Annotated in this window: 196 protein-coding genes, 6 tRNA genes and 7 pseudogenes (1 of these 209 cut by a window edge); 102 read left to right on the top strand and 107 right to left on the bottom strand. The window is 66.8% G+C overall.

What is annotated here, in order from left to right; all coding sequences use genetic code 11:
* The coding region annotated (locus QXH22_RS30315; protein WP_306277858.1) for a PE family protein crosses the window boundary (this coding region is incomplete at its 3' end): on the bottom strand, nt 1-2,503 show 2,503 of its 18,648 nt. 16,145 nt of the annotated region lie to the left of the window's left edge.
* Between the two features lie 345 nt (nt 2,504-2,848).
* Nucleotides 2,849-10,828 (bottom strand): PE family protein, encoded by a 7,980-nt coding sequence (locus QXH22_RS30310; RefSeq protein ID WP_306277851.1) that lies wholly within the window; start codon nt 10,826-10,828, stop codon nt 2,849-2,851.
* Nucleotides 10,829-11,051: 223 nt separating this feature from the next.
* Here QXH22_RS30310 and QXH22_RS30305 point away from each other — a divergent pair, with 223 nt between their 5' ends.
* The 3 genes from QXH22_RS30305 (at nt 11,052) to QXH22_RS30295 (ending at nt 14,658) form a co-directional block, all read left to right on the top strand.
* The gene (locus tag QXH22_RS30305) at nt 11,052-11,819 is read left to right on the top strand and encodes a fructosamine kinase family protein (RefSeq protein WP_306277850.1); all 768 of its coding nucleotides are present in this window, start codon (nt 11,052-11,054) and stop codon (nt 11,817-11,819) included.
* Nucleotides 11,820-12,283: 464 nt separating this feature from the next.
* A complete protein-coding gene (locus QXH22_RS30300; protein WP_306247447.1) occupies nt 12,284-13,114 on the top strand; it encodes an amidohydrolase family protein in 831 nt (276 codons plus the stop codon).
* Entirely contained in the window at nt 13,111-14,658 is a 1,548-nt protein-coding gene (locus tag QXH22_RS30295; RefSeq protein ID WP_306277849.1) for an acetolactate synthase large subunit, read from the top strand. The genes QXH22_RS30300 and QXH22_RS30295 overlap by 4 nt, the downstream gene beginning before the upstream one ends.
* Nucleotides 14,659-14,803: 145 nt before the next feature.
* On the opposite strand, the gene QXH22_RS30290 is transcribed toward QXH22_RS30295, so the two are convergent.
* The 4 genes from QXH22_RS30290 to QXH22_RS30275 form a co-directional block, all read right to left on the bottom strand.
* On the bottom strand, nt 14,804-19,000 hold the full coding sequence (locus QXH22_RS30290; protein WP_306277848.1) for a PE family protein: 4,197 nt from the start codon (nt 18,998-19,000) through the stop codon (nt 14,804-14,806).
* Nucleotides 19,001-19,184: 184 nt separating this feature from the next.
* A complete protein-coding gene (gene fadD17, locus QXH22_RS30285; RefSeq protein ID WP_306277847.1) occupies nt 19,185-20,687 on the bottom strand; it encodes a long-chain-fatty-acid--CoA ligase FadD17 in 1,503 nt (500 codons plus the stop codon).
* Nucleotides 20,688-20,787: 100 nt separating this feature from the next.
* On the bottom strand, nt 20,788-21,873 hold the full coding sequence (locus QXH22_RS30280) for an acyl-CoA dehydrogenase family protein (protein ID WP_306277846.1): 1,086 nt from the start codon (nt 21,871-21,873) through the stop codon (nt 20,788-20,790).
* A 25-nt stretch (nt 21,874-21,898) separates the two neighbouring features.
* Nucleotides 21,899-23,080, bottom strand: a complete 1,182-nt coding sequence (locus QXH22_RS30275; protein ID WP_306247456.1) for an acyl-CoA dehydrogenase — start codon at nt 23,078-23,080, stop codon at nt 21,899-21,901.
* 215 nt (nt 23,081-23,295) lie between these two features.
* On the opposite strand from QXH22_RS30275, the gene QXH22_RS30270 reads away from it, so the two are divergent.
* From QXH22_RS30270 to QXH22_RS30215, 12 genes and pseudogenes are all read left to right on the top strand, one after another.
* Nucleotides 23,296-23,487 (top strand): ferredoxin, encoded by a 192-nt coding sequence (locus QXH22_RS30270; protein ID WP_055581977.1) that lies wholly within the window; start codon nt 23,296-23,298, stop codon nt 23,485-23,487.
* Between the two features lie 25 nt (nt 23,488-23,512).
* A complete protein-coding gene (locus tag QXH22_RS30265) occupies nt 23,513-24,418 on the top strand; it encodes a 3-oxoacyl-ACP reductase (RefSeq protein WP_306247458.1) in 906 nt (301 codons plus the stop codon).
* Between the two features lie 192 nt (nt 24,419-24,610).
* Nucleotides 24,611-25,375 carry an ABC transporter permease gene (locus QXH22_RS30260; RefSeq protein ID WP_055581978.1) on the top strand — a complete coding sequence of 255 codons (765 nt, stop codon included), beginning with the start codon at nt 24,611-24,613 and terminating at the stop codon, nt 25,373-25,375.
* A gap of 44 nt (nt 25,376-25,419) precedes the next feature.
* Nucleotides 25,420-26,262: an ABC transporter permease gene (locus QXH22_RS30255; RefSeq protein ID WP_306247460.1), complete on the top strand. Its 843-nt coding sequence runs from the start codon at nt 25,420-25,422 to the stop codon at nt 26,260-26,262.
* Nucleotides 26,263-26,267: 5 nt separating this feature from the next.
* A pseudogene (locus QXH22_RS30250) lies at nt 26,268-27,469 on the top strand (virulence factor Mce family protein).
* Complete coding sequence (locus QXH22_RS30245; RefSeq protein WP_306247464.1) at nt 27,469-28,524, top strand: MCE family protein; 1,056 nt, start codon at nt 27,469-27,471, stop codon at nt 28,522-28,524. The pseudogene QXH22_RS30250 and the gene QXH22_RS30245 overlap by 1 nt, the downstream one beginning before the upstream one ends.
* Nucleotides 28,511-29,587, top strand: coding sequence for a virulence factor Mce family protein (locus QXH22_RS30240; RefSeq protein WP_306277845.1), 1,077 nt, complete (start codon nt 28,511-28,513; stop codon nt 29,585-29,587). The genes QXH22_RS30245 and QXH22_RS30240 overlap by 14 nt, the downstream gene beginning before the upstream one ends.
* 10 nt (nt 29,588-29,597) lie before the next feature.
* Nucleotides 29,598-31,004: a virulence factor Mce family protein gene (locus QXH22_RS30235; protein WP_306247468.1), complete on the top strand. Its 1,407-nt coding sequence runs from the start codon at nt 29,598-29,600 to the stop codon at nt 31,002-31,004.
* Nucleotides 31,001-32,155, top strand: a complete 1,155-nt coding sequence (locus QXH22_RS30230; protein WP_306247470.1) for a virulence factor Mce family protein — start codon at nt 31,001-31,003, stop codon at nt 32,153-32,155. The genes QXH22_RS30235 and QXH22_RS30230 overlap by 4 nt, the downstream gene beginning before the upstream one ends.
* Nucleotides 32,156-32,166: 11 nt before the next feature.
* Nucleotides 32,167-33,837, top strand: coding sequence for a virulence factor Mce family protein (locus QXH22_RS30225; RefSeq protein ID WP_306247472.1), 1,671 nt, complete (start codon nt 32,167-32,169; stop codon nt 33,835-33,837).
* A gap of 11 nt (nt 33,838-33,848) precedes the next feature.
* The gene (locus QXH22_RS30220) at nt 33,849-34,580 is read left to right on the top strand and encodes a mammalian cell entry protein (RefSeq protein WP_371934355.1); all 732 of its coding nucleotides are present in this window, start codon (nt 33,849-33,851) and stop codon (nt 34,578-34,580) included.
* Nucleotides 34,580-35,071, top strand: coding sequence for a mammalian cell entry protein (locus QXH22_RS30215; RefSeq protein WP_306277843.1), 492 nt, complete (start codon nt 34,580-34,582; stop codon nt 35,069-35,071). Before QXH22_RS30220 ends, QXH22_RS30215 begins: the two co-directional genes overlap by 1 nt.
* A gap of 18 nt (nt 35,072-35,089) precedes the next feature.
* Here the strand turns inward: QXH22_RS30215 and QXH22_RS30210 are convergent, their stop codons facing one another.
* From QXH22_RS30210 to QXH22_RS30200, 3 genes are read right to left on the bottom strand one after another with little or no spacing between them, the layout of a single operon-like run.
* Nucleotides 35,090-35,668: a hypothetical protein gene (locus QXH22_RS30210; protein ID WP_306277842.1), complete on the bottom strand. Its 579-nt coding sequence runs from the start codon at nt 35,666-35,668 to the stop codon at nt 35,090-35,092.
* Between the two features lie 48 nt (nt 35,669-35,716).
* Nucleotides 35,717-37,210, bottom strand: a complete 1,494-nt coding sequence (locus QXH22_RS30205) for a trehalose-6-phosphate synthase (protein WP_306247477.1) — start codon at nt 37,208-37,210, stop codon at nt 35,717-35,719.
* On the bottom strand, nt 37,210-37,374 hold the full coding sequence (locus QXH22_RS30200) for a hypothetical protein (protein WP_099051228.1): 165 nt from the start codon (nt 37,372-37,374) through the stop codon (nt 37,210-37,212). Before QXH22_RS30200 ends, QXH22_RS30205 begins: the two co-directional genes overlap by 1 nt.
* Nucleotides 37,375-37,492: 118 nt before the next feature.
* Between QXH22_RS30200 and QXH22_RS30195 the strand changes: the two genes are divergently transcribed.
* The 6 genes and pseudogenes from QXH22_RS30195 to QXH22_RS30170 all read left to right on the top strand — a co-directional run bounded on the left by QXH22_RS30195 (nt 37,493) and on the right by QXH22_RS30170 (nt 41,910).
* A complete protein-coding gene (locus QXH22_RS30195) occupies nt 37,493-38,434 on the top strand; it encodes an enoyl-CoA hydratase (RefSeq protein WP_306247487.1) in 942 nt (313 codons plus the stop codon).
* 54 nt (nt 38,435-38,488) lie between these two features.
* A complete protein-coding gene (locus QXH22_RS30190) occupies nt 38,489-39,322 on the top strand; it encodes an SDR family oxidoreductase (protein ID WP_306277841.1) in 834 nt (277 codons plus the stop codon).
* 250 nt (nt 39,323-39,572) lie between these two features.
* Nucleotides 39,573-39,842, top strand: a pseudogene (locus QXH22_RS30185) (PE family protein); the annotation flags it as partial.
* A 57-nt stretch (nt 39,843-39,899) separates the two neighbouring features.
* Nucleotides 39,900-40,454: pseudogene (locus tag QXH22_RS30180) on the top strand (cellulose binding domain-containing protein); the annotation flags it as partial.
* A gap of 33 nt (nt 40,455-40,487) precedes the next feature.
* A complete protein-coding gene (locus QXH22_RS30175; protein ID WP_306247999.1) occupies nt 40,488-41,102 on the top strand; it encodes a glycosyl hydrolase family 12 in 615 nt (204 codons plus the stop codon).
* A 22-nt stretch (nt 41,103-41,124) separates the two neighbouring features.
* Complete coding sequence (locus QXH22_RS30170; RefSeq protein WP_306247491.1) at nt 41,125-41,910, top strand: SDR family NAD(P)-dependent oxidoreductase; 786 nt, start codon at nt 41,125-41,127, stop codon at nt 41,908-41,910.
* Nucleotides 41,911-41,917: 7 nt separating this feature from the next.
* Here QXH22_RS30170 and QXH22_RS30165 read toward each other — a convergent pair whose 3' ends face one another.
* On the bottom strand, nt 41,918-43,411 hold the full coding sequence (locus QXH22_RS30165) for an LCP family protein (protein WP_306247493.1): 1,494 nt from the start codon (nt 43,409-43,411) through the stop codon (nt 41,918-41,920).
* A 361-nt stretch (nt 43,412-43,772) separates the two neighbouring features.
* Here QXH22_RS30165 and QXH22_RS30160 point away from each other — a divergent pair, with 361 nt between their 5' ends.
* Together QXH22_RS30160 and QXH22_RS30155 are read left to right on the top strand one after the other, a co-directional pair.
* Nucleotides 43,773-44,441, top strand: coding sequence for an LppP/LprE family lipoprotein (locus QXH22_RS30160; RefSeq protein ID WP_306247495.1), 669 nt, complete (start codon nt 43,773-43,775; stop codon nt 44,439-44,441).
* Between the two features lie 51 nt (nt 44,442-44,492).
* Complete coding sequence (locus QXH22_RS30155) at nt 44,493-45,218, top strand: DUF2510 domain-containing protein (protein ID WP_371934354.1); 726 nt, start codon at nt 44,493-44,495, stop codon at nt 45,216-45,218.
* A gap of 3 nt (nt 45,219-45,221) precedes the next feature.
* On the opposite strand, the gene QXH22_RS30150 is transcribed toward QXH22_RS30155, so the two are convergent.
* Nucleotides 45,222-45,611 (bottom strand): integrase, encoded by a 390-nt coding sequence (locus QXH22_RS30150; RefSeq protein ID WP_306247499.1) that lies wholly within the window; start codon nt 45,609-45,611, stop codon nt 45,222-45,224.
* Nucleotides 45,612-45,851 carry a hypothetical protein gene (locus QXH22_RS30145; RefSeq protein WP_306247501.1) on the bottom strand — a complete coding sequence of 80 codons (240 nt, stop codon included), beginning with the start codon at nt 45,849-45,851 and terminating at the stop codon, nt 45,612-45,614.
* Nucleotides 45,852-45,990: 139 nt separating this feature from the next.
* Here QXH22_RS30145 and QXH22_RS30140 point away from each other — a divergent pair, with 139 nt between their 5' ends.
* Nucleotides 45,991-47,172, top strand: coding sequence for a TDT family transporter (locus QXH22_RS30140; RefSeq protein WP_306247503.1), 1,182 nt, complete (start codon nt 45,991-45,993; stop codon nt 47,170-47,172).
* Between the two features lie 38 nt (nt 47,173-47,210).
* Nucleotides 47,211-47,885, top strand: coding sequence for a GAP family protein (locus tag QXH22_RS30135; protein ID WP_306247505.1), 675 nt, complete (start codon nt 47,211-47,213; stop codon nt 47,883-47,885).
* On the opposite strand, the gene QXH22_RS30130 is transcribed toward QXH22_RS30135, so the two are convergent.
* Nucleotides 47,869-51,114, bottom strand: a complete 3,246-nt coding sequence (locus QXH22_RS30130; protein ID WP_306277840.1) for a patatin-like protein — start codon at nt 51,112-51,114, stop codon at nt 47,869-47,871. The genes QXH22_RS30135 and QXH22_RS30130 overlap by 17 nt on opposite strands.
* Nucleotides 51,115-51,310: 196 nt before the next feature.
* Here QXH22_RS30130 and QXH22_RS30125 point away from each other — a divergent pair, with 196 nt between their 5' ends.
* Entirely contained in the window at nt 51,311-53,530 is a 2,220-nt protein-coding gene (locus QXH22_RS30125; RefSeq protein ID WP_306277839.1) for a serine/threonine-protein kinase, read from the top strand.
* Nucleotides 53,531-53,571: 41 nt separating this feature from the next.
* On the opposite strand, the gene QXH22_RS30120 is transcribed toward QXH22_RS30125, so the two are convergent.
* Nucleotides 53,572-53,976 (bottom strand): hypothetical protein, encoded by a 405-nt coding sequence (locus QXH22_RS30120; RefSeq protein WP_306247511.1) that lies wholly within the window; start codon nt 53,974-53,976, stop codon nt 53,572-53,574.
* A gap of 198 nt (nt 53,977-54,174) precedes the next feature.
* Here QXH22_RS30120 and QXH22_RS30115 point away from each other — a divergent pair, with 198 nt between their 5' ends.
* The 6 genes from QXH22_RS30115 to QXH22_RS30090 all read left to right on the top strand — a co-directional run bounded on the left by QXH22_RS30115 (nt 54,175) and on the right by QXH22_RS30090 (nt 60,149).
* Nucleotides 54,175-54,627 (top strand): hypothetical protein, encoded by a 453-nt coding sequence (locus QXH22_RS30115; protein ID WP_306247513.1) that lies wholly within the window; start codon nt 54,175-54,177, stop codon nt 54,625-54,627.
* A 181-nt stretch (nt 54,628-54,808) separates the two neighbouring features.
* Nucleotides 54,809-54,964 (top strand): hypothetical protein, encoded by a 156-nt coding sequence (locus QXH22_RS30110; protein WP_306247515.1) that lies wholly within the window; start codon nt 54,809-54,811, stop codon nt 54,962-54,964.
* A 60-nt stretch (nt 54,965-55,024) separates the two neighbouring features.
* Nucleotides 55,025-55,897, top strand: a complete 873-nt coding sequence (locus QXH22_RS30105) for an alpha/beta fold hydrolase (RefSeq protein ID WP_306247516.1) — start codon at nt 55,025-55,027, stop codon at nt 55,895-55,897.
* 180 nt (nt 55,898-56,077) lie between these two features.
* A complete protein-coding gene (locus tag QXH22_RS30100) occupies nt 56,078-57,547 on the top strand; it encodes a wax ester/triacylglycerol synthase family O-acyltransferase (protein WP_306247518.1) in 1,470 nt (489 codons plus the stop codon).
* Between the two features lie 2 nt (nt 57,548-57,549).
* Nucleotides 57,550-58,323, top strand: coding sequence for an enoyl-CoA hydratase (locus QXH22_RS30095; RefSeq protein ID WP_306248001.1), 774 nt, complete (start codon nt 57,550-57,552; stop codon nt 58,321-58,323).
* A gap of 107 nt (nt 58,324-58,430) precedes the next feature.
* Nucleotides 58,431-60,149 carry a PE domain-containing protein gene (locus tag QXH22_RS30090; RefSeq protein ID WP_306277838.1) on the top strand — a complete coding sequence of 573 codons (1,719 nt, stop codon included), beginning with the start codon at nt 58,431-58,433 and terminating at the stop codon, nt 60,147-60,149.
* 88 nt (nt 60,150-60,237) lie between these two features.
* Here QXH22_RS30090 and QXH22_RS30085 read toward each other — a convergent pair whose 3' ends face one another.
* From QXH22_RS30085 to QXH22_RS30070, 4 genes are all read right to left on the bottom strand, one after another.
* Complete coding sequence (locus QXH22_RS30085; RefSeq protein ID WP_306277837.1) at nt 60,238-62,253, bottom strand: serine/threonine-protein kinase; 2,016 nt, start codon at nt 62,251-62,253, stop codon at nt 60,238-60,240.
* Between the two features lie 118 nt (nt 62,254-62,371).
* Complete coding sequence (locus tag QXH22_RS30080) at nt 62,372-63,349, bottom strand: alpha/beta fold hydrolase (protein WP_306277836.1); 978 nt, start codon at nt 63,347-63,349, stop codon at nt 62,372-62,374.
* A 99-nt stretch (nt 63,350-63,448) separates the two neighbouring features.
* On the bottom strand, nt 63,449-64,255 hold the full coding sequence (locus tag QXH22_RS30075) for an SDR family NAD(P)-dependent oxidoreductase (protein ID WP_306277835.1): 807 nt from the start codon (nt 64,253-64,255) through the stop codon (nt 63,449-63,451).
* A complete protein-coding gene (locus tag QXH22_RS30070; RefSeq protein WP_306277834.1) occupies nt 64,252-64,908 on the bottom strand; it encodes a hypothetical protein in 657 nt (218 codons plus the stop codon). The genes QXH22_RS30075 and QXH22_RS30070 overlap by 4 nt, the downstream gene beginning before the upstream one ends.
* Before the next feature lie 105 nt (nt 64,909-65,013).
* Between QXH22_RS30070 and QXH22_RS30065 the strand changes: the two genes are divergently transcribed.
* From QXH22_RS30065 to QXH22_RS30050, 4 genes are all read left to right on the top strand, one after another.
* Entirely contained in the window at nt 65,014-65,667 is a 654-nt protein-coding gene (locus QXH22_RS30065; RefSeq protein WP_306277833.1) for a TetR/AcrR family transcriptional regulator, read from the top strand.
* A 105-nt stretch (nt 65,668-65,772) separates the two neighbouring features.
* Complete coding sequence (locus QXH22_RS30060; protein WP_306277832.1) at nt 65,773-67,014, top strand: HNH endonuclease signature motif containing protein; 1,242 nt, start codon at nt 65,773-65,775, stop codon at nt 67,012-67,014.
* A 300-nt stretch (nt 67,015-67,314) separates the two neighbouring features.
* The gene (locus QXH22_RS30055; protein ID WP_371934353.1) at nt 67,315-68,709 is read left to right on the top strand and encodes a cytochrome P450; all 1,395 of its coding nucleotides are present in this window, start codon (nt 67,315-67,317) and stop codon (nt 68,707-68,709) included.
* Between the two features lie 6 nt (nt 68,710-68,715).
* Entirely contained in the window at nt 68,716-70,035 is a 1,320-nt protein-coding gene (locus QXH22_RS30050) for an acyltransferase (RefSeq protein WP_306277830.1), read from the top strand.
* A gap of 14 nt (nt 70,036-70,049) precedes the next feature.
* Here QXH22_RS30050 and QXH22_RS30045 read toward each other — a convergent pair whose 3' ends face one another.
* The 7 genes from QXH22_RS30045 to QXH22_RS30015 all read right to left on the bottom strand — a co-directional run bounded on the left by QXH22_RS30045 (nt 70,050) and on the right by QXH22_RS30015 (nt 81,011).
* Nucleotides 70,050-72,608, bottom strand: coding sequence for an ABC transporter permease (locus tag QXH22_RS30045; RefSeq protein ID WP_306277829.1), 2,559 nt, complete (start codon nt 72,606-72,608; stop codon nt 70,050-70,052).
* Nucleotides 72,608-73,357 carry an ABC transporter ATP-binding protein gene (locus QXH22_RS30040; RefSeq protein WP_306247537.1) on the bottom strand — a complete coding sequence of 250 codons (750 nt, stop codon included), beginning with the start codon at nt 73,355-73,357 and terminating at the stop codon, nt 72,608-72,610. Before QXH22_RS30040 ends, QXH22_RS30045 begins: the two co-directional genes overlap by 1 nt.
* A gap of 108 nt (nt 73,358-73,465) precedes the next feature.
* Entirely contained in the window at nt 73,466-75,475 is a 2,010-nt protein-coding gene (locus QXH22_RS30035; protein ID WP_306277828.1) for a PE domain-containing protein, read from the bottom strand.
* 120 nt (nt 75,476-75,595) lie between these two features.
* On the bottom strand, nt 75,596-78,775 hold the full coding sequence (locus tag QXH22_RS30030; protein WP_306277827.1) for an adenylate/guanylate cyclase domain-containing protein: 3,180 nt from the start codon (nt 78,773-78,775) through the stop codon (nt 75,596-75,598).
* Between the two features lie 91 nt (nt 78,776-78,866).
* Nucleotides 78,867-80,105 carry a cation:proton antiporter gene (locus tag QXH22_RS30025; RefSeq protein WP_306247543.1) on the bottom strand — a complete coding sequence of 413 codons (1,239 nt, stop codon included), beginning with the start codon at nt 80,103-80,105 and terminating at the stop codon, nt 78,867-78,869.
* Between the two features lie 81 nt (nt 80,106-80,186).
* Nucleotides 80,187-80,261 (bottom strand) — tRNA-Thr (locus tag QXH22_RS30020).
* Between the two features lie 27 nt (nt 80,262-80,288).
* Entirely contained in the window at nt 80,289-81,011 is a 723-nt protein-coding gene (locus QXH22_RS30015; RefSeq protein ID WP_306247545.1) for a hypothetical protein, read from the bottom strand.
* A gap of 159 nt (nt 81,012-81,170) precedes the next feature.
* On the opposite strand from QXH22_RS30015, the gene phoP reads away from it, so the two are divergent.
* Entirely contained in the window at nt 81,171-81,899 is a 729-nt protein-coding gene (phoP, locus tag QXH22_RS30010; protein WP_306247547.1) for a two-component system response regulator PhoP, read from the top strand.
* A 1-nt stretch (nt 81,900) separates the two neighbouring features.
* A complete protein-coding gene (locus QXH22_RS30005) occupies nt 81,901-83,334 on the top strand; it encodes a HAMP domain-containing sensor histidine kinase (RefSeq protein ID WP_306277826.1) in 1,434 nt (477 codons plus the stop codon).
* A gap of 68 nt (nt 83,335-83,402) precedes the next feature.
* On the opposite strand, the gene QXH22_RS30000 is transcribed toward QXH22_RS30005, so the two are convergent.
* A complete protein-coding gene (locus tag QXH22_RS30000) occupies nt 83,403-83,813 on the bottom strand; it encodes an HIT family protein (protein ID WP_306277825.1) in 411 nt (136 codons plus the stop codon).
* 41 nt (nt 83,814-83,854) lie between these two features.
* Here QXH22_RS30000 and QXH22_RS29995 point away from each other — a divergent pair, with 41 nt between their 5' ends.
* On the top strand, nt 83,855-84,766 hold the full coding sequence (locus QXH22_RS29995; RefSeq protein ID WP_306277824.1) for a C1 family peptidase: 912 nt from the start codon (nt 83,855-83,857) through the stop codon (nt 84,764-84,766).
* A gap of 101 nt (nt 84,767-84,867) precedes the next feature.
* A complete protein-coding gene (locus tag QXH22_RS29990; RefSeq protein WP_306247557.1) occupies nt 84,868-86,310 on the top strand; it encodes a hypothetical protein in 1,443 nt (480 codons plus the stop codon).
* A gap of 13 nt (nt 86,311-86,323) precedes the next feature.
* Here QXH22_RS29990 and QXH22_RS29985 read toward each other — a convergent pair whose 3' ends face one another.
* From QXH22_RS29985 to QXH22_RS29945, 9 genes are all read right to left on the bottom strand, one after another.
* Nucleotides 86,324-86,740, bottom strand: a complete 417-nt coding sequence (locus QXH22_RS29985) for a ketosteroid isomerase family protein (protein ID WP_306247559.1) — start codon at nt 86,738-86,740, stop codon at nt 86,324-86,326.
* Nucleotides 86,741-86,755: 15 nt separating this feature from the next.
* The gene (locus QXH22_RS29980; protein ID WP_306277823.1) at nt 86,756-88,747 is read right to left on the bottom strand and encodes an FAD-dependent oxidoreductase; all 1,992 of its coding nucleotides are present in this window, start codon (nt 88,745-88,747) and stop codon (nt 86,756-86,758) included.
* A gap of 12 nt (nt 88,748-88,759) precedes the next feature.
* Complete coding sequence (locus QXH22_RS29975; RefSeq protein WP_306247563.1) at nt 88,760-89,887, bottom strand: NDMA-dependent alcohol dehydrogenase; 1,128 nt, start codon at nt 89,885-89,887, stop codon at nt 88,760-88,762.
* Between the two features lie 157 nt (nt 89,888-90,044).
* The gene (locus QXH22_RS29970) at nt 90,045-90,590 is read right to left on the bottom strand and encodes a nuclear transport factor 2 family protein (protein ID WP_306277822.1); all 546 of its coding nucleotides are present in this window, start codon (nt 90,588-90,590) and stop codon (nt 90,045-90,047) included.
* Nucleotides 90,590-90,796 (bottom strand): ferredoxin, encoded by a 207-nt coding sequence (locus QXH22_RS29965; RefSeq protein ID WP_306247566.1) that lies wholly within the window; start codon nt 90,794-90,796, stop codon nt 90,590-90,592. The genes QXH22_RS29970 and QXH22_RS29965 overlap by 1 nt, the downstream gene beginning before the upstream one ends.
* A gap of 5 nt (nt 90,797-90,801) precedes the next feature.
* Complete coding sequence (locus tag QXH22_RS29960; RefSeq protein ID WP_306277821.1) at nt 90,802-92,160, bottom strand: cytochrome P450; 1,359 nt, start codon at nt 92,158-92,160, stop codon at nt 90,802-90,804.
* Entirely contained in the window at nt 92,157-92,981 is an 825-nt protein-coding gene (locus tag QXH22_RS29955) for an SDR family oxidoreductase (RefSeq protein ID WP_306277820.1), read from the bottom strand. Before QXH22_RS29955 ends, QXH22_RS29960 begins: the two co-directional genes overlap by 4 nt.
* Nucleotides 92,981-94,201 carry a cytochrome P450 gene (locus QXH22_RS29950; protein WP_306277819.1) on the bottom strand — a complete coding sequence of 407 codons (1,221 nt, stop codon included), beginning with the start codon at nt 94,199-94,201 and terminating at the stop codon, nt 92,981-92,983. The genes QXH22_RS29955 and QXH22_RS29950 overlap by 1 nt, the downstream gene beginning before the upstream one ends.
* Nucleotides 94,198-94,824, bottom strand: a complete 627-nt coding sequence (locus QXH22_RS29945) for a TetR/AcrR family transcriptional regulator (RefSeq protein ID WP_306277818.1) — start codon at nt 94,822-94,824, stop codon at nt 94,198-94,200. Before QXH22_RS29945 ends, QXH22_RS29950 begins: the two co-directional genes overlap by 4 nt.
* A 218-nt stretch (nt 94,825-95,042) precedes the next feature.
* On the opposite strand from QXH22_RS29945, the gene QXH22_RS29940 reads away from it, so the two are divergent.
* The 5 genes from QXH22_RS29940 (at nt 95,043) to purD (ending at nt 99,898) form a co-directional block, all read left to right on the top strand.
* Nucleotides 95,043-96,512 carry an aldehyde dehydrogenase gene (locus QXH22_RS29940; RefSeq protein ID WP_306277817.1) on the top strand — a complete coding sequence of 490 codons (1,470 nt, stop codon included), beginning with the start codon at nt 95,043-95,045 and terminating at the stop codon, nt 96,510-96,512.
* Between the two features lie 11 nt (nt 96,513-96,523).
* On the top strand, nt 96,524-97,273 hold the full coding sequence (locus QXH22_RS29935; RefSeq protein ID WP_065050202.1) for an SDR family oxidoreductase: 750 nt from the start codon (nt 96,524-96,526) through the stop codon (nt 97,271-97,273).
* A complete protein-coding gene (locus tag QXH22_RS29930) occupies nt 97,270-98,130 on the top strand; it encodes an NAD(P)-dependent oxidoreductase (RefSeq protein WP_306247578.1) in 861 nt (286 codons plus the stop codon). Before QXH22_RS29935 ends, QXH22_RS29930 begins: the two co-directional genes overlap by 4 nt.
* Complete coding sequence (locus tag QXH22_RS29925) at nt 98,130-98,558, top strand: carboxymuconolactone decarboxylase family protein (protein ID WP_306247580.1); 429 nt, start codon at nt 98,130-98,132, stop codon at nt 98,556-98,558. The genes QXH22_RS29930 and QXH22_RS29925 overlap by 1 nt, the downstream gene beginning before the upstream one ends.
* A gap of 71 nt (nt 98,559-98,629) precedes the next feature.
* Nucleotides 98,630-99,898 (top strand): phosphoribosylamine--glycine ligase, encoded by a 1,269-nt coding sequence (purD, locus tag QXH22_RS29920; protein WP_306247583.1) that lies wholly within the window; start codon nt 98,630-98,632, stop codon nt 99,896-99,898.
* A gap of 13 nt (nt 99,899-99,911) precedes the next feature.
* On the opposite strand, the gene QXH22_RS29915 is transcribed toward purD, so the two are convergent.
* The 4 genes and pseudogenes from QXH22_RS29915 to QXH22_RS29900 form a co-directional block, all read right to left on the bottom strand.
* Nucleotides 99,912-101,477 (bottom strand): serine/threonine-protein kinase, encoded by a 1,566-nt coding sequence (locus QXH22_RS29915; RefSeq protein WP_306247585.1) that lies wholly within the window; start codon nt 101,475-101,477, stop codon nt 99,912-99,914.
* A gap of 243 nt (nt 101,478-101,720) precedes the next feature.
* Entirely contained in the window at nt 101,721-103,262 is a 1,542-nt protein-coding gene (locus tag QXH22_RS29910) for a serine/threonine-protein kinase (protein ID WP_306247587.1), read from the bottom strand.
* Nucleotides 103,263-103,412: 150 nt separating this feature from the next.
* A pseudogene (locus tag QXH22_RS29905) lies at nt 103,413-104,995 on the bottom strand (gamma-glutamyltransferase family protein).
* Nucleotides 104,996-105,018: 23 nt separating this feature from the next.
* Nucleotides 105,019-105,930 (bottom strand): alpha/beta hydrolase-fold protein, encoded by a 912-nt coding sequence (locus tag QXH22_RS29900; protein ID WP_306247591.1) that lies wholly within the window; start codon nt 105,928-105,930, stop codon nt 105,019-105,021.
* A gap of 55 nt (nt 105,931-105,985) precedes the next feature.
* On the opposite strand from QXH22_RS29900, the gene QXH22_RS29895 reads away from it, so the two are divergent.
* Complete coding sequence (locus QXH22_RS29895) at nt 105,986-106,648, top strand: TetR/AcrR family transcriptional regulator (protein ID WP_306247594.1); 663 nt, start codon at nt 105,986-105,988, stop codon at nt 106,646-106,648.
* Here QXH22_RS29895 and QXH22_RS29890 read toward each other — a convergent pair.
* Nucleotides 106,591-107,349 (bottom strand): DUF429 domain-containing protein, encoded by a 759-nt coding sequence (locus tag QXH22_RS29890; protein ID WP_306247596.1) that lies wholly within the window; start codon nt 107,347-107,349, stop codon nt 106,591-106,593. The genes QXH22_RS29895 and QXH22_RS29890 overlap by 58 nt on opposite strands.
* 111 nt (nt 107,350-107,460) lie before the next feature.
* Here QXH22_RS29890 and purB point away from each other — a divergent pair, with 111 nt between their 5' ends.
* Nucleotides 107,461-108,879, top strand: a complete 1,419-nt coding sequence (purB, locus tag QXH22_RS29885; protein ID WP_306277816.1) for an adenylosuccinate lyase — start codon at nt 107,461-107,463, stop codon at nt 108,877-108,879.
* Nucleotides 108,876-110,114 (top strand): cytochrome P450, encoded by a 1,239-nt coding sequence (locus tag QXH22_RS29880; RefSeq protein WP_306277815.1) that lies wholly within the window; start codon nt 108,876-108,878, stop codon nt 110,112-110,114. Before purB ends, QXH22_RS29880 begins: the two co-directional genes overlap by 4 nt.
* Nucleotides 110,115-110,126: 12 nt before the next feature.
* Here QXH22_RS29880 and QXH22_RS29875 read toward each other — a convergent pair whose 3' ends face one another.
* A complete protein-coding gene (locus QXH22_RS29875) occupies nt 110,127-110,744 on the bottom strand; it encodes a hypothetical protein (protein ID WP_306247602.1) in 618 nt (205 codons plus the stop codon).
* A 60-nt stretch (nt 110,745-110,804) separates the two neighbouring features.
* Between QXH22_RS29875 and QXH22_RS29870 the strand changes: the two genes are divergently transcribed.
* Together QXH22_RS29870 and QXH22_RS29865 are read left to right on the top strand one after the other, a co-directional pair.
* The gene (locus QXH22_RS29870) at nt 110,805-111,692 is read left to right on the top strand and encodes a phosphoribosylaminoimidazolesuccinocarboxamide synthase (RefSeq protein WP_306277814.1); all 888 of its coding nucleotides are present in this window, start codon (nt 110,805-110,807) and stop codon (nt 111,690-111,692) included.
* Complete coding sequence (locus QXH22_RS29865; RefSeq protein ID WP_306277813.1) at nt 111,689-113,803, top strand: S9 family peptidase; 2,115 nt, start codon at nt 111,689-111,691, stop codon at nt 113,801-113,803. Before QXH22_RS29870 ends, QXH22_RS29865 begins: the two co-directional genes overlap by 4 nt.
* On the opposite strand, the gene QXH22_RS29860 is transcribed toward QXH22_RS29865, so the two are convergent.
* Nucleotides 113,800-115,398 carry a DHA2 family efflux MFS transporter permease subunit gene (locus QXH22_RS29860; RefSeq protein WP_306277812.1) on the bottom strand — a complete coding sequence of 533 codons (1,599 nt, stop codon included), beginning with the start codon at nt 115,396-115,398 and terminating at the stop codon, nt 113,800-113,802. The genes QXH22_RS29865 and QXH22_RS29860 overlap by 4 nt on opposite strands.
* Before the next feature lie 125 nt (nt 115,399-115,523).
* Here QXH22_RS29860 and QXH22_RS29855 point away from each other — a divergent pair, with 125 nt between their 5' ends.
* The 3 genes from QXH22_RS29855 (at nt 115,524) to QXH22_RS29845 (ending at nt 119,576) form a co-directional block, all read left to right on the top strand.
* Complete coding sequence (locus QXH22_RS29855; protein WP_306248008.1) at nt 115,524-116,228, top strand: DUF2334 domain-containing protein; 705 nt, start codon at nt 115,524-115,526, stop codon at nt 116,226-116,228.
* 45 nt (nt 116,229-116,273) lie between these two features.
* The gene (locus tag QXH22_RS29850; RefSeq protein ID WP_306277811.1) at nt 116,274-117,947 is read left to right on the top strand and encodes an FAD-binding dehydrogenase; all 1,674 of its coding nucleotides are present in this window, start codon (nt 116,274-116,276) and stop codon (nt 117,945-117,947) included.
* A gap of 366 nt (nt 117,948-118,313) precedes the next feature.
* Nucleotides 118,314-119,576: an IS30 family transposase gene (locus QXH22_RS29845; protein WP_371934313.1), complete on the top strand. Its 1,263-nt coding sequence runs from the start codon at nt 118,314-118,316 to the stop codon at nt 119,574-119,576.
* Nucleotides 119,577-119,658: 82 nt separating this feature from the next.
* On the opposite strand, the gene QXH22_RS29840 is transcribed toward QXH22_RS29845, so the two are convergent.
* Entirely contained in the window at nt 119,659-120,297 is a 639-nt protein-coding gene (locus QXH22_RS29840; protein ID WP_306277810.1) for an MBL fold metallo-hydrolase, read from the bottom strand.
* Between QXH22_RS29840 and QXH22_RS29835 the strand changes: the two genes are divergently transcribed.
* The 4 genes from QXH22_RS29835 to purQ are packed head-to-tail and all read left to right on the top strand — an operon-like array spanning nt 120,274 to nt 122,741.
* Nucleotides 120,274-121,005 (top strand): ATPase, encoded by a 732-nt coding sequence (locus QXH22_RS29835; RefSeq protein ID WP_306277809.1) that lies wholly within the window; start codon nt 120,274-120,276, stop codon nt 121,003-121,005. The two genes, QXH22_RS29840 and QXH22_RS29835, sit on opposite strands and share 24 nt — an antisense overlap.
* 20 nt (nt 121,006-121,025) lie before the next feature.
* Nucleotides 121,026-121,775, top strand: coding sequence for an LLM class flavin-dependent oxidoreductase (locus QXH22_RS29830; protein WP_306277808.1), 750 nt, complete (start codon nt 121,026-121,028; stop codon nt 121,773-121,775).
* A 55-nt stretch (nt 121,776-121,830) separates the two neighbouring features.
* Nucleotides 121,831-122,070, top strand: a complete 240-nt coding sequence (gene purS / locus QXH22_RS29825; RefSeq protein WP_306247620.1) for a phosphoribosylformylglycinamidine synthase subunit PurS — start codon at nt 121,831-121,833, stop codon at nt 122,068-122,070.
* On the top strand, nt 122,067-122,741 hold the full coding sequence (gene purQ, locus QXH22_RS29820) for a phosphoribosylformylglycinamidine synthase subunit PurQ (protein WP_306247622.1): 675 nt from the start codon (nt 122,067-122,069) through the stop codon (nt 122,739-122,741). The genes purS and purQ overlap by 4 nt, the downstream gene beginning before the upstream one ends.
* Nucleotides 122,742-122,825: 84 nt before the next feature.
* On the opposite strand, the gene QXH22_RS29815 is transcribed toward purQ, so the two are convergent.
* The 3 genes from QXH22_RS29815 to QXH22_RS29805 form a co-directional block, all read right to left on the bottom strand.
* Nucleotides 122,826-123,293 (bottom strand): hypothetical protein, encoded by a 468-nt coding sequence (locus tag QXH22_RS29815; protein WP_306247623.1) that lies wholly within the window; start codon nt 123,291-123,293, stop codon nt 122,826-122,828.
* Between the two features lie 84 nt (nt 123,294-123,377).
* Nucleotides 123,378-124,379: a TIGR03619 family F420-dependent LLM class oxidoreductase gene (locus tag QXH22_RS29810; RefSeq protein ID WP_306277807.1), complete on the bottom strand. Its 1,002-nt coding sequence runs from the start codon at nt 124,377-124,379 to the stop codon at nt 123,378-123,380.
* Nucleotides 124,380-124,382: 3 nt separating this feature from the next.
* Nucleotides 124,383-125,192: a GntR family transcriptional regulator gene (locus QXH22_RS29805; protein ID WP_306277806.1), complete on the bottom strand. Its 810-nt coding sequence runs from the start codon at nt 125,190-125,192 to the stop codon at nt 124,383-124,385.
* 20 nt (nt 125,193-125,212) lie between these two features.
* Between QXH22_RS29805 and QXH22_RS29800 the strand changes: the two genes are divergently transcribed.
* On the top strand, nt 125,213-125,644 hold the full coding sequence (locus tag QXH22_RS29800; RefSeq protein WP_306277805.1) for a VOC family protein: 432 nt from the start codon (nt 125,213-125,215) through the stop codon (nt 125,642-125,644).
* Between the two features lie 7 nt (nt 125,645-125,651).
* Here the strand turns inward: QXH22_RS29800 and QXH22_RS29795 are convergent, their stop codons facing one another.
* The 6 genes from QXH22_RS29795 to QXH22_RS29770 form a co-directional block, all read right to left on the bottom strand.
* Nucleotides 125,652-126,098 carry a cupin domain-containing protein gene (locus QXH22_RS29795; protein WP_306277803.1) on the bottom strand — a complete coding sequence of 149 codons (447 nt, stop codon included), beginning with the start codon at nt 126,096-126,098 and terminating at the stop codon, nt 125,652-125,654.
* Nucleotides 126,099-126,124: 26 nt separating this feature from the next.
* Entirely contained in the window at nt 126,125-127,576 is a 1,452-nt protein-coding gene (locus tag QXH22_RS29790) for an NAD(P)/FAD-dependent oxidoreductase (RefSeq protein ID WP_306247632.1), read from the bottom strand.
* Nucleotides 127,577-127,578: 2 nt separating this feature from the next.
* The gene (locus QXH22_RS29785) at nt 127,579-128,274 is read right to left on the bottom strand and encodes a haloacid dehalogenase type II (RefSeq protein WP_306247634.1); all 696 of its coding nucleotides are present in this window, start codon (nt 128,272-128,274) and stop codon (nt 127,579-127,581) included.
* 17 nt (nt 128,275-128,291) lie between these two features.
* Nucleotides 128,292-129,272, bottom strand: a complete 981-nt coding sequence (locus QXH22_RS29780) for a zinc-binding alcohol dehydrogenase family protein (RefSeq protein WP_306248009.1) — start codon at nt 129,270-129,272, stop codon at nt 128,292-128,294.
* Between the two features lie 159 nt (nt 129,273-129,431).
* Complete coding sequence (locus QXH22_RS29775) at nt 129,432-130,769, bottom strand: TetR/AcrR family transcriptional regulator (RefSeq protein WP_306277802.1); 1,338 nt, start codon at nt 130,767-130,769, stop codon at nt 129,432-129,434.
* Nucleotides 130,770-130,827: 58 nt separating this feature from the next.
* On the bottom strand, nt 130,828-131,700 hold the full coding sequence (locus QXH22_RS29770; RefSeq protein WP_306247638.1) for an alpha/beta fold hydrolase: 873 nt from the start codon (nt 131,698-131,700) through the stop codon (nt 130,828-130,830).
* A gap of 180 nt (nt 131,701-131,880) precedes the next feature.
* Here QXH22_RS29770 and QXH22_RS29765 point away from each other — a divergent pair, with 180 nt between their 5' ends.
* Nucleotides 131,881-133,530, top strand: coding sequence for an MOSC and FAD-binding oxidoreductase domain-containing protein (locus tag QXH22_RS29765; protein WP_306277857.1), 1,650 nt, complete (start codon nt 131,881-131,883; stop codon nt 133,528-133,530).
* Here the strand turns inward: QXH22_RS29765 and QXH22_RS29760 are convergent, their stop codons facing one another.
* From QXH22_RS29760 to QXH22_RS29750, 3 genes are read right to left on the bottom strand one after another with little or no spacing between them, the layout of a single operon-like run.
* Nucleotides 133,531-134,268, bottom strand: coding sequence for an SDR family NAD(P)-dependent oxidoreductase (locus tag QXH22_RS29760; RefSeq protein ID WP_306277801.1), 738 nt, complete (start codon nt 134,266-134,268; stop codon nt 133,531-133,533).
* A 5-nt stretch (nt 134,269-134,273) separates the two neighbouring features.
* Nucleotides 134,274-135,008, bottom strand: a complete 735-nt coding sequence (locus tag QXH22_RS29755; RefSeq protein ID WP_306277800.1) for a family 1 encapsulin nanocompartment shell protein — start codon at nt 135,006-135,008, stop codon at nt 134,274-134,276.
* Nucleotides 135,005-136,030, bottom strand: coding sequence for a Dyp-type peroxidase (locus QXH22_RS29750; RefSeq protein ID WP_306277799.1), 1,026 nt, complete (start codon nt 136,028-136,030; stop codon nt 135,005-135,007). The genes QXH22_RS29755 and QXH22_RS29750 overlap by 4 nt, the downstream gene beginning before the upstream one ends.
* A gap of 44 nt (nt 136,031-136,074) precedes the next feature.
* Between QXH22_RS29750 and QXH22_RS29745 the strand changes: the two genes are divergently transcribed.
* Genes QXH22_RS29745 through QXH22_RS29725 form a run of 5 tightly spaced genes read left to right on the top strand, consistent with a single transcriptional unit; the run spans nt 136,075 to nt 141,646 of the window.
* Nucleotides 136,075-137,328 carry a M18 family aminopeptidase gene (locus QXH22_RS29745; protein ID WP_306277798.1) on the top strand — a complete coding sequence of 418 codons (1,254 nt, stop codon included), beginning with the start codon at nt 136,075-136,077 and terminating at the stop codon, nt 137,326-137,328.
* 10 nt (nt 137,329-137,338) lie between these two features.
* Nucleotides 137,339-137,686 (top strand): VOC family protein, encoded by a 348-nt coding sequence (locus tag QXH22_RS29740; protein WP_306247647.1) that lies wholly within the window; start codon nt 137,339-137,341, stop codon nt 137,684-137,686.
* 37 nt (nt 137,687-137,723) lie between these two features.
* Nucleotides 137,724-140,000, top strand: a complete 2,277-nt coding sequence (purL, locus tag QXH22_RS29735) for a phosphoribosylformylglycinamidine synthase subunit PurL (RefSeq protein WP_306277856.1) — start codon at nt 137,724-137,726, stop codon at nt 139,998-140,000.
* The gene (locus QXH22_RS29730) at nt 139,988-140,638 is read left to right on the top strand and encodes a CPBP family intramembrane glutamic endopeptidase (RefSeq protein WP_306277855.1); all 651 of its coding nucleotides are present in this window, start codon (nt 139,988-139,990) and stop codon (nt 140,636-140,638) included. Before purL ends, QXH22_RS29730 begins: the two co-directional genes overlap by 13 nt.
* A 51-nt stretch (nt 140,639-140,689) precedes the next feature.
* On the top strand, nt 140,690-141,646 hold the full coding sequence (locus QXH22_RS29725) for a phosphodiesterase (RefSeq protein WP_306277797.1): 957 nt from the start codon (nt 140,690-140,692) through the stop codon (nt 141,644-141,646).
* Here QXH22_RS29725 and QXH22_RS29720 read toward each other — a convergent pair.
* Together QXH22_RS29720 and QXH22_RS29715 are read right to left on the bottom strand one after the other, a co-directional pair.
* Nucleotides 141,591-143,171 (bottom strand): stealth family protein, encoded by a 1,581-nt coding sequence (locus tag QXH22_RS29720; protein WP_306277796.1) that lies wholly within the window; start codon nt 143,169-143,171, stop codon nt 141,591-141,593. The two genes, QXH22_RS29725 and QXH22_RS29720, sit on opposite strands and share 56 nt — an antisense overlap.
* A 192-nt stretch (nt 143,172-143,363) precedes the next feature.
* Nucleotides 143,364-144,578 carry an MCE family protein gene (locus QXH22_RS29715; RefSeq protein WP_306277795.1) on the bottom strand — a complete coding sequence of 405 codons (1,215 nt, stop codon included), beginning with the start codon at nt 144,576-144,578 and terminating at the stop codon, nt 143,364-143,366.
* 19 nt (nt 144,579-144,597) lie between these two features.
* Here QXH22_RS29715 and QXH22_RS29710 point away from each other — a divergent pair, with 19 nt between their 5' ends.
* From QXH22_RS29710 to purM, 3 genes are all read left to right on the top strand, one after another.
* Nucleotides 144,598-144,990, top strand: coding sequence for a sterol carrier family protein (locus QXH22_RS29710; protein WP_306277794.1), 393 nt, complete (start codon nt 144,598-144,600; stop codon nt 144,988-144,990).
* 138 nt (nt 144,991-145,128) lie between these two features.
* Nucleotides 145,129-146,667 carry an amidophosphoribosyltransferase gene (purF, locus tag QXH22_RS29705; protein ID WP_306247657.1) on the top strand — a complete coding sequence of 513 codons (1,539 nt, stop codon included), beginning with the start codon at nt 145,129-145,131 and terminating at the stop codon, nt 146,665-146,667.
* Between the two features lie 61 nt (nt 146,668-146,728).
* On the top strand, nt 146,729-147,823 hold the full coding sequence (gene purM, locus QXH22_RS29700; RefSeq protein WP_306247658.1) for a phosphoribosylformylglycinamidine cyclo-ligase: 1,095 nt from the start codon (nt 146,729-146,731) through the stop codon (nt 147,821-147,823).
* Between the two features lie 33 nt (nt 147,824-147,856).
* Here purM and QXH22_RS29695 read toward each other — a convergent pair whose 3' ends face one another.
* Nucleotides 147,857-148,036, bottom strand: coding sequence for a DUF3073 domain-containing protein (locus tag QXH22_RS29695; protein WP_306247660.1), 180 nt, complete (start codon nt 148,034-148,036; stop codon nt 147,857-147,859).
* Nucleotides 148,037-148,233: 197 nt separating this feature from the next.
* Entirely contained in the window at nt 148,234-149,328 is a 1,095-nt protein-coding gene (locus QXH22_RS29690) for a folate-binding protein YgfZ (protein WP_306277793.1), read from the bottom strand.
* 132 nt (nt 149,329-149,460) lie between these two features.
* Between QXH22_RS29690 and QXH22_RS29685 the strand changes: the two genes are divergently transcribed.
* A complete protein-coding gene (locus tag QXH22_RS29685) occupies nt 149,461-150,327 on the top strand; it encodes an aminodeoxychorismate lyase (RefSeq protein ID WP_306277854.1) in 867 nt (288 codons plus the stop codon).
* A gap of 264 nt (nt 150,328-150,591) precedes the next feature.
* Here QXH22_RS29685 and QXH22_RS29680 read toward each other — a convergent pair whose 3' ends face one another.
* The 6 genes from QXH22_RS29680 to lmeA all read right to left on the bottom strand — a co-directional run bounded on the left by QXH22_RS29680 (nt 150,592) and on the right by lmeA (nt 157,786).
* On the bottom strand, nt 150,592-152,112 hold the full coding sequence (locus QXH22_RS29680; protein WP_306247664.1) for a sensor domain-containing protein: 1,521 nt from the start codon (nt 152,110-152,112) through the stop codon (nt 150,592-150,594).
* Between the two features lie 121 nt (nt 152,113-152,233).
* Nucleotides 152,234-154,603, bottom strand: a complete 2,370-nt coding sequence (locus QXH22_RS29675; protein ID WP_306277792.1) for a RyR domain-containing protein — start codon at nt 154,601-154,603, stop codon at nt 152,234-152,236.
* 104 nt (nt 154,604-154,707) lie between these two features.
* Nucleotides 154,708-155,352, bottom strand: a complete 645-nt coding sequence (locus QXH22_RS29670; protein ID WP_306247668.1) for an FABP family protein — start codon at nt 155,350-155,352, stop codon at nt 154,708-154,710.
* Between the two features lie 200 nt (nt 155,353-155,552).
* Nucleotides 155,553-155,855 (bottom strand): DUF1416 domain-containing protein, encoded by a 303-nt coding sequence (locus QXH22_RS29665; protein WP_205874850.1) that lies wholly within the window; start codon nt 155,853-155,855, stop codon nt 155,553-155,555.
* 1 nt (nt 155,856) lies between these two features.
* Nucleotides 155,857-156,690, bottom strand: a complete 834-nt coding sequence (locus tag QXH22_RS29660; protein WP_306277791.1) for a sulfurtransferase — start codon at nt 156,688-156,690, stop codon at nt 155,857-155,859.
* Nucleotides 156,691-156,976: 286 nt separating this feature from the next.
* A complete protein-coding gene (lmeA, locus tag QXH22_RS29655; protein WP_371934352.1) occupies nt 156,977-157,786 on the bottom strand; it encodes a mannan chain length control protein LmeA in 810 nt (269 codons plus the stop codon).
* 232 nt (nt 157,787-158,018) lie between these two features.
* On the opposite strand from lmeA, the gene QXH22_RS29650 reads away from it, so the two are divergent.
* The 6 genes from QXH22_RS29650 (at nt 158,019) to pstB (ending at nt 163,627) form a co-directional block, all read left to right on the top strand.
* Nucleotides 158,019-158,786 (top strand): response regulator transcription factor, encoded by a 768-nt coding sequence (locus tag QXH22_RS29650; protein ID WP_306247674.1) that lies wholly within the window; start codon nt 158,019-158,021, stop codon nt 158,784-158,786.
* Entirely contained in the window at nt 158,783-159,679 is an 897-nt protein-coding gene (gene mshD, locus QXH22_RS29645; RefSeq protein ID WP_306247676.1) for a mycothiol synthase, read from the top strand. Before QXH22_RS29650 ends, mshD begins: the two co-directional genes overlap by 4 nt.
* A 107-nt stretch (nt 159,680-159,786) precedes the next feature.
* Complete coding sequence (gene pstS, locus QXH22_RS29640) at nt 159,787-160,857, top strand: phosphate ABC transporter substrate-binding protein PstS (RefSeq protein WP_371934357.1); 1,071 nt, start codon at nt 159,787-159,789, stop codon at nt 160,855-160,857.
* Nucleotides 160,858-160,884: 27 nt separating this feature from the next.
* Complete coding sequence (pstC, locus tag QXH22_RS29635) at nt 160,885-161,922, top strand: phosphate ABC transporter permease subunit PstC (protein WP_306247678.1); 1,038 nt, start codon at nt 160,885-160,887, stop codon at nt 161,920-161,922.
* Nucleotides 161,919-162,833: a phosphate ABC transporter permease PstA gene (gene pstA, locus QXH22_RS29630; protein WP_306247680.1), complete on the top strand. Its 915-nt coding sequence runs from the start codon at nt 161,919-161,921 to the stop codon at nt 162,831-162,833. The genes pstC and pstA overlap by 4 nt, the downstream gene beginning before the upstream one ends.
* Before the next feature lie 17 nt (nt 162,834-162,850).
* Entirely contained in the window at nt 162,851-163,627 is a 777-nt protein-coding gene (gene pstB, locus QXH22_RS29625; RefSeq protein ID WP_306277789.1) for a phosphate ABC transporter ATP-binding protein PstB, read from the top strand.
* 45 nt (nt 163,628-163,672) lie between these two features.
* On the opposite strand, the gene phoU is transcribed toward pstB, so the two are convergent.
* The 5 genes from phoU to QXH22_RS29600 all read right to left on the bottom strand — a co-directional run bounded on the left by phoU (nt 163,673) and on the right by QXH22_RS29600 (nt 169,695).
* Nucleotides 163,673-164,341, bottom strand: coding sequence for a phosphate signaling complex protein PhoU (phoU, locus tag QXH22_RS29620; protein WP_306247683.1), 669 nt, complete (start codon nt 164,339-164,341; stop codon nt 163,673-163,675).
* Nucleotides 164,342-164,411: 70 nt separating this feature from the next.
* Nucleotides 164,412-166,559: an LCP family protein gene (locus QXH22_RS29615; RefSeq protein ID WP_306277788.1), complete on the bottom strand. Its 2,148-nt coding sequence runs from the start codon at nt 166,557-166,559 to the stop codon at nt 164,412-164,414.
* A gap of 194 nt (nt 166,560-166,753) precedes the next feature.
* Nucleotides 166,754-167,887 carry a tRNA dihydrouridine synthase DusB gene (dusB, locus tag QXH22_RS29610; protein WP_306277787.1) on the bottom strand — a complete coding sequence of 378 codons (1,134 nt, stop codon included), beginning with the start codon at nt 167,885-167,887 and terminating at the stop codon, nt 166,754-166,756.
* 6 nt (nt 167,888-167,893) lie between these two features.
* Nucleotides 167,894-168,916, bottom strand: a complete 1,023-nt coding sequence (locus QXH22_RS29605; RefSeq protein ID WP_306247689.1) for an acyl-ACP desaturase — start codon at nt 168,914-168,916, stop codon at nt 167,894-167,896.
* Between the two features lie 146 nt (nt 168,917-169,062).
* Nucleotides 169,063-169,695: a TetR/AcrR family transcriptional regulator gene (locus tag QXH22_RS29600; protein WP_306247690.1), complete on the bottom strand. Its 633-nt coding sequence runs from the start codon at nt 169,693-169,695 to the stop codon at nt 169,063-169,065.
* Between the two features lie 68 nt (nt 169,696-169,763).
* Between QXH22_RS29600 and QXH22_RS29595 the strand changes: the two genes are divergently transcribed.
* On the top strand, nt 169,764-170,801 hold the full coding sequence (locus QXH22_RS29595; RefSeq protein ID WP_306277786.1) for an oxygenase MpaB family protein: 1,038 nt from the start codon (nt 169,764-169,766) through the stop codon (nt 170,799-170,801).
* Nucleotides 170,802-170,805: 4 nt separating this feature from the next.
* On the opposite strand, the gene QXH22_RS29590 is transcribed toward QXH22_RS29595, so the two are convergent.
* From QXH22_RS29590 to QXH22_RS29580, 3 genes are read right to left on the bottom strand one after another with little or no spacing between them, the layout of a single operon-like run.
* Entirely contained in the window at nt 170,806-170,946 is a 141-nt protein-coding gene (locus QXH22_RS29590; protein WP_306277785.1) for a zinc transporter Slc39a7, read from the bottom strand.
* Between the two features lie 23 nt (nt 170,947-170,969).
* Nucleotides 170,970-171,350 carry a metalloregulator ArsR/SmtB family transcription factor gene (locus QXH22_RS29585; protein ID WP_306277784.1) on the bottom strand — a complete coding sequence of 127 codons (381 nt, stop codon included), beginning with the start codon at nt 171,348-171,350 and terminating at the stop codon, nt 170,970-170,972.
* Between the two features lie 49 nt (nt 171,351-171,399).
* Nucleotides 171,400-171,909, bottom strand: a complete 510-nt coding sequence (locus QXH22_RS29580; protein ID WP_306277783.1) for a nucleoside deaminase — start codon at nt 171,907-171,909, stop codon at nt 171,400-171,402.
* A 90-nt stretch (nt 171,910-171,999) separates the two neighbouring features.
* Here QXH22_RS29580 and QXH22_RS29575 point away from each other — a divergent pair, with 90 nt between their 5' ends.
* Nucleotides 172,000-172,905: a class I SAM-dependent methyltransferase gene (locus QXH22_RS29575; protein ID WP_306247698.1), complete on the top strand. Its 906-nt coding sequence runs from the start codon at nt 172,000-172,002 to the stop codon at nt 172,903-172,905.
* 7 nt (nt 172,906-172,912) lie between these two features.
* On the opposite strand, the gene QXH22_RS29570 is transcribed toward QXH22_RS29575, so the two are convergent.
* Complete coding sequence (locus QXH22_RS29570; RefSeq protein WP_306247700.1) at nt 172,913-173,731, bottom strand: TIGR04255 family protein; 819 nt, start codon at nt 173,729-173,731, stop codon at nt 172,913-172,915.
* A 112-nt stretch (nt 173,732-173,843) separates the two neighbouring features.
* Nucleotides 173,844-173,919, bottom strand: a tRNA-Lys gene (locus QXH22_RS29565).
* Nucleotides 173,920-174,044: 125 nt separating this feature from the next.
* Between QXH22_RS29565 and QXH22_RS29560 the strand changes: the two genes are divergently transcribed.
* The 3 genes from QXH22_RS29560 (at nt 174,045) to QXH22_RS29550 (ending at nt 174,343) form a co-directional block, all read left to right on the top strand.
* Nucleotides 174,045-174,117, top strand: a tRNA-Glu gene (locus QXH22_RS29560).
* 39 nt (nt 174,118-174,156) lie between these two features.
* Nucleotides 174,157-174,233 (top strand) — tRNA-Asp (locus QXH22_RS29555).
* Between the two features lie 33 nt (nt 174,234-174,266).
* Nucleotides 174,267-174,343 (top strand) — tRNA-Phe (locus tag QXH22_RS29550).
* Nucleotides 174,344-174,385: 42 nt separating this feature from the next.
* On the opposite strand, the pseudogene QXH22_RS29545 reads toward QXH22_RS29550, so the two are convergent.
* The 5 genes and pseudogenes from QXH22_RS29545 to QXH22_RS29525 all read right to left on the bottom strand — a co-directional run.
* Nucleotides 174,386-175,537 (bottom strand): annotated as a pseudogene (locus QXH22_RS29545) (tyrosine-type recombinase/integrase); the annotation flags it as partial.
* A complete protein-coding gene (locus QXH22_RS29540) occupies nt 175,537-175,773 on the bottom strand; it encodes an AlpA family transcriptional regulator (protein ID WP_065162432.1) in 237 nt (78 codons plus the stop codon). The pseudogene QXH22_RS29545 and the gene QXH22_RS29540, both read right to left, overlap by 1 nt.
* Before the next feature lie 80 nt (nt 175,774-175,853).
* Nucleotides 175,854-177,176: an FtsK/SpoIIIE domain-containing protein gene (locus tag QXH22_RS29535; RefSeq protein WP_306277782.1), complete on the bottom strand. Its 1,323-nt coding sequence runs from the start codon at nt 177,174-177,176 to the stop codon at nt 175,854-175,856.
* Entirely contained in the window at nt 177,173-177,595 is a 423-nt protein-coding gene (locus QXH22_RS29530) for a plasmid replication, integration and excision activator (RefSeq protein ID WP_306277781.1), read from the bottom strand. Before QXH22_RS29530 ends, QXH22_RS29535 begins: the two co-directional genes overlap by 4 nt.
* A 99-nt stretch (nt 177,596-177,694) precedes the next feature.
* Nucleotides 177,695-178,474, bottom strand: a complete 780-nt coding sequence (locus tag QXH22_RS29525) for a GntR family transcriptional regulator (protein ID WP_306277780.1) — start codon at nt 178,472-178,474, stop codon at nt 177,695-177,697.
* A gap of 91 nt (nt 178,475-178,565) precedes the next feature.
* On the opposite strand from QXH22_RS29525, the gene QXH22_RS29520 reads away from it, so the two are divergent.
* On the top strand, nt 178,566-178,988 hold the full coding sequence (locus tag QXH22_RS29520; protein WP_306277779.1) for an NUDIX hydrolase: 423 nt from the start codon (nt 178,566-178,568) through the stop codon (nt 178,986-178,988).
* 17 nt (nt 178,989-179,005) lie between these two features.
* On the opposite strand, the gene QXH22_RS29515 is transcribed toward QXH22_RS29520, so the two are convergent.
* The 5 genes from QXH22_RS29515 to QXH22_RS29495 all read right to left on the bottom strand — a co-directional run bounded on the left by QXH22_RS29515 (nt 179,006) and on the right by QXH22_RS29495 (nt 186,993).
* Nucleotides 179,006-180,580: a hypothetical protein gene (locus QXH22_RS29515; protein ID WP_306277778.1), complete on the bottom strand. Its 1,575-nt coding sequence runs from the start codon at nt 180,578-180,580 to the stop codon at nt 179,006-179,008.
* Nucleotides 180,581-180,642: 62 nt separating this feature from the next.
* Nucleotides 180,643-180,957, bottom strand: a complete 315-nt coding sequence (locus tag QXH22_RS29510) for a M48 family metallopeptidase (RefSeq protein WP_306277777.1) — start codon at nt 180,955-180,957, stop codon at nt 180,643-180,645.
* Nucleotides 180,958-180,971: 14 nt separating this feature from the next.
* Complete coding sequence (locus QXH22_RS29505) at nt 180,972-183,917, bottom strand: type I restriction endonuclease subunit R (protein ID WP_306277776.1); 2,946 nt, start codon at nt 183,915-183,917, stop codon at nt 180,972-180,974.
* On the bottom strand, nt 183,914-185,164 hold the full coding sequence (locus tag QXH22_RS29500; RefSeq protein WP_306277775.1) for a restriction endonuclease subunit S: 1,251 nt from the start codon (nt 185,162-185,164) through the stop codon (nt 183,914-183,916). Before QXH22_RS29500 ends, QXH22_RS29505 begins: the two co-directional genes overlap by 4 nt.
* Entirely contained in the window at nt 185,161-186,993 is a 1,833-nt protein-coding gene (locus QXH22_RS29495) for an N-6 DNA methylase (protein WP_306277774.1), read from the bottom strand. Before QXH22_RS29495 ends, QXH22_RS29500 begins: the two co-directional genes overlap by 4 nt.
* Nucleotides 186,994-187,101: 108 nt before the next feature.
* On the opposite strand from QXH22_RS29495, the gene QXH22_RS29490 reads away from it, so the two are divergent.
* Together QXH22_RS29490 and QXH22_RS29485 are read left to right on the top strand one after the other, a co-directional pair.
* Complete coding sequence (locus tag QXH22_RS29490; RefSeq protein ID WP_122503304.1) at nt 187,102-187,719, top strand: SLATT domain-containing protein; 618 nt, start codon at nt 187,102-187,104, stop codon at nt 187,717-187,719.
* On the top strand, nt 187,706-188,443 hold the full coding sequence (locus QXH22_RS29485) for a hypothetical protein (protein WP_306277773.1): 738 nt from the start codon (nt 187,706-187,708) through the stop codon (nt 188,441-188,443). Before QXH22_RS29490 ends, QXH22_RS29485 begins: the two co-directional genes overlap by 14 nt.
* Here the strand turns inward: QXH22_RS29485 and istB are convergent.
* Both istB and istA read right to left on the bottom strand, forming a co-directional pair.
* Nucleotides 188,419-189,309, bottom strand: a complete 891-nt coding sequence (istB, locus tag QXH22_RS29480; protein WP_082275278.1) for an IS21-like element helper ATPase IstB — start codon at nt 189,307-189,309, stop codon at nt 188,419-188,421. The genes QXH22_RS29485 and istB overlap by 25 nt on opposite strands.
* Complete coding sequence (istA, locus tag QXH22_RS29475; RefSeq protein WP_055578112.1) at nt 189,306-190,982, bottom strand: IS21 family transposase; 1,677 nt, start codon at nt 190,980-190,982, stop codon at nt 189,306-189,308. Before istA ends, istB begins: the two co-directional genes overlap by 4 nt.
* Before the next feature lie 214 nt (nt 190,983-191,196).
* Here istA and QXH22_RS29470 point away from each other — a divergent pair, with 214 nt between their 5' ends.
* Complete coding sequence (locus QXH22_RS29470; protein ID WP_306277772.1) at nt 191,197-191,721, top strand: hypothetical protein; 525 nt, start codon at nt 191,197-191,199, stop codon at nt 191,719-191,721.
* A gap of 305 nt (nt 191,722-192,026) precedes the next feature.
* Here QXH22_RS29470 and QXH22_RS29465 read toward each other — a convergent pair whose 3' ends face one another.
* From QXH22_RS29465 to QXH22_RS29455, 3 genes are all read right to left on the bottom strand, one after another.
* Complete coding sequence (locus QXH22_RS29465; protein ID WP_306277771.1) at nt 192,027-192,671, bottom strand: hypothetical protein; 645 nt, start codon at nt 192,669-192,671, stop codon at nt 192,027-192,029.
* A 153-nt stretch (nt 192,672-192,824) separates the two neighbouring features.
* Nucleotides 192,825-193,433, bottom strand: a complete 609-nt coding sequence (locus QXH22_RS29460; RefSeq protein WP_122503301.1) for a PIN domain-containing protein — start codon at nt 193,431-193,433, stop codon at nt 192,825-192,827.
* Nucleotides 193,434-193,463: 30 nt separating this feature from the next.
* Nucleotides 193,464-193,967 (bottom strand): helix-turn-helix domain-containing protein, encoded by a 504-nt coding sequence (locus QXH22_RS29455; RefSeq protein WP_122503300.1) that lies wholly within the window; start codon nt 193,965-193,967, stop codon nt 193,464-193,466.
* A 193-nt stretch (nt 193,968-194,160) separates the two neighbouring features.
* Between QXH22_RS29455 and QXH22_RS29450 the strand changes: the two genes are divergently transcribed.
* The gene (locus QXH22_RS29450) at nt 194,161-194,559 is read left to right on the top strand and encodes a hypothetical protein (RefSeq protein ID WP_183155430.1); all 399 of its coding nucleotides are present in this window, start codon (nt 194,161-194,163) and stop codon (nt 194,557-194,559) included.
* Here the strand turns inward: QXH22_RS29450 and QXH22_RS29445 are convergent.
* A complete protein-coding gene (locus QXH22_RS29445; protein WP_306277770.1) occupies nt 194,538-196,100 on the bottom strand; it encodes a hypothetical protein in 1,563 nt (520 codons plus the stop codon). The two genes, QXH22_RS29450 and QXH22_RS29445, sit on opposite strands and share 22 nt — an antisense overlap.
* A 174-nt stretch (nt 196,101-196,274) precedes the next feature.
* Between QXH22_RS29445 and QXH22_RS29440 the strand changes: the two genes are divergently transcribed.
* The 5 genes from QXH22_RS29440 to fetB all read left to right on the top strand — a co-directional run bounded on the left by QXH22_RS29440 (nt 196,275) and on the right by fetB (nt 201,311).
* Nucleotides 196,275-196,342: transfer RNA gene (locus QXH22_RS29440), tRNA-Phe, on the top strand.
* Between the two features lie 1,081 nt (nt 196,343-197,423).
* Entirely contained in the window at nt 197,424-198,200 is a 777-nt protein-coding gene (locus QXH22_RS29430) for an ArsR family transcriptional regulator (RefSeq protein WP_306277769.1), read from the top strand.
* A gap of 109 nt (nt 198,201-198,309) precedes the next feature.
* Nucleotides 198,310-199,800: a multicopper oxidase family protein gene (locus tag QXH22_RS29425; protein ID WP_306277768.1), complete on the top strand. Its 1,491-nt coding sequence runs from the start codon at nt 198,310-198,312 to the stop codon at nt 199,798-199,800.
* Between the two features lie 15 nt (nt 199,801-199,815).
* The gene (locus tag QXH22_RS29420; protein ID WP_306277767.1) at nt 199,816-200,496 is read left to right on the top strand and encodes a phosphate ABC transporter ATP-binding protein; all 681 of its coding nucleotides are present in this window, start codon (nt 199,816-199,818) and stop codon (nt 200,494-200,496) included.
* Nucleotides 200,493-201,311, top strand: coding sequence for an iron export ABC transporter permease subunit FetB (gene fetB, locus QXH22_RS29415; RefSeq protein WP_306247857.1), 819 nt, complete (start codon nt 200,493-200,495; stop codon nt 201,309-201,311). The genes QXH22_RS29420 and fetB overlap by 4 nt, the downstream gene beginning before the upstream one ends.
* Nucleotides 201,312-201,373: 62 nt before the next feature.
* On the opposite strand, the gene QXH22_RS29410 is transcribed toward fetB, so the two are convergent.
* Together QXH22_RS29410 and QXH22_RS29405 are read right to left on the bottom strand one after the other, a co-directional pair.
* Nucleotides 201,374-203,059, bottom strand: coding sequence for a PE-PPE domain-containing protein (locus QXH22_RS29410; protein ID WP_306277766.1), 1,686 nt, complete (start codon nt 203,057-203,059; stop codon nt 201,374-201,376).
* Nucleotides 203,060-203,299: 240 nt separating this feature from the next.
* A complete protein-coding gene (locus tag QXH22_RS29405) occupies nt 203,300-203,515 on the bottom strand; it encodes a hypothetical protein (RefSeq protein ID WP_306277765.1) in 216 nt (71 codons plus the stop codon).
* A 194-nt stretch (nt 203,516-203,709) separates the two neighbouring features.
* Here QXH22_RS29405 and QXH22_RS29400 point away from each other — a divergent pair, with 194 nt between their 5' ends.
* Entirely contained in the window at nt 203,710-203,994 is a 285-nt protein-coding gene (locus QXH22_RS29400; RefSeq protein ID WP_306247861.1) for a GlsB/YeaQ/YmgE family stress response membrane protein, read from the top strand.
* Between the two features lie 229 nt (nt 203,995-204,223).
* Here QXH22_RS29400 and QXH22_RS29395 read toward each other — a convergent pair whose 3' ends face one another.
* Nucleotides 204,224-204,874 (bottom strand): heme oxygenase (biliverdin-producing), encoded by a 651-nt coding sequence (locus tag QXH22_RS29395; protein ID WP_306247863.1) that lies wholly within the window; start codon nt 204,872-204,874, stop codon nt 204,224-204,226.
* Between the two features lie 92 nt (nt 204,875-204,966).
* Complete coding sequence (locus tag QXH22_RS29390) at nt 204,967-205,533, bottom strand: TetR/AcrR family transcriptional regulator (RefSeq protein WP_306277764.1); 567 nt, start codon at nt 205,531-205,533, stop codon at nt 204,967-204,969.
* 149 nt (nt 205,534-205,682) lie between these two features.
* Here QXH22_RS29390 and QXH22_RS29385 point away from each other — a divergent pair, with 149 nt between their 5' ends.
* Nucleotides 205,683-206,315 (top strand): sensor domain-containing protein, encoded by a 633-nt coding sequence (locus QXH22_RS29385; protein WP_371934356.1) that lies wholly within the window; start codon nt 205,683-205,685, stop codon nt 206,313-206,315.
* A 25-nt stretch (nt 206,316-206,340) separates the two neighbouring features.
* Here QXH22_RS29385 and QXH22_RS29380 read toward each other — a convergent pair whose 3' ends face one another.
* Nucleotides 206,341-208,053: a CocE/NonD family hydrolase gene (locus QXH22_RS29380; RefSeq protein WP_306247869.1), complete on the bottom strand. Its 1,713-nt coding sequence runs from the start codon at nt 208,051-208,053 to the stop codon at nt 206,341-206,343.
* 111 nt (nt 208,054-208,164) lie between these two features.
* On the opposite strand from QXH22_RS29380, the gene QXH22_RS29375 reads away from it, so the two are divergent.
* A complete protein-coding gene (locus tag QXH22_RS29375; RefSeq protein ID WP_371934351.1) occupies nt 208,165-208,908 on the top strand; it encodes a M15 family metallopeptidase in 744 nt (247 codons plus the stop codon).
* Between the two features lie 92 nt (nt 208,909-209,000).
* Nucleotides 209,001-209,816, top strand: a complete 816-nt coding sequence (locus QXH22_RS29370; RefSeq protein WP_306277763.1) for a methyltransferase domain-containing protein — start codon at nt 209,001-209,003, stop codon at nt 209,814-209,816.
* Nucleotides 209,817-209,833: 17 nt separating this feature from the next.
* On the opposite strand, the gene QXH22_RS29365 is transcribed toward QXH22_RS29370, so the two are convergent.
* Complete coding sequence (locus tag QXH22_RS29365) at nt 209,834-210,490, bottom strand: cutinase family protein (RefSeq protein WP_306248025.1); 657 nt, start codon at nt 210,488-210,490, stop codon at nt 209,834-209,836.
* 419 nt (nt 210,491-210,909) lie between these two features.
* Here QXH22_RS29365 and QXH22_RS29360 point away from each other — a divergent pair, with 419 nt between their 5' ends.
* From QXH22_RS29360 to QXH22_RS29345, 4 genes are read left to right on the top strand one after another with little or no spacing between them, the layout of a single operon-like run.
* On the top strand, nt 210,910-212,487 hold the full coding sequence (locus QXH22_RS29360) for a methylmalonyl-CoA mutase family protein (RefSeq protein ID WP_306277762.1): 1,578 nt from the start codon (nt 210,910-210,912) through the stop codon (nt 212,485-212,487).
* Nucleotides 212,488-212,913, top strand: coding sequence for a cobalamin-dependent protein (locus QXH22_RS29355; RefSeq protein ID WP_306247876.1), 426 nt, complete (start codon nt 212,488-212,490; stop codon nt 212,911-212,913).
* Nucleotides 212,898-213,854, top strand: coding sequence for an LLM class F420-dependent oxidoreductase (locus QXH22_RS29350; RefSeq protein WP_306277761.1), 957 nt, complete (start codon nt 212,898-212,900; stop codon nt 213,852-213,854). The genes QXH22_RS29355 and QXH22_RS29350 overlap by 16 nt, the downstream gene beginning before the upstream one ends.
* A complete protein-coding gene (locus QXH22_RS29345; RefSeq protein ID WP_306247880.1) occupies nt 213,851-214,885 on the top strand; it encodes a CaiB/BaiF CoA-transferase family protein in 1,035 nt (344 codons plus the stop codon). Before QXH22_RS29350 ends, QXH22_RS29345 begins: the two co-directional genes overlap by 4 nt.
* A gap of 4 nt (nt 214,886-214,889) precedes the next feature.
* Here QXH22_RS29345 and QXH22_RS29340 read toward each other — a convergent pair whose 3' ends face one another.
* The 3 genes from QXH22_RS29340 to QXH22_RS29330 all read right to left on the bottom strand — a co-directional run bounded on the left by QXH22_RS29340 (nt 214,890) and on the right by QXH22_RS29330 (nt 215,870).
* On the bottom strand, nt 214,890-215,183 hold the full coding sequence (locus QXH22_RS29340; RefSeq protein WP_306277760.1) for a hypothetical protein: 294 nt from the start codon (nt 215,181-215,183) through the stop codon (nt 214,890-214,892).
* A gap of 72 nt (nt 215,184-215,255) precedes the next feature.
* A complete protein-coding gene (locus QXH22_RS29335) occupies nt 215,256-215,570 on the bottom strand; it encodes a DUF4286 family protein (RefSeq protein ID WP_306277759.1) in 315 nt (104 codons plus the stop codon).
* An 18-nt stretch (nt 215,571-215,588) separates the two neighbouring features.
* The gene (locus QXH22_RS29330) at nt 215,589-215,870 is read right to left on the bottom strand and encodes a 2Fe-2S iron-sulfur cluster-binding protein (RefSeq protein WP_306247888.1); all 282 of its coding nucleotides are present in this window, start codon (nt 215,868-215,870) and stop codon (nt 215,589-215,591) included.
* 93 nt (nt 215,871-215,963) lie between these two features.
* Between QXH22_RS29330 and QXH22_RS29325 the strand changes: the two genes are divergently transcribed.
* From QXH22_RS29325 to QXH22_RS29310, 4 genes are read left to right on the top strand one after another with little or no spacing between them, the layout of a single operon-like run.
* Nucleotides 215,964-217,367, top strand: a complete 1,404-nt coding sequence (locus tag QXH22_RS29325) for a class I adenylate-forming enzyme family protein (protein WP_306277758.1) — start codon at nt 215,964-215,966, stop codon at nt 217,365-217,367.
* On the top strand, nt 217,345-218,250 hold the full coding sequence (locus QXH22_RS29320; protein ID WP_306277757.1) for an acyl-CoA dehydrogenase family protein: 906 nt from the start codon (nt 217,345-217,347) through the stop codon (nt 218,248-218,250). Before QXH22_RS29325 ends, QXH22_RS29320 begins: the two co-directional genes overlap by 23 nt.
* Nucleotides 218,237-219,337, top strand: coding sequence for an acyl-CoA dehydrogenase family protein (locus QXH22_RS29315; RefSeq protein WP_306277756.1), 1,101 nt, complete (start codon nt 218,237-218,239; stop codon nt 219,335-219,337). The genes QXH22_RS29320 and QXH22_RS29315 overlap by 14 nt, the downstream gene beginning before the upstream one ends.
* 1 nt (nt 219,338) lies before the next feature.
* Complete coding sequence (locus tag QXH22_RS29310) at nt 219,339-220,106, top strand: enoyl-CoA hydratase/isomerase family protein (protein ID WP_306277755.1); 768 nt, start codon at nt 219,339-219,341, stop codon at nt 220,104-220,106.
* A 53-nt stretch (nt 220,107-220,159) separates the two neighbouring features.
* On the opposite strand, the gene QXH22_RS29305 is transcribed toward QXH22_RS29310, so the two are convergent.
* From QXH22_RS29305 to QXH22_RS29295, 3 genes and pseudogenes are all read right to left on the bottom strand, one after another.
* Nucleotides 220,160-220,396 carry a CsbD family protein gene (locus QXH22_RS29305; protein ID WP_306247897.1) on the bottom strand — a complete coding sequence of 79 codons (237 nt, stop codon included), beginning with the start codon at nt 220,394-220,396 and terminating at the stop codon, nt 220,160-220,162.
* 143 nt (nt 220,397-220,539) lie between these two features.
* Nucleotides 220,540-221,343, bottom strand: a complete 804-nt coding sequence (locus QXH22_RS29300; RefSeq protein ID WP_306247900.1) for a transglutaminase family protein — start codon at nt 221,341-221,343, stop codon at nt 220,540-220,542.
* A 91-nt stretch (nt 221,344-221,434) separates the two neighbouring features.
* A pseudogene (locus QXH22_RS29295) lies at nt 221,435-222,289 on the bottom strand (proline iminopeptidase-family hydrolase).
* A 145-nt stretch (nt 222,290-222,434) separates the two neighbouring features.
* On the opposite strand from QXH22_RS29295, the gene QXH22_RS29290 reads away from it, so the two are divergent.
* Complete coding sequence (locus tag QXH22_RS29290) at nt 222,435-223,307, top strand: ArgK/MeaB family GTPase (protein ID WP_306277852.1); 873 nt, start codon at nt 222,435-222,437, stop codon at nt 223,305-223,307.
* Nucleotides 223,308-223,335: 28 nt separating this feature from the next.
* On the opposite strand, the gene QXH22_RS29285 is transcribed toward QXH22_RS29290, so the two are convergent.
* The 4 genes and pseudogenes from QXH22_RS29285 to QXH22_RS29270 all read right to left on the bottom strand — a co-directional run.
* A complete protein-coding gene (locus QXH22_RS29285) occupies nt 223,336-224,502 on the bottom strand; it encodes a glycosyltransferase (protein WP_306277754.1) in 1,167 nt (388 codons plus the stop codon).
* Between the two features lie 88 nt (nt 224,503-224,590).
* Nucleotides 224,591-225,829, bottom strand: a complete 1,239-nt coding sequence (locus tag QXH22_RS29280) for an NAD-dependent epimerase/dehydratase family protein (protein ID WP_306248029.1) — start codon at nt 225,827-225,829, stop codon at nt 224,591-224,593.
* Nucleotides 225,830-225,907: 78 nt separating this feature from the next.
* Complete coding sequence (locus tag QXH22_RS29275) at nt 225,908-229,261, bottom strand: RND family transporter (protein WP_306277753.1); 3,354 nt, start codon at nt 229,259-229,261, stop codon at nt 225,908-225,910.
* Between the two features lie 864 nt (nt 229,262-230,125).
* A pseudogene (locus QXH22_RS29270) lies at nt 230,126-230,686 on the bottom strand (hypothetical protein); the annotation flags it as partial.

Here is a 230,686-nt window from a genome sequence, read left to right as displayed (position 1 = left end):
GACCGCCTTTGCCGCCGGCGCCTTGCTGACCGCCGCCGCCCGACCCGGCAGCGCCGCCGCTGCCGCCCTGGCCACCGGCACCGCCGGCACCGCCCTGCGCGCCCTGGGCGCCGGGCGCCACGATCGTGTTGTTATCGCTGCCCTGGCCGCCGGTGCCCCCGACGCCACCGGCGCCGCCGTCACCGGCGACTCCTGATGAGCCTTTCGACGAACCCGACCCGCCCGCTCCGGCCGCTCCGCCGGTGCCGCCAGTCCCGCCCTGACCCCCCGCCTGAGCAGCAACGAGCGGGTCGGTGCCCTTCGCGCCACTGCCGCCCTGGCCACCCCCACCGCCTGCGCCGCCATTGCCGCCGGCACCGCCGGCACCCTGTTGGCCGCCGGTTCCGGCGCCCGCGGCGCCGCCAGTACCGCCGCTGCCCCCGGCACCCCCGGCACCACCCTGGCCGCCCTGCGTTCCGGTCGCGGCGACCGTGCTGTTGTCAGCGCCCTTACCGCCGCTGCCGCCCGCACCACCGGCCCCGCCGTCCCCGGCCGTTCCCGCCGCTCCATTGCTGAAGCCGGTCCCGCCGGCTCCGGCCGCGCCACCAGTGCCGCCGGTGCCCCCCTGACCACCGGCCTGTGCAGACACCAAAGGATCGCTGCCGTCAGCACCGTCTGCCCCGGAACCACCGACACCACCCCGGCCACCCTGACCGCCAGTGCCGCCAGCACCTTGGTGACCGCCGGTTCCAGCCCCCGCCGCTCCTCCTGTGCCGCCCTGGCCCCCGGCGCCGCCGGCCGCACCCTGACCGCCCTGGGCGCCCGCCGCGACAGCGTCCAACCCCGCCCCACCGGATCCGCCGGTACCGCCCTTGCCGCCCGCACCACCATCGCCGGCAAGGCCCGCGGCCCCCGCGACTGATCCGGCGCCACCGAGTCCTGCCGCGCCCCCGGTCCCACCGGTGCCACCCTGTCCGCCGGCCACGCCGGGGGTGTTCAGACCGCCGGACGACCCCGAACCTCCGGCGCCGCCCGTGCCGCCGACCCCGCCTTGGCCACCGGCGCCGCCGGCTCCTTGCAACGCTCCGCTGCCTCCGCCGGCACCGCCCGCGCCGCCCGTGCCACCGGCGAAACCAGTACCGCCGACAGCGCCCGAACCAGCTGCAGCATCCGTTCCGGCGGCGCCCGCACCGCCGGCACCGCCTGCGCCACCGGTTCCGTTAGCCCCCGTTCCACCTGCCGCGCCGCCGAAACTGAGGAAACCGCCCGCTCCGCCCGCTCCACCCTGACCGGCAGTACCGCCGGTGCCGCCGGTGCCGCCGGTGCCGCCGACCCCGCCAAGAGCGCCGTCACCACCACGCCCGCCGACGCCGCCGATACCGCCGGCGCCTCCGGCGCCGCCGTGACCGCCGGGACCGAACAGCAGTGCGCCATGGCCGCCGACGCCGCCGGCACCTCCGCTGCCACCGGTCCCGCCGAACCCTCCGAGGGCGCCGCCGTCCGTCCCGGCAACGCCGGTTCCGCCTGCTCCGCCGGCTCCACCGGCGCCACCGCCGCTGAACAACCACCCAGCGCCGCCGGCACCCCCGGCCCCGCCGTCGCCGCCGAGAACACCTGTCGTGCCGATACCGCCAGCGCCGCCGGCGCCACCACAGCCGAACAGCAGCGCGGCACGTCCGCCCGTCCCGCCCGTGCCGCCCCCGTACCCGCCGCTGCCGCCGGCGCCCCCACCGCCCCAGACGAGCGCGCCGTCACCGCCGGCCCCACCGACGCCGCCGCCGGAGCCACCCGCGCCACCGTCACCGGCCGCGCCGAAGAACCACTCACCCCGCCCGCCGGCGCCCCCGGTGCCGCCACCGATGCCGCCGGTGCCGCCGGTGCCGCCGCCGCCCCACCACAAGCCACCGTTACCGCCGGCCCCCCCGGTGCCGCCGCCGGTCCCGCCCATCCCGCCGGTGCCTCCGACACCGAGCAGCCATCCACCGTTACCGCCGGCTCCACCGCTGGCAGTCGCGCCGCCCGCGCCGCCTGGCCCACCGTTGCCCCACAGACCCGCCGACCCACCGGCCCCGCCGGCCTGACCAGCAGCGCCGGCCGCGCCGGCACCGCCGTTGCCGAACAGGATCCCGCCGTCGCCTCCGGCACCTCCCGGCGTCGTGGCGTTGGCGCCGTCACCGATCAGCGGCCGGCCCAGCAGCGTCATCGTGGGCGCGTTGATCACACCGAGCACGGCCCGCTGGGCGTTCTCCACCTCTGTCCACACGTACGAGCCCGCGCCGGCCCGCAGAGTCAGGGTGAACTGGGATTGCACCTGCTCCACGAGAGCGCTGACAGCCTGATATTCGCGGCCATGGGCACCGAACAGGGCGGCGATGCGAAGCGACACCTCATCGCTGGCCGCTGCCAGCACCTGAGTCGTCGGGACGGCGGCGGCCGAATTGGACGCAGCAACCGAAGAGCCGAGTCTCGAGAGGTCCGTTGCCGCGGCAGCGACGGCATCGGGGGAGACCCAGAGGAACGACATCGAAACGGCTCCAGGCAGCAGGGGACGAGTTCACAATTCCGCCCCACGCCGGGATCGCTTGCGCGGATCTTATGATTTGCCGGGCTTTATGTCACTGTTTTGAGCAAACTCGGTACCTAAGGTGTGATCTTGATTGATCCACTGATGGTTGAGTCTGTCGGATGGATTTCGTTTATTGACCTGGGATAACGCTGGGCGGACATCGCTATGAGAGAACGCTGCTGAGTGCAGATGGCCCAGAGGACGGGCGGGACGCCCGAAGCGGGACAGGAAGGTTGCTGCTGGCAAACGTCGCCGGATATCTGCGCGACGATGTAAGGCCACGATTAGGGTCGGATGGGCGCGCTACGCGCCTGGATTTCCCGGGGTGCCTGGGTCACCACTGACGCCGTTGTTGCCGCCACCGCTGCCGGTGCCACCGAGGCCACCATCGCCGGCGGCGCCGCCCGGTCCGCCCGGGGCGCCGATTCCGTCGCCGCCGCTGCCGCCGTTACCGCCGTTGCCACCCATGCCGCCGTCGGCGGGAGAGCCTGAGCCGTCGCCGCCCTTGCCGCCGTCGGCGCCGTTGCCACCGTCGCCGCCTGCGCCGCCCGCCCCGCTGCCGGTGGGCGAACCGCCGCCGCCACCCGAACCGCCGTTGCCACCCAGGCCGCCGTTGCCGCCATTGGCGTTCAGGCCGCCCTTGCCGCCTGCGCCGCCGAGACCACCGCCGCCGCCGTTGCCGCCGTCGCCACCGTTGGCGTTGTTGCCGACGGCCGGGGCGCCCACGCCGCCCTGACCGCCGTTGCCACCGGTGCCACCGGTGCCGCCGAAGGCAGAAGGGCCCCCGGCCCCGCCGGCCCCACCGGCTCCGCCGTCGCCGCCGTCCCCGGCCGCTCCGCCCTTGCCCGCCGTGCCGGCGCCCGAGCCGGCCAGACCGCCGTTGCCGCCGTTGCCACCGTTGCCCCCATTGCTGCCGTTACCGCCCGGACCAATCGCAACCGGCGGTGGCTGCGTACCGGCTCCACCGTCGCCACCGCGTCCGCCGGTCCCGCCGTTGCCGTTGATACCCCCGACGCCCGCGTCACCCCCGAGTCCGCCCTGGCCGCCGGCGCCACCGTCGTAGCCGTTGCTTGTGCCGTTCGGGTCACCGATGCTGCCTGGGGCGCCGGCGCCTCCCGCCCCGCCGTTGCCGCCGACGCCCGCTTTGCCGACGGTGCCGCCGAAACCGGCGCTGCCGCCGGCACCGGCCGCGCCCCCGTTGCCGCCCGTGCCGCCGTTACCGCCAGTGCCGCTGATGCTTGCCCCACCGGTGCCGCCGGTGCCGCCTTGACCACCGTTTCCGCCGCTGCCACCGGCGCCGTTGAATCCGTTGGAGTTCGCGCCGGCCATGCCGCCTTGGCCGCCTTGGCCGCCTTGGCCGCCTTGGCTGCCGACTGCGCCCAGAGTGCTGAGACCGCCCTTGGCGCCGGCACCGCCGTTACCGCCGTTCCCTGCTGCACCGCCATTTGCAGCAACGCCACCGCCGCTGCCGGCGTTGCCGCCGTTACCGCCCATTCCGCCGTCGCCGCCGTTGCCACCGGGAGCGCCAGTGCCACCGGCGTTGCCTGCACCCTCGAATCCGGCCCCGCCGTCGCCGCCGCGGCCACCGGCACCGCCGACCCCGTTGGCACCGCCCAAACCGGCGTTACCGCCCGCTCCGCCGCCTCCTCCGTGGCCGCCGTTTGCACCGGCCTGGCCCGGGAATACGGCGTCGGCACCCCTACCGCCCGCACCGCCCGCGCCACCGGTTCCGCCGACGCCGTCATTGCCTCGCACCCCTCCGACATTCGCGGCACCGCCCGTGCCTGCGTTACCGCCGGTGCCGCCGGTGCCGCCGTTTCCTGCCACACCGAAGGTTGAGCTCGCGCCACCCTTGCCGCCGGCGCCGCCCTGACCGCCGTTGCCTCCGGTGCCGCTCACCGCGCTGCTGTTGAAGTCGGTGTTCACCCCGCCGATGCCGCCGTCACCGCCCCTTCCGCCGCCTCCACCGTCGCCGCCATTGACGTCGAGCGGGCCGTTGCCACCGGCGCCGCCCGATCCGCCGCTGCCACCGGCCCCCCCGACACCGCCGCTGCCGGACGCGCCGCTGCCGAAGCCGGCGAAGCCGCCGCTGCCACCGGCCCCGCCGTCACCGCCGAGGCCACCTGAGGAGGACGGCGTGCCGACGACACCGGCTCCGCCATCGCCGCCGCGGCCGCCGGCCCCGCCGTTGCCGTTGATCCCGCCGGTATCAGCGCCTCCGCCGGCGCCACCGAGGCCGCCCTGGCCTCCGGAGAAGCCCGCCTGGCCTGCTCCGACGCCGCCGGCTCCGGTGCCGCCGTTGCCGCCGGCGCCGCCGTTGCCCCCGTTGCCGGCATTGCCGGACACGCCGCCCGCATTAGCCACGCCGCCGGAACCGGCCTGGCCGCCGGCGCCGCCGGTGCCGCCGGTGCCGCCACTGCTGAACGCGCCGGCGCCGCCGGCACCGCCGACACCACCTTGGCCGCCGTTGCCGCCGGTGCCGCTAAGTGCACTGCTGAAGCCTCCGGTGTTCAGGCCACTCATGCCGCCCTGACCGCCTTGGCCGCCGGCACCTCCGTCGCCACCGCTGGCGTTGTCGGCGCCGCTGCCGCCGGTCCCGCCGGCACCTCCGTTGCCGCCGGTGCCGCCCGCGCCGCCGGCGGCGAAGGCGCCGCTGCCCGCGCCGGCATTGCCTCCGGCGCCGCCGGCGCCTCCGGCTCCGCCTTGGCCGCCGTTGCCGCTGCTGAGCGGGCTGTTGGCCCGGCCGGCGCCGCCGTCGCCGCCGCGCCCGCCCGCGCCGCCGGCGCCATTGGTGCCTCCCGTATCGGCCAGCCCGCCGTTGCCGCCCTGACCGCCTTGGCCGCCGTCGAAGCCCGCCTGGCCGACGCCGCTGGCATTGGCGCCGTTGCCGCCGTTGCCACCTGCCCCGCCGCTGCCGCCGGCACCCGCCTTCCCTGCTACCCCGCCGAGGTTCGCCGACCCGCCGGCCCCGGCGTCGCCGCCCGCGCCGCCATTTCCGCCAGTACCGGCGGTGCCGAGGGTGCCGGTACCCCCCACGCCACCGGCACCGCCCTGACCGCCGTTGCCGCCGCTTCCACCGGCGGCGCTGCTGAGCCCGCTGCTGTCGAGACCACTGATGCCGCCCTGGCCGCCGCGACCGCCGGCGCCGCCGTCGCTGCCGTTGGTGTCGGCCGACCCGCTGGCACCGGTGCCACCTGCACCACCGTTGCCGCCGGCACCGGCAGCACCGCCGAGGGCGGCCGCACCCGCACCGCTTCCCGCGTTGCCGCCAATGCCACCGCCGCCTCCGTTGCCACCGACGCCACCGATGGCGCCGCTGCCGGGTGCGGCAGCTCTGCCGGCTCCGCCGTCGCCCCCGCGGCCGCCGGCGCCGCCGGCGCCGTTGGTGCCCCCGACGTCGGCAGTGCCGCCGTTCCCGCCGAACCCGCCTTCACCACCGGAGTAACCGGCCTGTCCCGTGCCGCTGGCGGCGGCGCCGGTGCCACCGGCACCACCGGCCCCCCCGGCTCCGCCGGTACCCGCATTACCGGCGACGCCGCCGATGTTGGCGAAGCCGCCGCTACCGGCGTCGCCGCCACGCCCGCCGATGCCCCCGTTGCCTGCCGTGCCCAACGTGCCCGCACCGCCTGCCCCGCCGGCGCCACCCGCTCCGCCGTTACCGCCAGTGCCACTGGCGACACTGCTGACCCCGCCCGTGTCCAGACCGCCGATGCCGCCCTGGCCGCCCTGGCCGCCGGCGCCGCCGAACCCGCCGGTGATGTTCAGAGCGCCGCTGCCGCCGGACCCGCCGGCACCGCCGTTGCCGCCGCCGCCGGCCGCACCGCCCGCACCGGATGCACCGGCGCCATTGCCAGCATTGCCGCCGAAACCACCATCGCCGCCCTTCCCACCGTCACCGCCGGTGGCACTGGTCGTGGCCGGACCGGTCTTGCCCGCCCCACCGTCGCCGCCGCGGCCGCCGGCGCCGCCGCTGCCGTTGGTGCCGCCGACCTCGGCGTTGCCGCCGGCGCCGCCTTGTCCGCCGTGTCCGCCACCGAAGCCGGGCTGACTGACACCGGTGCCCGCGGTGCCGGTCCCGCCGGCGCCGCCGGCGCCGCCCGTGCCGCCGACGCCCGCCTTTCCGGCGAACCCGTTGATGTTTGCCGAGCCGCCGTTGCCCGCATCACCACCGGCACCACCGGCGCCGCCGTTTCCAGCGGTGTTCAACGTGCCGGCCCCGCCGGCGCCGCCGGCGCCGCCGAGTCCGCCGTTGCCGCCCGTGCCGCCGATGGCGCTGGCGAACCCGCCGGTGCCGACGCCCCCGGCACCTCCCTCGCCACCCCTGCCGCCGGCACCGCCCGCACCGCCATCGGTGTTGAGTGCTCCGCTGCCGCCCGCACCGCCGGCCCCGCCGTTTCCGCCGCTACCCGCGGCGCCGCCGGCGGCGACCGCGCCGTTGCCCGAACCGGCGATGCCGCCGGAGCCGCCCGCGCCTCCGTTGCCGCCATTGCCTCCGGTAGCCCCCGTCAACGCGGCGGCCGCCTTGCCGGCCCCGCCGTCGCCGCCGCGACCGCCCGCACCTCCGGCGCCATTGGTGCCGCCCGCCTCGGCGCTGCCACCGTTGCCGCCCAGGCCCCCGGCTCCACCGTCAAAACCGGCCTGGCCGGGCGCGGTCCCGCCGCTGCCGGCACCGCCGTCGCCGCCGGTCCCGCCCGTGCCACCGGTCCCGGCGTTGCCGACGACGCCGCCGGTGTTGGCGACGCCGCCCAGACCGGCGTCGCCGCCGGTCCCGCCCGTGCCGCCACTCCCGGCCGTCGTCGAAGTTCCCGCTCCGCCGGCCCCGCCCGCACCTCCCTGGCCGCCGTTGCCACCGGTACCGCTGGCGACGCTGCTGAAGCCGCCGGTTTGCTGTCCGCCCATGCCACCCTGGCCGCCCTGCCCACCGTTGCCGCCGAAGCCGCCGTCGACGCCACCGGCACCGCTACCGCCTGCGCCACCCGCACCGCCGTCGCCGCCGACCCCCGCCGTCCCTCCGGCGCCGAGTGCCCCGAGACCTGAGCCGGCGTTGCCACCGTCGCCGCCTTGTCCGCCCGACCCGCCCTGGCCGCCCACACCGCTGGTCAGGGCGGCCCCGGCCTTTCCGGCGCCGCCGTCTCCGCCACGGCCGCCGGCGCCACCGGCACCGTTGGTGCCGCCGATATCGGCGCTTCCGCCGGCCCCGCCCTGGCCACCTCTTCCGCCTCCGAAGCCGGGTTGGCCGGCGCCGCTGCCGTTCGCGCCGGTACCCCCGGCGCCGCCGCTGCCACCGGTGCCGCCGGTGCCCGCGTTGCCGGCGACTCCGCCGACATTGGCCCAGCCCCCTGTCCCTGCATCACCACCGGCGCCACCGTCGCCGCCGCTGCCTGCGGTCATCAGGGTGCCGGCTCCGCCGGCGCCACCGGCGCCACCCAGGCCGCCGTTGCCTCCGGTGCCGCCGGCAGCGCTGGTGAAACCGGAGGTGTCGAGGCCGGCCATTCCACCTTGGCCGCCCTGTCCGCCGTGGCCGCCCAAACCACCGCCACTGTTGAGGGCACCGCTGCCGCCCGTACCGCCGGCGCCGCCGTTACCGCCGGTGCCGGCCGCTCCGCCGACACCGCCAGCTCCGGCCCCCGCGCCCGCGTTGCCGCCGTCGCCACCCGAACCGCCGAGGCCGCCACTGCCGCCGGTCGCGCCCGTACCGGCGGGGGCCGACTTCCCGGTCGCACCGTCACCGCCGCGGCCTCCCGCGCCTCCGCTGCCGTTGGTGCCGCCGGCGTCGGCGCTGCCGCCCACACCACCTTGGCCGCCCTTGCCACCGCCGAAGCCGTCCAGCGCGACACTCGCACCGTTGCCACCGGTACCACCGGCACCACCGGTCCCGCCGGCCCCGGCGCTTCCGATGAGGCCCCCCAGGTTGGCCACGCCGCCCGCGCCGGCGTTACCGCCCGCGCCGCCGTCTCCGCCATTGCCTGCCGGGCCCAGCGTGTTGGTGGCGCCGGCGCCACCGGTGCCGCCCTGGCCGCCGCTGCCTCCGGTCCCGCTCACGCCGCTGAGGCCATTGCTGTTCAGGCCGCTCATGCCGCCTTGGCCGCCGGTGCCGCCCGCACCACCCATACCGCCGTTGACGCTAAGGGCACCGCCGGCGCTGCCGGCGCCACCGGCCCCGCCGTCGCCGCCGGCCCCGGCCGCGCCACCGCTACCGCCCAAACCCGTGCCGAAGCCAGCGGTGCCGCCGTCGCCGCCCACACCGCCGGTACCACCGGCGCCTCCCGAAGCGCCGGTGCCCGGCACGGCGGCTCGCCCTACGCCGCCGTCGCCACCGCGACCGCCCGCCCCGCCGCTGCCGTTGGTGCCGCCGGTGTCGGCGCTGCCCGCCGCACCGCCCAACCCGCCTTTACCGCCGGCGAATCCGTCCTGTCCGGCGATGATCCCCGCCGCTCCGGTTCCGCCGTCACCACCGGCGCCGCCGTTGCCTCCGTTGCCGGAACTGCCTGTCGCGCCACCGGTACCGCCAGTGCCGGCCAGTCCGCCGGCGCCGGCGTTGCCCCCGCCGCCGCCCGCTCCGCCGTCGCCGCCGGCGCCGCCGAATCCGGTGAGGTTGTCCGCGCCGGCGCCGCCCGCCCCGCCGAGGCCGCCGCCGCCGCCGGCACCGCCGGAACCGTTGATGCCGCCAGCGAAACTGTTCCCGCCCTGACCGCCGGCGCCGCCCTCGCCGCCGGCGAACCCGCTACCTCCGAAGCCGCCGAGTCCGGCGATGGCGTCGACGCCAGCGCTGCCCGCCCCGCCCGCGCCACCGGCACCACCGGTGCCGCCCGTACCCGCCTTGCCGGTAACACCCCCGGCGCCCCCGGTCCCTGCTGAACCCCCGGCGCCGGCGTTGCCGCCCGCTCCACCCTGTCCGCCGTTGCCACCGACCGAACCGTTGAGCGTGCCCGATCCGCCGGCCCCACCGCCGCCGCCGACGCCGCCGACCCCGCCGGTGCCACCGGAGCCGTTGACCCCGCCGGGACCGGAATTGCCACCCGCGCCGCCGGCGCCGCCGGCCCCGCCGGCGAAACCGGTGCCGCCGGCGAGACCGCTGCCGGCCAGGGAGTCCGTGCCGGACACGCCGGCTCCACCCGCGCCGCCGGAACCGCCAGTGCCGCCCGTACCCGAGGCACCCGCCGCGCCGTCGAGGCCGAACAGCTGCCGGACACCTCCCGCCCCGCCCAGGCCGGCCGCGCCACCGTTACCTCCGGTGCCGCCCGCACCACCGATGCCACCGAGGCCGGCGATGCTGCCGTCGGCGCCGTTGCCGCCGCCACCGCCGATTCCTCCGGACCCGCCCAGGCCCCCTTGTCCACCGGCCCCCAGGAACAGTGCGCTGCGACCACCCGCGCCGCCGTCACCACCGGCTCCACCGGTCCCGCCGGTGCCGCCGATGGTGAGACTGTCGCCGCCCGCGCTTCCGGCTCCGCCGTTGCCGCCGGCCCCACCGCCGGCAAACCAGCCGCCGTCACCACCCGCGCCGCCCCGGCCGCCGGCGCCACCATCGGCACCGGCACCACCGTGGCCGCCCGCCCCACCAGCTCCCCACAACAACTCGGCGCGACCACCGGCGCCGCCGGCGCCGCCACCGAACCCGCCGTTGCCACCCGCACCGCCGCCGCCCCACAAGAACCCGCCGCTGCCTCCGGACCCACCGGTGCCGCCGCCGATGCCGCCCGTGCCGCCCGCGCCGCCGACGCCGACCAACCAGCCGCCGGCACCACCCGCGCCGCCGGTCGCCCCGCCGGATCCGCCGTTGCCACCCGCGCCACCGTTGCCCCACAGGCCGGCCGCGCCGCCTGCACCACCGGCCTGCCCGGCCGCGCCGGCGGCGCCGTTCCCGCCGTTGCCGTAGAGGATCCCGCCGTCACCACCGCGGCCGCCCGGGGTGGTGGCGTTGGTTCCGTCGCCGATCAGCGGACGTCCCAGCAACGTCTGGGTGGGCGCGTTGATGAGGCCGAGCAATGCCTGCTCGGCGTTGAACGACTCGGCGGCCGCATACGCAACGGTTCCGCCGCTGAGCGCTGCCACGAACTGCTCCTGAAACGCAGCCAGCCGTGCGCTGAGCGCCTGATAGTCGCGGCCGTAACCGCCGAACAGCGCAGCGATCTGGGCTGACACGTCGTCGGCAGCGGCGGCCAGCAAATCTGTGGTCGGCGCGGCGGCCGTGGCGTTGGCCGCGTTAAGCGACCATCCCACCCGCGCCAGATCACCAGCGGCGGTCATCAAGAATTCCGGTGAGATCGCTACGAACGACATGGCACAGCTCCCAACCAACGCTGGATAGAACCCGCGGAAATGGCGCGTAGCTCGGGATCTTATTCGTCATCAGTGCAATAAGTCACCAATTTTTTCGAGGTGTATTTCCGCGGTGTCGAACGGGATTCCAAAATGCTCAACAGCTTTCGGACCGCCTGGTTTTCGAAATGCGGAGCGGTCTACAGTCCGAACGCATGCTGCATATCGTCCTGTCGGCGTCCTCGTGACCGAATTCGTCAAACGCAATCCGGCAGCACCGGCCGGCTTCTTCGCCTGCGAGGCGGCAGGGCTGCAGTGGCTCTCCGGGGTCGGCGGGGGAGTGCCCTGCGCGCAGGTCTTGGCCGTCGATGCCACCAGCCTGACGCTGCGCCGGCTGGCGCCGGCAGCACCGAGGCGCGACGCGGCGCGCGAGTTCGGCTCCCGGCTGGCCGTGATGCACGACGCGGGTGCCCCGGCGTTCGGTGCGGGACCCGACGGCTGGGACGGGCCAGGGTTCTTCGGTCCGCTGCTGCAGCCACTGCCGATGTCCCTGCGACACCACCAACGCTGGGGTACGTTCTATGCCCGCGAGCGATTGGTGCCGATGGCGGAGCTGGCGGCCGGGCAGCTCGACGCGGCGACGCGGCAAGCGATCGACGCCGTCGTGGTGCGTTGTGAGGCAGGGGATTTCGACGACGACGATCCGCCGGCGCGGTTGCACGGAGATCTGTGGAGCGGCAACGTGATGTGGACGCGGGACGGAGTGGTGCTGATCGACCCGGCCGCTCACGGCGGCCACCGCGAGACCGACCTGGCGATGCTTGCGTTGTTCGGCTGCCACCACCGCGACGAAGTCCTGGCCGGCTATCAGCAGGCCCGATCGCTGAAACCTGGCTGGCGCGACCGGATTGGGCTGCATCAGCTGTACCCGTTGCTGGCGCACGTGGTGCTGTTCGGCGACGGGTATGCCGGGCAGACACGGGCTGCCGCCCGCTCCGCGTTGGGCGCCTGAGGTCCACCTGCCGGAGCAGCCTGCCCCTTCCCCGACTGCTGGCCTTTCCGTTGACGCCGATCGGCCCGCCCGCCCAGCCCGGCGACTGAGCCGTTTGCGCCGACGCCCCCGGTGCCGCCTGCGCTGCCTCCCGCGGTGTGGTCTGAATCGATTGTCACCGTCAAAGGGGCGGGCGCCGCGTTCGCAGACGTAATGGCGAACCTATCCCTGCTACCTCGGTCACGCGCGCCGACAGCATTTCTGGGGACCGAATAGGACCGACATCCTGATTTATCCCCTGGCTGAGTGGATTCGCTTGCGGCGCCGTTGTTCGGCTCGCCGATACTTCGCCCGTCTTTGACCGCAGGTCTCGCGGGCGAATGGTGGATTGAGCGGATGAAATTCTCTCCCGCGATTGAGGGATCGGCCGCCACGCGTAATGCGAACCCCGCCGGGCATCCTCACCGCGCTAGTGTCAGAGCGCGATGACGATCGATGTATGGATGCAGCATCCGACGCAGCGGTTCCTGCGTAGCGACATGTTGGCCTCGCTGCGCCGCTGGACCGGTGGGTCCATGCCGGACGCCGAGATCCCTATCGACGTGACCGTGGCCGCGATGGACGCCGCCGGCGTCGAACTCGGGCTGCTCAGCGCGTGGCTCGGCCCGGCGGGCCAGGACCTGGTGTCCAACGACGAGGTCGGCGAGTGGATTCACCTGCACCCCAACCGTTTTAAGGGCCTGGCGACCGTCGATCTGGACCGTCCGATGGAGGCCGTGCGCGAGCTGCGGCGCCGCGTGCAGGAGGGGTTCGTCGGGTTGCGGGTGGTGCCGTGGCTGTGGAACGCCCCGCCGACCGACCGGCGCTACTACCCCCTGTTCGCCCAGTGCGTCGAATCGAAAGTGCCGTTCTGCACTCAGGTAGGGCACACCGGACCGTTGCGCCCATCGGAGACCGGACGCCCGATCCCCTACATCGACCAGGTCGCTCTCGACTTCCCGGAGTTGGTGATCGTGTGCGGGCACGTCGGTTACCCGTGGACCGAGGAAATGGTCGCGGTGGCCCGCAAACACGAGAATGTCTACATCGACACGTCCGCCTACACCATCCGCCGGCTCCCCGGCGAATTGGTCCGGTTCATGAAAACCGGTACCGGACAACGCAAAGTCCTGTTCGGGACCAACTACCCGATGATTGCCCACGAGCACGCACTGGCGGGTCTTGACGAACTGGGACTCAGCGACGAGGCTCGGCGGGACTTCCTGCACGACAACGCCGAGCGGGTTTTCAGGTTGCAACGAAAGGTGGACACGTGAACGGTGCGCAGGCTCTGATCAACACCTTGGTCGACGGCGGCGTCGACGTGTGTTTCTCGAACCCCGGCACCTCGGAGATGCACTTCGTCGCGGCGCTGGACACCGTCGACCAAATGCGGGGCGTGCTCACGCTTTTCGAGGGTGTCGCCACGGGTGCTGCGGACGGTTACGCGCGCATCGCCGGGCGCCCGGCGGCAGTGCTGCTGCACCTCGGGCCCGGACTGGGCAACGGTCTGGCCAACCTGCACAACGCCCGCCGCGCCCGGGTGCCGATGGTGGTTGTCGTCGGCGATCACGCCACCTACCACAAAAAGTACGATGCCCCACTGGAATCCGACATCGACGCGGTCGCCGGCACGGTGTCGGGATGGGTGCGCAGAACCGCGACCGCGGCCGACGTCGGCGCCGACACTGCCGACGCCATCGCGGCCAGCGTGTCCGGGTCGTTCGTCTCCACGCTGATCCTGCCCGCCGACGCCTCCTGGTCCGAGGGCGCCCAGCCCGCGACGGTCGACGGCGCCGCTCCGTCCGCCGTGAGCGTCGACGTCAGCAAGGTGGCCGACGTGCTGCGCTCGGGTGAACCGACCACCATCCTGGTCGGGGGAGACGCCACCCGCGGACCGGGACTGTCCGCGGCCGTGCGGATCGCCGAGGCCACCGGCGCCCGCCTGCTGTGCGAAACGTTCCCGACCCGACTGGAGCGTGGCGCCGGGGTGCCGGCTATCGAGCGGCTGGGCTACTTCGCCGAGGCCGCCGCGGCTCAACTCGACGGAGCCAAGCATCTGGTGCTCGCCGGGGCAAGGTCGCCGGTCTCCTTCTTCGCTTATCCAGGGATGCCCAGCGACCTGGTCCCGTCCGGTTGCGACGTGCATGTGCTGGCCGAATACGACGGTGCCGCAGCCGCTTTGGACGCTTTGGCAGACGAAGTGGCGCCTGGCACGACCGCGCCGCTGGCGCCCGCCTCCCGTCCCCAGCTGCCGTCGGGCGCCCTCACGTCCGCGTCGGCGGCCGAGGTGATCGGCGCGCTGTTACCCGAGCGGGCCATCGTCGTCGACGAATCCAACACCTCGGGCCTGATGTTGCCGGCGGCGACCGCCGGAGCGCCGGCCCACGACTGGCTGACGCTGACCGGCGGGGCAATCGGATACGGCATCCCGACCGCAGTCGGCGCAGCCGTGGCCGCACCCGACCGTCCGGTGCTGTGTCTGGAATCCGACGGGTCGGCGATGTACACGATCTCCGGGCTGTGGTCACAGGCACGGGAACTGCTGGACGTCACCACCGTCATCTACAACAACGGCGCCTACGACATCCTGCGGCTCGAGCTGCAGCGCGTCGGCGTTGAGGCCGGGCCGGGGCCGAAAGCCAAAGATCTCCTCGATATCTCCCGTCCCACAATGGACTTCGTCAAGATCGCCGAAGGGATGGGGGTGCCGGCCCGGCGCGCCACCACCTGCGAAGAACTCGCCGACGCACTGCGCGACGCCTTCGCCGAACCGGGCCCGCACCTGATCGACGCGGTGGTGCCGTCGCTGTTGGGGTAGCTGATCGTGACTGAGGCGCAGCGTCCGCCGTCCGGTCCGAGCTCAGACGCCCCGCCTGACCCCCTGCAGCCTTGAGGTCCGCGATGCCCTCGTTATTGGAATTCGGTCCGGTTTAACCCCGTCAGCACCTCGATGTGTGAAGAGGTCAAACGGCAATGCCGCCAGAGCCTCCGGCACCGGCAGCACCCCCGGCCCCGCCGGCTCCACCGGCTGTGACGACGCCGGCCGTACCCGTGTTGCTCAATCCACCGGCGATGCCTGATTGACCCTGTGTACTGCTTCCCGATAGCCCGCCGCTCCCGCCGGTGCCACCGGCCCCGCTGTCGCCGCCGGTACCGCCTTTACCTCCGATGCCACCGGCACCTAGTCCTGCGGAACCGCCGTTGCCGCCGGTGCCACCCGCACCCCCTGTACCGCCGGACCCGCCAGCGCCGCCATTCGCGGCCGTACCGCCAGCGCCCCCGCTCTGACCACCGGCACCGCCGTTGCCGCCAGCGCCAGCGTCGCCGCCCCTGGCGCCGGTTCCGCCGGCCCCGCCGTCACCGGCGGTGCCGTTGATGCTGGATCCACCGGCCCCGCCTGTGCCGGTACCGGCGTTGCCGCCGTTGCCGCCGTTGCCACCGACCGCGCCTTTGCCGCCGTCACCACCAACGCCTCCCGCGCCCCCCACGGCTCCGCTTCCGCCATTCAGGCCGCCGTCCCCGCCACGGCCGCCGAGGCCACCGGTGCCGCCTCTACCCGCATTGATGCCACCGCTGGCACCGTTGCCGCCGTCGCCGCCATTGCCGCCGGTCGCTTTGCCGTTTGTCCCAGTCGCTGACGCGTCCCCACCGTTACCTCCATTGCCCCCCGCGGCACCGTTGCCGCCGAGAGATTTGACTATGGGCGGCCCGACGGGGGGGTTGATGGTCTCGGTGCCGTCGGTGGCGTTGCCGCCGTTGCCTCCATTGCCGCCGGTAGCCACCCCGTTGTCGTTGTTCGCGGTGGCCGTGCCGCCGGCGCCGCCCTTACCGCCGGCGCCAAAGGCCCCGCCGGCCCCACCGTTGCCCCCGATGCCGCCGACGGCCGTGCCGCCCTTGCCGGATTCGGTTGCATTGCCGCCGGCACCGCCCGTGCCGCCGGGCGCACTCTGCCCGCCGGTACCGCCGGCGCCGGCGTTTCCGGCGAAGGCGAACTGGTTGTCGTTGGTATTCGTCAAGTCGATCCCCGCGCCGCCCGTTCCGCCCTGCTGAAGTTGGGTGGCGCCGTTTGTCCCGGTTCCACCCGGGTTACCCGGGTTAGGCAATCCTGTCGCGGCCGTTGAGGTCGGCGGAACCGGGAGGTTTATGCCGTCGGCGCCCTTGCCGCCGTTGCCGGCTTGACCGCCGGCACCACCGTTGCCGCCCTTGCCCGCGTTGCCCGCATTACCGCCAGCGCCGCCGGCGGCCCCGCCGGCGCCAGGCCCGCCACCCTTGCTGCCGTCGCCCCCGGCACCGCCGTCGCCGGCGTTCGATGTCGGCCCGGTCGAGACATTGAAACTGTTGGTGCCATCGGCGCCGTTCGCGCCGATGCCGCCGGTACCGCCGGTACCGCCGTTGCCGCCGGCGCCGCCGGAACCGCCGGTGAGACCGTTACCGCCCTTGCCTCCGGCGCCGCCGTTACCGGCCACGCCCGCATTGCCGCCGTCGCCGCCGGCACCGGCACTGTCGCTGCCCGACGCCGCCAGGGCGTTACCGCCGGACACACCGAGGCCGCCGTTGCCGCCGCTGCCCGCGTTGCCGCCGTTGCCGCCGTTGCCTCCGTTGCCGGCGGGCGCCTTCGTCGCGCCCGCACCACCGGTACCGCCGGTGCCACCATTGCCGGCATTGCCGCCCTGACCGCCGGCTCCACCGGAACCGGCTGCAGCGTCGGTGTCCAGGATGCCGCCCGGCGCGCCCTTGCCGCCGCCGCCGCCCTTGCCGCCGTCGCCGCTGTTTCCGCCGTTGCCGCCGGCGCCCCCGGAACCTCCGGCGCCCGCGGCGCCGCCGGTCCCGCCGGTGCCACCGATGCCGCCGTTTCCGCCGGTGCCCCCGGTGCCGCCGTTCGGTGCGATGTTGACGCCACTGTTGGGTTGGACGGCATTGCCGCCCTGGCCGCCGTTGCCGGCGTTGCCGGCCTTGCCGCCGTCGCCACCGGCTCCGCCGCTGCCCCCGGGGCCGCCGGCACTGCCGCCGGCGCCGCCCGCACCGCCGTTCCCGCCGTCACCGCCGGTCTGACCAGTGCCGCCGGCCGGTGCGGCACCGGTGCCCGTGCTGCCAGTGCCCCCGGCAACGCCGGTGCCGCCACTACCGCCGGCGCCGCCCTTCCCACCGCTGCCACCGAGCCCGCCGTTGAGGCCGTTGGCGCCACCGGCACCGCCGGCACCGCCGTCGCCACCCGCGAAGCCGGAGGCGCCGCCGCCGACGCCGTTGGCGCCGCTGCCGCCACCGCCGCCGTCACCGCCCAGCCCGCCATTACCGCCCTTGCCCAGGGCACCCGCGGTTCCACCGTTCGCTGCCCCGCCCGCGCCCGGAGCGCCGCCGGCACCACCCGCGCCGCCTATGCCGCCGGTCGGCGAGTTGGTGCTGTTGTTGCCGGCATGTCCGCCGGTGCCGCCGCCCGCGCCGTCGCCACCCGTGCCCCCGGTGCCGCCGGTGCCCCCGGCGCCACCGGCGCCACCACCGGCACCGCCGCTACCACCGTTGCCGCCCGCCTTACCGGCTCCACCGACCGCGTTGGCCGTGCCGGAGTTGTCGGCGCCGTTGCCGCCCGTGGTGCCGTTGCCACCGTCTCCGCCGAGGCCGCCGTTGCCACCGGCGCCGGTCGCGCCGGCCTTGCCGCCGCCACCGGTGCCTGCCGAACCGCCGGCACCGGCAACACCGCCCTTGCCGCCGATCCCGCCGTTGCCGCCGTCGTTACCGCCTGCCGCCCCGTCGGCTCCCGCGCTGGCGTTGCCGCCCTGTCCGCCGGCGCCGCCCAGGCCGCCGTTGCCGGCAACGCCACCCGTGACGGCGGCACCACCGGTCCCGCCCTTGCCGCCCTGGCCACCGGCGAAGCCGTTGTTGCCGTCTTTGCCGGCCACCAGTTGGGCGGCCCCGTCAGCGCCCGTGCCGCCCTGTCCGCCGGTCCCGCCGGTACCGCCGGCGCCGACGCCGCCGGACAGCCCTGCGTTGGACAGCGTGCCGGAGGCGCCTGCGCTTCCGCCCGGTCCGGCGGCGCCGCCGCTGCCGCCGTCACCGCCGGTGCCGGCGGCGATCACGGTGGAACCGGCGCCACCCTGGCCGCCGCTTCCGCCGATACCACCCTGGCCTCCGGCGCCACCCGCGCCACCGTGACCGAACAGCACCGGACCCGCGCCGCCTTGTCCACCGGCCCCTCCGTTGCCGGCCAAACCGCCGTTTTCGCCGGTGCCGCCGACGACGAGGCTGGCCTTGCCGGCACCGCCGTCACCGCCCTGGCCGCCGGCACCGCCGTCGCCGCCGTTCATGAACAGGCCGCCGGCCCCGCCGTTGCCACCGGTGCCGCCGTTGCCGGCGCCGCCTCCGCCGACGGCACCCGGAGCGCCGATGCCACCGGCGCCGCCCTTGCCGCCGGTGCCGAACAGCCACGCCCCGTTGCCGCCGTCGCCGCCGTGGCCGCCGGTGCCGCCGCCCGTGCCGCCCTGGCCGCCGGCGCCCCCGACACCGCCGCCGCCGAACAGATACGAGCTGTTGCCCCCAGTGCCACCGGCACCACCCAGACCGCCGCCGGCCGCGCCGACGCCGCCGATGCCGCCGCCACCGCCCGCGCCGAACAGCAGGCCACCGTTTCCGCCGTTGCCGCCGCGGGCCCCGCCGCTGCCACCGGCGCCGCCGAAGCCGCCGTTGCCGAACAACCCGGCCGAGCCGCCGTTGCCGCCGGGCTGGCCCGGGCCTCCCGCAGCGCCGGCGCCGCCGCTACCGAACAACCACCCGCCGTCGCCACCGTTGCCGCCCGGCGTCGTGGCGTTGGCTCCGTTACCGATGATCGGGCGGGACAGCAAGGCCTGGATGGGGTCGGCCGCAGCGGCCGCGGCCAGCCGGAGGTTGACCGCCTCGGCGGCGGCATACGAGTTCGCACCGGAGGTCAGCGCCGCCACGAACTGCTGATGGAAAGCCTCCGCCTGGCCCGCCAGCACCTGGTACCCCTGCGCGTGCTGCGCGAACAGGTTGGTGATGGCGGTCGACACCTCGTCGGCGGCGGCCGACACCAGCCCCGTGGTAGGAGCCGCGGCCGCCTGGGTCGCGGCGCAGATGGTCGAGCCCAGGCTGGTCAGATTCGTGGCCACCGACGTCACTGTTTCCGGCATTACCAGCAGGTATGACATCCGGCACCTCGCAAGAAATAATGCGGCCCGGCGGCGGCCAGGCAAGCAGCGATGCAAGTGTTAGGCGCGGATCGTATCGCGTCTCCACAGCGCGTTGTTGGATTCACGCGTAATAGCGCGATCTGAGCGAGAAATCGTGCATTTCGGCTGCTGAGAGGGGTTGTCAGGAGCCCTCGTCGTCAGCTCAACGGGGAATTTGAAATACCGGTTCGCCGCAGTCAACGCCTTCGGCCGAGAGCTGTCGCTTGAGCACCTTGAAGGTCATCGTGCCGGGGAGGCCGGCGCTCACCCGCACGTACGACGGCCACTGCTTGCGGCTGAGATCGGTCTGCCCGGACAGAAACGTCCGGAACTCCTGCGGGTCGAACTGTGTGCCGGGTGCCAGGATGACGGCCGCCATCACCTGGTCGCCGACCACCGGGTCGGGCACCGGGTAGACCGCGACCTCGGTCACGGACGGATGGCGCAGCAGCACCCGTTCGATCGGGGCGGTGCCCAGGTTCTCACCGTCCACCCGCATCCAGTCACCGAGTCGCCCGGCGAAATAGGCGTAGCCCGCGTCGTCCCGGCAAGCGAGATCACCGCTGTGGTAGATGCCCCCGGCCATGCGGGCGGCCTCGGCGTCAGGGTCGTTGTAGTAACCCTCGAAACCGCCGGCGCCTTTGGTGTTGACCAGCTCGCCGACGACACCCGGCGGGCAAGGCGCGCCGGTTTCCGGGTCGACGATTTCCACGCCGTCCGGCAGCGGACCCAGCGAACCCGGCGGGGTGTCGGGGGTGCGGGCGATCGCCACTCCGAGTTCGGTTGATCCGAAGCCGTCCTGAACGCGGCAGCCGAACCGGGAGGCGAACCGCTCGATGTCGCGCGGCACACCCTCGTTGCCGTAGACGGCCCGCAACGGGTTGTCCGCGTCATCGGGCTGCTCCGGGGTGGCCAGCACGTAGGACAGTGGCTTGCCCACGTAGTTGGCGTAGGTGGCGCCATAGCGTCGTACGTCGGGCAGGAACCCGGACGCCGAGAACTTGCGCCGTAGCGCCACGGAACCCTGGCATGCCGCTGCCACCGCCCAACCGACCAGCACCGCGTTGGAGTGGAACAGCGGCATCGACACATAGCAGACGTCGTCGGCGCCGAGCCGGAAGCGCTGCGCCATTCCCAGGCCGGCGCCGGCAACCTTGCCGTGACTGCACTTCACCGCCTTGGGCTCGCCGCTGGTTCCCGAGGTGAAGATCAGCATGAAAAGGTCTGCCGGAGAAGCGGATTGGAACTCCAGATCGGCGTCCCGGTGAGCGGCGATCTCATCGGCCCATTCTGTTGAGTCGACGTTGAGGTGATCGATCCCGTCCAGCGCCGCAGCGGAATTCGTATCGGCAAGCACCAGTTGGCAGTCGGCATGGCCGATGTCGCGGGCCAGCGCCGCGCCGCGGCGCACCGGGTTGAGGCCCACCGGCACGATCCCGGACAGTCCTGCCGCGACCAGCACTGCCGAAAAGAACGGCGTGTTCTCCAGCAGCACGCCGACGTGCGGCGGCCGGGTGGGGTCCAGGCGCTCCCGCACCGTCGCCACCAGGGCCGCAGCGTCACGCAGGTGTTCCCGCCAACTGGTGAAGGAATCCTCGAAATACACGCCGCGGTCGTCGATTTCGGCCAGTGGTCGCAGCAGTGCGGTGACCGTGGGTTCGCTCACGTCACTTCCTCTTCATCTCGAATGTGAAGCTGGCTTCACGTTCGACGTCGACTGTGAAGCTGGCTTCACGCTCGCCGGAGACCGGGCCGGGCCCACGCCTTTAAGCAGGAGTCTCCGCGAGTTCGCGTCCGATCTGCCGCAGCTGCCCGGTGGCTCCACCCAGCGCGAACTCGGTTTCCTTGGCGGACAGGAAGTACCGGTGCACCGGGTGATCCGTGTCGACACCCACACCGCCGTGCACGTGCACGATCGTGTGCGCCACCCGGTGGCCGGCGTCGGCCGCCCAGAATGCCGCGGACGCCACGTCGATTTCGGCCGGGATGTCCTCGGCGACCTTCCATGCCGCCTGGGTCAACGTCAACCGTAGGCCCTTGACGTCGATATAGCCGTCGGCCAGCCGCTGGCCCACCGCCTGGAAGCTGCCGATCGGGCGGTCGAATTGCTCACGGGTGCGGGCGTATTCGGCCGTCATCTGCAAACCGCGCTCCAGCACACCGAGCTGGTAGGCGCTGCGGCCCAGGGTCGAGATCGTGCGCAGCCAGAGCACCACGTCGGCGCCACCCACGCGGCGCGCGTCGTCCACCGCAACACCGTCCAGCGCCAGGTGGCCGACGCTGCCCAGGCCGGTGGTCTGCAGCGGCGTCACCGTCACCCCGGGGTCGTCGGCGGCGACCAGGAAGACCGCTGTGCCGGAATCGGTTTCAGCGGGCACCAGGAACGCGTCGGCGGCAGGGCCGTAGGACACCTGGGTTCGGCTTCCGGTGAGCCGGCCGTCGACCGCCTGCACCGGCCCGTCGCCCATTTCTCCGTCCAATGCGACCGTCAGAATTTTCTCACCGCGCACCGCGTCGGAGCCCCAGCCCTGCTGCAGCTCTTCGGAACCGAACCGCGCCAGGGCGCCCGAGCCCAGCACGATCGACTCGAGGTACGGCACCGCCGCCAGTTGGTGGCCGAGCGCGACCAGGATTGCCACCTGTTCGAGGACGCCGAAACCGTCGCCGCCCACCTGGGTGGCGGCCGCGCTGGTCAGGATGTCGCTGTCGACGAGCTTGCGCCACAGGTCGCGGTCGACGCGTTGGTCAAGCTTGTCCAGCTCGCGCTGGTGCTCGGGCGTGCACACCGAGTTGACGATGGTGTCGACCAGTCCGCCGAGGTCCTGTGCGGCTTCGGTTGTCGAGAAATCCATGAATATCCTTCTCCTGCCGGAAAATTCAGCGGTTGGCCCGGGGCAGCCCGAGGGCAACCATGCCGATGATGTCGCGCTGGACTTCGTTAGTGCCGCCGCCGAAGGTCAGGATCAGGCACGCCCGGTGCATCCGCTCGACCCGGCCCCGCAGCAGGGCGCCGGGGGAGTCCTGACGTAGCGTCGCCGCGGTGCCCAGCACCTCCATGAGCAGCCGGTAGGCCTCGGTGGCCAGTTCGGTCCCGAACACCTTGGCCGCTGAAGCGTCTGCGGGGGAGAGGTTTTCACTCGACGCAGACGCGAGCTCCCAGTTGATCAGCTTGAGCACTTCGACCTTGGCGTGCACGCGGGCCAGGTTGAGCTGCACCCACTCCGAGTCGATGAGCCGTCCGCCGCCGGCGTCCTTGGTGTTCTGGGCCCATTCCCGAACTTCGCGCAGGCACATGAAGATCGGGGCCGGCGAGACGAGTGCGACCCGCTCGTGGTTGAGCTGGTTGGTCACCAGCTTCCAGCCCGCGTTCTCCTCGCCGATCAGGTTGGTCACCGGCACCCGCACGTCGGTGTAGTAGGTGGCGCTGGTGTCCGGACCGGCCATGGTGTGCACCGGCGTCCACGAGAATCCTTCGGCGGTGGTGGGCACCACCAGCATCGAGATGCCGCGGTGCTTCTTGGCTTCCGGGTTGGTGCGTACCGCGAGCCATACCCAATCGGCGTAGGCGATCAGGCTGGTCCACATCTTCTGGCCGTTGATCACGTACTCGTCGCCGTCGCGCACCGCGGTGGTGCGCAGGTTGGCCAGGTCGGTGCCCGCCCCCGGCTCCGAATAGCCGATGGAGAAATGCAGCTCGCCCGCGGCGATCTTGGGCAGGAAGAACTTCTTCTGCTCGTCGGTGCCGAAGGCCATGATCGTCGGGGCCACGCTGTTGATCGTCAGGAACGGCACCGGTGCGCCCGCGATCGCCGCTTCGTCGGTGAAGATCAGCGAGTCCATCGGCTCGCGGTCCTGGCCGCCGTACTCCTTGGGCCAGTTCAGGGTGAGCCACCCGTCTTTGCCCATCTGCGCGACGGTCTCGCGGTACACGTTGCCGGTGCCGTATTCGCCCTGTACCGAGCTCAGCGCCTCACGGCGCTCCGGTGTCATCAGCTTGGTGAAGTAGGACCGCAGCTCGCGACGCAGCTCCTCCTGTTCGGGGGTGTAACTGATGCGCATTCCCGCCGCCTCCGATCGAGCGATCGTCTCTGTGGGCGGGCACCGAAACCACGCCGGCGGCCACCCATTCGTTCTCCCGGTTGTAACACGTTCTAGTCTGGGAATCCAGCGACCCTATGGTCATCCGTATCAGGGCCCTAGGGTGGTGCTGGATACTGATCGAGTTTGGACCAGGCGTGTTTCCCTACTCCAGCCCAGGTTTCAAGGAGGGTGCCATGCGAGTGATCGTCGACCGTGACCGGTGCGAAGGTAACGCGGTGTGCTTGGGAATTGCACCCGATATCTTCGACCTGGACGACGAGGACTATGCCGTCGTGAAGACCGATCCCATTCCGCCGGATCAGGAGGATCTGGCCGAGCAGGCGATCGCGGAATGCCCGCGGGCGGCGCTGCTGCGCGAGGACTGACGAAGAAACTAGAGGTATTCATAAATTGAGTAGCACTACGAACGCGACCGATCTGTCCGGCAAGGTCGCGGTGGTGACCGGTGCCGCCGCGGGCCTGGGCCGCGCCGAGGCCATCGGCCTGGCCCGGCTGGGTGCGACCGTCGTCGTCAACGACATCGCCTCCGGCCTGGACTCCTCCGACGTCCTCGACGAGATCAGCTCGGCGGGCGCCAAGGCGGTGGCGGTGGCCGGCGACATCAGCAAGCGCGAGACGGCAGACGAACTCGTCGCCACGGCCGACGGTCTGGGCGGCCTGAACATCGTCATCAACAACGCCGGCATCACCCGCGACCGGATGCTGTTCAACATGAGCGACGAGGACTGGGACCAGGTGATCGCCGTGCACCTGCGCGGACATTTCCTGCTGACCCGCAACGCCGCCACCTACTGGCGCAGCAAGGCGAAGGAAGGCGACGGCCGGGTTTTCGGCCGCATCGTCAACACCTCCTCAGAGGCCGGTCTGGTCGGCCCGGTGGGGCAGGCCAACTACGGCGCCGCCAAAGCCGGCATCACCGCCCTGACCCTGTCGGCGGCCCGGGCGCTGGGCCGATATGGCGTGTGCGCCAACGCGATCTGCCCCCGCGCACGCACCGCGATGACGGCCGACGTGTTCGGCGCGGCACCTGAAGACGCCGAGATCGACCCCTTGTCGCCCGAGCACGTGGTGAGCCTGGTGCAGTTCCTGGCCTCGCCGGCGGCCGCCGACGTCAACGGTCAGGTGTTCATCGTCTACGGTCCGCGCGTCACTCTGGTGGCGGCGCCCACCGCCGAGCACCAGTTCGACGCCGGCGGCGCGGCCTGGGATCCGGCGCAACTGAGCCAGACGCTGCAGGGCTACTTCGCCGACCGCGACCCCGAAGTGAACTTCGCCGCCACCGGTCTGATGGACTGACCCGCCGTACCGGACACAGGTAGAGGGGAAATACCAGCTAGGCATAATTGCCACAAAATTTTTCGAGCTTCATCGACACTCAGAACTTGTTCTAGTTAGTATGAGCCGGCTCACACCAAGCAACGAGTCATCCAACGGTGTGTTCAGGGCAGACCGAACTTCGCCGCGAGCAACAGATTGGGGGACCCGGGCTTGTTGCAAAAAGTTGCCGTTCCGGCCCGAGCTGTCGGCGGCTTCTTCGAGATGTCGATCGAGACCGCACGTGCCGCCTTCCGGCGGCCGTTTCAGATGCGGGAGTTCCTGGACCAGACGTGGATGGTCGCGCGGGTGTCACTGGTTCCCACCCTGCTGGTGTCCATCCCCTTCACGGTGCTCGTCGCGTTCACCCTGAACATCCTGCTGCGCGAGATCGGCGCCGCCGACTTGTCCGGCGCCGGAACGGCATTCGGCACCATCACCCAGCTCGGCCCGATCGTCACCGTGCTCGTGGTGGCCGGAGCCGGTGCCACCGCCATCTGCGCTGACCTGGGTGCCCGCACCATCCGCGAGGAAATCGACGCGATGCGGGTCCTCGGTATCGATCCCATCCAGCGACTGGTGGTGCCCCGCGTGCTGGCCTCCACCCTGGTCGCGCTGCTGCTCAACGGACTGGTCTGCATCATCGGCCTGTCCGGGGGTTACGCGTTCTCCGTTTTCCTGCAGGGGGTCAACCCGGGCGCGTTCATCAACGGACTGACCGTGCTCACCGGGCTGCGTGAGCTGATCCTCGCCGAAGTCAAGGCGCTGCTGTTCGGAGTGATGGCGGGACTGGTCGGCTGCTACCGCGGCCTCACCGTCAAGGGCGGACCCAAGGGCGTCGGCAACGCCGTCAACGAAACGGTGGTCTACGCGTTCATCTGCCTCTTCGTGATCAACGTCGTCATGACCGCCATCGGCGTCAGAATCTCGGCCAAGTAGGTGCGGGTAACAGATGACGGCCAACGAGCGATGGTGAAGATGCGATGAGCTACGACGCCACACTCCGCTTCAAGCGCTTCTTCTCGAGGTTCGCCGCGCCGGTCGACAACTTCGGCGAGCAGGCGCTGTTCTACGGCGAAACCGTGCGCTACATCCCCAACGCCGTCACGAAGTACCGCAAGGAGACCATCCGCCTCATCGCCGAGATGACGCTGGGCGCCGGTGCGTTGATCATGATCGGCGGCACCGTCGGCGTCGCGGCCTTCCTCACGCTGGCCTCCGGCGGTGTCATTGCCGTGCAAGGTTATTCGTCGCTGGGCAACATCGGTATCGAGGCGCTCACCGGCTTCCTCTCGGCGTTCCTCAACGTTCGCGTCGTCGCCCCGGTCATCGCCGGCATCGCGCTGGCCGCCACCATCGGCGCCGGCGCCACCGCCCAGCTGGGCGCGATGCGGGTCTCCGAGGAGATCGACGCCGTCGAATGCATGGCGGTGCACTCGGTGTCCTACCTGGTGTCGACCCGGCTGATCGCGGGACTGGTGGCCATCATCCCGCTGTACTCACTGTCGGTGCTGGCCGCCTTCTTTGCCGCCCGCTTCACCACGGTGTTCATCAACGGACAGTCCGCGGGCCTGTACGACCACTACTTCAATACCTTCCTGATCCCCTCGGACCTGTTGTGGTCGTTCGCGCAGGCCATCGCCATGTCGATCGCGGTCATGCTGGTGCACACCTATTACGGCTACAACGCCAGCGGCGGGTCGGTCGGCGTGGGCATTGCCGTCGGCCAGGCGGTGCGCACCTCGCTGATCGTCGTCGTCGTCATCACCCTGCTCATCTCGCTCGCTGTATACGGGGCGTCCGGCAACTTCAACCTCTCGGGGTAAGGGCTATGGCAGGCATAGGATCACGACGAACCGCGGGCCGACTGGCCGCGGCGACGCTCGCTGGTTTGATGGTGGCGGCGGCGGTGCTGACCTACCTGTCCTACACCGCGGCATTCACCTCGACCCAGACGGTGACGGTCGCGTCCAAGCGCGCCGGACTGGTGATGGAGCCGGGTGCCAAGGTCAAGTTCCGCGGCATCCAGATCGGCAAGGTCGAAGACATCAGCTACAGCGGCGACCAGGCGCGCCTCAAGCTGGCCATCTACAGCGACGACCTGCATTTCATCCCGTCCAACGCCACGGTGCACATCGCGGGCAACACGATTTTCGGTGCCAAGTCGGTGGAGTTCATCCCGCCCCAGAGCCCGTCGCCGACGTCGATTCGCCCGAACGCCACGGTGGAGGCCTCCGCGGTACAGCTAGAGGTCAACACGCTGTTCCAGTCGTTGACCAACCTGCTGCACAAAGTCGACCCGGTCGAGTTGAACGGCACCCTGAGCGCGCTGTCGGAAGGCCTGCGCGGCCACGGCGACGACCTGGGGGCGCTGCTGTCCGGACTCAATACGCTGACCCGCCAAGCGAATCCGAAACTGCCGACACTGCAGGAGGATTTCCGCAAGGCCGGCATCGTGACCAACATCTACGGTGACGCCGCGCCCGATCTGAACACGGTGTTCGCGAATCTCCCGACGATCAGCAAGACGGTCGTCGACGAGCAGACCAACCTCAACACCACGCTGCTGGCCGCAATCGGTCTGGCCAACAACGGTTACGAGACACTAGCGCCGGCCGAGCAGAACCTGATCGACACCATCAACCGGCTGCGGGCCCCGCTGAAAGTGGCGGCCGACTACTCGCCGGAGTTCGGCTGCCTGCTCGCCGGCATCGACCGCGGCATCAAGGAGTTCGCCCCGTTGATCGGCGTGCGCAAGGCGGGCCTGTTCACCTCGTCAAGCTTCGTGATCGGCGCCCCGGCCTACACGTATCCCGAGAGCCTGCCGAACGTTAACGCCTCCGGCGGCCCGAACTGCCGCGGCCTGCCCGACATCCCCACCAAGCAGACCGGCGGGTCGTACTACCGGGCGCCGTTCCTGGTCACCGACAACGCGACATCCCCTACGAGCCGTTCACCGAGTTGCAGTTCGACGCGCCGTCGACCCTGCAGTTCCTCTTCCATGGCGCCTTCGCAGAGCGGGACGATTTCTGATGGCCTCCGGAGCAATGCCGTCGCACCGGTCGATGATGATCAAGGTCGGCATCTTCGTCGTGACGATGGTGCTGGCCAGTGCCGCCCTGGTGGTGGTGTTCGGCGACTTCCGGTTCGGTTCGGAGAACACCTATCACGCCACATTCCTGGACGCCTCCAAGCTCAAGGGTGGCCAGAAGGTGCGTATCGCCGGTGTGCCCGTCGGCGCGGTGTCCGGGGTGAAGCTCAACCCCGACAACACCGTCGACGTGGAATTCGGTGTCGACGCCCGCTACACGCTGTACTCATCCAGCCGCGCGGTGATCCGCTACGAGAACCTGGTCGGCGACCGGTTCCTGGAGATCACCTCCGGCCCCGGTGAACTGCGCAAGCTGCCGCCCGGCGGGACGATGAACTCCCAGCACACCCAGCCCGCGCTCGATCTCGACGCGCTGCTCGGTGGGCTCAAGCCGGTGCTCAAAGGCCTGGACGCCGACAAGATCAACACGATCAGCAGCGCCGTCATCGAACTGTTGCAGGGTCAGGGCGGCGCGCTGGCCAACGTGCTCGCCGACACCAGCAGCTTCTCCAACGCGCTGGGCAAGCGCGACCAGCTGATCGGCGACGTGATCACCAACCTCAACACGGTTCTGGGCACCGTCGACCAGCGCAGCGCCCAGTTCTCGGCCAGCGTCGACCAGCTGCAGCAGCTGATCGAGGGGCTGGCCAAGAACAAGGACACCATCGCCGGAGCCATCCCGCCGCTGGCCTCGACCGTCACGGATCTCACTGAGCTGCTGCGCAATTCGCGCCGCCCGCTGCAGGGAGTCCTGGAGAATGCACGGCCGTTCGCCACCGAGCTCGACACCCGCAAAGCCGAGATCAACAACGACGTCGAGCAACTCGGCGAGGACTACCTGCGGCTGGCGGCACTGGGCACCTACGGTTCGTTCTTCAACATCTACTTCTGCTCGGTGACGATCAAGATCAACGGGCCGGCGGGTTCCGACATCCGGTTGGGCCTCGGCGGCCAGGTGGATTCCAGCAAGGGGAGGTGCGCCTTTGCCAAGCAATAAGAAGCCAGGCAGCAAGCGCGACCAGGATCCGCTCCGCACCGGCATCATCGGCCTGGCGGTCGTGACCTTCGTCGTCCTCATCGCCTTCGGCTACTCGGGGCTGCCGTTCTGGCCGCAGGGCAAGACCTACACGGCGTACTTCAGCGACGCGGGCGGCATCACGCCCGGCAACAACGTGCTGGTCTCCGGCGTCAAGGTGGGCAAGGTGTCCGACGTCGAACTGGCCGGTGACACCGCCAAGGTCACCTTCAGCGTCGACCGGCACGTCGTCGTCGGCGACCAGTCGCTGGCCGCGATCCGCACCGACACCATCCTCGGCGAGCGTTCGATCTCGGTGAGCCCCGGCGGCTCGGGCAACGCGACCACCATTCCGCTCAGCCGGACCACCACGCCCTACACCCTGGCCGGCGCGCTCGAGGACCTCGGGCAGAACGCGAACAACCTCAACAAGCCACAGTTCGAACACGCGCTGAAAGTGCTCACCGAGACGCTGCACGACGCGACCCCCGGGTTGCGCGGCGCGCTGGACGGCGTGACGACCCTGTCGCGCACCCTCAACAGCCGTGACGAAGCGCTGCAGGGTCTGCTTGCGCACGCCAAGTCGGTGACGGCGGTGTTGTCCGACCGTGCCGGGCAGGTGAAGAAGCTGGTGGACCAGGGCGACCAACTGTTCGCCGCGCTGGATGAGCGCCGCTCCGCGTTGAGCGCGCTGATCTCCGGCATCGACGACGTGTCCGCCCAGTTGTCCGGCTTCGTCAACGACAACCGCAAGGAGTTCGGTCCCGCCCTGACCAAGATCAACCAGGTGCTGGCCAACCTGAACGAGCGCCGCGACTACATCACCGAGGCACTCAAGAGGTTGCCGACGTACGCCACCACACTGGGCGAGGTGGTCGGCTCCGGTCCCGGCTTCAACGTCAACGTCTTCGGCGCCATCCCGGCGCCGCTGGTGGCCACCATGTTCGACGCGGTCTTCCAGCCGGGCAAGCTGCCGGACAGCTTCGCCGACTACCTGCGCGGCATGATCCAGGAACGGTGGACGATTAGGCCGAAATCACCATGATCGAGTCCATTTGACAACAGCGAAGCGCTTCGGTAGCAAGGGTTGGCGGACCGTCACCATCGTCGTCCTGGTGGCGGTGCTGGTGGGTGGCGCCTACGTGCTGTTCTCGGCCGGCGGCGGGGGACGCAAGCTCACGGCCTACTTCACCTCGGCCGTCGGGCTCTACCCCGGTGACCAGGTGCGCGTCCTGGGCGTGCCGGTGGGCGAGATCGAGTCGATCGAACCGCGGCCGGCCGACGTCAAGATCACCATGAAGGTCAAGGACGGCCTCAAGATCCCGGCGGACGCCAAGGCCGTGATCATGTCGCCGAACCTGGTGGCAGCCCGCTTCATCCAGCTCACCCCGGCGTTCACCGGCGGCCCCTCGTTGCCGGACGGCGCCAGCATCGACCTGACCCGCACCGCGGTCCCGGTGGAGTGGGACGAGGTCAAGGAAGCGCTGACCCAACTGTCGGTCTCGCTGAGCCCGGCGGCCGGCGAGATGCAGGGCCCGTTGGGCGCGGCGATCAACCAGGCCGCGGACACCCTCAACGGCAACGGCGACTCCTTCCACAACGCCTTGCGCGAGCTTGCGCAAGTCGCTGGGCGACTTGGGGATTCGCGCAGCGACATCTTCGGCACGGTGAAGAACCTGCAGGTGCTCGTCGACGCGCTGTCGCAGAGCAACGAACAGATCGTGCAATTCGCCGGGCATGTGGCGTCGGTGTCGCAGGTGCTCGCCGACAGTTCCCGGGACCTCGACCACACCCTGGGATCGCTCAACCAGGCCCTGTCGGACGTCCGGGGATTCCTGCACGAGAACAACGCGACGCTGATCGAGACGGTCAACCAGCTCACCGACTTCACCCAGACCCTGAGCGACCAGAGCGAGAACATCGAGCAGGTGCTGCACGTCGCGGGTCCCGGTATCACGAACTTCTACAACATCTATGACCCCGCGCAGGGCACCCTGAACGGTCTGCTCTCACTGCCCAACTTCCTGAACCCGGTGCAGTTCATCTGCGGTGGTTCCTTCGACACCGCGGCGGGGCCGTCGGGACCGGAATACTTCAAGCGCGCCGAGATCTGCCGCGAGCGCCTCGGCCCGGTGCTGCGCCGGCTCACCGTGAACTTCCCGCCGATCATGTTCCACCCGATCAACACCATCACGGCCTACAAGGGGCAGATCATCTATGACACCCCGGCCACCGCGGCCAAGGCGGAGACGCCCGTTCCGGAACTGACCTGGATTCCGGCCAAGGGTTCGGGCCAGCCGGCGCCGAGCAACGTCACGGACCTGCAGAACCTGTTCGTCCCGAATGCCCCCGGTCCCGGCCCGGCATCGCCACCGGGGTACGGGCCCGCGCCGGGTCCCGCCCCCGCCGCCCCCGCTGCGGCACCCGGACCGCTGCCTGCCGAGCAAGGAGCGGGTCGATGAAGCGAATCCTGTTGCGCGCCGGCGTATTCGTCACGGGCAGCACCCTGTTGGCCGGTTGCTCGTTCGGTGGTCTGAACTCCCTGTCGCTGCCCGGCACCGCCGGTCACGGTGGTGGCGCGTATTCGATCACCGTCGAACTGCCCGATGTGTCGACGTTGCCGCAGAACTCGCCGGTCATGGTCGACGACGTCACGGTGGGCAGTGTGTCCGGCATCTCGGCCGAGCAGCGTTCCGACGGATCCTTTTACGCCGCAGTGAAACTCGCGCTGGACAAGAACGTGGTGCTGCCGGCCAACGCGGTCGCCAAGGTTGCCCAGACCTCGCTGCTGGGTTCTCTGCACATCGACCTGGCTCCGCCCACCGACCAGGCCCCGACGGGCCGGCTGGGCAACGGATCGCGCATTCCGGAGTCCAGGACGGGCCGCTTCCCGACCACCGAGGAGGTCTTCTCGGCGCTGGGCGTGGTGGTCAACAAGGGCAATGTCGGTGCGCTGGAAGAGATCACCGACGAGACCTATCAGGCCGTGGCCGGGCGGCAGGGCCAGTTCGTCGACCTGGTGCCGCGGCTGGCGGAGCTGACGTCGGGCCTCAACAAACAGGTCAACGACATCATTTCCGCCGTCGAGGGGCTGAACCGGTTCTCCTCGATCCTGGCCCGCGACAAGGACAATCTGGGCCGGGCGCTGGACACGTTGCCCGACGCGCTGCGGGTGCTGAACAAGAACCGGGACAACATCGTTCAGGCATTCAGCGCCCTGAACAAGCTGGCGATGGTCACCTCCAACGTGCTGTCCAAGACCAAGGCCGACTTCGCCGCCGACCTCAAGGACCTGTATTCGGCGATCAAGGCGCTCAACGACAACAGGAAGAACTTCGTCACCTCGTTGCAGATCATGCTGACGTTCCCGTTCCCGAACTTCGGCATCAAGCAGGCGGTGCGCGGCGACTACCTGAACGTCTTCACCACGTTCGACCTGACTCTGCGCCGGCTCGGTGAGACGTTCTTCACCACCAGCTACGCCATGGACCCGAACATGATGCACATGGATGAGGTGCTCAATGCACCCGACTTCCTGATGGGCGAAATGGCCAACCTGTCCGGACAAGCGGCCGACCCGTTCAAGATCCCGCCCGGCACGGCGGCGCAGTAGAGGCGGGGACGATGATCGACAGACTTACCAAGATCCAGCTGTCCATATTCGCGGCTATCACCGTGATCACGCTGACCGTGATGGCGATCTTCTATCTGCGCCTGCCGTCCACGTTCGGCATCGGAACTTACGGTGTGAGCGCCGATTTCGTCGCCGGCGGCGGCATCTACAAGAACGCCAACGTCACCTACCGCGGCGTCGCCGTGGGCCGGGTGGACTCGGTGCAACTGAACCCGAGCGGCGTCACCGCCGAGATGCGGCTCAACAGCGGGACCCCGATCCCGTCGAACGTCACCGCGACGGTCAAGAGCGTGTCGGCGATCGGTGAGCAGTACATCGACCTGGTGCCGCCGGCCAACCCCGCGCCGGGCAAGCTGCGCAACGGAGCCAAGATCGACCGTGCCAACACCCGCATCGGTCAGGACGTCGCCGACCTGCTCAAGAAGGCCGAGACATTGGTCAACAGCCTCGGCGACACCCGCTTGCGCGAGGTGCTGCACGAGGCGTTCCTGGCGACCAACGGCACCGGTCCGGAACTGGCCAGGCTGGTCGAATCAGCCCGGCTGCTGGTCGATGAGGCCAACACCAACTACCCGCAGGTCTCCCAGCTGATCGACCAGGCCGGACCGTTCCTGCAGGCCCAGGTGCGCGCCGGCGCCGACATCAAGTCGCTGTCGGACGGGCTCGCCCGCTTCACTTCCGAGGTGCGCCGGGCCGACCCGCGGCTGCGCGACACGCTGGCCACCGCGCCGGGTGCGCTCGACGAGGCCAACGAGACCTTCAGCGGTATCCGCCCGTCGTTCCCGGCGCTCGCGGCCAACATGGCGAATCTGGGCCGGGTCGGCGTCATCTACCACAAATCGATCGAGCAACTCCTCGTCGTGTTCCCGGCGCTGTTCGCCGCGATCACGACGGCGGCTGGCGGCGAACCGCAGGACGAGGGCGCGAAGCTGGACTTCAAGCTCGACCTGAACGACCCGCCGCCGTGCAGCACCGGCTTCATTCCGGCGCCCCTGATGCGCACGCCGGCCGACGAGACGGTGCGGGAAGTCCCGCGCGACATGTACTGCAAGACCGCGCAGAATGATCCAAGCACCGTGCGTGGCGCGCGCAACTACCCGTGCCAGGAGTTCCCCGGAAAGCGGGCACCGACGGTGCAGTTGTGCCGCGACCCGCGTGGGTACGTCCCGGTCGGCACCAACCCCTGGCGAGGACCACCGATCCCGTACGGCACCCCGGTCACCAACGGGCTGAACGTCCTGCCGCCGAACCACTTCCCGTTCATCCCGCCGGGAGCCGATCCCGATCCGGGGACGCCGATCGTCGGGCCCCCGCCCCCGGGGGTGACACCCGGCCCGGGTCCGGCACCACATCAGCCGGCCTACGACCCGCCGCCGCCCAACAACGTCCCGCCGCCGCCGGGTAATCCGTCGTGGATGCCGCCGAACTACCCGCCGGAGCCACCGCAGCTCCCGTACCCCAAGTACATCGAGCCGCCGGGGCCGCCGGTCGGCACCGGTCCGGCGGAGGCCAACGGGGCCGGCTACACCACGACGTACGACCCGTCTACCGGCCGGTTCAAGGATCCTTCCGGCGGCACTGGTATCTTCGCGTCCGGCGTTACCGGTCCCTCCAGCGCCGAAAGCTGGGTGGACCTCATGCTCGCTCCGAAAACCTCTTAGTGGATCCAGTGGTGACAGAAGAACAGGCGACGACCCAGCGCGTCCGCCGCCGGGCGTCGCGCGCGGCGGGTCCGCCGAAAGGCGCGCAGGTCAGCGCGGGGGCGGAGGTCGACGGCGCCACCGGGTCAGAAACCGACACCGGCTCCGGGATCCGGCAGGCTAACAAAACCGCGCCGAAGCGACCGTCCAAGAAGAAGACCATCAGCGCGCGGCCGCCGCGGCGACGCCGGCCGCACGGCCGGATGGTCGGCTGGGTCTCCCTGGCCGCCTCGGTCGTAGTGATCGCCGGACTGGTGTGGGGCGTCGTGGTTCTGGTCGGTCAACACCGCGCGGCCGAGGCCCGGCAGGCCCGCGAGCAGCGCTTCGTCGACACCGCCTCGCAGACCGTGGTGAACATGTTCAGCTACACCCAGGACACCATCGACGAGTCGGTGAACCGGTTCGTCAACGGCACCAGCGGCCCGCTGCGCAGCAAGTTCGGGGCGGAGAACGTCGAGTTCCTCAAGCAGTTGTTCCGCAAGACCAACGCGACCTCCGAAGCGGTGATCAACGGTGCCGCCCTGGAGAGCATCGACAACGTCAGCGACAACGCCTCGGTGCTGGTCGCGGTGCGGGTGACCGTCGCCGACATCGACGGGGTGAACAAGCCGTCCCAGCCGTACCGGTTGCGGGTCATCGTGCATCAGGACGAGCGCGGCCAGATGACCGGCTATGACCTGACCTACCCCGACGGGGGCAACTGATGCGCTGGTCGCGGTGGCTGTTCTCGGTCGCCGGTGCCCTGGCCATCGCCGCGGTGGTGGGGTTGTCGGCAGTCGGCGGCTGGTTCTACTGGGACCGGGTGGAGGCCAGGGGTGAACAGGCCGCGCGGGCGGAATTGCCCAAGCTGGCCGAGAAGGAGATCCCGCAGTTCTTCGGCTACGACTTCCAGACCATCGAGCGCAGCCTCAACGACGTGTATCCGTTGCTGACGCCGGATTACCGCCAGGAGTTCAAGAAGGTCGTCAACGCGCAGATCATCCCCGAGGCCAAGAGGCGCGAGATGGTGGTCCAGGCGAACGTGGTCGGCGTGGGAGTCATGGCAGCCAAACGCGATTCGGCGACCGCGATGGTCTACATGAACCGCATCGTCACCGACAAGTCACGCGAGCCGCACTATGACGGCAGCAGGTTGCGGGTGGAGTTCAAGCGCGTCGACGGCAAGTGGCTGATCTCCTACATCACGCCGATCTAGACCTGCTCTAGAACCGCTCTAGAAGCAGATCGCAATCTCGTTGCAGTCCATCGGATAACGCTGCACCGGGCTGGGCGGCGGTCCGGCGAGTTGCAGCGAGAACGGTTCCTTCTTCATGTCCGGCTGCATGCCGCACACCGCGCCGTGCAAGGTGGTGTGGGTACCCGTCAGGGTTTCGTCGCTGAACGCGTAGGTCTCGGTGGTCTCGCCGAAGCCGCCGCTGGGACAGGCCACACCCTCGGCCTTGCTGATGGTGAAGGTCCACAGCATGCTGCTCATCCGCGCCCGCGCGCTGAAGTTCTGCAGGTGCTCGGCGCGGCTGTTGTTCGCCGGCGTTGTGCTCACCACGTTCAGCGCGCAGTTCATCGCGAACACGATCGGGTCGGAATAGTCGTTCATATTGCGGGTGCCCGACGGCTGCGCGCACAGCGCGGTGATGTTCCAGGTGGCGCCGGAGACGCCCGCCTCGTTCAACGTGTAGGCGCCGTCCGCGGGAGGACCGATGGCATACGCCGGGTTTTCCGATTGCAACGCCATGCCTGCTGCGACGGCCGAGCCGATGGCGGCACCGGCGGCCAGCCCGCGACGGATTCTCACGCGTCCAGTATCACAGCGATCCGGCGCGAAAACCATCGAATCGGGCGCTCAGCTGCGCGCGGTCGGTTGCGCGTCTTCGGCCCCGGACGCCAGCGCGTCGAGAAACGAACGGGCCCAACGGTCTACGTCGTGGGCGAGCACCTGCCGGCGCATCGCGCGCATGCGGCGCCGGCCCTCTTCCTCGGTCTGGGTGAGCGCCGCTTCGATGGCGTCCTTGACGCCCTCCAAATCATGCGGGTTCACCAAATAGGCCTGACGCAATTCTGCTGCGGCGCCAGTGAATTCGGACAGGACCAGGGCGCCGCCGAGGTCGCTGCGGCACGCGACGTACTCCTTGGCCACCAGATTCATTCCGTCCCGCAGCGGGGTGACCAGCATGACGTCGCTGGCGACGAAGAACGCGATGAGTTCGTCCCGGGGGACCGGGCGGTGCAGGTAATGCACCACCGGATGGGCGACCTCGGCGTACTCGCCGTTGATATGCCCCACCTGCCGTTCGATGTCGTTGCGCAGAATCTGGTAGCTCTCGACACGCTCGCGGCTGGGGGTGGCCAACTGGATCAGCACGGTGTCGTCCCGCTTGGCGCGGCCCTCTTCGAGCAACTCGTTGAAGGCTCGCAGCCGCACGTCGATGCCCTTGGTGTAGTCGAGCCGGTCGACGCCCAGCAGCACCTTGCGCGGGTTGCCGAGTTCCGCGCGGATCTCCCGGGCCCGCCGCCTGATGTTGCGGTCGCGGGCAGCGTGGTCGAGTGCGCCGGAGTCGATCGAGATCGGGAATGCACCCACCCGCACCACGCGGGAGTCGTACTCCACCTCTCCGAACCGTGACCGCACGCCGACCGAACCCCGGGAGGTGTTGGCGCCGATCAGCTGCCGCGCCAGGACCAGGAAGTTCTGGGCGCCGCCGGCCAGGTGGAAGCCCACCAGATCGGCGCCCAGCAGACCCTCGATGATCTCAGTGCGCCAGGGCAGCTGCCTGAACAGTTCGACCGGGGGGAACGGGATGTGCAGAAAGAATCCGATGGTCAGGTCCGGCCGCAGGCTCCGCAGCATCTTGGGCACCAGCTGCAGCTGATAGTCCTGCACCCAGACGGTGCCGTTCTTGGCGGCCGCGCGGGCGGTGGCCTCGGCGAATCGGCGGTTGACGTCGACGTAGCGGTCCCACCATTCGCGGTGATAGATCGGTTTGACGATGACGTCGTGGTATAGCGGCCACAGGGTGGCGTTGGAGAAACCCTCGTAGTAGTCCGCGACGTCCTGGGCGCTCAGCCACACCGGGTGGAGCTGAAGTTCGTCCTGGATGATCGGCTCGTCGTCCGGTTCGGCGACGGCGTCGCTGACCAGTCCGGGCCAGCCGATCCAGGCGCCGCGCCGTTTGCGCAGCAGCGGCTCGAGAGCGGTGACGAGCCCGCCGGGACTGCGCTTCCAGGTGGTGCTGCCGTCAGGCAGCCGCTCCATGTCGACGGGCAGCCGGTTGGCCACCACCACGAAGTCGGAGTCGCCGAAGCCCGCCTTCGCAGCCCGGCTGCTCCTGGCAGCCATTAGCTTTCGTGCTTCGCCGGACCAATACCGAGCATGGATAAGAAGACGCGGCACTCATCGGCGTCGTTGGCGTAGGCGGCCACGACACGCCGGGCCTGACTTGCGGTGCTGTCGGCCAGCGGTTCCACGTCGCCGATGTCACCATGGTCCGTTTTTGTTGGCATTAACTAACTGTAAGCCAAGACGTGCTATAGCCCGTCCGGAGTCCGCAACCCAGCGGCTCCCCGCTTACACACTCGCCGTAATGTGTAAAGCCACGTCGTGACAAGTGAGGTGGGCGGAATGACAGTTTCCGATCAGACCAGCGCCGGTGCTGAGTCCCAGAATGCCGAACCGCCGCAGATGGTGGTCTACGAAACCCTGGACGAGGGCCGCATTGCGCGGATCTGGCTGAATCGGCCAGAGGCTCACAACGCCCAGAACCGCACCCTGCTGGTGCAGCTCGACGAGGCGTTCTCCCGCGCCGAAGCCGACGACACCGTGCGCGTGGTGATCCTGGCGGCACGCGGCCGCAACTTCTCTGCCGGCCACGACCTCGGGTCGGAGGAAGCGGTGCTCGAGCGCAAGCCCGGCCCGCATCAGCACCCCACCTTCCGCTCGCACGGTGGCACCCTCGAGCCGGTGGTCGAGAAGCTCTACCACCAGGAGTGGCACTTCTTCTTCGAGAACACCCGCCGTTGGCGTGACCTGCGCAAGATCACCATCGCCCAGGTGCAGGGCAACGCGATCTCGGCCGGGTTGATGCTGATCTGGGCGTGCGACCTGATCGTGGCGGCCGACAACGCGAAGTTCAGCGACGTCGTCGCGGTGCGGCTGGGCATGCCGGGCGTCGAGTATTACGCCCACCCTTGGGAATTCGGTGCCCGCAAGGCCAAAGAGCTGCTGCTGACCGGTGATTCGCTGGACGCCGACGAGGCTTATCGACTGGGCATGGTGTCCAAGGTCTTCCCGCTCGACGACCTCGAGGAGAAGACCCTGGAGTTCGCGCGGCGCATCGCCGAACGGCCCACCATGGCATCGCTTCTGGTGAAGGCGTCGGTCAACGCCGCTGCTGATGCGATGGGTTTCACCGAGGCGCTGCGCCATGCGTTTCACGTCCACGAACTCGGGCACGCGCACTGGGCGGCCCACAACGAGAACAGGTTCCCCGTCGGCCTGCCGCCCGACGTCGAGGACTGGCGCACCGCGCGGCCGACTAAGGTCGCCCGCCGCGATACGCCGTAAGGAGCATGGTTCGATAGTTAGAACCTGTTTCAGTTTTCGGCGAGAGGGCGGCCCGTGCAGCTTTCATTCACCGACCGGACGTATCTGGTCACCGGCGGCGGCAGCGGTATCGGCAAGGCGGTGGCGACCGGCCTGGTGGACGGCGGGGCATCGGTCATGATCGTCGGCCGCAACGCGGACCGGCTGGCCGCGGCCGTCGCCGAAATCGAGGGTCTGCAACTGCCCGGATCCATTCGCTACGAACCGGCCGACGTCACCAACGAAGACGAGGTCGCCCGGGTGGTGGATGCCGCGACGGCGTGGCACGGCCGGTTGTTCGGAGCCGTGCACAGTGCCGGAGGCTCCCTGACCATCGGGCCGCTCACCCACACCGACTCCGAGGCCTGGCGACGCACTGTCGACCTCAACGTCAACGGCACCATGTACGTGCTCAAGCACGTCGCCCGGGAGCTGGTGCGCGGCGGCGGCGGGTCTTTCGTGGCGATCTCCTCGATCGCCGCCAGCAACACCCACCGCTGGTTCGGGCCGTACGGTGTCACCAAGTCCGCCATCGATCACATGATGCGGCTGGCCGCCGACGAACTCGGGCCGTCCTGGGTGCGGGCCAACAGCATCCGTCCCGGCCTGATCCGTACCGACCTGGTGGATGCCAGCGTCATCCAGTCTCCGGAGATCAGCGGCGACTATGCGCTGTGCACGCCGCTGCCCCGGGTGGGCGAGGTCGAGGACGTCGCCAACCTGGCCATGTTCCTGCTCAGCGATGCCGCCAGCTTCATTACCGGCCAGTGCATCAACGTCGACGGTGGCCACATGCTGCGCCGCGGCCCGGATTACTCGTCGATGATGGAGCAGATGTTCGGCGCCGAGGCGCTGCGCGGAGTGGTGTAGGGCCGCCCTAGCGGCCGATAGCTCGTCGTTATTGCGCTGCGCCGACTAATTGGCGGCGCCATTCTGGTACGTGCGTTGCACATTGCCGATAATTCGTGAAGTCTTTTGACAACACCCGGCTGTGTGTTCAAATTCTTGTTTTCCTTCCACCTCGTGGACCAGTGCGTGCTACGTTCTGCCGATCCGATTGTTATCCGTTCGATATATGCCTGTTATAGGCAAATATGTCTCGTGATCTAAGGAATTAGACATGTCATATGTGATTGTCGAACCAGAACTGCTGGCGGCCACGGCGGCCGATGTCGCCGATATCGGCTCGACGCTCAGCGCTGCCAATGCCGCCGCCGCGGCACCGACCACCCAGTTGGCGGCGCTCGGTGTCGACGAGATATCGGCGGCGGTCAACGGGTTCCTCAACCTGCAGGCCAGGCAGTATCAGGCCATCAGCGCCCAGCTCGCGGCCACCGTCAACGCCCGGATCGTGCAGGCGCTGAACGCGGGCGCGCAATGGTATGCCGGCACCGAAGCGGCCATCGCAGGCTCGCTGCGCAACGCCGAGCAGCAGCTGCAGGGTGTCGTGAGCCTGTTGACGGGCCGTCCTGCCCCCACCACCCCGTCGACGTCGACACCGACCGAGCCCACCACGCCGACGACCCCCACCACCCCGACGACCCCCACCACGCCGACCACCCCGACCACCCCGACGACGCCGACCACCCCGACCACGCCGACGACCCCGGCCGGGCTGTCCGCGACCTACACGACGGCCTCGCAATGGGACGGCGGATTCATCGGCAAGTACACGATCACCAATTCCGGTGCGACGCCGATAAACAATTGGCAGCTGCAATTCACCATGCCCACCGGATCGTCAGTAACGAGCGCGTGGGGCGGCCAACTCGCCTCGACCGGCGCCCAGCAGTACAGCGTGACCCCGGCGAGCTACAACGGGACGATCGCGCCCGGTACCTCCGTCGAGGTCGGCTTCCAAGCCGCCCAGACCGGTGCGTACTCGCCGCCGACGAATCCACTGATCAACGGCACCCCGGTCACCACCACGCCGACCACGCCGACCACGCCGCCCACCACCCCACCCACCACGCCCCCGACAGGTGGGACGGTCATTTCCACCCAGTACGGGACGACGACGGTCAACGGCGGCTACGTGGTTCAGAACAACGCCTGGAACAACCCCGCTGGTCAAACCATCAACGTCACGCCCACCGGGTTCTCCATCACCCAGATGAACGGCTCGGCCCCGACCAACGGCGCTCCGCTGGGATATCCGTCGATATTCGAGGGCGTCCACTACGGCACCTCGTCGACGGGCACCAACCTCCCGATTCAGCTGGGGCAGATCAACTCCGCAACGACCAGCATCGACTACAACTATGTGCCGACCGGCACCTGGAACGCGTCCTACGACATCTGGCTGGACTCCACGTACACCACCACCGGGGTCAACGACCAGGAGATCATGATCTGGTTCAACCACCAGGGCCCCATTCAGCCGGTGGGCGCGCCGGTCGGCACCACCACGATCAACGGCAAGACCTTCACGGTGTGGGACGGCAGCAACGGGCAGAACAACGTCATGTCCTACGTCGCCAGCCAGCCCATCGAAGTGTGGACCTTCGACGCGATGGACTTCATCGACCACACCGCCACCATGGAGCCCATCACCGATTCGTGGTACCTGACCAGCATCCAGGCCGGGTTCGAGCCGTGGAGCGGCGGCGTCGGACTGGGTGTCGACTCGTTCTCCGCGACGGTGAACTGAGGCTCCGCGTTACGCTTCCGGCATGAAGCGACTGGGCGGTCAGCGGATCCTGGTGACCGGTGCCGGATCGGGGATTGGACAGGCCACCGCCCTGCGCCTGCTCGACGAGGGGGCCACGGTGGTGGGCGCCGACGTCGTGGTGGACGGGCTGGTCGCCACCCGGGACCGCGCGGCGGCCTCGGCCGACCGGTTCACCACCAGCGTCATCGACGTCGCCGACGAGCGTTCGGTCACTGCCGGCGTGCGCAGCGCCATCGATACCCTCGGCGGGCTGGACTCGCTGGTGAATGCCGCCGGCATCCTGCGCGCCGCGCACACCCACCAGACCAGCCTGGAACTGTGGAACAGCATCGTCACCGTCAACCTGACCGGCACCTTCCTGATGGTCCGCGAAGCGTTACCGGCCCTGCTGGACAACGCGCGCAGCACCGTCGTGAACTTCAGCTCCACCTCGGCGAGCTTCGCGCACCCGTACATGGCCGCCTACGCCGCCAGCAAAGGCGGGGTCCAGGCGTTCACCCACTCGCTGGCCCTGGAATACGCCGCCGCCGGACTCCGCGCGGTCTGTGTGGCTCCGGGCAGCATCAAGTCCGGTATCACCGACGCCACCGGCGGATACATCCCGAAAGACGCCAACTGGTCGCTGTTCAGCCGCTTGATGCCAATCCTGCCCACCACGGAGAAATCCAGCGGCGCCGGCATGGCGGACCCGTCGGTGATCGCCGGCGTGATCGCGATGCTGGTTTCCGAGGACGGCAGGTTCATCACCGGCACCGAGATCCGTATCGACGGCGGCACCCACGCCTGACTGCGCGTCAGTTCACGCAGGGCACCCCGCCGCCGTCGATCGGCTTGCCTTGATCGGGCGTCGGGTAGTTGGTGAAGGTGCCGTTGTAGTAGTAGCCGTTGCTGCTCGGCTTGGTGGTGGTGGTGGTGGTCGTCGTCGTGGTACTCGTCGTGCTCGTGGTGTCCGACATCTCGTCGGCGGCCGGCAGGGAGAAGTTGGTGTCCACGGTCAGCCGGATGTGCCCGGGCGCGATGGACGAATCCGGTTGCTTGGGAGCGTCGACGCCGAGCAGGTTGGCCATGTTCTGCGCGTCGGTTTCCGCGCCCGCGCCGTACTGGATGGTGGTCGTCGAGGGATCGCCCGATTCCCGGTCGCGAACTTGCCCTGCGGTGTAGCCGCGCTTCTTCAGCGCGTTGGACACCTGGGTTGCCAGGCCGCTGATGCTGCCCGCATTGACCACATCGACGACGGTCGACGGGTTCGGCTTGGCGCTCGAGGTGTTCGGCGCCGTCGTCGGCAAATCGGCCCCGAGAGCCGCCGCGATCTCAGCCTTGATGGCGGCCGCGTCGATGATGTTGACGTCCTGGCCGTCGATGTTGTCGTAGCGCACCACGGGCAGCGTGCGGAACTCGACGTTCCCACCGGCCAGGTCGCCCATCCGGCGGAACAGTGCCTCATCCCAGCCGGCCGACAGCACGACGTCCTTGCGTGCGACGGCCATCAGGCTGTTGAGCCGGTCGAAGTTGGTGAAGGTGCCGGTGTCCTGCAGTTCATGCATGACCGAGGACAGGAAGGCCTGCTGCCGGTGGGTCCGGTCCAGATCGCCGTTCTCCAGGCCGTGCCGCTGGCGGACGAAGGAAAGTGCCTGCGAGGCGTCGAGGCGCTGCCGGCCGGCCGGAAAGTCGGCGCCGGAATACGAGTCGTACACGGGGTGGTTCAGACACACCTCGACGCCGCCCAGCGTCTGGGCCAGGTCGTAGAAACCGGCCAGATTGACCTCGGCGAAGTAGTCGATCGGAACACCGGTCAGGCTGCGTACCGCGCGCAGCGTGGCGGCCCGCCCGGCTTCGCGGCCGCGTGTCTCGAGTTCGTGCTGTGAGCTCACACCCTGGTTGGCCAGCTGGTTGGCGACGTACTGCTTGGTGAGCCCGTACGCCTCTTTGATCTTGATGTGGTTGTAGCCGGGAACGCCGTTGAAGGGCACCCAGTCGTCCCTGGGGATGGAGAAGGCGACGACTTTCCCGTCGGCGCTGACGTGAACGAGGATCAGGGTGTTGGTGTTGTAGCCGCCCTGATCGGAGTCGCCGGCGTGCAGGTGCTTCAAGATCGACCAGGGCAGGTCGTTGCCCTCCTGGTCTTTGCGGGAGTCCAGCCCGATCAGCAGGATGTTCATCGTGTTGCCGGTGGACCGGGGGTCCTCGGCGGTCAAGGCCTGCGAAATGGTGATGCCGCCGAGTGCGCCGTGCGCCACGTAATAGCCCGCGCCGGTCATACCCAGCGCCACAATCGACACCAGCGTCATGAAGCCGCGCGACAGCCGGGTGCGCAGTCGCGAGTGCTGCCGTTTTGCACGTTGATTCTTCTGAAGGCGGTGTGCGCCGCCGGAACGCGGCACTAGCGGCCCCGACCGAACACCAGCTCACCGGCCGGCACCGGGCCGGCGGTTTGCGGTGGGGTCGTTCGGCGCATGCCGTCTAGTATGCGGTAGCTTGCTGCGAACCCCCCAACAAAAAGTTGCTGATGTGGGCAGATTCACCTGGGAACAGCGTCCGCGCGGCCGCGGCTAAAATGTCGCTACCTGCGGTTTCGGGCTACAATCCGCCAAGCTCGGCGGGCAGAAAGAGCCGCCGGGGCACGATCTGGTCGAAAGGGTCCGTTCAGGAATGGTTGCTGAGGAGGTCGACCCGGACTGGCCGCCCCCGGTGTACGACCCGTCCGACGACCTGGATACCAGCGCGCCCACGCGCAGTCGCACCGCTGTCTGGGGGGTCGTGGCGCTGGTTGCGCTGGTGTGCCTGGGCGCCATGGCGGTGTTCGCGTTCGGAGGTGAGCACCGTGATCCCCGAGCGTCCAAGGCGGCACCCTCCTCGACCGCGGCACCCCCGTCGGGGCCGACGACCACCGGCGCCGGCGGTTCCACGGGGTGCGGCCCGGACGAGGCCGGCGCGCTGTCCGCGGCGCTCGGTCAGGTCCCACCGGATCGCAAGACCGGCAAGCAATGGGATCGCACACCGAAGGCCAGCAACTACAACGCGTGCGCCGATCTGTCCGCGATCGTGGTGACGGTGCAGGACGCAACCGGCAGCTCACCCGACCTGGCGTTGATGTTCCACCGCGGCGCATTCGTCGGCACCGCCACGCCCCGGGCCTACCCGTTCACCGCACTCGAGGCGCCCGCCTCCACCAACGACATCGTGGTGCTCACGTATCGGACGCAGCAGAGTTGTTCCACCTGCACCGACGGCGTTCTGACCACGGTCGGCTTCCAGTGGAAGGGCGAGAAGGTGCAGATGCTCGACTGGCCGCCCGAATCGCTGGATTCGCCTCCCTAGCCCTCCCGAGCCCCCGGTTTGCCCAGACCACCGATCGAATGGAGCTTGACCGTGCCGAATTCGCCGCCGGCAGGCTGGTATGTCGATCCCGACGGTTCCGGGGGCAAGCGCTATTGGGATGGTGAGCGCTGGACGACGAGCCGGCGGCCCGATCGGCCGCCGCGGCCGCCCGGGTGGCGCCGGCACTGGGACGCCCTGCCGGTCCCGCTGCGGGTCGCACTGCCCGTCGTGCTGGTCGTGGTGTTGGCCGCAGCCGGCTGGGCCCTCTGGTCCGACCAGCCCCGCGACGAGTGGGCGGCTTTGCCGAACCGGCTGAGTTGCCGGGTGGGGGAGGGCCCGAAACCGCCCGACGGCATCACCGTGTCCGGAGTCGATGTCAGGCATCCGCGGAGCAGCGTGTTGCAGCTGACGATTCACTTCGCAAAGCCGTTGCCCTCATCGCCCACGGGAACGGAGTCGACCCGGTTCGTCGGGTATGTCCTGACCTACAGCGTCGCCAATAACGGCAAGAAGTTCGCCGAACTGGGTCCCGACCAGGACACCGACGACCTGGCCATCACGAGCACGCAGGCCGCCCCGGGGGCTGACGCGCGGATCCGGCCGGACCGGGACACCAACGCCCGCAGGGTAGCGCCGGACACCGTTCAGGTCCTGCTCGACCTCACTCGTCTGGGCGTCGACAACCAGGCGGTGCGGCCCGAGCTCACGCTCGATGCCCAGTTCAATACGCCGTCCACTACGACGGTGCGCTTTGCCGCACAGGTGTGCAGCAACTGAGAATCAGCAGTACTGGTAGTCGATGTGCCAGCGGCCGTTGACGTAGTCGGCGACGAAGTGCCCGCCGAGCTGTGGATTCGCGTCGGTGATGTTTCCCGAGCCCCCGGTGTTCGGCGTGAACCCCGGCGGATCCCAGGTGACCGACTGCGGGCTGGCGGTCATGTCCGGCGTGCAACCCGCCTGCTTGGAGACATAGCCGTCGATGACCCTGCGCTCCGCGGTGGCCTGGTCGCCGCCGTCGGGCGCGGGGTCCGCGGGACACCGGGAAACCGCTGCGCAGAAGTCCTCGTGCGCGGTCACCAGGGCTATATCCGTGACCGGCACCGATGCGAGGGCACCGCCGATCACCATCGCCGACCCGACCAGTAAGGCCAGGCGCCCATGTCCTGCCATTCAGCGGACCCTCTCGATCTCCTCGCCGGACGTGTAATACAACGGGATATTCGAACCAATCACACTTTCGATAAGGAATATGCCGAACGGTTCCACTTCAAAGTAATAGTGTACGTCGCCATTGGCGTCCACGGCGGTGGCGCAGGAGCGGCCGGGGGCGCCGCAGCGTTGCTTGATCGGCATTGCGAGGGCCACGATCACCAGCAGCACCGAGATTCCGATCACGATCCGCTTTGTCATCGAATCGCGAGGTTCAACCAGGGACGCACCCCGGCAGTGTAGGCGACCGAAATTGTCGGTGCCGCCTTCGGAAAATGTTCCTCGACATGTTCTCCCCGCCTGCCCCGGACAGCGACCCGCGGCAGTAGGTTGCTCAGCTATGGCCACTCCCAGCCCGGATGAAGCGGTGTCAGCACCGAACGAGTCGCACACGCGCATCGAGGTCCTGGGCAATATCGGGCCCAACTGGTTCGCCTCGGTGATGGGCACCGGGATCGTCGCCATCGCCGGGGCGACGCTGCCGGTGCACGTGCCCGGACTGCGCGGGTTCACGACGGGCGTCTGGGTGCTGGCCGCGGCACTGCTGGTGGTGCTGATCGTTCTGGTGGGCGGCCACTGGCTGCGCAACCCGACGGTGGCGCGCACGCATGCCCGCAATCCGCAGATGGCGCACTTCTACGGAGCCGCGCCGATGGCGTTGATGACGGTCGGCGCCGGTGCGGTGCTGGTGGGCGGGGACCTGATCGGCCGCCGCCTCGCGATCGACTTGGACTGGGTGCTGTGGACGGCGGGCACTGCCGGCGGGTTGTTCACCGCAGTGAGCATCCCGTTTCTGATGTTCACCCAGCTGCGCGTCGAGCCCGACGCCGCGTTCGGGGGCTGGCTGATGCCGGTGGTGCCGCCGATGGTGTCGGCCGCGACCGGCGCGCTGCTGTTGCCGCACATGCCGCCGGGCACCGGCCGAGAGACCATGCTGTACGGCTGTTATGCGATGTTCGGCCTGTCCCTGATCGCCTCGCTGAACATCATCGCGATGATCTGGAGCAGGCTGGTGCTGTACGGCACCTCCGGGTCGGCACGGGTGCCGACGCTGTGGATCGTGCTGGGTCCGCTCGGCCAATCCATCACCGCTGCAGGGCTTCTCGGGACGGCGGCGGCCACCGGTGCGGTCGATCACCAACTCGTGGGGGCGATGAACGACTTCGCCGTCATCTTCGGGGTGCCGGTGTGGGGGTTCGCGGTGCTGTGGATCGCCCTGGCCGCCTCACTGACGGTGCGCACGCTGCGGCGCGGCATGCCTTTCGCCCTGACCTGGTGGAGTCTCACCTTTCCGGTCGGCACCTTCGTCACCGGCACGTCCCAGCTGGCCGCGCACACCCACCTGCCGGCGTTCCGGGTCGCGGGCGCCGTCGCCTACGTCGGCCTGCTGCTGACGTGGATCCTGGTCACCGCCCGCACCACGCGCGGCAGTCTGCGCGGCAACCTGCTCACCGTCCCGCCGAGCTCGGCTCCCGTCAAAGCCCGTAAGGAAGACCCGATCTCGGGCGCTCACCCGGTTTGACGGGTGCGCGCGCGGGTTCAGTGCGAAGATTGCTGCCCGTGACGGGAAATTGGGGCTCGCTGCTTGCCACGCTCATTCCGCTGGCTCTGGTTATCGCGGTTTCGCCGTTGACGATCATCCCGGCGGTGCTGGTGCTGCACGCGCCGCGACCGCGGCCGACCGGTCTGGCGTTCCTGGGCGGCTGGGTGCTGGGGATGTCGGTCCTGACCGGGATTTTCGTGACGGCTTCGGGCGCCATCGGTGATGCGCACAAGTCGCCGCCGGCGTGGGCGTCGTGGCTGCGCGTGGTGCTGGGCTCGGTACTGATCCTGTTCGGCATTTACCGGTGGTTCACCCGGCACCGCGAGTCCGAAGCGCCGCGGTGGATGCGGGCGTTCGACACCATCACCCCGAAGCGCGCCGCGGTGACAGCCTTCGTACTCACCGTGTTGCGGCTGGAAGTGTCGCTGCTCTGCGTGGCGGCGGGGTTGGCCATCGGCACCAATGGGCTCGGCCCAGTGGGCCGATGGGTGGCCGGGGCGGTGTTCGTCGCAATCTCGACGTCGACGGTCGCCATCCCGATCCTGGCCTATGCCGGTGCCGGCGACCGGCTGGATCAACCGCTGGAGCGGCTCAAGGCATGGATGGAGACCAACCACGCGGCAATGCTGGCCGCAGTCCTGGTGCTCATCGGTGCGATGGTCGTCTACAACGGGGTCAGCGCCCTGAAGTGACGTCGCCCCGGTGCGGCTTACGCACTCGAGGTGGGCGCCCCCGATCTGGTCGCCGCCGTGCCGGCGTTGACGACGGTCTGGCGACGGCCACCAGGGTGAGGGCCAACGCGATCGCCGCCACCACGGCTAGCGGGTGCCACCACTGCGCGCCCAGCCAGTAGACGTGGGCACCGACCCAGCCCGGATGTTTCACGTCGCCGAAAAGCCAGCGGCGCACCACCGGGGTGGCCAGCGAAAGCACCGCGCCCACAAGCGTTGTCGACAGCAGCGCGAACAGCAGCCGGCCGGAGAACTGCCAGGTTGCCAGGACCACGAGGTAGCCGCCGATCCCCGCCGCGACGAGACCCAGGGCGCCGAACGTGTCGGCCGACGCGACCGCGGCCGCGACACCGAGCACGAGCAGCGCTGTGCCGGAGAGCAAAGTCCACCTGGCCACGCCCCGGGTCAGTGACACCACCCGGTATGCACCGAGCGCCACCGTCTTCAGGGTGGCCAGCGGCGGCTTGACCACACCCGGTAGTTGCCGGATCGAGCCTGCCGCGCCGGATGTGGTCGCGGCCGCCTTCGACAGCGTGTGTGCCATCAGCGGCGAATTCCGGTCGCTGGCGAAGGTTTCGGCCGCCACCGGATCTTCGTTCAGCAGAGCGTATTTCGCCGGCCCGCTGTGGGCCGCAAGCACCTTCTTCGCCCAGGTTCGTGAGGTGGCCGGACTCCAGTCGGGCCGCTCACCCGGTTCGGTATCGATCACGGTGGCGGCCAGGTCATCGAGTTCCTCGTCGAGGACCCGCTGCTGCCACGCCTGTGCCAACCACAGCGACGTGCGGGGCAGGCTGGGCGGGACGGCCGCTGACGCGTCGTCGAGGAAGGACAGTTCGGCGAGCACCATGTCCTCGGTCAGCCGCTCCGATTGCTCACCGACCGTCGGCAGACGATAACCGGATTTCGGAAAGTCCGGTGCGCCAAGCTCTTTGAGGCGATCGAGGAACCATTGCGCGCCGCTGTCGGTGTTTCCGGCGCGGTCTGATGGCGCCGCGCGGTGATCCACCATCCACCGCACCCGCCGCGGGTCCAGCAGCGCATGAACCAGCCAGCCGGCACCATCGAGCCGGCCCCACATCCAGTCGTTGGCCCGCCACGACCGCTTGTAGAACGCACCGAAATGGTGGAACTGCATCCCGGTGAGTTTCTGTTGCGCGGTCTGCCAGTCCGGCGCGAGCAGGTTGCGCGAGTCGGCGCTCACCTGCACGAGCTCAACGGACTGCTCGATGTCGGCCTCGGCCGGCAGCATCGCGCGCTGTGTCGCGGCGAGATCGAACAGCGCCAGCGCCATGGTCTCCGCGTCGGTCGCCTGGTCGAGATACCCCAGATAGGTGCGCAGCGGGCCGGCTGCGTCGGCGGTGACAGAACCGTTGGACGCCAAACTGGTCAGCATGCCGAAGCTGTCGAACAGCACCCGGCCGAGGTTGCTCCAGCCGACCGGCGGCACCGTGATCTGCTGCAGATAATCCGCGGCGATCAAAGCGGCCGCGTTCGTCAAAGACCCCTGCCGGACAGTGGCGTTGGTGCATACCGAGTGCACCACCGCACCTAGGTCAACCGGCGCCGGGGGCGGCCACGCCGCGTGGATTCCCCGGGTGAGATCGGCCAGTGCCGCGACGTCGGTGTCGGATCGCGCCACCTCATATGCGGCGAGCACGACGGCCAGCGCGCAACTCTTCGCCAGGTCGTAGGCGGGTTGGCCATAGCGGGCCAGGTCGGCAGGTCCGTGCGGCAGCGTCTGTTCGGGCGGCAGAGCCCAGCGACTCATGATCGCCCCGCTGATCCGGTGCCGACAGGCCCGGTCCGAGTCGCCGCCGACGGCCAGTTCGGGTTCCCAGTTCGGTGGAATGCTTTCGGCGAGCCGGCTCGGCGCGGCCTGATGGCGCCGCTCCTCCTCGGAACGCTCCGCGTTCCGCATCGTCGCCGGCGCGGGAGGCCATGTACCGAGCTGGCGCAGCAGCGCATCCGTCAGCATCTGCGCGAGCCGCGTGGCTTCCCGGGTCGCATAGTCGTTGAGCAGGGCGGCGGTGAGCAGTCGCGAGGGGTGTGGCATCGCCGCGGCGAGTTCCGCGAGCCGCAGCTTGGTGTCCGTGCGCGCCTCCATCCGGTCCTGGTGCGCCCGGATGGCGCGCAGGTCGGCCGCGATCGATTGGGTGGTGATCGCCGCCAGGTCCTTGAGCAGCCCGTCGATCAGGCCGAGCGGTCTGTCGACGTCATCCGGCGCCGGCTCGGCCACCAGGTCCGGCGCCGGGCCGGCCGAGGGCACGACGAACAGCAGCACCCGGCGCACCGGCCGCCGGGCCGGTCGGTCGAAAATCCGCTTCAGCAGCACGTCGATCGGCCGGTTATCGAGCAGGCCGCCGTCGGCCGCCCAGTGCGGTCGGGTGATGTTGCTGAACGCCGCCATCGGCGGTCGCGCCGGCACCTTTCCTTTGGCCGGCGTGCCCTTGTTGAAAGGCAGAAATGACGGTTCGAACGCGATGGGGAAGGACGCAGAACTGCGCGCGGCCAGCGCCAACGCCCCAACGGTGTCGGGGCGGACGAGGTCGGTCTCGGTGAAGGTGAACAGGCCGCGCCGGTCGACGTCCTGGACAAGGGTGCCGAACGAGTCGGTGAAGCGGCTGGCCTCGCCGGTCAGCAGCGTGGTCGTGACATACAGGGTGGTAGACGGGGTGCGTGCGCCGCCTGGGAACTCGGCCGGCGGAAATGGTCCGGGCGCCAGCTTAGGGATCTGCTTGGCCAGGGCGGCGAACATTCGCTCGTCGCCGTAGAGCAGCGACGGAGTGTATTTGTCGCGCGGATCGCGCAGCAGATCGGTCAGGGCGCCGAGATCGAGCCAGAGCTCCCGCAACCCGCCCAGGTCCGACCCCGACACCCGGGAGGATGCCAGCAGCGCCGCGTTGATGCCGCCCGCGCTCGTGCCGGACAAGACGTCGACGTCGACGATCACGTCGAGCAGATCGATGAGACTCGCGTAGAGCCGCAGCGATGCGGTCGACTCCTTGCTGAGGCGGTTGTCGGCGGGGAACGGACCGCCCTCGCGGCGCCACTGCGACGCCTGCGCGAGCAGGTTGATCTCGCGGGTGACTCCGGCCATCCAGATCGCCAGGCTCACCCCGCCCGTCATCGTGGTGGCAAGCCGCAGTTCCTGCGTCAGTTCGGTCACCGGTGACGGTGTCTCGAATGTCATGTGCGCACCCCCCTGGACGTACTTCGGGAGTTCCCGGCTCTCCGTTTCAGTCTGCGCCTCTCCGGAGGTGCCGCGCCTCGCTATCCCGGCCTCAAAGGTTTCGTGATTAGCTAGGCGATACGGCCGTGCATCCCCGCTGGTGCGGCTTTAATGTTTTTGCTGAGTATTCACCGAGACTTTCGCTGAGGGGGGCGGAGTGCAAGGTACGACATTCGGCCGCTACCAGTTCATCGAATTGCTGGGCCGCGGCGGTATGGGCGAAGTGTGGCGTGCCTACGACACCGAGACCCAGCGTGTCGTTGCGGTAAAAGTGCTGCCCGCCAACCTTGCCAACGACCCGACCTTCGAGCAGCGGTTCCGCCGCGAAGCGCTGGCGGCCGCCGGGCTCAACGATCCGCACGTGGTGCCGATTCACCATTTCGGCGAGATCGAAGGCCGCCTGTATGTCGACATGCGCCTGGTCGTCGGCCGGGATCTGCAGGCCATCATCGCCGAGGGTCCGCTGGAACCCGAACGCGCGGTCAACATCATCGAGCAGATCGCCTCGGCGCTGCGCGCCGCCCACCGCATCGGCTTGGTGCATCGCGACGTCAAGCCGTCCAACATTCTGGTCACCGAAGACGACTTCGCCTACCTGATCGACTTCGGCATCGCCCGCGCCGAGGGGGATTCGCACATGACCGGCACCGGCAACGTCATCGGCACCTGGGCCTACATGGCGCCGGAGCGGGTGACCACCGGCCAGACCGACCCCAGCGGCGACACCTACGCGCTGGGGTGTGTGCTCCATGAATGTCTGACCGGCAGCCAGCCGTTCCCGGGTGGCAGTCTCGAGCAGCAAATCGGCGGGCACCTCAGTCTGCCGCCGCCCCGGCCGTCCACCATCCGGCGCGGCATACCTGAAGAACTCGACAACGTCATCGCCACCGCGATGGCCAAGACTCCCCAACAGCGCTATGCGACGGTGACCGACATGGCCGCGGCCGCAAGGGAAGCCGTCACCGGCACCCGCCCCATTCCGCTGCGCCGGCCCGAACCGGTGCAGCAGCGAACCCAGCAGGCGCCGCCGCACAAGCAGCCGCCGCCCGGGCCGCCCCCACCGAGGCAGTACCCACCCCGGCGCGGTGGCCAAGGGTATGCCGAGCCGCCCCAGCGGCGACCACCCCCAGAGCCGCCGCAGCGCCGCCCCGCTCCCGAGCCCATTCCATACCGTCCGCCCTCGGACCCCAAGCTGTACCGGCCGCCCGTCGAGCCCGGTCCGCAACGGCCGCCCACCGACCCCACCCAGCGTCGCCCCAACCTGGACCCCAACCAGCCCCGGCACGGCAACGAGGAGCCGACCCAGTTCCGGGTGAGCAGCGAGCCGCAGCTACCGGCCGCCAGGTTGTCGTCGGCCGGCGAAGCCCCGCCCGCCACGTCCGGCAAGCCGGCGAAGGATCGCCGGATCCCGCTGATCATCGCGGGCGCCGGCGCCCTACTTGTGGTGATCGCGGTGGTCGCCGGCATCGCGCTCAGCGGCGGCGGTAAGAGCGGAGACGAACAGCCCGGCGGACATTCGGGTACGGCGGAGCCGTCCGCGGCACCCGGCAACGGTGGTCCGTTCACCGGTACGTACACGGCCGATTTCGGCCCGAAGCTGTCCCTGGCGGGCAAAGAGGTGCCCAATTCCGAACCGCCGGCCAAGGAGACCTGGGTGCTGCGGTCGGCCTGCACCGGCAACAACAACAGCGGATGCGTCGCGACCGCGCAGCGGACCGACGGGCCCTACAACCACATCCCGAAGCTGGTGTTCGACGACGTGCGCGGACGCTGGATAGCCGTGGCGCTCGAGGGCGGCAACTGCAACGACAAGCCGATCGAGAAGTGGAATTACGTCTGGCTGCAGCCTCATGCCGACGGCACCATGGTCGGCGAATGGATCACCGATTCACTGGACTGCTACAGCAAGCGCTCGGTGACCTTCACCCGAGTCGGAGACGCCGATCTGGACAGCCTGCCCAACCCTGCCGATCAGGCCGCCCGCCAGATCTCGCCGGCCGAGGCGCTGCACGGTTTCTACCACTTGTTGACCACCTACACCGGCCCCGGTGCGCCGAAGCCCCAGGAAGCCGACTACAACGTCGACACCATCTGTCTGCGCACCGGCGACCGCTGCCTGAGCCGGTTCGTCCGCAACGGCAGCAGCGGCACCCAACTGTTGTTGTTCGCCAACAACGTGTGGACCAGGGACGACGAGTACGACGCTTCCTGTCCGGCCGGCGGGACGTCGCACGTCAAAATCAAGGGCACCTTCCCGCTTCCGGAGCCGGAGCAGGACCCGATCATGGTGCTCACCGGCAGCGGCACCAAAGACGAGTCTGGTAGCGCCTGTAAAGGCGGGCCCTACGACATGAAGTTCAACCGCACCGGGGGCTGAACCGGTGCGTGCGTCTCCGGTGCAACCTTGCGTGGAGTCCGTCAGGACACCAGGCCGGCCCGGACCAGGCTGTTGATTCCGTCGGCGCAGCCCCGCAGGAAGTCGGGACCGTTGAGTTCCGTCGAGTCACCGACGGATTGGGCTTCCCTCGCGCACACGGCCGGGATGCGGCTGGAGAAGTCGAGGTCTTCGAGCGCAAGTCCCTCGGCGCGCGCCCGGCGGGCCAGGATATCGAGGTCGTTGAACGTCTTGGTGTAGCCCAGTTGGTACGACGGGCGGCTGTTGCCGGCGCCCTCCGCGCGGACGCCTCCGGCTGGGTCGGCATACGCGGTGTTGGTCGCCATGACGGCAGCTGCCAACGGGAGGATCGACAGCATCACGAGCCGCCGGCCAGTGGAACGCCTTGATGACGGCTGGGGGCGGGTGTCGCCGGAACGTGTGTTCATGGTGTCTCCCGGTAGTGGGTAGTGATTCCATCAGCGATCTTCGGTGCCATATCAGACCGCTGATCATCAGATTACAACAAATAGTTCTAAAAATGGAACACCGGACTCAAAAATAGTTACTAGATCCTTGGAACCGGTCCACAAGGTTCGTCGGTGAGTCTTTTGACGCCTATCTGGCCACGTACTAGCGTTTGTGAGATGCCAAGGACGAACAAGGCCGGGAGGGACCTGCGCCGCGTCCTGGAGTGGTTGCTGAACCGGGATGTTCCGGATACGGAGATCGGGGCGGCGCTCAACCTGGCGAAAGCCACTTACTCGCGGCGCAAGGAAGCTGCCGACTTTCCGAGCTACGCGGAGCTGATCGACGTGGGCAATGCGTTCGGCCTGTCCGCCCGGGTGTTACAGATCGCATTCGGCTGGCGCGGAGAGGACGAGTTGGTCCTGCTCGACACCGATGAGGTCCGGCAGTTCATGGATCAGGCCGGCGCGGCGCTGTTCGCCCACGAAAGAGTCCGTCGCTACATCCAGTCCCGCGCTGACGGCGGCGACTACCCCCTGGCCGACGCGGTTCTGAGAATGGCGTCGAACGAATCTCCTGCCGGTCCGGATGCCGGCCGACACGACGAGGCCGGGGAAAACGAGGCCGACTGAACCTGGCAGGCCGGCGGCGCTGACGTCACGTCCGGCCCAGCGGGTTTGTTTCGAACCACGCGACCGGCGGGTAGGCCTAACGGCGACAGGGCATGGTTGCGGACGTGCCGCACTCGCCGGCCATCAGTGCCGCGGGTGCAACGTCACGCCGCTAGAAAGACTTCAGGGACGGAGGCTGCGCATGCGCGCTGAAGAGGGCGACGAAAGCGTCAAGGACTACGCCGCCAAAGGCGAGCAGACATTGAACCGCATCAACGAGTCGCGGGGATCGACGTCGAATCCGCTGAGCCGTATCGGCCGGCGCCTGTTGAAGCTGGTGCCCGGCGCGCGTGGCTGACGGGCTAACCGCACCCCGGTAGCGATACCGTCAGTCGGGCGGGTCATAGGATCCCCACTGATGGACACCGAACCCGAGCTGTTCGCCACCGAGGGCGTGGGCGGAGTCCGTATCGTCGCCGATCGCCAGGGCGATCCGGCGGCTCGTGCGGTGGTTTTCCTGCACGGTGGCGGCCAGACCCGTCGATCCTGGGGCCGGGCGGCCGCGGCCGTCGCGCGCCGCGGGTATCAAGCCGTCACCGTCGACCTGCGCGGACACGGCGAATCGGACTGGTCCTCTGAAGGCGACTATCGCGTGACCAGCTTCGCGCGCGACGTCGTCGAGGTGCTGCGCGGCTTGCCGCCCCGGCCCGTGCTGGTGGGTGCCTCGCTCGGCGGGTTCACCTCAATGCTGCTCGCCGGTGAGATCGCGCCGGAATTGGCCAGCGCGGTTGTCCTCGTCGACATCGTGCCGAATATGGAACAGTCCGGCGCCAACCGGATCCACGCCTTCATGTCCGACCGGGTGGAATCGGGGTTCGGGTCGCTCGAAGAGGTCGCTGACGCCATCGCCGAGTACAACCCACATCGGCCCCGCCCCACCGATCTGGAGGGGCTGACCACCAATCTGCGTCGCCGGGGCGACCGCTGGTATTGGCACTGGGATCCGCAATTCATCAGTGGCACAGCGGCTTTCCCACCGTTCGAGGTGACCGACGCCGACCGCATGCATACGGCCGTCGCGGCGATCCTGCGAAATGGGTTGCCCATGTTGCTGATTCGGGGCCAGATGAGTGATCTGGTCAGCCAGGAACGCGCCGAGGAGTTTCTGGCGCGCTTCCCGCAGGTCGAGTTCGCCGACGTCCGCGGCGCCGGACACATGGTCGCCGGCGACCGCAACGACATCTTCGCCGGAGCGGTGCTCGACTTCCTCACCCGCCACATCGGAGACTGACGACCCGCGTTCTTGGGAAGTTTCGCCGCGCTGAGGTGGATTCCGGGGGGTCGCGTCCCGGTCGCTTCCGATAGCGCCGCCGAATCCGGTCGCGGCACGACCTGAAATCCGCGGGTCCGCGGCGCCTACTTTGGGCTACGGTCACAATCACCGGTGATACCGCCAGTGAAGGAGTAGCCCGTGAGCAAGACCGCCCGGCGGCTGGGTCCGCAAGACATGCTGTTCCTCTACGGCGAGACTTCCAGCACGATGATGCACGTCGGTGGGCTCATGCCGTTCACCCCGCCGCCCGATGCACCCCGCGACTTCCTGCGCCAGCTCGTTGACGAGAGCAAGGCCAACGACGTCGTCGAGCCGTGGAACCTGAAGCTCAGCCATCCGGACCTGCTGCTGAGTCCGATCCAGTCCTGGGTGTACGACGACAAGTTCGACCTGGACTACCACGTCCGGCGATCGGCGCTGGCCAGTCCTGGCGACGAGCGTGAACTCGGAATCCTGGTGTCGCGCTTGCACAGTAATGCGCTGGACCTGCGCCGTCCGCCGTGGGAAATGCATTTCATCGAGGGCCTCGAGGGCGGACGGTTCGCGATCTACGTCAAGATGCACCACGCGCTGATCGACGGCTATACCGGGCAGAAGATGCTGGCCCGCAGCCTGTCGACCGACCCGCATGACACCACGCACCCACTGTTCTTCAACATCCCGACGCCCGGCCGGGTCTCGGCGGTGAAGGAAGAGTCCGGCGGCGGTATCGCGGGCGGTCTGCTCAACAGTCTCGGTGGTGTGGTCAGCAACCTCGGCGGGATGGTGAGCGGAGTGGGCAGCGCGCTCGGATCGGTGGCGGGCGCGGGACGGTCCACTTTCGATCTCACCAAGGCGCTGATCAACACGCAGCTACGCAGCGACAACGAGTACCGCAACCTGATCGGCTCGGTGCAGGCGCCGCACAGCATCCTCAACACCCGGATCAGCCGCAACCGCCGCTTCGCCACTCAGCAGTACGAGCTCGATCGTCTGAAAAAGATTGGTACTGCCAATGATTCGACGGTCAACGATGTCGCGCTGGCGATCTGTGGTGGCAGTCTGCGGCGCTTCCTCGACGAGCTGGGCGAGTTGCCCGAGAAGTCGCTGATCGCGATGTTGCCGGTGAACGTGCGCCCGAAAGACGACGAGGGCGGCGGCAACGCCGTCGCCGCCATCCTGGGTTCGCTGGGCACCGACATCGCCGACCCGCTGGAGCGGCTGGCGGTGGTCACCGCGACGACGCGGATGGCCAAGGCCGAGTTGGCGAAGATGAACCGGGACGCGATCCTGGCCTACACCGCGGCGTTGATGGCGCCGTTCACCATGCAGCTGGCCAGCGCGCTCAGCGGGGTGAAAACGCCCCTGCCGCATGCCTTCAACCTCTGCGTGAGCAATGTGCCCGGCCCGCAGGACGTGCTCTACCTCCGGGGCAGCCGCATGGAGGCGTCCTACCCGGTCTCGCTCGTCGCGCACAGCCAGGCGCTCAACATCACCCTGCAGAGCTATGCGAGCACGCTGAACTTCGGTTTCATCGGCTGCCGCGACACGCTGCCTCACCTGCAGCGACTGGCCGTCTATACCGGCGAGGCGCTCGACGAATTGGAGGACGCCAGTTCCGGCGCGTGACCATGACGGAAACCAGCTACGTCCGGCTCAGTCACGACGGCGGCGTGTCCACCATCGAGCTGATCAACTCGAGAACGCTGAATATCATTGGCAGCCCGGCGATTTCGGAACTCACCGAAGTGCTGCAAACGGTCGGGCAGGACAGTGACGTGCGCGTGGTGGTGCTGCGCGGGGAGGGGGACAAGGCGTTCATCGGCGGCGCCGACATCAACGAGATGGTCAACCTCGACCAGGACAGCGGCAAGGTGTTCATCCGCCGGCTCGCCGGTCTGTGCGAGGCGATTCGCGAATGCCCCGTTCCGGTGATCGCCCGGCTCGCGGGCTGGTGTCTCGGTGGCGGTTTGGAAGTCGCGATGTCCTGCGACCTGCGGATCGCCGAATCCGGCGCCAGGTTCGGCATGCCCGAGGTTGCAGTCGGAATCCCGTCGGTGATCCATGCGGCACTGATGCCGGCACTGATCGGAGCCGGGCACTCAGCGTGGATGCTGCTCACCGGCGAGACGATCGACGCCGCCACGGCGCTGGCCTGGGGTCTGGTTCACGAGGCCGTTGCGCCCGATGCGCTCGATTCCCGTATCGCCCAGCTCACAACAAGACTGAGCGGATTCGGCCCGGCCGCGGTCCGGCAGCAGAAGCGTCTGCTGAACAAGTGGTTCGACATGTCGGTGCACGCAGCGGTCGAAGACAGCGTTGAAGAGTTCGGGACGGCGTTCCTCACCGGCGAACCGCAGCGGCACATGCAGGCGTTTCTTGACCGGAAAAGCCAAAAACCGTAATCGCAACCGCGTGCTCACGGATTGTTCACCCAATTCTCGGATATGCGCTCATTTCGCGGCGCGGGGCGCGATGATGACCGAAAGCGCGATACCAACGAGGGTGGGCGATGTCATATGTGACCACGGCGCCGGGCTTGTTGACGACGGCGGCGACGGATTTGGCACAGATCGGTGAGGCACTGCGGGCCGGGAATTTTGGGGCGATGTTGCCGACGACCGAGCTGGCGGCGGCCGCCGCTGACGAGGTATCGGCGGCCATCGCGGCGTTGTTCGGCACGCACGGCCTGAAGTACCAGGCGGCGGCGGTTCAGGCGGCGTCGTACTACGAGCAGTTCCTGCAGAACCTGGGCGTCGCCGCGACGTCGTACACGGGTGCGGAGGCCGCGGCCGCCGACGCACTGGGTGCCCTGGATTCGGTTGTCGCGAACGGGTTTCAAACCCTCTACGGTCCGATCCACACCGCCGGCGACCTGTGGATAGCCAGCCCGCTGGGGCAGACGCTGGACCCGGTCATCAACGCGCCCACCACCTTGCTGTTCGGCCGCGGGTTGATCGGCCACGGCGCCCCGGGCACCGCGGCCCATCCCACCGGCGGGAACGGCGGAATCCTGTTCGGTGACGGCGGCACAGGTTATTCCCCGACAGCGGGCAATGTGGCAGGCGGCAATGGCGGCAATGCCGGCTTCATCGGCAACGGCGGTGCCGGCGGTGTCGGGTTCGGCACCGGGGCGGGCGGTACGGGCGGTGTCGGCGGCTGGCTGATGGGCAACGGCGGTCTCGGTGGCGCAGGTGCGACCGGAGGCAGTGGCGGGCAGGCGTTGTTCTTCGGCAATGGCGGCGCCGCCGCACCCGGCGGGTTTGCCGGCCGTGGCGGGTTGTTCGTCGGCGTGTCGGGCACCGGTGCGCTGCCGACCGCCGGGCCAGGCACGCTCATCCAGATTGACTTCGTGCGCCATGCTCAGTCGATCGCCAACGCGCAGGGCTGGATCGACACCGCGGTCCCGGGCGTGTCTCTCACCGCCCTGGGTCAGCAGCAGGCTCAGGCGATCGCGAATGTCCTTCAACCGCAAGCAAATTACGCCGGGATCTTCTCCTCCGAGTTGCTGCGCACACAGCAGACGGCGAGTTATCTGACCGCGAACCCGCAGATACTTGCCGGCCTGAACGAGATCAACGCCGGCATTTACGAGGGCCTCCCGCAGATCAGCCCCGCGGGCATCCTCTACCTGATGGGACCCATCGCCTGGACGCTCGGCTTCCCCTTGATGCCGATGCTGGCGCCGGGTTCCACCGACATCAACGGCATCGTGTTCAACAACGCCTTCAATCAGTCGATGCAGACGATGTACAACACCGCGATGGCCAACCCGATCGTCTCCCCGGTGACAGGTCACATCACCGACGTGGCCTACTCGAGCGCCTTCACGATCGAGGTCGGCACACTGATGAACGTCAACAACCCGAACCCTTTACTGCTGCTCACCCATCAGCTCAACAACACCAGTGTCGTTGTCGTGCAGGGTGATCCGCAGGGCGGCTGGAACCTGGTCAGCTGGGACGGTGTGCCCGTGGGGCCGGCGAACCTGCCGACCAAGCTGTTCGTCGACGTCCGCAACCTGATCGTGCCCCCGCAGGTCGCGGTGTGGAATGCGGTGGGGGGCCTGCTCTCCGGCGACCCGACCACGTTCGCTATCGCGCTGCGTGACGGCATCGAAAGCGTCGGGACCGCAACGGCGAACTTCCCGCTGGCGGTGGCCGAGGACTTCATCGACTCGTTGACGCACCCCAGCATCAGCGGCCTGACGGGGCTACCGGTCCCGGTGTGAAATGTGTTGGGGCTCGGTCTCTTGGGGCTCAGTTCGTTGGGGCTCGGTCCGTTGGGGCTCAGTCCGTTGGGGCTCAGTCCGTTGGGGCTCAGTCCCTGATCCGGGTGAACACCTGATCGTAGGGGCCGCCCTTGCATGCGCTGCCCGTGACGTCTTCCATGCCGTGGCCGGACAGCGACGTGATCGGGTCCTGGGCCGGCTTGGGCAGCGGGAACACGCCGGTCATCCGGACGCGACTCGTTCCGCCGACCGGACAGGGGGCGTCCTCCTCGGAGTTCTCCGTCCACGCGTTGTTGGCGAAGATGAACAGTTGATGGTCGGTGAAGTCGGTCAGCACGAAGCGGCTCAGGCAGCGGTCCCCGGCGCGCAGACAGAACGTGTCCACGCTGAAGTCCTGGTCACCCAGCTTGGGTTGGCCGTTTGCCGTCGTCACTCGCGAGCGGTAGAAGCCGCGCAATCCCAATGCCGGTGATGCCACCCGCGCCGGCAGCCCCGCCGGGTCGGGCAGGCTGGCGATGTCGGCGTCACCCGTCCGGCTGAACGTCACACTGCGTTTGCTATAGCACTTGACGGAGTCGTCGATCCATTCACCGGCCAGGCTGCCGTCCGGGCGCGGCAGCAGATAGATCCAGTGCCACTCTTCGATGTCCTCGTTGCCGCATCGTTCGGTATCCAGCGCGACCGCGATCCAGCGTCCGTTGATGTCGTCGAAGACCAGATTGGTTGGGTGCTTGAAGGATCCCGAACTCCTCGCCGCGGTTGCCACGCATCCTTTAGGGCCGCATTCTGACCGCAGTTTCCACGTTTCCTGGCCGGCCGGCTCCATGCCGGGTTCCGGCTTACCGTTCAGGCCGATGCTGGGCCCGAAACTCAGGGTGTAGGTGCCGGTGATGGGTCCCGAGTTTGCCTGCGGAGTACTGGCGGTACCGGACTTCTTGTCCGGGATCAACGCGAGGCCGGCGACGAGGGCGATCACCGCGATGACCGCCGCGATACCGCTTGCCAGCAGGATCCGTCGACGCTTGGGGTTCGAGGACCTGTTAGCGGGTGCGCTTGCGCTGCCGAGCGGGCGGGCAGGGGCGGCCGGAGGCGGGACCTGGCCGGGTGGTGGGCCGGCGGGAACGTCCGGACCCCGCGGGGGCACGTACTGCCGGTACTGGGTCGCGTCGGTGTTGGACACCGGCGCGGCGGGATAGTAGTTCCGCGGCACGCTCGCCTGACCCGACACCACCTGGGTGTTGTGCTGAATCGGCTCGGCGCCCGGGGGATAGCCGGGCACCTTGGCGGGTTGAGTGACCGCAGCCCGGGCCGCGGTCGCCATCTCGACGGGAGTGGCATAGCGCTGCTCGGGATTCTTGGCCATCCCGATCGCGATCACGCCGTCGAGTTGTATCGGCAGGCCTTTGCGCAATGCCGTGGGTCGCGGCGTCGGCAAGCCGAGGTGGCCGCCGATCTGCTGTTCGATACTCGTCCCGGGGTACGGCTGGCTGCCCGTCAGACACTCGTGCAGCACACACGTGAGGGCGTACGTGTCGCTGCGCGGGTCCGCCTGGCCCTGGCTCAGCCGTTCCGGGGCCATATAGGCCCAGGTGCCGATCACGCTGCCGGTGTTGGTCATCCGCGATTCACCCGCCGCGCTGGCGATACCGAAATCGATCAGGTACGCGAAGTCATTGGGCGTCACCAGGATGTTCGACGGCTTGACGTCGCGGTGCACAAGTCCGATCTGGTGCGCGGCGTGCAGCGCCGAGGCGATCTGATCGATGATCATCACTGCCCGTGCCGGATCCATGACTCCGTCGGCAATGATGCTCTGCAGGTCGCGGCCGTTGATCAGGCGCATGTCGACGTAGAGGCGGCCGTCGATTTCCCCGAAATGGTGAATCGGGATGACGTGCGGGTCGTTCAGCCCGGCCGCGGCCAGCGCCTCCCGGCGAAACCGCTGTACGAAACTCGGGTCGCTGGCCAGATTCGCCGCCAGCACCTTGACGGCGACTACGCGCTGAGTCTCGGTGTCGAAGGCTCGCCAAACTTCGCCCATGCCACCGCGGCCAATCAGCTCGATCAACCGGTATCGGCCGAATGGCGTGCCCTCGTCGTCCACAACTCTCCCTGCACCAAACGTCACGATCCTGCGAACAGATTGAAGCCGCAAAGTGAACCGGCCGAGCCATGGCCGAGGGAACTCAGAGAATAGTCATATATTTCACACACGTGTCGTATCAGCCGCAGAGCGACTGGTCCGATGCCGGCACCACCTGCAGGTGGCGCCTCGAGCGGCGGCGGCTGATCCGCTCACCAGCCGCTCCGGACCGAACCCCGGGACGCTGCGACGCTGACCAGTCCGCCAAAGAGACGGCCACCTCGGCCGCGTGCTCCTCGTCGGAGCCGATGAAGTCGTCGATGAGGCGAGTCACCGTCTCGCTGCACTCGGTGTGGGGATGGTGCGCAACGCCGGGGATGATGTGCAGCCGGCTGTGCGGCATCGCCTCGTGGGCGGCGTGCGCGTGGGCGACCGGGATGACGGGGTCCGCGTCGCCGGTGATGATGAGCACCGGGCGATCGGCGTTGAATTGCAGGCGGTTGAGTGCGCAGACCGCCTGTCCGCTGCCGTCGACGACGGCGCGCAGGGTGCGCAGGAACGCCTGCCGGTTCTCCCGGTTGGACAGTGCGGCATGCGCCTCCCAGTGGTGGCTGAGGTCCGAGTGGTTGCCGAGCGCCGCGAGCGCCATGCGCGCTTTGATCACCGGCTTCGAGGACGCCAGTTGCAGCAGCATTCCCGAGCCGGGCAGCGACGCCAGCCGCAACGCCGGGTTGACCTCGTTGCCCAGGCCGCCGCTGCTGATCAGGATCAGCCGTTCGCAGTAGTCCCGGTGCTGGTGCGCGAACTGCATCGCGATACCGCCCCCCAGCGAGTGGCCGACGATCGTCACCCGCGGCACACCGAGTGCGTCGAGAAGATCCCGCAGCCACACCGCGAAGGCGCCCAGTGAGTAGTCGCCGCGCGGCTTGGCGGTCTGGCCGTGGCCCAACAGGTCCGGGGCGATGACGCGATACTTCTTGGCCAGGGCCGGGATCATCTCGCGCCAGTTGTTCGAGTTGCCGCCCATTCCGTGGATCAGCAGCAGTACCTCGCCGGCACCTTCGTCGCGGTATGCGACCCGGTCGCCGTGCAGTTCGATGGTTCGGAGAGTGGTCATGTTGGCCTGCTTGGTCACTTCGGTGTGGACGGATATTTCCTGGTGAAGTGAGTCTGTGGGGCAGGCCTTGTGCCTTTCTTGCGTCCTTCTAAAAGCTTTCTAGCCGATCCGGTCGAGGTAGCCGCGGCGCTGCTGGGCGTCGAAGTGGCCGGGCGGCTCATTACGGGTAGCAATCCGTTTCAGGCGTTGCATCAGAGGCTCGGGAGTCACTTCTTCGATGGCCCCGAACGGCGCCAGCCACCATGGCACGGTGATTTCCCGCCCCGGCCGCCGGGCGCTGTCCGCAATCGCCGTGGCGATCTCTTCGGGTTGCCGGGTGGGCAGCAGATCGAGCGACACGCCTGAGGTCAGGTCGGTGTGCACGGCCGTCGGCATCAGCGTGGTGATGGTCACGCGGGTTCCGGCGATCTCGGCGCGCACCGCGCGCGAAAGTGCCGCGACCGCATACTTGGTCGCGCAGTAGACCGACATTCCCGGTGTGGTCACCTTGGCCGCCATCGATGCCACGTTGACGATGTGGCCGCGATCGTGGGCAAGCATCGCGGGCAGGAATTCGTGCATTCCGTTGATGACGCCCACCAGGTTCACCGCCACTTCGCGGTGGTATGCCGACAGCTTCTGCTCGGCGAAGCGGCCCATGTGCTGGATCCCGGCGTTGTTGACCAGCATCGAAACCGGACCGTTCGCGGACGCGGCGCGGTGGAACGCGGCCACGCTGGACTCGTCGGTTACGTCGAGATGTACCGCGGTGGCGCCGATTTGGTGTGCGGTGCGGTGGCACTCGTCCACATCGAGATCACCGATCCACACGGTGGCTCCACGCGCTGCGAGTTCTGCGGCGGTAGCGCGGCCGATACCCCGTGCGCCGCCGGTCACGCACACGACGGCACCCTCGAGGGTGATCATCGCTGCGAGTTCTCGTCGGCGAATTCCCGCAGCGCGAAGTAGGCGATGAGCCGGACTTCGCCGTTAGGCATCGTCAACAGTGCCCGCCCCAGGTAGAGGCCGGGCAGCAGTTCCACTATCTCGTCACGGGTCCGCTTGATCGGGAATGTCCGCACGCTGGGATTGCGGTATTCGTCGGGGCTGTAGTCGAGTGCGCGCACCGTGTTGTACGGCGATATGGCGGCGGTCTCGATGCGGTGTGTGAAGCCGAAGCCCACCATTTCGGGACCGACCCGGCGCAACCCCCGGTAAAGCGGGGCGATCACCGGCATCGCGTACCTCGCCAGCGGGGCCAGCCGGTTGAATCCGGTGTCCCCTTCGAATGTCTTGCCGCGCCAGGTCGGGTCGATCTTGAGCAGCGGGTTGGCCAGGTACGCCTCGGGAATGCCGAACAAGTTGCCCACGATCAAGCCTTCCAGCGCGCCGTGCGGCCCGTCGGGGGCGTCACCGCGGGCGAACAGAGCAGCCAGCTGATCCCGCCGGCCGGCGTGGCCCAGCTCCCGCAGGTAGTCCCAACCCTGACGGCGCGCCAGCGCGGGTGCGGTCTGTGCCAGCTGCCGAAGGTCGCCAAGTACCGAAGTCTTGAGTTCAGTGGTTGTGCCGGGTCTCGCCATGTGTCCCTCCGGTCTGCCAAATTCTGGTACGAATCAGTGCCAAATATCTGGTACGAAAACGTGCCAGACTTAGCCGGTGTTGTCAACGCCTGCGAGGATCTGACGGTGTCCGAGTCACCTCAGCGGGCCTACGGTGGGCAGTCCGCGACCGAGCGCCGCCGGCACCGACGGCGACGGCTGCTGGACGCGGCGGTCGACGCGATGGCGCGCACCGAGTGGCGCACAGCAACGGTCGACAAGCTCTGTGCCGCAGCCGGTTTGAACAAGCGATACTTCTACGAGAGCTTCGATGACGTCGACTCGCTGGCCGCTGCGGTAGTCGATGACATCGCCGATGAAGTGCGAACGGCCACCCTGGAGGCCGTGGGGGCGGTCATCGAGCAGCCGCTGGAGGTTCAGGCGCTGGCGGGAGTGGCCGCCGCCGTCCGTGCGCTGGTCGATGATCCCCGGCGGGCGCGCATCCTGCTCGGCGGCGTCGCTGCCTCACCCGCACTTCAGGCCCATCGCACCACGGTGATGCACCGGCTGACCGACGTGCTGATCGGCCACGGTCGCGCGGTCCACGGTGTCGAGCTGGAAGCGGATCCGCTGGCCAAGGTGGCGCCGTCATTCATCGTCGGTGGGACGGCCGAAGCGATCCTGGCCTTCGTCAACGGTGACGTGGATCTGCCGGTGGACGAGTTGATCGGTCAGCTCGCCACGCTCTGGCTGATTACCGGCAACGGTGCCGTGCGGGTGGCTCGGGCGCGGATGACGTAGCTGCGGTGACCAATCCGGCTGTCTAGCTTGGCTATTGATGCGCTCGTTTGCTGCCGTAGCTGTCGGCAGCCAGAAGTTGTCAGACCCCGCTGGGAGGATGGGGTTATGTCGGTGACGGCCTCGGCGGGCTCTTTTCAGAGGCCTGCGGTGAAGCGTGTGGATGTGTTGTTTGAGGAGTTGGCGGAGTTGGCGGGGCAGCGCAACGCGATTGATGGGCGGATTGTGGAGATCGTCGCGGAGTTGGATCGTGACGGGTTGTGTGGGATGACGGGGGCGCGGTCGGTGGCGGCGGTGGTGGCGTGGAAGTTGGGGTGTTCGCCGGCGAACGCGCAGACGGTGACGGCGGTGGCGCATCGGGTGGCGGAGTTTCCGCGGTGTGTGGCGGGTTTGCGGGAGGGGCGGTTGTCGCTGGATCAGGTGGGGGTGATCGCGGCGCGGGCCGGGGACGGCTCGGATGCTCATTATGAGCAGTTGGCGCGGCATGCCTCGGTCAATCAGCTGCGCACCGCGATCAAGTGTGAGCCGCGTCCTAAGCCTGATCCGCGCCGGCAGCCGGCGATCGTCAAGACCGCCACCGAGGAGTCCACGTGCTGGCGGATCACGTTGCCGCGCACCGAGGCGGCGACGTTTGAGGCGGCGCTGGGCGCGCATCGGGAGGCCTTGGTCGCCGAATGGAAGAGTGATCGCGCCGCACGCGGTGAGTCGGAGTCCGCACCGCCGATGCCGGACACGCTGGATGCGTTCTTGCGGCTGGTGGAGGCGGGCTGGGATGCCGAGGCTGCCGCGCGTCCGCACGCCGCGCACACCACGGTGGTGGTGCACGTCGATGTCGACAAGCCCGCGGGCGCGCTGCACCTGGGCCCGTTGTTGAGTGAGGGCCAGCGCCAGTACCTGAGTTGTGATGCCACCTGTGAGGTGTGGTTCGAGCGCGAGGGCCGGCCGATCGGGGCCGGGCGGACGACTCGCACGGTCAACCGGCGGTTGCGCCGCGCGCTGGAACACCGCGACCGCTGTTGCGCGGTGCCCGGTTGCGGGGCGACCCGCGGCCTGCACGCCCATCACATCCGGCACTGGGAGAACGGTGGCCCCACCGAGCTGATCAACCTGATCCTGGTCTGCCCGTATCACCACCGGTTGCATCACCGCGGGGAGATCACCCTCTCCGGTGACGCCGAGCATCTGACCGTGACCGACCGCGACGGCGACGTCCTGCGCCCCGGGTCCCTGGCCCGCCCACCCACCAGCACCCCACCCCAGGTCCCGCCCTACCGCGGGCCCAGCGGCGAACGCGCCCAATGGAAGTGGTACACCCCCTTCCAACCCCAACCACCACCCACCGAGAACTAAAGCCGATCTGTCAGCCACGGGTCGAGGCTGAAACATGTTGCGGTGCGGACGTCCTCGTCTAAGGTGCCTGCTGCCGACCTACGGTGTCTGCCGTCAGCGCAATCCGGATCATCAATGTCGGCAAGCCAGGTCCGATGTTTGCCGAACTGGGGCAGTGCGGAATCCGCCAAAGCCCGCTTGAGTATCGCGCGCCCGAAATCGGATCAAATCCCAGTAGTGCAGTACCGAGGTTGCCGCCCCGTTGCCGAGCGACGATTCGTTCGTAGGGCGTGAGCAGGGTGCTCGAGCAGAGGGATACGCATGATCGATCCGACGGCGGCCACCGCGTGCGAAACACTGAGACCGAGGGGCCCGAACCCGCCGCATTCACATTCGCCCAAACTCGTGCAAGGCATCGAATTCGCGTTCTTTCGCCGACGAGCGATGAAAAATTGGATCGGACGGTACGGCAACGTCTTCGGAATCAACGTTCCTTTCTTCGGCCATACCGTTATCGTTTCGGACCCGGCCCTGGCGCGGTCGGTGTGCACAGCCGGCACCGAGCAGTTGGTCAACGTCCAGCCGAACCTGAGCAATCTCTTCGGCCCCGGATCGATATTCGCCCTCGACGGTCACCGACATCACGATCGACGGCGGCTGCTCGCGCCGGCATTTCACGGCACGAGGCTCAAGCACTACGAGCGCCTGATCGAGGACGAGGCGCTGCGGGAAAGCGCGAACTGGCCGGAGAACAAGGAATTCCGGATTCTCGAGCCGATGAACAGGATCACTCTGAACGTCATCCTGCGAATCGCCTTCGGCACTGACGGCACTGACGGCCCTGACGGCACTGACGGCACTGACGGCACTGACGGCACTGACGGCACTGACCGCCCTGAGATGGCGGAACTTCGCCGGATCATTCCGCGCTACATGAGACTCGGCCAACTCATCGCGTTCGTGCCACCCCCGCGCTTCTGGCCCGGACGCCAAAGCCCTTGGAGCAGAATGCACCGCAGGACATTCGACCGGATCGTGTTCACGATGATCGACCGGGCCCAGGCGGACCCATGCCTGGACGATCGGACGGACATCCTGGCCCTATTACTGCGTGCCAGCCGTGACGGCGGCACCGCGATGTCGCGGCGTGACATCTGCGACGAACTGCTGACGTTCATCAGTGCGGGTCACGAGACAACGGCGTCAGCGCTGGGCTGGATGTTCGAGCGATTGCGCCGGCACCCTGACGTGCTGGCGGATCTGGTCGCGGAGGTCGACGAGGGCGGCAGCGACCTTCGGCGGGCCGCCATTCTGGAGTTGCTGCGGGTACGCACGGTCCTCGATGTGGCCGGTCGCCGGGTACGCGCGCCGTACTTCGAGCTTGGCGGGTGGCGGATTCCGCAACACCGCACGGTATTGGTGCGAATTGCCGATCTGCATCAGGACCACGAAATATATTCGTGCCCTGATCAATTCGATCCTTATCGCTTCTATGGAAGCAAACCGCCGCCATCAGCCTGGCTGGCGTTCGGCGGTGGAGCGCGGCGGTGCCTGGGCGCTGACTTCGCGCTCACCGAGATGGACGTCGTGCTGCGGACAGTCCTGCGGCATTTCCGGATCCAGACCGACGCCGCCCCCGACGAGAAGTCCCACTTCCGCGGGATCGCCCACACTCCGAAATCGGGCGCCCGCATTGTCGTGAATCGCAGAAAGTAGCCTCTGATGTCAACTCAAGTGATCCGTCCAATTCAGGCACAACGGTTCGATGTTCGCTGCAATGTCGGTGACGCCATCGTGGCGAACCTCGCGGCCCACATGATCTTCTTCTTCGAACGGCGTCTGGACACGCGCGCGCTCGCCGACGCGTTCGCGGAAGCGCTCACGAAACTGCCGGTCTTCGCCGGACGAATGACCATCGTCCGCGGCAGGATGCACATCCGGTGCAACAGCCAAGGTGTGCCCTTCACCTCTGTGTCGTCGGACCGCACGCTTGCTGAGGCGGTCCGTTCGGTGACCCAGGACAACGGGGGATGGCTCATCGACTCCGTAAACGGCGTCACGGCCCGGTGGGGTCTGGGCCCGGTATGCAAGGTACGTGTCACGCACTTCGCCGACGAGGCGACCGCGATCGGTTTCTCATGGCACCACGTAGTAGGTGACATGCAGACGTTCATGCACTTCATGAACGCGTGGAGTGCCGCCGCAGCGGACAAGCCACTTAGTCGACCGTTGATCGTCGAAGACCGCGCCGCCTACCTGGACGAGCATCTGCCCGCCGACGGTGCCCGGGAGCCCGGGGTGCGTTGTCTCGGATTGGCGGAACTCGCGCGTAGTGCGGTCTACCTGGCCAAGGATGCGCACAAACAGCGCACCCTCACGCTCTACTTTGGAGAAGACGAAATCGCCCGCATGCGCGACGTCTTCGCTGAAGAGCTGCGATTGTCTGCCAATGACGTTGTCTGCGCGCAGATTTGCGAAGCGCTGATGATGGCGGAGCCCGCGATGGATCGTCGCACTCTGGCGATTGTGGTAAACGCGCGGAATCGTTGTGGCCTCGATCCGATGCTGGTCGGCAACATCGTCACGACGCTGAACCTGGACCTGCGCAGTGGCGAGCCTGCCGGTTCTCTGGCAAGACGCATTCGCCACAACGTGAACCGGTTCGCCGATGAACACTGCGACATGCGGATCAACCAGCAATTCCTGGACGATGCCGGCCCATGGCGGGCCGCTCGCTGTGTAACCGCCAACTTCAATCCGGCGCAATGGAATCCGCTTATCTCGAACGTGAGTGGCTTCGGTGTTTATCGCATTCGGTTCGAGGACACCTTCCCGTCCTACTGCACGACGGTGATGCAGTTACCGGTAGCGGGGGGCGGTATCTTGATGGACGGGGCGGGCGGCCGCGGACTGGTCTTCCAGATGGCATTGCCGCCGAACGAGTTTCAGGCCATGTCGAGTCCGGCGATTCAGGAACACCTGCACCGGTTCCGGATCGTCGGCGACGACATCCCGCCCGTGCACCGTGCGATTCACGCCTGAGGCGGCGGCCCGCATCAACTGCTGCGCAACACCTCGACAGTCTCGAGTCGGCGCGAATAGATCACGGGGTACGCCGCGGCGGACAGCATCAGCACCGCAACCGCAGCCACCCCCGTCCGTAGCGGCGTCTGCAGCACACCCCACTCGATTCTGATGCCGTAGTACACCGGTGAACCCAGCGACCACAGGTACGTGAGACCCACGCCGCCGAGCACAGCGACGACAGCGACCAGCAAGCCGAGCAGGCCGGCGTTGGCGAGGATGACGGCCTGCTCTTGCCCGGTGGTCACCCCGATCGCGCGCAGCGCGGCTCGTTCACGTTTGCGTTGCACCAGTCCCAACACGAACACATTCAGTACGCTCAGGCCGGCGGCGGCCATCACCACGTACCCCCCGATCGTGAACGGCTCCAGGAAGCGGGTGATTCCGTTGGTGGCCACCGCACGCCAGCGCTCGTTGTCGTACACCCACAGGCCGGCGCCGAGGCTGACGAAGTCGCCGCGGTGATAAGTGGCCTCGGCCGCCGAGGAATATGCCACCGCGATCTGATCGCGCACGGCGGCCCAATCGGCACGCGCCAGGTTTTCGGACACCAGCGCGATGTCACCCAAGGCCGCGTCATTGACCATCCGTGGCCGGAATGTTCCGGCGACCAGGTAGTGCTTCGGGCCTTTCACGGTAGGCAACTCGACGATGTCGCCCGCGGCAACGCCGAGCCGGCTGGCGGCGATCTCGCTCAGCCCGACCTCCCCTGCCCGCAGCCCCTCCCAGAATGCGTCGCGGTCATCGGTCGGCTCGTACTGTGCCTGGCTGTACCAATCGCCCGGCGTGACCCCGACGACCAAGCGCGACAACGTTCCCGACGCGATCGTTGATCGCCAGCGGGTCGAGACGCTCCGACCGTCGGCGGCGCCGGTCACCAGCTCGAACGTGTCGTCCGAGAGCTGCCCATCCCGCTGATCCAGCACAGATTGGGCAGAAATCAACAGAGCCGAAGGCAGTCGGTCGGCCTTCTCCGCGGCGATCTGGTCGGTGCCGAGCAATTGCATGGCGTGTGACCCGATTGCCAAGCTGGTGCCCTCCGCCAGTAGTGCCGCGGAGCAGGCGAAAAGCAGCGTGTAGCGACGAAAGTCCGCGCCCAGCAGGCGGCCGATCGCAGGACGCGCGACTGTGAGTGCGTCGATCAAGAGTCCGGCGGCCCGCGGGGCAACCCACACCGTCACCAACACCAGTCCGCAAAGACCTACGGTCATCCCGTTGATGCCGACGTTCAGTGGCAGCGAGCCGCGTTCGAAAACTTTCAGCACAACGACGGCACTGGTCATCAGAAGCGCCCCGACAACCAGCGGCCAGAGCGGGATGGTCCGCGCCCGCTGTATGCCGCCGACGGTCGTCATCGATGCCAGGGGTCCTTCGCGAAGCAGCTTGGTCGCGGGCCCGGCCATCGCGAGCATTCCGCAGACGACCCCCGCCGCCGCGCCGATGGCGATCAAGTTCGGCGTGAAGTGCGCCGTGATGGTGCCACCGGAGCCCGCCAGCATCGATCGTCCGAAAGTTTCCACCAGGTACGTTCCGAGCAGGAAACCGCTTGGCACGCCACATAATCCGCCCAGCAGTCCCACCACGGCGCCTTCACAGAGCATGCCGCCGAACAAGCCGGCCGGTTTCGCGCCGATAGCGCCGATGGTGCCCATCACCGCGCGCCGGTCCTCCACCGCCAGCAGGATGGTGTTCACGGCGATCAGGACCCCGATGATGATGCCGGCCAGCACGGTGAGGTTGAAGCTCTGTTTGCCGTTCTCGAACACCGCCGGTAGCTGCGGTCGCGGCGGCCCGGCCGTCGCGACGCCGGCTATGGCGCGGTCCACGTCGGCGGTGACCTCGCTGCCGTGTCTGGGTACGACGAACGCGGCCGTGACGTACCCGGGTGCTCCGACCAGACGCGCCGCTAGGTCCGTGGAAGGAGCCAACAGCACGTAGCCGTCGTTGATGTCCTTGACGCGGTCGAACTCCGGAAACGTCCAACCCAGGTGGGCGGCACCGGGGGGCAGTCCGGGGATGTGCAGCTCGTCACCCGGTTTCAGGCCGTGACGCTGCGCGATCACCGCCGGAACCTGTAGCGGCACACCAGGTCCCGCGGCAGGTTCGGCATCGTGGGCGCGTCGCTCACAATCGAACGAGCCGACCAGCAGCTCGATCTGGCACGAGCCGCCGAGCACGAAGAAGCCGTGGGCACCGCCGGCTGCATCCACGGGGGTCAGACCGGCGACGACCGGGATCACCGCGGCCGCTCCTGGCACGTCGGCGCGCAACCGGTTGACCGTCTCGACCGGCAGCCGGCCACTTACCTTCGGCGCAACCTCGATCACCCCGTTGTCCGCTGCGTGGGCGAGCGACGGGCCGAACGAGTCGAACGGGCGGACGAGTTCGGCTTTGAGTACCAGAACTCCGAGCACCACTGTCACGCCGAGCGCGACGCCGATCACGCTGAGCAGGGTGCGGCGCCAGTCGGCGATCAGGGCTGCGAGGTGGATACGCCGGAAGGACACCCATCCGGCACGCAGCCCTCGCATCATCGCTCCCCGGCGGGCGCGCCGGCTGCACGGGAACGCCCGTCGACGAGGTGCAGTTGCCGCGAGCCGTAGCTCGCCGCCGCCTGGTCATGCGTGACCATCACGACCGCCGCGCCGTCTTCGTCAGCCAGCGAGCGCAGCAGATCCAGCACCTCATTGGAGGACTGGCTGTCCAGATTGCCGGTCGGTTCGTCGGCAAGAACGATGGCGGGCCGGGCCGCCAGTGCGCGGGCCACGGCCACCCTCTGCATCTGACCGCCGGACAACTCGCCCGGCCGGTGCCGCGCGCGGTCGCCGAGGCCGACCCGCGCCAGCAGCTGCTGTGCGCGTGCGTCGGCCGATCGGGCCGGTACACCGTCCAGAACCAGAGGCAACGAGACATTCTCGGTTGCGGTCAACATCGGCACCAGGTTGAAGAACTGGAACACGAAACCGAGGTTGCGCCGCCGGAACGCGGCGCGCGCGCCGGCACTCATTGACCAGACGTCTCGGCCGGCCACCGCGACCGTCCCGCCGTCTGGTGCGTCCAACCCGCCGGCGATGTGCAGCAGGGTCGATTTGCCTGCCCCCGACGGCCCGGTCACCACCACGAATTCGCTCCCGCGCAGCGTGAAGTCGAAGTCGACGAGCACCTGCACCTGCTCATCGCCCCGCGAGTAGGTCTTGTGGACGCTTGTGAGCTGCAGTACCGGCTCCGTGGCGGCACCGCTGTGATCACTGCGCTGGTCGCGGATCGCATCAGAGATCATCTGAATCAGGCCTTCCCGTTCGGGATGTGACCGCCTGATCGTCGTCCCGGTCAGTTACGACCGTCTGAGTAGTGCACTACTGCAATCGCGCCGGTTTCTTCGGCTGCTCTACCCGCCAAGGAAGGGGTTGAGCACCGGCGGAATGATCTGGTTTCCGGTCACTCCGGTGAACCGGCACCAGATCTGCGCGGGAATGTTCAGCGCCTGATAGACGCCCGCACCGATCCAGGAGACGGGGACCTTCAACAGTTCGGGCACCGCGTCGACGATGTTCTGGATGGGCCCGTAGACCAGATAGGGGATCGTGGCCGCAACCGTGCGCGAGTCCAATACGTAGTTCGTCACGGGGTCGGGGTAACCCTGCGCGGCGAATGTGGCATTGAGGACGCTGAAGAGGTTGTTGCCGGGATCGACGTAGGTGTTGTCGAAGACCCCCGACGTCAGCGGTGCCCCCTGCATGTACGACGGCGGCGCCATATTGAACTGCTGCAGGATCGTCGGCGTCGTGCTGACGGTCTGCCAGGAATTGTTGATCCACCCGTCGCGCAAATCGTTGCCGGCCTGGTCGAAGATCAGGAATGTCGCTGTCTCACGCGGGGATTGGAAGCCGTGACCGCGGCCGAACTGGTCCGGTCCTATCTCGCCGTGATCGGTGACCACCAGCGTGGACCATTGCTCGCCGTAGTCCTGCTCCCATTGCGCGACCGCACCCAACAGGCCACCGCCGCCGATGGACTGCTTACCCAGGTTGTAGTCCAGGTTCCGGAGGGCCGCCGCGTACTGCGGTGAGTCGCCGCCGTACTGATGCGCGTTGTTGTCCACACCGGCGAAGGACGCGAAGATCAGATTGCCCTTGCTCGGGTCGGCGGCCAGGATCGCGGCCTGGGCCTTCTGGCCGACCAGGTTCTGCGTCGCTATCCAGTCCGTGTCGCCGGGGATCTGCGGGACGAACTCGATGTGGTCGGCGGGGAACGCACCGGCACCGGCGATTCGGGTGTTGATGCCGCTCGTGGTGCCCTCGCCGTTGGCGATCACCGTGGTGTTGACCAGGTCGCCCCAGGTGGCCTCGAGTTGGTTGTACACGGTCGGCCAGGTGTCGTACGTCCACGGGGTGAAGACGTTGTTGCTCACGCCGGCTGTCTCCATCCAGACGCCGGTCTGGATGGTCGTCCACGACGGGTTGGAGATGGTGGTGTGCCCGACGATCGTGGACGCGGAGGTGACGCTCTGTTGCATCAAAGCGTGGAAGTTCGGGGTGCCGGCCGGGTCGGCCAGGATGGCGGCCAGATTCGTGCCGTCGGTGCCGATCAGCAGGAAATTCATGTCGGGCGCCGTCGTGAGCAGAGCGAGCGCTTGTTGTTGCGACACCTGCAGAACAGCCGGATGATCTCCGACGCTGCCGGCGGCCCCGGGCACGCCGAAGAAGGACAGCGCCCGCCCACCCAGCCCACCGCTTCCGGCGGCGATGGGCCCCAGGCCAAGTCCTCCGATACCGCCGGCGCCGCCGTTGCCCAGCAACCAACCGCCGGTACCGCCGGTGCCGCCGGCGCCCCCGCCGATACCGCCCTCGCCGCCCACGCCCCCGTTGCCGATCAACCCGGCACTGCCGCCGCTACCGCCCCGCTGGCCCACCGCACCCGATCCACCCGCGCCGCCGTTGCCCCACAGAATCCCGCCGGGCGCACCGGCTTGCCCGGTGCCCGGCAAGCTGTCAGCTCCGTCGCCGATCAACGGGCGGCCCAACAGGAAGTTCGTCGGCGCGTTGACCGCAGCGAGGATGTCGTCGATCACCGCCGGACCGGCCGCCTCCGCGGTCGCGACGCGCAGTGACGCCGTGATCGCAGCCTCGGTGGTGGCGTAGGAGGTCTGGGCGGCGCTCAGCAACTGCGCGAACCGGGTCTGTGCCTGTGCCACCTGGCCGCTGACCGACAGATATGCCGACCCGTAGTCGGCGAACCATTTCGCTATGGCCGCCGATACCTCGTCCTCGGCGGCGGCCAGCAACTCCGTGGTCGGCACCGCCGCAGCGGAGTTGGCCCGGGTGACGGCAGCTTCGATGCCCGACACGTCGGCGACCGCCGTCGCGATCTCCTCAACCCCTGCGATGACAAAAGACATGCGACTTCTCTCCGCTCGGTGAGTGATCAGAGTCGGTGGCGACACGAGCATCTTGCCACAGCATCACCGCCGAGCCAGGGCCGAATTTCGCACTCTCACTGGCTCTCTGAGCCTTCGCGATCAGCCCAGCGCGGCGGCGGCTTCGGCCGCTTCGGCGAGGCCGCTGTCTGCCGGGATGCGGCTCATCGCCTCCACGAGAGCAAGGCCCGCGGTCGGTCCGCCCAGTTCGAAATAGTCCAGTGCACAACGTAATTCGAACAGGTTCGCGCCCTGGCGGCGGGCCAGCTGCAGGGCACTTTCAAGGTCGGCGCGCTGCGCCTCGGGGTCCGGCTGAAGCTGCGATCGAAGCCTGAGCAGTTCGCAATCATAAAAAGACATGCCGGTCTCGCGGGCCATCGCAAGCGCGGCGTCGAGCCGCGTGGTGTCCCGGTGTCCGCCGCCGATCATCACCCGGGCGAGCGCGCCCTCGAAGAACGTGAGGTAGACGTTGAGATCGGCCGAGCGCAATTCGTCGACCAGCGCGGCGATGTCCGCGATGCGTTCGTCGACCGCGGCCGATGGTCCGCCGATCGCTGCCAGGGCTTCCGCGACGGCCCGCTGAATCGTGCCGCGCAGCCGCCATTGATTGAAGCCGTGCCGCTGGGCGTCTTCGATCAATTCGACGGCCAGTGCCGCTGCGCGATCGAACTGACCGGTCTCGATGTGCACCCAGATCTCCACGAATCGCAGGTACGCCAGGCTGTAGGGGCCCTGCGGGAAACCCATGCCCTCAACCGATTGCGCGGCGCGCGCCAACTCCGCCTCGGCCGCGGGCAGGCTGCCCTGGACCAGCCGGACCAGAGCCAGGTGGATGCGCGCCGCCACGATCGGGTCTATCGGCAGGTAGCCCACGGTCTCAGTGCGCCGATTGGCGGCCGGGCCGGGGTCGGTCGCCAGCTCCAATTTCTCACGTGCATAAGAGAATTCGCCCCGCAAAAACGCCAGGACGCCGGCCCAGGCATCGGTGCGCGGCCACGATCCCGGCTGCCACTGATCCAGGGCGGCGCGGAGCAGTTCGAGTGCCTTCGTCGCGCGGCTGAGATCCGCGCGCCCCGTGTAGTAGCCGGTCAACACGCCCAGCGTGGAGAACAACTCCTCCGCGGTCGACGTCTTCCCCTGGTTGCTGACGGGCACGTCGGCTCCGATCAGTTCGAGGCACCGCTCCAGGTCCGGGGCCACCACGGGACTCGACGGACTGACCGCGCTTCCGGTGAGGAAACCCCGCCCCAACCGGAAAGCGATCTCGCGGCGGTCCCGGTCCGGGCTGGGCGGACACTGGTCCAGCTGCGCCAACGCCTGGCTCAGATGGGCGCGCGCCTCGGTCAGGGCGCCGCGGCGCCGCGCAGCTGCCGAGGCCTGCTGGTAGGCGGAGGCGGCGTCGTCGAAGCGGTCGGCCTGCCGGTAATGGCCGGCGACCAGGCCCCAGTCCGGCTCACCGCCGACGCTGCACAGGGCGTCGCCCACTCGGGCGTGCAGCGTCCGGCGGACGCTGGGGGGTGCCAACTCGATCGCGACCTCGCGCAACAGCTCATGGCGGAAACGCCACCCGTCGGTGTTCCACCGTTCCAGGACCTGCGCGTCCGCCAACTCGTCGAGGGCGCGCCGGAGATCCTCGGGGTCCGCCTCGGCGACGGCTGTCAGCAGGCCGGTGTCGATGTAGCGACCGATGACGGCTGCCGCTTCGACGACCGGCACCACCTCGGCACTTGCCCGCAGCCGGGCGAACAACGGTTCGTAGAGCGCTTCGGGCACGCCGACCTCGGTGATGCCGGATACCACCTGCTCGATGTAGAAAGGCACACCGTCACAACGGGATTGGACAGTGGCGCGCTCCTGCGGCGTCAGCCCCGGATTCAGTGCGACGATCAGCTCATCGGACTCCCGCTCCGTCAGGGGTTCCAGATCGAACACCGTCGCCCGCCAGCTGTCCGGCAACCAGCCCTTGTCTCGTCCCGTGACGACGAGCAGAACGCCTCCTCCGTGGAGCAGGCTGCCGAGCACCTCGAGGCTGGTGGCATCGAACCAGTGCGCGTCCTCCGCGATCACCAACCCCGGCGCGCCCTGCAGGCAGGCCAGCAGGTAGTCCCGCACCGCCTCGGCGATCAGTTCGTAAAGTTCGCTGCCTTCGTCGGCAGCGGCCTGATACCCGTGCTGCGCGTCGACGCCCAGCACCGGTGCCAGCAGGGGAACGAGGCGAACGGAATCCATTCCGAGCCTGGCCAATTCGGCCTTCAGCAGGGTGAGGCGCTCGGCCGGACCGGTGAGACGGCCGATGCCGCAATGCCGTTCGATCAGGGCACGCACCGGATACAGGCCGGCATCGGCGTGGAAGGGTGAGCCGATCAGCTCGACCACCGTGTTCCCGGATTGTTCTCCGACCAGCTCCTGGGCGGCCGCTGCCAGCCTGCTCTTCCCGATGCCGGGCTCACCGCAGAACACCACCGGTGCGCTCAGCCGGCCGGTTTGCGCCAGGCCCCAGCTGTTCTGCAGGTGCTGCCATTCGCGGTCCCTGCCGACGAGCGGGCCGGTGGCGGCCCGGGCCGGCCGGGACCGTTCGCCGACGACCCGGTGATGGTCGATCAAGCCTTCGACACCTTTGACCGGCGCGGCGGGCCGGGCCTCCAGGTCGAACGCGTCGTGCACCAGGCGGGCCACCGGTTCGGAGATGACGACCGCACCCGGCGGCGCCAGGCTGCACACCCTCGCCGCCAGGTTGGCGCCCAGCCCGTACACGTCAGCCGCGGTGGTGTCCAGATAGACCACACCGCGGTGCACACCGACCCGCACGCTGATCTCAAACCCGAAGCGCGCCTTCGCTTTCGCGCTCAGCCTTGGTACCGCACGGGTGATCTCCAGGCCGGCGAGTACGGCGCGCCGCACATCATCCTCGTGTGCGACCGGGTGGCCGAACACCGCCAGCAAACCATCACCCGCAGTCGAGCCGATGTGGCCCCCGAAGCGGTTCACGATGTCCAGCACCTGTTCGCGATACCGGCCGACAACCAAGCGGTACGTCTCTGGCTCGATCCGGGTCGATAAGGCGGTGGAATCCACCAGGTCGGCGAAAAGGATTGTCAGCCGCCGGATCTCGCCCCCACGAGACGGTGCGGCAAGCAGTTCCTCGGCGTCGGCATTGCCTTCGTCGGCGGCCAGTACCTGTCCGGCCAACGCCGTCGCCGCGGCGTGGTCACCGCTGCCGAGTGCCGCCACCGCGCGATCCAGCAGCGCGTCGATCAGTGCGGGCCCGTCCCGATCGTTCACGTGGCGTCACCCCCGACGAGCCAACTCGGTGCTATCCGGATTTATCTTCGCCGACGTCAACGCCTGCAGCAAACATTCTTTTGACGGCGCGCTACCGCGATTTCGTCCGCTTCCGGTGGGCTTTCCTGACCTGACCACCTGAGGGGTAGCCCAGCAGAACGGTCAGCGGTGCCGTGAGGCTGTGCAGGACAAGGCTTATCGTCACGGCCACCACGACCGCCTGAGTGATGACGGCACCTTGCTGAATCTCTCCGCGCTCGATCACGATCAGCCCCAGGACCAGCGTTCCGATTCCGCGCGGCCCGAACAACCCCATGAACAACGTGTTCCGCACTTTCAGGCGGCTGCCGAGCATGGCAGTCGCGACGGCGATCACTCGCACCACAATCACCGCCACGACGGCGAACAGCACCAGTCGCCAGTCGACCTCACGCCACACGGGTATCAGCGCGAACCCGCCGAAGAGGGCGAAGACGAGGAGTTCGAGGAGCTCGCCGGCCGCGTCCGAGACCTGGGTGGTTCTGTTGCTATCGCCGGCTTTGGACCACACCATCGCATAGGCCAGACCACCGGCGAATGCCGTGACGAAGCCACTGGCGTGCAGGCGCTCGCCGACGCCGTAGCAGATCAGCGCCAGTGACAGCGTGGCCAACTGGGCCCACGTGTCACTCATCCACCCGTGCTCCCGTGATCGGGAGATCACCGTCGCGCCGATCAACCCGATGCCGACGCCGACAGCCGCCGAGACGATCTCGGTGCGGAAAGCGAACCACGCCCAGTGTTCCGGCGCGTGATGGGCCCGGTCGGATGCCAGGGCCAGGGCGCCGAGCAGGGCCGCCAACGCGATGCCGTCGTTGAAGCCGCTTTCTGCCGCCAGGGCGTGCCGCACGTCCTCAGGTATGCGCCGATCCTCCAGGACGGCATCGATCAGTGCCGCTTCGGTGGGCACCACGATCACGGCCAGACACACCGCTTCCCAAAAGTTCAGGACCGGCAGGAGCAGAACCGCGACCAGGGTCCCGAGGGCGATCGCAATCGGCACTCCCACCACCAGCAGGCGCAGCGTCAAGCCTCCCCGGCGCAGCAGCGCCCGCGGGTCGAGCACCGACGCCTGGTTGAAGAGAATCACCGTCAGCGCCAACTGCGCGAGGGTGGTGAACACCCCGGTGCTGGCCTCGTCCTCGATCAGGTCGAAGCCGAAGGGACCCAGCGCGATCCCGAGTGTTGTGAAGATCAGCGCGGGAGCCACATACCAGCGCCGGACGAGTCCGGAGACGACCGCGTAGCACAGCACTGAGATCGTGAGAAGAAAGGCGGTTTGGGTGTTCACCGGCTACACCTCTGTCAGATCTGACTCGGCGACGAGTCGATACGGACCGCGACGACGCGGGGGTGGGCACGCGCAGAAATTTGGAGCCCCCTGTCAGGATTGAACTGACGACCGCTCGCTTACAAGGCGAGTGCTCTACCACTGAGCTAAGGAGGCCGGTAAAACCGGTGCCAGCCTAACGGGTCACGGCTCGCCGTCGACGATGCGTTGCGAACGCACCGGCCGTGACGAAGGCCGTGGCCGCCGCCCTGGCAGCGGGATGCGGTCGGCGATGCTGGACAGTGGGTTGACCACCATGGTCAGCGAGATGACAGCATCCTGCAGGGTGGCGATCGCGGGTTCCAGTGCCTCCATCCCGGGGGCGAGGCGTGCCAGCGTGTCGGCCACATCGGCCAGCTGCTCCAGCGGGCCGTTCTTGGCGGTGAGCTTGTCGACCAGACCGCCCTCGGACAGCAGCTTGTCGGCCAGCCCGTCCTCGGCCAGCACCCGCTCGATCATGCCGTCGGCCGCCAGCAGTTGGTCGGCCAGACCTCCGGGTTGCAGCGCGCGCTGCAGGCCGCCGCCCTCGGCGGTCAGGCGGTCGATCAGCCCGCCCTCTGCGGTGAGGAGATCGACCACGCCGCCCGGGCGCAGCATCCGGTCCATCGGACCGTTGGGAGCCACCGCGCGCCCCAGCGGCATGTCGTCGTCGAGTAGGCGCGCCAGCCGGTTGGCCCGGGCCAGTGCGTCGTCGATGCCCAGCATGTTGGCCATCGCATTGGAACCGCTCGGGCCGCTGGTGTCACCCAATGCCTGCTTGGCCAGGCCCACCGCCGCGCCGGCGAAGTTCAGGCTCGCCTCCGCGGCCGCGAGACCGGTGCGCGCGGGTGCGATGGCCAGCGCCACCAGCGTTTTGCTGAGGTTCATTCTCCGAGTCTATTCGCGACGCAGCACCGGACAACAACGCGCGCTGTCCTGCCTTCATTGAAACTCCTGGCAGACTGCTAGCAGATTACTTGCACCGACCTTTCAGGAAGTTTTCAATGACTTTGCAGCTAGTACTCAAGTTCGGGTTGGGAGACTGACGTGACATTGGGACACCCCGGCGGCGAGAACACGAAACCGGAGGCTCGCATCCTCGTCGTCGACGACGAGGCCAACATCGTCGAACTGCTCTCAGTGAGCCTGAAATTTCAGGGATTCGAGGTCATCACCGCGACCAACGGCGCCCAAGCCCTGGACCGGGCCCGCGAGGGCAAGCCCGACGCGGTGATTCTGGACGTGATGATGCCCGGAATGGATGGATTCGGAGTGCTGCGGCGGCTGCGCGCCGACGGCATCGACGCCCCCGCGCTGTTCTTGACGGCCCGTGACTCGCTGCAGGACAAGATCGCCGGTCTGACCCTCGGTGGCGACGACTACGTGACGAAGCCGTTCAGTCTCGAGGAGGTGGTGGCCCGCCTGCGGGTCATCCTGCGGCGCGCCGGCAAGGGCACCAGCAACGAACCTCGCAATGCCCGGCTCACATTCGCCGACATCGAACTTGACGAAGAGACTCACGAAGTCTGGAAAGCCGGCCAGCCGGTGTCCCTGTCGCCCACCGAGTTCACGCTGCTGCGTTACTTCGTCATCAACGCCGGCACCGTGCTGAGCAAGCCGAAGATTCTCGACCATGTCTGGCGCTACGACTTCGGCGGCGACGTGAACGTGGTGGAGTCCTATGTGTCGTATCTGCGCCGCAAGATCGACACGGGGGAGAAGCGGCTACTGCATACCCTGCGTGGGGTGGGCTACGTGCTGCGCGAACCGCGTTGAGATGACCGGCCGGTACCGCCGCGGCGTGCCCTTACGGGTAGGTCTGGTGGCAGCAACCCTGGTGCTGGTTTTGTGCGGGCTGCTGGCCTCGGGGGTGGCGGTGACGTCAATACTGCGCCACAGCCTGGTCAGCCGCATCGACTCGACCCTGATGGACGCCACCCGCACCTGGGCGCAGGCGCCGTGGAAGCACACCACCTCCAACGGGCAGGGTTTCGACCCGGCCCGGCCGCCGTCGAAGTTCTACGTACGGGCGATCAGCCCTGATGGCCACCCCATGACCGCGATCAACGACCGCAACGCCGAGCCCGCGCTGCCCGCCAACAATGACGTGGGCCCGAACCCGACGACGCTGCCCTCCGTCAGCGACTCCGACATCCAGTGGCGCGCGGTGACGGTGCGCGGGCCGCAGGGCGGGATCACGACGGTGGCCATCGACCTGTCCGACGTCGACCACACGGTCCGCTCGCTGGTGTGGTTGCAGGCGGGCATCGGCACGGCTGTGCTGGTGGTGGTCGGCATTGCCAGCTTCGTAGTGGTGCATCGCAGTCTGCGGCCGCTCACCGAAGTCGAGCAGACGGCCGCGGCGATCGCCGGGGGACAGCTCGACCGGCGCGTCACCGAGCGTGACCCGCGCACCGAAGTGGGCCGTCTGTCCCTGGCGCTCAACGGAATGCTGTCGCAGATCCAGCAGGCCGTCGCGGCCTCGGAAGCGTCGGCGGAAACCGCTCGCGATTCCGAGGAACGGATGCGGCGGTTCATCACCGACGCCAGCCACGAACTGCGTACCCCGTTGACCACCATCCGCGGGTTCGCCGAGTTGTACCGCCAGGGCGCCGCACGTGATGTCGCGATGCTGCTCTCCCGGATCGAGAGCGAGGCCAGCCGGATGGGATTGCTGGTCGACGATCTGCTGCTGCTGGCACGCCTGGATGTGCAGCGGCCGCTGGAACACCACCGGGTGGACCTGTTGGCGCTGGCCAGCGACGCCGTGCACGACGGGCGCGCCATCGACCCCAAGCGCACCATCACCATGGAGGTATTCGACGGCCCCGGTACCCCGGAGGTGCTGGGCGACGAGCCGCGACTTCGCCAGGTGCTGAGCAACCTCATCGCGAACGCGATCCAGCACACGCCGGTGACCGCTGACGTCACCATCCGGGTCGGCACCGCCGGCGGCGACGCGGTGCTCGAGATTGCCGACAAGGGACCCGGCATGGCCCAGGAGGACGCGGACCGGATCTTCGAACGCTTCTACCGCACCGATTCGTCGCGGGCCCGGGCCAGCGGCGGCACCGGACTGGGGCTGTCGATCGTCGACTCGTTGGTGAAGGCGCACGGCGGCACTGTGAGCGTGACGACGGCACCGGGGGAGGGGTGCTGCTTCCGCGTGGCGCTGCCCCGGGTCAGCGATGTGCCCGCGCCGGTTGGCTAGCAGGGCTGCTGCGTTGAGCCTGCGCTGAGGGAGACGACACGCCGCGCCACCGCGCCGTGGACGCAGGCTCAGCGCGAAGACAACTCGGCCAATGCCGCCTTGATCTTGGCCTGTGCCTCGTCCAGCGACGCCGGCGACGGACTGCGGTCGACGTGAGCGAAGCCGAAGTCGCTGAGGTTGCGCGCGGGGAAAACGTGGACGTGCAAGTGCGGCACCTCCAGTCCGGCGATGATCACACCCGCGCGGTCCGCCGCGAAGGCTTTCGTCACGGCCTTGCCGATCAGCTGGCTCACCTCCATGACGCGGGCGAAAACCGGCGGGTCCACGTTCTGCCACTGATCGATCTCCGCGCGCGGCACCACCAGAGTGTGCCCCTGCGTCATCGGCTCGATCGTCAGAAACGCGACGACGTCGTCGTCCTCGTAAACGAAGCGGCCGGGGATTTCACGGTTGATGATCTTGGTGAAGATCGACGCCATTACGTCAGCATATGTGCGCCATGGGCAATAGGGTCATCCGCGTGCAGGTACGGATCGCGCGACGCACCCTGCTGGCGCTCGCCGGCGCCGGCGCGCTGAGCGCCGCGCTGCCGGCCTGCGGGTCTGATGACGACGAGCCCTACGAGCTGACCTCCTACGGCTACGACTCCGACGTCACTGAGCTCGGAACCCCCGAGGGGCCCAAGCCTGCCGGTGCCCTTCCGGCCAAGTCGTCGGTGAACACGGACTGGTTGCCGCCGGTGGGCCGGCAGACCATGCCGAATTGTTTTGTGTGGGCCACCGTGTACGGCCTGGCCACCTTCCATGCCGCCCGCACAACCAACACCCCGCCCAGCACCCCGGCGCGCCGGGCCGGGCCCGACTACGCCTACATCCGGTACCAGCTGGCCAACAAGCTCACCGAAAACACTTGTAAAGGCGGCCAAATGGTCAAGTGCCTGAACTGGTTACAGGCCAACGGCGGCACGCCGTCGCTGGCGGCAGCACCCAACATCGGCCGGCGCAAATCCACCTCATCGTGTGAAGCCAACTGGGCCGACTATGGTCCGCGCACCATCGCCCCGGACCCGCTATTCGGTATCCCCGGGCACAAACTGATCAGAATCACCGGCGCAGACGGCGTGAACAACCTGAAGAGCGTCATCGCCGGCGGCAACCCCGTCGCCTTCGGCATCAATCTCTACAGCGACTTCCCGCACTATCGCGGCACCCCGTCGCCGTACGTCGGCAACGGTCAGTGGATGATCAACGCCTCTGGCCGCAAGGCCGGGCACGTCATGGTCATCACCGGCTACGACGACAACACCGGCGCGGTGCGGATTCAGAACAGCTTCGGAAAGCGCTGGGGCGACCGGGGATTCATGTGGATGTCCTATGAGACCCTGGCGAAGACGGCCCAGGGGACCGGGGTGTACGTACCGGACCCGGCGTAGGGCCGCGAGCCGGTGCGGCCGAATCGTTAACGCACCGTTGCCGTGTCGTTCTCAACGATCGTCAGAATCCCACATGACCCAATTCACGGGAGGCGACCCTGGTGCGTTTTCCCAAAGCGCTGCTGGCGATTCCGGTGGCAGTGCTCACCGCATGCGCGGTGTCGCTCGTTCCCGCACTCACCCCGGCCCGGGCCGCCGACGCGTACGGTCCGCTCGGGCCGCCCAACCCGTACATGGCGCCCAACGGCCTGGCGTCGATGCACAACGACGCCGGATCGGCCGACGCCGGACCGCTCCCCGGCCCCGGCGCACGCCTGGTTCCCGTCTTCGCTTTCCCGCTGCTGGCCGCCTGTCCGACCATCACCCAGGGCACTGACGGCCTGGTGCTGGCACTGTGCACAACCATCACCCAACAAGCCCCAGTGCTGCACCTCATTGATCCCAACGGGATTCTCCCGCAAATCATCCCGTTGGCCAGCCTGGACATCACCAAAGGCGGCCTGCTCGGCGGCGTCTACGCTTATCTGGACAACAACAACCAGATGGTGCTGATCGACGGCGTCAACCACCTGCTGCGCATCGCGCATGTGAAGAACGAGCGGGGCCGCTGGCAGTTGGTAGTCACCCAGTCGACAGACCTCTCCAGCGTCATACCCCCGGGCGACAGCTCGGTCGGTGTGGTCCCGGACTATCAGGGCAACGTCTGGTTCGCTACCGCGGGCGGAGTGGTCGGGGTCGCGAAAGCCGCTGGGGGCGTTGCGAGTTTGCAGCTCCCTGCCGGGCAGCAAGTGGCCAACAGCATCTCGGCGTCGCCCCTGAACCGCATCGCGGTCGCCACGACGTTCGCGATCTACGAGATCAACCTCAACGGCGGCGGTAACCCGCAGGTCATGTGGAGTCAGAACTACGACCGCGGCCCGGCCCGCAAGCCGGGGCAGTTGAGCTGGGGAACCGGTTCCACGCCAACATATTTCGGACCTACCGGCGCCGACTACGTGACGATAGTCGACAACGCCGAGCCGCAGGTGCACGCGATGGTCTACCAGTCAGGCACCGGCAACGTGCTCTGCCAGCAGACCGTGCTGACGCAGGGCGGACCGGGCAGTGAGAACTCGCCCATCGGGGCGGGCAACTCGATGTTCATCGCCAGCACGTACGGCTATCCCTATCCGGCGGTGCCGCCGGGAGCGGGTCCGGCGGTGCCGCCGACGGCGCCGTTCGTCGGCGGGATGACCCGCGTGGACATGGACAGTCCGGGCCCAGGCTGTCATACGGTGTGGGAGAGCAAGGTTCGCAGCGCCGCGCTGCCGCACCTGTCCACCGGCGACGGACTGATCTACACCATCACCCGCATCGGGCTCGACCAGACCACCCCGGTGGACGTCTTCGCCTATTCGGTGATCGACCCGACCACCGGCCGGTTGATGCACCAGCAACCCAAATCGGCCACCCTGCTCACCGACCCGATTCAGACGGCGTGCATGGTGCTGATGGGTGGAAAGATCATGCAGGGCAACATCACCGGAATCGGTCGCATCGGCTAGCGCGCGGCCGGGGTTACTCCTGCCCGAACTTCATCATCTCCAGGTTCCAGTACCCGCGCATGCTGTTGATCAGTCCCTCGTCGTTGACGCGATAGGTGAACACGCCGCGAACCTCGCTGGTGAACCCACCCTCGAACCTGCTGTGCAGCACCAGGATATGGGCGACCTCGTTGGGTGAGCTGGACGGGAAGGTCTCTTCGCAGGTGATCGTCAGCTGGTTGGCGGCGATGTTGGTGTCGTAGAAGGTGGCCACCCCTTCCTTGCCTTTCACGCCGGTGCCGTCGGGGTTGGTGACGGACTTGCCGATCGGGTCCTCGACGACCACGTCGTCGGCCATCAGCGCCAGCCATCCTTCGCGGTCATGGGCTTGCACGCAGCGCCACGATGATTGCGACGCGGTCAGTGCCGGGGATTGGGCGGTCTGAGTCATTGCGGTTCTCCTTCTCTAGATTGCACACGCGGCGCGGGCGCCGTCTTCGGTGGCTTTGCGGATCAGGCCCAAGCCGGTGCAGTCGCCGGCGGCGTGAATCGGAGTGCCGGGCAGCGCGTCGACCAGGGTGTCGAACAGGCCTGTATCGGGCTCGACGGTGCCCGCGATGACGACGCTGTCGGCGGCCAGTTCGCGGCGGACGCCACCGGCCGGGGTGAACACCACCGCGCCGGAGGTGATCCGCTCGACCTCGGCGCGGACGTGCACGGTGACGCCCAGCCGGTCCAGTCGGTCGGTGTGTTCGGTCTTGCGCTTGTTTCCGACCTCGGGGGCGATGTCCTTGCCGCCCTCGAGGATCGAGACGAGTCGGCCACGCGCCGCGAGGAATTCGGCCAGTTCCAGCGCCACCAGATCGCCGCCGATAACGGTAACCCGGCGGCCGAACGGCATCCAGGCGCGGCTGGCCATCCGCACCGCGCCCGGGCGCACAAACCGCCTGCCGTCCAGCATCTTCCGCAGACCGGGTCCGGTGTGCACGTGCGGCAGGTGGGCGCCCGGTATCGCCGGCACCGCGACCCGGCCCCCGGTGGCCACCACTACGGCATCCGGCGCCGCAGCCAGTACGTCTTGGGCCGAAACGACATGTCCGAGATGCACTTCCGTCGTGCTGCGATCGATCTCCTGCCGCAGATACCGTAAGAAGGGCCGATTCTCGGAATGCAGCATGCTCGCCCAGCGCAGTGCGCCGCCCAATTGCCGGCCCCGCTCGAAAAGTGTGACACGGTGCCCGCGTTCGGAGGCGACCCGCGCCGCCTCCAGCCCCGCCGGCCCGCCACCGATCACCGCCACCCGTTTGGCGCGGGCAACGAGGGGCGCTGCCAGTGCGCGTTCCCGGCCCGTGCGGGGATTGACGGCGCATTCGACCGAGAAGCGCTGTTCCATTGCGTCGATGCAGTTTTCACAGGAGATGCACCTGCGCACCCGGCTCGCCTGTCCAGCGGCAAGCTTGCGCGGCAGGTCGGGATCGGCGAGCAACGGACGGCCCATGGCGATGAAGTCGGCGCGGCCGTCGGCGAGGATCCGTTCGGCCCGGACGGGGTCGTGGATGCGGCCGACGGCGATCACCGGCACGTCGACCACCTGCTTAACCGCGCTGGCCGCGCCGACGTTCACCTCGTCACCGTCGTCGGCGCCGTTGACCATCCCGGTGACCAGTCGGTCGATCACGCCGCCGCTGACATGGAACGCATCGACTCCGGCGGCGACGAGTTCGGGGGCCATCCGCGCGGTTTCGTAGATGGGCCGCCCGCCGGCGACGCGCTCGTATCCGGAGATGCGCAAGGTGATCGGCAGCGCGTCGCCGATTTCGGAGCGGATGGCCGCCAGCGCGTCCAGCACTACGCGCAGTCTGCCGTGTGCGGTGTGGCCGCTGTAGGAGTCGGTGCGCCGATTGCGTTGGGGCGCAAGGAAGGAACCCAGCAACATATACCCGTGCGCGGTGTGCAGTTCGATTCCGTCGTAGCCCGCCTCGACGGCCCGGCGCGCGGCGGCTTTGAACAGGTCGAGCACCTCGGTCAGCTGGGCGTTGCTGATCTCCACCGACGGACGGCCGGTCAGGTAGGACGGGATCACCGACGGCCCCAGCGACGTCGCCCCGAACATCTCCGGCCCCAGCCCGTCGGGCCCGGCGTGCACGATTTGCGGCTGGATCTTGGCGCCGTGTTCGTGCACGTCGTCGACGAGCGCCCGGTGCGCCGCCACCGCGGCGTCGGTGCCCAGGTGCAGTCCGCCCGGAGTCTCGGGATGCTGCGCGTCAACTCCGGTAGCGCCCAGCGTGATCAGGCCGACGCCGCCGTTGGCACGGGCGGCGAAGTAGTCACGGGTGCGCTGGGACGGCAATCCGTCCGGGGTGCCGTACATCGTCTCCATCGGAGACATGACGATCCGGTTGCGCACCGCCATGGCGCCGATTCGCCCCGGCGCCAACAGGTGCGGAAAGCCGGTCACTCAGGACCAGGGTTACCGATCAGCGTCCGTGTAGCGGATGACGCCGCGAATGTTCTTGCCTTCCAGCATGTCCTGGTAACCCTCGTTGATCTGCTCGAGGCGGTACTGGGTGGTGACCATGTCGTCCAGGTTCAGCTTGCCGGCCTTATACATCGCGAGCAGCTGTGGGATGTCGTACTGCGGGTTGCCGCCGCCGAAGATGGTGCCCTGCAGGTTCTTCTGCATCAGCGTCAGCATCGCGAGATTGAGGTTGACGTTGGTGTCGAGCAGGCTGCCGATGGCGGTCAGGACGCAGGTGCCGCCCTTCTGGGTGATGTTGAGGTAGTTGTCGATGTCGGCGCCGTGCAGCTCACCGACGGTGACGACCACCTTGTGGGCCATCAGCCCGTAGGTGACCTCCATGATGCCCATCAGCGCGGCGTTGATGTCCGGGTAGACGTGGGTGGCGCCGAACTTCAGCGCCTGGTCGCGCTTCCACTCCACCGGGTCGATCGCGAAGATGTAGCGGGCCCCGGCGGCGACCGCGCCCTGCAGGGCCGCCATGCCGACGCCGCCGACGCCGACGATCGCGACGTCCTGGCCCGGGCGGATGTCAGCGGTGCGGACGGCCGAGCCGTAGCCGGTGGTGACGCCGCAGCCGACCAGTGCAGCCACCTCGAACGGCACGGACGGGTCGATCTTCACCACCGAGCTGCGGTGCACGACCATGTACGGCGAGAAGGTCCCGAGCAAGGTCATCGGGAACACGTTCTGGCCGCGAGCCTGGATGCGGAAGGTGCCGTCGCTGACGGCGGCGCCGGCGAGCAGCCCGGCGCCCAGGTCGCACAGGTTGCGCATGCCGGCCTGACAGGTCGGGCACTGCCCACAGGACGGGATGAAGGACAGCACCACGTGGTCACCCGGGGCGATGTCCTCCACGCCGGGGCCCACCTCGGTGACGATGCCGGCGCCCTCGTGGCCGCCGAGCACGGGAAAGCCCGCCATCGGGATGCCGCCGGTCACCAGATGGTGGTCCGAGTGGCACATGCCGGCCGCTTCCATCTGAATCTTGACCTCGTCCTTGGCAGGGTCGCCAATTTCGATTTCCTCGATGGACCACGGCTGGTTGAATTCCCAGATCAGTGCGCCTTTTGTCTTCACGGTGGACCTGACCCCATTTCGCCTTTGAATTGAGAGTGCCTGGCCCCATCATGCCCGGCACGGTGGTGATGAGTGCCACAGGGCACTCCTGAGGTGACAGCATAGCGCGTTTAACAAACCAAATGCTTGGTTGGGTGTGCGCGACCGCTGGCTCGCCTCACCAGATGGGCGCGGGCGCCTCACCCAGCGGGTAGTAACCAGGCAGTTTCTCCCCGGCCAGACTGCGCTCGATCCGCTTCTGCATCCCGGACGACAGCTTCCCCGCCTTCATCAGGTCCAGGTAGAGCGCCTGGACGTGGCCGAAGTCGAAGAAGTCGCGCTGCCACTCGATCTTGGCGTCGGCGTTCAGCCGGAACCAGCTGCCGCCGATGCCGTAGATCTCGGAGCGGCCGCCGTCGGAGTCGATGGCGACCTGCTTCCAGAACCCGACGATCTCGCCCTGCTTGTCGTCGATGAGGACCTTCTGGTACGGGTACTGCCAGTTCTCCAGCCCCTCCATCTCCAGCCCCAGGGCGATGTCGCGGATCTCGTCGATGCCGACGCACATCACGTCCTCTTTGGGGCCGATGTTCCAGCCGTAGGTCGCGTCATCGGCGTAGAAGTCGGCCAGCGGCTTCCAGTCGCCGTTCCGCTCGGCCTCCCGGTTCACCTCGAGCCAGCGTTCGACCCAGTCTTCCAGCACCTCGCGGGGATGTGACGCCATCAGCTTTCCTTCTCTTTGATGAACAGGGCTTGGGTAGGACACGACTCGACGGCCCGCTCGACCTCGTCGCGGGCTTCCTCTGGCGGCTCGGCGTCGATGATCTCGACCTTGCCGCGCTTGGGCACCCGGAAATAGTCCGGAGCCTCCAGCTCACACATCGCATGCCCCTGGCACAGGTCCAGATCCGCCTCGATTCGAAATCCCATGGCGGTTATCCCTGGGCGCGCTTGCGGTAGCGGACCTTGGCCGGCCGGGCCAGCTGCACCACCATCTTGGAATGGTCGTTGTGGTAGCTGTTGGCCGGCTGCGCCATCTCGAACTCGTACTCGCGCAACAGAACCGAGAAAATCGCCTTGATCTGCATCTGGGCGAACGCGGCGCCGACGCAGCGGTGCCGGCCGGCGCCGAACGGAATCCAGGTCCAGCGGTTGACCAGGTCTTCCTGCCTTGGCTTTTCGTAGCGGTCCGGGTCGAATGAATCGGGATCGGGAAAGTCCTCCGGGATCCGGTTGGAGATAGCCGGAGACGCGGCGACGAAGTCGCCCTTGTGAATCGGGTATCCCTCCACCTCGAACTCGCCCTGGGCCACCCGCATCAGGATGATCAACGGCGGGTGCAACCGCAGCGTCTCCTTGAGGACGTTCTCCAGCTTCGGAATCTGCCGCAGCGCGTGGAAACTCACCTCCTGGCCGTCGGCGTAGAGCTCGTCGAGTTCCTTGACGACATCCGCGTAGGCCTCGGGATGGCGCATCAGCTCGATCAGCGTCCACGCCGAGGTGCCCGAACTGGTGTGATGGCCGGCGAACATCAGCGAGATGAACATGCCGGTGACCTCGTCGGCGGAGAAACGCGGGTTGCCGTCCTCGTCCTTGATCGACACCAGCACGTCAAGCATGTCGCGGTCGGTCTTGTCCTTGGGCGGGTTGGCGATTCGCTGATCCATGATCTCCTGGACCAGCGCGACCAGGCCGACGCGAGCTTCGTCGCGGACGCGGAAGCTCTCGATGGGCAGGTAGGGGTCGACGTAACACAGCGGGTCGGTGCCCCGCTCCAGCTGGTGATAGAAGTGCGCGAACCGGGAGTCCAACTGGTTGCGGAACTTCAGCCCGATCAGGCACGCGGTCGAGGTGTAGATGGTCAGTTCGGCGAAGAAGTCGAGCAGGTCGATCTCACCTTCGTCGCCCCAGTCGGCCACCATCTTTCGCACTTCGCCCTCGATGGTGACGGCATGGCCCTTCATGTGCTCGCCGCGCAGCGCCGAGTTGTGCAGCATCTCTTTGCGCCGCTCGGGGCTGGCGTCGAACACCACGCCCTTGCCGAAAATCGGCGTCATGAACGGGTAGGCCTCGGCCTGGTCCAGATCTTCGTCGGCGGAGCGGAAGAAGAACTCGTTGGCGCCCGCACCGGTGAGCAGGGTGACGTGCTTGCCGGCCAGCTGGAACCAGCCGACGTCACCGCATTCGTCCCGTACCCGCTGCATCAGTCCGATCGGGTCGGTGCGGAACTCCTCGAGATGGCCGTGTTCTTCTTCGCCGCCGGACACCCGCGGCACCATCGTCGTGCTGGTCATGAATTCAGGGCTTTCTCATCGACTTTCAATTGCTGGCGGTCTTTGGTGGTGGTCAACGGCGCTTCGGGCTGAAGCTCCATGTTGACGATGAACCCGCCACGCGGGGTCTCGGCGACGAAGGTGATCGCCCGGGCCAGATCGGATGCCCGGAGGAAGTAGTCGTGGCGGGCCTGGCCCCATTTGGCCCAGTCCTCCAGTGCCGGGCCGATGAGTTCGGCCGGCAGGCTCCAGCCCATCCCGGTCTTGGTCGGCCCGGGGTGGACGATCGAGGCCCGCACACCGGTGCCCTCCAGCTCCATCTGCAGGTTGGTGACCATCGCGATCAGCCCGGCCTTCGCCGCCCCGTAGGCGCCCATGTGTGGCCGCTGCCGCAACGCGACGTCGGAACCCACGAAGATCAGGTCGCCGCGCTGCCGCTGCACCATGCCCGGAAGTACCACGGTGGCAAGTCGGTTCGCGCCGATCAGATGAATCTGCAGCTGCTGCTCGAACGCCTCGCTGTCGATCTCGTGCAGCTTGCCGAAGTAGGTGTCGCCCGCGCCGGCGACCAGCACCTCGATGTCACCGAGCTGTTCGGTGGCCTGGCGCACAAAGTCTTTGACCGACTCCGGGTCGGTGACATCGAGCGGGAGTGCCACCGCCTCACCACCGTCGGCGCGGATCTTGTCGACGAGCTCCTGGCACTTCTCCACCCGTCGCGCCCCCAACGCCACCGGAAATCCATGAGCCGCAAGCTCAACCGCGGTCGCGGCGCCGATGCCCGATGACGCGCCGGCGACGATGGCGGGCCGGCGAGCGGGATGCGGCTCAAAGCGGGGCATCAGCGAACCTCCACGGTAACGGGTAGGTGAGCGAACCCGCGGACGTTGCTGGAGTGGACGCGGACGGCGTTGGCCTCGTCCACCTCATATCCGCGGATTCGCTTGAACAACTCGGTCAGTGCCACCCGCGCCTCCATCCGGGCCAGGTGGGCCCCGAGGCAGAAGTGCGCGCCACTGCCGAAACTCAAGAGCTTGGAGCCGATGTCACGGCCGATCAGAAAATCATCGGGGTGGTCGAACACCCGCTCGTCGCGATGCGCCGAACCGGGCAGCAGCAACAGCACGTCGCCTTCGGGAATCGTGGTGCCGTACAGCTCAAGCGGACCGGAGACGGTGCGCGCCAGGATCTGGCTGGACGTGTCGTATCGCAGTGTCTCCTCGACCCACAGCGGGATCTGCGAGGAATCGGCGTAGAGCGGGGTCAGCTGATCGGGATTCTTGTGTCCCCAGAATGCGGCATTGGCGAGAAGTTTGGTGGTGGTCTCATTCCCGGCGATCACCATCAGGAACATGAACCCGAGGACTTCCTCGTCGGTGAGCCGGTCGCCGTCGATCTCGGCCTCGAGCAGGGCCGAGGTGAGGTCGTCGGTCAGGTTCTTGCGGCGTTCGGCGATCATGCCCTGGTAGTAGACGATCAGGTTGATCGAGGCTTCGATCGCGGACGCCGGCACGTCGGTCACACCGTCCTCACGGTGCATGACGCCGTCGGCCCAGGCTCGGATGCCATCGCGGTCGGCTACCGGCACACCCATCAGTTCCGAGATCACGTCCATGGGGAGCTTGCCCGCGAACTCGGCGACGTAGTCCACGGTGCCGCCGGTTGCGGCCTTGTCCAGCATGACGTCGAGGTGCTGCACGGCGAGTTCGGTGACCCGCGGCTCGAGTTCGCGAATCCGGCGGGGGGTGAACCCTTTCGACACCAGGGTCCGCAGCCGGAGATGCGCCGGGTCGTCCATGGCCAGGAACGACATCGTCTTCGACGCGTGCGGGCCCCGGGAGACCGGGTCCAGGGACACGCCGTCGCGGTTCGAGAGTGTGGTGCTGTTGCGAAATCCCTGATGCACATCGCTGTGCCGCGACACCGCCCAGAAGCCGAGCGCCTCGTTGTGATAGAGCGGGGCTTCGTCGCGCAATCGCCGGTAGTACGGGTACGGGTCCTCGTGGAAGTCGTAATCGTAGGGGTCCAAGATCAATTCCGGATCCCCGACATAAATCGTCATGCGTCACCGCCCTTTTCGGCTCCGGTCAGAATGAGGCTCACCACGTCGGCCAGCCGGTCGGCAATGTCGTGGTAGGTGAACTCGCCGCTGCCGGCTTGGACCAGGGCTCCGTAGAAGGCCATTTGCAGAGCGGCGACGGTGCCGGCGTCGGCCCCCGGCCCGATGGCCGAGGCGATGCGGCGGTGGATCTCCGCACCGATCCGGTCACGCACGGCGCGCACCGCGGGATCGGTACCGCCGCCCATCAGCGCCGCCGTGCACGCCGCGCCCACTTCGGGTTCGTCCGCGACGACCAGTGCCAGATGCCGCAGCGCCTGATCCACCCGGGTGTGCATGGCGACGTTGACGTCGGTGAAGTAGGGCACCCGGCGCACCAGATCGAGGTAGACCTCCGCGATCAGGTGGTTCTTGGAGGAGAAGTACGTGTAGGCGGTAGCCGGCGCCACCTTCGCCTTGGCCGCCACCATGCGGACGGTCAGATCCGCGTAGGTGCTCTCGCGCATGGTCTCCATGCCGGCGGCCAGCACCTTGCGGAAGGTCTCCTCCTGGCGGCGGTTGCGCGGGGTTCGCCCGCCCGGCTGCTGAGCCTGGTCGGTTACCGAAACCGCGGCATCGCTGGACACATGTCCAAACTAGAGGATAGCTCCGCCGTGAATCAAGTGCGCAAACTAAACGCACACGTCAATGACGCAATAAGCGAATACTCAGGGCCGCGTGCGGGATCGGCCCTTGCTCCCGCCCAGTCTCCGGCGTTATGGTTCGGAAGAACGATATCGGACAGTTGTCCATTCAGATCAGTCCTCGGCTTTGGATAGCTGAGCGCGTGTGGTGGGAGTGGTAGATGGCCCTGTTGGCCGACGGCGTGAGTGCACTGTTCATCGACGGCAAGTTCTCCGAAGGCGCGGCGGGCACCTTCCCGACGGCGAATCCGGCCACCGAGGAGGTGCTGGGCGTTGCCGCGGATGCCGACGCGCAGGACATGGGCCGTGCGATCGAGGCGGCGCGACGGGCCTTCGACGACACCGACTGGTCGCGCGACGCCGACCTGCGGGTGCGCTGCGTGCGGCAGTTGCGGGAAGCGATGCAGAAGCACACCGAGGAACTGCGCGAACTGACGATCGCCGAAGTCGGTGCGCCGCGGATGCTGACCTCGATGGCCCAGCTGGAGGGTCCGGTCAACGACTTGGCGTTCGCAGCGGACACGGCCGAAAGTTATGTCTGGCACCAGGATCTGGGGCAGGCGGCGCCGATGGGGATTCCGACCCGGCGCACCATCGCTCGCGAGCCGGTCGGTGTCGTCGGCGCCGTCACCCCGTGGAACTTTCCGCACCAGATCAATCTCGCCAAGCTGGGCCCGGCGCTGGCGGCAGGCAACACCGTCGTGCTGAAGCCGGCGCCTGACACACCCTGGTGCGCGGCGGTACTCGGGGAACTCATCGCCGAGCACACCGACTTTCCGCCAGGTGTGGTCAACATCGTCACCTCCAGCGACCACAGTGTGGGCGCACTGCTCGCCAAAGACCCTCGGGTGGACATGATTTCGTTCACCGGATCGACCGCAACCGGCCGCAGTGTGATGAGCGATGCGGCCGCGACCATCAAGAAGGTATTCCTGGAGTTGGGCGGAAAGTCGGCGTTCGTGGTGCTCGATGACGCCGATCTGGCCGGTGCGTGTGCGATGGCGGCGTTCACCGCCTCGATGCATGCCGGACAGGGCTGTGCGATCACCACCCGGTTGGTGGTGCCGCGGGCGCACTACGACGACGCCGTCGCGGCGGCGGCGGGGACCATGTCCGGGATCAAGCCGGGTGATCCCAACGATCCCGGAACCGTTTGCGGCCCGGTTATTTCGGCGCGTCAGCGCGACCGCGTGCAGAGTTATCTGGATTCCGCGGTCGCCGAGGGCGGCACCTTCGCCTGCGGGGGCGGTCGGCCGGCGGGCCGCGACGTCGGCTATTTCATCGAACCCACCGTGATCGCCGGTCTGGGCAACGATGCCCGGGTGGCGCGGGAGGAGATTTTCGGGCCGGTGCTGACGGTGATCGCCCATGACGGTGACGACGACGCGCTGCGGATCGCCAACGACTCGCCATATGGCTTGTCCGGCACAGTTTTCAGCGCGGACCCGGACCGGGCCGCCCGGTTCGCCTCGCGGATGCGAGTGGGCACCGTCAACGTCAACGGCGGCGTCTGGTACTCCGCGGACGCGCCGTTCGGCGGATACAAGCAGTCGGGCAACGGCCGTGAGATGGGCGTGGCCGGGTTCGAGGAGTACCTGGAAATCAAAACCATTGCAACGGCAGTGAATTAGAGGAGCGCAGCGTGCAGTTCGAGAACAAGGTAGCCATCGTCACCGGGTCCGGCGGCGGCATCGGTCAGGCGTACGTGGAGGCACTGGCCCGCGAAGGCGCCGCGGTGGTGGTGGCCGACATCAACGCCGAGGCGGCCGAGGGGGTGGCCAAGCAGATCGTCGCCGACGGGGGAACCGCCATCAGTATCCCGGTGGACGTGTCGGATCCGGCGTCGGCCAAAGCGATGGCCGACCGCACTCTGGCCGAATTCGGCGGCATCGACTACCTGGTGAACAACGCCGCGATCTTCGGCGGGATGAAGCTGGACTTCCTGCTCACCGTGGACCCGGAGTACTACAAGAGATTCATGAGCGTGAACCTCGACGGCGCGTTGTGGTGCACCCGCGCGGTGTACAAGAAGATGGCCAAGCGCGGCGGCGGCGCGATCGTCAACCAGTCGTCCACCGCGGCCTGGCTGTATGCCAACTTCTACGGCCTGGCCAAGGTCGGCATCAACGGCCTCACCCAACAACTTTCGCGGGAACTGGGCGGCCAGAACATCCGGATCAACGCGATCGCACCGGGGCCCATCGACACCGAGGCCAACCGGACCACCACCCCCAAGGAGATCGTCGACGACATCGTCAAGGGACTGCCGTTGTCGCGCATGGGAACTCCGGATGACCTGGTGGGCATGTGCCTGTTCCTGTTGAGCGATCAGGCCCGCTGGATCACCGGGCAGATCTTCAACGTCGACGGCGGACAGATCATCCGGTCATGAGCCCTGATCTCAAGCTGGGCTACATCGGGCTGGGCAATATGGGCGCCCCGATGGCCACCAAGATGACCGAATGGCCTGGCGGCGTGACGGTTTACGACATCCGAGCCGAGGCGATGGCGCCGCTGCTGGAAAAGGGCGCCAACGGGGCCGCCAGTGTGGCCGACATCGCCGCTGCCGACATCGTCCATATCACCGTGCTCAACGACGCCCAGGTGCGCGAAGTGGTCGGCGAACTGGCCGCAACCGCGAAGGCCGGCACGGTCATCGCGATCCACTCCACCATCAGCGACACCACCGCAGTGGCGCTCGCGGCCGAACTCAAACCGCAGGGAATCCATATCGTCGACGCGCCGGTGAGTGGCGGTGCCGCGGCGGCGGCCAAGGGCGAGCTCGCCACCATGGTCGGGGCCGAGCGCGAGGTGTACGAGCGGATCAAGCCGGCCTTCAAACACTGGGCTGCGATGGTCATCCACGCCGGTGAGCCGGGCGCCGGAACACGGATGAAGCTGGCCCGCAACATGTTGACGTTCACCTCCTACGCTGCCGCGTGTGAGGCCATGAAGCTGGCCGAGGCGGCCGGGCTGGACCTGCAGGCGCTGGGCCGGGTGGTGCGTCACACCGACGCGCTCACCGGTGGTCCCGGCGCGATTATGGTGCGCGAGGACACCAGGGACCTCGATCCGGACAACTTCCTGTACCAGCCGTTCCTGCACACCCGGGGGCTGGGTGAGAAGGATCTGAGCCTGGCTTTAGCGCTGGGAGAATCGGTCTCGGTCGACCTGCCGATGGCCGAACTGGCTCTGCAGCGGCTGGCTGCCGGCCTCGGGGTACCGCACGACGAGCAGAAGGACGCGTGATGGACGAACTGCGCCGCAAGGGCCTCGAGAAGATGAACGAGGTCTATGGCTGGGAGATGCCCAACATCGAGGGCGACCCCTACTTCGACCTGACGGTCGACCACCTGTTCGGTTCCATCTGGGCCCGGCCGGGATTGTCCATGCGGGACAAACGCATCATGACGCTGACCGCGGTCACCGCCATCGGGAATCGCGACCTGGCCGAGATCCAGATCAACGCCGCGCTGCTGAACGAGGAGCTCAGCGAGTCCGATCTGAAGGAGATGGCGCTGTTCCTGACGCACTACCTCGGTTTCCCGCTGGGTTCGGCGCTCAACGGCGCCGTCGACACCGTGGTGGCGCGGCGGAAGAAGGCCGCGGCCAAGGGCGCCGCGGAGGACAAGAAGGCGAACGTCGAGCGTGCGCTCAAGATGAACTCGGGCGAGTAGTTCGCCACTGGTAGGGGTGAGGGACCTGCTGGAAAAGATTCTGTAGCGGCTTGCGGCTAGTCTGACCTGTCGTGCGCGTCCTGGTGATCGGCTCTGGTGCCCGTGAACATGCCCTGCTACTGGCGCTCAGCGCAGACCCGCAGGTCACGGGCTTGATCGTGGCCCCTGGCAACGCCGGTACCGCCCGGCTGGCCGAGCAGCACGACGTCGACGTCACCTCGGCCGACCAGGTCGTCGCCCTGGCCCGCAAGGTCGAGGCCGACCTGGTGGTGATCGGTCCGGAAGTGCCGCTGGTGCTGGGAGTGGCCGATGCGCTGCGTGCTGCCGGAATCGTCTGCTTCGGACCCGGCAAGGATGCGGCGCGCATCGAGGGGTCGAAAGCCTTCGCCAAGGAGGTCATGGCCGCGGCCGGGGTTCGTACCGCGTCCAGTGAGATCGTGGACAACCCGGCGCATCTGGACGCGGCACTCGAACGCTTCGGACCGCCGGCCGGAGACCCGGCCTGGGTGGTCAAGGACGACTCGCTGGCTGCCGGAAAAGGTGTGGTGGTGACCGCGGATCGCGACGAGGCCCGCGCGCACGCCGCGAATCTGCTGGAATCGGGTCATCCCGTGCTGCTGGAGTCGTTCCTGGACGGACCCGAGGTTTCGCTGTTCTGCGTGCTCGACGGCGCGACCGTGGTGCCGCTGCTGCCGGCGCAGGACTTCAAACGGGTCGGTGACGGCGATGCCGGCCCGAACACCGGGGGTATGGGTGCCTACGCGCCGTTGCCCTGGCTGCCCGACGACGTCTACCGCGAGATCGTCAGCCGGATCGTGGAACCCGTTGCCGCCGAATTGGTTCGGCGGGGATGCCCATTCAACGGCTTGCTCTACGCCGGCCTGGCAATCACGTCGAAGGGGCCGGCGGTGGTCGAATTCAATTGCCGCTTCGGCGATCCGGAGACGCAGGCCGTCCTTGCCCTGCTGGAGTCGCCGTTGGGCCAGCTACTGCATGCCGCCGGTAGTGGGACACTCGCCGACTTCGAGCCGTTGCGCTGGCGCGACGGCTCGGCGGTGACGGTGGTGCTGGCGGCCGAGAATTATCCCGGCCGGCCCCGGGTCGGCGACGTCATCACCGGTTCCGAAGCCGAGGGGGTCCTGCACGCCGGAACCACCCGGCGCGACGACGGAGCGATCGTCTCCTCCGGCGGCAGGGTGCTGTCGGTCGTCGGCACGGGCGCTGACCTGTCCGAGGCGCGCACCCGCGCCTACCAGATACTCGACTCGATTCGGTTGCCCGGCAGCCACTTCCGCACCGACATCGGACAGCGTGCGGCAGAGGGAAAGATTCGCCTGTAGCCGCCGGCGCTGCCTACTGCTGAAACTGCGGGCAGTAGACCGTGATTGCCGCATTGATGCCGGCGGCGGCCTGTGCCGGGGTGACGGTGTTGTTTCCGTTCACCGTCGCCTGAACGGAATCATTGGGGGTCCCGCCATTCTGCAGGCTCGTGCACACGGCGCGGCCGGTCGCGGCGGCGGTGGCAGGGTCGGTGACGGTGAGACCCGGGATACCGGACACCATGTTGACGAAGGCCTGGTCGGGGTCCGGCGGGCGTTGCGGAGGGGGTGGCACCTTCGGGACAGGCGCCTGCGGGGCAGGCGCTTTCGGGACCTGGGCCGCCGGTGCCGCGGCCGGTGTGGACGCACGAGGTGCGACCGGGGCGGGCGGCGGCGGTGCGTCATTGGGCGGCGCGGGCGCCGTGACCGGCTGCGCGGGTGCCGCTTGTGGCTGCGCGGGTGCCGCTTCTGGCTGCGCGGGTGCCGGCTCCGCGGCAACCTGAGGCTGGACCCCAGCCGGCGACGCAACGGGTGCGGCGGCGTCGTCGCTCTGGTAGCTACTGGCGCCGACGCCGGCGAGCGCGATCGCGGTCGCTGCGGCCGCGAAGATGCGACGCCGCCGGCGTTGTGGCTCAGCGGTCTCCGTGGCCTTCGGGGCCGCCGGCGCCGGCGTCCGAACCGCAATCGGCCTGGGCATGGTCCATACCGAATTCGTCGGTTGTCCGGTGGAGTGCATCGCGCGCGTGAAGGCCTCGGCGAAATGGGTACACCGGGCGAATCGTTCGCTTGGATCCTTGGCAAGCGCAATGGCGAACACCGGGTCGAAGGCCTGGAGCGCCGGGCGGATCTCCGCCAGTTTCGGTGGCGGCGCACTGAGGTGGCGGCTGATCACCACGGCGGGGTTGGTGTGCGGGAACAGTGTTGTTCCCGTCAGCAGATGAAACGCGGTGGCGGCCAGAGCGTACTGGTCGGCCCGCCCGTCGATCGGTTCGTCCGTCAGTTGCTCAGGCGCGGCATAGGGGAACGTGCCGATCATCATATTCGTCGCGGTCAGACCGCCGATGTCGCCGATGGCCCGCGCTATACCGAAGTCGCCCAGCAGGATTCGCTGCTCGCTGGTTCCCGGATCGGCGAGCAGGATGTTGGCCGGACCCACGTCCCGGTGCAGTACGTCGTGGTGCAGATGTGCGTAGTCCAGCGCGGTGGCGATCGCCTCGACGATGGCTGCCGCCTTGTCTGCCGGCATGCCGGCCGGGTACTGGTCCTGCAACAGGCTCGCCGCATCGGTTCCGTCGACGTAGTCCATTGAAATCCAGAGCTGCCCGTCGAACTCGCCGCGGTCGTTGATGCGCACGATGTTCGGGTGCCACAGAGCGGCGGCCAGGTCCGCCTCGCGGATGAAGCGCTGACGATAGGCGTCATCGGCGGATATGTCGTCGTTCAGGATCTTCAGCGCCTCGCGTCGTGGCAGCCGCGGATGCTGCGCGAGGTAGACCTCGCCCATTCCGCCGCGTCCCAACAAACGGTCAATCGTGTACCCGGCGAACACATCTCCGGTATTCAAACCAACGCCGGGTTCTCGGTGAAGTGAGCCAATCATCGCACCGTCCGTAACAGGAATGCCGAGCGCACCTCGGCGCCAGCCGTACTTGCTCACTCGATATTACCCAGCGCTTCATCGACAAGTCACTCATAGTTTCCTATGAGTTTACCTTTAGTTCACCTTGCGCTCAGCGTGCGACCGCCCGGTCAGTCATGTCGAAGCGGCACCGCACGCCGGCCGCGCACCGTGAGATGCCGGGCTGCGCAACGTCATCGACGATCGTAGGCACCGTCGGCGCGCCTAATGCTGATACTGCGGGCAGTAGGTGGCGATCGCGGCATTGACGCCTGCGGCAGCCTGGGCGGGGCTGAGGGAGGAGTTACTCTTCACCGTCGCCTGGACGGAATCGTCGGGGGTCGCACCGTTCTGCAGTCCTTTGCAGATGGCGCGACCCGTCGCGGCGGCCGTTGCCGGGTCCGTGACGGTGAGCCCCGGAATGCCGGACAACGTGTTGATGAAGGTCTGGTCCTGGTCTGGCGGTCGCTGGGGTGGCGGCGGCGCTTTCGGCCGCAGCGCGGCCGGCGCGGGAGAGGGAGGCGCGGCAACAACAGGGGAAGCCAGGGCGGCAGTGGGTGGCGCGGCCGTGGTGGGGGCCGGCGCGCGCGCAGCGGACGGCGGGGGCGGAATGTCGCTCGGCGGGGCCGCGCTGTGCGGCTCCGCAGACGGTGTTGCCGGTTTCGCCACGAGTTGCGGTTGCGGCTTGCCGGTGGCTGCGGCGGGTGGGCTGACGGAGGACTTGTCCGCGATGACGTAGTCGGCGGCACCCAACCCGGTAAAGGCGACCGCCAGTGCCGCGGCCGCGAGGACCCGCCCGCGGCCGCGGTGCGCCCTCCCGCGGGTCGCATGCGCTTTCGGCCGGATTGCCACCGCTCGGGGCATGGTGCAGACCGAACTCGGTGCCGCTCCGGCAGAGTCGATCGCGCGGGCGAATGCGTCGGCGAAGTCGCTACATCGATGGAATCGTTCACCGGGTTCTTTGGCCAGTGCCACTGCGAACACCGGGTCGAGGGCTTTGAGCGCCGGGCGGGTGTCCTCGAGTCTCGGCGGAGGTGCGCTCAGGTGGCGGCTGATCACGACGGCCGGGTTGGTGTGGGGGAACAACGTCGAGCCGGTCAGTAAATGGTAAGCGGTGGCGGCCAGCGCGTATTGGTCTGCATGCTCGTCGATCGGTTCGTCCGTCAGTTGTTCGGGCGCGGCGTAGGGGAAGGTGCCGATCATCATGTTCGTCGCGGTGAGGCCGGGGGTGTCGCCGATGGTTCGCGCGATACCAAAGTCACTCAACAAGATTCGCTGTTCAGCGCTGCCCGCGCCGCAGATCAGGATATTCGCGGGACTGACATCGCGGTGCAGCACGTCGTGCTCCCCATGTGCGTAATCGAGGGCGCACGCGATCGCCTCGACGATTGTCGCGACCTGATCTGCCGGCATGCCGGCCGGATAATGGTCGCGCAAAAGGCTCGCCGCGTCGGTTCCGTCGACGAAGTCCATGGAAATCCACAGCCGGCCGTCGAAATCGCCGCGGTCGTTGATGCGCACGATATTCGGATGCCACAGCACGGCAGCCAGATCCGCTTCTCGGATGAAGCGCTGCCGATATGCCTCGTCTGCTGAGATGTCATCGTTCAGGATCTTCAGTGCCTCGCGGCGTGGCAGGCGTGGATGGCGGGCCCCGTAAACCTCACCCATCCCGCCGGTACCCAATAGCCGGTCGATTGCATAGCCGGCGAACACATCTCCGGCATTCAGAATGCAGGCGCCGCCTCGATCAGTTGAGTCAGCCATCGCACCATCCGTAACGAGAAGGCGGGCATGGCCTCGGGCGCCTGCCCGCAGTTGCTCGCCCGATATTAACCAGCTCACTACCGGGAGACGGCTCGTGATTTCCTGTGAGATTGCCGTTAATTCGTGCCGGGGCCGACAAGCGTCACCGGCTCAGAACGCGACTGCCTGCCCATCGCGGCGCGGGTCGCTGGCGGCGAGGTATCCCTGCTTCAGTCGCCAGATCGCCTGGCAACTGCCGAACGCGTTGTAGTCGTCCACGGCGAGCAGGTCGTGCCCGCGCCGCCGCAACTCGTCGAGCGTTGCGGGCGGGAATCCCTTCTCGCAGGCCACTTGTACGCCGTCCACCCAGCGGAAGCGCGGGCCGTCGCAGGCCGCCTGCGGATTCTGTCCGTAGTCGGCGATGCGCACCAGAACCTGCACGTGGCCCTGTGGCTGCATCGGACCTCCCATCACCCCGAAACTCATCACCGGTTCCCCGTCTTTGGTGACAAAGCCCGGGACGATGGTGTGAAAGGGGCGCTTACCCGGGCCGATCTGATTTGGGTGTCCTTGCGTGACAACAAAATTCGCGCCACGGTTTGCAATGATATCCCGGTGCCCGGCACCACCACACCGGAGCCGAATCCCAGGTAGTTCGACTGGATCATCGAGACCATCATCCCGGAGGCGTCGGCGGCGGTCAGATAGACCGTTCCGCCCGTGGGCACTCCGGCCGAAACCTGCTTGGCGCGACGTGGGTCGATGAGCGTCGCCCGTTGCCTCAGATACTCACGGTCGAGGAGTTGTTCGGTGCTCACGGTCATGTGGTCGATATCGGCGACGCACGCGTGCGCGTCGGCGAACGCCAGCTTCAGTGCCTCGATCTGCAGGTGCACGCTGTCTGCGGAATCGACTGGCAGCGAGGACATGTCGAATTCTTCGAGGATGCCCAGGGCGATCAGCGCGACGATGCCCTGACCGTTGGGTGGTATCTCGTGAACGGTGTAGCCGCGGTAGTCGCGACTGATCGTGTCGACCCAGTCGGCCCGGTGAGCCGCCAGGTCATCTGCCCGCATCGCGCCGCCGTGTGCCGCCGAGTGTGCCTCGAGCCGGGCGGCCAACTCGCCGCGGTAGAAGGCCTCGCCGCCGGATGCCGCGATCGCCTCCAGGGTGGCCGCATGGTCCGGGAAGGTGAACAACTCCCCGGCCCTGGGCGCACGCCCACCCGGCAGGAAGGCTGCGGCGAAGCCGGGCTGGGATGCGAAGACCGGAACCTGAGCGTGCCATTGCGAGGCGACCATAGGAGAGACCAGAAAGCCGTTGCGGCCGTAAGAGATAGCAGGTGCGAACAGCTGCTCGAACGGGAGCCGCCCGAATCGACGGTGCAGCTGCGCCCACCCGGACACGGCTCCGGGAACCGTCACCGAATTCCAGCCGACGACCGGAACGTTCTGGCCGTCAAAGTATTCCGGTGTCCACGCAGCGGGCGAGCGTCCCGACGCGTTGAGGCCGTGCAGATGCGTGCCGTCCCAGACGATCGCGAACGCGTCCGACCCGATACCGTTGGACACCGGTTCGACGATCGTCAGCGTGATCGCGGTGGCGATGGCCGCGTCGACCGCGTTCCCGCCGGCGGCCAGCATCGATAGCCCGGCCTGAGCGGCCAGCGGTTGGGACGTACACACCACATTGCCGCCCAGGATGGGCGTGCGGGGCCAGGCGTACGGATTGGTCCAGCCGAACGGTGCGCTCACACGACGACGGTATCCGTGGCGGCCTACGCCGTCAGTATCGGCGCCATCCACGTCATCTCGGCCGGCAACTGAGAGCTCCAGAAGCTGCCGTCGTGACCTCCCGGCGAGAAACCGCCGGCGGGAGGGGTCGGGAGCTGGGCGATGAACTGCTTGGTCGCCGAATAGAAGGGGTCGCTGTCACCGCAGTCGATGCGGATCGGGATGGAACCCAGCGCCGGCATCCCCCACACCGAATTCGCCGCATAGTCCTCGGGCCCGTCGAAGGCTCCGGGGGCGGCGGCACCGGCAGACGTCCACAGCGCTGGACTCACGGCGCAGATCGCCGCGGTGCGGCCCGGGCCGAGCCGGCCACCGAGCAGCAGCGCTCCGTAGCCGCCCATCGACCAACCCAGAAATCCCACCCGTGACGTGTCGAGGCCGTGGCTGTCCAGCATCGGGATCAGCTCGTTGAGCACCATCGACCCAGCGTCGTCACCGTCGGCCCGTCTGTGCCAGTAGCCACCGCCGCCGTCGACGGCAACCACCGCGAACGGCGGCAATCCGGCGTTGACGGCCTGCGCCAGGCCCTGCTCCACACCGCCTGCCATGACGGCCGCGGCATCGTTACCCTTGCCGTGCAGCGCGATGACGGGCCGCAGCGGTTTGGTCTGGCCCGGCGGGCGCGCGATCGCCCAGTTTGTCGATATCCCGCCCCGGGCGGCCGAGACGAACGAGCCCGTCACCATGGTCGGGGCCGCCTGCGCGGGGGGTGCCGGATCCAGCGGCCGTGCCGGCGCCAATGGAACGTTTGTCCCAGTCCAGGAAACCGGGGCGGCGCGCGACGTCCGGGGCTGAAACAGCACGTCGAGCGCATATGCGCCGCCCGCGCCGCATGCGGCGGCGGCACCGAGGCGCAGTACGGCGCGGCGGCTGATGTCTGGCATGCGGGTCATCATGCCATGTTCGTTTCGCGAAAATGGCAATGCAGTACCACTTTGACTGGCAGCATGGGTGGGCGTGACAGCAGCAGCAGTTACTCCAAAAGGAGAACGTCGGCGGTATGCGTTGGTGAGCGCTGCCGCCGAGCTGCTCGGCGAAGGCGGGTTCGAAGCGGTGCGCCACCGGGCGGTCGCTCGGCGAGCCGGCCTGCCACTGGCTTCTACTACCTACTATTTCTCGTCGCTCGACGATTTGATCGCACGTGCGGTCGAACACATCGGGATGATCGAGGTGGCGCAGTTGCGTGCCCGGGTCAACGCCCTGTCCCGGCGGCGCCGGGGGCCCGAGACCACCGCTGACGTGCTGGTCGATCTGCTGGTGGGGGACGTATCCGGGCCGGGGCTCGCCGAGCAGCTGATATCGCGGTACGAGCGTCATATCGCCTGTACCCGGCTTCCCGCGTTGCGGGAAAGCATGCGACGCAGCCTGCGCCAGCGCGCGGAGGCGGTCGCCGAGGCCATCGAGAGGTCGGGGAGATCGGTCCAGATCGAGCTGGTGTGCACCCTGATCTGCGCCGTCGACGGTTCGGTGGTCTCCGCGCTGGTCGAAGGACGCGATCCGCGCGCCGCGGCGATGTCCACGGTCATCGACCTGATCGAGGTGCTGGCGCCGGTCGATCAGCCCCCGGTGCGCGTCATCAGCACATCGTTGGGCAACGACGGCGTCGCGATATAGCCGGTCGCCGCGTCGCCGTAGAGGGTGATGTCGTCGGGACGACGCTGCGCGTAGAGCGCCACATAGGCGCAGATCACCGCATCGACGGGATCTTCGGCGCGCCGCAGCTCGCTTTTGCGCTGCGCGGTCAGCACGGCGTTGCGTAACCGGGCCCATTCGGGTGAGCTGCGCACGTGTAGCGGTACCGGCGCCGCGGCCAGGGTCTCGACAAGGTCCATCAGCCGTAGCAGCTCCGACCGGAGCTGCTGCAGGTCGCGACCCGGCTTGGCTTTGTACTTCAGCGTGCGGGGCAGCCGGAACAGGGCCACCGTCGCGGCATGCGGATACACCTCGAGGGCGCGTCCCGGGGCAGATGAACAGGGGTCGAGGTCCAGGTTCAGCGCGCCGGCCAGCCGCGCGGCCCGGGGCCCGTCGGCGAATTCGGCTTTTCCGGTGTTGGACGGGTGAGCCCCCGCCTCGAACCTGCGAAAATCCCGGTTGAGCGCGGTCTCGGCCGGGCGTTGACCCGTCGGATTGGTCACTACCAACGGGGCGTCGAAACCTACTACGCACTCTGCCCGCACCCAGGGCCGCAACGCGGCCAGCACGTCGTCGTCGCTGCGGACGGCGCCGACACTGACCAGGGCGCCGCCGTCATCGACCACCGCGACCCCGGTCGGGTTGCGGCCCGCCCAGGCGAGGTCGACGCCGGCGAAGTACATGGCGGCATTCTGTCACTTCCGCGAGGCGGAGCTTCGCCGGAAATGCGGCTCCTCCTGCCCGCCTCGGCGCGCGCTGGGTCCGTCCTGCCGCCGACCGTAAGCTGTGTGTTCGTGAGTATTCCGAATGTGCTGGCCAGCCGGTATGCAAGTGCCGAGATGGTGGCGATCTGGTCGCCCGAGGCCAAGGTGGTGGCCGAGCGGCGGCTGTGGTTGGCGGTGCTGCGGGCGCAGATGGGCCTCGGGGTGGATGTGCCGGAAGGCGCGGTCGCCGACTACGAGCGGGTGCTGGACAACGTCGATCTGGCCTCGATCGCGGCGCGCGAGCGGGTGCTGCGCCACGACGTCAAGGCCCGCATCGAGGAATTCAATGCACTCGCCGGCCACGAGCACGTGCACAAGGGCATGACCAGCCGCGACCTGACAGAAAACGTCGAGCAGCTGCAGATCCGCCAGTCCCTCGAGTTGGTGTTCGCGCACGGCGTCGCGGTGGCCGCACGCCTCGCCGAGCGCGCGGTGGCCTACCGCGACCTGGTGATGGCCGGTCGCAGCCACAACGTCGCTGCCCAGGCCACCACCCTGGGCAAGCGATTCGCTTCGGCCGCGCAAGAGACGCTGATCGCGCTGACCAGGTTGCGGGAGCTGATCGACCGCTACCCGCTGCGCGGCATCAAGGGGCCGATGGGCACCGCGCAGGACATGCTCGACCTGCTCGGGGGCGATGCGGCCCAACTGGCGGCGCTCGAGCAACAGGTGGCCGAATTCCTGGGATTTGCAGCGGTATTGCACAGCGTCGGACAGGTGTATCCGCGTTCGCTGGACCACGACGTGATCTCCGCGCTGGTCCAGCTGGGCGCCGGACCCTCGTCGCTGGCGCACACCATCCGGTTGATGGCCGGGCACGAGCTGGTCACCGAGGGATTCGCCGAAGGTCAGGTCGGCTCGTCGGCGATGCCGCACAAGATGAACACCCGCAGTTGCGAACGGGTCAACGGGCTGCAGGTGGTGCTGCGCGGTTACGCCTCGATGGCCGCGGAACTGGCCGGGGCGCAGTGGAACGAAGGCGACGTCTTCTGCTCGGTGGTACGCCGAGTTGCGTTGCCGGACAGCTTTTTCGCTATCGACGGACAGATCGAGACGTTCCTGACGGTGCTCGACGAGTTCGGCGCCTACCCGGCGGTGATCCAGCGCGAGCTGGACCGCTACCTGCCGTTCCTGGCCACCACCAAGGTGCTGATCGCCGCCGTGCGGGCGGGGATGGGCCGCGAATCCGCGCACCACGTGATCCGCGAACACGCGGTGGCCACGGCGCTGGCGATGCGGGAACGCGGCGCCGAGCCGGATCTGTTGGACCGGTTGGCCGCCGACGACCGGCTGCCGCTGGACCGGGCGGCGCTCGACGCCGCGCTGGCCGACAAGGAGGCCTTCGTCGGTGCGTCCGGCGACCAGGTCGACGAGGTGGCCGCCCAGGTGGACGAACTGGTGAGCCGCCATCCGGAGGCGGCCAAGTACACGCCCGGGGCCATCCTGTGACCACCGCTGTCACCAGCATCGACTTCACCGATCTGGACAACTTCGCCAACGGGTTCCCGCACGAGTTGTTCGCCCTCCACCGCCGCGAGGCGCCCGTGTTCTGGCACGAGCCCACCGACAACACCCCCGACGGCGAAGGCTTCTGGTCGGTGGCCACCCACGCCGAAACCCTTGAGGTGCTGCGTGATCCGGGGACGTACTCCTCGGTCACCGGCGGTACCCGGCCGTTCGGCGGCACCCTGTTGCAGGATCTGGCCATCGCGGGTCAGGTGCTTAACATGATGGACGACCCCCGGCACTCACAGATCCGGCGACTGGTCAGTTCCGGCCTCACGCCCCGGATGATCCGCCGGGTCGAGGACGATCTGCGGGGCAGGGCCCGGCGCCTGATCGATGATGTGGTGCCGGGGCGGCCGTTCGACTTCCTCATCGACATTGCCGCCGAACTGCCCATGCAGATGATCTGCATCCTGTTGGGAGTTCCTGAATCCGAACGGCATTGGCTGTTCGAGGCCATCGAGCCGCAGTTCGACTTCGGCGGCTCGCGCAAAGCGGCGCTGTCGCAGCTGTCGATCGAAGAGGCCGGGTCGCGGATGTATGCCTACGGGCAGGAGCTGATCGCCGCCAAGCGCGCACAGCCGACCGACGACATGCTTTCGGTGGTTGCCAACGCGATGGTGGAAGACGAAGCATCCCAGGCTTTGTCCGATCTCGAGGTGTACCTGTTCTTCAGTCTGCTGTTCAGCGCCGGGGCGGAGACGACGCGCAACGCGGTCGCGGGCGGGCTGCTGGCGCTGGCCGAACATCCCGCGCAATTGCGTTCGCTCCGCGCTGATTTCGAGTTGCTGCCGACGGCGGTCGAGGAGATCATCCGCTGGACTTCGCCGTCGCCGTCCAAGCGCCGCACCGCCACCCGCGATGTCACCCTGGGGGGACAGGCGATCGAGGCCGGGCAGAAGGTGCAGATCTGGGAGGGCTCGGCCAATCGCGACGAAGCTGTCTTCGAACGCGCGTCAGAGTTCGACATCACCCGTAAACCCAATCCGCACTTGGGCTTCGGCCAGGGTGTGCACTACTGCCTGGGCGCGAACCTGGCCCGGCTGGAACTGCGGGTGCTCTACGAGGAGCTGTTCTCTCGGTTCGGCGCCGTGCGTGTGGTGGAGCCACCGGAGTGGACGCGCAGCAACCGGCACACCGGCATCCGGCATTTGGTCGTGGAACTGCGCGAGGACTAGTGCGGCCGCCGCTCAGGGCATGCGCAACCTGATTCCCGCCGCCCGCAGTTCCAGCGCGGCCAGCCCGCGGATGACCATCGGATCCTCCTGTCGCCACCCGCCGACCGGGTCGGCGCTGACCGCGGCCAGCTTGGCCGGCGATCGGTTGGCCAGCGCCCGCAGCGCCAGCAGTTGCTGCCCGGCCGCGGTGGCGGCCAGCGCCGTCACCACCCACTTGCGCCGAAAGAACCGCCACCGCAGTAACAGCCACGGCACGGTCACCGCCAGGATCGGCGGCGAGGCGACCGCCAGCGCCAGCACCCAGGCCAGCCAGCTCGCCGTGTAATCGAGGCTGTGCCCCGCGCCGGCCACGTCCAGTGCCGCCCGGCTGGCGGCATCCAGCGGCTTGCCGAGCGCGTCGCCCAGCAATGGCACGTTGTGCGCACCGTTGCCCGCCGAGGCCAGGTTCCCGGCCAGGTCTTTCGAGCCGCTTTCCACTTGACGGCCGGCCTCGGCGATCGTCGCGATCGCATCGTGCACGGCCATACCGACGAACACCCAGATCACCGTCCACAGCGAAATGGTGATGTCGCTGATCAGCTGACCGAACAGGCGGAAGGGTCGGGTGGAGTACGGCAGGTACCTCGTCATACCCCGATACCAGCACAGCTCGCCACGGAATGGTGCCGGCTCGCCCGATAGGCTGACGCGATGCGACCCCCATTGTCCGATTACCAGCACGTCGCCAGCGGCAAGGTTCGCGAGATCTACCGCGTCGACGACGACCACCTGCTGTTGGTCGCCAGCGACCGCATCTCCGCATACGACTTCATTCTTGACAGTGTGATCCCGGACAAGGGCCGCATTCTGACCGCCATGAGCGTGTTCTTCTTCGGACTCGTCGACGCACCCAATCACCTGGCCGGACCACCGGACGACCCACGGATTCCGCAGGAGGTACTCGGTCGTGCGCTCGTCGTGCACCGGCTGCAGATGCTCGAGGTGGAGTGTGTCGCGCGCGGCTACCTGACCGGCTCGGGCCTGCTGGACTACCAGGCGACCGGGAAGGTCTGCGGTATCGCGTTGCCGCCGGGGCTGGTCGAGGCCAGCAAGTTCGCCGAGCCGTTGTTCACCCCGGCGACCAAAGCGGAGCTCGGCAGTCACGACGAGAACATCTCGTTCGAGCGGGTCGTCGAACTGGTCGGCGCGGTGACAGCCAACCAGCTGCGCGACCGCACCCTGCAGATCTTCGTGCAGGCCGCCGACCACGCCCTCACCAAAGGAATCATCATCGCCGACACCAAATTCGAATTCGGGACCGACCGGGAGGGCAATCTGTTGCTGGCCGACGAGATTTTCACCCCCGACTCGTCGCGCTACTGGCCCGCCGACGAATACCGGCCCGGCGTGGTGCAGAACAGCTTCGACAAGCAGTTCGTCCGAAACTGGCTCACCAGCCCCGAATCCGGATGGGACCGGCACGGTACCGAGCCACCGCCACCACTTCCCCCGGACGTCATCGACGCCACCCGCGCACGGTACATCGATGCCTACGAGCGGATCTCGGGCCTGCGCTTCGACGACTGGATCAGTGCATGACCGACGCAGTGGTGCCGCCGGCCGCCAAGCGGGTGGATACCCGCCGGGAATTCCACGGCGACGTCTTCGTCGACCCCTACGAGTGGCTGCGGGACAAGGAAAGTCCCGAGGTCATCGGGTACCTCGAGGCCGAGAACGATTACGCCGATCACCGCACCGCACACCTGGAGTCGTTGCGGCAGCAGATCTTCGACGAGATCAAGTCGCGCACCAAGGAGACCGATCTTTCGGTGCCGACCCGGCGCGGCGACTGGTGGTACTACGCCCGCACTTTCGAGGGCAAACAGTACGGGGTCCACTGTCGTTGCCCGGTCGCCGATCCGCAGGACTGGGACCCGCCGCAACTCGACGAGCACACCGAGATCCCGGGTGAGCAGATCCTGCTCGACGAGAACGTCGAAGCCGAAGGCCACGACTTCTTCGCCCTGGGTGCGGCCAGCGTGAGCCTCGACGCCAATCTGCTGGCCTACTCCGTCGACGTCAAGGGCGACGAGCGATACACACTGCGATTCAAGGACTTACGCACCGGCGAGCGTTATCCCGACGAGATCACAGATATCGGCGCCGGCGCCACCTGGGCGGCCGATAACCGCACCGTCTACTACAGCACCGTCGACGAGGCGTGGCGTCCCGATACGGTGTGGCGCTACCGGCTGGGTTCCGGCGGGTCGCCGGAGCGGGTGTATCACGAACCCGACGAACGGTTCTGGCTCGGCGTGGGCCGCACCCGCAGCAACGCCTACATCCTGATTGCGGCCGGATCGTCGGTGACCTCGGAGGTGCGCTACGCCGACGCCGCCGACTCCGAGGCCGAGTTCACCGTCGTGCTGCCGCGCCGCGAGGGTGTCGAGTACTCGGTGGAGCATGCCACGGTGGGTGGGCAGGAGCGGTTCCTCATCCTGCACAACGACGGCGCGGTCAACTTCACCCTGGTGGAGGCGCCGGTCGAGGACCCTGCGCGGCAACGCACGCTGATCGAGCATCGCGACGACGTTCGCCTCGACGGCGTGGACGCCTTCGCCGATCACCTCGTGGTCAGTTATCGGCGGGCGGCGCTCCCGCGAATTCAACTGTGGCCGTTCGGTTCTGATGGTGGCTACGGTGAGCCGCAGGAGATCGCCTTCGACTCCGAACTGATGTCGGCCGGTTTGGGCGCCAACCCCAACTCGCGCTCGCCGAAGCTGCGGGTGGGTGCCGGATCGTTCGTCACGCCGGTGCGGATCTACGACCTCGACCTGGCCACCGGCGAACGCACCTTGCTCAAGGAGCAGCCGGTGCTGGGCGACTACCGGCGTGAGGACTACGTGGAGCGGCGCGACTGGGCGCAGACCGCCGACGGCACCCGGGTGCCGATCTCGATCGTCTATCGGGCCGGCACCGAATTCCCCGCTCCAGCATTGGTTTACGGTTACGGCGCCTACGAGATCTGCGAAGATCCGCGGTTCTCCATCGCGCGGCTGTCGTTGCTGGACCGCGGCATGGTGTTCGTGATCGCCCATGTCCGCGGCGGCGGGGAGATGGGCCGGTTGTGGTACGAGCACGGCAAGCTGCTGCAGAAGAAGAACACTTTCACCGACTTCATCGCGGTCGCACAGCATCTCGTCGACACCGGTCTGACCAGCCCGCAGCAACTGGTGGCGCTGGGGGGCAGCGCCGGCGGCCTGCTGATGGGTGCGGTGGCCAACATGGCGCCGGACCTCTTCGCCGGAATCCTGGCGCAGGTGCCGTTCGTCGACCCGTTGACCACGATCCTGGATCCGTCGCTGCCGCTGACCGTCACCGAATGGGATGAATGGGGAAACCCGTTGGCCGACAGCGACGTCTACGCATATATGAAGTCCTATTCGCCGTACGAGAACGTCGAGGCAAAGAAGTATCCGGCGATCCTGGCGATGACGTCGCTGAACGACACGAGGGTCTACTACGTCGAACCCGCCAAGTGGGTGGCCGCGTTACGGCACGCCAACACCGACGGAAGCCCGGTGCTGTTGAAGACCCAGATGAATGCCGGCCACGGGGGAATCAGCGGCCGCTACGAACGCTGGAAGGAAACCGCGTTCCAGTACTCGTGGTTGCTGGCGACCGCCCAGGGCAACCAGGTGGCGGGTTAGGCGGCGGGTTTGCGGGGCAGGAATGACGCCGGGACCAGCGTGCTCGCGACCAGCGCTACAGCGATGACCAACACCACGGTGTAGGCGTGCGACAGGTCATGCAGCAGGCTGGCGGTGTAGTCGGGTCCCAGGGTCCGCGGCGGTATCGCAGACGGATCCAGCGGCACCCCGTGCCGCGCGGCTTCCTGCTGGCGGCGGGCGAGTTCGTTTGCCGCGGAGATGTTCTCGCTGCGATTGAACTGACTGGTCAGCACCATCGACATCAGCGCGGTGCCGATCGACCCGCCCACCTGGAAGTTGACGCTGATCAGCGTCGAACCGCGGGCGATGTCGTGGGGACTCAGCGACTGCACCGACGCCCCGGACAGCGGCATCATGGTGCAGCCCATGCCCATGCCGAGGATGCCCAGCCCGATCAGCAGCACCGGTGAGAAGGCAGCCTGGCGGGCGACGCCGAAGGTGAAGATCGCCAGGCCCACCGTGATCAGCGAGATGCCGAATAACACCGATTTACCCGGGCCTTTGCGGTCCATGAAGACTCCGGCCCATGGCATGGTCAGCATGGCGCCGAGCCCCTGGGGAATCAGATGCAACCCGGATTGCATCGGAGTCTGCCGCAGCACCTGCTGGAGGTAGCTCGGCAGCAGCAGCAGGGAACCGAAAAAGGCGATCGAGAAGATGAACGCCGTGATGTTGGCGTGGGTGACCACCGGGATGCGGAACAATCGCAGGTCGATCAGCGGGTGATCCGCCCGCAGCCAGGCATGCAGCACGAATGCGACGATCAGCGCCAGGCCGATGACCGCCGGTATCAGCACGTGGCGATCGGCGAGCGTGCCGCGCCCGGGGATGGAGGACACCCCGAACAGGAAAGTGGCCAGCCCGGGGGACAGCAGCAGCACGCCGACCGCGTCGAACGTCTCCGAGGGCGCCGGTTCATCCCGCGGGAACACGAATTTGGCGAGGATGAACGCGCACAGCCCGATCGGCAGGTTGATCAAGAAGATCCAGGGCCAACTGAACGCGTTGATCAGCCAGCCGCCCACGATCGGGCCGCCGATCGGCCCGAGCAGCATCGGGATGCCCAGGACCGACATCAGGCGGCCCAGGCGCTTCGGGCCGGCGACCCGGGTCAGGATGGTGAACCCCAGCGGCATCAGCATGCCGCCACACATGCCCTGCACGGCCCGAAAGACGTTCAGCAGCAGGATGCTCGGCGCGATCGCGCACAGCAGCGAGCCGGCCATGAACGCCACCACCGACCCCATCCACAGTCGTTTGGTGCCGAAGCGGTCGGCCGCCCAACCGGCCAGCGGGATCACCGTGGCCAGCGCGAGCGTGTACCCGGTCATGGTCCAGCCGACGACGGACTGCGTCGATTCGAACTGGACGATGAAGGTGCGCTGCGCGACGCTGACGACTGTGGTGTCCACCGACAACATCACCGAAGCCAGGATGCAGACCCCGGCGACCCTCAGCGTCGCGGCGTCGAGCTTGTCGGGGAAGTCGTGCGGCGCCGACTTTCCCGTGGTGGTGGCGGGCAGCGCGGCGTCGGCCGGTGCGGAGGGCGCCTTATCCATGGCGTTGCTGAGCATATCTAACCGATTGTGACCAATGCCTCACGGGGACGCCCGTCCGACCTGATCACACGGCCGGATATACGTCTGCCGTCCGTGTGTCCTTCACCGCCTCGACACCTGCGGTCGGCAAACTGACAAGCGTGACTGGAAAACTGATCGTCTCCGTTTCTGGGATCGGCGAGCAAACGCTGGCTGACGTGGCCGACTTCTGCGCGCAGATGGATGCCCGTTCGATCCCGGTGTCGCTGCTCGCAGCCCCGCGCCTGGGCAATGACTATCGACTCGACCGCGACCCGCGCACCGTGGACTGGCTGAGCGAGCGGCGCGCCCGCGGCGACGCCCTGGTGCTGCACGGCTACAACGAAGCCGCCACCAAGAAGCGTCGTGGGGAATTCGCGACGCTGCACGCGCACGAGGCCAACCTGCGCATCAAGGCCGCCGACCGGGTGCTGGAACATCTCGGGCTGCGCACCCGGCTGTTCGCCGCACCGGGCTGGCTCGTCTCCCCGGGCGTGGTGAAGGCACTGCCGAACAACGGTTTTCGGCTGCTCGCGGACGCCTACGGCATGACCGACCTGGTCCGCAAGGAAACCGTGCGGGCCCGCGTACTCGGCATCGGCGAAGGGTATCTGGCCGAGCCCTGGTGGTGCCGGATGGTGGTGTTGTCCGCCGACCGGATCGCGCGGCGCGGCGGCGTGGTCCGCATCGCCGTCGCCGCCCGGCACCTGCGCAAGCCCGGCCCGCGGCAGGCCATGCTGGATGCCGTCGACCTGGCCCTGCTGCAGGAGTGCACGCCGACCGTGTACAGCTGGCAATCCGGCAAAGCGGTGCTCGACGCCGCTTAACGCTCGACCGATGCCCATCGGTGGCGGGCATTACCCTGTTTCGACATGAGCGACGCGGATTCGGCTTCCGACGACTTCACAGCTGACGCGATCATCGTCGGGGCCGGGCTGGCCGGGCTGGTGGCGGCCTGTGAGCTGGTGGACCGGGGCTTGCGCGTGCTCATCCTCGACCAGGAGAACAGCGCGAACGTCGGCGGTCAGGCCTACTGGTCCTTCGGCGGCCTGTTCTTCGTCGACAGCCCCGAGCAGCGCCGGCTCGGAATCCGCGACAGTCACGAACTTGCCCTGCAGGATTGGCTGGGAACCGCGGCCTTCGACCGTCCCGAGGACTACTGGCCCGAGCAGTGGGCGCACGCCTACGTCGATTTTGCGGCGGGGGAGAAGCGCAGTTGGCTGCGGGCGCGCGGGCTCAAAATCTTCCCGTTGGTCGGATGGGCCGAGCGTGGCGGTTACGACGCGCAGGGGCACGGCAATTCGGTGCCGCGTTTCCACATCACCTGGGGAACCGGGCCCGCGTTGGTGGAGATCTTCGCGCGGCAGCTGCGTGACCGGCCGAACGTGCGGTTCGTGCACCGCCACCAGGTCGACCGGCTGATCGTGGAGGGCGATGCGGTGACCGGGGTGCGGGGCACCGTCCTGGAACCCTCGGATGAGCCGCGGGGCATGCCTTCTTCGCGGAAAGCATTGGGCAAGTTCGAATTTCGTGCCTCGGCGGTAGTGGTGACGAGCGGCGGCATCGGCGGTAACCACGACCTGGTGCGCAAGAACTGGCCGCGCCGGATGGGCCGCGCCCCCAAGCAGTTGCTCAGCGGTGTACCGGCACACGTCGACGGCAGGATGATCGGTATCGCCCAGAAGGCCGGAGCGCGGGTGATCAACCCCGACCGGATGTGGCACTACACCGAAGGCATCACCAATTACGACCCGATCTGGCCGCAGCACGGAATCCGGATCATCCCCGGCCCCTCGTCGCTGTGGCTGGATGGCGCGGGAAACCGGTTGCCGGTGCCCTTGTTTCCCGGTTTCGACACCTTGGGCACGTTGGAGTACATCGCGGCCAGCGGCTATGACTACACCTGGTTTGTGTTGAACGCCAGGATCATTGAGAAGGAGTTCGCCCTGTCCGGTCAGGAGCAGAATCCGGACCTGACGGGGCAGAGCGTGCGCCGGCTGGTGCGCGCCCGGACCCGGTCGGGTCCACCGGGTCCGGTGCAGGCGTTCATCGACCGCGGCGCGGACTTCGTCACCGCCGAGACGTTGCCGGAACTGGTGGAGGCGATGAACGGGCTGCCCGACGTGGAGCCCTTGGACTACGAAACCGTGGAGGCCGCGGTCACCTCGCGCGACCGTGAGGTGGCCAACAAGTTCACCAAGGACGGTCAGATCACCGCAATCCGGGCCGCCCGCGGCTACCTCGGCGACCGGCTGGGCCGAGTGGTGGCGCCGCACCGGCTCGTTGATCCGAAGGCCGGACCGCTGATTGCCGTCAAGCTGCACATTCTGACTCGAAAGACGTTGGGCGGCATCGAAACCGACCTGGATTCGCGGGTGCTGAAGTCCGACGGCACCCCGATCACCGGGTTGTACGCCGCGGGTGAGGCCGCTGGTTTCGGTGGCGGCGGGGTGCATGGCTACCGGGCGCTGGAGGGAACTTTTCTGGGCGGCTGCATCTTCTCTGGGCGCGCGGCCGGCCGCGGTGTCGCCGACGACATCACCTGACGGGCCGTGGCGCGAGCAGACGCCAAATCGCACGCTCTGGCACGGCGGGTTCACGCGGTCGTCGCAACACTCTCGATTTGAGAGGTTGCGGCGACCGTGTCGTTTTCCAAGGACTGTGTTCGGCTTGGTGATTTGTTAGCAAAGTTGGTGGATGCCGGTGTGCCCGTGAAGGAGGCCGCCGCCCAGTTGGGTGTCTCGCGGGGTCATGGGTATGCGATTTTGGCGGCCTTGGGCCGGCCCGTGGGTTCCCCGCGCCCGGATGTTAGTGGTGTGGATATCAGCCGGGTCGTGGCGGTCTTCGAGGCTACGGGTTCAGTCAATGCGGCGGCGAAGGCGGTCGGTGTGTCGCACAGTACTGCCCGGCGGATGCTGGTGGAGCTTGGCTTGGTCAGCCAGCAGCGGCGGCCGTTCGGTAAGCCGGTGGCCCGGGCCCGGTTCTTTGAGTTGCTTGAGCAGGGCTGGTCGGTCGGCCGGGCGGCGCGCGAGGTCGGGGTCCACGTAGGCACGGCCCGGAATTGGCGCGACGGTATCGTGCGGGTCGCCGACACGCGGGTGCGCCGAGACGGCACGGTCATCCAGTACCGCGCCGCCGGGCGCTACACACAGGTGGTGAACACCGACAAAGTGGCCGTGGCGGCGATCAGTGAGCGCTACCTGTCGTTATCGGATCGGTTGGCCATCGCCGACGGGTTGGTCAACGGATGGACCTTGACCGCGATCGGCGCCCGGATCGGCAAGCACAAGTCAACGGTCTCGCGTGAGGTCGCCGCGCGCAGTGTGCAGGGGGTGTATCTGCCCTATCACGCTGATCGGGCCGCCCACGCCGCTCGGAGCCGGCCTAAAGCAGCCAAACTGGTGATCAACCAGAAGCTGCGCCAGGCGGTGGAGCAGGGGCTGTCCCAACGGTGGTCTCCCGAAGAGATCTCTTACCGCCTGGTCAAGGACTTCCCCGACGATGAAAGCATGCGGGTGAGCACGGAAACGATCTACCAGGCCCTGTACTTTCAAGCCCGAGGTGGCCTCAAACGTGAACTCACACAGGCACTTCGCAGTGGACGCACAATACGCAAACCCCGTCGCCGCCCTGATCAGCGCACCCAACGGTTTATCGATCCGATGATCATGATCAGTGATCGCCCCGCCGAAATCGCCGACCGCGCGGTACCTGGGCACTGGGAAGGCGACTTGATCATGGGACAAGCCAACAAGACCGCGATCGCCACCCTGGTCGAACGCGCCACCCGTTACACACTTCTGGTGCCTCTACCCAACGGCCACCACGCCGAAGCCGTCCGTGATGGCCTGATCGCCACGATCGCATCGCTGCCAGCTCATCTGCGCGGCTCACTGACCTGGGATCAGGGATCGGAAATGGCAGGACATAAACAGTTCTCCATGGCCACCGACATGGCCGTCTACTTCTGCGATCCCGCCAGCCCCTGGCAGCGCGGCACCAACGAGAACACCAACGGCCTTTTGCGCCAATACTTCCCCAAGGGAACCGACCTAAGTGTCTATGGCCCCGAAGACCTCGAACACGTCGCCCAGCAACTCAACGGACGCCCACGCAAAACACTCGACTGGGATACCCCAGCCGAGCGCCTGCGTGATCTACTACTGGCCAACTAACCAGCAGTGTTGCAACGACTCCTAGAAACCGCCCACCAAATCGTGCGATTTGGCGTCTGCTCGCCAGCCGGCACGGCCCGCGCTAGAAGGTGACCGCGTCCTCCTCGGGCAACACCTGGAAATCGGTGGTGGTCATTTCGGTTAGGCGGCCGTAATAGATTCCCCGCGCCTCCGGCGCCACTACACCCTGATGGATAGGTACCGCCCGTTGCGGCGCCACGGCCCGCAGATAGTCGACGGCCTCCGAGATCTTCATCCACGGAGCGGCGGCCGGCGTGGCCAGCACGTCCACCGGCTCCTCGGGAACGAACAACGCGTCACCGGGATGCATCAACCGGGCGCGGTGCTCACCATCGCCCACCAGGAACGAAATGTTCTCGATCACAGGGATTTCCGGATGAATGACCGCGTGGCGTCCGCCCACCGCCCGAATGGTGAGCTGCCCGACTTCGAGTTCGTCGCCGACGTGCACCGCTCGGCAGGGTTCACCGAGTTGCCCGGTGGTCTGCGGGTCGGCATACAGCACCGCCTCCGGATTTCCCTCGAGCAGCGCGGGTAGCCGCGTCACGTCGATGTGGTCGGGGTGTTGGTGCGTGATCAGAATGGCCGACAGCCCGGTAGTTCCCTCGAAGCCGTGGGCGAAAGTCCCGGGATCGAAAAGGATCCTGGTCTGACCGAACTCGGCGAGTAAACAGGAATGTCCGAAATGCGTCAGTTGCATGTCTACGATTGTGCCTTGATGCGGGCCGTGCAGCTGAGAGTGTTTCTGGCGACGATGATGGTCGCGGGTAGCTTCGCGATCGCGCTCGTCGCCGCAGCTCCCGGGCTGGCCGAACCGGAAACCTGCCCGCCGGTGTGCGATCAGATCCCGGGCGCCGCGTGGATCGCCCCGCGGTCGATACCTCTGCATTCGGTGTACAACTGGCCGGCGCCGGCGGGCATCAGCACCGCGCTGACGGGCGGCGCAACTCCCCGGTTCAAGTTCGAGCAGGTGTGCAACACCATGACGTTCCCGCAGGACAGCCGCAACTCGGCGGTGGCGGCACGGGCGTTGGTGGCCCACCCGGACGGGCAGTGGCAGCTGCAGGCCCAGATCGTGCACTGGCGAGGGGATACCGCCCGCGGCGGCGCACTTGCCGCCTCGGTGTTCGGCACCGCCGTCGCCGCCCTGCGGGGATGCCAGCTGGGCGCCCCCGCGCAGTCCCCCTCGGTCACCGACGACGAAACGACCCGGATGGCGGCCGTGATCAGCGGCCCGATCGTGGTGCACACCTACCTCGTCGCGCATGTGGCGAGCAGCACGATCAGCGAACTCACGCTGTGGGCCGCCGCGCCCCCGGAGACTTCGTGGCCGGCGCTCAGCGATACCGACGTCCTGGACGCGCTGATCGCCCCACTGTGCGAGGCCTACATAGCCTCGTGCCCTTAGTTGAAAAGCACGGGGAGACAATGAAACTCGACGTCCTCTACAGCGCCGCCAACCACCCATGGCCGCAGCTCCGTGACCACGTGTTGCGGGCTGAAGCCGAGGGTTTCGGCCGAGCATGGGTTTTCGATCACCTGTCCGGGGCGATGCTGTCCGGTACGCGGATGCTGGAGTGCTTCACGCTGGCGGGCGCGCTGGCCGCCGCCACGTCCACCATCGGCATCGGCACCCTGGTGGTCAACGCGGCCAACCGGCCGCCCGGGGTGGCGGTCGCGGCGGCCGCGTCGGTGCAGGAGATCAGCGGCGGGCGCTTCGTGTTCGGCCTCGGCGCCGGCGCGGCACCGGGCAGCTCCTGGTCTCGCGAACACGATCTGCTGAACATTCCGCTTCGTGACTCGATACGGGAGCGTCATCGGCACCTGATTCACGTCCTGGACCTCTGCGACGTGCAGTGGGACCCGGAGCGAGCGGACCATTGGGCGGGTTTCCCGCTTCCCTCACCCCGGCCGCCGACGCTGCTCGGCGTCAACAGCCTGGGGCTGGCCAGGATCGCCGGGACCCGCTGCGACGCCATGAACATTGCGCTGAACCACCCCCGGATCAGTGAGTTCATCGCCGCGGCCCGTGCTGCACGTGCCGCGTGTGAACTGGCCGGACGCCCTTTCGAGGTCAACGCGTGGACCGCTCTGAGCGACGCCGCCCTGGACCCGGGCGGGGACGCGCAGCGTCGCCTCGCCGAGCTGGGCGGCGACGGATTGGTTCTGGTCGCCTAGTCGCTGCCGGGGTCGGTAGAGTTGGCGCGGTCTGTCATAGCTGAGGAGGAACGCAGTGGCCCGCGTGGTCGTGCATGTGATGCCTAAAGCCGAGATTCTTGACCCGCAGGGCCAGGCGATTGTCGGCGCCCTGGGGCGGCTGGGCCATCCCGGAATCTCAGATGTCCGTCAGGGCAAGAGATTTGAGTTGGAGGTCGACGACACGGTTGACGATGCCCAGCTCGCCGAGATCGCGGAATCGTTGCTGGCGAACACCGTGATCGAGGACTGGACCATCAGCCGGGACTCGCAGTGACAGCACGGATCGGCGTCATCACCTTCCCGGGCACCCTCGACGACGTCGATGCCGCACGCGCGGCACGCATGGTGGGCGCCGAAGCGGTCAGCCTGTGGCACGCCGACGCCGACCTCAAGGGCGTGGATGCCGTGGTGGTCCCGGGCGGCTTCTCCTACGGTGACTACCTGCGGGCAGGCGCGATCGCCAGGTTCGCGCCGGTCATGGGTGAAGTGGTTGCGGCGGCCGGTCGGGGCATGCCGGTGCTCGGAATCTGCAACGGCTTTCAGGTGCTCTGCGAGGCCGGTCTGCTGCCTGGCGCCCTGACCCGCAATATCGGGCTGCATTTCATCTGTCGCGACGTGTGGCTGCGGGTCACCTCCACATCGACGGCCTGGACCTCGCGATTCGAGTCCGATGCCGACCTGCTGATCCCGCTGAAGTCGGGCGAAGGCCGCTACGTGGCGCCCAAGGAGGTGCTCGAACAGCTCGAAGGCGAGGGCCGGGTGGTGTTCCGCTACCGCGACAACATCAACGGCTCACAGCATGACATCGCCGGCGTCAGCTCCGCCAACGGACGCGTCGTGGGCTTGATGCCGCACCCCGAGCATGCCATCGAGGCATTAACCGGCCCTTCCGACGACGGGCTGGGCCTGTTCTATTCCGCGCTAGACGCGGTCCTGGCCGTCTGAGCCGTCGGGCCGACGTAAGGCGCTGGCGCACTGCGTAGTTCGCCGAAAGTCCGGTCGTCCGTCAGCGCCGGCCCGCCGCCCGGATCAGCTCGCGTCAAGCAGCAACGGTGGCGACAGTTCGGCGGCCGGCGTCAGGCGGCTGAACAGGTCGATGGCGGCGGCGGTGGCGCGGTCGGCGAAAGCCGCGAGATCGTCGAAGCGGACCCGGTCGCCGATCCAGCGGGACTGCTCGGCCATGACCCCGATGCGTTGCGGGTCGGACGAGCCATGCACGATCGCCGTGACGTCGCGATGCTGCTCGTTCCACGCGGTGGCCAGCGCCGTCAATCGGGCCTGGTCAGAGGCCGGAAAGAAGCATGCCGGGGTGATGCGGATCGTGAACACGTCGGGGTGCATAGGGGGAATCTCGAGGTGCACGTGCAGGCGGTGGGCGGTGTTGAGGACGAAGAAGAACTCGCCGTCGTGCCGGCCGCGAAAGTATCGCCGCGCCCTGGTGCACAGGTAGCGTTCGATCAGATTTGTGCTCAACGGTTCGCCCACGCGCTCAGACATAAGGCCATGCTCCGGTACGTGCGTGAGCGGACCCTTGAGCCAGGGCCAGGGATTGCAAAGAATCAGTTGAGAATTTGCTGAGCGTCAGGCCCCGCCGAACGATGGAATGATCTCGCGTCCAACGATATCGAGGTACTCCGACCGGGCGAGGTGGGGAATCGTGAACAGGAACTGGTCGACACCGCAACGCTGGTACTCCCGGATCCGCTCCACGCAGCGCGCGGGTGATCCGACGATCAACCCCGGCTCAGGGATGGACGCGAACTCGGCGCGGATCGCGGCCTCCTGATCAGCGGAGTCGGTGGGCGCGAGCAGGACCGTGACCGACAGCCGCAGCGACTCCGGATCGCGGCCGGCCGACTCGCACGCGCGGTTGAGGAAGTCGCGACGCTGCGTGACCTGCTGCGGCGACCACCAGCGCACGTTGAGCCCCTGGGCGGACCTGGCGGCGATCCGTTGCACCCGGTCGCCTTCGCCGCCGATCCACAACGGCGGGTGTGGCCGCTGCACCGGTGGCGGATCACAGATCGCGCCGTCCAGGGTGTAGAACTCGCCCCGGTAGGTGGGGTTCGGCTCGGTCCAGACCGCCTTCATCACCTCCAGCGACTCGGCCAGCGCCGAAACCCGTTCGCGAACCGGAGGGAAAGGAATCCCGTAGGCGTCGAACTCGCGTTGGAACCAGCCGGCTCCCATTCCCAGATCGAGGCGTCCCTCCGAGATGACATCGAGCGTGGCGGCCATCTTCGCCAGCACCGAGGGGTGGCGGTAGGAATTGCACAGCACGCTGGTGCCCAGGCGCAGCCGGGTGGTGTCCCGTGCCAGCGCGCTGAGCGCCGTCCAGCACTCCAGCAAGGGAAGCGAGGAGGGCGCCGCAGCGGAGCCGGTTCCGCCTGATTCGGCGGCGATGCCGGCGTCTTTGACGTAGTCGTCGGGGCTGATTGTCAGGAAGTGGTCGCACAGCCACACCGAGTCGAAGCCGTACTGCTCCGCCTTCTGTGAGACGGCGACCATGTCGCGATACGCGCTCACCGCCAGGCCGTTGACGGTGAGTGCCAGGATGAGGCCGAATCGGGCATCGGAATTCATTGTCTATGAACCACTTTCAGTGAGTCCGACGCCCGGCCCGGCGACTGTGCGGGGCAGTGTGACGGAGAACTTGTATCGCTCCGGCCGATGGTGGAACACCACCACCTCGAGAGGTTTGTCGTCGTCGGTGTAGCTGATCCGCTCGACGATCAACACCGGTGCACCGGCGGTGAGACCGAGGTCGCCGGCGACGTCGGGGGTAGCGCTGTCCGCACGAATTTCGTAGGTGGCCCGCCCGATCCGCACGCCCATGCCCTGTTCCCACATGGTGTAGGTGGTTGCGGTGGCCGGCGTGCCCGTGAGCAGAGGCTCGACGGCCGGACCCAATCCCGCCGGGAGGTATGCGGTGACGAGGGCGAGCGGTTCCTCTCCGGCGCGGAAGCGCCGACGTATGCACAGCACGTCGGAGATGCCCAGAACCCTGGAAATGTGTTGTGGTGCGGTGGTTGTCTCGTGTGACAGCACATCCACCTCGGGTGTGATGCCGGATTCCAGCAGCACCTCGGTGATGGTGCGGACGCCGGAGGTGAGTTCCTGCCTGACGGGTTCGGCAACGAAGGTGCCCAGGCCCTGCCGCCGCACCAGCCACCCCTGGCTTTCGAGCATGCCGACCGCCGCCCGCACCGTCACCCGGCTCAACCCGGTTCGGTCCATCAACGCCTTCTCGCTGGGCAGTCGTCCGCCCTCCGGTAGGCCTTGAGCGACGATCTGTGCCTTCAGTGCTTCGGCGAGCTGAGTAGTAGCCGGCACGCTGCCCCGCGATATCCGCAGTTCAGCGGCATCCAAGTCGAGCTCGGGGACGGCAGAGGTCATAGGACGTATTAAAACGTCTTATGCCGGTTCGCGTCAAGTGGTGTAATAGCAGAGTGGGCCTGACCGTCGAACGCTTCGACCATGTGGTGATCAACTGCCGCGACGTCGACGCCACTGCGGACTGGTACGAGCGGGTATTGGGCATGACGCGCGAGACGTTCGGGGAGTCCAACAGAACCGCGCTGCGTTTCGGGGAGCAGAAGATCAACCTGCGCCCGATTGGCGCGCTCGCCGATGACCCGGAGTGGGCCACCGGTTCGGTCGAAGCGGCCGGGTCCGAGGACCTGTGCCTGATCACCCGGGCGACCCCGGGCGAGGTGCGCGCGCACCTGATGGCGTGCGGGGTCGAGATCGTCGCCGGACCGGTGACGCGAACGGGCGCGCTGGGCCCGATGACATCCCACTACTGCCGCGACCTCGACGGCAATCTGATCGAAATCGCCGTCTACTGATCGTCTTTCAGAGCGGATACAACACCGGCAGGTTCACCACGATCGCCTCCTGGCTGTTGCGGGCGATGACCACCTCGGCCGGCGTCGTCGGATCCGGGTTCTCCTCACGGTGGGGCACGAACGGCGGGACGAAGATGTAGTCACCGGGTTCGGTCTTGATCCGCACCTCTTGCACGCCGTCATGAAAGACGAATTCCGGGTTGCCACTGCGCACATAGATCGCCGTCTCGGAGTCCCCGTGATGATGATTGCCCGATGCCGTATCGGGCTCGATGTATGTCTCACCCATCCAGAGTTGCTGCGCGCCGACGGACTTGCCGCTGATCGCGGCGAACCGTTGCAGCCCCTCGGTCTGGGCGGTGCCGGAGTCCAGTTCGGACGCCCGGATGTGATGAACGCGCGTGCGGCGCACATCGACGTCGTTCGCGTCGAAGTCTGGGTGAAATCCGTCCATCAGTGCTCCTTTCAGGCAGCCACGGTTCAGACGACCACGCTGAACGAATCGCGATAGGCTTCAAGCAGTCTCAACCACAGTTCACTGATGGTAGGAAAGCACGGCACGGCGTGCCACAGCCGCTCGACCGGAACCTGGCCGGCTACGGCGATGGTGGCCGCGTGCAGCAGTTCGGTCACCCCCGGCCCCGCCATGGTCACGCCGAGCACGCGGCGGGTATCGACGTCGACCACCATCCGGGCCCGGCCGGTGTAGCCGTCGGCGAACAATTTCGCACCCGTCACGACCTCGCCGATCTCGACGTCGATGATTTTGGCGCGATGATTGGCCTGCGCGGCCTGTTCGGCGGTCAGTCCGACGGCGGCCACCTCGGGGTCGGTGAAGAATGCCTGCGGTACGGCGTGATGGTCGGCTGTGGTGGCGTGTTCGCCCCACGGCGCCGTGTCGAGCGGTCGTCCCGCGGCACGGGCGCCGATGGCGGCGCCGGCGATGCGCGCCTGGTACTTGCCCTGGTGGGTCAGCAGCGCGCGGTGGTTGACGTCGCCGGCGGCGTAGAGCCAGCCGCCGTCGACGCCCTGCACGAGGCAGGTGTCGTCGACGTCGAGCCAGCTGCCCGGCGTCAATCCGATTGTCTCCAAGCCGATGTCATCGGTGAGGGGTGCGCGCCCGGTCGCAAACAGGATCTCGTCGACCTCCAGTTCGCTTTCGTCGTCGAGGGTCAGGCGGACCGGGCCGTCCGGGTCCGGCCGGTGCAGCGTCCGCACCGACACCCCGGTGCGGACGTCGACTCCGCCCTCGTCGAGTCCACGCCGGAGGAATTCGCCGACGAAGGGCTCCATTCGCGGCAGCAACCGCGAGCCCCTGACCAGCAGGGTCACCGCCGAGCCCAGACCTTGCCAGGCCGTGGCCATCTCGACACCCACGCCGCCGGCGCCGACGACCGCGAGTCGGCCCGGGACCGCGCTGCTGTCGGTGGCCTGGCGGTTGGTCCACGGCTTTGCTTCGCGGATTCCGGGCAGGTCGGGCAGTGCCGGGCGGCTGCCGGTGCAGATGACGATCGCGTGCCGCGCTGTCAGCGTGACCTGATCACCGCCGGACGGCGTGACCACTACCCGTCGCGGACCATCCAGTCGCCCGTGTCCGCGGATCAGCGTGGCGCCGATGCCGTCCACCCAGTCGGCCTGGCCCGAATCGTCCCAGTCGCTTACGTAGTGGTTGCGGCGGCCGAACACACCGGCGGGATCGAGCGAACCGCCGATCGCCTGGCGGGCGCCGTCCACTCGACGGGCGTCGGCGACCGCCAGGACGGGGCGCAGTAGCGCCTTGCTCGGGACGCAGGCCCAGTACGAGCATTCACCACCGACGAGTTCGCGTTCGACGACCGCGACGGACAGCCCCGCGGCCCGGGCCCGGTCGGCGGCGTTCTGTCCGACCGGTCCGGCGCCGAGCACCACGACGTCGAATTCTGTTATTGGCATGGTCAATCCGTTCCCTTCGTTGTGGGTCGCAGCTGCCGGGCGAGGTCAATCAGGCTGCCGGCGAGCAAATCTGGTTGTGGTAGGGCGTCGACGGGCAGCGGTGCATTGCCTGGCCGGGTGATGAGCGCCGTGCCGAAGCCGGCGTTGTGGGCGCCCAGCAGGTCCCACACGTGCGAGGCGACCATCATGCATTCGGCGGGTGCCACCTCGATCTCGTCGCACACGTACTGGTAGACCGATGGTGCCGGCTTGAACGCCCGGCAGCTGTCGACGGTGAACCGGTGCTCGAAAAAGCCTGCCAGGCCGGCGTTTTCGAGGGCAGTAGGCGCACCGGGCGGATGCGGCGAATTGGTCAGGGTGACGAGTCGAAAGCCGTTGTCACGCAACTGCGCAAGCCCGTCGGCGCTGTCGGGGTAGGCGGGCATGCGTCGCATGCCCGCGGTGAGGCGCCGGGCGTCGTCGTCGGTCACGCGCACCCGGTGGATGTCGGCGAGCATCCGCAGCACCCCGGCGGCGAGTTGGGCGAAGTCGACGTAGTCGTCGGACAATGTCGCGGCCATCGAATACATGACGAGCTGGTTGAACCACTCCCGCAGGACCCGCCGGTCGCCGAAAAGCTCCCCGAACAACGGCGCCAGCGATTCGATATCGATCAGAGTCTCGTTGACATCGAAGACCAGCACGGACGGTATGGCCACTGATCAGCCTCCCCACGTCATTCGCGATCCATGACCACCACCATCTTGCCGCCGGCCTGCCCGGCCTCCATCACCCGGTGGGCCTCGCGAATCTGATCGAAGGAAAAGATGCGGGACGGCCTCGCGTCCAGCGTGCCGTCGGCAACCTGTTGTGCGATGGCCTGCAGAGGCACGTCTGCCACCGGGAAGCCGGGCGTGCCGAACACAAAGCTGCCGAAGAAGTTCAAGTTCACGCCGCTGGCCATCCGCAGCAGCGGGTTGAAATCCCCGATGGGATCCAGGCCCCCCAGCCATCCCGCCAGGCACGCGGTGCCACCGCGGCGCAGCATGTCGAGGGAGTCGAGGATGGTGCTGTTGCCCACCAGATCGAGGACGGCGTCCAGCTGTTTGGCTTCCGGTAGGCGGGCGGCCAGGTCGGTTCTTTCCAGCTCGACGCGGTCGGCACCGAGTGCCTCCAGCATGGGGATACGTCCGCGGCTGCGCGTCGTCGCGATGACACGCGCTCCGTCCGCCACCGCCATCTTCAGCGCTGCCTGCCCGAAAGACGATGTCGCACCGCGGATCAGCAAGGTCTGCCCTGACGCCAGGGCGAGGTTGCGGAACAGGCATGTCCAGGCCGTCGCGTACGTCTCGGGCAGAGCCGCCAACTGCGACCAGGGCAGGCCGGACTCGATCAGCGCGACGTTGGCCGCGCGTACGCGGGTGAATTCGGCATAGCTGCCGTTGATCGTTCGTCCCAGGCCGCCCATCAGCGCGGCAACCTTGGCGCCGACCGGAAATTCCCCGCCGGGGCAGGCATCGACGATGCCGACGCACTCGATGCCGCTGACTTCGGCGGCCTCCGCCCATTCACCCCGCCGCATGTGCATTTCGGCGTGGTTGATGCCGAATCCCTTGACCCGGATCACCACCTCGCCGTCTCTGGGCACCGGCTTGGGGATATCGGTGTAGACCAAGCTGTCGAGTCCCCCGAATCGCTGCAAAATGATTGCGCGCATCGTGTTTTCGCCAGCCGTCTCGCGCACCACGGCCGGGGCGCTAGGTATCTTGCCGACGTCCCTCGCGATGGTATCCACGGCGTCCCCTCCCAGGCCGAATGGGTTGTTTATCCCACTATTATGGGCTACGCATCCCAGAGATGTCCAGTGTGGCGGGGGTCAGGCTGTGGACTCGGGCCGCGCGGACCAGCGTCGCCCCTTCGGGACGAACGCGGCGACATACTCGACCGCGGCAGTCAGCGCGGCGCGCATCGGCTCCGGTTCGCCCGTGGCGTGGGTGATCATGGCGCCGCCCTGGTGGGCGATGACCAGAGACGCCGCCAAGTGCCGCGGTTCGGCGTCGGAACGCAGCGCACCCCGCCGGCGCATGGAAGTCAGTCCATCGGTGAAGATCTCGATCCACTCGTCGTAACCGCGGGCGACGTCGTCATGAATCTCGCTGTCGGCGTCGATCAGTTCCCCGGCCAGCGAGCCGTAGACGCACCCGCCGAGTCGGTAGACGGTGTCGATGTCGTCCAGGCACGCATCGGCCCATGCATGCAGGGCATCGACGCTGTCGAGCGCGCCCATGCGGGCCTGGGTGTGAAACGTTCGCACGTCGCGACGACGACTGGCGATGACCTGGCGGATGAGATCGCGCTTGTCGTGGAAATAGTGGGTGATCTGCGATCCGCTCACTTCGGCGCGGGTGCGCACCTCGTCGATGCTGGCATTGGCCACTCCGCGTTCGAAGACGACAGCGGCCGCCGTGTCGACGATGCGGCTTCGGGTGGCCAGACCCTTCTGTGTCAACCGTGGCGCCTGTGCGTCGCCGGTCGGCGGGGACGTGCGCCGGGTGCGCACCCGCCGGGGCGGCCGGAGTGCGCGTTCGGCGGGATCGGTGGCGAACATCCGTAGATAGTTAACGGCGAATCGCGTCGCATCGGCGTGCGGCCACTCCGCTCGATATGTAAAGGCCAGCGTGCCGCCGCCCTGATGAGCGCAGACCATCACCGCTGCCAGCGCGTGGGGTTCGGCTCCGCGGACCAGGAGGCGGTTGTCCTTCATGCGCGCGATGGCCTGCTCGAAGAGCGCGATCCACTGCCGGTATCCGTCGGCCAGGGCCGCGCGCGTGGCGTCGTCGGACTTGGCCAGTTGTGCGGCGAGAGCGTGATACGTAGGCGTGCCGGTGTACTCGATACGGCGCAGGTAGCGCATGTTGAGATCCAGCCAGCGCTCGTAATCGTCGAACGTGTCCAGGTCCCCGAGCTTGGGTTGGCGGTGGAAGTCGAGCACGACGCCGATCTGCCGGCTGATCACGGCCCGGATCAACGCACGCTTGTCGGTGAAGTAGTGCGCCAGTTGGGAACCGCTCACCGAGGCGGCCTTGCGCACGTTGTCCATGTTGAATGCCGCCAGGCCCTCCGCGACGATCAACTCGGCCGTCGCCAGGACGATCCGGTCGCGGGTGGCGCGGCCCTTGGCGGTCAACCGCTGTTCGACGTCCGGATCGGCCATCGCGACAGGCTAACCCGCAACAGGTGACGGTTATGGGATATTCAGCCCATTGATCGCCTCACGCGGCCATGCGGTGTCCGGACAGGAACGTCTGGATCAGTTCGGCAACCTCGGCTTGCGCCGACTCGAGCAGGAAGTGGCCGCCGTCGAGCAGGTGGACTTCGGCGTGCGGCAGATCCGTGGTGAAGGCCGTTGCGCCCGCCGGCCCGAATATCTCATCCCCGCGCCCCCACACCGCGAGCAGCGGAACACCCGAGGCGCGGAAGTACTCGTGCAGGCGCGGGTACATCGGTGCGTTGGTCGCATAGTCGCGGAAAAGCTTGAGCTGCACCAGATCGTTGCCCGGCCGGGAGATCAGCGCGAAATCGTGATGCCACGATTCGGGATCCACCAGCGTCTCGTCAGGCACCCCGGTCAGGTACTGCCAACGGGTGGCTTCCAGGGTGAGAAACTGCCGCACCGCCGCCTCGTTGTCCGGATTCGGGTCCTCTTGATACGCCCAGACCGTCCGCCAGAAGCTCTCGACGAAACCCGCGTCGTAGCCGTTGCCGTTCTGGCTGATGATCGCTGTGATCGCGGACGGATTGCGCAGTGCCAGGCGCCACCCGATCGGTGCGCCGTAGTCCTGCACGTACATGGCGTATCGGTCGATACCCAGGGTGTGCAGCAGTCCTTCGGTGAGATCGGCGAGGGCGTCGAAGGTGTAGTCGAACTCGTCGACGGCGGGCGCGTCGGACAGTCCGAAGCCCAGATGGTCCGGTGCCACCACGTGGAAGCGGTCGGCAAGTTCCGGGATGAGATTGCGGAACATGTACGAGCTGGTCGGAAAGCCATGCAGCAGAACAACTGTGGGCTGATCCGGGTCGCCGGCCTCGCGGTAGAACAGACGGTGACCGTCGACGGTGCGGTAACGGTGGTGAACGGTCGGCATGGCGCGCTCCCTGAAGCAGTTTTGGGTTATATAACCCATTATGCACCTGCGGATCTCAGATGCAACCATTGATCGCGCGGCTAGGTAACCCCTATTATGGGTTGATCAACCCACTCTTTGATGCCGCGCTGAGGCCACGAGGAGGCACGGAGGGGCAAGCTGGTGTCTGTCAACGTCGGCATGCCCCGCGATGTGCAGTGGAACGACAAAACCGTTCACACCGGTATCTGGAAGAGTCCGGTCGCCGGGCCGGTGATGGCGCGCCGTCTCAATCTCGACGGCGACGGCCAGGGTGATCTCGGTGGTCACGGCGGCGAGCAGCGCGCCGTACTCGTGTACCAGACCGAGTCGTACGACTACTGGGCGGACTATCTGGCCCGAGATGACTTGCGGCCGGGCCACTTCGGTGAAAACCTCACGGTCTCCGGCCTCGCCGACCACGAGGTGTGCATCGGTGACCGCTACCGCATCGGGCATGCGGAATTCGAGGTTACCCAGCCGCGCGTCACCTGTTTCCGGGTGGGCATTCGACTGGGTGACGAGCGAATTCCGAATCTTCTCGTCGCACAGCGTCGTCCGGGCTTCTACTGCCGGGTCATCACAGAAGGCGACGTGCAGGCCGGCGATGACATCGTGCTGACCCGTCGCGGCCGCCACCGGCTCAGTGTGGCCGACGTCGATGCGCTGCTCTACCTGCCGAACCGCAACATCGAGCACTTGCGCAACGCCGTCGACGTCCCTGAGCTGAGTCCCGGATGGCAACAATCCTTCGCCGAGATGCTGGCTGCGCAAGACGGTGCAAGCTCCGTGGCGAAGGCCGCGCCGGGTGGTTTCCGCCGACTGAAAGTCACTGCCACAAGACGGGAAACGTCTTCCGTCCTCTCGATTCGGTTGACCTCCGAGGACGGAACTCCGCTTCCCCCTGCGCTTCCGGGTCAGTATCTGACCGTGCGTATACCCGGTGAGACACCACAGGTGCGCAGCTACTCCCTGTCCGGTGACCCGGGCGCCGCCGATTACCGCATCAGCGTCAAACGCGAGGAACACGGAGCGGTGAGCCGATGGTTGCACAGTCACGTCAAGCCGGGTGTTGTCCTCGAAGTCGCCGCGCCCCGGGGCGAATTCTGCCTCATTGCCGATGACAAGCCGGTGCTGTTGATCTCTGCCGGCATCGGCGCGACTCCGGTCCTGGCCATGCTGCATGCGCTGTCTGGCAGCGGCGCCCGCCTCTGGTGGCTGCACACCACAAGGAATCGAGCGACCGAGGCGTTCGCGGCGGAAGTCGCGAACCTGATCGACGGGCTGCCGAACGCGTCTTATCGGGTGTTTTACACCGAAACGCGGCAGCGGCTCGACGCGCGGGCGCTCGCCGAGCTGGACTTGCCGCTCGACGGCACCGCATATCTCTGTGGGCCGGCATCGTTCATGGCCGATATGCGGGCTGCGCTGATAGCGACCGGGTTCGCACCGGGCAATATCCACAGCGAACTGTTCGGCGCCCGGACGCCGATCAGCCCTGGCGTGGTCGATGCGGCGGGCCGGCCGCCGCACCAACCGGCCGGCGAACCCGGCGCCGGGCCGGCCATCACCTTCGCCCGCAGCGGGTTGACGGTCAACTGGTCAGCGCGGTACGGCTCGATCCTGGAGATCGCCGAAGCATGTGACGTGCCAACGCGTTTTTCGTGCCGCAGCGGGGTATGCCACGTCTGCGTCACCAGCGTGGTCGCGGGCACGACGACGTATATCCAGCCTCCCTTGGAGTCGCCCGGACCCGGCGAGGTGCTGGTCTGCTCGGCCGCCCCGGCGAGCGACCTGGTGCTGGACCTGTAACTACCGCGCGAACGAGGTCTCGCCGCCGGTGACGTTGAAGATCGAACCGTTGACGTAGCTGGCGTCCGGGGAGACGAGAAAGACCACCGCACTGGCGATTTCGTCGGCGTCGGCGATACGGCGCAATGCGGTCACCCCGGCCAGCTTCTCCAGGAGGCCGGGAGTGGCCTCCGTTCCGGGAGTGTCGGTGGGGCCGGCTGCCACGGCGTTGACCCGAACGCCCGATTCGCCGAACTCGTCGGCCCACACCTTGGTCAGCAGCTCCAGGGCGGCCTTCGTGGCGCCATAAATTCCGCCTTTGCGCTTGGGTGCCGAGGCGGCGAGGGTGCTGATGTTGACGATGGCACCGCGGCCCCGATCGGCCATGCCCGGCGCCAATTCCTGCACCAGGATGTACGGGGCGCGCATGTTGACGTTGACGTGCTCGTCGAAGACGTCGTCATCGGTGTCGACCGTGTCCCCGAAAATGAAGACGCCGGCGTTGTTGATCAGAATGTCGACGGGACCGGCTTCGGCCGCCAGTCGACGCACCTGGGCGGCATCGCTGAGCTCAGCGGCGACGAAACGTGCGGTAGCGCCGCCGCTTTCGATCTGCCGCACCACCTCGTCGCCACGCTCCGCACTGCGCCCATGCACCACCACCTCGGCCCCACGCTGCGCGAGCTGCAGCGCTATGGCCCGGCCGATTCCGGACGTGGCGCCGGTGACCAGGGCCCGGTAGCCGCCGAACGAGGTCACGGGGTTCAGTCTCGGGGCGCGGTGAGCGCGACCGATGCCTCGGCCGTGTAGCACAGGAAGGTCAGCGTCTCCTGCAGGTAGAGCTGCACGGTGTCGGCGTCGTGACTGAGGTAGCCGATCGACACGTCGGTGCCCAGCTGCAGATCGAAATCACCACCGCGAGTGGTCAACACGAAGGCGCCGTCGATGGCCGGCGCCCAGATGATGTCGCCGTCGACCAGCCGGTTCAAGTGCTCGAGGATCGGATATCCGTGTTCGGTGGTCTCGCTCACCTTCGTGTATGCCTCGGCCGGGATATGGCGCGGGTCGTTTGGCAGGGTCAGGGGCGGGTTGGAGCTGGCACTGCGGATGCCCTGGATCGACGCCGGGGCGTAGCCCTCGAAGATGCCGCGGTCCTCCACGAACGCCAGCTTCTTGGCGGCCACCTTCACCGGCTCCCAATCCGAGTCGTTGGAGCCGCGCTCGACGTCGTCGATCTCGTTGCGAGACAAGGTGAACGGGACCCGTAGCCGGACCAGCGGGCGGCTGTCGCGCAGGTGCGCGATCACGCCGTCGGTAGGCGATTCCAGGTCGATCAGGCGGCCGGTGCTGACGGCTGCCGTCACCGGGCCGCCGGGCTCGCTGACGTCCACCACGCGCCGGCCGGCGATGTGCCGCTTGAATGTCCGTGCTGCCTCTACTTCGATCTCCGCCCAGGCGGCTTCGGTGATCGGCGCCAGGTCGCGGTACAGGTTGTTCATCGAGAGGGTCCTTTCAGGCTGCCGATCGAAAGTGAGCCGTCATGTGAGGCCGGAGTCGCGGCCGGGGCCGGGGCCGGGGTTTGCGGCAGGGGCGGCGGATGGTCGAGGAAGTCGACGGTGGGGGAGAAGAACAGCCCGCCGGTCACCGCGGTGGAGAAATCCAGGACGCGGTCGGTGTTGCCGGGTGGATCACCGAGGAACATGTTGCGCAGCAGACGTTCGGTGACCGACGGGGTACGCGAATATCCGATGAAGTAGGTGCCGTACTCACTCTTGCCCACCTCACCGAAGGGCATGTTGTGCCGCACGATCTTCAGTTCGGTGCCGTCCTCGTCGGTGATCACGTTGAGCGCGATGTGGGAGTTGGCGGGTTTGACGTCGTCACCCAACTCGATGTCTTCCAGCTTGGTGCGTCCGATCACCCGCTCCTGCTCGGTCACCGAGAGCGAATCCCAGGACGTCATATCGTGGACGTACTTCTGCACGTGCACGTAGCACGAGCCGGTGAAATCGGGGTCCTCGTCTCCGACGGTGGTCGAGCTGACGGCGATCGGGCCGTCGGGATTCTCGGTGCCGTCCACGAACCCGAGGAGGTCGCGGTTGTCGAAGAACCGGAAGCCGTGGACCTCGTCGACCACCGTGACGGCGCCGGCCATCCCCTTGAGGATGCGCCCGGCCAGTTCGAAGCACACATCCATGGACTCCGCGCGGAGATGGAACAACAGATCGCCGGGGGTGGCTGGCGCGGTGTGGCGCGGCCCCGTCAATTCGGTGAAGGGATGCAACTCGGCGGGACGTGGGCCGGAGAACAACCGGTCCCAGGCGTCGGAGCCGATCGAGGTGATCGCCGACAGTCTCTTGGTCGGGTCGCGAAACCCTATCGCCCGCACCAACCCGGAGATGTCGGGCAGCGCATCGTGTACCGCCTCCTCGCCGCCGTCGTTGATGGTGGCTACCAGAAATATCGCGGCTGGCGTCAACGGAGCCAGTATGGGCTGCGGCTGCACGGCGGGCACAGGCAAGACCCTAACGCCCTTGCGCGAGGAGCGGTGCTTAACCTGGCTGTATGGTGGCCACCGCCTCGGGTCTGGGTGAATTCATCGATGCGTCCCCGTCGCCGTTCCACGCGTGCGCCACGGCGGCCGCCCGGTTGATCGACGCCGGATACACCGAACTCAGCGAGGTGGATCGCTGGCCCGATCAGCCGGGCCGCTACTTCACCGTGCGGGCCGGCTCGCTGATCGCCTGGTGTGCGCCCGCGAGTCTGATGCCGTTCCGGATCGTCGGCGCCCACACGGACAGCCCGAACCTCCGGGTCAAGCAGCACCCTGACCGCAGCGTGGCCGGCTGGAAGGTCGTGGCGCTGGAGCCCTACGGCGGTGCGTGGCTGAACTCCTGGCTGGACCGCGACCTCGGCATCAGTGGGCGGTTGTCGGTGCGCGACGGCAGCGGGGTCAGCCACCGCCTGGTCCGGATCGACGAGCCGATTCTGCGGGTTCCCCAGCTGGCCATCCACCTGGCTGAGGACCGCAAGTCGGTGACGCTGGACCCGCAGCGGCACCTCAACGCGGTGTGGGGCGTCGGTGACGCGTCGTTCGTCAGGTATGTCGCTGAGCAGGCCGGAGTGGATCCGGACGAGGTGTTGTCCGCGGACCTGATGACCCATGACCTGACACCGTCGACCGTGGTCGGCGCCGACGGCAGCCTGCTCAGCGCACCGCGGCTGGACAACCAGGCCAGCTGTTATGCGGGACTGGAAGCCCTGCTGGCCCAGACGCCGGACGCGTTCTGCCCGGTGCTGGTGCTCTTCGACCACGAAGAGGTGGGCTCGACGTCCGACCACGGCGCACAGTCCAACCTGTTGAGCACCGTCCTGGAACGAATCGTGCTGGCCGCCGGCGGCAACCGCGAAGACTTCCTGCGGTTACTGCCCGCCTCGATGCTGGCGTCCGCCGACATGGCGCACGCGACGCACCCCAACTACCCGGAGCGCCACGAGCCGGGACACCAGATCGCGGTCAACGCGGGCCCGGTGCTGAAGGTGCACCCGAACCTGCGCTATGCCACCGACAGCCGCACCGCCGCGGCATTCGCCATTGCCTGCGAGCAGGCGGGGGTACCCCTACAACGCTACGAGCACCGGGCGGACCTGCCGTGCGGATCGACGATCGGACCGATGGCTTCGGCGCAAACCGGTATTCCGACGGTGGACGTCGGCGCCGCCCAGTTGGCCATGCACTCGGCGCGGGAGTTGATGGGCGCGCACGATGTCGGTGCGTATGCGGCTGCACTGCAGGCATTTCTGGCGCCCGAGGCATAAAGTCGGCTGCATGGCACTCAATGTGGAGATGGTCACTTTCGACTGCGCCGATCCGGTGACGCTGGCCGGCTGGTGGGCCGAGCACTTCGGCGGAAAGACGCACGAGTTGATGCCCGGTGAGTTCATCGCCGTGATACGTCCGGAGGGGCCGCGGCTCGCCTTTCAGAAGGTGGCCGAACCGACCCCCGGGAAGAACCGGGTCCATCTGGATTTCGGCGCCGAGGATATGGACGCCGAAGTCGCCCGACTGACCGCCGCCGGCGCCAGCGAGGTCGAGCGGCACAGCTTCGGCGACAACTTCCACTGGGTGGTGCTCGCCGATCCGGAGGGCAACCAGTTCTGCGTCGCCGGCACCTGAGGCGGGAACCTAGACTGTCGGGGTGACGAGCCCCCACGTGACTGACACCGTCGAGCACGCCGCAACCAGCCCCGACCAGCCGCAACCGTTCCACGAACTGGGCCTCAAAGACGACGAGTACCAGCGGATCCGCGAGATTCTCGGCCGCCGGCCCACCGACACCGAGCTCGCGATGTACTCGGTGATGTGGAGCGAGCACTGCTCCTACAAGTCTTCCAAGGTCCACCTGCGCTATTTCGGTGAGACCACCACCGAGGAGATGCGCACCGGCATGCTGGCCGGCATCGGCGAGAACGCGGGCGTCGTCGACATCGGCGACGGCTGGGCGGTCACCTTCAAGGTCGAATCGCACAACCACCCGTCCTACGTGGAGCCCTACCAGGGCGCGGCCACCGGCGTCGGCGGCATCGTCCGCGACATCATGGCCATGGGTGCCCGGCCGGTCGCGGTCATGGACCAGCTCCGCTTCGGTGCCGCCGACGCGCCCGACACCCGCCGGGTGCTCGACGGGGTGGTCCGCGGCATCGGTGGCTACGGAAACTCGCTGGGGCTGCCCAACATCGGCGGGGAAACCGTTTTCGACGCCTGTTATGCCGGCAACCCGCTGGTGAATGCGTTGTGCGTCGGCGTGCTACGGCAGGAAGATCTGCACCTGGCGTTCGCCTCCGGCACCGGCAACAAGATCATCCTGTTCGGGGCGCGTACCGGGCTCGACGGCATCGGCGGGGTCTCGGTGCTGGCCTCGGACACCTTCAGCGCCGACGGGGGAGCGGAGAATTCGCGCAAGAAGCTGCCGTCGGTGCAGGTCGGTGACCCGTTCATGGAGAAGGTGCTCATCGAGTGCTGCCTCGAGCTCTACGCCGCCGGCCTGGTGATCGGCATCCAGGACCTTGGCGGTGCCGGATTATCCTGTGCCACATCGGAGTTGGCCTCGGCCGGGGACGGCGGGATGGCGATCGACCTGGACGCGGTGCCGTTGCGCGCCAAGGAGATGACGCCCGCCGAGATCCTCTGCAGCGAATCGCAAGAGCGGATGTGCGCGGTGGTCGCGCCGGAGAACGTCGACGCGTTCATGGACGTGTGCCGCAAGTGGGAGGTGCTGGCCACCGTCATCGGCGAGGTCACCGACGGGGACCGGCTCCGCATCACCTGGCACGGTGAGACCGTCGTAGACGTGCCGCCGCGCACCGTGGCCCACGAGGGACCGGTGTACGAGCGGCCGGTCACCCGTCCCGACACGCAGGACGCGTTGAACGCGGATTCCTCCAAAAAGCTGCCCCGGCCGGTCTCCGGCGACGAACTGCGCGCGACTTTGCTTGCGCTGCTTGACAGTCCGCATCTGTGCAGTCGGGCGCTGATCACCGAGCAGTACGACCGGTACGTGCGCGGCAACACGGTCCTCGCCGAACACGCGGACGGCGGAGTGCTGCGCATCGACGAAGCGACCGGGCGTGGCATCGCCCTGTCCACCGACGCGTCGGGGCGCTACACCAAACTGGATCCGTACACCGGTGCGCAACTCGCCCTCGCCGAGGCCTACCGCAATGTGGCTGTCACCGGTGCCACCCCGGTCGCGGTGACGAACTGCCTCAACTTCGGCTCGCCGGAGGACCCAGGCGTGATGTGGCAATTCTCCCAGGCGGTGCGGGGTCTGGCGGATGGTTGTGCCGCGCTGGGCATTCCGGTCACCGGGGGCAACGTCAGCTTCTACAACCAGACCGGGTCGACGGCAATTCTGCCGACCCCGGTCGTCGGTGTGCTCGGTGTGATCGACGATGTCAGCCGGCGCATCCCCACCGGCATGGGCACCGAACCGGGAGAGAGCCTGTTGTTGCTCGGCGATACCCGCGACGAATTCGACGGTTCGGTATGGGCGCAGGTGACGGCCGATCACCTGGGCGGGCTACCTCCGGCGGTCGACCTGCAACGCGAGAAGCTGCTGGCCGAGGTGCTGGCCGCGGGCTCTCGCGACGGCCTGATCAGCGCCGCGCACGATCTGTCCGAAGGCGGACTGGCCCAGGCCGTCGTCGAATCGGCGCTGGCGGGTGAAACCGGTTGCCGCATTGTGCTTCCCGAGAATGCGGATCCGTTTGTGGCGCTGTTCTCCGAGTCGGCCGGCCGGGCGCTGGTTGCGGTGCCGCGCACCGAAGAGAGCAGGTTCACCTCGATGTGTGCGGCCCGGGGACTGCCGGCCGCCCGCATCGGCGTCGTCGATCAGGCATCGGACGCCATCGAGGTGCAGGGGCTGTTCACGGTGTCGCTGGCCGAACTGCGAGCGACCTCCGAGGCGGTGCTGCCGCGATTCTTCGGTTAAGGCTTCGCGCACTGGGTTTGGCCGCTGTCCTGGTCGGCTGGAGCTTCGCCGGCCCGCGGTTGCCGGCTGCGTACCGCACACCGGTGCAGGCAGCCGGCGGCACCGTGTTGGCCCTGACGACGCGGGCGCCGTTGGGATTTCGCCCACCACGGGTGTGGGCCGGGGTGCGGCTGGGTTCGTCGGCGGCAGCGCTGGTGGCGGTCACGATCGCGGCGATGACGCCCGTTCCCCGGGTGCGACTGTCCATGTCAGCGCGCGACGTGCCGGCGTCGGTGCCGGGCTGGCTGGGCTGGCAGATACCGGTCGGCACGGTGTGGGCCGAGGAGGCCGCCTTTCGCGGTGCGCTGGGCGGCGCGGCCCGGCAGGCCTTCGGTGTCGCGGGTGGACGGCTGCTGCAGGCCGGCGCGTTCGGTCTGTCCCACATCGCCGACGCTCGATCGGCGGGCGAACCGTTGCTGCCCATCGTGGTGGTGACCGGCTTGGCGGGCTGGTTGTTCGGCTGGTTGGCCGAGCGCAGCGGCAGCCTGCTGGCGCCGATCCTCGTGCACCTGGCCATCAACGAGGCGGGCGCGATCGCCGTGGTGGCCGTACAGCGCCGAAAGTGGAACGGCTCACACGGCGCGCGATCGGGCGCGTGACGCCCTACACTTGTTAATTGCTTGTTAAATACCCAGCTAGAGGGGGCGCCGGTGCACAGACTCAGGGCCGCGGAGCACCCGCGGCCGGACTATGTACTTCTGCACATCAGCGACACCCACCTGTTGGGCGGGGACGGTCCGCTGTATGGCGACGTCGATGCCGACGGCCGGTTGGGTGAGCTTCTCGGACAGCTGAACGACTCGGGGGTGCGCCCCGACGCCATCGTCTTCACCGGTGATCTCGCCGACAAGGGGGAGCCCGCCGCCTATCGCAAGCTTCGCGACCTGGTTGAGCCGTTCGCGGCCGACCTCGGCGCCGAACTCGTCTGGGTGATGGGCAACCACGACGACCGGGCGGAACTGCGCCGACTGCTGCTGGACGAAGTGCCGTCCATGGCTCCGGTCGACCATGTGCGCAGGATCGACGGACTGCGCATCATCACCCTCGACACCTCGGTGCCGGGTTACCACCACGGCGAAATCCGGCCGGCTCAATTGGATTGGCTTGCACAGGAACTGGCGACACCGGCGCCCGACGGCACGATACTGGCCCTGCACCACCCACCGATTCCCAGCGTGCTGGACATGGCCGTCACCGTGGAACTGCGCGACCAGGCCCCACTGGGACGGGTGCTGAAGGGCAGCGACGTCCGCGCCATCCTGGCCGGGCACCTGCACTACTCGACGAATGCCACCTTCGCCGGGATTCCGGTCTCGGTCGCCTCGGCCACCTGCTACACCCAGGACCTCACCGTCGCCGTCGGCGGGACCCGCGGCCGGGACGGCGCGCAGGCCTGCAACCTGGTGCACATCTACCCGGAAACCGTTGTGCACTCGGTCATCCCGCTGGGCGGCGGAAACACCGTCGGCACGTTCGTCTCCCCCGGCCAGGCGCAGCGCAACATCGCCGAAGCCGGCATCTTCATCGAGCCGTCCCGGCGCGACTCGCTTTTCAAGCACCCTCCGATGGCACTGACGTCGACGGCACCGCAAGGTCGGGGCGACTGACCCCGGCCGGAACCTTCTCCCAGGGTGCGGGAATCGGAAAATACCGCTCCAGGAAGTCGATGACCCGTTCGGCGCGTTCGGCGGCGGAGACTTCGGGAAAGCTGCTGTCGTTGAGGCAGAAGAAGTGGTGCCGGCGATTCTTGCGCAGCTCGGGCAGCAGGCTCAGGCCCGCCCGGGTGGTCGTGTTCACGTAGCGGACTCTGGCCTTCTCCTGCGGAACAGCGCGACCGGTCAGCAACGCGTAGTAGTGATAAAACGAATTCGTCACCGAGATGTCGGTGCAGGAGCGAAATGCGCTGGCCTGCGTGCGGGCGAACTCGTCGGGAAATTCGCGCTCCATCTCCAGCAGGATGCTCTTGCGCAGCGGCACCGCGGTGTGTTCGAGATGGCGGGTGATGAGCTGCCCGAACCGCTCCACGAGCAATTGCCGGTTCACCCGGGCGGCGTTCTCGAAGCCGCTGCGGCCGGGGTGGTTGGCGCCCAGTCCGATTCGGGTATCGGCTTCGATGAACCTGCTGACCCCGCCGGGGGAGAAGAACATGCTGGGCCGCAGCGGGCGGCCGAAGAACATGTCGTCATTGGAGTACAGGAAATGCTCGCTGAGGTCGGCGATGTGGTGCAGCTGGCTCTCCACCGCGTGCGAATTGTAGGTCGGTAGCGCAGCCGGATCTGAAAAGTGTTCGATCGCAGGGACAATGGTGATCTTCGGGTGTTCGGCGAGCCAGGCCGGCGGCGCCGAATCCGTCGCGATGAAGATGCGGCGGATCCATGGGGCGAACATGTTCACCGAGCGCAGCGCGTATTTCAGTTCGTCGATCTGGCGGATGCGGGCCTCGGCATCGTCGCCTTCACCCACCACGTGTCCGGACAACCGGGCGGCCCGCTGGGCGCGGAACTCCGGGTCACTGCCGTCGACCCAGGAGAAGACCAGGTCGATGTCGAACGTCACGTCGCCGGCGTGCGGGGTGAACATGCCTTCCAGCGTCGGCCACTTATAGCCGTGGAGTTTGACGGTCGCGGGGGTGATTTCGTCGCGCGGGAGCACCCTGCGGGTCAGTGAGTTCTCCACCGGGCATCCGATGGCGTTCTCGTCGAACGACCAGAACTGCAGATCGACACCGAATGCCGGGCCGTAGCGGAATCCGCCGGGCGCAATCCTGCGCCGGTATACCCGCAGGACGCGCGGATCGGGCGAGGTGGACAGCCTGCCACCCGCAAGAAGCACCTGTCCGTCAACACTTTTCGCGTACATCGGTTCGGTGGCGCAGGCAACCGCCAAGGCCTGTTCGACGGCCGCGCGCAACCGGATATCGACGGCGAGGATCGGGCGATCCTTGTGATCGCGGACCAGAAGGTAGGGAATACCGTTCCGGGCCAACGTTTTTCGGAGAAAAACCAGATCCTCGATCTGTGCCTCATGCGGTGTGAGACTGGCCTCCACGCGCGCGATCCGGCCTCGACGGTTCACCGTAACGGGCGAACCGGGGACGGACCGGTCGCCGTCGCTGGAAAAAATTTTTGGCACCGGACCACCACCTCAGGTCGAAGTCACCCCAACATCCGCAGAATCCCACACTTGTGCCGGGATCGCGCGTCGGAGTGATAACTGTTGCAGGACAGTCGATTTAGTCTGGTTCCGATACCTGGACTTAACGGTCAGTTCACCTTGACGTCATGTGGATCGGCGAACCCGTGATCCGGCGGTGCGACGTCGCCGTCAGGGGTTGATGGTGTAGTCGCCGATCTGCCGGCCCCATACATAGTCGAGAAACATCGGTGAACCGATCTCGAAATGGTTGTAGGGAGCCAGGTCATAACCTGCGTCCATCACCAGATACGGAGCGGGCCACAGGTCCCTGGTGATCTTCTGCCAGCAGCCCGGTTTCCCGCCGGGGCCACCCCTGGTGTTGGTCCGGGGCAGGTTCTCGGGGTAGATGTACGGGCCCGGTGCTCCCGTGATGGCGCCCGCCGAGGTTGCCCCGAGTGCGTAGCCGTTGAACCCGAGCGCATTGCGGATCCTGGGCGCCACTTCGTCGTAGTTGCGGATCGTGCACACGATCTCGGGGCTGTACTCGTCGAGCAGCTGCGCCGTGGGAATGAGGTCGGCGGCTCCCCGTGCCAGGTAGGGCCCGGCGCGCTCGAACACCGGGGTCGCGGTGTCGGCGAATCCGGCGGCGGCCAGCAGCGCGGCGTCGAGATCGTTGCGCTGCTGACTGACGGTGTGTGCCGTGGTGCTCGCCGCGTCGAGCGCCGCCAGCAGCTCCGGTGCGGCGTCGGCGTAGATGTCACCCAGAGCCGCCAGGCGCTGCACGTCCAGGCGGGCCGCAGGCAATTGCGGGTTCAGGTCGTCGAGGATCGCGTTTCCGTTGGTCAGTGAGGTGCCGAACTTGTCGCCCAGCCCCGCCAGTGCCAGGCCGGCCGCGTTGAGCGTCAGATTGAGCTTGACCGGATCGACCTTCTCGGCGATGGCGGTCAGGGTCTGGAACAGTGTGTTGAATTCGGTGGTCACCTTCGTCGCATCGATCACGATCGACGGCGTGATATGTTGCGGCGCCGGTTCTTTCGGCGAGCTGAGCGACACGTATTTGTTGCCGAATACGGTGGTCGCCTTGATCTCGGCGGCGACGTTGGCCGGAATCTGCGGGATGTACTTGGGGAAGATGTCGAGGACCAGCTGGGCTGCCGGGACGCCGTCGCGGCTGATCTCGGAGATGGCGCCCACCCGGCCGATCTGCACGCCGTTGTAGGTGACCTTCGCGCCCGGATCCATCACCAGGCCCGCCCGGGGGGCTACCATCGTCAGCTTCGTCTTCGGGGTGAAGTTCCCGCGGAACTGCCAGTACAGCGCGCCCAGGACAAGCGTCAGCGCCACCAGCGCGACAAGGCCGATGGTCCGGTACGGTGGCCGCGCGCCCGAGCGACGACGCTCCATGATTCTGAGACCCTAGGGTATGGCCGCCCGTCAGAAAGCCGATCCGGCAAAGACACGGCAGGCCGTGTCGGCGATCGCCGACTGGCTGCGCGACGAAACCCACCCGATGCCCGAGCGGGCCGCCCTCGCCGCCGCTGTCCGTCTCACGGCCCGGACCCTGGCCGACCTGGCTCCCGGTGCCAGCGTGGAGGTGCGGATACCGCCGTTCGTCGCAGTGCAATGCGTTTCCGGTCCCCGGCACACCCGCGGCACGCCGCCCAATGTGGTGGAAACCGATCCGCGCACGTGGCTGATGGTGGCAACGGGGCTGATGGGGTTCGGCGACGCTGCCAACGGCGGCGCCCTGACTCTTTCGGGGTCACGTGCGTGTGAAATAGAACACTGGATGCCGTTGTTGCGTTTAACGCCTTGACCTCTACTGACCTGGAGTTTGTCGGGCGACACGCCCATCTTGTCCACCGCAACACGCGGTTCGGCATTGCGCAGGCCGCCCGCGGTGCCCGTAGACTCCGTAGACGTCACTAACCGCGCCCTAGGGAGCCGCCACGCCGTGACCGCGCAGCAGCCCGAAGAAGATTTCAGTTCGCCTCGTGAAGAGTGTGGTGTATTCGGGGTCTGGGCCCCGGGTGAAGATGTCGCCAAGCTCACCTACTACGGCCTGTACGCCTTGCAGCACCGCGGCCAGGAAGCCGCGGGCATCGCCGTGGCCGACGGATCCCAGGTGCTGGTTTTCAAAGACCTCGGCCTGGTCAGTCAGGTGTTCGACGAGCAGACGCTGGCCGCCATGGAGGGTCACGTCGCTATCGGGCACTGCCGCTACTCCACCTCCGGTGACACCACCTGGGAGAACGCCCAGCCGGTTTTCCGCAATACCGCCGCGGGCACCGGAGTTGCGTTGGGGCACAACGGAAATCTGGTCAACGCCGCCGAGCTGATGGCGCGCGCCCGCGACGAGGGCCTGATCGCCAAGCGGGCACCTGCCCCGGCGACCACCGACTCCGACATTCTCGGTGCGCTGCTGGCTCACGGAGCGGCCGACTCCAGCCTGGAACAGGCTGCGCTGGAACTGCTGCCGACCGTGCGCGGCGCGTTCTGTCTGACATTCATGGACGAAAACACGCTGTACGCCTGCCGCGACCCGCACGGCGTGCGGCCGCTGTCTCTGGGACGGCTGGATCGCGGCTGGGTGGTGGCTTCGGAAACCGCTGCCCTCGACATCGTCGGCGCGTCGTTCGTGCGGGACATCGAGCCGGGCGAACTGCTGGCGATCGACGCCGACGGGGTGCGTTCCACCCGCTTCGCCAACCCGACCCCCAAGGGCTGCATTTTCGAGTACGTCTACCTGGCCCGGCCGGACAGCACGATCGGAGGCCGGTCGATCCACGGTGCCCGGCTGGACATCGGCCGCCAGCTGGCGCGCGAGTCCGCGGTCGACGCCGACCTGGTCATCGGCGTGCCCGAGTCCGGCACACCGGCCGCGGTGGGCTACGCGCAGGAATCCGGCATCCCGTACGGGCAGGGCCTGATGAAGAACGCCTACGTCGGGCGCACCTTCATCCAGCCGTCGCAGACGATCCGTCAGCTCGGCATCCGGCTCAAGCTGAACCCGCTCAAAGAGGTGATCCGCGGTAAGCGGCTCATCGTGGTCGACGACTCGATCGTGCGCGGCAACACCCAGCGCGCCCTGGTCCGCATGCTGCGCGAAGCCGGGGCCGTGGAAGTGCACGTCCGGATCGCCTCGCCGCCGGTCAAGTGGCCCTGCTTCTACGGCATCGACTTTCCGTCCCCGGCCGAGCTGATCGCCAACGCCGTCGAGGACGAAGGGGAGATGCTCGAAGCGGTTCGGCACGCCATCAATGCCGACACGCTCGGCTACATCTCGCTGCGGGGTCTGATCGCGGCCACCGAGCAGCCCGCGTCGCGGCTGTGCACGGCCTGCTTCGACGGCACTTATCCGATCGAACTGCCCAGCGAGAGCGCGCTGGGCAAGAACGTCATCGAGCACATGCTGGCCAACGCCGCGCGCGGCGCCGGCCTGAGCGACCTGGCCGCCGCCCAGGACGCGCCGGACGTTCCGGTAGGGCGCTGACGCAGGCTCTGGGTAGGTAACCGTTACCGGCGGTGCCTGCCGACCGGTAGCCTTTATCGCGATGACGGATCCCGAACTGAGCGCCAAACGCGGCGCGGGCAACCAGGGCATCACCTACGCATCGGCCGGGGTGGACATAGAAGCCGGTGACCGCGCTGTCGACTTGTTCAAGCCGCTGGCGTCCAAGGCCACCCGACCCGAGGTGCGCGGAGGGCTCGGCGGCTTCGCCGGGTTGTTCGCCTTACGCGGTGATTACCGCGAACCGGTGCTCGCTGCCTCCACCGACGGCGTCGGCACCAAGCTGGCGGTCGCCCAGGCGATGGACAAGCACGACACCGTGGGCCTCGACCTGGTCGCGATGGTCGTCGACGACCTCGTCGTCTGCGGTGCCGAACCGCTCTTCCTGCAGGACTACATCGCGGTCGGCCGCACCGTCCCGGAGCGGGTTGCGGCGATCGTGGGTGGTATCGCCGAAGGCTGCGTGCGTGCCGGCTGCGCGCTGCTGGGCGGCGAGACGGCCGAGCACCCCGGGCTGATGGAGCCCGACCACTACGACATCTCGGCGACCGGGGTCGGCGTGGTGGAGGCGGACGACGTCCTGGGACCGGACCGCGTCAAACCCGGCGACGTCATCATCGGGATGGGCTCCTCGGGGCTGCACTCCAACGGGTACTCGCTCGCCCGGACCGTGCTACTCGAGATCGACCGGATGAACCTGGCCGGCTACGTCGAGGAATTCGGCCGCACGCTGGGCGAGGAGCTGCTGGAGCCCACCCGCATCTACGCCAAGGACTGCCTGGCGCTGGCCGCCGAGACCCAGGTCCGCACCTTCTGCCACGTCACCGGCGGAGGGCTGGCCGGAAACCTCGAACGCGTCATCCCGCACGGTCTGGTCGCCGAGGTGGACCGGGGCACCTGGACCCCCGCACCGGTCTTCGCCATGATTGCGCAGCGTGGCCGTGTGGCCCGGCCGGAGATGGAAAAGACCTTCAACATGGGTGTGGGGATGATCGCCGTCGTGGCACCCGAAGACACCGACCGCGCATTGGCCATTCTGACCGCCCGGCACTTGGACTGCTGGGTGCTGGGCACCATTTGCAAGGGTGGAAAGGAAGGCCCGCGCGCGACGCTTGTCGGGCAGCATCCGAGATTCTGAAGCGATGCGGTGCCGAGTGGCACCTGCGTCAGATCAGCGGCGCCAGGTGTCCTCGTCGTCCCATGAATCGCCCTCCACGCTGTCGGAGTCATCGGTGCTGGTGCTCGTCCCTGACAACTCGCGCTGAAGCCGCGTGAAGTCGGTCTGCGGGGAGCTGTATTTCAGTTCTCGAGCAACCTTGGTCTGCTTTGCCTTAGCCCGGCCGCGGCCCATGGGGGGACCCCCTCGCGAAATAACGGAGCGGCCTACGAGTAGGCGGCTCCGATCTCTAGTGTCGTTATTGTCCTGACGACAGCTTACCGTGCCGCGCGGCCGAAGGTGGGCGCGCCCTGCCCAGCCGCACATGGCGGATGTCACAGTGTGATTGAGCGCTGGGGCGCGCTGCTTATCGGGCGCTGCCGCGTGACGCTCTATCGGGCGCCGCCGCGTAGCCGATCCACCGCCAGCCGGCCGGCGCCCACCTCATTCAGCGGTGGCAGCGAGTCCGCGTCGATCACGGCGGCCACCTCGCCGTCGGCCCCCGTCGTCAATTGTGTGTCGGCGGGGATGCCGCGCTTGACCAGCGCCAGTGCCACCGGTCCCAGGTCCACGTGCTCGACCACCGTTCCCAGCCGTCCCACCGCGCGGCCGCCGGCGAGCACCGCGGCACCGGTCGACGGCCGCTCTGCCGAACCGTCGAGGTGCAGCAACACCAGCATCCGGGGCGGCTTGCCCAGGTTGTGCACGCGAGCCACCGTCTCCTGGCCGCGGTAGCAGCCCTTGTCCAGATGCACTGCGCCCTCGCCGGGCCCGCCGATCCAGCGCACTTCGTGCGGGATGGTGCGCTCGTCGGTGTCGACGCCCAGCCGCGGGCGCAGGGCGGCCACGCGGTGGGCCTCGTAGGCCCACACCCCGGCCGGACGGACCCCGGCCTGGGCCAGTCGCTGCCGCCAGTCGGCCGCCGAATCGCGCGGTACCAGCAGATCCAACTCGATCGGACCGTTCGGGGTGCTCGGCATCCGGCGCAGGAATCCACCGGCCGGCAGTGGCACCGCTGACCATTCGGGTGGGAGGGCGTCCACCCCCAACGCCGCCAGGATCGGCGGCTCCGCCAGCCGCGGCCCGATCAGCGACAGCACCGCCAGATCCGCGGCGGCCGCCGTGACGTCCGACCAGAAAACCATCTTGCGCAGGTACGCCAGCAGCGGTTCACCGCGCCACGGTTCGGTGTCCAGGTAGGTGGTGCCACCCAACTCGGTCTGCAGCCAGTGATCCTCGACCCGGCCCTGGCCGTCCAGGCTGAGGTTCGCTGCGCTGGCGCCCTCCGGTAGCGCGCTGACGTGCTGCGTGGAGATGCTGTGCAGCCAGGTTTGGCGATCGGCTCCGGTCAGCGTGATCACGGCACGGTGCGAACGGTCCACCAGAATGGCGTCGGTCTGACTCGCCCGCTGCTCGCCGAGTGGGTCGCCGTAATGCCAGATCGCACCGGCGTCGGGGCCGGGATCCGGGGCAGGGACTGGGTTCATGTGTCAACTCTACGGCGGCGTATCCCCGCCAACGGCCGAGCGTGAAGCCAGCCGCACACTCGGCGCCGAGCGTGCAGCCAGCCGCACGCTCGCCCAGGGTGCGGGCGGTTAGGCTCACTCCCCATGACGGGTGTGGTCGTCACTCTGGACGGCGAAGTTCTCGACTCGGGGACCCCATTGCTGCATGCCGACGACCTGGCGGCGGTGCGGGGCGACGGAGTCTTTGAGACGCTGCTGGTGCGTGAGGGCAGGGCATGCCTGATCGAGTCGCACCTGCAGCGACTGACCCAGTCGGCGAAGTTGATGGACCTGCCCGAACCGGACCTGGACCGGTGGCGGCGGGCGATCGACGCGGCGACCGGGCAGTGGCTGAGCATCTCCGACGACGAGGCCGCGATGCGCCTGGTGTACAGCCGCGGCCGGGAGAGCGCGCCGGCGGCGTCGACCACCTACGTGATGGTCAACCCGGTGCCGGATCGGGTGAACGCGGTGCGGCGCGACGGTGTTTCGGCGATCACGCTCGATCGCGGATTGCCGGCGGGCGGCATCGACACCATGCCCTGGCTGCTGGCCGGCGCCAAGACGCTGTCGTACGCCGTGAACATGGCCGTCCTGCGCTATGCCGCCCGACAGGGCGCGGGCGACGTCATCTTCGTCAGCACCGACGGCTACATCCTGGAAGGGCCCCGCTCCACAGTGGTCATCGCTGTGGAGGGCGAGGACGGCCGCCCCTGCCTCCTCACCCCGCCACCGTGGTATCCGATCCTGCGGGGTACCACCCAGCAGGCACTCTTCGAAGTGGCACGCGACCGCGGGTACGACTGCGACTACCGTGCGCTGCGACCCGCCGATCTCGTCGCGGCACAGGGCATCTGGCTGGTGTCGAGCATGACGCTGGCCGCGCGCGTGCACACCCTCGATGGCCGCCTGCTACCGAGGGCCCCATTCGCCGATACGTTCGCCGAGCTGGTTGACGCCGCGATCGTCATTGATCGCTGAGCGCTTAAATCTGTTGTCGCCGGGCCGGAGTCGCGGTAGCGTCGGCTTTACACAAGAGAGGAGGTGGTCCGCGAAATTGATAGCTTCATGGACATGTGAGGTGGCTGCGCGCTAGCTGCATTGGCTCGGAAGAGTCAGCGATTTACGCGCGCTGGCGAATTTCCCGCAGCCACCCGGCCCTCGAGCGTCCGGTCTGTCCAACCGGAGCGTCGCTCGGGGGCCGCTCCATTTTCGCCGCCATTTTGCGCCCGCTTTCCGGGCTTTCTACTTGTTCGCCCTCGCCGCGATCTGATCGGCGAGTTTGGCGCCGCCGTCGGTGATGTCGTTTCCGCACGCCTGAACCTCGATGACCAGGTCGCCCGCCGCGCTGAGGGCATGCTGGCAGGTGCGGCTGTTGTTGTCGGTCTCCGCACGCGTCATCGTGATCTTCGGCGCGGCGCCATTGACTTCGCCGAAGCTCCACTCGGTGCTCTTGCTCGGACCGGTGAACGTGACGGTCTTGTTGGCGCACGCCCGCCACTTCCCGGCGGACGACTCGACGAATGCGCGAGCCTTCTCCGCCGAGGGGAACTTCGCGACCGCCTCGACCACCCGGTGGGCGTCACCGGAGGACTGAACGACCTGGCTGTGGATCGCGGTCGGGTCGTGCGGCCGGTACACCGACTCCTGGAACGGTTCGAACGCCGACAGACATTCCGGATCGGACAACGTGCCCTGCGGCGCCCGCAGCTGGTCGCTGCGGGCGCTTTCCTTCATGTTGGGGTCGCCCAGCACGTTCCCGATGTCGGCGGCGCCAAGCAGGACGGACTCGGTTTCGGCCGGAGCGGCAACCCCGTTGGGCACGCCGTTGGATTCCCCACTCGGCTTCGACGCCGCCGGCTTGCGGCTGTTTCCGCCGCCGGTGGCGAACACCACGATCAACACGATCGCCACCACAGCGGCCAGCGCCGCGCCGCCGATGATGAGCAGCTTCTTGCTCGACTGCCCGCTGTCGGTGCCGGCCGCAGAGACCGCCTGACCGGCGGCGGGGCGGGGCTGGGGTGCGGCCGCAGGAGCGACAGCGGCGGCCGCCTCCGGGGCCTTTGCCGCCGTTTCCTTGGCTGGCGGCGCTTCTCCTGGGCCACCGTCCTTGGCCTCGATCTCGGCCAGCACATTGTCGATTTCGGTCCGGGTGCGGTAGGTGACGTCGTGGCGCATGCGCAGCATCCGCAGCAGCTGTGCGATGTCGCTGCGCGCGCTGGGGTCGTCGCCGTCCTCGTCGAGCCCCGATCGCAGCTCCACCAGCAGCTGCAACTGCGTCTGAGGAGTCAGCTCTTTCTCCGACAGGGTGTTGCCCAGCCGCATGATGTAGCCGAACGGCACCGGCGGCTCTTCGGGCAGCGGCGACGGAAGCGGGGCGGCCTTCTGGATCATGGCGTGGATCGCGGTGACCAGCTGGATGCCGGCGTCCACCGTGGGGTTCTGGTAGTCGATGATCTGCAGCGTCGAGACGGGATTGACCCGGACGCTGTCTACGGGGCCCACCTGGACGGGCAGGATCGGGCGATTGAGAGCCTGGGCGTAGCGCAGCTCGGCCTGGCTGGGCTTGGACTGCAGCCAGTTGTTGGACAGCGCGACGATGAACACATCACAGGAGCGGATCTGCTCCAGGATCGCGTTCCACCAGGCGTCCCCACCACCGAGTTCCTGGTCGAACCACACCTTCTGCTGAGCGCGCTTCAACGCGGTCGTCAGCGCGTCCAGCGACGTCCTGTCCTGGCTCGAATAGCTGATGAATATGGCCACGGAAGTCTCCTCAATTGAGGGCAGGGGGAAGCTGATACGGCGAAACCGTCATGCGACGGTAGCGCATGGTACTGGCCGCAGCAATCGGCTCTGGCAAACCAGCTGCGGCGTGCCGCGGCGATCAGTCGGCGGCGGGGACATGCGCCTCGTCCGGGGGGTGGAACTCGGCGTAGCGCTGCGTGAATTCATGCCCCGGCACCGGCCACTGCTCGCCTTCGGATCCTCGCACCACCCAGTCGCCGTCGGCCGCATTCGTGGGGCCCTCCAGCGTGTTGATCGACTCGCCCGGTTGTGCCGGACGGGCCTGGACTCGCCCTTTCCGGCGCCAGAGCCCGTCGCCGGCGGATTCGTAGGTCGCGTGGAAGATGTCGTCGCGCACCGACCAGGTCTTGCCGTCCGAGCGCACCTCCCAGTCGCCGGCGTCGGCGTGCATGGTGTGCCCGGAATCCGACGTCCACGTCCAGGGTGCGGTGCGTTGCTCGGCGGACACCGTCCCGACCCGTGTGAAGGTCCGCCACAGTGGGCGGGACCGGTAGCCGAGTTGGCGCAGGCTCCACAGTGTGGCCGCCAGGCTGCGTACCGCGGCGCTGAGCAGGTCCGGGTTGTTTTCGACGGTGGACCAGTCCACCAGCTTGTCGTGGATCTTGCGGGAGTCGTCGCGGGGCGTGCCGTACTTCCAGCCGTTGCGGCGGTAGTACCGGCACCAGTCCTCGTGCTCGGCCTGCGCCATGGCCAGCGCCGAGTACCGGTCGAAACCCATCAGCGCGAGTTGCTCCAGCGGCGGCGCGTCGGCCATGTCGCGCCCGGACAGTTGGGCCGGCGGGCTGCCCCAGGTGTTCCAGGTGTGCCCGGCGACCTGTTCGACCATCCACAACGCGTTGCGTACCTGTCGCCTGTTGGAGCCACGGTAGAACTCGTCGAGCTCGATCCACGGCACCGAGGCGGGGCCACGCGGCCAACTGGGATCGATGGTGGCGACGTACCGTTCGTGGATCAACCGGGCGGCCCGTTCCCAGGCATCCTGGACCTGACCTTCACGGCTGTCCAGCACCAGGGAGTAGGACTGCAGCATGCCGACCACCTGGATGGAGTCGTCGGCGATGCTGGTGTTCAGATCCGAGGTGTAGACCGGCATCTCCGGGAAGCGCGCGGCCAGCCTGGTGCCGGTGGTCGCGGTATGGGTGTCGACCAGGATCACGGCGCTGGTCGTGGGGTCGGTGTCGCCGATCAGGCGCAGGATGGTGGGGATCGTCGGGCCCTCGGACACCGCGTCGATCGACGGTCCGTCGGAGGCGAATCCTGCTTGCTGACGGTAGAACTCGTGATCCTTCAGGTACTCCTCGGCGTCGCGTTCCACCAGCGTCAGCGACGGCAGCGGCACCGCACCCGGGGGCGTGTAGAAGTCACGTTCCAGCGCGCGACGGGTCAGGTCCGCACATAGCGCCAACGTCAATTGTGAAGTGCCGCAGACGAACACACGCTTGGTGCGGCCGGTCGCGATGATCCCGTCCAACAACCGGCTTGCCGTGACCTCGTACTTGCCGACCACATCGGCCGCCCATCGGGTGTCGGATCCGCCGAACTGCTGGGCACGCCAGGCTTCGGCCAGCCAGGGGTCGTCGATGCGCACGATCAGCGGCAGCCGCCTCTTGTGGGCGACTTCCGCGAGCCGGCGGCTGATCAGGTCCAGCCACAGCAGGTTGATGGCCGGGTCGGGCGCCATCAGATAGAGCCGGCTGAGGTGGCGCCACAACCGCAGCGACACCAGCGTGGCCGGTGTGTTGAAGTCGACGAGCACCACACGGGCGCCCATCCGGCGGACCCGCTGCACCCGGTCGTCGTTGGCGCTGGTGATCACGACCAGGGTGCCGCGCCGGTCCAGCGTGCGGGCGACGCCGCTGATCATCGACTCGGTGTCGTCGTCGACCCCCACGATCGCGGTGACGGAATCGGCGAAGTTGGCCCGCAGCCGGTCGACCTGAGACCGGAAAACTCCGACCACCACACCGCCCAGGCCGGTGAAGATCGCCGAAACCGCTGCCATTCGGGCCAATTCGAGACCGACCGGTGTCGGGCTGGGGCAGATGTGTCCGCCCAGCGAGTAGTCGCCGCTGCTGCCTTTGATCAGCTGGGCGGTCAGCATCAGCGGGGTGAAGACCGCCGGATGGTTCTCGTCGTGACAGTTCCAGTACGAGCTCAGTCCGAGAATCGCGCTCATGGTGATCAGCACCGCAATCACGGTGAACGAAACCCCCACCAGGCGGTGGCTGGTGTTGGACCGGAAGGTCATTACACACACCGTGACCAGGACGGCGACCACGATCGCGGTCGTCGACATCGATCCCGGCCGGCCGAACCAGGCCAGCCCGGACGGCAGCAGGTCGAGAATCGCGGGCTGAAAGGCCACCGCCGCCAGGTACCCGATCAACAGGACGGCGAGGATGGACATGCTCCAGCGCACCGGGGGCGGGGCGATTCTCTTCTGGCCCATCGAACCTCGCTTCCGGCGGCCTGCTAGGACGCGAACAGTACACGCGCAAGTGCGCGGGAAGGCAACAAGAAGTTCGCGGCCGCGGCTACTGTGCGAGCCGGGTGTCAGCCGACGAAACGGGACAGTCGAGCCGACAGATGCGGGACCAGGCCGCCGTCGGCGTCCACCCGTTCTTCGACGTAGGCGAGATCGCCGCCCTCGACGATGCCGTAGAGCCGTTTGGCGCCGCCGACCAGCACGCCGGACCGGCTCCTGGCCAACGCGTCGGTGACGAGTTCCCACGACGACTGGTTGCGCGGGCGGCCGTAGAACAGCTCGACGTAGCCGGCCGAGTGCGCCAGCAGCAGCTCGATGGCCTGGGATTCGCTCGGGTCGTCCGGATCGGCGACGAATCGCCAGAAGCCCGTCTCACGCAACGCCGGCTGGTGGTACTCACCGGCGTCGTCGAGGCGCCAGGACCGGGCTTCCCAGTTCAGGTAGTCACCGCCGTCGTGGGAGACCACGATCTGCTGGCCGAACCGGTAGTCGCCGTCGTGAGCACGACCCTCGCCCTCGCCGCGCCACACGCCCACCAGCGGCAGCAGCGCCAGCAAGGCGTCGTTGAGGTTGGCGCCTTCCCGAAGGTTCGCGGTGTCGGCAGGCACCGGCAGGTCGTCGTACGCGGGGATATTCCGGGTAGCGGTCAGTTTCGCCCGCTCCGCCGCCTGCGACAGTTCGTCCGCGGCGTCCTCACCCTCGGTGGAGGTCACGACTCGTCGGTGATCAACCGATACAGCGCATACAGCGCGAACCAGGAGATGACCACAGTCGCGAGGACCAGCATGATCTCGAAGAACAGCACCACGTGCTCGAGTCTATGCGATCACCTTCGCCGTTGAGCCTGCCCTGTGGATGGCGACGCCTGAATTCGAGTTGGACTTCGTCACCCGCCCAGTGCGCAGCGGGCCCGTCAGGCGACCTTGATGTCCACCTCGTGAATGCCGGCACCGGAGGGCGCCACCACCGCGTCGCCGTTGCCCACCCGGGACAAGGCACGCAGTGTCCATGAGCCGGGTGCGGCGAAGAACCGGAAGTCACCGGTCGCCGACGCCACGACCTCCGCGGTGAACTCGTCGGACGAGTCCAGCAGACGGACGAAAGCCCCGCCGACGGCCTGGCCGTCACCGTCCACGACACGGCCGGTGATCACGGTTTCCTTTTCGAGGTCAACGCTGGCCGGCAACGTCAGTCCTTGCTTCGGTGCAGTGCACATCTCAGTTTCCCAACTCGATCGGGGCACCCACCAGGGAGCCGTATTCCGTCCAACTGCCGTCGTAGTTCTTCACGTTCTTGTGGCCAAGCAATTCCTGCAGGACGAACCAGGTGTGCGACGAACGTTCCCCGATCCGGCAGTAGGCAATCGTTTCCTTGGTTCCGTCCAGTCCGGCGTCGGCGTACAGCTTGGCCAGCTCCTCGTCGGACTTGAAGGTGCCGTCCTCGTTGGCGGCCTTGCTCCACGGAACATTGATGGCGGTGGGGACGTGGCCGGGTCGCTGGCTCTGTTCCTGCGGCAGGTGCGCGGGCGCCAGGATCTTGCCGGAGTACTCGTCAGGGGAGCGCACGTCGACCAGGTTCTTCGTGCCGATGGCCGCGATGACCTCGTCACGGAAAGCACGGATGGAGTTGTCCGGTGCGGCCGCGGTGTAGGAGGTGGCGGGCCGGTTCACCGCGTCGCTGGACATCGGGCGGCCGTCGAGTTCCCACTTCTTGCGGCCGCCGTCGAGCAGCTTCACCTTGTCGTGGCCGTACAGCTTGAAGTACCAGTAGGCGTAAGCCGCGAACCAGTTGTTGTTGCCGCCGTACAGGATCACGGTGTCGTCGTTGGAGATGCCGCGGTCGGACAGCAGCTTGGAGAACTGCTCTGCGTCGACGAAGTCGCGCTTGACCGGGTCCTGCAGGTCGTCTCGCCAGTCCAGCTTGATCGCGCCGGCGATGTGGCCGCCGTCGTAAGCGCTGGTGTCTTCGTCCACCTCGACGAAGACGACATTTTCGGCATCCAGATTGCTCTCAGCCCAGTCGGCGGAGACCAGGACGTCGGAGCGTGCCATGGGGGATCCTTTCGATTTCTACTAACGGGCAGCGTGGTGAGATCGCCTGGGTACGCCTGTTGCGCAAGGAAGACATGCCACGGTGAGGGACCTGGCCGCTCCGAGCCTGCGCAGAAAGGCGCGGCTACTCAGCAGCTACAGCAACAGCAACAGCACGCGACGCGGCACAGCGAAACCGTGCGGCGCTTGGTGAGCACAAGCTCGATGCGGGCTGACACGCCGGTTAGCTTACCCAATGAAACAGTGATCAAGCCAACAGCGGCGGAAGGGGCGGCGGTCGCCCGCGTCACGACCGCTTGAAGCCTTCCAGCGAGACCGTGACTCCCCTGGTAATGCCTTCGATGATGACGTCGGAACCGCGGGCTCCGACGGTGTTCGGCGCCACCCCGAACGGAAGCCTCTGATTGGGCAGTCTGGTGGCGAACGCCCGGAGTACCGCGTCGCGTTTGTCGTCGGGAACGGCGCGGTCTTCGGTGTCGGGCCCGGTGAGCACGCCGGTGGGAGTGATCACCAGCGTTGCCGGGTCATCGGGAGCGATCGACAGATCAACCGAGATGCTGACCCGGTGCTCGAAGTCGGCCGACTTCGGCGGGGTGCCGCTGAACACGAGGCCGTGGCTACCCGATATCCCGGACTCGGTGGTCCCGCCCGTGGCGTCGTTGGATTCCTGGGGTGGGGCCTCCACCATCAGGTCGGTGATGCCCATATAGCGGCCCAGATGCACCGAGTCGATGATGATCCGGCTCTCCAGCTTGCCGACCGGCAGCTTGGCCTCGGGCCTGATCAGCCAGGACGCGTCGGTCAGGTCGACCGAATGCATGGTGGCCTCGAGGGTGGCTTTGCCGACGGCTGCGTGATCGACGGCTCCCGCCTTGATCTCCAGCTGTGTGTAGTTGTGGCGCATCGCCTGCGGGATGAACGGGAAGGCGATGATGGCCACGAACGGGTCGGAGCCCAGGTCGGCGGCTCTGCGCACCGTCGTCGAGAGCCGGTATTCGGCGTAGATGCTGGCGCCGTAGTCGACGCCGACCGCGCCGAGTGCGATGACGCCGACGGCGATCGCCGCGGCGGTGGCAGCGGCCAGGACTTTACGCACGCGGACATTCTGACATCGCCGTGTTGGGTTGCTCACAGTCGTCTCGCGGCAACTGGCCTCCGCGCGCTGGTCGAGCGGGCATCGGCTAACGGTCCGACTTCCCTCGGTTGCATCTCATAAGGGCTCGTCGCCAGGCCGAATACCACGTGGCAAGTTATCGTTAGATGATCTTGCCGCTAACGTCATATGTCGCGATGAATCTGGGAGGCCTTGCCCACGACGCTGGAGGGGCGTGTTGGAGCTATTACTGCTGACCTCGGAGCTGTATCCCGACCCGGTCCTACCCTCGTTGTCCCTGCTGCCCCATACCGTGCGGACGGCGCCGCCGGAGGCGTCCTCGTTGCTGGAGGCGGGTAACGCCGACGCCGTGCTCGTCGATGCGCGCAATGACCTGTCGGCGGCACGCGGCCTGTGCCGGCTGCTGAGCACGGCCGGGCGGTCCGCGCCGGTGCTGGCCGTGGTGAGCGAGGGCGGATTGGTGGCCGTCAGCGCCGACTGGGGCCTGGACGAGATCCTGCTGCCCAGCACCGGGCCGGCCGAGATCGATGCGCGCCTGCGGCTCGTGGTGGGCCGCCGGGGCGGTCTGGCCGACCAGGAGAGCGTCGGCAAGGTAAGCCTGGGTGAGCTGGTGATCGACGAGGGCACCTACACCGCGCGACTGCGCGGGCGTCCGCTCGATCTCACCTACAAGGAATTCGAGTTGCTCAAGTACCTGGCCCAGCACGCGGGCCGGGTGTTCACCCGTGCCCAGCTGCTGCACGAGGTGTGGGGCTACGACTTCTTCGGCGGCACCCGGACCGTCGATGTGCACGTCCGCCGGCTGCGCGCCAAACTCGGGCCCGAGCATGAGGCGCTCATCGGCACGGTGCGCAACGTCGGCTACAAGGCGGTCCGGCCCGCGCGCGGACGCGCCCCGGCCGCCGAGCCCGACCGCGAATCTGAGGACGACGAATCCGACACCGAAATCGATCCACTGGCCGACCCGGCGCGCAGTCAGTGACATCGCCGCAGTGGCGCACTGCCCTCACCGGTGAGGAGCAGCAGGAGATCCGCGAAATCATCACGGCAGCAACACAATTCGATGGTGTCGCCCCGGTTGGTGAGCAGGTGCTGCGGGAACTTTCGCACGACCGCACCGAGCATCTGGTGGCTGTCGATTCAGAAGGCGGCTGCACGGGCTATCTCAACCTCACCCCGCCGCGCGACGAGGCGGGAATGTCGGAGTTGGTGGTGCGGCCGCAAGCCCGTCGCGCCGGCATCGGCAGCGCACTCATCCGTGAGGCGCTGGCCAAGACGGGCGGGCAGACCCGGTTCTGGGCGCACGGCACGCTGGAACCCGCCCGCGCGACCGCGTCGGCGCTGGGTTTGGTCGTGGTGCGCGAACTGCTGCAGATGCGGCGGCCGCTACGCGACGTTGCCGAACCCGTGCCATCGAATCGGCAGCTGCAAATCCGCACCTACGCCGGCCCGTCCGACGACGCTGAACTGCTGCGGGTCAACAACGCTGCGTTCTCCTACCACCCGGAGCAGGGAGGTTGGACCGAACGCGAGATCGAGGAACGACGCGGCGAGCCCTGGTTCGATCCGGACGGTCTGTTCCTGGCATTCGACCGCGACGACAAGCTGTTGGGCTTCCACTGGACCAAAGTGCATCCCGACCCCGCCGGTCTGGGCGAGGTGTACGTGCTGGGGGTCGACCCGGCGGCCCAGGGCGGCGGACTCGGACAGCTGTTGACGTCGATCGGGTTGGCTTTCCTGGCGCAGCGGCTGGCCGAATTGCCCGGCGCCAGCGCGATGCTCTACGTCGAGTCCGACAACGCGGCCGCGGTGCGGACCTATGAGAAGACCGGGTTCGCGGTGTACAGCGTCGATACCGCGTACGCCCCCGGCTGACACCGCAGGTCCGCCTTTTCTTCGGGCGCGGAGCATAGTTTCCGGGTTAGTTGGCAATGTTCCAGTGGATGAAAATCGGGTCGGCACTGGGTGCGGCAGCGGTGGCGATGGTGCTTTGCACGTCGGGCGTGACGGCATGCGGGAGTGACGACAACCGCGGCGCCTCCACGCAAAGCCCCGAGGTCTCCGGCGGTGGCTCGTGCGGCGGCAAGAACTCCCTGATCGCCGAGGGTTCAACCGCGCAGCAGATCGCGATCGCTCTGTTCAATCAAGTGTGGGGTCAGTTGTGCCCGGGAAAGTCAGTGGCGTACAGCCCCACTGGGTCGGGCGCCGGACGCGAGCAGTTCATCGCCGGTCACGTCGACTTCGCCGGATCGGATTCGCCCCTGGTCGCCGCTCAGATCGGACCCGCTGCCCAGCGGTGCAACGGACGTTCGGCATGGGACCTGCCACTGGTGTTCGGGCCGATCGCGTTGGTGTACAACCTGCCGGGCATTCCGAAGCTGGCAGTCGACGCCGACGCGTTGGCCAAGATCTTCAGCGGCGGCATCCGCATGTGGGACGACCCGATGCTGCTGGCGCTCAATCCCGGGGTGGCGCTTCCCAGGACCAGGATCACGCCGATCTACCGCAAGGACTCCTCCGGGACCACCGACAACTTCCAGAAGTACCTGACCACCGCGGCGCCGCAGAGCTGGAGCCGTGGCGTGGGCACCGAGTTCCAGGGTGGCGTGGGGGAGGGTGCGCCGCGGTCGGCCGGCGTGGTCGAGGCGGTGCGCACCACGCCCGGGGCAATCGGGTACGTCGAGAAGGGTTTCGCCGATCGCGCCCGGGTGCCGTTTGCTCGGATCGATACCGGCCACGGTGTCGTCGAGCTGACCGACGAAACCGCGCGCAACGCCGTCAATGCCGTCACCTTCGCGGCCAGCGGTAACGATCTGGTGCTGGAGCTGGGCTCGATGTACGCAACCCAGGAGCCGACGTCGTATCCGCTGGTGCTGGCGACCTACGAGATCGTCTGCTCGGCCGGCTACGACCCGCAGACCGCCGCCGCGGTGAAGGCCTTCCTCACCACAGCCGTCGACAAGGGGCAGACCGCGCTCACCTCCGCCGGGTATGTCCCGCTGCCCGATAAGGTCAAGGAGCGCCTCATCACCGCGATCGACGCGCTGCAGTAATCGCACGGAGAAGCGACGGGATCACCAGTGACGACGCCAAACCCAGCCGATGCGGGTTCGGGCGAAGTCGTCGCCGCGCCGTTCCCGGAACCGCCGATCATTCCGATCAGCCCGTGGGGCTACGGCAGGCCACCGCTCGCCGACCGGATCTTCCGCCGGCTCGCCGTGGCCGCAGCCCTGTCGATCGTGGCCGTCATCGCCGGCGTCGGGGGGTTCCTGCTGTGGCACGCCCTGCCGGCGCTGGCGCGGAATCGGGAGAACTTCTTCACCTACGGGGGCAACTGGGTCACCACAGATCCCTCAGCGATGCACTTCGGGATCCTCAAGCAGCTGCAGGTGACGGTTTTCGTGTCGCTGTTCGCCCTGGCCCTGGCGATGCCGGTGGCACTGGGCGTGGCGATCTACATCACCCAGTACGCGCCGCGCAGGCTCGCCGCGCCGCTGTCGTACACCGTCGACCTGCTGGCAGCGGTGCCCTCGATCATCTACGGCGTCTGGGGGCTCTATGTCCTGGCGCCGCAGTTGCGGCCCCTGGCTGTCTGGCTCAACGTCCACCTCGGGCATGTGTTCCTGTTCGCCAGCGGGAATGCGTCGGTGGCTGGTGGCGGCACCATCTTCACCGCCGGAATCGTTCTGGCGGTGATGATCCTGCCGATCATCACCGCGGTCACCCGGGAAGTGTTCGTCCAGACCCCGCAGGACGAGATCGAAGCCGCGCTCGCCTTGGGCGCGACCCGCTGGGAAGTGGTCACGACGACGATATTGCCGTTCGGGCGCTCCGGGTTCATCAGCGGATCGATCCTGGGGCTGGGGCAGGCGCTGGGCGAGACGGTCGCGCTGCTGATCATCCTGCGCGGCACGCAGACTGCGTTCTCGTGGTCGCTGTTCGACGGCGGATCCACCTTCGCCACCAAGATCGCCGCCGCCGCGCCCGAGTTCGACAATCCCTACAAGGCGGGCGCCTACCTGGCCGCGGGGCTGGTGCTGTTCCTGTTCACGTTCGTGGTCAACGCCCTGGCGCGGGCGTCGGTGGCCGGCACCCGAGCCGCAAGGGCGCGGCCATGACCTCGATGCTGGACCGCCCACTGAAGTGGCGGACGCTCGCCGGTCGCGGCCGTCGCCGTCGCGCCGCCAACACCGTCGCCACGATCCTGGTGACGCTGGCGATGCTGATCGCGCTGGCGCCGCTGCTCTGGTTGCTGTGTTCGGTGGTGATCAACGGATACCAGGCGCTGACCTCGAGTGCGTGGTGGACGCACTCGCAGGCGGGAACGACGGCGCTGGCTTCCGGCGGCGGTGCGTACCACGCCATCATCGGCACCTTGCTGCTGGGATTGGCGTGCGCGGCGATCTCCATCCCGATCGGGGTGCTGGTCGGCATCTACCTGGTGGAATACGGCGGTCACGGCCGGCTGGCCCGGTTGGTCACATTCACGGTGGATATTTTGGCGGGAGTGCCCTCGATCGTTGCCGCGTTGTTCGTCTACGCGGTATGGGTTGCGGCGATGGGTCTGCCCCGTTCCCAGTTCGCAGTGTCGCTGGCGCTGGTCCTGATGATGCTGCCGGTGATCGCGCGGGCGACCGAGGAGATGCTGCGGATCGTGCCGATGGACCTCCGGGAGGCCAGCTACGCGCTCGGGATACCGAAGTGGAAGACCATCGCCAGGGTGGTGCTGCCGACCGGAATGTCCGGGATCCTGACCGGGATCCTGCTGGCGCTGGCCCGGGTGCTGGGCGAAACGTCGCCGCTGCTCATCCTGGTGGGCTATTCGCGGGCTATGAACTTCGACATGTTCACTGGGTTCATGGGGTCGTTGCCCGGCATGATGTATGACCAGACGACCGCCGGAGCCGGTGCCAACCCCGTTCCGACGGAGCGGATGTGGGGCGCCGCGCTTACCCTGATCTTGCTGATTGCCATCATCAATATCGGGGCCAGGGTGGTCGCGAAGATCTTCACACCAAAGAAGACGTAACCAGGAGCTGTATTCAGTTGGCCAAACGGTTGGACCTCAAAGAGGTCAACATCTACTACGGGTCGTTCCATGCGGTCGCCGATGTGTCGCTGTCGGTGCTGCCGCGCAGCGTGACCGCCTTCATCGGCCCGTCTGGCTGCGGCAAGACCACGGTGCTGCGCACCCTGAACCGGATGCACGAGGTGCTTCCGGGGGCCCGGGTCGAGGGCAGCGTGCTGCTCGACGACGAGGACATCTACGGCAGTCGCATTGACCCGGTCGGCGTGCGCAGAGCCATCGGCATGGTGTTCCAGCGGCCGAACCCGTTCCCCGCCATGTCGATTCGCGACAACGTGGTGGCCGGGCTGAAGCTGCAGGGGATCCGCAACCGCAAGGTGCTCGACGAGACCACCGAGCACTCGCTGCGCGGCGCTAACCTGTGGGACGAAGTCAAGGACCGGTTGGACAAGCCCGGCGGCGGCCTGTCCGGTGGTCAGCAGCAGCGATTGTGTATCGCCCGTGCCATCGCGGTGCAGCCCGACGTGCTGTTGATGGACGAGCCCTGCTCGGCGCTGGATCCCATTTCGACGATGGCGATCGAAGAGCTGATCAGCGAATTGAAGCAGGAGTACACCATCGTCATCGTCACGCACAACATGCAGCAGGCGGCGCGGGTGAGCGATCAGACGGCGTTCTTCAACTTGGAGGCCGTCGGCAAGCCCGGGCGCCTGATCGAGATCGACGACACCGAGAAGATCTTCTCCAACCCCAGCCGGAAATCCACTGAGGACTACATCTCCGGCCGATTCGGTTAAGGGGTCCGCACGCCAGGCTGGGCCCGGCAATCAGCTGGCCCGTCGTCAGTGCGAGCTGTGGGTCGCTTCACCCTCGACGAATTTGCCGGTGGCTTGGAAGATGACCCGTCGCGCCACCTCGACGGCATGGTCGGCGAAGCGTTCGTAGAACCGCCCCAGCAGCGTCACGTCCACCGCGGCCGCCACCCCGTACTTCCATTCGCGGTCCATCAGCACGCTGAACAGGTGCCGGTGCAGGTCGTCCATCGCGTCGTCTTCTTCGCGGATTCGCGCTGCCTTCTCAGGGTCGCGAGTCTGCAGTACCTCTCGCGCGCTGTTGCCCAATTCGACTGCGATGCTTCCCATTTCGGCGAAATAACCGTTGACTTCCTCGGGCAGCGCGTGCTGAGGGTGCCGCCGGCGGGCGATCTTGGCGACGTGCAGTGCCAGCGCGCCCATCCGATCGATGTCGGCGACGATCTGAATCGCACTGACGATCGACCTCAGGTCGCCGGCCACCGGCGCCTGCAGAGCGAGCAGGACGAAGGCACTCTCCTCCGCCTGTGTGCTGAGCGCTGAAATTCTCTCGTGGTCGGTGATGACCTGCTCGGCCAGCACCAGATCGGCCTGCAACAAGGCTTGAGTAGCCCGCTCCATCGCAATCCCGGCCAGCCCGCACATCTCGCCGAGTCGCTCGGATAACTCAGCGAGCTGCTCATGGTAGGCGGTTCTCATGTGTAAAGCCTACGTTCTGCACACGGCTAATGGCGTGCAGCGGCACGTACTGTTCCCGAACGCCGGTGCGCTACTCGCAGGTGGTGTCTGCCGCGTTGGTGACCGTCAGGTCCTCCGGCAGCCGGGTCGGCGGGCTGCTGGTGTTCCGGCTGATCTGCATGCTCACCGAGGAGCCGCTGGGCGGCGGGGTGCTCACGGCGCTGAAGTCCGGGCCGAGCACCACCTGGACCACCGACCCGATTCCGGTGACCCGCTCGACCTTTGAATTGCCGAATGCCGCGGCCACTGTGGCGGCGGCCTGCTCGTTGCCGGGGGAGAAGAACACCGTGGTCGTCTTCAGCGAACTGGGGTAGTCGTCCGGCGTCATCACGTTGAACCCGTTGCGCTTGAGTTGGCTCGCCGCGGCGGCGGCCAGACCCTCGGTGCCGGTGCCGTTGGACACCTGGACGGTGACCTCCTGCGGCGAGGTCGTCGTCACCTGCTCGCGGTGCATGTCAGGGGCCGGGGCTGCTTCCGGCTGCGCCGGCTTCTTGGTGGCGCTGGGGCCGGTTCCGGACGTCTGCGAGCTGCCCAGACTTTGGGCGTTCTGGTCGTTCTCCTTGGGCAACGGGTCGTCGTTGATGATGGCGGTGAACAGCGCCTTCATGTCCGCGGTCCGCGGCGGCTCGTTGCCGTCCTGGTCGGTGATGCCGGTGGGCACGGTCACGAACGTGACGTGCCCGGCCGCCATGTGCTGCAGCGAGCGGCCGAGTTCCACCAGGTCTTTGGTCTTGACGTTGTCGACGTAGCTGTTGCCGATGAACATATTGACGACGTTGTTGAGCTTGTTGAGGTTCATCAACGTGTCCTCGGAGATCATCGTCCGCAGCAGCGAGGACAGGAACAGCTGCTGACGCTTGATGCGGCCGTAGTCACCGTTGCTCTCAGTGGTGACCTGCCGGGCGCGCACGTAGTTCAGCGCGGTGGGGCCGTCGATGACCTGGCGTCCGGCATGGGCGAGGACCGTGCCCAGTTCGTAGTCCTTCAGCGGCGTGGTGGTGCACACCTCGACTCCGCCAAGCGCCTCGACCATGCGCCCAAAGCCGACGAAATCGATGGCGATGAACCGGTTGACGCTCAAACCGGACAACTTTTGGATGACCTTCACCAGGCATTTGGGGCCGCCGAAGGAGAACGCCGAGTTCAGCTTCGTCTCGGTGTAGACCATCCGGGGGCCCGTCTTGCCGGTCTTCGGGTCATAGATGGGTCCGTACTTGCCGTCCTCGGGATTCCAGGCCTCGCACTGGATGGGCGTGATGGCCAAGTCGCGGGGGAACGACACCGCGACGACCCGTTTGCGGTTGGCCGGAATGTTGACCAGCATCACCGTGTCCGACCGGGCACCCCCGGCGTCCTCGGTGTCGCCGGCTCCGACATTGGCGTTGGCTCCCAGCCGCGAGTCCATCCCGACGATGAGGAAGTTCTCGTCGCCGTACTGCGCATTCGGATCGACGATGTCGGATGACCCCGGATCCAGCGCGCTGACGGTGTTCAGCTGATTGTTCTTTGACGAACTCCAATGCCAGGCGCCGCCCGTGAGAACCAGGGACAGCAGTGCGAAAACCGCCACCATGGAACGGCCCGCGATCAGGATCGGCCGTCGGCGGGACCTCGGCTTCGGGGGCGCGTCGGTCGAGTCACCGGCCGGGGAGGAAGTGCGGCGGCGCCTACGGCGCGGTGCCTTCTCGGCCCCTCCGTCCTCCGGGTAGTTGGTCGCCCCGAGGTCGGGGATTTCGGAGAGCAGCTGAAGCGAGTAGGCCGGGGTCGGGATGACCTGGGTGTCCAGCAGGTCGTCGCGGCCGGCGAACTCCGGTTCCTCGTCGATCTGAGGCTGGTGGTCGGCCTCTGGTTCTTCGGCCTCTGGTTCCTCGGCCACATGATGGTGCGTGGGACGGTCCGGGAGGGTTGCGCCGAGTTTGGCGATCAGGTCCGCGACGCTCAGGACGCCGTCGTTGTGGCTGCCGGTCTGTTCACTTTCAGGCTCGTCGGCGCGGGTCTCAGCTTTGGCGGGGGTGCCGGCCGACCACTTGCTCAGTTCGTCGTCGGTTGGCGAGGCGGAGAAGCGCTCCCACGGCGCGGCGCCTGGCAAAGGCTGCTCGATTGCGGTAAGGAAGTCAGGATCACCGGCGTTTGGCGCGCGCCGATGGCCAGGAGTGGCGTCTTTCTCGCCGTCACTCATGTCCTATCGGCCTCCGAAAGTCACTATGCGGACGTCCCCACCGATGGGGTGGTTGTTCGGGCACTACGCGCACACGTAATCGCAGCACCGCCGTATCGGGCGCCGCGGAATTGCATTAAGGCTCACATCGTACTGATTTCTCGGCTGAGACGCGATTTCGAGAGTGTCTCGGTTCAGCCACCCTCCCTTGCGGATCAGCCGCCGGAGTGCATGACGTCAGCGCCCTCCGGTACCCGGCAATCGTCAGGATCGGTGAGCCAGCCGTCGGGCAGCGACACCCGGGCGGGAGAGCCCTGGCGTCCGCGCGGGCCGTTGCCGGCCTCCGGGAAGGGGACGTCGCCGTCGAGCCGGGCGAGCAGTTCGTCGAGTTCATTTAGCGTCTTGACCAGCGCTAATGCTCGTCGCAGGTCGGATCCGGCCGGGAAGCCGTGCAGGTACCAGGCGACGTGCTTGCGAATGTCACGCATGCCTTTGTCTTCGCCGAAATGGTCGGCCAGTAGCGCGCCGTGCCGTCGGATGATGTCGGCGACCTCGCCGAGGGTCGGCGGCGTCGGGGCCGGCCGGCCGGTGAAGGCGGCCGACAACTCGGCGAAAAGCCAGGGCCGGCCCAGGCAACCGCGGCCGATGACCACGCCGTCGCACCCGGTGCTGGCCATCATCGCCAGCGCGTCGCTGGCGTCGTAGATATCGCCATTGCCGAGCACCGGAATGGTGCGCACCTGCTGCTTGAGCAGAGCTATCTGATCCCAGTCGGCGGTGCCGGAGTATCGCTGCGCGGCCGTGCGGGCGTGCAGGGCGACGGCTGCCGCGCCCTCGGATTCCGCGATGCGTCCCGCATCCAGGTGGGTGTGATGCTCGTCGTCGATGCCGATGCGGAACTTGACGGTCACCGGTATGTCCGTTCCGGCAGTGCCGCGTACTGCGGCGGCGACGATCTGGCCGAACAGCCGCCGCTTGTAGGGCAACGCCGCGCCACCGCCGCGCCTGGTCACCTTCGGGACCGGACAGCCGAAGTTCATGTCGATGTGGTCGGCCAGCCCCTCGTCGGCGATCATCTTGGCCGCGGCGAAGGTGGTGTCCGGGTCAACCGTGTAGAGCTGCAGCGACCGCGGCGATTCATCCGGGGCGAACGTCGTCATGTGCATGGTGACCGGATGGCGCTCGACGAGAGCCCGCGCGGTCACCATTTCGCAGACGTACAGTCCGCTGACCGTTCCTGCCTTCGACTGCTCCAGCTCACGGCACAGCGTCCGGAACGCGACGTTCGTCACCCCGGCCATGGGCGCCAGCACGACAGGGCTGGCCAGCTCGATGGTGCCGATGCGCAAAGGGCGCTACCGCCCGCTCATCGTCAGCTTGCCCGCGGTCTGGTGCAGTTCGAACGCGGTGGTCCGCTTACCGGTGCGAGCTTCGCGGTCGAGCTGGCGCTGCTTGGACTGCTCGAATTTGTCGCAGGACGCCTCAAGTTCCTTGACCAGCACGCCGAGGTCGTCGCGCAGTGCGGCGGCTTCGCCGGTGAAGTCCTCGCGCTCGAAGATGCGCCATTTCTTCAGCACCGGCAGCACGACGTCGTCGAGGTGGATGCGCGGGTCGTAGACCCCGCCCACCGCGATGAGCACCGCCTTGCGGCGGAACTCGGGCACCTGGAAACCGGGCATCTGGAAGTTGCGCAGGATCTTGTGCAGCGACTTCATCGCCTGGTTGGGTGCAACCTCGAACCCGGCTTCGCTGACATCCCGGTAGAAGATCATGTGCAGGTTCTCGTCGGCCGAGATCTTGGCCAGCATCTGGTCGGCGATCGGCTCTTCGCAGGCCTTGCCGGTGTTGCGGTGCGAGATCCGGGTGGCCAACTCCTGGAAGGTGACGTAGATCACCGAGTCGAACAGGCTCTCGGCGAACAGGTCGTCGCGCACCTGGTGGTTCTGGCCCGGGCTGAAGCCGCGGTTCACCACCTCCATGCGCAGCTTCTCCAGCTCATAGGGGTCGACGGCGCGGGTCACCACCAGGTAGTCGCGCAGCGCGATCCCGTGCCGGTTCTCCTCGGCGGTCCACCGGTTGACCCACTGGCCCCACGGGCCGTCCAGGCCGAAGTTCATCGTGATCTCGCGGTGGTACGAGGGCAGATTGTCTTCGGTCATCAGGTTCTGCACCATCGCCACCTGGGCGATGTCGGACAGTTTGGATTGTCCGGGCTCCCAGTCCTGTCCACCGAGCGCGTAGAAGTTCTTCCCGTCCGACCACGGGATGTAGTCGTGCGGGTTCCAGTCCTTGTGCATGCTCTCGTGCCGGTTCAGGTACTTCTCGACGACTGGCTCGAGTTCCTGTAGCAGCTGCAGATTGGTCAGCTCGCCTGACATGGCAACTCCAGTTATCTGTGTCTGTTGGTTGCAGTCAATATATCTGTGTCCGTCAGTAGCATTCAAGTTTGCCTACGGTGTGGCGCATCACGGTGCGGTCAAGATTGACGGGCTACCTCTGCAGGAATGCCCGAGGCCGCGCGCGGCTAATCGTGCTGCGCCGACGCGACGGTGATCTCGGACGTGCCGTGTCCGACGTAGATCGCGGCGGTGCCCAGCAACATCTCGACGCAGTAGTCGATGAACTGCTGGCGGGTGGAGCCCAGCTGGCCGTTCAGGTACGCCGTGAACAACGCGGTCAGTGCGCCGACCAAGCTTGTCGCGACCAGTTTCTGGGTCACCGCGTCGGCGATCCGGGACAGCTTGCGTTGCAGCAGCTCGATGAAATTGGGCATCCACTCCGCCCCGGAGCGCGTCAGCACCGGCTCCACGGCCGGCGCCAGCAAGAGCACGCGCCCGCGTACCGGGTCGTCAACCATCAGCGCCACGAACTGCTCGACGGCCTCCCGGGGAGTTTTGGCCGACGTCAGCGTCGCCATCGCTCGGGTACAGACATCGTCGTAGACCGCGCGAACGAAGTGGTCGCGGTCGTCGAAGCTTTCGTAGAAGTACCGCTCGGTCAGGTTCGCCTGGCGGCAGACCGCGCGCACCGTGAGTGCGGGTCCGCCTTCGCTGCCCAGCAGTTGGACGCCGGCGGCGACCAAGGTGTCGCGGCGCAACGCGTTCCGGTCTTCCAGGGGTACGCCCGACCAACGGCCCCGTCGTTGACCTGCCTGCACTTCGCTCCTAGAATCGATTCTGACAACGCGCGTAGTCAGATTTTCCTGACACCTGAAGAAAGACGCCAGTGACTCAAGATACTTCTGCGGCCTGCCCGGTGACCAGCGCTGACGGAGCGGATTCCGCCACGCCGGAGGTGGATCCCGGCGTAGCCACGGGGTGCCCGGTCTCCGGCTCCGGCTACGAGGCGCCGCCGGTGCCGCTGGGACCGGATTCCCTGACCTGGAAATACTTCGGCGATTGGCGCGGCATGCTGCAGGGTCCGTTCGCCGGGTCCATGCAGAACATGCATCCCCAGTTGGGCGCCGCCGTCAAGGACCACTCGACGTTCTTGCGGGAGCCCTTGCCGCGGGTGATGCGGTCGCTGTATCCCATCGGCGGCGTCGTCTTCGACGGTGACCGCGCTCCGATCACGGGTGCCGAGGTGCGCGACTACCACGTCGACATCAAGGGTGTCGACGATCAGGGGCGGCGCTACCACGCGCTGAACCCCGACGTCTTCTACTGGGCCCACTCGACGTTCTTCGTCGGCACGCTCCACGTGGCTGAATGGTTCTGTGGCGGCCTGACCGAAGCGGAGAAGCGCCAACTGTTCGACGAGCACGTCCAGTGGTACCGGATGTACGGCATGAGCATGCGGCCGGTGCCGAAATCCTGGGAGGAGTTCCAGGACTACTGGGACCACATGTGCCGCAACGTGTTGGAGGACAACTTTGCGACGCGGGTCGTCCTGGACTTGACGAAGTACGGCAAGCCGCCGATCGCGCCATGGCTTCCGGATTGGTTGTGGGCGGGCCTGACGAAGCTGTCCGCGCCGTTCTTCCTCTGGCTGACCGTCGGTCTGTATCACCCAGCTGTCCGCGAACGATTGGGTTACCGGTGGTCGCGCCGTGACGAATGGCTGCACCGCCGCTTTGGTGGCGTGGTGCGGGCGGTCTTCGCGTTCGTGCCGCCCAGATACCGCAAGCACCCGCGGGCGCGAGCCGGTCTCGACCGTGCGTCGGGGCGCATTCCGGCCGACGCGCCGCTGCCGCAGACGCCGGCCCGCAACCTGCCTCCGCTGGACGAGCGCGGCGATCCGAAGCACTACTGCCCGGTGGTGTGAGGGCTCAGTGGGTGTGGCTGTGCACCTCTTCGAGGCCTGACTGGTGCACGTGCTCGTGATCATGCGTGGTGTGCGCGTGGCTGTGGTGCACGTCGCCGTGCTGGTGCTCGTGCGCGTGGGCCTCATCGTGGCTGTGTTCTGACATTTTCTTTCTCCTTACTGTGAAAGCTATTGGGCTGCTTCTCTTTTGAGCGCCTTGATGTCGTCGTCGTCGCGGTGGTGCCCTGGCACTCCGGGGCCGGCGTGCTCGGCGTTGTAGACGGCATCGATGACGAGCTGGCGCACGTGGTCGTTCTCCAGGCTGTAGAAGATCGTGGTGCCGTCGCGGCGGGTGCGCACCAGGCGCGCCATGCGCAACTTCGCCAGGTGCTGGGAGACCGACGGTGCCGGTTTGCCCACGTGTTCGGCGAGCTCGTTGACTGACATCTCATGCTTGGCCAGCGACCACAACACCTGCACGCGGGTGGCATCGGCGAGCATGCGGAAGACCTCGACCACCAGACCAACCTGGTCGTCCGGCAACCGTCCAGATCTATTATCTGCGTGCATACGTAGATAATAGATCTGGATGACGCCGGGGCGTCAAGCCCGGAGCCGGTCAGCGCGGAACGGTGGTCGCCTGTCGCTGCCCGCCGTTGCGCTGCTGCCACGTCCGGTAGACGTCCACGGCGGCCTCTTGGACGTCCGGGCGGGACTCCTCCCGGATCGGCAGCCGACGGTCCCGCCAGTCCTTGGCGAACTCGTCGTAGAAGGTGGCGAGCTCGAAATACTTGCGGTCGTCGACGTAATAGGGCTCGTAGGCCTCCCGTGACGTCAGGAACACGACCTTGTCGGGGGAGCAGTAGTAGAGCGATCCCAGGCACATCGGGCACGGATGGGCCAGCACATAAATGGTCGTACCGATGAGGTGTTCGGTGCCCAGCTTGGTGCATGCGGCGCGGATCGCGAGGATCTCGGCGTGGGCGGTCGGATCGTTGGTCTGCGCCACCTGGTTAGCGCTTTCGGCGAGAACCTCGCCGTCTCTGACGATGACCGTTGCGAACGGTCGACCGCCTTCGGCGACATTTCGGCGGGCGAGGTCGATGGTTCGCTGTGCGAAGTCGGTCACACCCGCAGAGTAGCCCGCAGAATCATTGGCGGTTCTGTGATAGTAACTAGGTTATCTATATTTCTGACTTGAGGCTGACTTAGGAGTGCAATGGTGCGTACCGATCGGGATCGCTGGGACCTTGCGACGAGTGTCGGTGCGACGGCAACCATGGTCGCCGCCCAGCGGGCGCTGGCTTCCGACCCGCAATACGCGCTGATCGACGACCCCTTCGCCGCGCCGCTGGTGCGTGCGGTGGGAATCGACGTCTACACCCGCCTGGTGAATGGCCAGATTCCGGTGGAGGACGACTCCGAGTTCGATCCGCAGCGGATGGCGCGGGGTATGGCCTGCCGGACCCGGTTCTACGACGAGTTCTTCCTGGGGGCCACCCGCAGCGGGATCAAGCAGGTGGTCATTCTCGCGTCGGGCCTCGATGCGCGTGCCTACCGCCTGCCGTGGCCAGCCGGCACCGTCGTGTACGAGGTCGACATGCCCGAGGTGATCGAGTTCAAGACGCTGACGCTGAGCGACCTGGGCGCCGAGCCGACCGCCGAGCGCCGGACCGTCGCCATCGACCTGCGTGACGACTGGGCGACGGCGCTGCGGGAGGCCGGTTTCGATGCCGATGCCCCGTCCGCGTGGAGCGCTGAGGGCCTGTTGGTGTACCTGCCCGACGACGCCCAGGATGCGTTGTTCGACAACATCACCGCTCTGAGCGCGCCGGGCAGCCGGCTGGCCTTCGAGTTCGTGCCGGACACCAGGATCTTCCAGGATGAGCGCTGGCGCGCACACCATGACCGGATGGCCGAACTCGGCTTCGAGATCGACTTCAACGACCTCGTCTATCACGCCGAGCGCAGCCACATCCTGGACCACCTGACCGGCGCCGGCTGGCAGACCTCTTCGCACACCACCAAGGAGCTGCACGAGGCGAACGGGTTCGTCTATCCGAACGACGAACTCGCCGAAGCGTTCGCGGACGTGACGTTCTCCAGCGCGGTGCGCAAGCCGTAGCAGGCCGCTACTGGCTGCGGAGCAGTTCGTCCTTCAGCCGGGTGGTGAGCATGTCCTGGAACACCGTCTGCGCCGGAGCGTAGAGATCCCGATAGGTCGAGACGAGCGCCTCCCGGTTGTACTCGGGGATGGCGCCGGTGGGCGGCGTCCAGAAGCTGTCGATGTCCATCAGGAAGAACTGGCCGGTCTGGGCCGGCGTGACGCGGCGCAGGTGGTAGCTCGGGTCGAGCGCCTGACCGACACCCGGCCCGTAACGCACGATGAGCGACTTGCCCGGCTGCGCCTCGCGGTAGACGGCGGCGCCCTGCCATTCGGTCAGGGTCAGTCCGCCCGGCGCCAGACGCTGGGGGCCGAGCAGGCTCTCGTCGATCCAGTTGGTCCACTCGATCCGGCCGTCGACGCCGGCCGGGACCCGGACCTCGAGGACGTAGCGCAGGCCGATGCGTTCGATACCGACGATCGAGGAGACCGCCGACCGCGCGTCAACCACCCGCATCGCGATCTCGAGGAAGCTGTCGAAGTTGCTGTATGCGCTGGTCTCGACGACGATCGCCTGGTTTTTCAGCGAGGCGGCCGTGGTGTTCTCCCGGTTGGAGTAGCGCACGAAGCGATCGGCGACCGGCTGCGGCGGCTGGCCGGGGGCAGTCATGCCCCACTGGACATCCTGGGCCTGGCGTTCGATCGGCAGATCGTTGAGCAGCAGATGCTTGAGTTCGCGGCTCGCCGTCTCGGTCAGAGAGTCTGTTGCCGGGTGACGGATCTCCAGCGTCACCAGGGCTACGGGGGCGTTGGGTTGTACCTCAGCGGGATTCACGTCCGGAAGCATAGCCGCGAGCTTAACCACGCGTGACGGCAATCACCCTTAGCGTCTGAATTCGTCTCGGCCGGAAGGCTGTGCGCGCACGGTATGCCAGGTCATGGCCTGTTTGAGACCGGTCTGGTGCCCCCAGTAGGACTCGAACCTACGACCTGCGGATTAAAAGTCCGTAGCTCTACCAACTGAGCTATAGGGGCGGCGGAGAATCACAATACTGGGTCCCGGAGGAGGGCTCGTTTGAGGATTGGGGCCGGGGTGACCTAAGCTGACTTGGCTCCCAACAGTAATCGCGTTGGCAGTGCCCCGGAGAGATTCGGTTCTGGCCCCCTTCGTCTAGCGGCCTAGGACGCCGCCCTTTCAAGGCGGTAGCGCGGGTTCGAATCCCGTAGGGGGTACTGGCTACGCGGGCACCGCGGAGCACAGCAGTACAGCAAGGCCCTGTGGCGCAGTTGGTTAGCGCGCCGCCCTGTCACGGCGGAGGTCGCGGGTTCGAGTCCCGTCAGGGTCGCCAGCACGGCGAGGCACACGCTGCCTGCCGGCTTCCGGCCAGGTAGCTCAGTCGGTACGAGCGTCCGCCTGAAAAGCGGAAGGTCGGCGGTTCGATCCCGCCCCTGGCCACCAAGGTTGACCTGCATAGACACGGTTCTTTGCACTCGGTTGACAGTTTTCTTTGTCCGGTTCTTGTCCGGTCTTGGGTGTTTGCGTCTCGGCCTCGTGAAGCTGATCCAGATTTGTTGCCACCTGGTCCAGTTCGTCGGCGTAGAGATCGCTGTAAATATTCGCGGTGACGGTGGGCGTGGAATGACCCATGGTCTTCTGGACGTAGCGAAGGTCAGCCCCAGATTTACGGGCCAGGCTGGCGTACGTGTGACGTAGATCATGGATAGTGAGCGGGGCCAGGTCAGTCTTCTTCAGGGCTTTGTTCCAGTGCGTATGACGGCGCCAGTTGTTGGAGCGCAGTAGTTTTCCGTTGGGGGAAGTTACAGCGGGATCGTCCTGCATTCGGTTTTCGATGCGTCGGGCGAAGATGTCCGCCACCACTTGTGGGAGTGGAACTGTTCGGATGCCGGCGCGGGTCTTGGGTGGCCCGATGATGATGCGGCCTTCGACTTCGGGCGCTGCACGTCGGACGTAGAGCCGACGGGCAGCCAGGTCGATGTCCTTGACGCGGAGGCCGACGAGTTCGGACCAACGCAAGCCGGTGTAGGCGAGGATGGTCACGACGTCGCCCTGGTCTCCGCATGCGGTAGCCAGGGTCTGGATTTCTTGTGCGGACAGGTAGCGATGGCGATCCCGCTCGGGAATGCGGCCCGCTGAGACACCAAGGGCGGGGTTGCGGTGGATGCGCCCGTCTTGGTGGGCGACATCGAGAATTGAGCGCATGAGCCGCAGCGTGGAAACCTTTGCCCACGGGCCAACCGTCAGGCCGTCAACGAACGCCTGGACGTCGGCGCGGGTGATCTCGTCGACGGGGATGTGACCGAAGCGGGGCGCGATTCGCAGATCCCAGTGTTGGACGTATCCGCTCCAGGTCTTCGGCGACACCGCGGGCTTCTTGGAATCGGAGAACTGAGTCCAGATCCGGATCAGCGGCGTGCGTCCGAGGCGTGGGTCGAATCGACGCGCACCGAGCGCGGCTTCGTTGTCACGTTCGGATTTGAACGCCTTTGCCTCGCGCAGGGTCGGAAACGTGGCCGACGTTTCCACCCAGCCCGATGGCGCGTCCGGATCTCGGATCAGGTACCGGACTTGGTAGCGGGGCTAGCCGGCTGCGGTGAGGCGCTTTCGGATCCCGCGAGCGGTGTTGCCCGCCATTACCGGCGCACCTGCTTCAGCCAGGATCGGACTTCTGCGCAGTCCCAGCGGCGTACCCGCTCTGACAGTGTGTAGCAGGGCGGGCCGATCTGCTCGCCGGTGGTTTCGCGGAGTGCGGCCCAGCGGTTGAGTGTCGCGGCAGAAACGCCTAGGAGCGCTGAAACCTGTTCGGCGGTGAGCAGTTCTGGGAAATTGCCGCTAGCGACGAGGGCCTCCCGGAGGCCGTGAATCACCATGGCGTCACCTCGTTGCGTGGATTGACTCGTACCGCGTGCGGCTGCGGGGCAACCCGTTAGCTGATTCGGCAATGGACCAGTCATTCACTGCTTCGCCCTCCGGTGGTCCTTGATTTTCCGTATTGCCTTGCAGTGGTGTGGATCTGATCGTCGGACCAGAAGTCGGATCGGACCTTCGTCGCGTGGCCGTCCTCGGCGATGACGTAGCCGGTACCCGGTCTGTCGGGGCTGATTCGGTGTGCCGGAGCTTTGTCGGCCAGCCCATCGCCGAGGACCATCGTGACTTCGTCGCGGGAACGCAGTCGAAGCGCGATGGTCTGCGTGAACAGTCCTCGCATAGGCAGCACTTCCTTGCGAGGGTCCTGCAGGAACGCGGCGACCACGATTCCCAGCGCTCGACTTTTGGTGAGGATCCGTGACAACGAGGCGGCGGCTTCTTTACGAAGGGTCGGGTCGCTCATGTACGCGGTCACTCCGGCCAGCTCGTCGATCAGCAGCACGACGAGGGGTGAGTTCGTGGTCGGCCTGTGTTCGCGTGTGTTGCCCGCCATCTCGTGGCCGCGCTTGTCCATCAGCTTCTCCAGCCCAGCAAGGGTTTGGACGGCGTCGGCCTCTGTGGTGGCAATCTTGGCGAATAGCCCTGCGCCGGTCGACAACTCGATGCCGTACTTCAGGTCAATTCCGATCAGATGAACAAACCCGGCGGCCACAGCAGGGCCGAGGCCGCAGGCGATACCCCAGAAGACGGAACCTTTGCCTGAGCCTGAGCAGCCCACGGTGAGGGTGTGTCGTCCGCTCAGTGGGAGCGTCCAGGCGGAACCGTCCTCGCGTCGCCCGAGCTTGATGCGTGTTGTTGCGACCGCCGTTGGCGGCGCTGCGTGACCTGCCGTCGACAACTGCTCTCGCATGACCAGCTCGATGCGCAGCGTCCCGGGCGAGACGACAACCGCCCGTGCCGAATATGCACCAGCAGCGTCACGGATGGCAGGAACGGCCCGCTCCAGGTCTTCCACGGTCTGTCCCAGCCTTGCCCGTACTATGAGCCGCAGGGTGGTGTGAGACACGTCTGTTCCCAACAGCTTTGGATGAAACCAGCGGGTGGAGGTGACCTGCTGGCCTTCTTTGTTGCGGCGAGTGATCTGCTCGGAGGCGGATAGGCCGCAGCGCTTGCAGAGCCTGTGCCAGGAGACGTAAGCCCAGAGTCGCCAGCGTAGAAGTCGGGCCGGTGTTGCGAATCGTTCCTCATACGTCTCGGGAGAGTGCAGTCGCCAGGAGATGAGGGCGGCGGCGCTGACTCCTACGACGATCGCCACCCACAGGCCGAGACTGGTGAAGAAATTCAGGACGTGGTCGAGCCGGAACGGGGTGTCGGGATCGAGCGGTGCGTACGGATCGGGATTCATGCCGATTCCCGGCTGGCCGTTGCGCTGGCGGATGGCTTGCCCGGTGCCCTCATGCCAGAGGCTCGAAACGACCAGGCGATCCGGGAGAAGTCGCCCGACCGCTCAACGTACGGCAGGGCCATGAGCCCGTCGAAAACCACTGGGGCAAAGGGTGTCCCACTGGGTTTGGCGGGCGTAGACGGCTGCGTCGGTGCAGCGAACTTGACCGTTACCGTCCGACTGCGCTTCGGTGCCGCCGGGTCGCCATCAAGCACTTCGACCTGCCACATCGGCAAGCCGGTATCGCGATCCCTCGCTTGCACGCGGTTCTCGCCGGAGGACTTGTCGAAGTCGATCATCGGCGTCACCTCGGATACGAGGAACGCACCGAGGGAGAACACCTGTTCGTGACCGATCTGGAGCCATTTGGGGATGGACATTGAGGAACCTTTCCAGAGTCTGGACTAGACGACTACTTAACCTAGTCGTCTAGAGGAGCAAGTCAAGCGGTATGCCACATTTGGTCGTTTCGAGACGTTTCAGCGCGCTGAGAAGTCGTATTCCAGCAGGTAGGCCGATGCCACCTTCACTGTGTCGCACACTTCAACGGCCACGTCCTTGGTGTCATAGGCAGTCCGCACCACTGTTAGAACAGGCGCCCCTGGCGGGAGCTGCAAGGCACGGCGTTCTTCGGGAGTGGGCATTCGGGCGCCGACCTCCTCGGTGAACCGCGCGAGGCTGTGACCAGCCTCCTCAAGACGCGCGTAGATGCCACCTGGCCCCGTGTCGGTCTGTTCAATCTTGGTGCCCAGCGCGAATGCGACAGGAATGTATGAGGTTGCCGTTTCGACCGGCTTGCCGTCGGCGAGGTAACGTCGGGACCGAACCACCACTTCGTCATCTGCAGTCAGTCGAAGCCGTTCGGCCACAACCGAATCCGGCCTCTCGCGGGAAACGGTGATGTTGTCGACTTGAGGTGTGTAGCCGGACCTCTCCGCTTCGACGGTGAATGCCGCTTTGCCGTTGGCGCGATGTTGCCGGGCGAAGCGATCGGATGCGAGCCGCCTAATTGGGGGAGCGGGGCGCACAAACACCCCGCGACCGTGCTCGGAGATCACCAGGCCTTCGGTGCGCAGTTCTTGCACTGCCTGGCGGACTGTCATCCGCGCGACCCCGAAATGCTCGATTAACTCCGCCTCGGAGGGCAGGCGTCCGCCAGCTTCTAACTGGCCACGGATGATGGAGTCACGCAACATGCTGGCGATCTGCCGATACGGCGGCTTATCGTCCGCCCGGTCAATCTGACCAAGTTGCAGCACCTGAGAGCCTTCCCGTACATGTCTAGGCGACTAGTCTAGGGACACGACACGTCCCTTGTCGCATCGAGTCGGCCGCAGAGGAGTCTTGCGCATGGCAGCCACACCGAAGCACTCGGTCAGCGTCGCCGGCATCGTGGTCCGCGACGATGGCCGCGTCCTGGTGATCAAGCGCGAAGACAACGGCCACTGGGAGGCGCCGGGGGGAGTCCTGGAACTCGACGAGTCGTTCGAGGCTGGGGTTCGGCGTGAGGTGTTGGAAGAGACCGGACTTGAGGTCACGGTAGAGAGGTTGACCGGCGTCTACAAGAACATGACTTATGGAATTGTCGCCTTGGTGTACCGCTGTCGTCCCGTTGACGGCGAACCGCACGCAACCGAAGAGGCTCGCGAAATCTGTTGGATGACAAAGGAAGAAGTCCGGTCGGCCATGGTTCCGGCGTTCGGCGTGCGTGTATTGGATGCATTTGAGGATGTGCCGCAGTCGCGCGCGCATGACGGCGTTAATCTGCTGTAGTCGTGATGCTCTGAATCTCAGAGCCCGTAGAGCTTCAACCCAACATGGTCGACGATGAAGCGCTCGCCCTCGGAGTCCATAGCGAAGTAGACGCGGCCCACTTCATTCGGCGATGTACTGTCGCCCAACTTGAGATGCGGTAGTCGACTGTGAGTCTTGCCGTCGAAGTCGAACGTATCGAGCCTTTGCCGGCTCATGTACTGGTCTGTCGAGGCGAGATTGAGTTCCCACTCATGCTTGAACCAGTCGTCCGGAAGCATGCCGAGCTGGCACCCAAGGCGCCGATACTCAATGGCTGCCTTGGTCAAGGCAATCAGAGCGTCACGCATCACGCGGACGTGTGGATAAGCGTCACGCTTCCATGATTGGTGAGCATCACGAGTGAACACAATGGCGCCTTGCGCCTGCTTCTCAAGGTATGACGCCAGACTTGCAAGGTCACTCGGATCCAGCTCCGGTGCTTCCGCCCAGTCAGTTACACGCACTCCGCTCGATTGACGGGCACGTTCGGCTTCCTGCCTCCAGTACGCAGCTTGCGCCGCCTGCGCCTTGTATTGGTCGCGTTCGTCTTCTACCTGTCTGAACCACGAGTCATATTGGCTGATCTCGTCCTGCAACTCGTCAATAACTCGGGCTTGGGCCTCAAGTTCGATGGAATTGTTGCCCTGTGACTTTGCAGCCGCGAGGTCGGCGGCGATCTGTTCACTGCGTGCAGCACGCCGAGCAGCCTCCGCCGTGCGAAGCAGCTGATTCACGCCGCGAACTGTTACGGAGACGGAACTCAGCATTCGGAGGAGTCGGCCGGGCGCGAACTGCGCCTGATCCGCCGCAAACAGTGGGTGCCTCAGCGATAGTTCGGGCCAGACGAGGCGTGCACCGCCCCGTGGTATGGATGCATCAACCTGGTCCAACCTGTCAGAGAGTATGCGTTGCGATCGGGCATCGACGGCGAGAACTGGCGCCAGCCCGATAAGTTCGCCCGCAGCCTTGCGTGCCAGTTGCTCGCCCCCTTCGTCACTCCCATCGACAAGAAGGATCGGAAGAAGACGGCCATCCGACGACAGTGCCTCCCAAACAAAGTCCGCGTGTTGTGAGTTGACCCACTCAAATCGGCCGTCGACGCGGCTGGGTCCGCACCAGCAGCGCAGGTCGCCGTCCCGGAGAAGGAGGACAAGTAGGTATGGTCTTCGGAAGTAGTCAATTCCAGTCGGCGCGAGGACACCGTCCAGAGATTCGCGGCCTAGCTCAAGCCGCAACGCAGTCTTATTAGCTTCCGTGAAAACCGTTACCACGCAAATGAAATCCGCTCGGCCACTACGAGTGATCTCGGTCCGCACGGTGACGACCAGTGCAGTTACCTCAGCTGTGCCTTCGGTTGACCAAGAGACACGGCTGTCGCCTTTCCCCTCTTGCCCGCTGATGAGAGTGGTTGTCCCGTCGGTATCGAAGGCTCTGGGATCCAGAGTCGGAGTGTGCTCGAAGCTCAACCACTCTGCGAGGTGGCGTTTGACCCGGTCGGGAACATCCATCGGCGTCAGGTCGGAACCTTCGCTAGGACGCACGTCGACCTCAACGACGTACAGGAGTTCCACTCCCTGCCCCTTCCTGAACTTTCAACCCCACGTTAACGGGATCCACGACAATTCCGCGGAAATCATCTGCGTACTTCTCTCACCGGGCTCGATGCCTCCAGCTCGCGCCAGTCGGGGATCAGCGCAGTCATCATCGCGGTGAAGGCCTTGCCGTGGGAGCGGTAGCGCAGATGGAGCAGTTCGTGGACGACGACGTAGTCCTGGAAAGCCGCTGGCATGTCGACTAAGTCCTGCGCGAGTGTGATCACACCGTCTGGCGCACACGAGCCCCACTTGTTGGTTAGCTCGGCCACCACGATGCGCGAAGGATTCACTCGAATCCTGGTCGCCCACGTCATTGCCTTGCGGGTGAGCGCTTGGTCGGCGGTCAGCCTCATCTTTGGCCTCGCCATCAGACCTTCTCCAGCACATTCATAACGTTGTCGATGATCTCGGCGCAGGACTTGGCGGGGACGTGGCTGTCCAGCAGCGGTTTATATAGCCCACTGCGTAGGCGGCGCCGCTCGTCGGGATTCTGGCGCCAGTGGGGGAATTGATCCACTGCCACCTCGATGCACACCGCGACCCGCTGGATGTCGACGTTCAGCTCGCTCAAGGAACGCTCAGTACTCAATGCCGAGTAGATACCGAAGGCGCGATCCGACAGTCCGCTCTGCCTCGCGAACTCGCGCAGTTTGTCCTTCTCCTCTGCAATTGCCTTGAGCTCGTCTAGTGCGGCAAGGCCGTTGACCTTTCGCTCTTCGAGATTTTCGATGACACGGTCGGCCCTGTCTTTGATGCTCTGGAGCGCCACCGCGGCTGCCGGATTGTCTTCCATCTCCTTGCGTAAGCCACGCAACAGGTTGTAGACCTTCTCCTCGGGTGGTCCGTCGTCCCTACCCAGTGCCTCCAATGTTGGGACGTCGAACGTGGCAACCTTGGTGAACCTACCCAGACCTTGCTGAGTCGCGGTCTCCTCGATCAGGCGCTTGGTCTTGTGCTCCAGATCGGCAGTGAAGGTGGTCGCCTCGGAGTAGGCGTTTCGCACGGCCGCGTACAGAACAGATAGGCGCTTGTACGTCGCGATGTGGTCGCGCAACTCCGCTGAGGGCGAGAGTATTTCCCACAACGCCTCGATATCGCGGTAGTCGTCGAAAAATTTCTTGCGCTCGTCCTCCGATACGAATTTACCGTAAACGATGCCTTCTAACTGCTCGTCATCGCCTTGGCCGCGCGTGACCTGCAGGTACTCGGTGGAAGCAGCGTCGATCTTCAGCAGCAGATCCACCATCAGCACATCGAGGTCTTGCAGGGCGCCTTCGACATCGGCGGAATCGAATCGCAACGCCTTGTGAAGTTCTTTCAAGATGCCAACGAAGTCTACGACGAGACCCACCTTCTTCTGCACACCCTCGCTGTCGACATATGGTCGGTTAACGCGCGCGAGGGCCTGAAGGAGGACGTGGTCACGCATCGGCTTATCGAGATACATCGCGTACAAGATCGGCGCGTCGTAGCCGGTGAGCAACTTGTCAGTGACGATCAGGATCTTGGGCTGTTGATGGGCCTTCTTAAACTGCCGACGCACCTCTTTCTCGCGGTCATCGGAAAGCTGGAGCTCATGTACGTCGGGACGGTCGACGACATCGCTCGCATTCCTGCTGTAGACCACCTCGGACCACTCGAGTGGCAGCAGCTTGTCGAGGGCGCGCTTATACTTCGCACACGTCTCACGGTCCACCGCAACAAGAAAGGCCTTGTACCCCAGCGGATCCACGTTCTCATTGAAGTGGTTCGCGACGAACTCAGCCACCTGCGCCACGCGGCTGTCAGAGCCGAGGAAGGTGCGCAGTCCGACTGCTCGCCGCAGTACGTTGTTGAGTTCATCGATGTCGGTGACGGCCTCGTCGGACGCAAGGGCGTAGAACTGCTCGTCTAAGTCCTCTGGTGCCATGGACATCGACGACGGCGCAAGCATGTACTTGATCGGCAGAGTGGTCTCGTCCTCGATCGACTCAATGATCGAGTACTTGTGCAGGTAGCCCATTTCGTCCTGTGATCCGAAGATCTGGAACGAACTTGTGCCACCGCCTTGTGTCCCGCCGACCGGGGTGCCCGTAAAGCCGATGATGGTGGAGTTTGGGACCGCCGCCATGAGGTATGAGCCGAGATCAGCAGCGACCGATCGGTGAGCCTCGTCGATGAAGACAAAGACGTTGTCGCGGTTGGAGCTGTCCTTCCGGATTGTCTCGAACTTGTGGATCATCGAGACGACCAGGCCACGGAAATCGGAATCGAAGATGTCTTGCAGGTCATCCTTGCTGTTGGCACGCCGAACCGGGATGTCGTTGGCCTGCATCTCGCCGAGCAGTCTCTCGACCCACTCCTTGAGCTGGCCCTCCAGCTCGGTGCGGTCAACGACGAGGATGACGGTTGCGTTGTTGAAGCGGTCCTTCTGGCTGAGGATCAACTGCGCCGCCGTTAGCAATGTGAAGGTCTTGCCGGAACCCTGTGTGTGCCAGATTAGCCCCCGATTCTTCGCCTGGTCGGCACACCGCTCAACCACCGCATCGACTGCACCGCGCTGGTGCTCGCGCAGGACCGATTTCTTCGTTTCACCATCTTCGACATAGAAGAGCACCCACTCGCGCAAGGTGCGCAGGAAGTCACGCGGCTCGAAGAACGCCTGTACGGCATCGCGGTAGGACTCGTCGCTCGTGTGCTTCCACCTAAATAGCATGCGGCGGTTGATGTTCCACGTCACGCCGTACCAGTAGTCGATTAGGTGGGTCTCGTTGTGAAGCTGCGCCTGAGCGAGAAGCTCTGGCGTCTCCATCTCGTAACGTCGAAGCTGGGTAACGGCTTTGGTAAGCGCGTCGCGGTCCTTCGGGTTCTTGTGCTCGACAATGGTGACTGGGATGCCGTTGACGAGGAACATGACGTCAGCGCGGTTGCCCTTTGCCCGGGCCGGCGGCTCGATTTTCCACTCCCATGTGACGTGCAGGGCGTTCTCGTGGGGTAGACCGAAGTCGACAACCTGAACGGGGCGCTGCCGCTGTTCGTTTTCGTCGTGCCATTGACGTTCGCCGCGGAGCCAACGCAACACTTCTCGGTTGCCCTCGATCGTGGCGGGCAGCGCTTCAATGCTCTCGACGATCGCGCGGGCCTGGTCCTCGGTAAGCCACGGGTTGAACTGCCGGAGTTTGTTCTCCAGCACCACGGGGAACAGCATGTTCGCCCGACCACGACGCATGCCCTCGGCTTCCTCTGGCGTGAGTTGTTGCCAGCCGACGGCTGATGCGTGCACCACCATCGGGAACTGAACCGACTTGGCCTCGGAGATCTTGATCTGACTCATGCTGGAGTCCCGTCGTTTGACGGCAACGCGCTCAAGTCGAGGTCGTCGATCGACACCGTACCGGTCATCAGCTTGTGCAACAACGACTTGAAGATCCGGTCCAGCACGTCGCGCTTACGGCGGTACAGGTCGATCTTGCGGTCGAGAGCATCTAGCACATCGACGATCTCCTGCTGCTCGTCGATTGTTGGCGGCATCGGAAGTGGAAGCGCGTCAATGGTTCCCGTATTGAGGTTGTATTTGCCGTCGGATGCGGGAGTCGCTCGGCCGGCAACCAAGGACGTCCCGCGGGACGAGCCGTAGAAGTACGCTGCAAACTTCGGCAGTACACGCGTCGTCAGGCGGGCACGGATCAAGTAGGACGCGAAAAGCGCTGAGCCTGGGTCACCCTCGTAGACCGCGCATGACCCCAATCGGTCAATCACACCATTCGTCCGGATGAACAGTAGGTCGCCGTATTGAAGCAGGTACTTGCTCGCCTGCGCAGGCGCGAGACCGCAATACTTTAGCTCAGCGCTATTCACACGCCCGGGCTGAATATTCGGGATTCTTAGAACGGGGTACCCTTCGGAATCCGAGGTGCAATGCACCGACGTTCCATACTGGAGGAACTCACGAACCTCGCCGAACGCACCGATGCTCCAACTCTCAGGGATTGGGCCGCTCTCGGTCTCCTTCAGTTTTTCTCCTCGTAGACCCCGCGTGAATACCTGCTCCATCGCGGCTCGCTTCAGGGAGGAAGCACTCGTGGCGCCGCGCTCCGCTGCCATACAAAGGTCAAACAAGCTCCACAGGAGCTTCGCGATGGATGCTTGCTCCGATCGGTCGTAGGCGGGCACAGCGAACGACTTGATGTGCGCCCAAGAAGTTCGGGGATGTTGGGCTCCAGTCACACCTTGCATAGCGAACTCGATGAAAGCGGGTGAGTGAACAACACATGCGAGGTACTCAGGGCTCACGCCCAACTTGGGTCGAAGGACTAACAACTCCGTGGTGGCAACTCCTGCGCGATCCACGAGCACCGCCTTGTCGAGGTACGGCCGCAGCTTTCCGTAGAGCACATCACCCGGCTCGAATGCGGCCTTCTGGCTCGTAACATCACTCGCTCTCCCGAAGCCGGTCGCTCGAAGACGGCCAGATTCAAGGTGCTCTAGGCCCAGATAAGGGGAGTCCGGCATCGTCGCCGGGTCGACCTGGAGGCTGAACAAGTCACAGAGATCACTGAGGAGGGCAGCCGACTCGGTCATGCCAGCTTCCTCAAACTCGCGAGTGCTTCATGGAGTTTGCCCTCGAGATCCGCTTCTGCACTCATGCACTGCTCGAATTCAGTCAGCAAATCAACGAGGTCGCCTGTCTCATCGGTGGCGACAGCAGAAACCCACCGGCTGGGGCTGAGGTTGTAATCCGCGTCGGCGACCTGCGCGAGGTCGATGACCGCAACTTCCCCCTCGGTGGGATCGCCTGCGTTGTAGAGCCTCGCTAGATCCGAGACGTCCTCGTCAGCGAGGTGGTTCTTGGGTTTGCCCTTGGTGAACCGCTTGCTCGCATTGAGCAGGGTGATCTTGCCCTTCTTAGGCTCGGGCTTGCGCTTGTTGAGCACCACGATGACGCCAGCGGCCGTCGTGTTGTAGAAGAGGTTGTCGGGCAACAGGATGACGCCCTCGACGAGGTCGCGGTCGACGAACCACTTGCGGATGTTGCGTTCCTTGTCTTCGTTCTTCGAGCCCGAGCCACGAGTTACGGCACCGGTGTCGAGGACGACCGCCGCACGGCCGGTGTCCTTGAGCACCGAAAGCGTCTGCTGGAGCCAGGCCCAGTCACCCTTGCCTGACGTTGCGCCACCGTGTTTGATGAACCGGTCGTACGGGTCGTCCTCGAAAATGCTCGGGTCAAAAGGCTGGTTCCACATCGGGTTCGCGACGACAAGATCAAACTGGTCGAGTGATCCCGACGATGTCCGGAACTTAGGATTGATCATGGTGTCGCCCCGGCGTAGGTCGACGTCCATGTCGTGGATGATCGCGTTCATCCGCGCGACGGCGTAACTCTCGGCCTGTAGCTCCTGACCAAACAGTTTGAGTGGGATCTTGGCGGTCGGGTCGAGCTCGCGCGCGATGAGCTGGAGCTTGATGAGTAGGCCGGCGGAACCGCAAGCGTAGTCATGGCAGGTCTGTCCTGGCTTCGGCCTCAGGATGCGCGCGATGAGGAATCCGACCTCGGTTGGAGTGAAGAACTCGCCCGCACTCTGGCCCGAGCCTTCTGCGAACTTCCGGAGAAGATATTCGTATGCGCGGCCAAGGAAGTCCGGCTGCACGTCTGCGAGGCCGAGGCGATAACGCGGGTCGGAAAATGTCTCGACGACGCCATTGAGCTTGGCGGGGTTGATGTCTCGCTCACCGTTGCGCTCGGCCGCGAAGTCGACGACGTCGATGACTCCGGCGAGGCTCGGGTTGAATCGGACGACGGCACGCACGGCCTTGGTGAGATGTTCACCGATGTCGCGTGGTCGTGTAGACCGACCGCGCTCGTCGTCAGGCCAGTCGTACGGCACGCGTCCGCTGATGACGGACCAACGTGCCTCGGCCGGGAGATAGAAGCGGAGCAGGTCGTGGTCGTTGTCCGCGATCTCCAGGGCGACGTCACGGTCGCCGTACTCCTCGGCGAGTCGGTCGATCTCGTCGTCAAAGACATCGGAAAGGCGCTTAAGGAATAGCAGCGGCAGCAGGTAGTCCTTGAACTTCGGCGCGTCCTTCTCGCCTCGGATCGAGCAAGCGGCGTCCCACAGCATCTGCTCCATTGGCTTTGTGGTCGGAGTCGCTGGCTTAGCTTGACGGCCACGGCGACGGGTGACTACTGCTCCACCGGCAGCCGGGGCATCGCTGGGATCGACGCCAGCTTCCTCGGCCAGAGCGTTGATCTTGGCGAGCTGGGCCCTCTGTGGCTTGCTGGAGCCGGCTTCCCACCTGTTCACCGTGGCGAAGGAGACACCGAGCCGCTCGGCCAATTCGCCCTGGGTCAGATCTAGAGCAGCGCGGATAGCTTGAAGGTGCGCAGGAAGAGTCGAGGATTCCGTCATGTATGTTATGTTTGCATAGTGATGTAACAAATACAAGCGGATCTGGCCAGTTGACCAAGGTAGAGGAAGCCTGCGCGCCGTGGGCAAGAGTTCAAAAGAGAGGACTATATGGCAGAGCCAACGGAAGAGACTTCAGCAGCGGAAGGCAGCCCCAAACTGTTGCTCGCACAAGTCCGTGAGCTGTACGGACGCGCTGCCTACACGCACAAGACCCACGAGAAGCAGGCAGATATCTGCTACCGAAAGTATTGGTGGCAGCGCCGAGGACTTGTGGCCATGACAGCCGTTAGTTCGACCGCGTTCGTGGTGTCGCTCCTCGGTCTAGCAAATGGTGAGCAGTGGGCGCCACTGGTCACCTCGTTCATCGCCTTAGTTGTCACTGCGATGAATCTTGGCAGCAAGAACTTCAAGCATGGCGAGGAGATGCAGCAGCACCGTGACACGGCGGCAAAGGTATGGGATGTCCGCGAGTCCTACCTGTCGCTCATCGTTGACCTTCAAGCGGGAGCGTGCCCGATGCAGGAGGGAATCCAACGACGCGACGATTTGCAAAAACAGTACTTCGCCATCCTCGGTGATGCTCCCCGCACAACCCCCAAAGCCTACGAGGCCGCGCAAGGCGGTTTAAAGAACCGCGAGGACTTGACGTTCTCGGAGAGAGAGATTGACCAGATGTTGCCGGTCCAGCTTCGAAAGGGAAAGCCAGCAGCCGATGAAGACAAGTGAGATTTTCGAGGGTCTGCTCACGAACCTACAGGTCGATAATGCCGGCACCATCGGGACCCGTCGCGATGAAATCACCAAGGTTCTGAACAATGAGTTCCGGAACCTCGACAGCTCGAAGGACCATCAGCTCATGGTGGGCTCCTACGGGCGCTTCACGGCAATTCGCGGTATTTCGGACCTTGACATGCTTTACGTCCTGCCGTCGTCCATATGGGACAAGTACGAAGGAGAGGACGGACCCTCGGAGGTCTTGTCGCGCACGCGCGCCGCCATTCAAGCGCGCTACCCGACATCCAGCGTGAAGGTTGACAGTCCAGTGGTCGCCGTGACATTCCAAAATTTCATGTTCGAGGTACAACCCGTCTTCGAGCAAGCGGACGGCTCGTTCAAGTACCCGCATACGAAATCGAAATCCTGGAAGGTCACCAAGCCGCGCGAGGAGATCAATGAGACCCGAGACTACGACAGCATCACCAATCGGAATTTTCGCAAACTATGCAAGATGGCGCGAGCGTGGAAGAACAAGCACGGCGTAGTCATGGGTGGCCTGTTGATGGACACCTTGGCGTACAACTTTCTGCAGAAGAACACCGACTACCATTCCGCGACCATGGCGACTTATGCCTTCATGGTCCGAGACTTCTTCAAGTTTCTGTCCGAAGAGGACGATCACGACCATTACCAAGCGCTGTCTCTATGTCAACCTGACTCAGGACCACTGTGACGGCTTGATTCGGGACCACCTCGGCGAGGAGGTGGTGGCTCAGGCGTCTTCGTAGGCTGTGATCGCGAGCTGCTACCGCGGGTATGGCTGAGCCGGTATGAGGTGGTGCCGGTTTCGATGATGGTGCCGTGGAAGGTGAGTCGGTCGACGATCGCGGCGCAGAGTCGGGGGTCGGTGAAGGTTTTGGTCCAGCCGGAGAAACTCTCGTTGGATGCGATGGCTACTGACGCCTTTTCCTCGCGTTCAGTGAGTACTTGGAACAGCAACTCCGCGCCCCGGCGGTCGAGTTCCATGTAGCCGAGTTCGTCGATACATAAAAGATCGACGCGGCCGTAGCGGGCGATCGTGCGGGCGAGTTGCTTTTCATCGGCGGCCTCGACGAGTTCGTTGACCAGTTTGGTCGCCAGTGTGTAGCGGACGCGGAAGCCTTGCTCGGCGGCGGCGGTGCCCACACCAATGAGCAGGTGGGACTTGCCGGTGCCCGAGTCGCCGATCAGGCAGAGCGGGTCGCCTCGGCGTATCCAATCGCCTTGGGCGACGGTATGTACGGTGGCGGCGTTGATGTTTGGGTTGGCGTCGAAATCGAAGTCGCCCAACCATTTCTGACGTGGAAACCCGGCCGCTGCGACTCGCCGCAAGGTGGATCGGCGGTCCCGGTCATCGCATTCGGCCAGGAGCAGTTCGGCGAGGAAGCCGTGGTAGGTGAGCTGTTCACGCTCGGCGACTTTCACTGCTTCGTCGATCACCGCACGCACGGTCGGCAACCGCAGGCGTCGGCATGCGGAATCGACGGCGGCTTGGGCCGCTTGTGGGGTCATCCCGCGTTGGCGGCGCAGGGTGTTGGTGACTTTCGTGGCCGTGCTCATGATCCAGTCGTTCCTTCCATTCCGTCACCGGGTGGCGGTGTTGGGGGTCTGCGTTGGAGCAGCTCGTCGTAGGCCGCGACGTCAGGCAGCGGCCGGGTGTCGGGTGGCAGGCCGGCGATCACGGTCGCTGGATCAGCCAGGCGGCGCTGGGTCAGACTGACGACCCGGTAATCGACGGTATTGGCATGGTTACCGGCGTGACGGTCTGATTCGAGACCACCACCGGCGGCATGCAGGCGTGCTTCGACCGCGACCACATCCGCTGAAACGGCACCGACCGACAGGGCGGCGTGGATCCCGGCGATCACATCGGTAGCGCGCATGCTGCGGTGCAGCAGCAGCACGTCGATTAGCGAGCGAGTCCCGCCAGCATCGCCGTCGACGCGGCGGGCCTGCTGCCAGAACGCCTCGTGCGCTGCGGTGAAAGTGCCGGCGGCGCGGGCCTGAGCAAGCGCGGTGGAGCCGGGCAACGCGCCGGGTTTGCAGTGCAACACCTCCAGATAGTGGTCGAGGTTGATCGATTGCCCGTTGCGGGTCGTGACGCGTTCATGGCGTGCGGCGATAGTGCGGCCGTCGAAGACGACCAACTCCGAGGCCCGCAGCGACACCCTGACTTTGCGTCCGATCAACCGGGCGGGAACCGAGTACTTCGCCGACCGCGCCGTGATCAGCGCCGACCGGTCCACCCGTGGATGCAGCACCAGCCCCGGGTCGAACCGCTCGGCAGGCAGAGCGGCGAGATGTTCTCGTTCGGTCTGGAAGTCCTGGCCCACGGTGTGCAGCCGGCCGGTGACCCGCCGATGATCCTCACGTGCTTCGCAGCGGCGGATGTAGTCGTTGAGCTCTGACAGCGAGTCCACTTCCGGCATGGGCGTGAGCCAGGTGCGGCGGAAACGTCCGATCTCGCCCTCGACTCCGCCTTTCTCGTGGGCGCCTTTCACTCCCGGCTGGCAGTAGAACGGGTCGAACCCGTAGAACGATCTGAACAGCACCCACCGGTCGTTCTCGACCCTGCCCCGACCGCGGCCGAACACCACCGAGGTGACCGCAGACTTCAAGTTGTCGTAGCGGATATGGCGCACCGGGATGCCGCCGATCACGTCGAATGCTTCGATGTGGCCTTCGAGGAACGCCTCCTGCGACTGAGTCGCATACACCCGATGGACTGCCTTGCCGGACATCGACATTCGGAAAACGAACATGTAGCAGCGGGTTCTGACACCAGCGAGGATGACGTGAACCTCGCCGAAATCAACCTCAGCTTCAGCGCCGGGCGGGTGTTCCTGCGGCACGAACGCTTCCTGCGCCTGCTTACCGGACTCGGCGATGATCTCCGCACGACGGACCCGGACATAGTCACGCACCGACGAATACGACACATCCTCAACGCCGTGTTCATCGGCCAGACGATTGCAAATCCTTGTCGCAGTGTGGCGTTGCTTGCGGGGCGCATCCAGATCGGTCCGCAGCATCGCATCAATCGCAGGTTTGAGCGGGCCCAGTTTCGGCGACTCCCGCACCGGTGTCTTCCGCCTCGGCGGCTCCGGATTCGCCAACGCGTGCCGGACCGTATCCCGGCCAACCTTGTACTTACGAGCAAGCGCCCGAATACCCAAACCCTCGACCCGGGCGTCCCTACGTATCTGGGCGAACAGCTCCACACGACTTCCCATCCGGAACCCTCCGACAGCGAGCCAATAATCGACACGCCAACCGTCGAGGGTGGTCCTGAATCAAACCGTCACAACACACCGGTCTGAAAGAAGGTGGTCCTGAATCAGGCCGTCACACCGGTCCTGAATCAAACTGTCATAGCCAGCGCTGGGAAGTAAGCAGGATGTAAAGGTCAAGAAGAGGTTCCAGAGCAAGGCAAAGACCGCGTACGAGTTGTGCCTCAAAGCGATTGGCGCTGACGGCAAGCAGACGGCCAACGCTAAATGGAAGAAGGTCTTCGGCAAGCCTGTTCCTGCCGCCGACAGTGCCGCGAAGACTGCGAGCGCCTACACGTTCGACCACACCGAAGAGTTCATCGAAGATCAGTTCCCAGTGGACGTTCGGTACACCCTGACCATCGACTGCGCCGTCACCCAAAACGGCTTCCGCCCGGACACCCTACGCAGCATGCTTACTCGACATGTCTGGCTCAGACCGCAAAAAACCTTGAACTTCACGGTTACGGAGTGCGATGTGCCGCAACCATTCAAGTTCAAGTGGAAGGTCTTGAACCGCGGCGAGGAAGCGGAGAAACGAAACGAGATTCGGGGTCAGATTATCAACGACGACACCCGAACACACCGCGAATCCACAAACTTCCGTGGGGAGCACTATGTCGAGTGCTACGCCATCAAGAATGGCGTGGTCGTTGCGCGGGACCATATTGATGTACCAATCACCACGGCCCAGCATGCCTAAGCTAAGCCGTTCGCTGGCCGCCGCATGGTGGTCGCGATAAAACTGGGATCACTTGTGGCACTTCCCAACTTGATTGACCGAGTCGACTGTTGACTCGCTGACGATGTCACGGGCTGGGTTGGGTGGCAGGAAATGCCATGTAGCAGTCAATGTGATTGGCGACGGCACGGGCGAGCTGCCGTGCAAAATCTGGTCTATCGTTGACCAAGGCATAGTCCCTGCCGGGGCCTATGAGATTCAACCGAGACGATCGACCTAGACGTCCTACCCACCCAGTTCGCATTGGGTCACGGTGACGCCGCCGGTCACGACAGCAGCGGTAGCGCCGCCTCGATCATCACTTTGCCCACCTCGGTGCCCGCCGCGGTGGCGATTGAGGTCATCGCCGCGGTGGCCAACGTCCTGAGTCGACCGGGGGATGGGGAATCCGAGTTCGATTCACCGCGGATCTCCGACACCAGCTGTTCGGCAGCGCCGCGGACCTGTACATCGGCGATCGTGGGTAATGCCTGTTCGATCGCATCGGCGAGTGTGCGCGCCTGTTCTACCTTCTGCTGGACGTTGACAGTCTGCGTAGCGCCGGGACTGTTGAATGCAACCGCGATACCGCTGCTGCTTTCGATGTGCAGATAAGGGCTTTGTACATCGGCGACGCCGGGCAGGTCACGCACCGACTTGCCCGACGCTGCGTACTTCTCCCCGTAGGGGGTCAAGTGTGGCCGGAGAACGATCCTCTGCATGGTGCCGGTGCCGTCGACGTAGCCCTCCTCCATGAGCCACTCCAGTGCGGCGTTCAAATCTTCGCGGGTGACTTCGGTGTCGGACCAAGAAGTCGCCTCCATGAAGGCCGCAGTTTTTGCCTCGGCGATGGTGGCCCCTTCGACCCGTAGCTCGTACAGCCACGCCAGCACTGCGTCCCGCAGATTCCACAGACGCTCAGCCTTGTTCATACCGGTCCTCCTCAGTGTGGTTCGGGGTCAGCGTAAGTGCGGGGTCCGACATTGATGATGGAAGTGCGTTGGCGCTGTTGGGGTTGCGCACGCCGCCTCGATCGCTGCAAGCACGGCTGGTCGATCACCGACCAGAACTTGATTGGTGAGCGCCTACCCCGTTTGGTCAGCCGGGTCTCCGGTATCCGACAACAGCGGGAGCAGTATCTTGGCGACCTCGGTCATGTTGTGCCGTGTCACCAGCAGGTCGAGAATCTGTTCCGGGGTCTGCGGCGGGTTGGTTCGGCGACTCGACATCTCTCGTAACGCCCGTACTCCTGCATGCTGGTGCGCTGACACCGTGTTGGCGGCGAACTGATCTGGGTGCACGGTCTCGATATCGGCCTCCACCAGCACAAGTGCTGTGCTGAACCCCGCTCGGCGATCGTCGGTGACGATGGCGTCGGCTTTGCCGATGATGGCGGCGTGGGCGACGTGGCCGTCATCGGGATCGTCTAGCCCGTAGTTGTACTCGCGGTCTTTGGGTGCGTGAACTTCTGAACCAGGGAACGCCTTCTTCAGCTGCTCGAAAAGGTGCTGACGGCGACTGGCGCTATCAGTGATCCCGCGCCTCTCGTGCAAGCCGGCGAGCACATAGTCCAGCTCGAAGAGGACCCCAGACCCCCAAACAGGCGCGTAGGCCTTTTCGGTGGCCAGCTGCAACAGGAAGTCGCGCTGAAGGCTCGGCACAAGTGCGCAGGTGTCGAGGACAGCGCTATACACGTGGGCGAGTCTTTCAGGCGCCGCGGACGGTCAACGCTTGCGTTTCGCCTCGGCGAGTAACTCGGCGACCTCGTCGGCGTCGGCATCCGCGAACTCCGCCGAGCTCTCGGTAATGAACCGGTTGCGCCGGGCACGAAGCTCCTCGCGGTAGGCAAGAACATCGGCAAGCCGCAGCTTGCGACGCACAGCGCCGGGCACGTGCGCCTGCAACTCGCCGTCCTCGATCAGGCGAACGACCGTAGGGCGGCTCAGGCCGAGGATCTCGGCGGCCTGCTGGGTGGAGATTTCTCGATCGCGAGTCAAGATACTTATGGACTGGCCGTGGCTGAGGGCGTGGGCGACACGCTTGAGGACTTCGTAAAGCTGCTCGGTCAGTTCGACGCGGTCGTGTCCGCTCGCACCGGACAGAAAGAACGCAGGCTCAGGAGACGTCCCGTGACGGGCCTCGTGCGCCTCGATGAAGCTGAGGACATCGGCAAGCCCATTGGCATCGGCCGGAACCGGGTTAACAATCTCCGCGGAGGCGGTGCTCATGGGTCTCCCTTCCTTTCGTCTCATCGCTGGAACTCGACCAATCGTAGCAGAGTTGCGAAAGTTACGAAAAGGTATCGGGTTGAACCATGCCGAGCAGTCCAGCAACCCCCGGGTTACGGGGGAATCCACTCGTCGGGAAATTGAAAGCCGTCGGGCGTCGCGAAATGCGTACTTGCGCCCATACGGTTGGACCATGGATAAACACCTCTGGCCCACAGCTCCGAGCGAAGACCTTGAACCAGGTGTGCCCGACTTCGCACGATGGGGCGAAGCGGCGCCCTTTGTCGCACTATCAGAACGCCTGTACTCGAAAACGTGCACGTTGGCCAGCAATATCGATGACTTCGGAACCCGCGTGAGCGATCCCGCGGTGGTCAATCACATCGTCAATCGGCTGGCATTCATGGGCTCGCATATCGCCGACATTGTCCACTCGCTGGCGGGCAAGCTGGACCGGTCGATGATCGACTTCGATCATTGGCTTGAGGTATTGGAGGCGTTCGATGGAGCTAAGCGCGCTTTTCATGAGGCCAATGGAGCAGCGCAAGCAGCCACCGAGGTCCTGCGCAATCACACACAAATCCCGCGCTGAGGCGACGGGCGAGCCGTCGTAGCTGCACCAAATAGGGCGGTCGCGAGCCGGGAGGCGAACGATGGTCCGTCGTTGACCAGCGCGTAGCCGCCGGCAAGGCCGCCTTGATTGCAGATTGTTCGCCGTCGTCGTACCCGCCGATGCGTCACGGCGCCGGTGTTCTGACAGACGCGGCGGACCCGCCGGGTAGTCGTTCGCGGCACGACGGCAGTCGGGAAGCCGCTGTCTGGATTGCCGTAGACCGCTTGGTTGCGTGACCAGCGCCGGACGATACGGCGAGCAGCGATGTATGCGTCCTGAGCGACCTCGACCACGGTGATGGCTTTCTTGAGTCCGTACACGCCCCAGAATCTGCCGGGGCCGCGTCCGGGTTGCCGCCACAGTTCGGGAACGATGTGCTGATATTCCTTGTCGCCGTGCAGATTTGGTGATGAGTGCTTGGTGAAGTAGATGGCCAGCCGTTTGGGGTCGCAGGCTCTCAGCCCGTTGCGCACGTCGATGGCGGTTCCGGCGAGCCGGTGGCGAGCCTTCTGCACCGAGTCAGGGTGGTCGACGATCTGTGCCCAAGTCTCGGATAGCCATTGAGCGAATGCTCGGCCCGAGCGGCCCGGTGACATCGGTGGAGCCATCCAGAGATGAACGTGCGGGGCGCCGCGTCGCTGAAACTCCAATTTCCATATGTAGCGGGCAGACTCACCGTATTCACGTTGAAAGCGTTTGCGCCACAACACCATGTGCCGCTTCACGCTGGCGCCATCCGGTGCGACGACCTCCCAGTCACCCGGATAGGTGAGCGTGACCATCGCCGGGACACGATCAGACTCCACTAGCGGGCTGTAATCGAGTTCGGCGAAGGTGCGGCACATCGCCGACCGTGATTTTCGGGACCACTCGGTGATGACACCACCGGAACTGTGCTGGTCGTTTTCCGTAGGACTCCGTCGTGTCGAAGACACGACGGCCTGATCATCGTTCCCGGCAGCGAGGGCGAGGTCGCTTCTGACTTGCAGCTTCGCGTCGTCAACGTCACGTTGGTGATGACCAACGGCCCGCTCGGCGGCTTTCTCGGCGCGGACGGGATTGGTCCACCCGAGTCGCACGACGCCGGGACCGACGGTGATGCGAAAACGTCCCGATTCAGGTTCGGTGCCTCGACGGTCAGGACCGGAAGCCCACGGTGCTGCCGGCTCGAACAGTGCCGCAGCCGCGGTGACCATCTCGGGACTCGGGAACCGCAGCCCCAATGCGTCGATCGCCCGCAGATCGCCAGTCGCGACCCCGTCGGCGAGCGAGCCGCGGACATTTTCGGCACATATAACAAGCCCGCCGGCCCGGGCCGGGTTGAGGCCGGTGCCGCGGTCGACGTCCGGCCGACCACTGGCGCTCTCGCGCCCTGCGGCCTGGGCGGCCTCGGGCGCTCGCGACCTACCGTCAACCGAGGCACCGGCAGAACCGTGCCGCGAAGGCGGATGTTGTGATGCCGATGTCGAGTCCCGCGTCGAGGGGGTCGGTACGGCAGCTGACGATGCGATGCTGGGCATCGGGATGCCTGCCCCCCGGAGCCCGCGCAACCGCGCACAACTCAGGCGGCAGCACGGGAGCTCCTGATAGGGAGTGCAAGCACCGTGTCCGGTTTATGTCCGTTCGCCGGACAGGCTGAATGCGTCGGCGCAGCTCAATGCGGCGCATACGACGAACAGAATCAGATAAACCGCAGGTCAGCGGCTAATCCGTCCGCCTGAAAAGCGGAAGGTCGGCGGTTCGATCCCGCCCCTGGCCACCAGGTTCTGCCTGTGTAGACCCGGTTCATGGACACGGTTGTCGGGTTATGTGTCCGGTCTCGGGTGTTCGCGTTTCGGCCTCAGCTCCCGACTTTCGGGCCATGCTTGCGTAAGTGTGATGTAGATCACGGTAAGTCGGCGGGGCCAGGTCAGGTCTTCGAGCGCCTGGTGTCGAGGCGGGCTCATTGCGGGCAGTGCCACCCCCTGACGACGCCGACCGGTCTGTATCGGCGGCCACGCGTTCATCTTCGGCTGCAAGACCGCCGATTGCGGTGCGGGACAGGAATTTCGCAAGAATTTTGCAAACCTCTGGCAAGTGGCGGCAACTAGAACTAATCGCATGTTGCGATTAACTGTTTTGGGTCTGACTACAGTCGGCTCTCTGCTCGTCGGTTCGGGACTGGCGACAGGCACCGCCCACGCTGATCCCGCTCCGATGGTCTGCCAGGACGGAAGCACGTTAGCCACCCCGACCAACAGCTGCACCTACCAATGGTGTCCGGGCTCCCCGATCCTGAAGAACATGCCCAATTGGGACATGAACGTCTGCCACCCTTGGTATTTCGACCAAAACAGCCCGCTGACCAACTCGACCATCATCGAAGGGTTTCCGCCACCGTACCCGCCAGGGCCGCCTTGCATACCCCTTGTCACAAGACTGATTTGCGAGTGACTTCAGGTGCGGTTGCCAGCTCTGTGCATCGGCGCCGGACGGATTGCACAACCCGCTGCGCGCGTGACGGTGCCTAGCTGCTTCCGCCCGGGCGCAGCGTTGGGGTGATGGGGCGTCAAGCGCCGCAATGCGCCCTCGTCCCCGCAAACCAGTCATCCTAGGGATGGCCAGCCACAGTGGTCGCGTGCACCAGCAACTCGGTGATGCCGGGCGGACAGCCGCCGAGGTTGTCCATCACCAGCCTCGGCGTCGGACCGGTCCGGCAGCATGCGTCATTTGGGCTTCTCGTCGACCATGTTCCGGTGGGTGAACGGCCGCGGGCAGGGGAGAGTCAGGCCGAAGCGTCGGCTTCACATTCGTCAACGCACCTGGACAGTATGCATCAATCCAGCTTGATGTAATTTGGGTCGATGCAAACGTCGCCGGCAGACGCCTCGCCCCCGGAATTTCTGCGGCTGGCCGGCGAGCCGCTGCGCTGGCGACTGCTGTCCGAACTCGCGCGCAGCGACCGGCGTGTGGGCGAATTGACCGAGTTGGTCGGACAACCTCAGAACGCGGTCTCGTACCACCTGGGCCGGCTGCGCGCCGGCGGGTTGGTGTCGATGCGGCGCAGCTCGGCCGACGGCCGCGACAGCTACTACCGAATCGAGCTGGTCCACTGCGCACAGCTGCTTGCCGCAACGGGTGCAGCGCTGCACCCCGGGTTGGCGACTGCATCGCCGACGGTTCCCGCTCGCGGGTCAACTCCGGTGCGTGTGTTGTTCGTGTGCACCGGCAACAGCAGCCGCTCGCAGATTGCAGAGGCATTGCTGCAGCAGGCCGCCGGTCGGCGGGCACGGGTGGCCAGTGCAGGGTCCAGTCCAAAACCGATCCATCCCAACACATTCCGAGTGTTGCGCGAGTACGGGATCGATGTGACCGGCCGGCGCAGTAAGCACCTCGAGGAGCTATGCAGGCGTCGGTTCGACTACGTCATCACCGTGTGTGACAAGGCTCGCGAGATCTGCCCCGAGTTTCCCGGCGGGCAAGCCATCCATTGGAGCGTCGCGGATCCGGCTACTGCGGGCTCCGGACGGGCGGGCTATGCGGCCTTCCGTGCGGTGGCGGCCGACTTGCACGATCGCATCCGCTACCTCGCTCAAGCCATGACGTCGTGCCCGAAAAACATTGGGGGAGAAGCATTGTGACTGCCACCGACTTCTCCACCACCCACCTCGCCGGACCCGGGCGGCGCCAGATCGTGCTCGATGACCCGTCCAGCAACCCGGACGAACTGTTCACCTCCGCCGGGGCGAAATGAGCAGCGGCACCCGGCGCGACTTCCTGAAGTTCAGCGGTACCGCCGCCGTGCTCGCCGCGGGCGGTGCGGCCGGGTTGGCCGGCGTCGCATCGGGCTGCTCTCGGCCTGCGCCACCGTCCCCGCCTGGCGGTAAACCGGACTACACGCTGCGAATCGGCACCGGCACGGTGGAATTGGCGCCCGATCAGATCGTGTCCACCGTGCTCTACAACGGCCAGTTCCCCGGCCCGCTCGTGCGATTCAAAGAGGGCCAACGGACCTGGGTGGACATCTACAACGACACCGGCACTCCCGAGCAGTTGCACTGGCACGGCCAGCACGTCGGGGTCGATGTCGACGGTGCCGCCGAGGAGGGGACGCCGGACATTCCCGCGCATGGTATGCGGCGGATTTCCTTCATCCCAGGACCGGCCGGTTTCCGCTTCTATCACACCCACGTCGTGCCGCGCGCCGATCTCTCGCGGGGGCAGTACAGCGGGCTGGTCGGCCCGGTCTTTATCGAACCCAAAGAGAACCCGGGACGCTACGACCAGGAAATCTTTCTGACACTCAAGGAATTTCAGCCCGTCTTCAGCCGCGGAGGCGACATGGCCGCCTCATTTCTGGCCGGTGACGAAGACCCCGACCTCAATGAAAAAGGCGAATCCGCCATGAACGCGTCGCTGAACCGCGGTGACCCGCACGGATACGAGGTCAGCTACGGCGCGTTCGCTATCAACGGGCGCATGCTCGGCCACGGCGACCCCATCCGGGTGCGGACCGGCCAGCGAGTGCTGTTGCACGTGCTCAATGGCAGCGCCACCGAGACCCGCAGCCTCGCGCTGCCCGGACACGGCTTCGAGGTGATTGCCCTGGACGGCAACCCGGTTCCCCACCCCGCGACGGTGCCGGTGCTGTGGCTCGGTGCGGCCGAGCGGATTTCGGCAATCGTCACGATGACCAATCCCGGAGTATGGGTGCTCGGTGACCTGTCCGACGACGACCGCGGCCATGGAATGGGCATCGTCGTGGAGTATGCCGGACAGAGCGGGGATCCGCGGTGGCTGCCACCCCCCGAGTTCACCTGGGACTACCGACTCTTCGCCCCGCCCCGCCCGGCGCCGGTGGCGCCACCGGATCAGACCCTCGACCTGCTGATCGAGAAACGCAACGCCGCCGACAGCGGCTTCAACGTCTGGACGTTCAACGGCACGCCGTTCTCCATGGACGGTCCGGTGTTGGACCTGCAGATGAACAAGCGGTACCGACTGCGCTTTCGTAACGCCACCGACGACATGCACCCGATGCACCTGCACCGGCACACGTTTGAGATCACGCGCTTCGCCGGGACCCCGACGAGCGGCGTGCGCAAGGACGTGGTCATGCTGGGCGGCTACCAGACGATGGAGGTTGACTTCGTCGCCGACCAGCCGGGCCTGTCGCTACTGCATTGTCACCAGCAGATCCACATGGACTACGGCCTCATGACACTGCTGAAGGTCAACTGAACGGAGGTGACGTGGGTGGGACGCGAAGGTGCCCTGTTCGCCTTTGAGGGCGTTGTGGTGGAGCGCGACGGCGTGCGAGCCCTCGATGGGTTCGATGCCGTGGTGCCTGACGGTGGGGTGACTGCAGTTTTCGGGCCGTCAGGGTCGGGCAAGTCGACGATGCTGCGGCTGTGTAATCGACTCGACGTGCCCACCGGTGGACGGGTGCTGTTCCGGGGAACGGACATCGCCGATCTCGATCCGTTGCGGCTGCGCCGCGAGGTCGGCATGTGTTTTCAGCGCCCGACCCCGTTTCCCGGCACGGTGGCCGACAACCTGCGCGTCGCAGAGCCGGACGCGAGCGAGGCGCAGATGAAAGAAATGCTGGCCCGGGTGGCGTTGACCGGCTCGTGGCTGGACCGCGACGCGACCGCGCTGTCGGGCGGAGAGGCGCAACGAATGTGCCTGGCCCGCACCTTGATTGCCCGACCACACGTGTTGCTGTTGGATGAGCCCACGTCGTCGGATGACGCCGTGGCCGCGCGGGTGATCGAGCAGGCTGTACGGGACTTGGCCGAGACGGGGCTGTCGGCGCTGTGGGTCAGCCACGATGCCGAACAGGTGGCCCGGATCGCCGACCGGGTGCTGCGTATCGAGCGCGGGCGCTGCCTGGGAATCACGCCCGTGCACGCCGGTCCCGGGCAGGTGTCGCAGTGAACGGGCCGGTGTCGTGGGCCGGGTTGGCCATGTCACTGGCGCTGGTCGGCTTCGCCGCCGGGATCTCGTTGTGGCAGCGGCTGGGCCTGGAGCGGCAGGTGCTCTGGGCCGCGGCGCGCGCCCTGACGCAACTGCTGATCGTCGGGGTGGTGCTGGCCTGGCTCCTGCAGCCGGGCCGTTCCCTGTGGTGGTCATGGGCCTGGACCGCAGGCATGGTGCTCTACGCCGGCGACGTCGCGCGCCGCCGCGTTCCTGAGGTGCCCCGGCTCGGCAGACTGGCCGTCGTCGCCTTCGCGGCCGCCGCGGTGGTCACCCTCGGTGTGGTGTTCGGACTGCGGGTCTTCCCGCTGCAGAGCCGCACCCTGGTACCGATCGTCGGCATGATGATCGGCAACTCCATGACCGCCGTGGTACTGGTGGCCCGCCGGCTTGTCGATGAGCTGCGCGACAAACGCGACGAGGTCGAAGCCAGGCTCGCGCTCGGCCAGCCTTCCCGCCAAGCCGCCACACCTTACGTGCGAACGGCCCTGCGCTCGGCGCTCACGCCGCAGATCGAGTCGACCAAGGCCACCGGGCTCGTCTTCCTGCCCGGCGCGATGACGGGACTCATCCTGGCCGGTGTGCCACCGCTGCAGGCCGTTCTGGTGCAAGCCGTGGTGATGTTTCTCGTGCTCGGCTCGACGGCCACCACCACCGTGGTCATCGCCCTCGGGCTGCTGCGCCAGATCTTCACGCCGGACCACCGGTTGCGTCCGCTGCCCCGGCGGCCGGAAGTCGCCCCGCCGCGCAAACGAAACAACCGATCGGCGGCCTGAATTCACCGGTGCCCAAGGTGCGCTGTTGCGCCGTCCGCGGAACATGCTGCGCCACTTTCCGATCAGGTGCTCGGGAAAGGCGTTCCCGTCAGAATCGAATCGCCCGCCAGCGCGACACTGGCCAATTCCAGACCCAACAGGAATGGCAGCAACCCCATGTTCGCGGCGATCGGATTGCCGATCGCGTTCACCAGTCCTTCGACGGGCTGCCCGTTGAACATCTGAATCATCCCGTCCAGGAACAGGTTGTAGTCATAGGACGGTAACGAGATCAGCGCGGCAGTGGCGATATCCGCAGTAGGCAGCAGTGTCGAGTACGCGGTAGAGAGGGCCATCGTCGACGACCCGACGAGCTGTGTGTTCGCCGCCTGAATATTGCGCAGTAGATCGGTGACGCTGGGCAGAGTGAAGGTGCCGGGGCCCGCGGACATCGACGTGACAGCATCCGAAAGTGACGGCAGCGGTGGGAAAGTCGGAGGTGCCATGGTGGACAGGTGGGTGGTCCCGGCGAGGATCCCCTGCTGAAATCCGTTGAGCAGTGCCGGCCCCAGGGCAATGGTGGCCTCAGGGGGCGGCAGGAATCCGAACGGCGTCGGCACATTGGCGGGGCCGGTAGACCAACCGTAGTTCGGGTCGCCGTACCCCCAGTTGATCAAGGGTCTCAGGATCGGTTGCAGGACATCGGCGGCCGGGTCGCCGATGTAGGGGATGAAGCGCAGCGGCTCCAGTAGTGGCAGATCCTGGGTCGGGATCATGTAGTAGGTGCTGGTGGTCGGTCCTTGGGTGGGCAGGAGGATCGCGGAATCAAGTTGTGCTGCAGTGAGAGTGTCGTAGCCGCCGTGCACGGTCACCATGCCGAAAAGAGCGTTCAGGTCGGACAGGATATTGATCGGGTATCGAGGAAAGTCGGCCCAGCCGTCGTATTCGATCGTGTACGAGGTCGTGGGGAATGAATTGCTCGGTGCCGCACCCAGGGCTGTGAACCCCAGGCTCGGGAAACTCAGACCGGGAAAACGGGCGTCCCAGCCGCCATTGGGATTCATCGAATTCCCCAGCAGCACAAAGTTTATCGGCAGTGAGCTCGGCGTTCCGGTCGGGTTCAGCTGCTGCATCGCCAGTGCGGCGATATTGGCGCTCTGCGAGTAACCGACGACGTTGACGGTGTTCCCGGCGGCGAGCTGCTGTTGGATTGTGGTGGTGAGAATTTCGACGCCGCGGGCTATCGACACATCCGAAGTCAGATCTTTGATGCCGCTGTCCGGATACTCGCCGGCAGGCAGGTAGAGGGCTTGCACGAGCCCGGCCGGGAGATTCGGTGTGACGTACCGGCTCACCACGTTGGCGACGAAATCTGCTGGCGGGATGGGTGTTCCGCTGCCGCCCATCACCAGGGTGACGTAGGGCCCAGCCGCGACGGCTTGGGTCAGCGCAGTCGTGCCGCCGGTCAGGGGAGCGGCGAGCCCGCTCAGATTGGCGGCCTCCGCACTTTCGTAGGAGTATGCCGCCGCGGCCAGCGCCCTGGTGAGGTCGTCCGGAAAGGCTGCGACCTGCGCCATGGCCGCCTGACCCTGGCGGGCAAAGGTGTTGAACAGACTGGCGACCGCTTCGGATACCTCGTCGGCGGCCATGGCAGCCAGGTCCGTTGTCGCGGGCACTGCCGCCATGGCCGCGTTGAGCGACGTCTGAATGGACGTCACATCCATTGCCGCGGTCGCCAAGAGCTGCGGATGCGTCAGCACGTATGTCACTCGCTCATCTCCCCCACCACAAACACACTGCCACGTGCGACCGGGAGGGGACGGCGGGATCGTCCGTTACTTAAGCTCTGTCCAGCCAATTCTCAGCTGGCACAAAGCAACCCGTTGCGCCGGATGTCGCTGCTTTGTGTCTTTCGGATTCGCGACAGTGGATTCCGCTCCCGGCATTCAATCACACGGAAAATGCCTGATTTTTGCAGCAGTTTGTCGGCGGGGTTCGCAACAGACCAGTCAGCTGGCAATCGGGCCGGGCCATGCGCTGACACGTGCGGGCGAATAGGAGTCCGAGTCGCGCCGCGTGATCCAGGACGGTTCGAAGTTTCGGGTGAAGGACATCCGCCCGATTCCGTGATTGCCGGTCGACGGTGAGTCGCTGGGGCAGCAGAAGGCACACAGCGTGGGGTGCAGGGTGGGGTAGCCGCACGCGGGGCAGATATTGGTGACCATGTGCTGCGACTCCTCGAGAGATGTGTGCCGGACCAAGCGCGGTCTACCCCGGCCCTGTGGCGGGTAAACCCGCTGTGGCGCGCATCAAAGGGTCCGCGCGAATACACCCAAAGGGGTGGTTATAAGCCTGCAGAATCCGGGAACCCGCAACGCAGTGGTGCCCGCCAGGGGCGCCCTCAGGTCAGGAGTCTGAAATGGTCGGAACAATTGTCTTGGCTCTTGTTGTCGGCGCAATCATTGGTGTCGTGGCGCGTGTTGTCATGCCGGGTAAGCAAAACGTGGGCATGATCATGACGGTCCTTCTCGGCGCTGCGGGCGGGTTACTCGGATCGGCTATCGCCAGCCATTTCGGATACGCAAACGCCAACGGTGGAATCGCCTGGATCCCGTTCTTCATCGGAGTGGGGCTTGCGGTCCTCTTCATTGCCGCTTACGAGGCGGTCACCGGGCGCCGCACCCGGACCGGCACCTTCCGCTGAGGCCGGGCTGCACCACCAGGTCAGTGCAACCAGGCCGGCAGGTCTGCACAACACTGCCCTGCGCAGACTGAAGGCGATCCGCACCTCGTCGACGGCGCTATCGATGCAGCCGTCGGCGAGGTGCGGCTTTTCTGGCCATCCACTGTCCAGGTAATCTACGACCACCTGGAAAAGGAAAGCGCCACAATAAAATTTGACGAAGCGATGGCCTCGGACTGACGGTCAGGCCTCAGCGCCGATAGTCCGGCAGCTTCTCCGCGAGTTCGGTGAACAACGCCTGGTTCAGCGTGAATGCCACCCGCACCTCTTCGACCGCGCGATCGATGGCATCGTCCTCGAGTGCGAGCCCGTCCAGCCTGGCGCGGTAGGCATCTTTGTACGGCTTGGCGCGCACCGGGAAGTTGTAGAACGCCAAGCCCGCCCCGTCCAGCCCGAAGGTACGGTCGAGAATCTTTCCGATCGCCTGTCCACCGGACAGGTCGCCGAGGTAGCGGGTGTAGTGATGGGCCACCAGCGTGCCACCCCAGGAGGCGCCCGTCAGCCGGTCTCGATACGTCCGGGCGGCGGGGGAGTCGATGTGCCGGTCGGCCGCCGGGGCCCAGAAGTCCAGGTCGGCGTCGATGGCCGCCAGACGCTCCAGTGACGGGTCGTAGACGGCGGCGACCAACGGGTCGTCGCGGCGGGCCCGCACCGCGGCCTCGAGTGCTTCGTAGATCACCCGCAGCCGTAGCAGGTAGTCGGCGTAGCCCCGGCGGTTGACCCGGCCGGAGAGCAACTCGGACACGAAGGGCGATTGTTCTGCCGCCTCGTGCTCGGCCGCCGAGCCTTCCTTCATCGCAACGGAGAAGGGGCGGACAGCCTCGGCAGTCCTCGGTCGCATGTCGGCCCCTAGTCTCATCCCGAAGAGTCTGAATCAAAAGATTTTGACAATCTGTCAGAAACGTACCACATCCCTGCCGGACTCGCTCGTCGCTACGGCGCGGATCCCAGCGCGCGCAGCACGAATCGCTCGATCGTCGCCGACGGCAGGTCCCGCGGACCCAGGCAGGCGTGGATCAGCGAGATGGTGGCGGCCCGGTCCTCGATGACGAAGCGCCCGACCCCCACGCCGTCGGCCAGAATCTCGCCCAGCACATCCTCGATAGCGACGACATGCTGGCGGATGGCGCGCATGGTGTCTCGTGACAGCGCGCCGTAAAGCTGAGGCCCCAGGCCCATGTGGAACTGCTCGCCGGCCTTGAGCTGGTACCTGATGTAGATGATCAGGCGCTGCGCCGGGTCGTCGACGCCCGCCAGGTCGGCCCGCAGGCCGTCGATGTAGCGGCTGGTCTCGTGCGAAGCGAACGCGACGACCACCGCTTCCTTGTCGGCGAAGTGGTGATAGATCGCCGTGCGGCCGATGTCCGCCGCCGCCGCGAGCTTGGCCATGGTGATCGCATCGAAGCTGTGGTCGACCATCAGGCGGGCGAAGGCTTCGAAGACGCGTCGCTGTACCTGCTCGCGGTGCTCCTCTACCGAGGAGGCGCTGATCTTGGGCACGCGGCGACTCTAACCCCAACGTAGGATGGTCAGCGGGCAACCGAGAAGAGGGGACAGGGGCGGGTGCGCTCGCCCGGGGCATCGTCGCAGCTACTGCGTCGCGAACGCGGACCGCAATCCGCAGAAAACGGCTTGTCATGACGTCATCGATGATGAGGCCATTACGAGGTCTGGCAGCGGGCCTGCTGGTGTTGGCGGTCGCGGGCTGCTCTCCCGACCGCACCGCGGCTCAGCCCGCCACCCCAGCCGTTTCCCGTGCCGATGCGCTGATCGTCAGCATTGAAGAAGTCCGTCGCATCGCCAACTACGAGGAACTCACCGCGCATTCGCATGCGGACCTGCGGCAACCGCCGGCCGGTGACATGAATGCGCCGGGACCGTGCCGGGCCGCCGGAATCAGCGATGTCACCTTCGGCACCGGTTGGTCGGAATTCCGCAGTGCGGGCTATCACGGCATTACCGACGACCTGAAGCCCGGCGGTCCGGCCATGATTCAGACGGTCAGTCAGGCCGTCGCCGTCTACCCCGACTCGAGCACCGCCCGGGGTGTCCTGCACCAGCTCGATACCTCGCTGCAGGCGTGTGCCGCGCTGGGCGACCCCCGCTACGACTTCACCCTCGACCGGCCGGATTCGGCCACCGTGCGGATCACTGCCCGCGCGTGGAGCCACGTGTACCGGGAGAAGTCCGCGGTATTGATGTCCGTCGGAGTGTTGGGGCTCGAACCGGCCGACCAGATCGCCCGGACCATCTTGCAGACGGCGACCGAGCGCGTCGGGTAGCGCGGGCTTCGATCATCGCGACCCGCTAACCGAGTACCGGGATCAGCAATCGCGACGACGAGCGAACGGTGTTGCGGCTGCTGGTGCCGACGCTGGCGTGACGGAAGTTCATGATCGCCGGAGTGGACCGATCCTGATCATCGCTGGTGAGTACGAGCCGAATTCGGTGGCCGGACTGGAACCGTCGAGCGTTGGGCACCAACGGGATTCGATATTCCACGTCCTCCCCGATCGGCACCGCCTGCGGGTTTCGGCACGGCAGCACCGGAGCGCCGGGGCGGCTGGCCGACTCGTCGACCTCCCGCAAACTGGCGCGTAGCCACCCTGCGGTCACATCGGTGATCTCGCCGTCAGGGCCCACGTCCTGCAGGGTCGCCATCCAGGCGGTGTCGATTGCCGTAGCGGATGCGACGAGGCGCAATTCGAAGTCGCCGACGGCGTCGAGGCTGTGGGTGAGCGGGGCGCTGGTCCAGGTCAGTAATGCGGGTGGGTCGATCGGGCTGGGCTTGGTGCGGCCGAGACCGGCACCCAGCACCAGATAGTCGCGGGAGCCCGGCTTGCCTTCGTCCTCGCCGAGGTCGCCGTCGGCGCGCAGGGCGAACTCCCGATGGGCGGCCTCCGGCGGCGGCCACGATTCGGCGGTACGCCACTCGTCCGCGCCCGGCAGGAAGTAGCGGACGGCCGGTCCCTCGAGGATGCCGGTGTCGCGGCCCTTGAGCCAATGGTCGTACCAGGCCAGCGCCTCGGTGTGCATGCTCTCCCACGGCCAGGTCAGTCCGAACTTCCCCAGCATCCCCATCCGCACACAGGCGTTGTCCGACAGGCCCTTCCACGCGGCGAATGTCGACGGCAGGTGCAGCGGCACGTTCTCCCAGTCGCACCCGAGATACACCGGGATGTCGACTTCCTTGAGAAGCGGCAGCAGGTTTCGTTGATCCCACCATTCGTCGTGGGTGGGGTGGTTGACCGCCGCGTCGAGCCACAGCTCGTCCCACGGGTGCGGGTCGTGCGGCAGCTTCATCAGCTGGCGCAGCATGGTGACCGCGGCCTCGCCGTTCATGGTGGCGAACTTCTTGTGCAGCCGCGGCGTGTGCAGCACCCGGCGCGCCAGGCTCACGGGAAGGCTGCGCCAGAGTTTGTCGCTGCGCTCGGAGGTCAGGCCGATCATCGACAGGAACGGGGTGACAAAGGCTGAGCTGAACAGGCCGTGGTGACTGGCGGCTTCGTAGATATCCGCAGTGACCGCGACCGGGAAGATCGCCTTGAGGTGGGGCGGGCGCTCAACGGCCGCCTCGAGCTGGGACACGGCGAAGTAGCTGATGCCGAGCATGCCGACGTTTCCGTCGCACCACGGCTGAGCGGCGACCCACTCGACGAGGTCGTACAGGTCCCGGCGCTCCTGGGGGTCGGCGAAGCCGAAAGTGCCGCCGGAACCATTGGTGCCGCGCAGATTGGCGATCACATGCACATACCCGCGTGGCACCCAGAAGTCGGTCACGCCGGCCTCGATGAATCCGGCCGGAGCGCCGAAATCCTGCATCTGGCGCGGATACGGTGAGGCGGCCAGTAGCGCGGGAAAGCGGCCGTGCGCGTCGGGCCGGTGCACATCGGCCAGCAGCGTGGTGCCGTCCCGCATGGCGATCGGCACGTTGTCATCCCGCCGGCGGCGATACTGCGGCTCGCTGAGGTTGCGGTATTCCCGGCCGGTGGTCTGCGGACCGTTGAGTGCCATCGTCATAGTTTCACGCTACGTTGAGATTAATCTCAACGCAAGAGGAATTTTCTGCCGTCGAGCTCGCCGCTGGCGTGGCGCTGCCGGCGGGCGGTGACGGGCCGGGACAATGGTGGGATGCGTTGTCGCAAGGCTCTGCTGGTGGTCGTCGCGGCTGCGCTTGTCGCGGCGTCTGCCGGTTGCCAGTCCGGGCGGTCCGCCTCGATGGCCGTTCGGCCCGTCAACACCACTGCTCCGTCCGGCCCCGGTGTGCCGCCGCTGAGCCAGGAGGCACACGCCGCCCAGTTCGTGGACGTCCGGTCCGTGGTTCCCGACGCGATCATCGATCTGCGGTATGCGACGACGAACAATTTCACCAAGACGCAGTTGTATCCCGCTGATGCGCGGTGCCTCGTGCACCAGTCCATGGCGCCGGGTCTGGCCGCCGCAGCCAACGCGCTGCGTCCGCAGGGGCACGTCCTGGTCTTCTGGGACTGCTATCGCTCACATGATGTGCAGGTCAAGATGTTTCAGATCGTGCCGAACCCGGCCTGGGTGGCGCGGCCCGGTCCGTACGCAACCAGCCACGAGGCAGGGCGTTCGGTCGATGTCACCTATGCGGGCGGACTGTCGCAATGCCCGGCCCAGCAGTTGGTCAGCGGAATCTGCCTTGCCGACATGGGTACCGATTTCGACGATTTCACCTCGCGCGCAAACGCTTTCGCGACTCAAGAGGTCAGTACCGAAGCCCAGGCCAACCGTAAGCGACTACGGGACGCGATGAACTACGGGGGTCTGACCGTCTATTCCGGAGAGTGGTGGCATTTCGACGGACCCGGCGCCGGCGTGCAACGGCCGATTCTCAATGTCCCCCTCGACTAGCTGTCTCACATAGTGAGTTATCAGTCTCATAATCTGATCACAAGCGCTAGGCTGGGGTCGCCCACCTACCGAGCCTGTGAGGAGTGGTCGTCGTGAGCGAGGCACATCGAGCCGTGTACACACACGGGCATCACGAGTCGGTGCTGCGCAGTCACCGGCGACGGACCGCCGAGGACTCCGCGGGCTACCTGCTGCCGCATCTGCGGCCGGGGCTGTCCCTGCTCGACGTCGGGTGCGGCCCGGGAACGATCACCGTCGATCTGGCAACCCGCGTCGGTCCCGGGGGATCGGTGACGGCGGTCGAACTCACCGACGACGCACTGGACCTGGCGCGGGCCGAGGCGCAACGACGCAACGCGTCGAACGTTTCCTTCGTCACCTCCGACGTGCACGCGCTCGAGTTTCCCGACGACACGTTCGACGTCGTCCACGCCCATCAGGTGCTGCAGCACGTGGCCGACCCGGTGCAGGCGCTGCGCGAGATGCGGCGGGTCTGCGTGCCGGGCGGCATCGTCGCCGCCCGAGACGCCGACTACGCCGGATTCGCCTGGTTTCCCCGCATTCCGTTGCTGGACCGGTGGCTCGAGTTGTACGAGAAGGCGGCGCGCGCGAACGGCGGCGAACCCGACGCGGGCCGCCGGCTGTTGTCGTGGGCACAGCGGGCCGGCTTCGACGACATCACTGCGACCGCCGGGATGTGGTGCTACGCGACGGCCGAAACCAGGCAGTGGTGGGGCAGCATGTGGGCCGACCGCATCCTGCAATCTGACCTGGCCCGCCAGTTGGTGAACACGGGACTTGCGGATTATGCAGAGCTGGAAGAGATTTCGGCGGCCTGGCTAGCCTGGACCGCCGCGCCCGACGGGTGGCTGGGTATCCCGCACGGGGAAGTGCTCTGTCGCGCTTGAGGTTTAGCCCTTGAGGCTCAACGTGCCAGCGCGTTGCGGGTGAAGTCGGCTGCCTGGTTGGCCATTCCGTTGTCCCGGTAGGAGCTGTGGGCGGCGCGGTCACGCCCGCCCGGCGCGCACACCGGATCCCCGTCGGCGCACAGTTGCAGGGTCTTGGCGGCGTACAGAGGTCCGATGTTGATGGGGGGCGCGCTGCGGTCCACCAGGTGCAAGAACCCGTCCGAGGGCGGCGCGAAGAGCACCACGGCGGCGACCTTGGCGGCAACCGCGGGCGGCATGGGCCCGATCCCGTCGGGCAGGGCAACGCCGTCCGGAACGGAGTCGGTGGTGGTGTACGCCGCGACGGCCGCACCCTGGGAATAGCCACCCAGGACGATCCTGGTGTTCGGGCAATTGGCCGCGGTGGCTTCGACCTTGCTGCTGGCATCGGCGACGCCGTCGACCGCCCGGCCGAAGTCCAGCGACGCCGGGTAGTTGACCGGATCCACGCCCACGGTCTTGCCGGCCAGGCGTGCATTGAGCGCATCGACGAACGCCTGACCGGTGGCGCCGACGCCGGGCGCCTCGAACGTGCCGCGGGCGAACACCACGTCGACGTCGGGGCAGCCGGGATCGGCGGCGGCTCGTGGTGCGACGCCTGACGATCCGACGAGGGCCACCACGGACATCACCATCGCGGCCAGCCAGGCGGCCACCGGTGGTAACGACAGCGCGGGCAATCTACTGCAGCTCAAGGTCGGCTCTTTTCGTCGGGAGGTCCGCCGATTACGAACCTGTGGCGGGAGCAGTTTGTTCCGGGGTTCTTCAGGCGCGTGCTGAGCCTAATTCACCCGCCGGACCGCCGCAGGGCACGCGCGATCGGCCCCGGAGCGCGGGTCGCGGGGCATTTACCCACGTGACGGGCGTCGAGGGCGAGCCGTCGACCGGCAATGTCCGCGGCGCGAATGTGCGCATGTTCACACCGGCGCCGGCGGGCGCCAGGCGGCCATCAGTCCCGCGCGGGGTCCTCAGCCGCGGGCCGCAAATCCGACATTTGACCTGCTCAGGTATGTGGTATTGGCATTCTCTTTTTTTGCAAGTACGTTATGCAACGATGGATAACGCAGCCCAGACCCCATCGGGCATCCCGCTTGCGCCGGTGTATGGCCTGGCGGATCGGCGCACCGAGCCTCCGCCGCCGGGGGAGTACCCCTTCACCCGGGGCAACTTCGCGTCCGGGTACCGCGGCAAGTTGTGGACCTTCCGCCAGTACTCGGGGTTCGGGACGGCCGAAGAATCCAACCGCCGCTACCGCTACCTGCTGGACCAGGGCGGTACCGGTTTGTCGGTCGCCTTGGACCTGCCCACCCAGTGCGGGTACGACTCCGACGATCCCGACTTCGGTGAGGAAGTCGGCCGCGTGGGTGTCGCGGTCGACACCCTGGCCGACTTCGAGATCCTGTTCGACGGCATCCCGCTGGACAAACTCAGCACCAGCATGACGATCAACGGCACGGCGGCCATCCTGCTCGCCTTCTACGTCGCCGCCGCCGAGCGCAAGGGAATACCGCGGGCCAAGCTCACCGGGACCATTCAGAACGACATCCTCAAGGAGTACGCCTCGCGGGGCACCTGGATCTGGCCACCCGAGCCTTCCCTGCGTCTGATCGCCGACACCATCGAATTCTGCGCGGCGGAGGTGCCGCGGTTCAACGCGATCTCGGTGGCGGGCGCGCACTTTCGCGACGCCGGCGCGACCGCGGTGCAGGAGATGGCGTTCACCCTGGCTGATGGTGTCACCTACTGCGACACCGTGGTGGAACGCGGCCGGATGAGCATCGATGAGTTCGCGCCGCAGATCTCATTCTTCTTCTACACCCATGGCGACTTTTTCGAGGAGGTCGCCAAATACCGTGCGGGACGGCGGCGTTGGGCCACGATCGTGCGGGAGCGGTACGGGTCCAGTAAGGACAAGGCGTCGATGTTCCGGTTCGGCTGCGTCTGCGGCGGCGCATCGCTGTACGGGCCACAGGCGCAGAACAACGTGGTGCGGGTGGCCTACGAGGCGATGGCTGCGGTGCTCGGCGGTGTCCAGTCGATGTTCACCGCGGCGTGGGACGAGCCGTTTGCGCTGCCTTCGGAGGAGTCCACCACCCTGGCGCTGCGCACCCAGCAGATCCTCGCCTATGAAACCGGTGTCGCCCAGGTCGCCGACCCGCTGGGCGGCTCCTATTTCGTCGAGGCGCTCACCGACGCGACCGAGGCCCGCATCATCGAGATCATGGCCGACCTCGAGCAGCACGGTGGCATGGTCAGCGCGATCGAGGACGGCTACCTGCAGGGCCTGATCGCCGACGAGGCCTACAAGATCCACCAGGACATCGAGTCCGGCGCCCGTCCGGTGGTCGGGGTCAACCGATTCGTGTCACAAGAGCCCGAACCCGACGTCGTCAGCTACGAACTCGACGCCGAGGGGCGCGACCTCCAGCTGAAGCGCCTGGCCACCGTGAAGGCCGAAAGAGACAGCGCCGCAGTCGAGTCTGCACTTGCGGCGTTGGCACGTAGCGCCGAGGGAACCGACAATCTCATGCACAAGCTGATCGACTGTGCCAACGCGTACTGCACGGTGGGTGAGATGGTTTCCGCACTCAAGGCGGTCTGGGGCGAATTTCAGCAGCCGGTGGTGTTCTGAATGGCCGCAAGGATTCTGGTCGCTAAGCCCGGGCTGGACGGACATGACCGCGGTGCCAAGATCGTCGCCCGCACCCTGCGCGACGCGGGCTTCGAGGTCATCTACACCGGTATCCGGCAGCGCATCGAAGACATCGCGTCGATCGCCGTCCAGGAGGACGTCGCCGTCGTGGGGTTGAGCATCCTCTCGGGCGCACATCTGAACCTCACCGCGCGCACCATCGAGGCCCTGCGGGCAGCCGATGCCGCGGACATCGCCGTCGTGGTCGGCGGCACCATCCCGCATGCCGACGTGCCCAAGCTGCTGGCCGCCGGCGCTGCCGCGGTGTTTCCCACCGGAACGCAGTTGGACGTGCTGGTGCGCGACATCCGCGCACTCACCGGGACGCCCGAACCCGCACTGGAGGAACCGTGCGCGTCGGAGTGATGATCGGCGCCGAGCGCGGCGACATGGCGCGGAAGGTGGCCAAACTGGTCGCCGACATCGAATGGGCTGAAGCGGCCGGACTGGATACCGCGTGGATGCCGCAGGTGCCCGACGACTTCGACTGCCTGACCATGGTGTCGCTGATGGCAGCGCACACTTCGCGCATCGAGCTGGGCACCGCCGTAGTCCCATTGCAGGCCCAACATCCCATCGCTCTTGCGCGCCAAGCACTTTCCGTGCATGCGGTAGCAACTGGCAGGCTGGCCCTGGGTGTCGGTCCGTCCCACCACTGGATCATCCGCGACATGCTCGGACTGGCCTACGAGAAGCCGGCTGCCTACACCCGTGACTACCTGCAGGTGCTCAACGCCGCCATCACAGGGCCGGGACCGGTTGACGTCGAGAACGATTCGTTCGCGGTGCACAGCCCGACGGTTCTCGCGGCCGATCCCCCGATGCCGGTGCTGGTCGCCGCACTGGGGCCGGTGATGCTGCAACTGGCAGGTGAACTGGCTGACGGCACGGTGCTGTGGATGGCTGACGAGCGCGCGATCGGTGATCACATCGCGCCGAAGATCACCAAGGCGGCCGCCGATGCCGGCCGTCCGGCGCCGCGGATCGTCGCCGGAATCCCGGTATGCCTCTGTGCGCCTGCGGAAGTCGGAGCGGCCAAGGAACGGGCCAACCGAATCCTGGGCGAGGCGGAGGTGTCGCCCAACTACCAGCGCCTGCTCGAACGCGGCGACGCCCGCGACGTCGGTGATCTGTGTGCGGCCGGCGACCCGGAACAGATTCTGGCCCGGATGCGGCGCTTCGCCGACGCCGGCGTGACCGATTTGTCGGTGCGGCTCCTGCCCATCGGTGACACCCGCGACGAACTCGTCGCGTCCAAACGCCGGACGCGCGAGATGATCGCCGAGTTGGCTTCGGAGTTGCGGTGAGCGCAGCGGGGCCGCTGGCCGGGATTCGCATTCTGGAAGTCGGCACCATGCTGGCCGGGCCGTACGCCACCATGCTGCTGGCCGATCTGGGTGCCGACATCACCAAGATCGAGCCGGCCGGCGGCGAGATTTCCCGCGGGGTCGGGGACAGTTACTTCGCCAGCCTCAATCGCAACAAGTCCAGCATCTGTCTCGACCTGAATTCGACGGGCGGGCAGCAGCGTCTGGGCGAGCTTGCGGCGGATTCCCATGCGCTACTGGTGAACCTGAAACCATCGGCGATCCGCCGGCTGGGCCTCACCTACGACGCCCTGAGGCAGCACAACGACAAGCTCGTGTGTGTCGCCATCACCGGCTTCGGGCTCAACGGCGGGGACGATCCGGCGTTCGACTACGTGGTGCAGGCGAGCGTCGGCATCGCCGCACTGACCGGCGACCCGGACGGACCGCCGACTCTGCCGGGCTATTCCTCGGCCGACAACTCCACCGGAATGTGTGCAGCTCTGGGTCTGCTGGCCAAAATCGTGTCCGGTAGCGGTGGCCAGGTGGACGTGTCGCTGCGCGACGTGATGTTCTCGCAACTCAATTACCATGCGGCGGCCTACCTCAACGACGGCACCGAACCGCAGCGGCGCCCTTACGGCGCACACTCGTACTACGTTCCGGCTCAACTTTTTCCGACCTCCGACGGTTATCTCGCCCTGTTCATCACCCACGACGGATTCTGGAAGTCCTTCGCGGAAGAGGCCGGTATCGACGGCTTCGGGACGATGACGCAGCGGGTGGCACGACGCGACGAGGTACTGGCCGTAGTCACCGCGGCCCTGGCGACCGATACCGCGGCAAACTGGGAACGGCGGCTGCGCAAACTCGGGGTACCGGCGGCGGCGGTCCGCACGCTGCCCGAGGCTCTGGCAGCGACTCCGGAAGTCGTCGTGCAGGCCGGCGACTTCCGGTTGGTCGGCAGCCCGATCCGGGTGTCGGACTACGAGCCTCGATACCGACCGCCGCCGGCATTGGAGATCGGCTGAGACGTCAGTTGTCTGGCAGCGGAACCACGACTTCGATGGGTGTGCCCGGCGTCACCGCGATGCCGTTGCGGGTCGTCAGGGCACCAGTCAGCTGTCCGATGGCGGCAGGCAGTCCGGCATGCTCGAGGACGGCGGGATGGAGTTCGAAGGTGGCCTGCCGCAATTGATCTGATGCGACTGTGAGGCTGGCCAGGGAGTCGCTCACGCGCTCGTCCGGGTGCTTCCCGAGATGTTCCGAAATATCCTGGCGGGCGGCCAGCAGGTACTGCAGCGGCACGTCGTGAATGAATTCCGCCATCTGATGCTGCTGCTCGCGCGGCAGTGGCCGAGGCCATGCGGCGGCGGCTGCTGGAATGAGCCCGCCGGCCGGTTAGGCGTCGGCTTCGTGCTCGGCGATCACCTCGAGCAGTCGCGGAATCGGCGGCGGATCCAGTTGCAGCGCACTGGACATGGTCAGCTTGGCCCCGCCCATGCCCTGCAGGACTGCCTGCAGATCGTCACCCTCGATCTCGTAAAGGGCCACATAGGGCCCTTCGCCGTTGACCGGTCGCAGCCGGCGTGCCGACACGATCCCGTCGAGAGCGACCAGTTCGGGAAGGTGGACCTCGTCGTACCAGGTGTTGAACTCCTCTTCGCGGTCCGGCGAACTCGGATACGTCTCGACGTAGATGATGCCTTTGGCCATGGTCGTCGCCTCTCGTGGCTACTCGTAATGAACGGTGATCCGCGTCGTGTCCGGAATGCCCTGGCACGTCAGAATGTAGCCGTCGGCCACCTCGTCGTCGTCCAGGGCGTCGTTGACGCGCATGGTCGCCGTGCCCTCCGTGAGCCTGGCCATACAGGTGCCGCAGTTGCCGGCCTCGCAGTTGAACGGGGGGTCGAGCCCGGCCCGTCGCGCCGTTTCCAGCAAAGTCTCACCAGGAACCAGCGGCACCGACACTTTCCTGCGGTCGAGGTGAATCGTCACCACGGCGGCCTCCGTCATGCGCACCTTCCCCGTACTTGTATTCTTCAGTATAGAGAATACTATTCTCACTAGACGATAGGACCTTCTCAAGACCGCCGGAGGGATCGAGACGTGACCGAACCGGCGGCGCTCGTGTTCGAGGATCGGCACGTGTGCCTGCCTGAACTCGATGCGTTCACCGACAGCCTGGCCGCGACCTTACGGAAGCGTGGAGTCGACGCCGGGCAGCGGGTCGCGCTCATGGCCTCCAACCGGCCGGAATTCATCGCCGCAGTGCACGCGATCTGGCGCGTCGGCGCGGCAGCCGTGCTGATCAGTCCGGCCTGGAAACGCGACGAGGTCGAGCATGCACTCGCCTTGACCGGGCCGGTCGACGCGCTCGGTGACCATCCGGTGCTGGCCGGCCTGATGCCGATGCTGCACCTGGACGAACCCCTTGCGCCCGCCGAACCCGTCGGCGCTCCGGTGTCATCGCAGGCCGACGCGGTGCTGGTCTTCAGCTCCGGCACCACCGGACTGCCGAAGGCAGTACGGCATACACACGCCTCGCTGAACGCGGCAGTGCGGCAGTGGCGCGACGCCCTGGGTTTGACCGAGCGGGACCGCCTGCAGGTCACCACTCCGCCGTCGCACATCCTCGGCCTGCTCAACATCCTCACCGCGCTGCGCACCGGCGCTCGTGTCAGGCTGCACCCGCGTTTCAATATCGACCGGATGCTTCGGCATATCGAAACCGACCGGATCACAGTCGAAATGGCTGTGGCGCCTATCGCGTTGGCGCTGGCCTCGCACCCGGACCTCGAGTCCTACGACCTGTCGTCGCTGCGGTACATCATGTGGGGGGCGACGCCGGTGACCGACAGCATCGCCGAGACAGTGACCCGCCGCACGGGTGTCGGTTGGGTGCCGGCCTACGGCACCACCGAACTGCCGGTGATCGCCTGCAATCCGTTGACCGGGGCGCGGCTGGATTCGGTGGGCCGCGCGGTGCCCGGCGTCCAGTTGCGGGTGGTCTCGATGGACACCGGGGAACCGCAGGGCCCCGGCCACGTCGGCGAGATCCAGGCGCGCGCTGACTCGCTGATGGCGGGATACCTGCCCGCGGCGAGCACCGCCGACGTTTGCGACGACGGCTGGTATCGCACGGGGGACGTCGGATGGCTGGACGCCGACGGCTGGTTGCGAATCACCGATCGCCTCAAAGAGATGATCAAGGTGCGGGGCTTCCAGGTCGCGCCGGCCGAGATCGAAACCGTGCTGCATGGCCATCCGGCGGTGAAGGACTGCGCGGTTTTCGGCGTGCCGGACGGAGCCAACGGCGAGGCCGTCGTCGCTGCCATCGCCACCCGCATTCCGGTCGATGCCGAGGAACTCATCGCCCGGGTCGATGCGAAACTCGCGACGTACAAGCGTCTGAGCCGGGTGGTGTTCGTGACCGAGATTCCCCGCCTGCCCTCGGGCAAGGTGCTGCGCAGAGTGCTCAAGGAGAGCTATGGATGTACGTCTGACTGCTGAACAACAGCAATTGCGTGATGCCGCGGCCAAGATGGCCGACGACCTCGGCCCGGCAGCCGTGCAGGAGCTGTCCGACCAGGGCCGGATTGCGCGCCTGGACAAGCAGATTGACCAGACGGGCTGGCGCTCGTTGCGGTCGGACGGCGCCTCCGGGGTCGAAGTGGCGCTGGTGGCAGAGGAATTCGGCCGGCGACTGGTCGACGCTCCCTTCCTCGGACCGGTACTGGCTGACGACCTGGCCCGCCATCTCGGTTCCACAGCCAGTGCCGCGACGGTGGCGGTCGGCGGCGTCGCTTTCGACACCCGCGGCTATCGGCGCGCATTGCTGCTCTCGAACACGACGGTGTTCGCGACGCAGCTCGACGGCGCCGGCGGCGGAGCCGACCTGACCCGGGCGTGCGCGGGAATCGCGGGTGACGCAGAGGAATTGGGTGAGGTGTCCGCCGAAGTTGCCGACCGCTGGTTTGCTCTCGCGTTGGTCGGCACGGCGGCAGACCTGGTCGGCGCGGCCCGCGGCGCGCAGGCCGTCGCCTGCGACTACGCGAAGATCCGCGAGCAGTACGGCAACCCGATCGGGTCCTACCAGGCGATTGCCCACCTGCTGGCGGAAAGCCTCGCGCTGATCGAGGGTTCGGTGAGCGTGTTGCGCCATGCCGCCTGGGCAGTGGACGAATTGGACCCGGCCGCGGCTATCCAGGCCGCCCGGGTGGCGAAGGTCTACTGTGCACGCGCTACCCGCACCGTGTGCGAGACGTCGATCCAGGTACACGGTGGCATCGGCAACACGTGGGAATGCCTGGCGCACCTATACCTGCGCCGCGCCCTGACATCGACCGAGCTGTGGCCGGTCACCCTGAAGGAGGTCGGCCGTGGACTTTCGTGACTCACCTCAGGAGGCGGAATTCCGGCAGCGGCTGCGCGCGTGGCTTGCGTTGCACGCCAAGGAGTTCGGCGGCTCCGGGGACGAATACTGGGCCCGTCAGGCGGATTGGCACCGCGCGCTCTACGAAGAGGGCTTCTTCGGACTGTCCTGGCCCCGTGATTACGGGGGTTTCGAGCTGCCGCCGGTCTACGACGTCATCGTCGACGAGGAAATTGCGCGGGCGGGCGCCCCGCCGCGCCCCAGCGTCGGGTATCTGGTGATGGGGATCGGTCACCACGGCAGCGATGCGCTGCGGCAGCGGTTTCTGCCCGGCATCATCAACGGTTCCGAGCGCTGGTGTCAGGGGTTCAGCGAGCCGGGTGCCGGTTCGGACCTGGCGTCGCTGACCACCACCGCGACCCGCGCCGGCGACGATTACGTGATCCACGGGCACAAGATCTGGACCAGTTACTCCGACGTCGCCGACTGGTGCCTACTGCTGGCCCGCACCGATCCCGATGCCAAGCGGCACCGCGGTCTGTCCGCTTTCGTGCTTTCGATGAAACAGCCTGGCGTGCAACAGCGTCCGCTGCAGATGATCAACGGCGTCACCAACGAGTTCGGCCAGGTGTTCTTCGACGGCGCCACGGTACCGGCAGATCGCATGGTCGGTGCCCCCGGAGACGGGTGGGCCGTCGCGATGACGGTTGTTGGCCACGAACGGGAACCGTCCACCCTCGGTTACGCGGCCCGCTACAACAAACTGGTCGCGGAGTTGGTGACCCGCAGCAACGGGGACCCGGACGACTCTGTCAAAGAGGAAGTGGCATGGGCCGCGGTGCAGGCCGAGATGCTGACGCACCACGTGCGGCGCCGGCTGTCCGAGCAACTCGACGGTGTGTCGCACGGGCCGGAAGGCTCGTTGGACAAACTGCTGATGACGTGGGTCGAACAGTCCGTCGGGCACGCCGCGCTGGCCGTGGGCGGCACCCGTGACGCCGCACTGTTCAACGCCTACCTGTACAGCCGCGCACAGAGCGTGATGGGCGGGACATCGCAGATACAGAAGAACATCATCGCCTCGCGGATCCTGGGATTGGGAGTCTGACATGTACGACATGCCAAGCGAAATCGACGTTCGCGCCGAGGGGGCGCTGCGGATCATCACCCTCAACCGGCCGGATGACCTGAACGCCGTCAACGACAGTCTGCACGTCGGGCTGGCGCGATTGTGGCAGCGGCTGACCGACGACGCGTCGGCGCGGGCCGCGGTCATCACCGGTCGCGGCAAGGCCTTCTCGGCCGGTGGGGATTTCGCGTATCTGGCCGAACTCGCCGAAGACCCCGACCTGCGCGCCAAGACCATCCGCGACGGGCGGGAGATCGTGCTGGGCATGGCCCGGTGCCGGATCCCGGTGATTGCGGCTGTCAATGGGCCGGCCGTGGGGCTGGGTTGCAGTCTGGTCGCGCTGAGCGACATCGTCTACATCGCACCGGACGCGTTTCTCGCCGACCCGCACGTGCAGGTGGGGTTGGTGGCCGCCGACGGCGGACCCTTGACCTGGCCGCTGCACATCAGCTTGCTGCTGGCGAAGGAATATGCGTTGACGGGCACCAGGATTCGTGCTCAGCGGGCGGTCGAACTCGGGTTGGCCAACCATGTGGCCGACGACCCGTTCGCCGCGGCGGTGGAGTGCGCCAAGAAGATCATGGAGTTGCCCCAGCAGGCGGTGGAGAGCACTAAGCGGGTGCTGAACATCCACTTGGAGCGCGCCGTGCTCGCCAGCCTGGACTACGCCCTGTCGGCCGAGCACCAGTCGTTCGTCACCGAGGACTTCCGCTCGATCGTCAGCAAGCTCAACGCCGGCAAGGGCTGACAACGCACAAGCGTGGGGCCACATGCACGGCACGTGACCCCACGCTCAGGGTGCTACTTGGAGGACTGGGCCTTTTGACGGGCCTCGGCCGCGCTGGCGGCCACCCGGGCCGACTCAGCCTGGGCCTCTTTCTTCGCCACGTCGCGCTGCGCCTTCGCCTTGTCCTGCTGGGCGCGGCCTTCGTTGCGAAGACCGTCGTTGCTGATGATGATTCCGACGATTTCCTTCGCCTTACCGATAACGTCCTCAATGACGCCCTTGATGCCTGCCACAGGTCCACTGTCGGCCATGATTGCGCTCCTTTCGTTGGCACGCGGTCCTGATTCGGTTACCCCGTGGGAACGTCCGAACAATCAAACTATGGCGACTGTCACTGTGTCGGCCGTGACCCGCGGTCCCGGGGGCGACAATCCCGTTCGCCGGGGGTAGTTCCTCAGCCCAGCGCCACGAGTTCTTCCACCGAATCCCGCGGCAACGGGTCGGTGGTGACCGCGGTGATCACCGATTCGGTCAATTCGATTGCGCCCCCGTGGTTGTCGAGAAACGCGGTGTCGGCGGCGTCGCGTCCGGTGGCGATCCGCAGCATCGTCTGGCGCGGCGCCAGGCACGTCGCGTCCACCACCTGCCACTGCCCGTCGATCAACGCTTCGGCCACCGCGTGAAAGTCCATCGGGTCGCACCCGGGTGCGTAGACCGCAACCAGCCGGGCGGGCACGTTCACCGCCCGCAGCAGTGCGACCACCAGATGTGCGTAGTCCCGGCACACCCCGGCGCCCGCCAGCAGGGTGTCCGTCGCACCGTCGATCGGATCACTGGACCCCGGAACGTATTTCAGCCGGGTACCCACCCAGGAGGACACCTTCTCCAGCAGTGTCACCGAGTTGGTGTACTGACCGAACTCGGTTGCCGCGAAGCCGAAGAACTTGTCCGCCTCGGCGTAGCGGCTGGGCCGCAGGTAGGTGGAGACGTCGAGGTCCCGCACCGCGATCGGGTCGGCGCGCCCGACCACCGTGGCCTCGTAGTCGACCTGCAGATCACCCGTCCCGACGTCGGCGGTGTGGATACGGGTGCCATGTTCGCCGGGGATCTCGCGCAGCGAAACCGGTTTGCCGTCCAGGTTCACCCGCAGCGACTCGTTGATCTGCAGACCTGGCAGCGCGGCGACCGCGATCTGAAACTCGAGGGCCGTGGGATCGGTGACGGTGACCCGCAGGCTGGCCCCGACCTCACGCTTCATCAACGCGCCCCCCTTTGTACGATCGCGCCGAAACTTCATCGTTTGTAGCCAACCACAGCTCGCGGGTACCCGCATTCGCTGGCGATCAAGCTCAGTCGTGCTGCCCCAGGAAGTCACGCGCTACCGCATCGAAACGCTCAGGCTCCTCCACGAACGGTAGGTGGGCGGTGTGCTCGAAGAACTCGAAACGGGAACCGGGGATGCGCTCGTGCATTTCCTTCATGTGCTCCGGTGAGCACTCGTCTTACCTGCCCGCCAGTAACAGAGTGGGGATGGCGATCTCACCCAACCGGTCGACCACGTCCCAGTCCCGGATGGTGCCGACGATGTGAAAGTCGCTGGGCCCGAACATCGTTTGGAAGATCTCGGCACCCATGTTCGCGAAGGCCCGGTAGAGGTCGTCCGGCCAGGGCAGCGTCCGGCACAGGTAGGTTTCGTTCCAGGTGGTGATCGCGGCCTGGTATTCCGCGGAATCGGTGGTGCCGGCGGCTTCGTGGCGGTCGATCGCATGTTGGGTGGCGGGATCCAACTGGGACTTCAACCGGATGACGTTCTCAGCGAAGACGGGAATGGACGCTGCGCTGTTGGAAATGGTGAGGCTGACGGCACCGGAGGGGACGTCCAGCACATACTGCTGTGCCAGCATGCCGCCCCACGAGTTTCCGAAGAGGTGAAAAGCGTTCAGCCCCAAGGCCCGAACGACGGCGTCCAGCTCGGCGACCGAGCGTTCCATGGTCCACAGGTCGGGGTTGGCGGGGTGCTCGGAGTTTCCGCAGCCGAGCTGATCCCAGAAGATCACTTCCCGTTGGTCGGCGAGGCGCTCCAGTGAGCTGAGGTAGTAGTGCGGCAGGCCGGGGCCGCCGTGCACCACCAGTAGAGGCAGGCCAGCACCGGCCCCCACCCGCTTGAACCACACCCGGCCGCCAGGAACCTCGATCGTGTCCACGGTGCCATTATGGCCGCGCGAGCAGACACAAAATCGCCCGTTGTCGTTCGCAAATTTGCGATTTTGTGTCTGCTCGCGGGTAGAGGGGAGAAAGTGCGAGAATGGGGTTCTCGTTACCAACCCGCCCCGCTGAACGGACCCAACCCTGGACGTCACCGACCTGATCACCAAGGCGCGCAACGGTTCTCCGCGCGCCGCCGGGCGACTGCTCAGCCTCGTCGAGAGTGAGAGCCGGGACGAGGTGCTGACCGCCCTCGGCCCGGCCGCGCCGGTGCGGGTAATCGGAATCACCGGACCCCCGGGCGCAGGTAAATCGACCACGGTCGGCGCCCTCGTCGGCGCCTACCGCAAGCAGGATCAACGGGTCGCCGTCCTGGCCGTGGATCCGTCCTCGCCGTTCAGCGGCGGCGCGCTGCTGGGCGACCGTATCCGAATGACCGCGCACATCAACGACTCCGACGTGCTGATCCGCTCGGTGGCCAGCCGGGGACATCTCGGCGGCCTCGCCGCTGCCGTCCCCGCGGCGATCAGGTTGCTCGGATCCATCGGCTACGACGTCGTCCTGCTGGAGACCGTCGGAGTGGGCCAGTCGGAGATCGAGATCGCCGCCGTCGCCGACCCCACTATCGTGATCCTCAACCCCGGAGCCGGCGACGCGGTGCAGGCCGCCAAGGCGGGTCTGCTGGAAGTCGCCGACATCGTGGCGGTGAACAAGGCCGACCGCGACGGTGCCCAGCAGACCGTGCGCGATCTGCGGGCCGAAACCAGCGCGCCGATCGTCAGCCTCATCGCGGCCCGCGGCGACGGGCTCGAGGATCTGGTCGCCGCCATCGACGCCCATCACCGCTCCGACAACCGCACCCGGCGGCTGGCCCGCGCCCGGGCGCAGATCCTGTCGCTGGCGCAAACCCGGCTACGGACCCGCACCGACCTGGATCTGCTCGCCGAATCGGTCGTCGACGGACACGGCGATCCCTACGCCGCAGCCGAACTACTGCTGGCGCCCCGGCAGGACTGACCTCCGTGCCTTCCGCTCGGAAAGGTCCCTACACCGCCGACGCACCGCTGGCGATCAAGCGGCGGCGCGTGGGGTTAGCGCCGACAGCCCGCACATATTGACGGCGCAACTCGTCTGTGGCTGATTTCCAGGACCACCGCTCGGCTTCCTGGCGCGCAGACCGGCTCATCGCCTGGCGCAGCGCGGCATTGCTCAACAGCCGTTTGCTTTGCGCGACCAAGTCACCGGGACGGCCGGGTTCGTACAGGAAACCTGTGACGCCGTCCTGGACGACGTCAGGAATACCGCCCCGGTTGGCCGCGATCACGGGGCAGCCTGCCGCCATGGCCTCCAGCAGCACCAGGCCGAGGGTCTCGGTGCAGGAGGTCAGCACAAACGCGTCGGCACTGGCGTAGGCCGCCGCCAGCTGTTCACCGCTCAGGTACCCCAGAAACGTGGTCGCGGTTCCGGCGAAATGCCTTTCGAGTTGTCTTCGGTGCGGGCCGTCGCCAACCAGCGCCAACCGGGCGTCGGGCAACGCATCGAGCACGAGACGCATTTGTTCGATCTCCTTCTCCACGGCCAGACGGCCGACGTAGAGAAGAAGTGCGCCATTGTCGCTATGGGTTCCCAGCAGCCGATTGCGCCATTCCGACGAGGCGCGGTGAGGATGGAAGAGTTCGGTGTCCACAGCGCGTGGCCATTGGGTGACGCGCTGGACACCACTGCTGCGGAGGTCTGCGCCCAGTGGTGTCGAGGTGCACAGTGTGAGTGCTGCCTGGTTGTGAGCTGCTCTGACGAGTTTCCAACTGGCCCGTTTCACCGGCGCGGGCCACCGATAAAAATCGGCATACTTCAGCAGGTCGACATGGTAGCTGGCGACCAGCGGAATCTTTTTGCGCTTGGCGAACCAGATGCCCCCCACGCCCAGCAGCCCGAATGCGTTGACCACGTGGATCACATCCGGCTGAAATCGGTTCAAGGCCGCGGAAACGGTGCGCGTGGGCAGCGCCAATTTCACCTCGGGGTACGACGGTAATCGGACGGATGGCAAACCTACGATCTCCGCCCCGTGGTAGGTGGACGGCGCATCATCGGGGCAGAAGATCTGCACGTCATCCCCGGCGTCAATCAGGGCCCGCACCGTCATGGTGAGACGGGTGACGATGCCGTCGACCTTCGGCACAAAATTATCTGTGAATATCGAAATACGCATCAAGTGAACCTCACGTCGGGTAGGCAAAAACCACCGATATCGGCGGTAAATGCCGCGGCGGGGATGCATTGCACGGACATGCGCTGCTCTATATCTCCGATGTGAGTGCGCCCAAGGGGGCTGTCAATGCGGGTTCGGCGACCTCCCCGCTGACATTTGCCGGGCCGACCCAGGCGCTTGTACATGGCACCCGAGCGGGGTCGCACCGATAGGCGAAGCGCTTGGCAACGTCGACAAGTTCAGTCATCAAGCCGTCGCTCAGGGTTGTCGGCTTCAACCCGAGGTCCAGCAGGTGCCGGTTCTCGACCTGCAGGTCGTTCTCGACCGCTTCCTTGCGCGGGTTGGGCAGATAACTGATCTCCGCACCGGTCAACTCAGCCACCTTCACCGCCAGGTCCCTGATCCGGTGGACTTCGGTCATCTGATTGAAGATGTTCACCCGGTCTTGATTGTGCGGCGGATTCTCGAGCGCCAACTGTACGCAGCGCACCGAATCACTGATATGAATGAATGCGCGGGTCTGTCCTCCGGTGCCGTGCACCGTCAATGGGTAGCCGATAGCTGCCTGCATCAGAAAGCGGTTGAGGACCGTTCCATAGTCGCCGTCGTAATCGAAACGATTGATCAGCTTCGGGTGGCGCTTCGTCTGTACCGTATTCGTGCCCCAGACAATTCCTTGATGCAGGTCGGTGATCCGAATACGATCATTCTTGTTGTAGAAATAGAAAAGCAACTGATCAAGCGACTTGGTCATGTGATAGACGCTTCCCGGGTCAGCGGGGTAAAGGATTTCCCGCCGGGACGGACCGTGACCACCGCCGGCTATCTCGACCTCTAGGTAACCTTCGGGGATCGAGCCGTTCTGCAGACCGCCGTACCCGTACACGCCCATGGTGCCGAAGTGCACAACGTGGATATCGAGTCCCGTCTCCACGATTGCGCAGAGCAGGTTATGCGTGCCGTTGACGTTGTTGTGCACTGTATAGCGTTTGGTCGCAGGGTTTTTCATCGAGTACGGAGCGGCACGCTGTTCGGCGCAGTGCACCACCGAATCCGGACGTTCCCGCTCGAGTAGGTCCCTTAACCGCTCGTACTCTGTCGCGATGTCGAGTTGGACGAACCTGATGGGATTTCCGCCGGTCCGTGCCCATGCCTCCAAGCGTTCGAAGATGTTGGCAATCGGCGACAGCGACTTGACGCCCAAATCGATATCTGTCTTGCGGCGCACAAGACTGTCTACGATGACGACGTCATGGCCGGCGTCGGACAAATTGAGGGCGCATGGCCATCCGCAGAAGCCGTCGCCACCCAAGACGATTATTTTAATGATTGAACTCCTTTGCTGATGTGTTGGTAGCTGAGGCGGGGATTCCCACGTTCAGCCGTACTTTTTTCCCGCCCCGTATCAGTTGGCTGTGATCGGCGCCTCGATGAGACAAAAAAGCGGTAACGCGTGCTGCACGAAATCCGCGTCCGGCCTGCTGACTTCTTGTGCCTTGTTCGTGGGCCTTGATCGTCGAGATTGTGACCGTCGGGGCGGCGGTTGGGTGCCGTGGTGGCATGCGAACAACGGCAGGGCGTGTATCCCGGAACGGCTTTGCAGCAGACCACTGATGACGGCGGCTGCGCCCGGCTTGGGTGGTTCAACAGAGCTGGTAACGGTTCCCGGCGTGCAGCGCTTGTCAGCGGGGCCGGAAACGCCACCGGAGAGCCCGCGGCTCCCGCGAGAGAGTTGGTATGCCAAGGCGTTTGATGTATTCCGGAGCCATTTGCCTGCGCGTTCTCCAGGCCACCAGCTGGCCCGTCCTATGATTGCCACCAGAGCCGGCACCGTCGCAGTACGTACGAGAAAAGTATCGAGGAGGATTCCCATACCGATGGTGAAACCTGCCTGAACTACCGTGCCGATGCTCGCTGCCATCAGTCCGAACATCGAAGCGGCGAATATCATCCCGGCTGATGTGATCACGCCGCCAGTGGCGCCCACTGTTCGGACAACTCCCAGGCGGACGCCGTCGGACGATTCTTCCCGAATTCGGGATATCAGGAGCATGTTGTAGTCCGCGCCCACCGCGACCAAGCAGACAAAAGACAACCCCGGCAAACTCCAATGCATCTGCTGATCCAGCAGCAATTGAAAGACGATGACGCTCAGTCCCAGGGCTGATAGGTAGGAAATCAAGACCGACGTGATCAGGTAGAGCGGCGCGACGATTGCCCTCAGTAGTGCAGCCAGAACGAGAAATACGATGACGACGGTGGAGATGACAATGAACTCCATGTCGCTGCGGTAGTAGTCATGGATGTCTTTGAGGCCGGCTGTGATGCCCGTCAGTCCGATCGATGCGTCCACCAACTCGGTATTGCGCTGAGCCGAACGCGCGGCCGAGGTGATCCTCGAGATCTGATCCATCGCGGACGTAGTGAAGGGGTTGAGCGCGCTCTGAATGAAGTAGCGCACCGAATGGCCGTCGTCCGAGATGAAAATTCCCGCGCCGCTGAAATTCTCCCCGCGACTCATGAACTGCGGCGGAACATAGAAGCCGTTCATCGACCTGGTGTGCGCGTCGCGTTTGATGCTCAACAGGAATGAGGAAGCTTCGTTCAGTCCCGTCCCGAGCTGTTTGGTCCGATCGACCAACTGCTGAACTCCCTCGGCCACCGCCGCGCTGCCCTGCGCGAGAGTGTCGGCTCCGAGCGTCATTTGCGCCACCCGGCCCCGCAGGCCATCCATGGTTCTCAATAAGGTGTGGGCCATACCGAGTTGCTGCTCGAATTGCTTCATCGTCTGGGAGACGGTGTTGGGATCGGGATTCTCTCGAAAGCTCGCCGCCAGTGCCGCGACCGATGCGAGGGTGCCATCTTTGTCGGCCTGAACGAGCGACGCCAATTCCGTGCGCGAGCGGACGCATCCGGGATCGGCACTACAGACGGGGCTGGACGTCAGGGCGGGAACCATGGGATCCGCCCACCTGGCAATTTGCTGAGCGCTCGCCACTGTGGTGCTCAAATTGCTGCTCAGTGCCGCCATTCGGCCGACGATCTGTCCGGCGTTCACCAGCTGTTGGCGTGTCTGGTTCGTAGTGAGAAAAGCCTTCAAGTCCTCAACTGCGGTGATGAGCCGGTCCGCCCCGGATGCGGCGCCGATCAGCTGCTCGCGCACGTGGGCAAGCGCACCGGCCAGCTGGTGACTACTTCCGGCAAGCGTGTCGAGGTCTCCGGCGCGGTTCCCGATCGTGGTCGATACGTCGCTGAGTCTGCTGCCCACTTCGCCGGTTTGAAACGACGCTTTCATTTGTTCGACCGTTTCGCCGGTAGGCCGTGTGAGGCCTCTTACCACGGCGACGTCGGGCAGCTCGCTGATCCTGCGGGCCATCTCTTCGAGGTCAGCCAGCGCAGCCGGGGTGCGTAAGTCGCGCGGCGATTGAACGAGGAGAACGGCCGGCGTCATCGTATTCATGGGAAAGTGGTGGTTGATCTGCTCGTACCCGACCACGCTGCCCACATCGCGGGGCAGGAATCTGACGTCGTCGAAGCTCAGGTGGATGAGGCTTGCAGATCCGGCCAGGACAACCAGAACCACCAGGCTGCCGGCGAGGTAGGTGACGGGTCGCCGCGCGATCGCCGTGCCCGACCGGCGCCAGAACCTGCTCGCCAATTCACGCCGCGGATGAATCCAGCCTCGCCGACCCGCCAGCACCAGCAATGCAGGCAGCAGAGTCACCGCCGCCAGCAGTGACACCGCGATCGCGATCGCGGTCGCCGGTCCAACGGCGGAAAAGACTTTCAGTCGGGTGAACACCATCGCCAGAAAAGTGATGGCGACCGTGGCGGCGGAAGCGACGATCACCTTGCCGATGGACAACAATGCTCGCTCGACCGCTTGGTCCGAATCGACGCCCTGCCGGACGTAGTCGTGATACCGGCTGATGAGGAAAACCGCGTAGTCCGTCCCGGCGCCGATCATCACCGCACTGATAAAGGCCACCACCTGCATATTCAGCGCCAAACCGTGGTCGGACAGAGCCGACAGCGTCCCCTGCGCGAACAGCACTGAAGCGCCGATCGTGACCACCGGCAGCAGCATCGTCACGAGGTTGCGATAAATGGTGAAAAGTATTGCGAGAACACACAATACGGTGCCGATTTCGATTACTCGGGAATCATCTTCGCCCAGCTGCTGGAAGTCGGATATGGTTGCCACCGGCCCGCTGAGGCTAGCGCTCAGGGTGGTTCCCGCGACCGAGCTTCTCACGATTTCGGCTATATGCCGGTAAGCCTGCTGTGTTTCCGCGGTGGGCCCCTCGCCGGGGAAACTGATCGGTAGGTTCCATGCCTTCTTGTCGGTGCTCTCTAATATCTGGCGGAGCGCCGGCACGGTCAGGAAGTCCTGCACCAGAACTTTGTCCTGAGTGTCTTGCCGCAAATTCTTGATGAGACCGCGATAGACGTTCTCATCGCTAGGGCTGAGGCCCCGCTCATCGGTCAAGACCACCAGCAGGAGCGATCCGCCTTCTATTTCATGGAATGCTCGCCCCATCTGCTTGCTGAGTGCTACCGAGGGCGCGTCATTCGGCAACGGCGCTTCTTGGTGCTTCACGGCCTGTAAATGTAATGAGGGCAGCGTTCCGAATAATATTGCCGTTGTCACCAGCCAAAGCCCGATGATTAATGCGGGTCTCCGGATGACAAATTTGCCAATCTGATCAAAAAGTCCACCTGGCTTCGCTTGTTCGTGCGAAACGGGACGGCCAGGCATCGCGTTATCCTACGACCCTAATGTGAGGCCCGTGAAGAGGGCGATCACGTCAATTGCGGGCAATTATTGCGTCTTTTGAAGGCGTGTAGTCGCAATTGTTACCGTGATGCAGGAACCGATACATTGCACTCTTCATTGCGACATTTTTGTTTTAACCGGAATGCGGGACGAACGCGGTTCGCCACCCGGACATGTGCGATTGACGGTTGCGGCCGACGGTGACGGACCACCGATCAAAGTGGTTGGTAGTTCGCGTGTTTGTCAGGTTCGGCAAGCCAGAGCTTGGCGCCAGTCACAGCGATGAACACAGGATGCGGCGGCGGCGAGCGTCACAAGTGTCCGGCTCCGACCGGGAATCGGCGATACGGGTTCACGTCACGCGAGGCAACTGTGGCATAAATGTGACAGTCTAGTCTCGCAATTACCGGATTTGAAGCGGCGGTGGAGATTTCTCTTCTCTTGGGAAAGTTGCGGATTTAATATCGGAGATCTGCGGGGCTGGAGGCCTTCCGGGCTGAAAGGGGGCCCGATCGCGGAATATTGGAATATGGCGCTGTACTGAAAGTGAATTTTTTAGGTAATTTGCGGTGTGGTAGTTTCTGATTTCTGGTCGAATTTGAGAAATGATCCGAAGGAAAGAACGGAGTTGAGTCCATGAGCGACAGGCGCAAGGCCCGGATGCTTGTCACACGCGTCGCCGGTTTGGCGGTACTGACGACGATTACGGCGTCGGGTATCGGCCCACTATCGTGTGCGTCGAATCTGCCACCGCAAATTAATGGATCCTCGATCGAAGTATCGGGTCATCAGCTACCGCCTGGTCGTTGAGATCCGTGTGGCCGCCACCTGATCGGACATGATCGATCAGGCAGTTTCATCCAGAACGATGGCGATGGCTTCGTCGAGGGACAGCAATCTGCCTTCGTTGGTTGCGGTCCGGTATTCGCTAGGTGAGAGCTGCTCACGTATTTGGTGTTCACATGCTTCGTGGAATTGACCTACATTCGCCGAGACCGCGCTATCGGCGCCGACGGACCGGCTGATAGTGGCAGCTGCGGCCGTCAGGACCGCGGCACGCCATGCTTCCTTCCGGGCCGCGGCGATCCAGGATGCCGCTTCCACGAAAGTGGCGCAAGAGACGGTGTCATTCATCATCCTGGACAGTTGCAAACCTTCCCGGACCGCCTGCTCGGCGGATTCGAGTTGGCCCAGGACCATGCGGCTGAGCGCCAGGGCTGCCCAAAGGTACGTCCGGAGGATGATGTCGTGGCCGTGGGCTTCGGACAGGGCAAGGCCGTGCTCGGCGTGCGCGACCGCGGTCTGCGCGTCACCATTGGCCGCGGCCGCCCAGGTCATCACGAGCAGGGCGAAGATCCGCACCCAATACTCCCCGGTGCTGGTGAACGACTCCTGGGCCAGCGATTG

Origin of the sequence: Mycobacterium sp. TY814 (assembly GCF_030755175.1) — a bacterium.
Lineage (GTDB): Bacteria > Actinomycetota > Actinomycetes > Mycobacteriales > Mycobacteriaceae > Mycobacterium.
This window is presented reverse-complemented; position numbering and strand designations above follow the sequence as displayed.

What these genes read in the sequence shown, in the direction of transcription:
- QXH22_RS30310 (WP_306277851.1), bottom strand. Translation starts at nt 10,828, where the DNA reads ATGTCGTTCGTAGCGATCTCACCGGAATTCTTGATGACCGCCGCTGGT.
- QXH22_RS30300 (WP_306247447.1), top strand. Translation starts at nt 12,284, where the DNA reads ATGACGATCGATGTATGGATGCAGCATCCGACGCAGCGGTTCCTGCGT.
- QXH22_RS30290 (WP_306277848.1), bottom strand. Translation starts at nt 19,000, where the DNA reads ATGTCATACCTGCTGGTAATGCCGGAAACAGTGACGTCGGTGGCCACG.
- QXH22_RS30280 (WP_306277846.1), bottom strand. Translation starts at nt 21,873, where the DNA reads ATGGATTTCTCGACAACCGAAGCCGCACAGGACCTCGGCGGACTGGTC.
- QXH22_RS30275 (WP_306247456.1), bottom strand. Translation starts at nt 23,080, where the DNA reads ATGCGCATCAGTTACACCCCCGAACAGGAGGAGCTGCGTCGCGAGCTG.
- QXH22_RS30270 (WP_055581977.1), top strand. Translation starts at nt 23,296, where the DNA reads ATGCGAGTGATCGTCGACCGTGACCGGTGCGAAGGTAACGCGGTGTGC.
- QXH22_RS30255 (WP_306247460.1), top strand. Translation starts at nt 25,420, where the DNA reads ATGAGCTACGACGCCACACTCCGCTTCAAGCGCTTCTTCTCGAGGTTC.
- QXH22_RS30245 (WP_306247464.1), top strand. Translation starts at nt 27,469, where the DNA reads ATGGCCTCCGGAGCAATGCCGTCGCACCGGTCGATGATGATCAAGGTC.
- QXH22_RS30230 (WP_306247470.1), top strand. Translation starts at nt 31,001, where the DNA reads ATGAAGCGAATCCTGTTGCGCGCCGGCGTATTCGTCACGGGCAGCACC.
- QXH22_RS30225 (WP_306247472.1), top strand. Translation starts at nt 32,167, where the DNA reads ATGATCGACAGACTTACCAAGATCCAGCTGTCCATATTCGCGGCTATC.
- QXH22_RS30215 (WP_306277843.1), top strand. Translation starts at nt 34,580, where the DNA reads ATGCGCTGGTCGCGGTGGCTGTTCTCGGTCGCCGGTGCCCTGGCCATC.
- QXH22_RS30205 (WP_306247477.1), bottom strand. Translation starts at nt 37,210, where the DNA reads ATGGCTGCCAGGAGCAGCCGGGCTGCGAAGGCGGGCTTCGGCGACTCC.
- QXH22_RS30200 (WP_099051228.1), bottom strand. Translation starts at nt 37,374, where the DNA reads ATGCCAACAAAAACGGACCATGGTGACATCGGCGACGTGGAACCGCTG.
- QXH22_RS30195 (WP_306247487.1), top strand. Translation starts at nt 37,493, where the DNA reads ATGACAGTTTCCGATCAGACCAGCGCCGGTGCTGAGTCCCAGAATGCC.
- QXH22_RS30170 (WP_306247491.1), top strand. Translation starts at nt 41,125, where the DNA reads ATGAAGCGACTGGGCGGTCAGCGGATCCTGGTGACCGGTGCCGGATCG.
- QXH22_RS30165 (WP_306247493.1), bottom strand. Translation starts at nt 43,411, where the DNA reads ATGACGCTGGTGTCGATTGTGGCGCTGGGTATGACCGGCGCGGGCTAT.
- QXH22_RS30160 (WP_306247495.1), top strand. Translation starts at nt 43,773, where the DNA reads ATGGTTGCTGAGGAGGTCGACCCGGACTGGCCGCCCCCGGTGTACGAC.
- QXH22_RS30150 (WP_306247499.1), bottom strand. Translation starts at nt 45,611, where the DNA reads ATGGCAGGACATGGGCGCCTGGCCTTACTGGTCGGGTCGGCGATGGTG.
- QXH22_RS30145 (WP_306247501.1), bottom strand. Translation starts at nt 45,851, where the DNA reads ATGACAAAGCGGATCGTGATCGGAATCTCGGTGCTGCTGGTGATCGTG.
- QXH22_RS30140 (WP_306247503.1), top strand. Translation starts at nt 45,991, where the DNA reads ATGGCCACTCCCAGCCCGGATGAAGCGGTGTCAGCACCGAACGAGTCG.
- QXH22_RS30130 (WP_306277840.1), bottom strand. Translation starts at nt 51,114, where the DNA reads ATGACATTCGAGACACCGTCACCGGTGACCGAACTGACGCAGGAACTG.
- QXH22_RS30120 (WP_306247511.1), bottom strand. Translation starts at nt 53,976, where the DNA reads ATGAACACACGTTCCGGCGACACCCGCCCCCAGCCGTCATCAAGGCGT.
- QXH22_RS30115 (WP_306247513.1), top strand. Translation starts at nt 54,175, where the DNA reads ATGCCAAGGACGAACAAGGCCGGGAGGGACCTGCGCCGCGTCCTGGAG.
- QXH22_RS30110 (WP_306247515.1), top strand. Translation starts at nt 54,809, where the DNA reads ATGCGCGCTGAAGAGGGCGACGAAAGCGTCAAGGACTACGCCGCCAAA.
- QXH22_RS30105 (WP_306247516.1), top strand. Translation starts at nt 55,025, where the DNA reads ATGGACACCGAACCCGAGCTGTTCGCCACCGAGGGCGTGGGCGGAGTC.
- QXH22_RS30095 (WP_306248001.1), top strand. Translation starts at nt 57,550, where the DNA reads ATGACGGAAACCAGCTACGTCCGGCTCAGTCACGACGGCGGCGTGTCC.
- QXH22_RS30090 (WP_306277838.1), top strand. Translation starts at nt 58,431, where the DNA reads ATGTCATATGTGACCACGGCGCCGGGCTTGTTGACGACGGCGGCGACG.
- QXH22_RS30080 (WP_306277836.1), bottom strand. Translation starts at nt 63,349, where the DNA reads ATGACCACTCTCCGAACCATCGAACTGCACGGCGACCGGGTCGCATAC.
- QXH22_RS30075 (WP_306277835.1), bottom strand. Translation starts at nt 64,255, where the DNA reads ATGATCACCCTCGAGGGTGCCGTCGTGTGCGTGACCGGCGGCGCACGG.
- QXH22_RS30070 (WP_306277834.1), bottom strand. Translation starts at nt 64,908, where the DNA reads ATGGCGAGACCCGGCACAACCACTGAACTCAAGACTTCGGTACTTGGC.
- QXH22_RS30060 (WP_306277832.1), top strand. Translation starts at nt 65,773, where the DNA reads ATGTCGGTGACGGCCTCGGCGGGCTCTTTTCAGAGGCCTGCGGTGAAG.
- QXH22_RS30055 (WP_371934353.1), top strand. Translation starts at nt 67,315, where the DNA reads ATGATCGATCCGACGGCGGCCACCGCGTGCGAAACACTGAGACCGAGG.
- QXH22_RS30050 (WP_306277830.1), top strand. Translation starts at nt 68,716, where the DNA reads ATGTCAACTCAAGTGATCCGTCCAATTCAGGCACAACGGTTCGATGTT.
- QXH22_RS30045 (WP_306277829.1), bottom strand. Translation starts at nt 72,608, where the DNA reads ATGCGAGGGCTGCGTGCCGGATGGGTGTCCTTCCGGCGTATCCACCTC.
- QXH22_RS30040 (WP_306247537.1), bottom strand. Translation starts at nt 73,357, where the DNA reads ATGATCTCTGATGCGATCCGCGACCAGCGCAGTGATCACAGCGGTGCC.
- QXH22_RS30035 (WP_306277828.1), bottom strand. Translation starts at nt 75,475, where the DNA reads ATGTCTTTTGTCATCGCAGGGGTTGAGGAGATCGCGACGGCGGTCGCC.
- QXH22_RS30015 (WP_306247545.1), bottom strand. Translation starts at nt 81,011, where the DNA reads ATGAACCTCAGCAAAACGCTGGTGGCGCTGGCCATCGCACCCGCGCGC.
- QXH22_RS30005 (WP_306277826.1), top strand. Translation starts at nt 81,901, where the DNA reads ATGACCGGCCGGTACCGCCGCGGCGTGCCCTTACGGGTAGGTCTGGTG.
- QXH22_RS30000 (WP_306277825.1), bottom strand. Translation starts at nt 83,813, where the DNA reads ATGGCGTCGATCTTCACCAAGATCATCAACCGTGAAATCCCCGGCCGC.
- QXH22_RS29985 (WP_306247559.1), bottom strand. Translation starts at nt 86,740, where the DNA reads ATGACTCAGACCGCCCAATCCCCGGCACTGACCGCGTCGCAATCATCG.
- QXH22_RS29970 (WP_306277822.1), bottom strand. Translation starts at nt 90,590, where the DNA reads ATGGCGTCACATCCCCGCGAGGTGCTGGAAGACTGGGTCGAACGCTGG.
- QXH22_RS29965 (WP_306247566.1), bottom strand. Translation starts at nt 90,796, where the DNA reads ATGGGATTTCGAATCGAGGCGGATCTGGACCTGTGCCAGGGGCATGCG.
- QXH22_RS29960 (WP_306277821.1), bottom strand. Translation starts at nt 92,160, where the DNA reads ATGACCAGCACGACGATGGTGCCGCGGGTGTCCGGCGGCGAAGAAGAA.
- QXH22_RS29955 (WP_306277820.1), bottom strand. Translation starts at nt 92,981, where the DNA reads ATGCCCCGCTTTGAGCCGCATCCCGCTCGCCGGCCCGCCATCGTCGCC.
- QXH22_RS29950 (WP_306277819.1), bottom strand. Translation starts at nt 94,201, where the DNA reads ATGACGATTTATGTCGGGGATCCGGAATTGATCTTGGACCCCTACGAT.
- QXH22_RS29940 (WP_306277817.1), top strand. Translation starts at nt 95,043, where the DNA reads ATGGCCCTGTTGGCCGACGGCGTGAGTGCACTGTTCATCGACGGCAAG.
- QXH22_RS29930 (WP_306247578.1), top strand. Translation starts at nt 97,270, where the DNA reads ATGAGCCCTGATCTCAAGCTGGGCTACATCGGGCTGGGCAATATGGGC.
- QXH22_RS29925 (WP_306247580.1), top strand. Translation starts at nt 98,130, where the DNA reads ATGGACGAACTGCGCCGCAAGGGCCTCGAGAAGATGAACGAGGTCTAT.
- QXH22_RS29915 (WP_306247585.1), bottom strand. Translation starts at nt 101,477, where the DNA reads ATGATTGGCTCACTTCACCGAGAACCCGGCGTTGGTTTGAATACCGGA.
- QXH22_RS29910 (WP_306247587.1), bottom strand. Translation starts at nt 103,262, where the DNA reads ATGGCTGACTCAACTGATCGAGGCGGCGCCTGCATTCTGAATGCCGGA.
- QXH22_RS29900 (WP_306247591.1), bottom strand. Translation starts at nt 105,930, where the DNA reads ATGATGACCCGCATGCCAGACATCAGCCGCCGCGCCGTACTGCGCCTC.
- QXH22_RS29890 (WP_306247596.1), bottom strand. Translation starts at nt 107,349, where the DNA reads ATGTACTTCGCCGGCGTCGACCTCGCCTGGGCGGGCCGCAACCCGACC.
- QXH22_RS29875 (WP_306247602.1), bottom strand. Translation starts at nt 110,744, where the DNA reads ATGACGAGGTACCTGCCGTACTCCACCCGACCCTTCCGCCTGTTCGGT.
- QXH22_RS29870 (WP_306277814.1), top strand. Translation starts at nt 110,805, where the DNA reads ATGCGACCCCCATTGTCCGATTACCAGCACGTCGCCAGCGGCAAGGTT.
- QXH22_RS29865 (WP_306277813.1), top strand. Translation starts at nt 111,689, where the DNA reads ATGACCGACGCAGTGGTGCCGCCGGCCGCCAAGCGGGTGGATACCCGC.
- QXH22_RS29860 (WP_306277812.1), bottom strand. Translation starts at nt 115,398, where the DNA reads ATGCTCAGCAACGCCATGGATAAGGCGCCCTCCGCACCGGCCGACGCC.
- QXH22_RS29850 (WP_306277811.1), top strand. Translation starts at nt 116,274, where the DNA reads ATGAGCGACGCGGATTCGGCTTCCGACGACTTCACAGCTGACGCGATC.
- QXH22_RS29845 (WP_371934313.1), top strand. Translation starts at nt 118,314, where the DNA reads ATGCTGGTGGAGCTTGGCTTGGTCAGCCAGCAGCGGCGGCCGTTCGGT.
- QXH22_RS29835 (WP_306277809.1), top strand. Translation starts at nt 120,274, where the DNA reads ATGTCCGAAATGCGTCAGTTGCATGTCTACGATTGTGCCTTGATGCGG.
- QXH22_RS29840 (WP_306277810.1), bottom strand. Translation starts at nt 120,297, where the DNA reads ATGCAACTGACGCATTTCGGACATTCCTGTTTACTCGCCGAGTTCGGT.
- QXH22_RS29830 (WP_306277808.1), top strand. Translation starts at nt 121,026, where the DNA reads ATGAAACTCGACGTCCTCTACAGCGCCGCCAACCACCCATGGCCGCAG.
- QXH22_RS29815 (WP_306247623.1), bottom strand. Translation starts at nt 123,293, where the DNA reads ATGTCTGAGCGCGTGGGCGAACCGTTGAGCACAAATCTGATCGAACGC.
- QXH22_RS29810 (WP_306277807.1), bottom strand. Translation starts at nt 124,379, where the DNA reads ATGAATTCCGATGCCCGATTCGGCCTCATCCTGGCACTCACCGTCAAC.
- QXH22_RS29805 (WP_306277806.1), bottom strand. Translation starts at nt 125,192, where the DNA reads ATGACCTCTGCCGTCCCCGAGCTCGACTTGGATGCCGCTGAACTGCGG.
- QXH22_RS29800 (WP_306277805.1), top strand. Translation starts at nt 125,213, where the DNA reads ATGCCGGTTCGCGTCAAGTGGTGTAATAGCAGAGTGGGCCTGACCGTC.
- QXH22_RS29795 (WP_306277803.1), bottom strand. Translation starts at nt 126,098, where the DNA reads ATGGACGGATTTCACCCAGACTTCGACGCGAACGACGTCGATGTGCGC.
- QXH22_RS29790 (WP_306247632.1), bottom strand. Translation starts at nt 127,576, where the DNA reads ATGCCAATAACAGAATTCGACGTCGTGGTGCTCGGCGCCGGACCGGTC.
- QXH22_RS29780 (WP_306248009.1), bottom strand. Translation starts at nt 129,272, where the DNA reads ATGCGCGCAATCATTTTGCAGCGATTCGGGGGACTCGACAGCTTGGTC.
- QXH22_RS29775 (WP_306277802.1), bottom strand. Translation starts at nt 130,769, where the DNA reads ATGGCCGATCCGGACGTCGAACAGCGGTTGACCGCCAAGGGCCGCGCC.
- QXH22_RS29770 (WP_306247638.1), bottom strand. Translation starts at nt 131,700, where the DNA reads ATGCCGACCGTTCACCACCGTTACCGCACCGTCGACGGTCACCGTCTG.
- QXH22_RS29765 (WP_306277857.1), top strand. Translation starts at nt 131,881, where the DNA reads ATGCCCCGCGATGTGCAGTGGAACGACAAAACCGTTCACACCGGTATC.
- QXH22_RS29755 (WP_306277800.1), bottom strand. Translation starts at nt 135,008, where the DNA reads ATGAACAACCTGTACCGCGACCTGGCGCCGATCACCGAAGCCGCCTGG.
- QXH22_RS29745 (WP_306277798.1), top strand. Translation starts at nt 136,075, where the DNA reads ATGGTGGCCACCGCCTCGGGTCTGGGTGAATTCATCGATGCGTCCCCG.
- QXH22_RS29740 (WP_306247647.1), top strand. Translation starts at nt 137,339, where the DNA reads ATGGCACTCAATGTGGAGATGGTCACTTTCGACTGCGCCGATCCGGTG.
- QXH22_RS29715 (WP_306277795.1), bottom strand. Translation starts at nt 144,578, where the DNA reads ATGGAGCGTCGTCGCTCGGGCGCGCGGCCACCGTACCGGACCATCGGC.
- QXH22_RS29710 (WP_306277794.1), top strand. Translation starts at nt 144,598, where the DNA reads ATGGCCGCCCGTCAGAAAGCCGATCCGGCAAAGACACGGCAGGCCGTG.
- purM (WP_306247658.1), top strand. Translation starts at nt 146,729, where the DNA reads ATGACGGATCCCGAACTGAGCGCCAAACGCGGCGCGGGCAACCAGGGC.
- QXH22_RS29695 (WP_306247660.1), bottom strand. Translation starts at nt 148,036, where the DNA reads ATGGGCCGCGGCCGGGCTAAGGCAAAGCAGACCAAGGTTGCTCGAGAA.
- QXH22_RS29690 (WP_306277793.1), bottom strand. Translation starts at nt 149,328, where the DNA reads ATGAACCCAGTCCCTGCCCCGGATCCCGGCCCCGACGCCGGTGCGATC.
- QXH22_RS29675 (WP_306277792.1), bottom strand. Translation starts at nt 154,603, where the DNA reads ATGGGCCAGAAGAGAATCGCCCCGCCCCCGGTGCGCTGGAGCATGTCC.
- QXH22_RS29665 (WP_205874850.1), bottom strand. Translation starts at nt 155,855, where the DNA reads ATGTGCACTGCACCGAAGCAAGGACTGACGTTGCCGGCCAGCGTTGAC.
- QXH22_RS29660 (WP_306277791.1), bottom strand. Translation starts at nt 156,690, where the DNA reads ATGGCACGCTCCGACGTCCTGGTCTCCGCCGACTGGGCTGAGAGCAAT.
- pstS (WP_371934357.1), top strand. Translation starts at nt 159,787, where the DNA reads ATGGTGCTTTGCACGTCGGGCGTGACGGCATGCGGGAGTGACGACAAC.
- pstA (WP_306247680.1), top strand. Translation starts at nt 161,919, where the DNA reads ATGACCTCGATGCTGGACCGCCCACTGAAGTGGCGGACGCTCGCCGGT.
- phoU (WP_306247683.1), bottom strand. Translation starts at nt 164,341, where the DNA reads ATGAGAACCGCCTACCATGAGCAGCTCGCTGAGTTATCCGAGCGACTC.
- QXH22_RS29615 (WP_306277788.1), bottom strand. Translation starts at nt 166,559, where the DNA reads ATGAGTGACGGCGAGAAAGACGCCACTCCTGGCCATCGGCGCGCGCCA.
- QXH22_RS29605 (WP_306247689.1), bottom strand. Translation starts at nt 168,916, where the DNA reads ATGTCAGGCGAGCTGACCAATCTGCAGCTGCTACAGGAACTCGAGCCA.
- QXH22_RS29590 (WP_306277785.1), bottom strand. Translation starts at nt 170,946, where the DNA reads ATGTCAGAACACAGCCACGATGAGGCCCACGCGCACGAGCACCAGCAC.
- QXH22_RS29585 (WP_306277784.1), bottom strand. Translation starts at nt 171,350, where the DNA reads ATGCACGCAGATAATAGATCTGGACGGTTGCCGGACGACCAGGTTGGT.
- QXH22_RS29575 (WP_306247698.1), top strand. Translation starts at nt 172,000, where the DNA reads ATGGTGCGTACCGATCGGGATCGCTGGGACCTTGCGACGAGTGTCGGT.
- QXH22_RS29570 (WP_306247700.1), bottom strand. Translation starts at nt 173,731, where the DNA reads ATGCTTCCGGACGTGAATCCCGCTGAGGTACAACCCAACGCCCCCGTA.
- QXH22_RS29540 (WP_065162432.1), bottom strand. Translation starts at nt 175,773, where the DNA reads ATGGTGATTCACGGCCTCCGGGAGGCCCTCGTCGCTAGCGGCAATTTC.
- QXH22_RS29535 (WP_306277782.1), bottom strand. Translation starts at nt 177,176, where the DNA reads ATGAATCCCGATCCGTACGCACCGCTCGATCCCGACACCCCGTTCCGG.
- QXH22_RS29530 (WP_306277781.1), bottom strand. Translation starts at nt 177,595, where the DNA reads ATGTCCATCCCCAAATGGCTCCAGATCGGTCACGAACAGGTGTTCTCC.
- QXH22_RS29520 (WP_306277779.1), top strand. Translation starts at nt 178,566, where the DNA reads ATGGCAGCCACACCGAAGCACTCGGTCAGCGTCGCCGGCATCGTGGTC.
- QXH22_RS29510 (WP_306277777.1), bottom strand. Translation starts at nt 180,957, where the DNA reads ATGAGGCTGACCGCCGACCAAGCGCTCACCCGCAAGGCAATGACGTGG.
- QXH22_RS29505 (WP_306277776.1), bottom strand. Translation starts at nt 183,917, where the DNA reads ATGAGTCAGATCAAGATCTCCGAGGCCAAGTCGGTTCAGTTCCCGATG.
- QXH22_RS29500 (WP_306277775.1), bottom strand. Translation starts at nt 185,164, where the DNA reads ATGACCGAGTCGGCTGCCCTCCTCAGTGATCTCTGTGACTTGTTCAGC.
- QXH22_RS29495 (WP_306277774.1), bottom strand. Translation starts at nt 186,993, where the DNA reads ATGACGGAATCCTCGACTCTTCCTGCGCACCTTCAAGCTATCCGCGCT.
- QXH22_RS29490 (WP_122503304.1), top strand. Translation starts at nt 187,102, where the DNA reads ATGGCAGAGCCAACGGAAGAGACTTCAGCAGCGGAAGGCAGCCCCAAA.
- QXH22_RS29485 (WP_306277773.1), top strand. Translation starts at nt 187,706, where the DNA reads ATGAAGACAAGTGAGATTTTCGAGGGTCTGCTCACGAACCTACAGGTC.
- istB (WP_082275278.1), bottom strand. Translation starts at nt 189,309, where the DNA reads ATGAGCACGGCCACGAAAGTCACCAACACCCTGCGCCGCCAACGCGGG.
- istA (WP_055578112.1), bottom strand. Translation starts at nt 190,982, where the DNA reads ATGGGAAGTCGTGTGGAGCTGTTCGCCCAGATACGTAGGGACGCCCGG.
- QXH22_RS29465 (WP_306277771.1), bottom strand. Translation starts at nt 192,671, where the DNA reads ATGAACAAGGCTGAGCGTCTGTGGAATCTGCGGGACGCAGTGCTGGCG.
- QXH22_RS29455 (WP_122503300.1), bottom strand. Translation starts at nt 193,967, where the DNA reads ATGAGCACCGCCTCCGCGGAGATTGTTAACCCGGTTCCGGCCGATGCC.
- QXH22_RS29450 (WP_183155430.1), top strand. Translation starts at nt 194,161, where the DNA reads ATGGATAAACACCTCTGGCCCACAGCTCCGAGCGAAGACCTTGAACCA.
- QXH22_RS29445 (WP_306277770.1), bottom strand. Translation starts at nt 196,100, where the DNA reads ATGCCCAGCATCGCATCGTCAGCTGCCGTACCGACCCCCTCGACGCGG.
- QXH22_RS29430 (WP_306277769.1), top strand. Translation starts at nt 197,424, where the DNA reads ATGCAAACGTCGCCGGCAGACGCCTCGCCCCCGGAATTTCTGCGGCTG.
- QXH22_RS29425 (WP_306277768.1), top strand. Translation starts at nt 198,310, where the DNA reads ATGAGCAGCGGCACCCGGCGCGACTTCCTGAAGTTCAGCGGTACCGCC.
- QXH22_RS29405 (WP_306277765.1), bottom strand. Translation starts at nt 203,515, where the DNA reads ATGGTCACCAATATCTGCCCCGCGTGCGGCTACCCCACCCTGCACCCC.
- QXH22_RS29400 (WP_306247861.1), top strand. Translation starts at nt 203,710, where the DNA reads ATGGTCGGAACAATTGTCTTGGCTCTTGTTGTCGGCGCAATCATTGGT.
- QXH22_RS29395 (WP_306247863.1), bottom strand. Translation starts at nt 204,874, where the DNA reads ATGCGACCGAGGACTGCCGAGGCTGTCCGCCCCTTCTCCGTTGCGATG.
- QXH22_RS29385 (WP_371934356.1), top strand. Translation starts at nt 205,683, where the DNA reads ATGATGAGGCCATTACGAGGTCTGGCAGCGGGCCTGCTGGTGTTGGCG.
- QXH22_RS29380 (WP_306247869.1), bottom strand. Translation starts at nt 208,053, where the DNA reads ATGACGATGGCACTCAACGGTCCGCAGACCACCGGCCGGGAATACCGC.
- QXH22_RS29375 (WP_371934351.1), top strand. Translation starts at nt 208,165, where the DNA reads ATGCGTTGTCGCAAGGCTCTGCTGGTGGTCGTCGCGGCTGCGCTTGTC.
- QXH22_RS29365 (WP_306248025.1), bottom strand. Translation starts at nt 210,490, where the DNA reads ATGGTGATGTCCGTGGTGGCCCTCGTCGGATCGTCAGGCGTCGCACCA.
- QXH22_RS29360 (WP_306277762.1), top strand. Translation starts at nt 210,910, where the DNA reads ATGGATAACGCAGCCCAGACCCCATCGGGCATCCCGCTTGCGCCGGTG.
- QXH22_RS29355 (WP_306247876.1), top strand. Translation starts at nt 212,488, where the DNA reads ATGGCCGCAAGGATTCTGGTCGCTAAGCCCGGGCTGGACGGACATGAC.
- QXH22_RS29340 (WP_306277760.1), bottom strand. Translation starts at nt 215,183, where the DNA reads ATGGCGGAATTCATTCACGACGTGCCGCTGCAGTACCTGCTGGCCGCC.
- QXH22_RS29335 (WP_306277759.1), bottom strand. Translation starts at nt 215,570, where the DNA reads ATGGCCAAAGGCATCATCTACGTCGAGACGTATCCGAGTTCGCCGGAC.
- QXH22_RS29330 (WP_306247888.1), bottom strand. Translation starts at nt 215,870, where the DNA reads ATGACGGAGGCCGCCGTGGTGACGATTCACCTCGACCGCAGGAAAGTG.
- QXH22_RS29320 (WP_306277757.1), top strand. Translation starts at nt 217,345, where the DNA reads ATGGATGTACGTCTGACTGCTGAACAACAGCAATTGCGTGATGCCGCG.
- QXH22_RS29310 (WP_306277755.1), top strand. Translation starts at nt 219,339, where the DNA reads ATGTACGACATGCCAAGCGAAATCGACGTTCGCGCCGAGGGGGCGCTG.
- QXH22_RS29305 (WP_306247897.1), bottom strand. Translation starts at nt 220,396, where the DNA reads ATGGCCGACAGTGGACCTGTGGCAGGCATCAAGGGCGTCATTGAGGAC.
- QXH22_RS29300 (WP_306247900.1), bottom strand. Translation starts at nt 221,343, where the DNA reads ATGAAGCGTGAGGTCGGGGCCAGCCTGCGGGTCACCGTCACCGATCCC.
- QXH22_RS29285 (WP_306277754.1), bottom strand. Translation starts at nt 224,502, where the DNA reads ATGCGTATTTCGATATTCACAGATAATTTTGTGCCGAAGGTCGACGGC.
- QXH22_RS29275 (WP_306277753.1), bottom strand. Translation starts at nt 229,261, where the DNA reads ATGCCTGGCCGTCCCGTTTCGCACGAACAAGCGAAGCCAGGTGGACTT.